We start from the raw sequence: 230,686 nt of genomic DNA on the forward strand, positions 1-230,686 counted from the left end.
ACGCCGCCGACTACATGGCGCCGCAGATGCGGGAACTGATCGAGCGGTACGACCCGGACATCCTGTGGTGCGACGGCCAGTGGGAGAAGCCTGCCTCGTACTGGAGGACGGCCCCCGTCCTCGCCGACTACTACAACAGGGCCAAGAACCGGCCGAAGCCGAAGGAGGTCGCGGTCGCCAACCGCTGCAAGATCGAGACCGGTGCCCTGGACTCGACCGAACTCGACTTCCAGACGCCCGAGTACACGGTCAAGGCGGACATCGACCCGAACAAGTGGGAGGCGAGCCGCGGCATCGCCCACTCGTACGGCTACAACCAGAACGAGCCGGAGGAGGACCATCTGACGTCCGACCAGCTCGTCGACTCGCTCGTGGACATCGTCAGCAAGAACGGCAATCTGCTGCTCGACGTCGGCCCGCGCGGCGACGGCACGATCCCGGAGATCCAGCGGCAGCGGCTGCTCGACATGGGAGCGTGGCTGGGGACGAACGGCGAGGCGATCTACGGGACGACGTACTGGCACCACGCCGAGGAGCCGTACGGCGACGACGACGTCCGCTACACGGTGAAGGACGGCGCGCTCTACGCGACCGCGCTGACGTGGCCGGGGGCCGAACTGACCCTGGGCTCCGACACCCCGGTCACGGCGGGCTCCCGGATCACCCTGCTCGGCTCGAAGGCCGGGCAGCTGGCCTGGCACCGGGACGCACAGGGCCGCGTCGTGGTGAGGACCCCGGCTCAGGCGGGCAAGCACGCGTACGTCTTCAAGGTCACCACTCCGGGGGTGCACAGCCTGGTGCGGACACGCACCGAGCTGCCGCGGGAGCTGAACCCGGGGCGTACGGCGGACGGCGGACTCACCGTCACCAACACCTCCCGCCGCCCGGCGCCTTCGACGGACCTGCGGCTGTCGGCCCCCGACGGCTGGACGGTCACCCCGTCCACGGCCCGGCTGAAGCCGCTCGGCCCCGGCGCGGACGCGAAGGTCCCGTTCACGCTCACCCCGCCCGCGTCGGCGGCGTCCGGCACGTACACGCTGGACATCACCCTGCGGCACGGCCGGCTGACGACGACCACGGAGGTGAAGGTGACCGTCGCCCGGGAGAACCTGGCGAAGGGCCGCCCGGCCACGCAGTCGTCGACCGCCTGGGACGCCCCGGCCTCACGCGCGGTGGACGGCGACACGGACGGCGCGTTCTCCGGCGGATCGGTGACGCACACGGCCGAGCCGTCGCACCAGGCGTGGTGGCAGGTCGATCTCGGCGCGAGCGCACGGCTGGAGGAGGCGCAGATCTGGAACCGTACGGACTGCTGTGCCGACCGGCTCACGGACTTCTGGCTGCTGGCCTCGGACGACCCGATCACGGCCGACGGTCTCGAGGAGGCCAAGGCGACCCCGGGCGTCACGGCGATCCACGTCCCGGCCCGGGCGGGCCGCCCGACCACGGTCCCGCTGCCGCCGGGCACGACGGCCCGGCACGTCCGCATCCAGCTGTCGTCCCCGACGAACCCGCTCTCGCTCGCGGAGGTCCAGCTCAGAGGCAGCCGGTCGTAGTTCCTCTCCTAAGCACAGCGTCGTCCCGCCGGACGGCGCCGGCTGCTCAGCCCATCGCCGCGACGCGGTCCCGGTACGTACGTACCGCGGCCGCGTCGCGGTACGGCTCGAGCCGCCGCTCGAAGTCCCGTACGTACTCGATCGCACGGGCGGACCGCATCTCCGAGGCCTGCTGCGCCGCCTCCGCACCCAGGGCGCACGCCTGGTCCAGCTCCCCCAGCCCCAGCCGGGCCGTCGCCAGGACGATTCGGCAGAAGAGCCGGCTGCGCGCGTACCCGGGGGCGCGCAGGTGCAGCGAGCGCTCCGCGTGCTGCACGGCCGCCCGGAACTGCTGCAGATCGCGGTGGCAGTGCCCGAACTCGTCCGCGAGCTGCGCCTCGTCGAAGAAGCGTGCCCAGTGCGGCGCGTCGTCCCCGGGACGCGCCGTGTCCAGCGCGCGCTCGGCCCGTACGAGCGAGGCCGTGGCGGCGCGTACCTCACCGAGCACCGCGTGGCCGCGGGCCTCGACGGCGTGGAGCAGTGCCTGGACGACGGGCGGTACGGCGGAACCGACGCCCTGCTGGGCGACCCGGGTCAGCTGGACGGCCTCCCGCCCGTGCCCCAGGTAGACCGCCTGCCGGGCCATGGTGACCAGCACGTACGACCCGTAGGCCCGGTCACCGGCCGCCTGGGCCAGCCGCAGGGCCTGGACGAAGTACCGCTGCGCGAGACCGTGCGCGGCGATGTCGTACGACGTCCAGCCGGCCAGCCGGGTCAGATCCGCGGCGGCCGCGAACAGCCGGCGCCCGGTGTTCTCACCGTACGTGCCGCGCAGCATCGGCTCGGCCTCGTGCTCCAGGTAGCGGACGAGTGCCTGGCGGGCGTGTCCGCCGCCGTAGGCGTGGTCGAGGGTGCGGAAGAGCTCGCCGACCGACCGCAGGGCCGCGATGTCGCCGGGGGTGACGCGCTGGCCCGGCCCGCGGTCGGTGCCGCGCTGCCGCGGCACGGTGGAGCGGCCCTGGGAGGGCACGCGCACCGGCCCGCCGTTCTGCGCGGGATCGCCGCGGCTCACCTGTTCGTCCGCGCGCCCGATCAGCCAGTCCCGGCTCGGGACGACGAGCCCCGCCGGGGTGAACGCGATCTTCCGCAGCTCGGCATGGCTGCCGGAGTCCTTGCGCCACAGCCCGCTGACGATGTCCACGGCCTCCTCGGGCGTGGCCGCGAACTCCAGACCCGCGTAGACCGGCGCGCACGCGTCGAGCCCCAGGTCCTGCGCCGACAGCCGACGCCCGAGCCGCCGGGTGAAGACCTCGGCGATGAGCGCGGGCGTCGTGCCGCGCGGCTGCTGTCCGCGCAGCCAGCGGGTCACCGACGTCTTGTCGTACCGCAGGTCGAGGCCGTGCTCCAGGCCCAGCTGATCCACCCGGCGGGCGAGCCCCGCGTTGGAGAATCCGGCTTCCGCGATGAGCGCGGCGAGCTGGCGGTTGGGGGTGCGCTGCGGGGGTCGGTCCGTCATCAGCTGTGCGGTCTCCTGCCTTCCGGGCCCGGGTGCGGCCCTCGCAGCCTGGGGGTGCCTCCTGGGGGTTCCCCCCCAGGCGCGGCTCTGGGGGAGAAGCTCCGGGGGAGGAACGGCGCGAATTTAGCGGCCCATACCGACCCAACCGCCACGTTCGTCCGGCATTCATCCGATCGTGTGAGGATTGAGGGCGGCGCTGACGGGTGCGACACGAGTCGTACAGTGGCCGGGGGCGCGATGAGTGCACCGTGAAAGCTTTAGGGAGGCACAACGGTGAGCGAGCTGCGATTTGTCCATCTGGGCTTCGGCGACGACGCCGTCGAGTACCAGGCGGCCTGGGACGAGCAGCGCCGTGTGCACACGGCCCGGTTCGGCGGCGAGATCCCCGACACCTGCCTGCTGCTGGAGCACCCGCCCGTCTACACGGCCGGGCGGCGTACGGAGGACAGCGAGCGCCCGCTGGACGGCACGCCGGTCATCGACGTCGACCGCGGCGGGAAGATCACCTGGCACGGGCCCGGCCAGCTGGTCGGCTACCCGATCATGCAGCTGCCCCGCCCGGTGGACGTGGTGGCCCACGTCCGGCGGCTGGAGGAGGCGCTGATCCGTACGTGCGCGGAGTTCGGCGTGGAGACCACCCGGGTCGAGGGCCGCAGCGGTGTGTGGGTGCTCGGCGACCCGGTCGAGCAGCGCCCGGCGTTCGGCGGCCTCTCGCTCGACTTCGACCCGCGCCTGCACGACGACGAGTTCGACCCGCGGCTGAGCGGACCGGAGTACGCCCCGTCCAACGCCGGCCAGCGGCGTGAGGACCGCAAGCTCGCGGCCATCGGCATCCGGGTCGCCAAGGGCGTCACGATGCACGGCTTCGCCCTGAACGTGAACCCGGACAACACCTGGTTCGACCGGATCGTGCCGTGCGGCATCCGGGACGCGGGGGTGGCCTCGCTGGCGAACGAACTGGGCCGGGACGTGAGCATCGCGGAGGTGCTCCCGGTCGTCGAGAGGCATCTGCGCGAGGTCCTGGAGAACGCGGATCTGCGGCCGCGGGAGGTCGAGGGGGAAACCGGCCTGGACGCCGGGCGTGGGACGGGGCGCGAGCCCGAGCCGGCCCCGGCGCCGACAGCCTGAGGAATGCCCGCCTCTGGCCAGAGGTTGGCCACCGGTGAGGGCATCACAATCATCGGGCGTACCCTGGTGTGCGCCGAGGAATCGAAGTGTAGGGAGCCGGTCGTGTCCGCTGTCGCACCCGACGGACGCAAGATGCTGCGTCTGGAGGTCCGGAACAGCCAGACCCCCATCGAGCGCAAGCCCGAGTGGATCAAGACCCGGGCGAAAATGGGCCCCGAGTACAACCAGCTGCAGAAGCTCGTGAAGAGCGAGGGTCTGCACACGGTGTGCCAGGAGGCCGGCTGTCCGAACATCTTCGAATGCTGGGAGGACCGCGAGGCCACCTTCCTCATCGGCGGCGACCAGTGCACCCGGCGCTGCGACTTCTGCCAGATCGACACGGGCAAGCCGCAGGCCCTCGACCGTGACGAGCCCCGCCGCGTCGGCGAGTCGGTCGTCACGATGGACCTGAACTACGCCACGATCACCGGCGTCGCCCGCGACGACCTGGAGGACGGCGGCGCCTGGCTGTACGCGGAGACCGTGCGCCAGATCCACGCCCAGACCGCGGACCGCGAGGCCGGCCGGACCAAGGTCGAGCTGCTGATCCCCGACTTCAACGCGGAGCCGGACCAGCTGGCCGAGGTCTTCTCCTCCCGCCCCGAGGTCCTCGCGCACAACGTCGAGACCGTCCCCCGGATCTTCAAGCGCATCCGCCCCGGATTCCGCTACGAGCGCTCGCTGAAGGTGATCACCGAGGCCCGCGCGGCCGGCCTGGTCACCAAGTCGAACCTGATCCTCGGCATGGGCGAGACCCGTGAGGAGGTCAGCGAGGCGCTGCAGCACCTGCACGACGCGGGCTGCGAGCTGATCACCATCACCCAGTACCTCCGGCCCTCGGTCCGGCACCATCCCGTCGAGCGCTGGGTGAAGCCGCACGAGTTCGTGGAGCTGAAGGAGGAGGCCGAGGAGATCGGCTTCTCCGGAGTGATGTCGGGTCCGCTGGTGCGATCCTCGTACCGCGCGGGCCGCCTCTTCCAGCAGGCCATCGAGAAGCGTGGGGAGATCGCCGTTACGCAGGCGGTGTGAACTCCCGCACAGGAAACTACCGGCCGGTAACGGCCAATTGGGCGCGGCCCGTACGCTCCCCGCAGGTCGCGGGCGCGTACGGGCCGCGTCAGGATTCCGGGGTAGCGAGTAAAGGTTTCATCGGTGTTTGACCGGTCGGTCACGCCCTGGTAACACCAATCAGTGACTCTGGCTTTACGCACCGCACGCACACTCCCACCGCTCATCACCCCGCCCCCGAGGGAGATCTCCACCATGCAGGCCGCGACTTCCGTACGCGCCAACGCCTTCCCGACCTTCACCCAGGCTCTCCTCGCCGTCGAGTCCGTACTCCTGAGCGGCGGCCAGCGCACCGCCCGCCGCAACGCCTGGACCGCGGTCCTCGAGGACCGCCGTCGCGCCAAGGACCGGGTCGAGGCGCAGCACGTGCTGGAGGCCGTGGCGACTCGCTCTTCCTGAGGCACGTAAACTTCAGGCATGGCGAGGAAGGAACAGGCAGAGAACTCTGCGAACCCCGGGCGACTCAAGCAGATCGCCCTTACCTACAAGATGACCAGGCGGGCCGACTCGAAGATCGGTCTTGTCCTCGCGGGTGTGGGAATCGTCACCTTCGGTGTCTTCCTCGCGATCGGTTTTCTGATCGACCACCCGATCTATCTGGGCGTCCTGGGCTTCCTGCTGGCCTTCCTCGCGATGGCGATCGTCTTCGGACGCCGCGCCGAGCGCGCCGCCTTCGGGCAGATGGAAGGACAGCCGGGTGCGGCGGCCGCGGTGCTCCAGAACGTGGGCAGAGGCTGGACCACGACCCCCGCGGTCGCGATGAACCGCAGCCAGGACGTCGTCCACCGGGCCGTCGGCAAGGCCGGCATCGTGCTGGTGGCCGAGGGCAACCCGAACCGGCTGAAGACCCTGCTGGCGGCCGAGAAGAAGCGGATGGCCCGGGTCGCCGTGGACGCCCCGGTCCACGACATCGTCGTCGGCAACGACGAGGGCCAGGTGCCGCTGAAGAAGCTCCGCACCACGATGATGAAGCTGCCGCGCGTGCTCACCGGCCCGCAGGTGACGCAGACGAACGACCGTCTGCGCGCGATGGGCGACCTGATGAGCAACATGCCGCTGCCGAAGGGCCCGATGCCGAAGGGCATGCGGATGCCGCGCGGCGGAAAGATGCGCTGACGTACTCGCGGCTACGACGTGAGGAGGGGCGCCCCGGATCTCCCGGGGCGCCCCTCTTCATGTCTCGGTTCTTCACGTCTCGCGCCATGGAGCCGGCCCACTGTCCGGAGCCGGCCCTGCTGAGTCAGATCCGCACCTGGACGGAGCGGGAGAGCCGGTCATGGAGGCCGCGTCCGTCGCGGTCCCACACCAGCGCCGGAATGGCCAGGCAGAGCAGCACGCTCCTGACGAGGACCTTGCCGATGCCGAGCCGTCCGCCGTCCTCGGCGACGACGCGCAGACCGAGGATCCGCTTACCGGGAGTGCTGCCGAGGGTGCCCACGGTCAGCACGCTCAGGACGAGGAAGATCCCCAGCGCCCAGTTCCCCGCGGCCTGCTGGTCACCGTCCGCGAAGAGCCCGTATGCGATCAGCATGCACAGGGCCCAGTCGATGAAGAGCGCACCGAAGCGCCGTCCGAGCGGGGCGACGGAGCCGGGGCCCTGCTCCGGCAGCCCGAGCCGCTCGCCCCGGTATCCGAATTCGGCGCCCATGTCCTCGGCCGCCGCGCGGGGCCCGGACAGCCACGATCCGATTGCTTGCCTGTTGTCCACCCGTCAACGGTACTGTGCACGCTTTTGATCACCGCCGCCCGGGTCACACCTCGGGCCCACTCCGGTCACCCGTACCCACGGTCTTCACACGGCTCACCACCGGCTCGGTTAACTTCCGCGAAACAAATGAGTCATGCTGGAGAAATCCCGTCTGCCTAGGGTCGTGTGCAGCGTGTGCCACCGCACTGGCCGCACGACCCGAGTCACAACCCCGCCCATCCCCGGGTCGGGAGTAGGAGGAGTTGGATGTTCCAGAACGCCGACGACGCCAAGAAGTACATCGCGGACAACGACGTGAAGATGATCGACGTCCGGTTCTGCGACCTTCCCGGCGTGATGCAGCACTTCACGATTCCGGCCACGGCGTTCGACCCGTCCGAGGAGCTCGCCTTCGACGGCTCGTCGATCCGCGGTTTCCAGGCGATCCACGAGTCCGACATGGCGCTGCGCGCGGACCTGTCCACCGCGCGTCTGGACCCGTTCCGCCGCGACAAGACCCTCAACATCAACTTCTTCATCCACGACCCGATCACCGGCGAGCAGTACAGCCGTGACCCGCGGAACATCGCCAAGAAGGCCGAGGCCTACCTCGCCTCCACCGGCATCGCGGACACCGCGTACTTCGGTCCCGAGGCCGAGTTCTACGTCTTCGACAGCGTGCGCTTCCAGACCAGCGCCAACGAGGGCTTCTACCACATCGACTCCGAGGCCGGTGCCTGGAACACGGGCGCGATCGAGGACAACCGCGGCTACAAGGTCCGCTACAAGGGCGGCTACTTCCCGGCCCCGCCGGTCGACCACTTCGCCGACCTGCGCGCCGAGATCTCCCTGGAGCTGGAGAACGTCGGCCTCCAGGTCGAGCGCCAGCACCACGAGGTCGGCACCGCCGGCCAGGCCGAGATCAACTACAAGTTCAACACGCTGCTCGCCGCGGCCGACGACCTGATGCTCTTCAAGTACATCGTGAAGAACGTCGCCTGGCGCAACGGCAAGACCGCGACCTTCATGCCCAAGCCGATCTTCGGCGACAACGGCTCCGGCATGCACGTCCACCAGTCCCTGTGGCAGGGCGGCTCGCCGCTCTTCTACGACGAGCAGGGCTACGCGGGCCTCTCGGACACCGCCCGCTACTACATCGGCGGCATCCTGAAGCACGCCCCGTCGCTGCTGGCCTTCACCAACCCGACGGTGAACTCGTACCACCGCCTGGTCCCGGGCTTCGAGGCGCCGGTCAACCTGGTGTACTCGCAGCGCAACCGCTCGGCCGCGATGCGTATCCCGATCACTGGTTCCAACCCGAAGGCCAAGCGCGTCGAGTTCCGCGCCCCGGACCCGTCCTCGAACCCGTACCTGGCCTTCTCCGCCCTGATGCTGGCGGGTCTGGACGGCATCAAGAACAAGATCGAGCCGGCCGAGCCGATCGACAAGGACCTCTACGAGCTGGCCCCGGAGGAGCACGCGGGCGTCCCGCAGGTCCCGACCTCCCTCCCGGCGGTCCTCGAGGCCCTGGAGGCGGACAACGAGTACCTGCAGGCGGGCGGCGTCTTCACGTCCGACCTGATCGAGACCTGGATCGACTACAAGCGCACGAACGAGATCGCGCCGATCCAGCTCCGTCCGCACCCGCACGAGTTCGAGCTGTACTTCGACATCTAGGAACGCCCCGGGTCGGAGCGGGTATCCGCTCGCCTGGGCCGTCCGTGGGCCGTCGGCCGTGCTCTTCCCTCAACGGAAGGCACGGCCGACGGCCTTTTCTGCGGGAGCCGTTCGGTCTCAGCCGTTCGGTCTCAGCCGTTCGGTCTCAGCTCCCGGCCCGCCCGGATTCCATCAGTTCCCGCAGCTCCGCCACCGCCTCCCTCAGCCGGTCCGCGAAGGTGCGCATCTGGTCGGCGACCGGTTCGGGGGTGCTCAGGTAGAGGTTGAAGCGGTCCGGCAGGAGGACGTAGGCGACGCCGATGCAGCGGCTGCTGGTGGAGCCGAAGCCGAAGTACTGGATGTTGTGGGACGGCGCGGAGCTGGTGCTGAGGTAGTCGTCGCGCAGGGTGAGCCAGCCCGGGGTGCGGTAGAGGGCCGGCTGCTCGTCGACGCCCAGGGCGGGGCCGCGGCGGCGCTGGATGAGTTCGAGTTCCCAGAGGTGCTGTTCGGGGACCTGGCCCGCCTGGGAGGCCTTCGCGCGGGCCACATGGGCCTGGGCGGCGGTGCGGAAGGCCGCACGGCGGGCGGCCGGAGAGGCCGAGGGGTCCTCCATCGCGGCGACGAAGGCCACCATCTCGGGGGTGACGACGCGCATCGCCTCGGTGCGGCCGTTGCGGTACTGGCGGGTGGCGATCGACTCGTACGTGGCGCCGAGGAGGCCCTTGGCGCGCTGGTGGGCCAGCTGGTAGGCGCACTGGACGAAGGCGTCCGGCGAGACGCCGAGGGCCTTGGCCGTGGTGCTGCCGAAGTCGGGGAAGGACACGGTGGTGGTCGCGGCGGCCCGGCCGTACGCGGCGAAAGCGTCGGCGGCGGCGCGCACCTGGTCCCGTAGCGCGGCGTCGAGTCCGAAGACGACCTGTTCCATGGCCGGCAGGCCCTGGGAGCGGGCTCCGGAGTTCCGGGAGTGCTCCTCCGCCGGGTTGCTGAGGAGGAAGTCGGTGAAGCTGAGGATGGTGGTGCCGTCGAGTTCGCAGTGTTCGACGTTGATGCCCGCGCGGCCGTCCGCGAAGACGATCAGGGAGAGGGCCTTGTCGAACCAGCGGTTGCCGCGGTCGCCGTAGAGCAGTTCGTCGCAGGCCTCCTGGGTGTCCGCCGGGGCGAAGTCCTCCAGGCAGACGCAGAACAGCGCGGTCTCGACGACGTCGAGGGCGTCCGCGTTGCGGGGGTCGTGGTCGAGCAGGGACGCACGGGCGGCCGCCCACTCCGCCCGCGCCATGGTGGTGAGATGGCCCACCGAGGTGTCCGCGGCGGCCGGCTCGTCGCCGGCCTTCATGACGGCGCGCAGCCCGGCCGCCAGGTCGTCCAGCCCGTACGGGACGCCGTCCGCGCCGAGCACCTCCAGGCGGAACATGCCGCCGCGGAAGAAGACCACGATGTGCCGGGCGTCGGACGGACCCGGCCAGGCGTCGCTGTAGGGGGCGCGGACGGTGTCCTGCTGGGCGCCCGGGATACGGGTGGCGGAGAAGAGGAACCTGTTCTGCACCATCGACTGGGGCACGCCGCGCTGCACCACGGGCGGAAGGAGTTCGCGGTCGAGCTGCCGCTTGTAGTTCAGGGCGCCCGCGATGAGCCCGGCCGCGCGCTCGGTCTGGGCCAGGCCGGAGTCCTGGAACAGGAAGAAGAAGTTGGCGTTGAGCGCGATCCGGTCCCGGCGGCCCAGGTAGCGGTACGGCCAGAAGGTGTCGAGCCAGCTGTGCACGCCGTCCGTGGCGTCGTACTCCTCCAGGGCCGCGTGCAGCGCCCGGCCGGGCCCGTCGGGCCGGAGGAAGGCGGCGACCTCCGCCTCGGTCGCCGCCAGTTCGTCGGGGCCGAGCAGCGGTGCGCACCAGGCGAGGAACCTCTCGCAGCTCGCCTCCAGCGTGGGCAGCGGTACGCGCGGCAGGCTTTCCTCGTTGGCGAAGGTCGTCGCGCCGTGGCTCGCCGTGCCGCCGGCAGCCGTGCCGCCGCTCGTCGTGCCGCCGGCCGCCGTGCCGCCTGCTACGCCCTGACTGATGTTCACTTCTGCTCTCGATTCGGATCGTTGTGACCTGAGGTGCCGTTCGGACGGGACAGATAGAGCTGTGCGTAGAGCCAGCCTTCCGCTTCCAGGCCCTGCGTATCCACTCCGGCGGCCGACATGCCGTCGAGTACGAGCGCCTGTTCTTCCGGGGAGGCGAACCGGCGCTGCTTGAAGACCTCGTCGACGCGGACGGTCCGGTATCCCAGTTCGGCCAGTGCGCCTTCGACGCGGTCGAAGGGGAACATCCGCAGGACGAAGTGCGCCATCCAGGGCAGGCGGCCGCCCTGGGCCCGTACGACATGGGTGAGCGTCCGCTCGGTGACATAGCCGAGGCAGCCCGTCGAGATCACCAGGTCGGTGCCGGAGAGCTGGTCGCGCTGCCGGGGGGTGGGCTCGTCGTTCTCCAGGTCGGCGTGGACCGCGTCGTCGAGGAAGCCGGCCTCGAGCGCGTAGGACAGCGCGCTGCCTGCGGCGTCCAGGCCGACGAAGCGGATGGGCTGGGCGGGCCGGCGGGACCGGGACAGCTCCCGGTCGCGGGCCAGCAGGGCCTCGCGGCCGCCGTCCTCGCCGGCGTCCTCGCCGTCGTCCTCGTAGCGCTCGTACAACTCGTCCATCGTCGCGTCGTACTTCACGAGGGCGGCGTTGATCCCGTACGAGCACCCGATGTCCAGCACCTGGGGCGCCGCGACCTGCTCGGACTCCCGGTACTCCTTGATGAGTTTGGCGAAGTAGGGCTTGGCCTGTTGCGGAACGCGGTAGCCGAGGGGACGCAGCACGCTGAAGTAGGTGCGGGGATCGGGCTGGGTGTAGATGTGGTCGAGGGTGACTTTTCCGGTCTCGTCGAATCGCACGGGGCTTGGCCCTCCGTGGGTCACTGAGTCTCTGGATTGCTCGGTCGCTGGGCAGCGCGGTCCAGCGCGGTCCTGGACGGACGCCGGGGGTCAGTCCAGCAGCTGGTCGCTCCGGACCGCGCGGCCCTCGGCGGCCAGGTGCTCGGGCAGCACCCGGCCGAAGAGCTGCCGGGTCCGTGCCACGCTCCCGATGACTCCCGGGCGCTCGCTGTACGCGAAGATCGCCGAGTGGCGCGCCGTCGCGCCCCGCACGGGGCTCACCCGGTGCAGGGAGTAGCGGCCCTTGAACAGCTGCAGGTCACCGGGGTGCAGAGGGAGACGCCGGAGCAGTCGCTCGCCGCGGCCGTCCAGGACGTCCCGGACGTCGGCGAAGTTCTCGTCGTGCGCCGACCTGATGTTCGGGCAGTACTCGAAGACGCCGCCGTCCTCCGCTTCCTGCGTGAGCATGCTGACGGTGAACTCGTTCGTGTCGAAGTGCCAGGGGTGCTCCATCCCCGGCTGAACGACGTTGAGGACGAGTCCGGAGAGCGGATCGGCCAGTTCGTGCAGCCGGGGCAGTCCGAAGCACTCGGCGACGAACCGCCGGAACGCCTCGTTCGAGTAGAGCCGGCTGATCAGGGAGCTCTCGGGGACACGGTCCCGCGCCACGAACGCGTTGCCCCGCTGGAAGGTCCTGCGGCCGGGGTGGTCCCGCGGCAGTGCCGCGTCGACCGCGATGTTGTAGACGTTCACCGTCTCGAGGTCGAAGTGCGCCCGTGGGGCGATGGCCGAGCACTCCTCGCGCAGGACGTCACGGAGCACCGGACGGATGAAGTCCGGCAGCACGGTGCAGCCGAGCGCCGACAGTTCGCGCCGGGCCCGGGACACCACGGCCTGCCCCTCGGCGCTCCCGAGTTCCGACAGGGGATATCGGGCCGTGTCGACCACCTGGTCAAGCGTCATTGCTTCCAGAGTGCTCATTCGATCCTCTCGGTGTGTGGGCAGGGCAAGACAAGACCATCCCCAACTGAACTGAGAAGTAACACAGTTGAAGTTCCCACAGCCTCCGCCGGGTTGTCTGTGACACGTCACACGGCCGTGGCGTGCGGAGGGCACGAGCGGTGCGGGCGGTGCGGCACGGCGCCGCAGCAATACGGGGCGGGCGGCCCGACGGGATCTAGACTCCGCATGCTGATCAATCGTCCATAAGTTCACTATTACGGGGCAAACACCCTGGTCCGGAGGGGCTGCTCGATGGCCGATGCGACGGTGACGGAAGCACTCGCCGCCGAGGCGTACGTGTACGGGTATCCGCTGGTGTACGAGCTGACGATGGCCGGGGCGCTCGTCCGCAAGGGCATCGGGCGGCTGCCACCGACGCCGTTCAACGCGTTCGCGCACGCCCGCAAGCTCGCCGATCACCACGACACGTTCGCCTCGGTCAGCAACGACACGGTTCCTTCGGTCGCGCAGCTGGATCTGTCCGGCGGCCCGCTGGTGCTGCATGTACCGGGCAGCGAGGGCAGCGCGTACCACGTGGTGCAGTTCGTGGACGCGTGGAGCAACCCCTTCGCGTACGTCGGCTCCCGCGCGACCGGCACCGAGGGCGGCCGCTGGCTCATCGCGCCACCCGGGTGGGCCGGCCGGGAGCCCGACGGCGTGCGCGGGGTCATCGACGCGCCGACCGCCGTGGTGACGGCCGTCGGGCGCTGGTCGTGCGACGGTCCGGACGACCTGCCGAGAGTCGCCGCGCTGCAGGACACGCTGGCGGTCGAGGCGCTCGACGGACGGGAGCACCGGGCGGGGCTGCCGACGCCGGAGCCGGGGGTACGTGAGGCGCTCGGGTTCTTCGAGAAGCTGCGGGTGTGGATGGCCGACTTCCCTCCGTCGGCCGAGGATGCCGCGTACCAGCAGAAGTTCCAGCCCCTCGGACTGCTGGAGGAGGGCCCGTCGCCGTACGTCTCCCCCGCCGCCGGCCTGGCGATGGCGCTGAAGGACGGCTTCGTCCAGGGCCGGTCCCGGATCGAGGAGGCACTGCGGAGCCGGGCCGGCGACGGCGCAGGGTCCGGGGAGTGGGCGCTGGACCCGCACGCCCACGACTACAACCTGGACCACTTCGGCGTCGGCACGCACGACTCACCCCGGTGGAAGATCGCGGACCGCGAGGAGTCGTACCTCGTACGGGCCGTCGCGGCGCGCAGCGCGCTGTGGGGGAACCACGGCTACGAGTCCGTGCAGGCCGAGGTCTTCACGGACGCCGACGGCGAGGGGCTCACCGGCTCCCGGGCGTACACGCTGCGCTTCGAACAGCCGCCGCCCGTCGAGTCGTTCTGGACGGTGACGATGTACGACACCCCGGACCACTATCTGGTCGCCAATCCGATCGGGCGGTACTCGATCGGCGACCGCACCCCCGGACTCGTCCACGCCGACGACGGCTCCCTGACCGTCCACATCCAGCAGGAGAGCCCGGCCGATCCGGCCGAGGCCGCGAACTGGCTGCCCGCCCCGCCCGGGGACTTCCGGCCCGTGGTGCGTCTGTACGCGCCCAAGGAGGACGTGCTGGACAGGAGTTACCGGCTGCCGAGGATCGAGAGACGTCGGTAGGACTCGCCCGCCGCGGGTGCGCCTGAGCGCCCCGCGGGCCGGCCGACGGACCGGACCGCGGGGCGCGCCCACGCACATCTTGGCTCCGGACTCCCAGGTCCGGACTCCTGGCTCCGGACTCCTGGCTCCGGACTCCTGGCTCCGGACTCGTGGATCCCGACTCGTGGATCCCGGCTGTCAGTCGGCGTAGTGGATCAGTGAGCGCACCATGTGGCACGTCGTCTCGGACGGCGGGTGGATGCCGATGCGCTCGGCCGTGGTGCGTATCCGGCGGTTGCTGGCGTTGGCCGGGTGGTAGACGCCCGTGTCGAGCAGGGCGATGGCGATGCGCATGGCCTTGAGCCGGCGGTTGTGGGATTCGTACCACTCGCGCGGGAGGCCCGCGGGCAGTGGCCGCTTCGTCGGTTCGGGCAGCGCCCCCGTCGTCGTCCCCGTCCCCCTCTTCGTCCTCGTCCCCGGCTTCGTCGTGATCGTGGCTACGGCCATCGGCGACCTCCTGGCGCGGTGGTTGGACCCTCACGAACTAGTTCGATTTTACTGCCCGGCACTGACAATCGCCCCTGGCCAAAGGGTGTTCAGGGTGTTCGAGAGACGCATGGGGAGTACGGTGTCGGGATGGAGATCTGGATCAATCCCGCGTGCTCGAAATGCCGCAGTGCGCTGCATCTGCTCGACGAGGAAGGCGCGTCGTACACGGTGCGGCGCTACCTGGAGGACGTGCCGTCGCCGGACGAGATCCGCGAGGTGCTCGGGCGGCTCGGTCTTGAGCCGTGGGACATCACCCGCACACAGGAGGCGGCCGCCAAGGAACTCGGCGTGAAGGACTGGCCGCGCGACGCCGCCTCGCGGGACCGGTGGATCGAGGCGCTCGCGGAGCACCCGAAGCTGATCCAGCGTCCGATCATCACGGCGGACGACGGTACGGCGGTCGTGGCGCGCACGGACGAGGCGGTACGGGACGCACTGCAACGCTGAACGCGCCGCCGCCCTGAGCGCGCCGCCGCACCGAGCGCCCTGGGCGCTCTCGACCGCTGAACGCGCTCGCCGGTCGGACCGCGAAACCGCAGCTCCTCGCCCACCTGCGAAAACTTAAGCCTCAGTTAAGGAAGTCACGCCTGTGGCGGTTGAGCAGAGCCCTCGGCCTACTCGTACGTAACGGCACACGGAACCCATCCGGCCGCCGTTCACGGCCGGGGACAGGAGCCTTACGTGTCGCGCAAGAAGACCCTCAGCGGCAAGAAGAAGATCGCCCTCATGATCGGCGCCGCGGCGCTGGTCGGCGGTACTGCGGTTGTCATGACTGGGACAAGCCAGGCCTCGGTGGCCTGCGACGGACTCGCGCAGGCGATTCGCAACAACGAGAACTTCATCGCCGGTCAACGGGCCAATCCCGATGCCCAGTCGGCGGCCCGGATCGCCAACCGCGAAGCCGTGATCGCACAGATCAACGTTCAGCAGGAGGCGTCGGGTTGTGAAGTCGGCGAGGGCGCCGGGGAGGGCGGCGGCGGTCAGGCCGCGCCGCCCGCGCAGCCGCCGGCCGAGGAAGCACCCCCGGGCATGGAGGAGCCGCCCGCCGAGGAGCAGCCGCCCGCGGACGACGGCGGTGCCGGTGCCGGTGCCGGTGAGGAAGGCGGCGCCGAGGACGGCGGGAACGGCGGCGGGGCCGCCGGTGAGGTCGTCTGCGCCGGTTCGACCGTGACCCTGTCCGGTGAGGGCGGCGCCCCGGCCGCCTCCAGCAGCCAGTTCCCGGCCGGTACGAAGCTGAAGGTGACCAACCTCGACAACGACAAGTCCACGACCGTCGAGGTCACCTCGGTGTCCGGTAGCTGCGCGCTGCTGAACAACGCCGCGTTCGAGCAGGTCCGCGAGCCCGGCAAGTTCCTCATCCGCAACGCGCGCATCGAGCGCGTCGGCTGACGGCGGTCGCCACGGGCAGGCGGAGGGGCGGCTATCGAAGCCGTTCCTCCGCCTCCGCCAGGATCTCCGTGATGCGCAGCCCGAGCCGTACGTCGCAGGCGTGCGCGTCCCCCGTACGCGCCGACTCCAGGAGCGCGTCCACCGCCGACCGGAACGAGCCGATCGCATCGCCCCACGCGGGCATCGGCACCCGCCCCCGCTCGCCGTAGAGTTCGACGGCGGCGCCGGCGGCTTCCGCCGGCGCGCTCAGGCCGAGGGTGGCCGTGCTCGACGCCCCGGACTCGTGCCGCAGGGCGAGATGCACCGTGTCGGCCGGTCCGCGCAGCGCCGTCAGGTCGCTCACGTCGCCGAGTACGGGCAGCAGCACGGACAGCACATGAGGGCCGACGTCCCACAGCCCGCCCTTCTCCCGGCGCCAGGGCGAGGCCGCGTACGGGCTGTCCGAGCCGGTCGCGAACAGCGAGCCCAGCCAGTGCGCCCTCGCGGTGAACCAGCCGCCCGCGGCGGCCTGTTCCGCGATCCACGGCGCGGTGTCCGCGGCGAACCGCAGCGTGCAGAAGACGATCGACGCGACGCCCGTGCCCTCCACGGCGGTCACGACCTCGCGGGCTCCCGTCACCGTCGTCGCCACCGGCTTGTCCAGCAGCAGATGCCGCCCGGCGGCGGCCGCACGCGCCGCCAGCGGCGCCTGGACGTCGGGCGGCAGGGCGATCGCGACGGCGTCGCTCGCCTCGATGAGGGCGTCCACGTCGTCGTACGCCTTGACCCCGTGGGCCGTGGCGATCGCGGCGGCGGCCTCCGGGCGCCGCCCCCACACTCCGCTGAAGACGGCCTCCGGGTGCGCGGCGAGAGCAGGGGCCTGGGTGCGCTCCGCCCAGGGGCCCGTTCCGATCAGTCCGATCCTCAGCTTCGTCATGGGGCCAGTCTGCACCGAGGCGGAGACACGGTGACAGCGATGCTCCCGGCGCGGACGTAGGGTGACGCGTTGTGAAGAGACACATACCCTTCGAGCGGCTCCACAACTTCCGCGACCTGGGCGGCTATCAGGCCGAGAACGGCAGCACGGTGCGGTGGGGACTTCTGTACCGCTCCGACTCGCTGGGCAAGCTCACGGGCGGGGACTGGGACCGGTTCCTCGGCCTGGGTGTCCGTAGCGTCATCGATCTGCGCTACCCCTGGGAGATCGAGGCCAAGGGCCGGATCCCCGAGCACGAGTCGCTGACCTACCACAACCTCAGCATCGAGCACCGCCCGTACGACCAGGCGGCCCTGGGCCCCGGGGTCGAGACCGGCCCGTTCCTCGCCGAGAAGTACATGGAGGTCGCCCACGACGGCGTCAAGGAACTGCGCAGGGCACTTGAGGTGATCGCCACGGCGGGCAACGGGCCCGTGGTGTTCCACTGCGCGTCCGGCAAGGACCGCACCGGACTGGTCGCCGCGCTCGTACTGACCCTTCTGGGCGTGCCCGAGCAGCGCGTCATCGACGACTTCGCCCTCACCGAACTGGCCACCGAGCGGCTCCTCCACGACTGGCGTGCCGACCACCCCGGCCAGGAACCCGCCTGGCCCGGCTACGGCCGCGCCCCCGCCGACGTCATGCGCCTCTTCCTCACCGCCCTGACGCGGCAGCACGGCTCCGTACGCGACTACACCCGCAACCTGCTGGGCATCAACGACGCCTGGGAGACCGCTCTGCGCCGGAACCTCCTCGAACCGGCGCCGGCACCGGGGCCGGCACCGGCCTCCCGGCACACGGATCGCGACTGAGGACGTGCTGTTCTTCGTCAACGCCGCCGCGGTCACGGCGACCGGACAGCGTGAGGGTGCGTCTCAACCCCGTATACGACGCGGACGGCTTCGGCTCGTCCGGCGAATCCGGAATGCCGGATTCGAGGCGTCGCCCAACGCCCGTGCGGTCGCGGAGAGGTCGCGGGAAACGAAGGATTCCTGAGTAACACGGGGTTCACAATCGAGCAATGGACGGGAAATCCGGTGTTGCGAAGCTGCGCCTCATACCCGCTGCACCCGTAAAGGATGAGGCCCCCGTGACCTTCAAGGCTGAGTACATCTGGATCGACGGTACCGAGCCGACCGCGAAGCTTCGCTCGAAGACGAAGATTCTGACGGGCTCCGCCACGACCGTCGCCGAGTTTCCCATCTGGGGCTTCGACGGATCCAGCACCAACCAGGCCGAGGGTCACGCCTCCGACTGCGTGCTGAAGCCGGTCTACTCCTGTCCCGACCCGATCCGCGGCGGCGACGACATCCTGGTGCTGTGCGAGGTCCTCAACACGGACATGACGCCGCACCCGTCCAACACGCGTGCGCAGCTGGTCGAGGTCGCGGAGAAGTTCGCCGCGCAGGAGCCCGTCTTCGGCATCGAGCAGGAGTACACGTTCTTCGACGGCGACCGTCCGCTCGGCTTCCCGGTCGGCGGCTTCCCGGCCCCGCAGGGCGGCTACTACTGCGGTGTCGGCGCCGACGAGATCCACGGCCGCGACGTCGTGGAGGCGCACCTGGAGAACTGCCTCGAGGCGGGTCTGGGCATCTCCGGCATCAACGCCGAGGTCATGCCGGGCCAGTGGGAGTTCCAGGTCGGCCCGCTGGCGCCGCTGGTGGTCGCGGACCAGCTGTGGATCGCCCGCTGGCTGCTGTACCGCACCGCCGAGGACTTCAAGGTCTCCGCGACGCTCGACCCCAAGCCGGTGAAGGGCGACTGGAACGGCGCGGGCGCGCACACCAACTTCTCGACCAGGGCGATGCGCGAGGGGTACGACGCGATCATCACCGCGTGCGAGTCGCTGGGCGAGGGCTCCAAGCCGCTCGACCACGTCAAGAACTACGGCGCCGGCATCGACGACCGGCTGACCGGTCTGCACGAGACCGCCCCGTGGAACGAGTACAGCTACGGCGTCTCCAACCGCGGCGCCTCGGTCCGTATCCCGTGGCAGGTCGAGAAGGACGGCAAGGGCTACATCGAGGACCGCCGTCCGAACGCGAACGTCGACCCGTACGTGGTGACGCGACTGCTCGTGGACACCTGCTGCTCCGCACTGGAGAAGGCCGGCCAGGTCTGATCCGCTCACGACCGCTCGCGAAGGGGCGCCCACCGCTTTCGGTGGGCGCCCTTTCGTCGTCGCCACAGCCCTCGTCGCACTCGCCGCCCTCCTCACCCTCGTCGCCCCCCATCGCCCTGGCCGCCCCCGTCGCCCCCTTTGTCAGTGGGGCCTGCCATGGTGGTGCGCATGCTGGCGATCACAGTGATGACGGAGAACGGGCAGCGGCACGTCCGGGCGACCGCGGAGCGGCTCGGTGAGCTGGTGCACCGGATCGGCGGCCCGCAGGACAAGTTCCTCGTGGTGCAGCGGATACCGGACCTGCCCGACGTCTTCGTCCAGGTGTGGCACGAGACGGGTGGTGACTACACGCTGGAGCATCGCGCCGGGGCGCCCGACCGGCACTTCCAGGTCCGGGTCGACGCCCCGGAAGCCGTGGTGGCGGCGATGCTGGGCTGGGCGCGGCACGAGGACGACTGGGACGCGGGGCTCGGCTGGGAGCCACTGGACCTGGGGCCCGCCCCGGCGGCCGCTCCCGAGCTGGACCCCGACGATCGCAAGCAGGCCGAGGAGCTGGTCCAGGGGCTGCTGGTCGGCGGCTACGTCACCCGGGCCGGGCTGGCCGAGGCGGCCGAGGACTATCTCGTCTCCGGCGACGATCGCCCGGTGTCGCCCGAGCAGGCACGACAGTTGGTGGACCGGATGTGGCTGGAGCGGGTGGCCGAGCAGGCCGGCTGGGAGGGCGAGACGGACCCCGAGCGGCTCACGCGCGCCTTCGAGGCCCTGGAGACGGCCGGCATCACCGCCCGGGAGAACTTCGCCTGCTGCCGCAACTGCGGCCAGTCCGAGATAGGCGACGCCGGGTCGCCCGGCGCGCGCGGCTTCGTCTACTTCCACACGCAGTGCACGGACTCGGTGGCCGCGGGATACGGACTGATGCTGCTGTACGGCGGGTTCGACGGTTCCCCGGAGACGACGGCCGCGGTCGGGCGCGAGGTGGTGGCGGCGCTCGCCGGGGTGGGGCTCGCCACCGACTGGGACGGCGATCCCGGCCGGGCGATCACGGTCACCCCGCTGGACTGGCGCAAGCGTCTCGTGGGCTGAGGACCGCGCGGGGGGCGGACGGTGGTGTCCGTCTCGTGAGAGGGGTCTGCTGTCCTGCCGCTTCATCTGCTTGAATAGGCGTATGGCCAGACTTCGGGACAACGTGACAGGTCGCAGCGACCTGGAGCCGTTCTGGCCTTCCCGTCAGCACCACGACTTCGACCGTGTGTGTTGCCGCGCGAGGAACGCGTCGGCCCTCTAAAGCCTTCCCCAGGACCCCTCAGCGGGGCCTGCCGAGGCCTTCGGCCGACGCGCACGACGTACGCACGTCCGTCCGTTATGTCGATCCGACTCCGCCGACCCGGCGGCTCGACGACTCTCCGCGCGAAAGAGCTGACCTCTCATGGCGAACTCCCGTTCCTTCTCCACCGCGACCGCGACCGTCGCCGGCTCCGGCACCGCAGCCACCGTCCAGAACCGGCACCGGCTGCGAGCCGTCGACCCGGACGAGGTGGTGCACGTCGGGGACTTCCTCCCGCCGGGCGCCACCTGGCTCCCGGCACCGCAGCACACCCTGCCCGTGCTCCCGGGCCGGCCTCCGATGGTCGGCTACCTCGTTCTCGTACCGGCCGACCAGCAGCCTCCGCTCCTCGCGGCCACCGCGCAGGCGCCGGTCGCGGTCACCGAGCAGGGCCCGGGCCAGGACGCGGGCCGGAGCCCGGGCCCCGGTCCGGTCGCGGACGGCGGCGAGGCCGGTCCCGTGCGCATCGACACCGCCCGGCGCACCGCGGCCGTGGCCGGGCAGGTGCTCGACCTCACGTATCTGGAGTTCGAGCTGCTGGCGCATCTCGTGGCGCATCCGCACCGGGTCCACACCCGCGACCAGCTGGTGACGACCGTGTGGGGCTACGGTCATGTGGGCGACGGCAGGACCGTCGACGTCCATGTGGCGCGGCTGCGCCGCAAGCTGGGCGCCGAGCACCGCGACACGATCCGGACCGTGCGGCGGGTCGGCTACAAGTACACGCCCTGACACCGCCCTTGGGCCCGGTCCCGCGGCAGCCTCACGGCGTCCGCGGGACCGGGCCCTTCGGCCACGACCTACGCGGCGGGGGCCCCGGCCCTCGCCCGTGCGACCAGGCCCAGGGTGATGTCGACGGCGAGGAACACCAGCAGGCTGACGCCGAGCATCGGGACGAACCAGCCCACCAGCGCGGTCACGGCGGCCAGCGGCAGCAGCGCCGTCACCGGTACCTTGCGCCAGGCGCCCCGCGGTATCGGCCGTCCGAAGCCCAGTCCGCGGTCCTTCGTCGGACGGCGCAGCCACCACATGCGGTAGCCCCATACCGTGAGCATGATCAGCCCGATCATGAGCGCTGCGAGTGCGAGCTGGTTGGGCAGTCCGAAGAGGACGCCCATGTGGGCGTCGATGCCGAACCGGGTGAGCTGGGCGAGCAGCGGGTAGTCGGCGAACCGGAGTTCGTCCATGACGCGCGCGTCGGCCGGGTCGATCGCGACCGAGTCGAGGTTGACCGGGAAGAGGGTGTCGGTCTCCTTGACGACGTAGCCGCTGCCGTCGGCCGGGAGGATGACGGAGATCCGGCCGTCCACGCCCTCGCCCGCGGCCGCCGCGACGGCGTTGTCGATGCCGATGTCGGCGCCCTGGTGGGCGTCCCCGTGCCCGTCGGCGCCGTGGCCCTCGTGCTCGTCGCCGCCCGCGGCCGCGCCCTCGAGGGTCGCGGCGACGACCGGGGTGGCGCCGCCGAGCTGGTCCTGGACCGCGCCGATGTTCTCGCCCGCGTACCTCGACCAGGTCAGCCCGGTGGCGGAGAGCAGCACCAGACCGGTGACCGCCCACAGGCCGACGGAACCGTGCCAGGACAGGGTGCGGCGGCGGCCCTTCGCGCCGCGCTCGGGGACGAACAGGGCGCGCTTGGCGGAGCGTTTGCGGCCGATCCACAGCAGCAGCCCGCCGAGGGCGACCACCCAGAGCCAGCTGGCGGCCAGCTCGCTGTAGTTGCGGCCGAGATCGCCGAGGTGCAGATCGCGGTGGAGCTCGTCGAGCCAGGTGCGCAGCGGGAGCGCGCCGGAGCTGCCGTAGCTGGGAAGGTCACCGCGCACCTGGGCGGTGTACGGGTCGACGAAGACGGCGAGTGACTTGCCCTCCTCGACCTCGTCGCTGCTCATGAGGACCCGGGTGGTCGCCCCGTCCTCGGCGGAGGGCCACACGGCGGTCACCGTGCCCTCGGGGTGCGCCTTGCGGGCGGCGGCGACCTGGGTGTCGAGCGGGACCTTGCGTTCGCCGACGTCGGTCGTCAGCTCGTGGCTGTAGAGGACCTTCTCGGCCTGGAAGGAGAGGGCGTAGAGGAGTCCGCTGGTGGCGGCGACGAGCAGCAGCGGGGCGATGAGGACGCCCGCGTAGAAGTGGATGCGCAGGACGAGCGGGCGGAGCGCACTCCAGGTCGAGCGGGTCTCCGCCGCGGCCTGTGCCTCGGGGGCATCAGGGGTGTCGGTGTTGCCCCGTACGGGGTCGTCAATGGCCATGAGTGTCCTAGGAGTCGGCGTTGACATGGGGGATGCGGCCCCCGGTGTCAGACGAGTGCTCCAGGGACCGTGGCGCGGGTGTACGGGCGGCCGGGCGGGCCCCGCCGGGAGACGCTGTGCGCGAGGACGACTCCGTGAAGGCGCCGGGTGCGGGGGCGCGGGCGTACGGAGTACGGGAGTTCCGGCACGCGCACGACGGCGAGGACCAGCCGCAGCGGCGCGAACAGCGAGGTGCGGACGGTCCCGGCGGTGCGGGCCAGCCGGAAGAGGGCGGCCTCGCCGTGTGCGAGCCACAGCGCGCAGACCGCGGCGGCGAGGACGTGCGCGGCGAGCATGCCGCCGGGGCCGGTGGCGAGTTGCGTCAGGTGCGCGGTGGCCTCGGCCACGAGGGTGTCGGCAGCGGCCGTGCCGGCCGTCGGCGCCATGTCGAGCGTGGTGGCGCCGTTCGACGTGGCGTCCGCGCCCGTCGCCGCCGTGTGGTGGTGGCCCCTGCCGCCGGAGTCATGCGGTTCGGAGCCCGCGAAGATCAGGTGGAGGACGCCCTGGACCGTGAGCAGGCCCGAGCCGATGGTGAGCGCGCCACGGCGTCGGGTGCCCGCGAGCCACCCCGCACCGGCGGTGAGCACGAACGCGAACAGCACCGCGGTGACCGGAAGATCATGGCCGGACATGGACGAATGCCCCACCGCCGCCAAAGAGATGCACACCGCCGCGAAAAGTGCGGCTCGCAGGGCGCGCATCGGCGACCGGGCATCTGTCATGGCTCGCACATGGTGCCATCCCCTGGCCTGATTCCGTCAGACGGCCTGCATCACGACCTGCATCACGACCTGCGTCACGACCTGCGTCACGCCCCACCACGGCCTGCATCAACGAATTCTCCCGGCAGCGGAATCGCGCACGTCACGCCGTTCGGGAGGGCAGGGTCGGCAGCATGAGACTTCTGATTCTGGGCGGTACGGAGTTCGTGGGGCGGGCGGTCGCGGAGGCGGCGCTCCGGCGCGACTGGGAGGTGACGGTGTTCCACCGGGGGCGGCACGAGGCCCCGGCCGGTGTGCGGGTGCTGCACGGTGACCGGGTCGCGCCGGGTGGGCTGAAGGCGCTCGCGGAGGGTGAATGGGACATCGTGGTCGACACCTGGTCGGCCGCCCCGTCCGCCGTGCAGGAGACGGCACGGCTGCTCGCGGACCGTGTGGGCCGGTATGCGTATGTGTCCAGCCGCTCGGTCTACGCCTGGCCGCCGGCCGCGGGACTCGACGAGAACGGTCCCCTGGTGGCGGGCGCGGCGGCCGGCGCCGAGGCCACGGACTACGCCCGGGACAAGCGGGGCGGTGAACTGGCCGTGACGGAGGCCTTCGGCCCGGAGCGGTCGCTGCTGGTACGCGCGGGGCTGATCATCGGCCCGTGGGAGAACGTGGGCCGGCTGCCCTGGTGGCTGAACCGCGTGGCGCGCGGCGGCCCGGTGCCCGCGCCCGGACCGCGGGACCTGCCGGTGCAGTACGTCGACGTACGCGATCTCGCGCAGTGGACCCTCGACGCGTCGGAGCAGGGCCTCGCCGGCCCGTACAACCTGGTGTCCCCGCCCGGGCACACCACCATGGGGGAGCTGCTGGAGAGCTGCGTGCGGGTGACCGGCTCCGACGCGGAGCTGCGCTGGCTGGACGCGGAGACCATCGCGGCGGCCGGGGTCGAGCCCTGGACCGATCTGCCGGTCTGGATCCCGCGCGGCGAGCTGTACGACGCGATCCACGACGCCGACGTGTCGAAGGCCCTGGCTGCCGGACTGCGCTGCCGGCCGGTCCAGGAGACGGTCGCCGACACATGGGCCTGGCTGAGCGGTCTCGGCGGCAGCGCACCGCAGCGCACGGACCGCAGTCCGGTGGGCCTGTCCCCCGACCAGGAGTCCGCGCTGCTCGCCCGCTCCTGAGCGGCGGCCGGTGCGACCGCACCGGCCCATCTCGGCCACTGACGTCACCGGGCTCACCGAGGTCACTGCCGTCACTGACGTCCGGTCACGTCCGGTTTGCGAATGGAGACTTCTACGAATTCCGGCTCCGGCTGAACGAGCCGTCGTCGCCGTCCGTATGGAACGACGCGCTGCTCCCCTCCCGGGATTGGAGTTCCATGGCACGCACAACACGCAAACGCTCAACGCTGGCAAACCGGGCGATAGCCGCCTCGGCTGCCCTCATTCTGGGCGGGGGTGGGCTGATCGCGGTCAATGTCTACGCATCCGCGGGTGAGGGCTGGACCGGTCAGAGCCCCGACCAGACCCAGGCCGCCGGACAGTCGGTGTCGACCATCGACTGTCCGGACGTCGGAAACGAACTGCCCGAAGTACCGCAGCAGGAACGCGGTTCCGTGGATCGTGAACTCGCCACGCTGGACACCCAGATCACCACGGCGTATCAGCGATTCGCCGAGAACAAGGAGCGGGTCGAGAGCGACCCCTCCTACGGACAGCAGCAGATTCTCGATCCGCTGAGAAACGAGCGGCTGGTCATCATCCAGCGGATCGTCTCCCTCATCGAGCGCGGCGCACCCAAACCGCAAGGCCTGGAGAACATGGCGCCGTGCACCCTGCGCGCCGACGACGCCGACGACGGCGGCGGGGACCAGGGCCAGGACCAAGGTCAGGACCAAGGTCAGGACCAGGGCCAGGACGGCGGTCAGGATCAAGGTCAGGACGGCGGCCAGGACCAGGGTCAGGACCAGGGCCAGGGTCAGGACGGCGGCCAGGACGGCGGCGACCAGGGCGGCAATGACAACGGCGGTCAGGCCGGCAACGGTCCCGAGCAGAACGACTTCGTCGACATCCAGTCCGTGCAGCCGAACGTCAACGGCCCCCGGAACCGCCGAGGCGCCTCCAAGGGCACCTTCAGCACCGACTGCGGCAAGAACGAGAACGGCAAGTTCAACCCGGACAATGTCATCGTCGCGCCCGGTGTGAGCAATGGCGCGCACCATATGCACGACTACGTCGGCAACCAGGCCAACGACGCTTTCGCCAGCGACGACGACCTTGCCAACGGTGACACCACCTGCCGCAACCAGGGCGACAAGTCGACTTACTACTGGCCGGTGCTGCGAGTGCAGAACGGGCAGGACGAGAACGACGCCCAGGCCGACGGCGGCGGCAAGGACCAGAATGTCGGTGAGATCCAGACCCCGGCCCAGGTCACGCTGAATTTCGTGGGAAGTCCGGTCTCCAAGGTCACCGCGATGCCGCGATTCCTGCGGATCATCACCGGTGACGCCAAGGCCTTTGTCAACGGTGATGCCAATGCCAATGCGTCGTGGAGCTGCACCGGATTCGAGGACCGTCAGCTGAAGGACAAGTACCCGATCTGCCCGGAGGGCAGTCAGGTGGTACGGACATTCAAATTCCAGAGCTGCTGGGACGGTCAGAACACCGACAGTGCCAATCACCGCACCCATGTCGCCTTCGCGGATGAGAACGGCAGCTGCCAGAACGGCTTCAGGGCCATTCCGCAGCTGGTGCAGCGCATCGTCTACGACGTTCCGCCGCCCGTCTTCGACGGGGAGAACCCGAGCGTCTTCGCGGTCGACTCCTTCCCGGAGCAGCTGCACAAGCCCATCACCGACCACGGCGACTTCATCAACGTCTTCGACGAGAACCTGATGAACAAGGTGGTGAACTGCATCAACGGCGGCCGGCGGTGCCGATGACCACCGAATCGGCCAGGTCCGCCGAGTGAGCCGGCGCCGAGCCCCGGGGCTCCCGGGTTGAGCCCCTGGGGTTCGGCGCCGGCTCCGCTCTCTCCCCTCCCCCGACCGCCCCCGTCCCCCCTGACCCCCCACCCAACTGCGCGGCCTGCTCAGTGATGGCCGGAGTGCTCCTGCTCGTGTCCCCCACCGCCGTCGGCACTGCTCCCCGAGTGTCCGCCGTGCGACGAGCCGGTCTCCACGGTCCCGCCGAGCCGGCCGCGCAGTGCTGTGACCACCTTCTCCTCGCCGACCACGACCCACTTCCTGCCGACGAGGTACGAGCCGCCGTAGTCGTTGGCCTCGTTGATCCACTCGCGCTGTCCGCGGTCGGTGGTGAACGTGGCCAGGACGTACTTGCCGTCCTTCGTCGCGCAGTTCGCCTGCCGCAGTTCCTTGGCGTCCGTCTGGATGTTCGGGTCGCACTCGGCCTGCTCGGCCAGCTGTTCCAGGGTCCCCGTCGCCGTCTTCGGCGCGTCGGGGGCCTTTTCGTCGTCCGCGCCGCAGGCGGTCAGGGCCGTGACGGCGGTCAGGGCCAGGGCGGCCAGGGCTATCGGGGTGGTGCTTCGAGCTCGTTCCGTACGCATCCGGCCATCGTGCCCGCTCGGCACCCTCGTGCGCCGGCGAACGCCGGGTAACGTGCCGCGCGACGCACACGCACCTGTTGTCTCACCAGCAACACGGAGGAGCGCGATGAGCCGGCTTTCGAGACGTTCACTGCTGAGCACCGCGGGAGCGATCGGGGTGAGTACGGCTTTCGCCGCCCCCGCCTCCGGCGCCTCCACCGACAACAGTGACACCGGCAGCGGCAGCACCCGCGGCAGTGGCGCCGGCAGGGGCAGGGGCGACGGACACACCGCTACGGGCCCCGCCCGCGCCGCGCTGCGCCGCCTGCTGCTCCCCCACCACGCCGCACAGTTCCGGCTCTCGCACCTGCCCGAGGACGGCGGCGGGGAACGCTTCCGGGTCTTGGGCACCACGGGACGCATCGAGGTCGCCGGCACCGGCCCCGTGGCCCTGCTCACCGGCGTCCACTGGTACCTCAAGTACGGGTGCGGAGCCCATGTCTCCTGGGCCGGCACCCAGCTGGACCTCCCCCTCCTGCTCCCCGCACCCCGGCGCCCGATCGAACGGGCGGCCACCGTCCCGCACCGGTTCGCGTTCAACGACACCCATGACGGCTACACGGCCCCGTACGCGGACTGGCCGCGCTGGGAGCGGCTGATCGACGTCCTCGCCCTGCACGGCTGCAACGAGGTCCTGGTCACCCCCGGCCAGGAAGCCGTCTACCACCGGCTGCTCCAGGACTTCGGCTACTCCGACGCCGAGGCGCGCGGCTGGCTCCCCGCCCCGTCCCATCAGCCGTGGTGGCTCCTGCAGAACATGAGCGCGTACGGCGGCCCGATGAGCCCCGAGCTGGTCGCACGGCGCGCCGAGCTGGGCCGGCGGATCGCCGGCCGGCTGCGCGAGCTGGGCATGTCCCCCGTCATGCCCGGCTACTTCGGCACCGTCCCCGACGGTTTCACCGACCGCAACCCCGGCGCCCGGACGGTTCCGCAGGGCACCTGGTCCGGTCTGAAGCGGCCCGACTGGCTCGATCCGCGCACGGAGGCCTTCGAGCGGGTCGCGGCCGCGTTCTACCGCCACCAGCACGATCTGTTCGGCGAGATCGGGCACTTCAAGATGGACCTGCTGCACGAGGGCGGCTCCGCCGGGGACGTGCCCGTGCCGGACGCCGCCCGTGCCGTGGAGCGGGCCCTGCGGACCGCCCGCCCCGGTGCGCTGTGGCTGATCCTGGGCTGGCAGGCCAATCCCCGCCGCGATCTGCTCGACGCCCTCGACAAGAGGCATCTGCTCGTCGTCGACGGACTGTCCGATCTCGACACCGTCGTGGACCGTGAGAAGGACTGGGGAGGTGCGCCGTACGCGTTCGGCACCATCCCGAACTTCGGCGGGCGGACGACGCTCGGCGCCAAGACGCACATCTGGACCGAGCGGTTCACGCGGTGGCGGGACAAGCCGGGCTCCGCGCTGGCCGGGACCGCCTACATGCCCGAGGCCGCCGAGCGCGATCCGGCGGCGCTGGAGCTGTTCTCCGAACTGGCGTGGCACGAGGAGCCGATCGACCGCGAGGAGTGGTTCGCCGGGTACGCCGATCTGCGCTACGGCGGCCTGGACGAGGCGGCCCGGGCAGCGTTCGCCGCGCTGCGGGACTCCGTCTACCGGATCAGCAGCCGGGACGGCCGCCCGCACGACTCCATCTTCGCCGCCCGGCCGTCGCTGACGGCCGCGTCCGGTACGTACTACGCCACCCACACGCCCGCCTACCACCCCGGCGTCCTCGACCAGGCCTTCGCGGCGCTGCTGGACGTACGGGAGGAGCTGCGGGGATCCGACGCGTACCGCTACGACCTCACCGATCTGGGCCGGCAGGCGCTCGCCAACCGCTCCTGGCAGCTGCTGCCGCACCTGGAGGCCGCCCACGGGCGCGGCGACCAGGTGGCCTTCCGGACCCTGTCGCGGCTGTGGCTGAAGGTGATGCGGCTGAGCGAGGAGATGACCGGCTCGCATCGTGCGTTCCTGCTCGGGCCGTGGCTGGAGGACGCGAAGCGCATGGCCTCGTCGGAGGCCGAGCGGGTGCAGTTGGAGCGCACCGCCCGGGTTCTCCTCACCACGTGGGCGGACCGGGTCACGGCGGACGCCGGCCGGCTCGCGAACTATGCCAACCGGGACTGGCAGGGCCTGATCGGTGACGTCCATCTGCCGCAGTGGCAGGCGTTCCTGGACGAGCTGGAGGACGCGCTCGCGCAGGGCAGGCCGCCGAAGGCGTTCGACTGGTACGCGACCGAGGAGCCATGGACCCGGGAGCGGACCGCGTATCCGCTGCGGCCGGTACGCGATCCGTACCGTACGGCGCGCCGGGTGCACGAGGTGCTGTCCCGGGCTCCGTACCAGGGCAGCGTCACCGTCACGGCGACGCCCCCGGTGCTGGGGCCGGGCGGCACCGCCGGGGTCACGGCCGCCTTCCGCAACGTGAACGGGCTGCGGGGCACGGGGCCGGTGGACTTCGCGGTCACCGGGCTCGGCGAGCAGCCGCCGCGCTCCCTGCCGCCCGTGCCGGCGGCCGGTTCGGGGACGGTGGGCTGGACGGTGCAGGCCCCGCCGGGCCCGCTCACCTCCCCGCTCGAACCGATGCCGTACGAACTGCGCATCACCTACGGCCCGCAGGGCGAGACGCCCGTCACCGCGGTGCACCGGGGCAGCCTGTACGTGGCCGGTCCGCTCCCTGCCGGATGGCGGACGCATTCGAGCAACTCGGCCGTGTCCGGGCACCTGGACGGCCGCTTCGCGATCAACGGCAGCGGCGGTGACCTGTGGCGGACGACCGAGCAGTTCGGTGCGGTCCACCGGCAGGGCGTGCTGCGGGACGGCGTGCGCCTGACGCTGCGGGTGGACTCCCAGCCGGCGACGGGCGCCTGGGCGCGGGCGGGCATCGTCGTGCGCAACAGCCTGACGACGGCCGGCTCCCCGGGATTCCTCAATCTCGCGGTCACCCCGGCGAACGGGGTCGTGTTCTCGTACGACAGTGACGGCGACGGCACGGTGGACGCGTACCGGCGGGTGACGGGGGTGACGGCGCCGGTGCTGCTGCGGCTGGGCCGCGTGGACGGCCGGTTCACCGGCGAGTGCTCCACGGACGACGGCGCGACGTGGCGTCCCGTCGCGACGCTGACGGTGCCGGGCGCGGCGGCGGTGCAGGACGCGGGCCTGTTCATGACGGCGGCGCACAACGGGACCGGGGCCAGGGGCACGGTCGCCTTCAGCGGGTTGTCGGGCTGGCCGTCGGACTGACCGCGTCCGCTCACCGGTTCCGGTCAGGGCGGTTCCGGTCCTGCGGTACCGGTCAGGGCGGTACCGGTCCGGGCGGACCGTGGCGACCGGCACCGTGCCGGGTTCGCGCTGACGGTCGCCGGTGTGACGCCCGGGCACCCGGCGGCCGCGTTCGAGCAGCTGACGAGCAGCCGACGAGGCTCCACGGCTCGATGGAACGCTGTGTACGGGAGGGTCTCGGCGTGCCGGACGAAGCGGTGGAACGGATGCGTGAACGCCTCACCGCGGCACGGTGGTACGGCTTTCCCCGGCCTGGTGACTATCGCAGTATTCGCTCGTTCTGCTGAACGTGAGCACCCAGGATCTCGTACGCCCCGCCGTCGGTGTCGAGCAGGCCGAGGCCGCGCTCGTCGAGCACTATCCGCGTCTGGTGCGGATGGCGTATCTCGTCCTGCCGCCGTCGCTCGGCCGCAACCGGCGGGTGCTGACCGCCCACTCCGTCGTGCAGCGTTCGCTGCCGCGCGGACGGGCCGGCCGCGGCTCCGAGGGCTCGGCGGGGGTGCCCGTGCCGCGCGGGACGGCCGCTCCCGGATACGCGTACATCCGCGGCCGGGTGCTGCGGCAGGCGCTGGAGGCGGGGCTTCCGCTCAGGCGGTGGGCCTGGCCGAAGCGCGGCCAGTTCCCGCCGCTGCTGCCCCAGGTGTGGGGCCTGCGGGTGTTCCCCCGCTCCGGCGGCGCCGATGAACTCGCCCTGGACCAGCGGCTGTCCGCGCTGTCCGGTCCGGCACGCGCCGCGTACGTGCTGCGCGGTCTCGAACGGCTGCCGGACGCGGAGGTGCGGCACGTCCTGAGCGACGCCGGGGTCGGGGACCCGCACGCGCCGCTCGCCGAGGCCGACGGCGTCCGGACGCCGGGCGGCAGGAGCGCCGCCGCGCTGCTGGCCTCCCCCGAGTTCGACCCCTGCTCGCTCCAGGCCCGCCCCACCGATCTGATGCGCCGCCGCCAGCACGCGAAGGCGGCGCTCGCGGCGGTGGCGGCCGTGCTGGTCTGCGGCCTGCTGCTGGGACTGCCCGGCGAGGGCTGGGGGCGCGACGGCGCCGCGGCCCCGCTGTACGCGCGCAACCCGGCGGCCGAGGCGGCCCTGGACCCTGGCCAGTTGCGCCGCGTCGGCCCCCTGGCCTGGCAGAGCGCCACGCGCACCGACTTCTCCGTCTGGCCGGCCCGCGGACGGCTGACGGGCGACCGCGCGCTGCTGGGCCGGGCGCTCGCCGTATGGGCGCGGCCGGGCGTCCGGGTGCAGGTGTCGGCGACGCCCGGCACCCCGCCCGGGCCGCCGATGGGCGCACCGCAGCTGCTGTTCGCCGGCGAGGTGGACCGCGCCCGGGTGGTGCTGTTCCACGACGGGTTGCGGATCGTGCGGTACGCCGAGCCGACCGACGACACGACCGGCGGCCCGGCCCTCGACCTCGCCCGTGCCGACGCCGCGGACGCGGCCTCCTCCGGGGCCCTGCTCATCGGCCGTGGCCACGGCAACGTCCGCTATCTGACGGCTCCCTGGGTACGCGGGTCCGCCGTGCGTGATCTGCTCGACCCGTCGGGGGAGCCACGTCCGCTGCGGCGCGACGCGCACGGAGTGACCGGGCCGCTGGCGAGCGCGGTCCAGGCCAGGGACTGCCGGACCTGGGCCGCGCTGGAGCTGACGGACGACGGCGCACAGCGGCTGGTGACCGATCTGGGTGAGCTGACCCCGGCCCGGCTGACCTGGGGTCCGCCCTCGGCCAACGCCGATGTGCCGGGTGAGGGGCGGTCGGCCCGTCGGTCGTGGGCGCGTACGGCCTGCCTGCTCCGCGCGATGCGTTCGCACGGGGTGCGGGAGGTCAACACCTGGGAGTACGCCCGGCAGACCCTGCCGGAGGGGGACGGCACCGCGGCCTGGCTGTGCACGCGGGCCGAGACCTGGCGGGGCACGGGCAGCCGTGTGCTCGCCCAGATCCAGACGCCGTCGCCCCGCCCGCCCGTCGAAGCGCCGGGCACGGTCGTGGCCCGCTCCGAGGCCTCGCCCGCCTGCGGACCACGTGATCCACGCGTGCTGACGGGTGTGCTGTGGCAGTCCCGGGCGCGGCAGTGGTACGTGCTGGCCGCGGGCAGCGAGGAGTTCGCCTCGCTGACCGCCAGCGGCGGGGTCACGGGCAGCACCCGGGGCAACCTCCTCTCCGTACCGGCGCGTAAGGGCGCACGGGCGGAGCTGAACGGACGTCTCGCGGACGGTACGCGGCTCGACTCGCTGCGCTGAACCGGGATCGGCCCGTCCCGATCCCCTGCCGCACGGGCCCTGTTCCCACGGCGTACCACTCAGTACATTGACGCCATGTCTAATACGCGGCCGGTCAAGGTGGCGTCGGAACACACGGCGCTCACAGCCCGAAAGGTCTCCTTCGCCTGGGAGGAGACCCCGCTCCACTGGGTCCCCGGCGATCCGTTCGCCACCCACACGATCAATGTGCTGCATCTGCTCCTCCCGGCCGGCGAACGCTGGTTCGTCCACGTCTACAAGCAGGTCCTGCCGCACATCCACGACGACCGGCTGCGCGAGGACGTCATCGGCTTCATCGGCCAGGAGGCGGTCCACTCGCAGGCCCATGACGACGTACTGCCGCACCTCAGGGAACTGGGCCTCGACCCCACCCCCTACACCGCGCAGGTCGACTGGTTCTTCGAGAAGCTGCTCGGCGACCGGACCCTGCCGCCCGGAAAGCCGCGCGCATGGTGGCTGAAGGAACGGGTCGCGCTGATCGCCGCGATCGAGCACTACACGGCCTTCCTCGGCGACTGGGTGCTCAACGCCGGTGAACTGGACCGGCGCGGCGCCGACCCGATGATGCTGGATCTGCTGCGCTGGCACGGCGCGGAGGAGGTCGAGCACCGCTCGGTCGCCTTCGACCTGTTCATGCACGTCGACGGCAGCTACCGGCGCCGGGTGAGGACCTGGGCGGCGGCCTTCTCCGCGCTCGTCTTCCTCTGGCAGCGCGGCGCCCGCTTCTTCATGGAGAACGACCCCACGCTGCCCGACGGCAGGGCGAGCTTCCGGGACTTCTACCGCGCGGGAACCCGCGGCGTCCTCCCGTCCACACCGGACCTGCTGCGCTCCATCCCGCGCTATCTCAGCCGTGCCTACCACCCCAGCCAGGAGGGCAGCACCGCCCAGGCCGTCGCCTATCTGGCCTCGTCACCCGGCGCCAACGGCCTGCACGACAAGGCCATGAAGGACAAGGGCCTGGACGACAAGGGCCTGGACGACAAGCGCATGGACGACAAGCGCATGGACGACAAGCGCATGGACGGCAAGGGCGTGGACGACAACGGCCCGGACGGCCCGTGCCCGAAGGGAGGCCGCTGACATGCCCCGACTGCGTACCGTCGCCCTCGTCGCCGGAACCGCGCTGCTCGCCAGGCGTGCCCTGCGCCGGCGTATCGCGGCGTCCCCGCTGTGGCCGATGCCCGCGCTGGAGGAACCGGTCTCGGGCCGGGGCGGTCGCCGCGCCTCCTCCCACCGCGTGCTGGTCACCGAGCGCACCACGCCCGCCGAAGGCGTCGTCCAGCTCCGGCTGGAGGGTGCCCACCTGCCGCGCTGGGAGCCGGGCGCGCACATCGACCTCGTCCTGCCCTCCGGCCGCGTACGCCAGTACTCGCTCTGCGGCGACCCGGAGGACTCCGGTACGTACACGATCGCGACCCGACTGGTCGAGGACGGCCACGGCGGTTCGCGCGAGGTGCACGAGCACCTGCACGACGGCACGGAGGTGGAGATCCGCGGTCCGCGCAACCGGTTCCCGCTGGCCGGGTCGGCCTCGTACCTCTTCCTCGCGGGCGGCATCGGCATCACCCCCGTCCTGCCCATGGTGCGGGCGCTGCACGCGGCGGGCGCCACGAACTGGCGGCTGCTGTACTGCGGGCGCGACCGGGCCACGATGCCGTACGTCGACGAGGCCGAGGAGCTGGGCGCAACGACCGTGTCCGGCCGGCCGGACCTGGGGTTCCTGGCCGGCCTTCCCGCGGAGACGGTGGTCTACTGCTGCGGCCCGCAAGGGCTGATGGACGCGGTCGCCGCCGCCCTGCCCGAGGGCCGGGAGCTTCGACTGGAGCGGTTCACGGCCGCGGCGGCAGCCCCCGGCGGTGCGTTCGAGCTCGAACTGCGCCGCTCCGGGCGGACGCTCACGGTCCCCGCCGGCCGCTCGGTGCTCGACGCCGTGCGCGACGAGCTGCCGGACGTCTCCTACTCCTGCCGGCAGGGCTTCTGCGGCACCTGCCAACAGCGGGTGCTGGAGGGCGGGATCGACCACCGGGACGAGCTGCTCACGGACGCGGAACGGTCCGACTCGATGCTGATCTGCGTCTCACGGTGCACGAGCGGGCGCCTCGTCCTGGACCTGTGACCCCGGCCCGTGCGGCTCAAGAGGTCCGCGCGGCTCAGGGGTCCGCCGGGCCAAGGGGCCCTGCGGCTCAAGAGGTCCGCCCGGCTCAGGGCAGCAGCACCCAGTCCGCCGCCAGCGCAGCCACCAGGCCCGCGCCCAGCAGATACGTACCCAGCCGGGTGCGTCCGTGGCGGCTCAGCTCGATGACGACTCCGCACAGGATCATGGCCAGTCCGTACACCCCGACCACGAGGACGGACGTCCGACTGGCCAGCCGCACCACCAGGACGACCGCGAGAGCCACGAGCAGTACGGACGCTGCCGTGATCCGCAGGAGCCGCGCCTGGCGCGGGGTCATGCCCTGTGGCACAGGGGCGGTGGTGTCCTGGTCAGAAGCGGTCATATCCCGGGAGCGTACCCGGCACGAGGCGGACGCTGTTCGACGACCGGCCGTTACGCTGTTCGCATGACGACCGGGGTTCGCCGCAGGATGGGCGTCGAAGAGCGCAGACAGCAGCTGATCGGAGTGGCGCTGGAGCTGTTCGGCCACCGCTCCCCCGACGAGGTGTCGATCGACGAGATCGCCGCCGCCGCGGGCATCTCGCGCCCGCTGGTGTACCACTACTTCCCGGGCAAGCAGAGCCTGTACGAGGCGGCGCTGCGGCGCGCGGCCGACGAACTCGCCGCCCGGTTCGAGGAGAAGCAGGAGGGGCCGCTCGGGGCCCGGCTGCTGCGGGTCATGGGACGGTTCTTCGACTTCGTGGACGAGCACGGTCCCGGGTTCTCCGCGCTGATGCGCGGCGGCCCGGCCGTCACCGCGGGCGGGTCGTACCCGGCAGGCGCGGCCACGACCACCAACGCCATGATCGACGAGGTCAGGCACGCCGCGTACGAGCAGATCATGGCCCACCTCGACGTCGGCGATCCGTCGCCGCGGCTGCGGCTCGTCGTCCGTTCCTGGGTGTCGCTCGCCGAGACGACGGCGCTGCTGTGGCTGGACGGGCGGGAGATTCCGCGCGCCGAGCTGGAGGTGCAGCTGGTGCACGACTTCGTGGCGCTGGTGGCGGTGCCTGCGGCGTACGACGACTCCATGGCCACGGTGCTGATGCGCATCCTCGCGGACGAGCCGGCCGACGGTCCCTTCGCTGAACTCGTCGGCCGGCTCATGGCGCCGGCGCCTCAGGCGGTACGCGTGCCGGAGCAGCGCGACGCCTGACCCACGGCGGTCAGCCGCGGGTGAAGACGGCCACCGTCCGGCCGGGCACGGTGAAGGTCCCCGATCCCGCCTCGTACGAGGCCGACTTCACCACGGCGTCGGCCCCCGCCGCCTGCACCGGGTGCAGACCGTAGGACGTGCCCGCGAGCGCGCCGATCCGCTGCGACGTGCGCTCCGGCGTGGCGTTGAACACCACGACCAGCTCGCCCAGACGCATGGTGATCACACCGGGCGTCTCGTCCTTCCCCGACAGCGGGAAGGACAGCGCCGACTGCACCTGGTCCGCCGTGCCGAGCCCGAACGCCCGCTCCGTCGTACGGATCTTCAGCAGATCGCGGTACGCGGCCGAGGCGCCGGTGATCTCGGGGCAGCCCGGCGTCAGCGTGGGCGCGGTCAGCAGCGGCGCGGCGTACGGCCACTTGGGCTTGTTGTCGGCGGCGGGCGGCAGGCCGCGGCCGAAGCCGTTGCCGTCGCGGCAGTCCCAGTGGATGGTGTTGAACCAGTCGCCGCTGTCGTAGGAGTTGCGGTCGAGCGACTTCGACCGGAGGAGGTCGGAGCCTGCCTGCGACAGCGCCGGTCCCTGTGACAGCGCGGCCGTCGCCATCGCCAGCACCTGCATCCGCGAGCGGTCGGCGGCGGATACGCTCGCCGGCAGCTTGAACGCCAGCGCGTCGTAGAGCGTCTCGTTGTCGTGGGCGTCCGCGTAGGCGAGGGCGTCTCCGGGCGCGGCGGCGTAGCCGGCCGGTGAGCCGTTGTAGTCGACCTCGGAGCCCTTGACCTCGGTTCCGCGGGTGTCGGTGAAGGTGTACGACGCGAGGTTCCCGGAGAGCCCGACCTTGATCAGGTCCTGGTAGTGGAGCAGCCTGGCCCGCTGCTCGGCCGGGGTGCCGTTGGCCTTCGAGGAGTTGGGCTCGGTGAACAGGCCGGAGGCGAAGCCCTGGACGCCCGGGTCCTCGTCGAAGGGCCCGCCGCCGCGGACGGCGTCCCGCGCCCGGTCGGAGAAGGTCGCGATCCCGGTCCCGGCCATGTTCTTCTGGGTGGCCTGGACGAAGCGGGCGTCGTCGGCGATCTCGCCGAAGTTCCAGCCCTCCCCGTACAGGATGATCTTCTTTCCGTCGACGCCGTCCTTCTCGACGGTCAGCGCGTCGAGGGCCTTGCGGACGGCGAGGATGTTCGCCTTCGGGTGGTGGCCCATGAGGTCGAAGCGGAAGCCGTCGACCTTGTACTCCCTGGCCCAGGTGACGACCGAGTCGACGACGAGCTTGCCCATCATCGCGTTCTCGGGCGCGGTGTTGGCGCAGCAGGTGGAGGTGGCCACGGTGCCGTCGTCGAGGAGCCGCTGGTAGTAGCCGGGCACGATGCGGTCCAGGACGGACTTGCCGTCCTGACCGCTCGCGACGGTGTGGTTGTAGACGACGTCCATGACCGTGCGCAGCCCGGCGTCGCCGAGGCCCTGCACCATCCGCCGGAACTCGACCGTGCGGCGGGTGCCCTCGGGGTCGGAGGCGTAGGAGCCCTCGGGGACGCTGTAGTGCAGCGGGTCGTAGCCCCAGTTGTAGGCGTCCTTCGCGGCGGCCTTGGTGACACACGCCTGCTGCTCGTCGGAGTCGGGCGCGTACGCCGTCAGGTCGCAGCCGGGCACGGCCTGGTCCGACGTCTTCTCCGGGATGGTGCCGATGTCGAAGGCGGGCAGCAGATGGACGTACGAGGTGCCGCTCTTCGCGAGCGACGTCAGATGCTTCATGCCGGCCGAGTCGCGGTCGGTGAAGCCCAGATAGCCGCGGCTGGAGAAGTCCCGGATGTGCAGCTCCTGGATCTGGGCGTCCTTGAGCGGCACGGCGGCGGGCTTCCTCAGCGTCGACCAGCCCTTGGGGGCGAGCTTCGGGTCGGTGAGGTCGACGACGAGGCTGCGGGCCGAGTCGGTGGTGAGCGCGGTGGAGTACGGGTCGGTGACCTTGTTGGTGACCAGCTGCCGGACGCTCGGCGCCCAGACGGTCACGGCGTACCGGTACGGCTTTGCGCGCCAGCTCGCCGGGCCGGTGACCGACCAGACGCCGGAGGCGTCGTCGCGGCGCATCGGCACGGTCTTCCCGTCGAGTTCGAGGGCGACCTTCCGCGCGGTGGGCGCCCATACGGACAGCGTCGGGCGGCCCTTGCGGAACACCGGTCCGAGCGCGGCTCCCTGGGCCTTCCCGGCGTACAGGTCGTCGAGCACGCCCGGGATCTGCACACCGGTGGCGGCGAGCAGGGCGCCCGCTGCGTTGCGCTGGGTGGCGATGAGCTGGCCGCGCAGGGCCTCCTGGACCCGGTCGCGGTCGCGCGGGTCGACGGTGAAGGCGGGGAAGTCCTTCAGGTGCGGGAACCTCGCCTTCTGGGCGTCGGTCAGCGCGGACGGGCCGAGCCGCAGCCACCGGCCCTCGTCGCTGAGCGCGCCGTCGACGACCTCGATCCCGCCGCCGGGCGCGTACACGAGCTGCTGGCTGGTGGCGTCGGTCGCCTTCACCTTCCACACGACCGTGTTCCGGTCGATGAACTGCGCCTCGGACGTGGCGAGGTCCAGGGACGGTGCGCCGCCGGTCATCGGCAGCAGGTACTTCGGCTGCCCCGCGAGCATCCACACCTCGCGGCCGTGGCTGCCGAACGACAGCGACTGGTCGGTCGGCAGGTCCTTCTCGTCGCCCTTGTGGACGATGTAGCTGAGCGAGGTGGCGCCTTCGGCGAGCGGGACCTCGAAGACCGCGCCGTACGCGTCCTTGCGGACCGGCATCAGCGGCTTCGACCAGTCGGTGGGCTCGGCAGCGCCGGTCCAGGTGTGCAGGCCCCAGCCGTCGTAGTCCCCGTCGGCCCGCTGGTAGTGCAGCACCGCCTTCCCGGTGTCCTGCGGCGGGTTGGCTCCGTCGGGCGCGGTGTCCGACTGGCCGTCCTGGCCCTGCGTGATCCAGACCTCGCCGGTGCGGGCGAGGGTGATGCTTCGCTGCGGACCGTCGGCGGCGCCGTCCTTCTCCACGGTGTACGCGACCGTCGAGGCGCCCTCGGGGATCTTGACCCAGGCGAAGGCGCCGAAAGCGTCCCGCCCGGTGAAGCCGGCCGTCAGGTCACCGGACTTCAGCTGCCAGCCGTCGTAGTCACCGTCGGGGCGCTTGTAGTGGACGACCGCGTACGTGCGCTCGACGGCCGTCGGCTTCTCGGGCGGCGGGACCTGACCGGCCGTGGTGGCGGCGAGGGCGCTCGCGGTGCGGCCGAGGCTGTCCACGACGACCGCCTTGTAGCGCAGGGGCGTTCCGGCGGGGGCGGTGATGTGCTGGGTGACCTTGTACGGGGCGTGGTCGGCGGTGCCGAGGGTGCGCCAGGCGCCGTTGCCGACCTGGGCGGCGAAGACGACCCGGTTGAGCTGTCCGCCGTCGGTTCCGGCGGAGATCTCCACCGTGCCGGTGGCTCCGGCGGCCGGGGCCTTCAGGGTGAGGGACGGCTTCGCGGCGGGCGCGGGCAGCGGCCGGCCGGCCTCGAGCACCAGCGACGACAGCGCGGGCACGGTGACGGTGATCTCCCCGCCGGTGGCGCGGACGGCGCCGGAGCCTCCGTACAGGACGCGGAAGTCCGTGGCGTCCACGGGCAGGGTGACGGTCTTCGCGGCCGTGGCGTTGTTGACGGCGACGACGTACTCGGTGCGCTTCTTCGCGTCCGTGCGGGAGAAGGCGTAGACGGAGTCCTTGGCGTACCGCTCCTGCTGGACGCCGTCACGCAGCGCCGGGTGCTCGCGGGTCAGCTTCGACAGCGCGGCGATCGAGCGGTAGACGGGGTGCGTGGGGTCGTAGGCGTCGTCGGCGTGGGTGCGGTCCGTGCCGAGCTGGTCGTCGTCCAGATAGTCGGCGGTCTTCGAGGCGAAGAGGGTCTGGCGGGCGTCCTTGTCGCCGCCGGCGCCGGTGAAGCCCTGCTCGTCGCCGTAGTAGACCACCGGGTTGCCGCGGCTGAGGAACATCAGCTCGTTGGCGAGCCGGGCCCGCTTCAGCAGTTCGGCGTCGTCCGCGCCGGGGTTGTCCTGCTTGAGGAAGGTGCCGATGCGGCCCATGTCGTGGTTGCCGAGGAAGGTCACCTGCTCGTAGGCGTTGGCCTTGTCGGTGGTGTACCGGTGGTCGTCGCCGAAGACCTTCGCGAGCCGGCCGGCGTCGGCGCCCTGAGAGGCGTAGGCGCGGGCCGCGTCCTGGAACGGGAAGTCGAGGGTCGAGTCCAGCCGTCCCCGCGTGACGTACGGCGAGGTGACGGCGGTGTCGGCGGAGAAGACCTCACCGAACATGAAGAAGTCGTCGCGGCCGTGCTTCGCGGCGTACGCGTCCAGCGCGGTGGCCCACCGGGTCCAGAAGTCGAGGTCGACGTGCTTGACGGTGTCGATGCGGAAGCCGTCGATGTCGAAGTCGCGGACCCACTTCTCGTAGATCTTCCGCATGCCGTCGACGACCTCGGGGCGCTCGGTCCACAGGTCGTCCAGGCCGACGAAGTCGCCGTACTCAGCGCTCTCGCCGGCCCAGGTGGAGTCGCCGCGGTTGTGGTACATCGTCGGGTCGTTGAGCCACGCCGGGACCTTGGTCACGTCGCCCGCGCCCTTGACCGGGGTGTACGGGAAGGAGTCGGCGTCCACCGTGCCGACCGCGGTCCGGTCGTCGAAGGGACGGCCGGTCCTGTCGAGGTAGGGGTAGGCGCCCTTGGGGCGGTAGCCGTAGGCCTTCTCGGCGTAGTCGACGGTGTCCGCGGTGTGGTTGGTGATGACGTCGAAGAAGACCTTCATGCCTTTGGCATGGGCCTTGTCGATCAGGGTCTCCAGGTCGTCGTTGGTCCCGAAGTGGGGGTCGACCTGGGTGAAGTCGGTGATCCAGTAGCCGTGGTAGCCGGCGGAGGCATCTTTGCCCGACCCCTGCACGGGCCGGTTCTTGAAGATCGGCGCGAGCCAGATGGCGGTCGTGCCGAGGCCCTTGATGTAGTCGAGGCGCCGGGTGAGGCCCTTGAGGTCGCCGCCCTGGTAGAAGCCCTTGTCGGTGGGGTCGTAGCCGGTCTGGAGGCGTGAACCGGTCAGGCCGCCGCGGTCGTTGGCACTGTCGCCGTTCGCGAACCGGTCCGGGAGCACGAAGTAGAACTGCTCCCGGGTCAGATCGTGCCGTGCGGGCTCGGCGGCGAGCTTCGCGTCCGCGGGTGGGGCGGGCGGCTTCGCCGCCGCGGCCGGTACGGCGGGCGCGAGCGCCGCGCAGAGGGCGGCGGCGAGCGTGGCCGCCACCGTTCTGCGCCGGCCGCGCGGGGGGCGTATCACAGAGGTCTCCCTTTCGTGTACGGAAGGCCGGTCGGGCCGTGCGGGTGCGAGGGCACCCGCACCCGCACGGCCCGGCCGGCGCAGGGGGTCAGGCTGTGCAGTTCCTCGCACCGGCGTGCAGGGCGACCGCGGTGTTGGGGCCCAGGGTCCGGGTGAACTGGCCGGAGCTGTTGACCGCTACGCCGGTGCCGGTCTGGACGTCGCAGTAGGACCCGGCCGGGAGCGAGGTCTGGAACGTGCGGGTCAGCGAGGACGACTCGTGGTTGATGGCGACGTACGCCTTGTCGCCGCGCCCGAAGGCGATCGCGTCGGCGCCGTTGTCCCACCAGTTGGTGACGGCCTGGCCCCGGGCGGTGTTCCGGAACGCGACCATCGAGGAGATCTCGCGCCAGGCGTGCTGGCACTTCCAGCCGTCGCTGTAACAGGCGTTGACCGTGCCGCCGTTCGGCGGGCCCGCGTCCTTGTCGGACCACTCGTACCCGGAGTGGACGTCCGGGGCCCCGTACGGCCAGGCCAGCATGAAGACGTTCGCCAGCGTGTAGTCGGCGCCGTCCTTGTAGTTGAGCGTGTCACCGCCGCGCTCGGTGTCGTGGTTGTCGACGAAGACGGCGGACCGGCCGCTCTCCATGTAGCCCCAGCCCTCGCCGTAGTTCTTCAGATAGGCGAGGTTCTCGTTGTTGAAGACCCGCTTGAGGTCACGGGCGTAACGGAACTCCTGCACATCGCCGTTGCCCAGGTACTCCGTCGGCTGGACGGCCTCACCGGCGCCGTGGATGGCCTCCTGCTTCCAGTAGACGCCCGGATTGGCGAGCTTGCCCTTGATCGCGGCGAGGTCGGCGGCCGGTATGTGCTTCGCGGCGTCGATCCGGAAGCCGTCGACGCCGAGCGACAGCAGGTCGTTCATATAGCCCGCGATCTTCGTGCGGACGTACTCCTCACCGGTGTCGAGATCGGCGAGCCCGACGAGTTCGCAGTACTGGACGTTGACGCGGTCCTGGTAGTTGGTGATCTGCGCCGTGCAGTCGTCCATGTCCCACGACGAGTACAGGCCGGGGTAGCCGTACTTCGTGTACGACGAGCCGCCCGTGCCCGTCCCGCTCCCGGCGGCCATGTGGTTGATGACGGTGTCGACGACGACCTTGACGCCCGCCGCGTGGCAGGCGTTGACCATGTTCGCGAACGCGGCGCGGTCGCCCAGCCGCCCCGCGATCCGGTAACTGACGGGCTGGTACGAGGTCCACCACTGCCCGCCCTGTATGTGCTCCTGGGGCGGCGAGACCTGGACGTACCCGTACCCGGCGGGACCCAGGGTGCTGCTGCACGCCTGCGCGACCGAGTCGAAGCGCCACTCGAACAGGACGGCGGTGACGTCCTTGCTACCGGGCGGGGCCGCCTGCGCGGCTCCTGTCGGCGCGATCACCGCAGCCGCTGCGCCCGCCACGAGGGCGAGTGCGGCGGCCAGAGATCTGCTGGCCATGTGGTTCCTCCTGCGGCTCAGGAAGGGTGTGGGGGTCGAGCCGAGGGCCCTGCGTGGGGATTGAATGTTCTTGCTGCAAAGCTGAAAGGCCCTCTGCGCAGGTGACCGTAGGGCCAGACGGTCCATCGGTCAACGGTTGAGACATGTGCGCGACACATGGACGTGATGATTCCGCAAGAACTTGCAGGCTTTCGTGCCGGCCGCAGTGCCGTGTTGTTAAGCCGCGACGGGACTGACCAGCGGCGGGCGGAACGCGTCGGGGCCAGTAGATGCCTGGCGCCAGTCGACCCGCTGCTACGGTCGCCGGTATGACGCTTTCGGCATCGTCGACTCGATCCGTCGACTTGCGCGTTGAACCCGTGGATGAGGTTCTCGCCCATGTGGAGCGGTCGCTCCAGACCTGCCTCGTCGGGAGCACCGTAGTACGAAAGCGCCGCTCGGTCGGGGCTCGTACGGGCCGCGACACGTGGGTACGTATCGAAAGACGAGGGCTCGAAAGGATCGGCGTCCAAGGCTGGAACGGCACGGAATGCGCCGCCCGTCTGGACGGCATCGCCCAACCCGCGTGGCACGGGTGTGTGGTCTGGCGGGACGCTCGCGAGCCGGTGATGTGGCGGGCCGACGAGACCGAACTCCTGCCTGGAGCGCCCATCGGCACTGCCGTGCTGAGCAATGCTCCTGAGCTGCCGGATGAGTGGTGGCAAGCGTTCAACGCGTCGATGGACGCGCTCGCGGATCAGCACACAAAGCGCATTGCCACTCCGGACACCGTCACCATCACGCAGGCTCTCGTCACCGAGTCCATCCGCAACGCATTCCGGGCCGAGTTCGACACGACTGTCGAGCAGTGGGTGCCGGCACACGCGGATCTGAACTGGGCCAACATGACCTCGCCGATGTTCTGCCTCTTCGACTGGGAGGACTGGGGAGATGCCCCGCGAGGGCTGGACTCCGCATCGCTGTGGGGAAGCTCCCTTGCCGTCCCGGCTCTGGCCGATCGCGTGTTGCGAGAGCGGCGCTCCGACTTCGAGAGCCGGGACGGCAAGCTCATGACGCTGTTCGTGTGCTCGAAGATCCTCGGGCCGGAGGCACATCCGGAGGACCCTCGCCTGGAGCCCGCCCGCCGCATGGCGGAGCACCTCATCGCGAGGCTTCAGGCGGGCTGACGCGGCAAGCGGCACTCGCGGATTGCGTGCTCGTCGACGTCAATCGCCAGAGCGCCGATCAGTTGGCCGAGACGAACGGGCACCTCCGTGCCCGCAGTAAGGGTGCCGACCACGTCCGCCGAACTGTTCATTATCGGACGCCGCGAACAATAAGGGTTCCGATGTGACCTGGCTCGGGAGCATCAAGAACGGCGGCATCAGCGGTCGCGAATCCTGACGCAAGGAGAAGATCCCGCCACATCGCGGGTGTATAGCTGTAGCGGTAGGTGTACATGGCTGGCCCCGCGAATCCACCCTTGTACATGCCCTGGGGCCCGTATGCACCGGGAATGGCCGGTGCGTGAGAGAAGAGGTAGACCCCACCAGGATTCAGCGCACGGACCACCTGAGGCAACAGCCGTTCGGGATCGGTGAACCACGCCGCCCCGAAGACGGAGTACACCGCGTCGTAGGTCTCGACGCTGGCCGCGAGATGTTCGAGGGCTTCGGCACAGACGAACTGCACCCCGAGCGGCCCCCAGCGCTCTGACGCCTTCCTCACCGCCACAGGCGACATGTCGACACCTGTGACCTTGATGTTCCGCTGCGCGAGATATGCGAGGTGCCGTCCGGTCCCGCATCCGATCTCCAGCACCGTATCCGGTGTACCGAGGAGCTCAGGGCCGGGTCCGTGGCCCGTGTACTGGGTCCAGCAAAAAGCAGGCTCGAGTTCGCATGGGGCCTTCCACGCACTCTCCGCGAAGGTGTCCCACAGGACGCGCTCATGGTCATGGTTGTGCGGAACAGTCAACGCACTTCCTTCGCTCACCACTTCGCTGTCCGGTGCCCTGCCGGTACCAGCCGACAGGGCACCAGAGTAGGCGGATCGATCAGTGACTGTCGGGCACCTTGTCGTCGCACGGTGAGCACTCGGCGCCATCGACGGACCACAGTTCCTCGTCTGCCGCGAACCCGTTTGCCCGGATGACGTCGGCGGTCCGCAGACACAGGCCGTCGTTGCGCCGCTGGATCAGCGGCGCATGGTGCTTGTAGCGGCCGCTGTTGTAGAGGTGGCAGAAGGCGAAGTAGACAGGTGTGTCGAGGATGATCTGGTGGACGCCGATGTCCACGATCCTGCCGACGCCGAGATGGAGGTCCGGGCGCTCCATGGCCGTGATCAGGTAGGCGACGGCATTGTCCAGGATGCGCTCCGCCATGTTCTGGACCGTGACGTTGTCCCTCATGATGAGCCTGATCTCGCGCCCGTAAAGGTCGGCGCCATCCGAACCGGGGCTCTCGAAGACGTTGTACGTACAGTCCCTGACATGCGGACGCACCGCGTTGAAGAGGGAGCGAGGATCACGAGTCATCGTGGTCGATGGCCTCTCGAACGTGACCGTCATCGAGTGGTCTCCTATCAATCGGGTGGGGCGAGCTGATTCGGTGGTGGGCGGACGGCAGCTCTCGCGGGGTGCCAGACTGCTCGGCCTGATCGTTGATCTCGTCCTCGTCGTCCTGGACCTCCCCAGGCAGGCGTGCGCCCCGGGACTCCGCCACGCGCACTACGTCGCGGAGCGACTCGCCCAGCCGACAGGCCAGGAAGTGAAGTTGAGCAGCCGTTGCCCGGCGGTCGGTCAGCAGATCGGCGGCATGGCCCAGCAGTTCATCCGCCATGCGGAGTTGCACGGCCTCAACATCGTCGGCGAGCCGGGACAAATAGCCTGATCCGTCGCCCGCCAGATAGGAGGGCTTCCCCTCAGGCCCCGTCCACGGGAGCAGACGCAGCCCCTTTGGGGCCGCCATCAGGGAAACTCCACAGCGTGGGCGGCATACGTGCCGGATACCACTCCCCCGCGGATATGGCGCTCGGCCGAGTGGGGTGGCTGCGCTGCGAGCAGTGCTGCCATCCGTTCCAGGGCACGACAGATACGCTCTTGCATGTCGACGCTCCTTGTCAGTGTTGACCACGGCCCCCGGGCGGTCGCCTCCGCCGCGGGGGTTTCATCAAGTGAACCGCCCATTACGCAGAGTGGGTACGGTGGTGCCGAGACCAAGCGGTATACGCGGTTTACGACTCCAGGACGGAGCAGCGTGGCGGCGTCGAACGAGCCCAAACTCCCGCCTGCGTGACATCGTTCACGCGGCGGGGTGCACGTACGAGGCGCTGGCGAAGGACGTACGGCGCATCGCCGCAGAGAACGGTGAACTTCTCCAGACCAATAAGTCCGCCCTCTCTCACTGGGTGAACGGCACCAGAAGCCCGTCCGGCCAGTCCGGCCAGTATCTTGCCGAAGCGCTCTCGCGCCGTCTCGGCCGTGTCGTCACCCAAACGGAGATCGGTCTCCAATCACGGGACACGGAAACCGGAACCAGCAGCGACCCTGTGGCCACCGCCACGGATCTCGGACGTGCCGATGTCGAGCGCCGTCACTTCCTCGCCGTCGCCGCATTCACGACAGCCGGCGTCGCCATGCCACTGCTGCACGATCACGAGGCAACGTCCCGAATGCTGCGGGCCCGCACCGGCCTATGCCTTGTGGGCATTGAGGACGTCGATGTCGTGCGGCAGATCACGGCAGCCTTCAGCTCGGCCGACGAACGTCTCGGCGGCGGCCACGGGCTGACAACCGTCACTGCCTATCTGGCCGACACCGCAGCCCCGATGCTCCGCGGACGTTTCTCTTCCGAAGCCTTACGCGAGGTTGCCTTCGGGGCTGTCGCCGAACTCGCTTACCTCGCCGGGTGGAAGCACCACGACCTCGGACACGAAGGCGCAGCACAGCGGTACTACCAGGTCGGATATCAGCTCGCCTGCGAAGCCGACCCTCACGGCCACGCCGCCTGGATGATGCGAGCCCTGGCCCATCAGGCACTCAGCCTGAAGCAGCCCCACCACTGCGTCGACCTCGTCGAAGGTGCCCTACACCGCGGCCTCGGCCACGTCGACGGTCGGACCGAAGCCCTCCTGCACATCACGCACGCACGCGCCTACGCGGCCGTCGGTCAGAGCTCGTCGGCTGCCCGGGCCCTACTGGCCTCGGAAGACGCCCTCATGCGGGACAACGGCCCCCAACCCAGCTACTCCCGCGTCAGCGGCCCCGCCGCCGGCACGGTGGCCAGCCATACCGCTCGCACGCTGACGGACCTTGCCGACCACATCGGTACCGAACAGCAGCACCGCAATGCCCTCACTCGCTGGGACCCGGAAAGGTACAAACGCGTCCACGCCCTCACGCACGCCGACCTCGGCGACAGCCTCGCCGCTCAGGCCCGCGCCGACGAGGCGATCGCCGCCTGGACCCAGGCTCTGGTTCTCATGGAGGGCATGACGTCCGACCGCACTCGCAAGGCGATCGCGTCGATCCGCTCCCCACTGGCCATGTACCAGCGCCGCCGCGTCCCCGGCGCCGCGGAGTTGGCCCGTCGTGCCCGGGAAGCCCTCGCCTAGCATGCCCAGACCCCACCCGCCGAAGGGAAACCCGTGACCCGGCAGACCGACGAGAGTCCCGTAGCCCTCGAGCCGTCGCTCGAATCCATGACCCTGCTGGTGGCGGCCGTCATCGTCCACGACAGGGCGAACCATCGTGTCGTCCTGCTCCAGCGCAGTGAGAACGCCAAGTTCGCGCAGGGCCTGTGGGACCTCCCGGTAGGAAAGAGCGAGTCCGGTGAGCCCATCACCGGGACCGCGGTCCGTGAGCTCTACGAGGAGACCGGTCTCACGGTAGAGCCGCAGTGCCTCAGAGTTGCCCACATCATCCACGGCGCCTGGGGCGTCGAAGCACCCAACGGCTTCCTCACCGTCGTCTTCGCCACCCACGAGTGGCGTGGCGAACCGGAGAATCGCGAGCCCCGCAAGCACTCCCAGGTCCGCTGGGTCGACGCCGACGCCATTCCCGAAGCATTCGTCGACACCACGTCGAGCGCCCTGCACCACTACCTCAAGAACGACGGCGCCCAGGTGTCCCTGAACGGCTGGCCCACGGCCTGACCGTCCTGGCGGCAGCCCTCAGCTCCGCGCCCGCGCCGTCGAGCCCCGGACCACCAGTTCCGGCTGGAAGACGTACTCCGTGCTCGGCACGGGATTGCCGCGGATCTCCTCCAGCAGGGCGCCGACCGCCGCCGACGCCATGGCCTGGACGGGCTGGCGGACGGTGGTCAGGGGCGGGTCGGTGAAGGGGATCAGGGCGGAGTCGTCGTAGCCGACGACCGAGACGTCGCCCGGTACGTCCAGGCCGCGTTCGCGGACGGCCCTGATGACGCCGAGGGCCATCAGGTCGCTGCCGCAGACGATGCCGGTGCAGCCCGCGTCGAGGAGGTCCGCGGCCGCGGCGTGGCCGCCCTCCAGGCTGAAGAGGGTGTGCCGGACGTAGCGGTCGGCACCCGGGCCCGCGGCTTCCAGGAAGCCCTGGGTCTTGCGGCGCGAGGGGACGTAGCGGAGCGGGCCGACGGCGAGGCCGATCCGTTCGTGGCCCAGTTCGGCGAGATGGCGTACGGCCATGCCGGCCGCCATGTGGTCGTCGGGCGAGACGAACGGCGCGGAGACCTGTTCGTTGTAGCCGTTGACGAGGACGAACGGGACCCGGCGGGCGGCCAGTTCGGCGTAGCGGGTCTGGTCAGCCGCGGTGTCGGCGTGCAGACCGGAGAGGAAGACGATGCCGTCGACGCCGCTCTCCTCCAGCTGCTCGACGAGTTCGTCCTCGGTCGCTCCCCCGGGCTGCTGGCAGCACAGCACCGGGGTGTAGCCGTGTCCGGCCAGGACCTGTTCGATGACCTGGGCGAAGGCGGGGAAGATCGGGTTGGTGAGTTCGGGTACGACCAGCCCGATCAGCCCGGCGCTGCGCCGCCGCAGCCGTACGGGACGCTCGTAGCCGAGGATGTCGAGCGCGGCGAGCACCCGTGTCCGGGTCGCCGCCGAGACCCCCGGCTTGCCGTTGAGGACGCGGCTGACCGTCGCCTCGCTGACGTCGGCCTGCGCGGCGATGTCCGTGAGCCGAGGGGCGCCCGCCCCCGCGGTGCCCCTCGGCCGGGGGATCGTCACACCGTCCACCACGCCGTCGCATCGGCCGGCAGGACGGCGGAGCCGTCGCTCACCGCCACCGGTGTGCTGGCCAGCAGGAGCGTGCCGGGCGCGGGGAGGCGTACCGGCGCGCCCGTGGTGTTGGTGGTGCAGACGAACCCGTCGCGGGACAGGGCGAGGACGCCGTCGGGGGCGTCCAGCCAGGTCACCGCTTCACCCGCGCCGAGGCCCGGGTGCTCGCGGCGGGTGGCGAGGGCTGCGCGGTACAGCTCCAGGGTGGAGCCGGCGATTCCGGTCTGGGCCTCCACGCTCAGCTCGGCCCAGTCCGCCGGCTGCGGAAGCCAGCTGCCGCCGCTGCCGAAGCCGTACGAGGTACCCGACCGCGTCCACGGGATCGGCACCCGGCAGCCGTCCCGGAACCCGTCCTGGCCCTCCGCACGGAAGAACGACGGATCCTGACGCACCTCGTCGGGGAGGTCCGTCACATCCGGCAGACCCAGCTCCTCGCCCTGATACACGTACACCGACCCCGGCAGCGCCAGCATCAGCAGTGTCGCCGCACGCGCCCGGCGGAGCCCCAGCTCACGGTCGCCCTGCTCGCGCAGCTGCGTGCCGAGGCCGGGCGGGTTGCCGAAGCGGGTGGCGTGGCGGGTCACGTCGTGGTTGGACAGCACCCATGTGGTGGGGGCTCCGACGGGCCGCATCGCGGCGAGCGAGCCGTCGATGACCTGCCGCAGCTCCTTCGCGTCCCAGTTGGTGGTGAGGTACTGGAAGTTGAAGGCCTGGTGCATCTCGTCGGGGCGCACGTACATCGCGGTGCGCTCGACCGTCGGCGTCCAGGCCTCGGCGACGAGGATGCGCTCGCCCTCGTACTCGTCGAGGATCCGCCGCCAGGAGCGGTAGATCTCGTGGACGCCGTCCTGGTCGAAGAACGGCATGACATCGTTTCCGAGCAGCTTGAGCTGGTCGCCGGAGCCGATGTCGGGCAGGCCGGGGGCCTTGACCAGGCCGTGGGCGACGTCGACGCGGAAGCCGTCGGCACCCAGGTCCAGCCAGAACCGCAGGATCGAGCGGAACTCGTCCTGGACGGCCGGGTGCTCCCAGTTGAAGTCGGGCTGCTCGGGCGCGAAGAGATGCAGGTACCACTCGCCGGCGCCGCCGTCCGGGTTCGTGGTCCGCGTCCAGGCCGGGCCGCCGAAGATCGACTCCCAGTCGTTGGGCGGCAGTTCGCCGTGCTCGCCCTTGCCGGGCCGGAAGTGGAACCGCTCGCGCAGCCGGGAGCCGGGGCCCTCGCGCAGCGCCTGGCGGAACCAGTCGTGCTGGTCGGAGCAGTGGTTGGGCACGAGGTCGACGATGATGCGCAGGTCCAGGGCGTGGGCACTGCGGATGAGCGCGTCGGCGTCGTGGAGGGTGCCGAACATCGGGTCGATGGCCCGGTAGTCGGCGACGTCGTATCCCGCGTCGGCCTGTGGGGAGGCGTAGAACGGGCTGAGCCAGACCGCGTCGACGCCGAGCTCCTTGAGGTACGGGAGCCGGCTGCGTATCCCGGCGAGATCGCCCATGCCGTCGCCGTTGCCGTCGGCGAAGCTGCGCGGATAGACCTGGTAGATCACCGCGTCCCGCCACCATGGCGCTGGCTCGGCGTGGGTGCCGGTCGTCGTCGTGGTGGCGGGGGCAGCGAGATGCTGGGTCATTTCATCCCTGGGATGGTGGTGGTTGGGGGGAACGTACGGAACGTGGGGATCCGCGACGGACCGGCGCTGTACCGATCGGCCCTTGTCGGATCGGCCTTTGCCGGATCCGCCTTGGTCGGATCGGCCCTTGACGGATCAGCCCTTGACGGCGCCTGCCGACACGCCCGTGACCAGATGGCGCTGGGCGAAGAGGAAGACGACCGCGGCGGGGATGGCGATGAGCACCGAGGCCGCGGTCATCGGCCCCCACTGGGCGCCGTACTGGTTGACGAACTTCTGCAGGCCCCCGGCGAGGGTGAGGTTCTCGTCGCCGACCATGAAGGCGGAGGCGTACGCGACCTCGCCCCAGGCGGTGATGAAGGAGTAGAACGCCGTCACCGCGATGCCGGGCTTGGCGAGCGGCAGGATCAGCCGCCAGAAGGTGCCGAACGGGGTGAGGCCGTCGACCTGGCCCGACTCGTCGATCTCGCGCGGGATGGTGTCGAAGAAGCCCTTCATCATCCAGGCGCAGAACGGCACCGCGATGGTGAGGTACGTGATGACGAGGCCGGCGGGCTCGTTGAGCAGACCGAGGCCCGCCATGATGTTGTAGATCGGCACGATGAGGACCGCGACCGGGAACATCTGGGTGATGAGCAGGGTCCACATCAGGCCGCGCTTGCCGGGGAAGCGGAAGCGGCTGACGGCGTAGCCGGTGGTGGCGGCCACGAAGACGCCGAGGACCGTGGTGAGGCCGGCGACGAGCAGCGAGTTGCCGAACCAGGTGAGGAACTCGGTGTCGTCGAGCAGCTTGGTGTAGTTCTCGAACGTCGTCTCTTTGACGAAGTCGGTGGTGATCGCGTACTCCGCCGGCTTCAGCGAGGTGAGCAGCACCCACAGCACCGGGAAGACGGCGATCACGGACGCGACGAAGAGCGTCAGGTGCAGCAGGGCCGAGGCGAGCGGCGAGCGGCGGCCGCGCACGGGAGCGTTGGCCGGGACATGGGTCGAGGTCACCAGGTTTCTCCCTGCTTGCGGAGGACGCGCTGGTAGACAGCGGCGAAGACCATCAGGAGGACGAGGATCAGCACGCCCCAGGTGGAGGACTGGGCGAAGTCGCGCGGACTGATCTCGAACGAGAACTTGTACGCCTGGGTGACCAGGATCTGGGTGGCCTCACCCGGACCGCCCCGGGTGAGCAGGAAGATCACCGGGAACATGTTGAAGGTCCAGATGGTGCTCAGCAGGACGACGGTGGTGGACACCGACCTGAGGCCCGGCATGGTGATGTGGCGGAACCGCTGCCAGGCGTTGGCGCCGTCCATCTCCGCGGCCTCGTACAGCTCGCCGGGTATGGACTGCAGACCGCCGAGCAGGGCGACCATCATGAACGGGACGCCGAGCCAGACGTTGACGGCGATCACCGAGAACTTGGCCCAGGTGGGGTCGTTCAGCCACGGCACCGCGTCGAGGCCGCCACCCGCGAGGATCTTGTTGAGCAGGCCGTTGTCCTCGTTGTAGAGGAAGCGCCAGGCGAAGACGGAGACGAATCCGGGCACGGCCCAGGGCAGGATCAGCATCATCCGGTAGAACGACCGGCCGGCGATCCTACGGTTGAGGATGTTGGCGAGGGCGAGGCCCAGGCCGAAGGTGACGGCCACGCAGGAGACCGTCCACACCAGCGTCCACCCGAGGGTGTCGAGGAACTGGCTGCCGGTGAGTGCGTCGGCGTAGTTGTCGAGCCCGACGAATTCGTAGGTCGCGGGGAGGTGGTTGACCCCGATCGACCGCTCGACGTTCCGCTCGTTGGCGTTGGTCAGCGACAGATAGACGCCGCGGACGAGCGGGTAGCCGATGATCACCCCGATCACGATCACCACAGGGGTGACCATGGCCCAGGCGTACCAGTGGGTGGAGAGGGCGCGGCGGAGCTTGCCGGGCGCGCCTGCGGTGTCGCGGCGACGGCCGCGGGCCCTGTTGGGCTCCGCGGCCTTCGCCACCGACTGGCCGCTGGTGTGGACAGCCATCAGTCGGTCTCTTCCTTACTTCCAGTCCTTGAGGAGCTTCCGGTAGGCGTCGCCCGCCGTCTTGGCTCCCTTCTCCGGGGTGGTCTGGCCGGTGAGGACCTTGGTGTACTCGGTCACCAGCGGGGCGAAGAGGCTGCCGCCCTCCGGGATCCAGGGGCGCTCGACGGCCTTGTCGACGACCGGCTTGAAGAAGGCGACCATCTCGTTGCCGGAGACGGTCGGCTTGTTGTAGACGGAGGTGCGGGTCGGGAGCAGGCTGAGCTCCTTGGCGACCGTGGTCTGCGAGTCGACGGAGCTCATGTACTCGACGAAGGCGTAGGAGGCCTCGAGGTTCTTGGAGCCGGCGTAGACGGCGAGGTTGTGGCCGCCCTGCGGGGCACCCTGGCCGGCGGAGCCCGCCGGCACCGGGGTGATGCCGAGGTTCGTCTTGTCCTTGAACTCCTTGCCGGCGTAGGTGTCGGTGACCGCCCACGGGCCGTTGATCATCATGGCGACCTTGCCTTCCTTGAAGGCGGTCTGCATGTTGTTCCAGCCGTCGGTGGCGTCGGTCTTGGCCGCACCGGTGTCGACGAGGTCCTTGACGACCTTCATGGCCTTGACGCCGGCCGGGTTGTCGACCGTGATCTGCTTCTTCTCGGCGTCGACCAGGTTGCCGCCCTCGCCGTAGAGGAAGGACAGGAACCAGTACGCGTCGTCGCCGCGCAGGTACAGGCCCGTCTTGCCGGTCTTCTCCTTGATGGTCTTGGAGACCGTCTTCAGATCGGCGATCGAGGCGGGCGGCGTGACGCCGGCCTGCTCGAAGATCTTCTTGTTGTAGAAGATGCCCATGGAGTCGATGACCTGCGGGACCGCGTAGGTCTTGTCGTTGTACTTCGTGGAGGCGGCGGCCTGCGGCAGGAAGTCCTTCTCGTCCTTGAGGGCCGAGGTGCCGTCCAGCGGGGCGAGGTAGCCGAGGTCGGCGAACTCGGGGGTCCAGGCGACCTCGGAGCGGATCACGTCGGGGGCGCCGGAGCCGGACTGGGCGGCGTTCTTGAACTTGTTCTGCGCCTCGCCGAAGGGCACGTTCACATAGTTGATCTTGACGTCGGGGTGGAGCTTGGTGAAGCCCTCGGCGAGCTTCTTGAAGACCTTGTCCTCGCTGCCGACGGTCGACGTGTCCCACCAGGTGACCGTGCCGGACAGCTTGCCCGAGCTGCTCTTGCCGCCCTCGGTGTCGTCCCCGCCGCACGCCGTCGCCGTGAGCGCCAGGCTCGCGACCAGGGCGGTGGCCGCTATGCCACGTCGCATGTGAACTCCTTCGACCTGGGCCGCTCCATCACGGCGCCGATTCGTCGAGGAACGTAACAAGGTTGAAAGAAGACCGAAAGACCTTGCGAGAGATTTCCGCAAGCAGCCGCGATCGTTACATCCGCGTGTCCTCACGGTAGCCGTTGCGCGCCTTGCCAACGGGGGCTTCGTCCGTTCCACCGCTCCGTAAGGCCTGCGCAACTGCTTCCGCAAGAGATTGCAGCGCTGTTACCTTCGGCATAGGTCGGCGTTGAACCGGAAGATCCGGAACATCCCGAAACAGGCATCCGAAGGAGCGCCCATGACGCAGGAGCTCAGCACGACCGCCACGCCGCAGACCGGTACGACCTCCACGCCGCAGACCGGTACGGCCTCCCTGACGCAGTCAGGTACGGCCACCGTGCCGCAGGCCGCCACGGTCGCTCCGCCGCGCCGCCCCGGGCAGCCGCGGGACTGGTGGCGGGACGCCGTGATCTACCAGGTGTACGTCCGCTCCTTCGCCGACAGCGACGGCGACGGCATCGGCGATCTGCGCGGCATCCGCGACCGGCTCCCCCATCTCGCGGGCCTCGGCGTGGACGCGGTCTGGCTGACCCCCTTCTACGCCTCCCCGCAGGCCGACGGCGGCTACGACGTCTCCGACTACCGGGCCGTGGATCCGCTCTTCGGCGCCCTCGACGACGCCGACGACCTCGTACGCGAGGCGCACCGCCTGGGCCTGCGGGTGATCGTCGACATCGTCCCGAACCACACCTCCGACCAGCACGCCTGGTTCCGTTCCGCGCTCGCCGGCGGTCCCGAGCGGGCGTACTACCACTTCCGGCCGGGCAAGGGCGCGGACGGGGAACTGCCGCCGAACGACTGGGAGTCGGTCTTCGGCGGCCCGGCGTGGACCCGGACCACGAATCCGGACGGCGGCGACGGGGACTGGTACCTGCACCTCTTCGCCCCCGAGCAGCCCGATCTCGACTGGGAGCACCCCGCCGTGCGCGAGGAGTTCGACGCGGTCCTGCGCTTCTGGCTGGACCTGGGCGTCGACGGCTTCCGGATCGACGTCGCCCACGGCATGGTCAAGGCCCCCGGCCTGCCCGACATCGGGGCCCGTGAGCAGGCGAAGATGATCGGCGCGCAGGTGCTGCCGTTCTTCGACCAGGACGGTGTCCATGTGATCCACCGCTCCTGGCGCCGGCTCCTGGACACGTACGACGGCGAGCGCATCGGCGTCGCCGAGGCCTGGGCCCCCAGCCCTGAGCGGCTCGCGCTGTACGTACGGCCCGACGAGCTGCACCAGGCGTTCAACTTCCAGTTCCTGCGTTGCCCCTGGGATCCGGACCGGATGCGGGAGGTCGTCGACGCCTCGCTGGCGGCGACGGCGTCCGTGGGCGCGCCCACCACGTGGGTGCTGTCGAACCACGACGTCACCCGGCACACCACGCGCTACGGCGGAGGGGAGCAGGGGCTCCGCCGGGCCCGGGCCGCGGCGCTGCTGATGCTGGCGCTGCCCGGGTCGGTGTACGTGTATCAGGGCGAGGAACTCGGCCTCCCCGAAGTGACGGACCTCCCCGACGAGGTGCGTCAGGATCCGTCGTTCTTCCGTGCGGAGGGCCAGGACGGGTTCCGGGACGGCTGCCGGGTGCCGATCCCGTGGACGCGGTCGGGTACCTCGTACGGCTTCGGCAGCGGCGGCAGCTGGCTTCCGCAGCCGGCGGACTGGGCCGAGCTGAGCGTGGAGGCCCAGACCGGGATCGCCGGCTCCACCCTGGAGCTGTACCGCGCAGCCCTCGCCACCCGCCGCGAGCACCCGGGCCTCGGTGCCGGCTCCGGTGTGACCTGGCTGGACGCCCCCGACGGCGTCCTCGCCTTCGCCCGCGACGGGTTCGTCTGCACGATGAACACCCGCGGCACGGACGTGGAGCTTCCCGCGCCGGGGAGCGTCCTGCTGGCCTCGGCGACCCCCGAATTCGACGGCGGGAGGGTCCGCCTGCCCGCCGACTCGACCGTCTGGTGGGCAATCTGACATGCGACCGGTACAGTCCAATCCCATGACCGCACGGCTTGCCGACATCGCAGCCCAGGCGGGGGTCAGCGAGGCGACGGTCAGCCGGGTGCTCAACGGCAAGCCAGGCGTTGCCTCGACCACCCGCGAATCGGTGCTCGCCGCACTCGACGTCCTCGGTTACGAGCGTCCCGTGAAGCTGCGGCGCCGCAGCGCCGGGCTCGTCGGGCTCATCACGCCCGAGCTGGAGAACCCCATATTCCCGGCCCTGGCCCAGGTCATCGGACAGGCGCTGACCCGCCAGGGCTACACCCCCGTGCTGGCCACCCAGACTCCCGGGGGCTCCACCGAGGACGAGCTCACCGAAATGCTGGTGGACCGGGGCGTTTCAGGCATCATCTTCGTCTCCGGGCTGCACGCCGACACGACGGCCGACATGCAGCGCTACGAGAAGCTGCGCGCCCAGGGCGTGCCCTTCGTCCTCGTCGACGGATTCTCCCCGCAGGTGCAGGCACCGTTCATCTCGCCCGACGACCGGGCGGCCATGCAGCTGGCGGTGACCCATCTCGTCTCCCTCGGCCACACCCGTATCGGACTGGCTCTCGGGCCCCGGCGCTTCGTCCCGGTCCTGCGGAAGATAGAGGGCTTCATCAAGGCCGTCCACGACCAGCTCGGCCTGAGCGAGCCGGAGATCGAGTCCCTGCTCATCCAGCACTCCCTCTACACCCTGGAGGGCGGCCAGGCCGCGGCGTCCGCGCTGATGGACCGGGGCTGCACGGCCGTGGTGTGCGCGAGCGACATGATGGCGCTCGGCGCGATCCGGGCGGCGCGGCAGCGCGGACTGGAAGTCCCCGACGACATCTCGGTCGTGGGCTTCGACGACTCCCCGCTCATCGCCTTCACCGACCCGCCGCTGACGACCGTGCGCAAGCCGGTCCCGGCGATGGGCCAGGCGGCGGTACGCACCCTGCTGGAGGAGATCGGCGGGACGCCCGCTCCCCACAGCGAGTTCGTCTTCATGCCGGAGCTGGTCGTCCGCGGCTCGACCGCGGCGGGCCCCGTGCACGCCGCCTCCTGATCCGCCCCCTCCGCCCCCGGCCGTCCTGATCCGGCGGACCGAGGCATTCCGCGGAACACCCGGGAAATGCGGGGGATCGCCCTAGTACTCAGGACGTACCGCGGGTGCCGCGAACCCGACCGAGGGATGATCGGACCGGAGGCACCTATCTGGCAGACTCTGCACCTATGGGTGAAGCGACCGTAAAGACTTTGGAAGGCCTGACCGCGTCCCCGTCACCCATGGTGACCGAGGACGGCCAGGCCCCGGAGCGGAGCAGACTGCAGCGGATGCGGTCGGTTCGACGGCCGCGCATCTGGTTCGAGATCCTGCTCATCGCGGTCAGCTACTGGACATACTCCCTCATTCGTAACGCGGTTCCCGAGCAGAAGGCGCAGGCCCTGCGGAACGCCAACTGGATCTGGGACGCCGAGCACGCCCTCGGCATCGCCGTCGAGCAGACGGTCAACCACGCCGTCAACTCGGTGACATGGCTGATCGTGACGATGAACTACTACTACGCCACGCTGCACTTCATCGTGACCATCGGCGTCCTGGTGTGGCTCTACCGGCGTCACCCGGGCCGCTACGCACCCACCCGGCTCGTCCTCTTCGCGACCACCGGCGTCGCGCTCGTCGGCTATTACCTGTACCCGCTGGCCCCGCCGCGCCTGATGACCGGCCAGAACTTCATCGACACGGTGCTGGTGCACCACACCTGGGGCTCGATGGCCTCGGGCAACCTGAAGAACATGTCCAACCAGTACGCGGCCATGCCCTCGATGCACATCGGCTGGTCGCTGTGGTGCGGGGTGACCATCTTCGCCCTGACGACCGCGCCGTGGGCGAAGATCCTCGGCCTGCTGTACCCGACGCTGACCCTCATAGTGATCGTGGCCACGGCCAACCACTTCTGGCTGGACGCGGTGGGCGGCCTGCTCTGCCTCGCCTTCGGGTACGGGCTGTCGTACGTCTGGTACGGGTCGCTGCCGCACCGGCTGCCGCGGCACGTGACGACGACGGCGACGGCGACGGCGAGCGACGGGATCTGGTCGTCGGCGAAGCTGAACACCGCCCGTCGCTGAGCCGACGCACGAGCGGCGCCGAAACGTCTCCGCTCACGGTGCGTAGCGCACACCCCGGCCGCCGGATCGCTCGCGCCCGGTCCACACCTCGGCCGGCGTGGTGCGTCGCATACCCACCCATCACGGTCGGCCCCAGCAGGTCCGCGGGTCGCTTCCGCGTGTCGCCGACGAGGACATGGACGAGGACATGAAGGACTCTCCCGGCACCCGGGTGTGACGCGTTGCACAAAGCCTCGCGATCATCGATCGTAGGCATCGACGCGGCGCGGGCCTTTGCCTCCAAGTCACCGATTCGGACGACGAATTGGGGACGGGCGGGGCGTTCAACGACGTGACAGGAACACGACATTGCCATGACTGGGACATGGCCGTGCCTGATCGCCGCGGACGAGGGCATCCGTAGGGAAAGGAAGGGAAACACCCTCATGAGTTCTGGCAAAGCTGTGCCTTGGTGGGCGAAGGCAGCCGGAGGTGCAGCTCTGGTGGTCGTGTTGCTGGTGGCGGGAATGCGCCTCAGCCTGCTGCCGTCGTTCGGCGACGTCTTCGGCGAGGAGACCCGTGACCGCTCGGGCCCGGCGCTGCTCGAGTCCATCCAGGACATCAGCCGCTACGAGGCGGCCACGGGCAACTTCCAGGTCGTCGTGGACCTGGAGAAGGACGCCAAGTACCTCCCGGACGCGCTGCGGGGCACGAGGACGCTGTACGTCGGCGCCGGCACCGTCGACGCGTACGTCGACATGGAAGGTCTCGCCGAGGACGACATCACGGTCAACGAGGCCCGCACCGCCGCCACCATCAGACTCCCGCACGCGGCCCTGGGCAAGCCGGCCCTCGACCCGGACCGGTCCTACGCCGTCTCGAAGCAGCGCGGCCTGCTCGACCGGCTCGGCGACTTCTTCTCCGACAACCCCAACACCGAACAGGCGGTCCAGCAACTGGCGACCAAGCACATCGCGGCAGCGGCGAAGGACAGCAGGCTGACGGCACAGGCCGAGCAGAACACCACGAGGATGCTGCAGGGCCTCCTGCGCTCCCTCGGATTCACGGACGTCCGGATCACGTACGGCGCCTGAGGGGCCCGCGGCCCGGGTCGGCAGCGGAGCCTGTCGGTCCGGGCCGCCGCTCTCCGCGGCGGTGCCGCCGCGCCCTCGCCGCCGGAGGCCCGCCCCCGGGCCGCGTGACCAACGCTCCAGGTCACTGGACCTAGGCCCCGTAGAACAGTTCCTCCACCACCGCGCGCGCCCGTCGCGTCGCACGCCGGTACTCGTCGACCATCTCCCCCACGTGCCCGGAGCCGTACCCCAGGTACCGCCCCACCGCGCCGAGTTCACGACCGTCCGAGGGGAAGGTGTCGCCCGCGCGGCCGCGGACCAGCATGACGCCGTTGCGCACGCGGGTCGCGAGCACCCAGGCGTCGTCGAGGATCTGGGCGTCCTCCGTGGAGATGAGTTCCGCGGCGTGCGCGGCGGCCAGGGCCTCGCGGGTGCGGGTGGTGCGCAGTCCCGGTTCCGACCAGCCGTGGCGCATCTGGAGGAGCTGGACCGTCCATTCGACGTCGCTGAGGCCGCCACGCCCCAGCTTGGTGTGCAGCGTCGGATCGGCACCGCGCGGCAGACGTTCGGTCTCCATACGGGCCTTGAGGCGGCGGATCTCCCGTACCGCGTCCTCGCCGAGGCCCTCGGCCGGGTAGCGGAGCGGGTCGATCAGCTCGATGAAGCGCGCGCCCAGGTCCGCGTCGCCCGCCATGGGCTCGGCGCGCAGCAGCGCCTGGCTCTCCCAGACCAGCGACCAGCGGCGGTAGTACGCGGCATACGAGGCGAGCGTGCGCACCAGGGGACCGGTCTTGCCCTCGGGGCGCAGGTCGGCGTCGATGAGGAGCGGCGGGTCGGCGGTGGGGAGCTGGAGCAGCCGTCGCATCTCCGCCACGACGGTGTTCGCGGCCTGGGCGGCCTCGTGGTCGTCGACTCCTTCGCGGGGCTCGTGGACGAACAGGACGTCGGCGTCGGAGCCGTACGAAAGCTCGTGGCCGCCGAAGCGGCCCATGCCGATGACGGCGAAGCGGGTGGGGAGTTCGTCCCCCCACTTCTCGCGGACGACGGCCCGCAGCGCGCCGGCGATCGTCGCCGCGTTGAGGTCGGTGACGGCGTTGCCGACACGGTCGACGAGCGCTCCCGGGTCGTGCTCGGCAGGGCGCTCCTCGGTGCCGTACGAGCTGATCAGATCCGCCGCTGCGGTACGGAACAGCTCACGCCGCCGCACCCCGCGGGCCGCCGCGACCGCCGCCTCCGCGCCGTCCGCGCGGCCGACCGCCGCCAGCACCTCCTGCTCCAGATGCTCCCGGCCGCGCGGCTTCAGTCCCTCGGGGTCGCCGAGCAGCGCCACCGCCTCCGGGGCGCGCAGCAGCAGATCGGGGGCGAGCCGGCCCGCGGACAGGACGCGGGCGAGGTTCTCCGCGGCCGCGCCCTCGTCGCGCAGCAGCCGCAGGTACCAGGGTGTCTTGCCGAGCGCGTCCGAGACCTGGCGGAAGCCGAGCAGGCCCGCGTCGGGGTCGGCGGAGTCCGCGAACCAGCCCAGCAGCACCGGCAGCAGCGTCCGCTGGATCGCCGCCTTGCGCGTGACACCGGACGACAGGGCCTCAAGATGGCGCAGCGCGGCGGCCGGATCGGCGTAGCCGAGGGCTTCCAGGCGCTGCCCGGCGGCCTTCGCGCTCAGCCGGGTCTCGCCGGGCGTGAGCTGCGCGACGGCGTCCAGCAGGGGCCGGTAGAACAGCTTCTCGTGCAGCCGCCGTACGACCGAGCCGTGCCGCCGCCACTCCTTGTCGAGCTCGGCGACCGGGTCGGTGCGCAGCCCGAGCGAACGTCCGAGGCGCCGCAGGTCCTCCTCGCTCTCGGGGACGAGATGCGTGCGGCGCAGGCGGTACAGCTGGATGCGGTGCTCCATGCTGCGCAGGAAGCGGTAGGCCTCGTCGAGTTGTGCCGCGTCCGTCCGGCCGACGTACCCGCCGGCGGCAAGCGCCTTCAGCGCGTCGAGGGTGGTGCCGCTGCGCAGTGTGGTGTCGCTGCGGCCGTGCACCAACTGCAGGAGCTGGACGGCGAATTCGACGTCCCGCAGTCCGCCGGGCCCGAGCTTCAGCTCGCGGTCGATGTGCGCGGCGGGAATGTTGTCGACGACCCGGCGGCGCATCTTCTGCACGTCGGTGACGAAGTTCTCGCGCTCCGCGGCCTGCCAGACGAGCGGGGAGAGCGCCTCGATGTAGTCGGCGCCCAGCTCGAGGTCCCCGGCCACGGGCCGGGCCTTCAGCAGCGCCTGGAACTCCCAGGTCTTCGCCCAGCGCTGGTAGTACGCGAGATGGCTGGACAGGGTGCGGACGAGCGGGCCGTTGCGGCCCTCCGGGCGCAGATTGGCGTCGACGGGCCAGATCGCGCCCTCGACGGTGGTCTCCGAGCAGATCCGCATGAGGTGCGAGGCGAGCCGGGTCGCGGCCTTGAGCGCCGTGGACTCGTCGGTCCCGTCGGACGCCGGCTCACCGACGAAGATCACGTCGACGTCGGAGACGTAGTTGAGCTCATGGCCGCCGCACTTGCCCATGGCGATCACGGCGAGCCGGCAGGCGGCGGCGTCCTCGGGCGCCGCGCCACGGGCGATGGCGAGGGCCGCCCGCAGCGTCGCCGTCGCCAGGTCGGCGAGCTCGGCGGCGTTCTGGGTCATGTCGGTCGTGCCGCACACGTCACGGGCCGCGATAGACAGCAGGCAGCGGCGGTAGGCGACGCGCAGCGACACCGGATCGGCCGCCTCGGCCAGTCCACGCTCGAACTCCGCGACGCCGGGGTGCAGATCGGCCGCCTCGTACATCACCAGCGCCTGCCAGTCGTGCGGATGGCGCGCCAGGTGGTCGCCGAGCGCCTCGGACGTGCCGAGCACCCCGAGCAGCCGGTCCCGCAGCGGCTTCGCGGCGATCAGGGTGTCGAGGAGGCCCTGCCGCTCCTCCGGCTGCTGTGCTTCCACGAGGCGTACGAGTCCACGCAGCGCGAGGTCGGGGTCGGCGGTGGCGCCGAGCGCGTCGAGGAGCACGGAGTCGGTGCGCACGGGCGCCATCTCGGGCAGGTCGAGGAGCCGCTCGGCGACGGCGGGGTGGGTGAAGCCGTGCCGCAGCAGACGGGTGAACGTACTGCTTCTGCGCCCCGGCACCGATGTCATCCCGCCGCCTCCGATCAAGGTCCGGATCCGGGACCGAGCCTAGCCGCAGGGGCGCGGAAGGTGCCCGCGCGGGACGCGGAGTCCGGGTGAGCGCGCGAGCGGCTTCACCCCTACCGTGATATTTGCCATGTTTTTCGTGGTTCGGGCGGATCAACCCTTATTCCTGGACTTTCCGTCTTCTGTGCCGTCCGGATGTCAGATGCCCGGACGGCATCGTCACGCCCGCACGAAAGCACTGTCCGCCATGCCCATCCGGCCCCGCCGCGCTCTGCGTCCAGCGCCTCGTCGCGCTCTTCGTCAGGCGCCCCGCCGCGCTCTTCGTCAGGCGCCTCGTCGCGTTCTCGCCGCCGGATTCGTCGTCGCCACGCTGCTGGGGCTGGTCTGCGCGCTGATCGCCGTCCCCGGCAGCGCCTCCGCGGACCGGCCGGGTACGGGCACGGCGGGACCGGCCGAGGCGCCGGCGGTGCCGCCGGTGCGTACGACCGTGGGCGAGAGGGTGATGCAGATCGTCGCGCACCCCGACGACGACCTGTTCTTCATGAACCCGGACACCGGCCAGTCCGTCGCCACCGGCCGTAGCCTGACCTCGGTGTATCTGACGGCGGGCGAGTCCGACGGGGTCAACGCCCGCCGTGACGACCCGCGTCCGCCCGCCGCCGACAAGGCCGCCTACGCCGAGGCACGCCAGAACGGCATACGCGCGGCCTACGCCGAGATGGCCACCGGCGACCGGACCAGCGCGTGGTCGCGTACGGCCGTACCGACTGCGGGCGGCGGCACGGCCGAGCTGGACGTCCTGCGGGCCGAGCCGCAGATAAGCCTGGTCTGGGTGCAGCTCCGCGAGGCCGGCAGCATCAACGGCGACCGGCCGCGCAGCCTGCACGGCCTGTGGGACGGCCGGGTGGACGCGCTGTCGTCGCAGCTCGCCTCGGGCGCGCCCGTACGGGAGGACTTCGCGTACACGAAACGGCAGGTCGTCGACACCATCGCGGGACTGCTGGAGCGGTTCCGGCCGACCTTCGTGCGGATGCAGGACCCGACGCCCGGCCGTACGGCGAAGGGCACGTACGCGGACCACCAGGACCATCTGTACGGGGCGCGGTTCGCGCAGGCGGCGCTCGCCCGCTACGCGCAGGTGCCCGGGCACCCGCGCTTCGGCGTCCAGACCTACCTCGGCTACTTCACCGGCGGGCTGCCGCGCACCCTGGACCCGGCAGGCGCCGAGGCCAAGCTGCGCACCCTGAAGACGTACGCATGGATGGACGGCGCCGACCACTGCGGCGACCCGGCGGGCTGCGGAGACCGCAAGGTGGCGGCGCGGCCTGCCGGCCACGGCTGGGCGCAGACGGTCCGCTACACGCGCGGCGACTCGACCTCCTGGGTGCAGCCCGGCGCGGACGGGGCGGCGTGGGCGTTCTCCGTGCTCGACCGGCGGCTCGCGGTCTGGCACCGTGCGGCGGCCGACGCGGCATGGACCGGGCCCCGGCTGCTCTCCGGCGGCGGCATCGACAGCGGGGTGACGTCCGTACGCCTGCCCGACGGACGGATCGCCGTCCTCGGGACGCGTACGACACTCGGCGCGCGCGCCGCCGACTACCGCCGGGACGTCGTCCTCACCGTGCAGCGCACGCCGGGCGGCGACTTCGGGCCGTGGGTCCCGCTCGGTACACCCGAGCGGGACGACGCGAGCGGCACGTCCGACATCAGTGCCCCGGCCGCGGCCGTGGACACCGCCGGCCGGCTCACCGTCTACCTCCGCGACGGCGGCCACCGGCTGAGCGGCCGGGCCGAGCTCCCCGGCGGCGGCTGGGGTGCGTGGACGCCGCTGGGCGGGTCGGATCTGCACGGCGATCCGGTCGTCGCCGCCGACGCGGCGGGCCGGCACACGGTCTTCGTCTCCACGCCGAGGTCGGTGGTGGCCTGGACACGGGCCGCGCCGGACGCGTTCCCGTCGGGTCCGCGACCGACGGGGCTGCCGCCGACGACGCTGGCGCTGAGCGCGACGGCCGACCCGGGCGGTGACGGCGTACGGCTCTGGTACCGGGCACCGGTGACGGGCGAGGTGCGCAGCGTCCACTTCGGCGACCCGGTCCTACGCGGCTCCGGCCCTCGCGGCCTGGGCTTTCGCGGCACGGCGGGAACGGCCGCGCCGGTGACCTCGGCCGTGCCCTCCGCCGGAGTGGCGGGCTTCGGTCCGGTCAGCGCCGCCGGCGATCTGCTCGCCGTACGGTCCCGCACGGGCACCCTCGCGACGACACCGTCCGTGTCCGAGGCGGCGTCCACGCCCACGGTGCCCGGGACCCGCGGGCCCGCCTGGACCGAGTCCGGCTTCCTCTTCGCGGGCGCGCCCGCGGGGCTGACCGGTGGAGTCACGGGTGGGGTGGCCGGTGGGGTGGCCGCGATCGGTCTGGACGGAACCCTCCGCTGGACGCCGTCGGCCCGGTGAGCATCCGCGTCGGCCGATGAGTCCGGCCGACGGGCGGGGTCAGTACATCGAAGGGACGATGTTCATGACCGGACCCCGGAGGGACGCCGCGATGGCGACACAGGAACCGCAGACCGACCTGGATCCCCGGTACAGCTCCGCCGACGCCACGGCGACACCCTGGCCGGAGGCGGTCACCCAGCTGGACGAATCGGGGATCTTCTGGCTGTCGACCGTACGTCCCGAGGGCCGCCCGCACGTCACCCCGCTGCTGGCGGTCTGGCTGGAGGGCGCGCTGCACTTCACCACCGGCGAGGAGGAGCGCAAGGCCCGCAATCTCGCCGCCAACCCGCAGGTCGTCCTCACCACGGGCACCAGCCGCGACAAGGAGGGCCGGGACCTGGTCGTCGAGGGTGAGGCGGTCGTGGTGTCCGACGAGGCCCGGCTCGCGCGGCTGGCCGAGGCCTGGGAGGCGAAGTACGGCCCGGAATGGCGCTTCGAAGTTCGGAACAAGGCGTTCTGGCACGAAGGCGGAGGCCGCGCCCTCGTCTTCGGGGTGGCGCCGCGGACCGCCTTCGGCTTCGGCAGGGGCGGCGGGACCTACAGCCAGACACGCTGGCGCTTCACCGGCTGAGACGAGGAGAGTACCCAGCCATGGAATGGACCCTCGAAGTGGTCTCCATCCCGGTCACCGATGTCGACCGGGCCAAGAACTTCTACGTGAACCAATGCGGTTTCCGGGCCGACCTCGACACGTCACCGTTCGTAGGCGCCCGGCTCGTCCAGATCACCCCGCCCGGCTCACGCTGCTCCATCGTCCTCGAGTCCGGTCTGCCCGACTCGCCGGGCCGGCCACGGATGACCCCGGGCTCCCTGCAGGGCCTGCAGGTGTGCGTCACCGACATCGAGGCGGCCCGCAAGGAGCTGGTGGACCGCGGTGTGGTGGTCGGGCCGGTGCAGCACGTCGGACCGAGCGGCTGGGAGGACGGCAAGGGGGACGACGCCTGGAACTCGTTCGTGTTCTTCCAGGACCCCGACGGCAACGGCTGGGTGGTCCAGGAGGCCCCGAAACCCCTGACGGACCGCTGACCGCACGGCCCACTCCCCTGGCGGCGCCATGGAATGGACCCTCGAAGTGATCGTCATCCCGGTCTCCGACGTGGACCGGGCCAGGACCTTCTACGCCGACCAGTGCGGTTTCGCGGTCGACCACGACACCCGCATCGCCAAGGGCGTCCGCATCCTCCAGCTGACGCCGCCCGGCTCCACCTGCTCGATCGTCATCGGCGAGGGCATGCCGCCGGCACCGGGCCAGACGACGATGACCCCCGGCGCGATCCAGGGCCTCCAGCTCTGTGTACCGGACATCGAAGCGGCCCACGACGAGCTCCTCGGCCGCGGTGTCGCCGTCAGCGCGGTCCAGCACGTCGCCCCCTCCGGCTGGGCCCCGGGCAAGGGCGAAGCCTGGAATTCCTTCGTCTTCTTCACCGACCCCGACGGCAACGGCTGGGTCATCCAGGAGTCCCCGCTACCCCTCTCGGACAGGCGCCAGGTCTGACGGACGGGCGTTCGAGTCTGTCCGGCCGGTGTTCCAGACCGCATACTGGGCTGTAATGACTAAGAGACCAGCGCCCAGGCGCCACCTGCCCACGAGCCCCTTCAAGGCGCCGGCCGACCCGGTGCTGAAGCACTTCACCCTCGGAGACCGCGTCTCACACGACCAGCACGGCCTTGGCAAGGTCATCGCCGTGGAAGCTTCGGGCGAAGCGATGCTCGTCGACTTCGGTTCGCAACAGACCCGGATCGTCAGCCCCTACTACGGCATGCACAAGCTCTGACGCACACGAGAACGCCCCCGGGCCGACGGTCACCGACCGCCGGCCCGGAGCGCTGTCCAGCCGGCACCTGATGTCCGGGGCCGGCTGGCCCGGACACGGCGGCATTCGACGACCTCGTCGTACGAGGCCGGGTACGGGGCCGGCCGGGGTCTCCAGCCGCTCCGCGGTCCGGAGATCCTTCACACCGCTCTCCACCGCCCCGCCCACCGCGAAGGCGCGCCCCGCACCCTCCGCGGCCCCCCGCACCCGGCGGCACACACGCCGCTTCCTCTCATCGCCATGCCCCGGCAGAGATGACCGCTGCGCGATGCCGGGACGGGTTCCGGGGCAGTAAAACGCCTCCGGGCCGCCGGTCGGTGACCGTCGGCCCGGAGTGCCGGATCGAGTCGCTTCGCCTGGGGCGGCAGGTCGCACCGAGATCTGCAATCCGCCTGCGGTGGGACGACCAGGGTTGATCGACTACCAGTACGATCCCTTGTCCATCCGGCCTGGGGAGGACGTATGACCGCCGACGTATCCGTTCAGTTCACATACACGGTGACACTGCGGGAGATATCCGACGGGTTGAAGCTTCAGATGCGGCACAGTCCGGTCGGCCGGTGGTGCTATCGCGTCCTGTGGGCCGTGGCCGGCTTCCTCGGCCTGGTGATCGCGATCAACCTTGCGGCCAAGGGCTTCGACTCCCCCGCCCTGGGGGTGTTGCGGTTCACCGCGACTGTCGTCGTCATCATGATCGCGTGCCGCTGGCTGATGGCTCTGGCCCTGCTCGGATACGCGAGGCACCTGGGCGAACATCGCGTCACGGTCGACCGGTCAGGGATCGGCACTGTGTCCGAGCGCCATACGAACCACACCGGTTGGGAGTTCTACGGACGATGTGTCGAGAGTCGCCGGGTCTTCGTGCTCCTCACCCCAGATGTCTGGGGTGCCGGAGTGCTGATACTGCCCAAACGCGGCTTGAACGCGCCACAGGACACGGAACGCATGCGGGAATTGCTCGCCACCGCACTGATCGACCAGCGCTCAGTACGGGCCGCCCGGAGGACGGGCTCCGACCAGCCGAAGGACCGCACCGAGGGGGCAGACCGGACGGCCATGGAGAGTGGTCCAGGGCCGGTGACAGGTCCGTGAGACGCCTCCGGGCCGGCGGTCGGTGACCGTCGGCCCGGAGTGCCGCACCGTGCGAATGCGGACGCGAACCGCGCCTACAGCACCGGCAGGTTCTTGCGCAGCTCGAAGGCCGTGACCTCGGAGCGGTACTCCTCCCACTCCTGCTTCTTGTTGCGCAGGAAGAAGTCGAAGACATGCTCCCCGAGCGTCTCCGCGACCAGTTCGCTGCGTTCCATCAGCGTGATCGCCTCGCCCAGGTTCTGCGGCAGCGGCTCGATGCCCATCGCGCGGCGTTCGGCGTCGGAGAGGGCCCAGACGTCGTCGTCGGCGCCGGCGGGGAGTTCGTAGCCCTCCTCGATGCCCTTGAGGCCCGCGGCGAGCAGTACCGCGTAGGTCAGGTACGGGTTGGCGCCGGAGTCGATGGAGCGGACCTCGACCCGTGCGGAGCCCGTCTTGCCCGGCTTGTACATGGGCACGCGGATCAGGGCCGAGCGGTTGTTGTGGCCCCAGCAGATGTACGAGGGGGCCTCGCCGCCCGAGCCGGCCGTGCGGGCCGAGCCGCCCCAGATGCGCTTGTAGGAGTTGACCCACTGGTTGGTGACGGCCGAGATCTCGGCGGCGTGCTTGAGCAGGCCGGCGATGAAGGACCGTCCCACCTTGGAGAGCTGGTACTCGGCGCCGGACTCGTAGAACGCGTTGCGGTCGCCCTCGAAGAGGGACAGATGCGTGTGCATCCCGGATCCCGGGTGCTCGGAGAACGGCTTGGGCATGAAGGTCGCCTGGACCCCCTGCTCCAGCGCGACCTGCTTCATGACGAGACGGAACGTCATGACGTTGTCGGCGGTCGACAGCGCGTCCGCGTACCGCAGGTCGATCTCCTGCTGCCCCGGCGCGCCCTCGTGGTGGCTGAACTCCACCGAGATGCCCATGGATTCGAGCATCGTGATGGCCTGGCGGCGAAAGTCCATCCCGACGTTCTGCGGGGTGTGGTCGAAGTAGCCGGAGTTGTCCGCGGGCGTGGGGCGGGACCCGTCCAGCGGCCGGTTCTTCAGCAGGAAGAACTCGATCTCGGGGTGGGTGTAGAACGTGAAGCCGAGGTCCGAGGTCTTGGCCAGGATGCGCTTGAGCACGAAGCGCGGGTCCGCGAAGGACGGGGAGCCGTCGGGCATGAGGATGTCGCAGAACATCCGGGCCGTGCCGGGGGCCTCCGCGCGCCACGGCAGGATCTGGAAGGTGCCCGGATCGGGCTTGGCGATCATGTCGGACTCATAGACCCGCGCGAAGCCCTCGATCGCGGACCCGTCGAAGCCGATGCCCTCGTCGAATGCCTGCTCGAGCTCGGCGGGTGCCACCGCGACCGACTTCAGGAAGCCGAGCACATCGGTGAACCAGAGGCGTACGAACCGGATGTCGCGCTCCTCGAGCGTACGGAGCACGAATTCCTGCTGCTTGTCCATAAGCCACATCCTTGCAGTTCAGACGGCCTGTGCACCACCGCCAGGGCGTAGCGGAGAACTTCAGTATCACGACCCGGGGTTTCGCCCAGATTACGCACCCCGTATGACATGGGGCACGCACCCGCCGTTACCATCTGCGCCCATGGGGGGCCTGCGGCACACCCGCACCGCGCACACCGCGCGTCCCATGGCACTGGGGAGTGCCGTGGCGACGCTCCTCGCCGCGCTCTTCCTCTGTCTGGGCCAGGCCGAAACCGCGGCGGGAACGGCGCGCCCGCACGACGCCCACCAGGGGTTCGAGGGGCTCACGGCCGCGCCCGGCACCCCGGACCCGGCCGCGTACAGCTGTCCGTACGACCGGGGCGACTGCGACCTCTTCCCGCACCTGGGCCCCGCCGTGCTCACCGCTCCGCCCCTGGACTCCCCCCTCGCCGTCTCCGGGCTCCCGACCGACCCCGCGACGTCGGCCCTCGGGGGCCGGCCGCCGCGCTCCGGGGCGCTCCCCCGTGCCCCGGATCTCCACGTCCTTCAGGTGCTGCGGACCTGAGCGGACCGCGCCCTCCCGCACACCCCCGACATCCCTCAGACGCAGAAGACGAAGGACGAAGCAGAGTGTCGAAGAAGACGAACGACCGACGCGCCCGGATAGAGCAGATGCGCCGCGCCGAGCAGGCCCGCGAGCGCCGCAACCGCATCATCACGATCTCGGTCAGCGCCGTCGTGGTGGCGGGCCTCATCGGTTTCGGTGCGTTCATGCTGAACAAGGAGTCCGAGAAGAAGGAGCAGGCGGAGGCCGCCGCCAAGGCTCCGATCAAGGACGAGAAGTCCTGGGACGCGAAGAAGCTCGGCCGCAACCACGTCACCAAGGCGGTGACGTACCCGATGAAGCCGCCGGTCGGCGGTGACCACCACCAGGCGTGGATGAACTGCGACCGCAACGTCTACGACAAGCCGATACCGGAGGTGAACGCCGTGCACTCGCTGGAGCACGGCGCGGTGTGGGTGACCTACAGCGACAAGGCTCCGGCCGCCGAGGTGCAGAAGCTGAAGGACAAGGTCGGCAAGACCTCGTACTCGATGATCAGCCCGGTGAAGGACCAGGCCGGGGCGATCATGCTCAGCGCCTGGGGCAAGCAGGTGACGGTGGACGCCGCGGACGACCCGCGCGTGGACCAGTTCTTCACCCGGTACGTGCAGGGTCCGCAGACGCCCGAGCCGGGTGCCGCGTGCACGGGCGGACTGAGCGGGTGATGCCGAAGCCGACCCGGACGCACTGGGCCGCGATCACCGCGGTGGTGCTGGCGCTGCTGTTCGCGGGCGCGGCCACGGTCGCGTCCGCGGGCGGCGACGCCGGGCACGAGGGCGGCCACGGCGGCGGTACGGCGGCGGCCCCCGCGTCGGGCTCCGCCGACGCGGGCTTCGCCCGTGACATGGCCGTCCATCACCAGCAGGCGGTGGAGATGTCCTTCATCGTCCGGGACCGTACGCAGGACGAAGAGGTGCGCCGGCTCGCGTACGACATCGCCAACACACAGGCCAACCAGCGCGGCATGCTGCTGGGCTGGCTGGATCTGTGGGGGCTGCCGAAGGTCGAGTCCGGGTCCGAGCCGATGGGCTGGATGACCTCGGCGAAGGGCCACGGCGGGCACGGCGGCGAGCACGAGGACGGGCCGGGCGCACACGCCGGGCACGAAGCCGGCGGCGCCTCGCTGATGCCCGGCATGGCCACCGCGGCCGAGCTGGAACAGCTCGCGAAGGCGAGCGGCAAGCAGGCCGAAGTCCTCTACCTGCAGCTGATGACCGACCACCACAAGGGCGGCGTCACGATGGCCCAGGGCTGCGCGGACCTGTGCACCGTGGGGACGGAGAAGTCCCTCGCCCAGGGCATGGTCGACGCCCAGCAGTCCGAGCTGGCGCTGATGGCCGACCTGCTGAAGAAGCGGGGTGCGGCGCCCCGCGGCTGACCCGGTCCGCAGCCGGTTCGCACCCGGTCCGCAGGTGGTCCGCCCCGGGACCGGCCTGCCCATCGGCCGACGAGCCCCGCGGCCGGTCCGTCTCGCGGCGGACCGGCCACGCGGCCGGCCTGCCCCGCGGCCGGCTCGCGCCCGGCTCGCGCCCGACCCGGCCTCAGCCTCCGCCCGCCCCGGCCCGCCACTGCACCCGGGGCGGGCGGACGACCGCGCACAGCGGCAGGCCGTGGTCGTCGGTCAGTCCGATCGTCGCCTCGGCCGCGCCCGCCGCCACCAGGTCCGCGGGGATGTCCGCGAGGAAGAGCTTCGCGCGCCGGAACATCGCGAAGGTGCCGCCGGTCGGCAGTTCTCCCCAGGTGAGACAGACGAACCGCTCGCCGCGCCGCCCCTGCACGTAGGGGCCGCGGAAGTCGGTCGTCCCGTCGGGCGCCTCGACGACGTCGGCGGTAAGGTCGAAAACGGCCTCCCCGGCGTCCGCCGGGACCAGCTGGTCGGGTTCCCTGCCCCGCTGTGTGCCCACGTGCACGTCGGAGAAGTCCCCGCAGTGACGGCCGGGAAGATCCCGGCCCGTGATGCGCAACGTCAGCCGGGCCATCGGAAGGCTCCTCTCCGCCCCTGGGTCCTCCAGCGGGGGTCCGGGCGTGACATCGGGTGACAACGGTCGCGTGGGCCGCACTCAGGAGGTACGAACCCCATGACCACCGCCAAGGACATCATGCATCCCGGGGCCCAGTGGATCCCGGCACACGAAACGCTCGACCGTGCCGCGCAGTTGATGCGCGAACTGAACGTGGGCGCCCTGCCCATAGCCGACTCCGAGGAACGCCTCTGCGGCATTCTGACCGACCGTGACATCGTCGTCGGCTGTGTGGCCATGGGCCATGACCCGTCGAAGATCACGGCAGGCGACATGGCCAAGGGCACCCCGCGCTGGGTCGAAGCCGGTGCGGACGTGAACGAGGTACTGCACGAGATGCAGGACCACCAGATCCGCCGGCTGCCCGTCATCGAGAACAAGCGCCTCGTCGGAATGATCAGCGAGGCCGATCTGGCCCAGCATCTGCCGGAGGACCAGATCGCGTCGTGGGTCGAGCAGGTGTACGCGCGGGGCTGACCCGCTCCGCTCCTTCTCCCGCCCCCTCCTCCGGCGTCAGGACCGCCCGGGCCACCGCGTCCGGGCGGTCCAGCATCATCAGATGGCCCGAGCCGCCGACGGCCTCGAATCGGGCGTCGCCGAGCAGCCGGGCCAGCGCGCGCTGCCGCTCCAGCCAGCGCCGGGTGAACCGGCCGCCCAGGCCGCCCCGGCCGGCGTCCGCGGCCAGTACGGTCACCGGGACCCCGTCCGGAAGCGGGAACCGCCCGCGCAGCGCGAGCAGTTCGGCGGCGACCGCGCGGTAGTGGGTGTTCTCCAGCAGGGCGCCCTGGAGCACGCGCGCGGTGCCGTAGCAGCGGCGTACGAGCGGGGCGGGGGCCGGGTCGCCGCCGCCCGTGCGGGAGAGCCGGACGACGGCGCGGCGGGTGAGCGGGCCGAGCGCGGCGGGCGCTCCCACGGCGCTCAGCGCGGTGCCGACGCCGTGCGCCACGGCCGTACGCACCGCGGGGGCGACGGGCGCACGCGCGTCCTCCTCGACGCTGGAGTCCACGAGGACGATGCCGGACGTACGGGCGGGGTGGAGGCGGGCGAAGGCCTCGGCGTGGAATCCGGCGATGGAGTGGCCGACGACGGTGGCGGGCCCGGCGAGCCCCAGCGCGTCGAGGAGGGCGGCGATGCGATGGGCCTCGCCCGTCGCCGACGGGGGGACCGCCGCCGGTCCGCTCAGGCCGTGTCCCGGACGGTCGAAGCGGACGACGGTGCGGTACGGCGCGAGCAGCGGTACGACGGGGTCCCAGTCGAACCAGCTCATGGCGAGGCCCGCGCTGAGGACACAGACCGGTCCGCTGCCCTCGACGACCATGTGATGGGGCACTCCGCCGACCCGTACGAACGTCACGCTCTGCCCCTCGTCCCCTGTGTGCCCGGCATCCCGGGTGTCCCCCGCCTGCCGTCCCGCGCCACGGACAGCGCGAGTACCGCCAGCCAGCCTGCCACGAGCAGCACCTGGAGGCGTTGTCCGGCGCCGAGGGCCCAGATGCCGCGGCCCGCCCGGAAGGCGGCGACGGCGGTCAGCGTCCAGACGGTGGCGGCGAGTTCGAGGGCGATGAGGACCGGTCCCGTCCGGGCCAGCGGGGGCCACCATCCGTAGCGGCGCGCGGCGACGGTCAGCGCGACGAGGCCGACGAGCGCGCCGGCCGTGGCGAGGGTGGAGGTGATGGCGTGCGCGGCGTGCGTGGCGGGGACGAGGCCCGCGGTCTCCCGGGCCGCGCACTGCGGGTCCGCGCTGGGTGCGCAGCTGAGCGGCAGCCGGGAGTCGGCCGCGGTGCCCGCGCCGAACAGCGCGAGGGCCGCCCAGCCGAGCACGGACCAGGGGCGCCGCGGCAGCCATCGCAGTGCCCCGGCGGCTCCGGTGAGGACGAACAGCCCGGCGGCCAGATCGGTGGCGCGGAACAGTCCGCCGAAGGGCTGGTCGGCGGCGGCGAGTTCGCTCACGTACGCCCTGACCGGGTCGATGCCGGTGCTGAGGATCAGTTCGAGCACCCAGGCGGTGTAGGCGAGGGAACCGAGCGCGATCAGCAGCGCGACAGTTCTGGATGTAACGGATGTACCGAATGTTTCGGGCATTGTGCCCCATGCTAGGTCGTGCCGCGTCCGGCCCCACCGGGGCCTGTCCCCCGGTGGGGTGGGGGCGCGCAGGTTCGACCGACCGGAGGGCCATGTACAGGCAGGAGCACACCCGTCAGACCTCTCACACCCGTCGCGCGGTACTCGGCGCCGGGATCGCCGCCGCGGGATCCGGACTGCTCGCCGCCTGCTCGGGCGACGGTCCGGACCGCGGCGGCCAGGAGGGGGCCCCGGGGTCCAGGCCCCAGGCTTCTGCCCCGGCGCCGGACGGCAAGCAGGTCGGCCCCACCTGGACTCCGAGCCCCGAGCGCCTGGAGCGGGGGCTCACCTTCACCGCCACCCCCGGCACGGTCGAGCTGGGCGGCGGACGCACCGTCAGGACCTGGACGTACAACAACGAGATGCCGGGGAAGGAGGTGCGGATCACCGCCGGCGACACACTGAAGATGACGCTGAACAACCATCTGCCGGAGCCGACCACGGTCCACTGGCACGGCATCGCCCTGACCAACGACATGGACGGCGTGCCCGATGTGACGCAGCCGCCGATCAAGCCCGGCAAGTCGTTCACGTACCGCTTCTTCGTGCCGCACCCCGGCACCTACTGGTTCCACCCGCACATGGGCCTGCAGCTCGACCGCGGGATGGCCGCGCCGCTGATCGTGGACGACCCGAACGAGCCGCTCTCCTACGACCGGGAGTGGATCATCATCCTGGACGACTGGATCGACGGGGTGAACGGCTCCACGCCGGAGGACGTGTTCGCACAGCTCCGCAAGGGCAAGCCCGCCATGGGGCACGGCTCCGGGCACGGCGGTGAGCGCGGCGAGGACCACGAGGACGAGGACGACGACGAGCACGGCGCCCGGCCCTCCCGGCCCGCCGGAGGAGTGGACGCCGGGTACGGGCCGGGCTGGGCCCAGGCCCCGGCGGCGCGGAGCGGCCCCTCGCCGTCACCGCACGGCGGCAAGGGCCCGTACCGGCTGATGAAGGGCGCCAAGAGCGAGCTGCTCGGCGGCCACGCGGGCGATGTCGCCTACCCGCACTACCTGATCAACGGGCGCACGCCGGACGACCCGACGCAGTTCCAGGCCAAGCCCGGCGAGCGCATCCGGCTGCGCATCATCAACGCGGGCGGAGAGTCGCCGTTCCGGGTGGCGCTCGGCGGACACCAGATGACGATCACCCACAGCGACGGCTTCCCCGTGCACCACGAGAAGGTCGACTCGCTGCTGGTGGGCATGGCCGAGCGCTACGACGTGCTGATCACCGCGAAGAGCGGGGTCTTCCCGTTCACCGCGCTCGCCGAGGGCAAGAACGGCTCGGCCATGGCCGTCCTGCGCACCGGCGGCGGGGCGGCGCCGAAGCCGTCCACGCGTCCGGCGGAGCTGTACCGGAACGTGCTCCAGTCGGCCCGGCGGCTGCGGCCGCACGAGTCCGTGGCCATGGACCGGCGCCGGCCGGACCGCCTGCTCAAGCTCACGCTGACCGGCGGCATGGAGGAGTACGACTGGGGCATCGACCACCGGCCCTACTCACCGGACCGGATCCACAAGATCGAGCACGGTGAGCGGGTGCGTCTGGTGGTCGTCAACGCCACGGACATGTGGCACCCCGTCCATCTGCACGGCCACACCTACTCGCTGGCCGGCATCGACTCCCACGGCGCCCGCAAGGACACGTCCGTGGTCCTGCCGCACAACAAGCTGGTCCTCGACTTCGACGCGGACAACCCGGGTCTGTGGATGCTGCACTGCCACAACATCTACCACTCGGAGTCCGGGATGATGACGACGCTGGCGTACCGCCGCTGACCGAGCGGGGAGGGGCCCGCCCCTCCTCTCGCCCTGGCCCTCGCCCTCCCTCTCGCCCGGGCGGAGCAGGCGCCTCCGGGGTGGCGCGGGACACACCGCGGGACATCGCGTCAGAGAGACGATTACACTGGGCCGCGTGCCCCAACTTCGTCTCGCTCTGAATCAGATCGACTCGACCGTCGGCGATCTCGCCGGCAACACCGAGTCGATCGTGCACTGGACCCGGCACGCCGCCGAGCAGGGTGCGCATCTCGTCGCGTTCCCCGAGATGGTGCTGACCGGTTACCCCGTCGAGGACCTGGCCCTGCGGTCGTCCTTCGTCGAGGCCTCGCGGACCGCGCTGCGCGCGCTCGCCGGGCGGCTCGCCGACGAGGGGTACGGGGAGATCCCGGTGATCGTCGGCTATCTCGACCGTTCCGAGAAGGCACAGCCGCGGTACGGCCAGCCCGCCGGCGCCCCGCAGAACGCCGCCGCGGTGCTGCACCGCGGCCGGGTGGTGCTGACGTTCGCCAAGCACCACCTCCCCAACTACGGCGTCTTCGACGAGTTCCGGTACTTCGTGCCGGGCGACACGATGCCGGTGGTCCGCGTGCACGGCGTCGACGTCGCGCTCGCCATCTGCGAGGACCTCTGGCAGGACGGCGGCCGCGTCCCCGCCGCCCGCTCCGCCGGGGCCGGGCTGCTCGTCTCGATCAACGCCTCGCCGTACGAGCAGAACAAGGACGACACCCGTCTGGAACTGGTGCGCAAGCGGGCCCAGGAGGCCGGCTGCACCACCGCGTACCTCGCGATGATCGGCGGCCAGGACGAGCTCGTCTTCGACGGCGACTCGATCGTCGTCGACAGGAACGGCGAGGTCGTCGCGCGCGCCCCGCAGTTCGCCGAGGGCAGCGTCATCCTGGACCTCGACCTCCCGGCCGCGTCCGCCGAGCCCGGCACGCCCGGCGGCGGAGCCGCCCATGGGCAGCGGGTGGACGACGCTCTCGCCGTCGACCGGGTCGTCCTCTCCGAGGAGCCGCTCCCCGCGTACGAGCGGGAGCTGACGGGCGGCTACGCCCCGCGCCTCGACGACGACGAGGAGGTGTACTCCGCGCTGGTCGTCGGCCTGCGCGCGTACGCCGCCAAGAACGGCTTCCGGTCCGTCCTGATCGGCCTGTCCGGAGGTATCGATTCGGCACTCGTCGCCGCGATCGCCTGTGACGCGCTCGGCGCGGAGAACGTGTACGGCATCTCCATGCCGTCCAAGTACTCCTCCGACCACTCCAAGGGCGACGCGGCCGAGCTGGCCCGTCGCACCGGGTTGAACTTCCGCACCGTGTCGATCGAGCCGATGTTCGACGCCTACATGGGCTCGCTCGGGCTGACCGGTCTCGCGGAGGAGAACCTCCAGTCGCGGCTGCGCGGGACGATGCTGATGGCGGTCTCCAACCAGGAGGGCCACATCGTCCTCGCCCCGGGCAACAAGTCCGAGCTGGCGGTGGGCTATTCGACGCTGTACGGCGACTCGGTCGGCGCGTACGGCCCGATCAAGGACGTCTACAAGACCTCGGTCTTCCGGCTGGCGAAGTGGCGCAACCGGGCGGCCGAGGAGCGCGGCCAGACCCCGCCGATCCCGGAGAGCTCGATCGTCAAGCCGCCGAGCGCCGAACTGCGCCCGGGGCAGGTCGACACGGACTCGCTACCGGACTACGACGTCCTGGACCGGATCCTGGAGCTGTACGTCGACCGCGATCAGGGCAAGGACGCGATCGTGGCCGCCGGTTACGACGAGGAGCTGGTCACGAGGACCCTGCGCCTCGTCGACACGGCCGAGTACAAGCGGCGCCAGTACCCGCCAGGCACCAAGATCTCGGCGAAGGGCTTCGGCAAGGACCGGCGCCTGCCGATCACGAACCGCTGGCGCGAGACGACGCACTGACCTGCTGGTCGGCCGCCGCTGCGAGGGGGCTTCCCGCGACGACGCGGGAAGCCCCCTTCGTCGTACGGTCCAGCAGTCCCGCCGCGGCCGCGATCGCCAGGCCCGCGACGGCGAGGACCGAGCCGACGAGCGCCGGCGAGATCCAGCCCCAGCCCGCGGCGATCGCCGCCCCGCCGAGCCATGCGCCGCCGGCGTTGGCGAGGTTGAAGGCGGAGTGGTTGGAGGCGGAGGCGAGGGTCGGGGCGTCCTGGGCCTTGTTCATCACCAGCATCTGGAGCGGGGTCGTGGTCATGAAGCCGACCGCGCCGAGGACGACCACGGTGACGAGCGCGGCCCACGGGATGTGCGCGGTGAAGCGGAAGGCGACGAGGACCAGCGCGAGTGCGGCGAGCGAGCCGTACAGGGTGGGGCGCAGGGCCCGGTCGGTGAGCGGGCCGGCCGCCAGCGCTCCGAGCGTCATGCCGATGCCGAACAGGGCGAGGACGAGCGTCACGGAGGACTCGCCGAGGCCCATCACCTCGGTCGTGATGGACGCGAGGTAGGAGTACACGGCGAAGACGCCCGCGAAGCCGAACACGGCGGTGAGCAGTCCCAGCAGCACCTGCCGGTTGCCGAGGGCGCGCAGCTCACGGCCGAGGCCCTGATGGGCGTCGACGGGTACGTCCGGAACGAGCCGGGCGAGCGCGGCCATCGCGACCAGCCCGATCACGGTGACGACGAGGAAGGTGGCGCGCCAGCCGAGGTGCTGGCCCAGGAGCGTCGCGGCGGGTACGCCGACGATGTTGGCCACGGTCAGTCCGAGGAACATCGTGGCCACGGCCCGCGCCTGCCGCCCCTCGGCGACGAGCCGCGCGGCGACGACCGCGCCGACCCCGAAGAACGCCCCGTGCGGCAGCCCCGCGAGGACGCGCCCGGCGAGGAGCGTGCCGAAGCCGGGCGCGAGTGCGGAGGCGAGGTTGCCGACGACGAACAGCGCCATGAGCAGCAGGAGCATCCGCTTGCGCGGGACGCGGGAGCCGAGCGCGGTGAGCAGCGGGGCACCGATGACGACGCCGATCGCGTACGCCGAGACGAGGTACCCGGCGGTGGGGACGGAGGTGCCGAGATCGCCCGCGACATTGGGCAGCAGGCCCATCATCACGAACTCGGTGGTGCCGATGCCGAAGGCGGACACGGCGAGCGCGAGCAGCGCCAGGGGCATGGGAAGAGCCTTTCCGGTTTAGTTCTCAAACGGAACAAAGGCTCTCATGCGGATTGTTCCCGCGGGTGAACGCCTGATTGCGGCGGCTTTACCCCGGGTCAGAGTTTCACACGTGCCGCGATGGGGAGATGGTCGCTCGCGGTGCGCGGCAGGGTCCATGAGGAGACCGGTTCGACACCCTTCACCAGGATCTGGTCGATCCTGGCCATCGGGAACGACGCCGGCCAGCTGAAGCCGAAGCCGTCGCCCGCCGCGCCCTGGGTGGAGCGCATCTGGGAGCTGACCGCGTTCAGGGAGCGGTCGTTCATCGTGCCGTTGAGGTCGCCGAGCAGGACCGTCCTGCCGACCCGGTCCCGGGCGATCGCCTCGCCCAGCGCGTCCGCGCTGGTGTCCCGCTGGCTGGCGGTGAAGCCCGCGTTCATCTTGACCCGTACCGACGGCAGATGTGCCACGAAGACCGCGACGTCGCCGGCCGGCGTCGCCACCGTGGACCGCATGGCACGGACCCAGCCCAGCTGGATGTCGACGGGCCGGGTGTCGCTCATCGGGTACTTGCTCCACAGCCCGACCGTGCCCTGCACCGAGTGGTGGGGGTACTGCGTGGCCAGCGCCTTCTCGTACGCCGGGACCGCGTCCGCCGTCAGTTCCTCCAGCGCGACGACGTCCGCGCCCGAGGCCGCGACCTGGCGGGCGGTGCCCTCCGGGTCCGTGTTCTCGGCGTTCACGTTGTGCGTGGCGACGGTGAGGCTTCCGCCGTCGCCCGACTTGTCGGTGACGAGCCCGCCGAAGAGGTTCAGCCAGACGATCGCCGGCACCAGCAGGGCGATCAGCGCGGTCGCGGAGCGCCGTACGAGCGCGAGGACCAGCAGCACCGGGACGAACAGGCCGAGCCACGGCAGGAACGTCTCCGTGAGGCTGCCCAGGTTCCCGATCTTGTTGGGGATCTGGGCGTGCAGGATCATCAGGAGGCCGAGGAGCACCGCGAGACCGGCGAGCACGATGCCGCGCCGCCAGATCCCCGGATCGTCCCGCCAGCGGTCACGCAGGGCCCGGAACCGGGAACCGGAGCGGGGGTCCTCCGCGCTGCCGTTCTCCGTCTCCGCCATGTATGCCTGCTGCCGCATGTGTGTCGTCCTCACTGCCTTGCCGTGCACATCGTGCCCGTCCCATGACCCTAGGCGATGCCCGATGCGTTACTGCCGTACGGGTTCGAGGACGGCAGGGCGCGGCGACGGGTTCCGATCAAGCTCGGTGAAGGGGCGGCTGTGACAGAACGCGCATATTGCTCGGGCGCGGTCAGACGGCCCGCGGGCGCAGTCCTTCCAGCACCGCGGTGACGATGCGTTCCGCGAGATCGCCGGGCAGCGGGGCGTCGGGCCGCATCACGGCCCGTACGAGCATGGGACCCACGATGAGGTCGTTGACCAGGTCGATGTCGAGATCGGCACGGATCTCTCCCTCGGCGACGGCCCGGCGCAGGATCTCCAGGACGGTCACGCGCCGCGGGTCGATCACGGTCGCGACGTACGCGTCCCACAGCTTGGGGTGGCTCTTCATCTGCGCGCGGACGTTGTGCAGGAGCGCGGAGGAGCGCTGGGCGAGGCCACCCAGGCGGACGGACTCCAGCATGACGACGAGGTCGTCCCGGGCGGAGGTACCGGGCAGGTCGGGGTCCGGCGGCTCGATGTCCCGGAGCACGTCGACGAACAGTTCCTCCTTGTCGGACCAGCGACGGTAGATGGTGGCCTTGCCCACCCCCGCGGTGCGGGCGATGCGCTCGATGGAGATGTCGCCGAGCGGTACGCCCTCCTCCAGCAGGGACACCACCGCGTCCCGGATGGACCGCTCGGCCGCCTCGCTCCGGGGGCGGCCGCGCCGCGGGGCCGTTCCACCGCCCTCGGCCTCCCGCTTCGCCCCCGTCCGGCCCGGCACCACCGCCTCCACCGCCGCCTCCACCGTCGCCTCCGTCTCGCCGCCTCGCATCCGCCGATCCTCCCGGACGCCGGTCACCCCTGGGCCACGCCCGCCGTCGGCCGCTCCCCGGGCACGGGCGGCCCGTCCTCGCCGGGCACGCGGCGGCCCGGGAGGTAGGTCGCGACGACCACGGCTCCCACGAGTGTCACGGTCGCCGCGCAGAGCGCCGCGAGGTGCATGGCGACGAGGAAGGCCTCGTACGCCGGTGCGATCAGGACCTGCCCGGGCGGTCCGAGCTTCTCCGCGACGGCCAGGGTCGCCTCCAGCGACTCACCCGCCGCGTGCCTGGCGCTGTCCGGTACGCCCGGCGCCCGCTCCAGGGTGCTCTCGATCCCGCCCCGGTACGCCGCGGACAGCAGCGAGCCGAGCACCGCCACGCCCAGGGCGCCGCCGATCTGCCGGAAGGTGTTGTTGATGGCGGAGGCGACCCCCGCCTTCTCGCGCGGCAGCGCCTGCATCACCGTGACCGTGACCGGTGACATGACGTGCCCCATTCCGGCGCCCTGGATGAAGAAGGCGATCTCCAGCGCCCACAACGGTGTCGAGGCGTCGAAGAAGGCGAAGGACGCGAGGCCCGTCGCGATCATCACCATGCCCGCCGTGCAGGTCGCCCTGGCACCGAACCGGGCGACGATCAGCCGGGCACGGGGGGCGAACAGCGACTGGGCCACCGCGAGCGGCAGGACGAGCAGTCCGGCCTCCAGCGGGCTGTGGCCGAGCACGCTCTGCAGATAGAAGACGGAGAAGAAGGCCACGCCCATCATCGAGAGGAAGGCGAGCGCGGTCGCGGTGATCGCGGCGGAGAACGCGGGGTTCCTGAAGTGCGAGAAGTCGAGCGCCGGATGGTCGATGCGCATCTCGTACACCACGAACGCCGCCAGCACCGCCAGGCCGCCGAGCAGGGGGAACAGCACGGTCCGGTCGGTGAGGGAGGCCAGCTCGCCGCCGTGGATGATCCCGTACACCAGCAGGACGAGTCCCACGATGGACAGCAGCACGCCGACCGGGTCGATCCGGCCGGGGTCGGGGTCGCGGGAGTCGGGGATCAGCAGCGCCATCGCGACGAAGCCGACGATCACCACGGGGACGTTGACCAGGAAGATCGAACCCCACCAGAAGTGTTCGAGCAGCAGACCGCCGGTGAGCGGCCCGAGGGCGATGGCGATGCCCACGCCTCCCGCCCAGATGCCGATGGCCTTGGCCTGTTCGTCCCGTTCGAAGACGTTCATCAGGACGGCGAGGGTGGCCGGCATCACGAACGCCGCGCCGAAGCCCATCACCGCGCGGTACGCGATGAGTTCCGTGGACGACCCGGAGAACGCGGCGAGCAGCGAGCCGGCGCCGAACACGGCCATGCCGAAGAGCAGCACCCGCTTGCGGCCCAGCCGGTCACCGACCAGCCCCGCCGAGAAGAGCAGCGCGGCGAAGACCAGGGTGTAGGAGTTGATGGCCCATTCGAGCTCCCCCTGGCTGGCGCCGATGCCTACGGGCGCGGGGCTCGCGATGGTCTTGACCGCGACGTTCAGGACCGAGTGGTCCAGCACCATGATGAGTACGGTGAACATCAGGACGCCGAGGATGGCCCAGCGGCGTCGGTGCACGATGTCCGGGATACGGGGCGGGGCGGGGGGAGCCCCCGGAGATATGGACATGGTCCCAGTACTTCCCGGAATTTCGATACGAGACCGTTTCGTATAGAAAATTGACCGGGATGGCCCAAACACCGCGGAACATTGCAGCGGTGTGAACGGCCCCACTTCACGCGACGGGCGCCGGGATGCCACCATGGATGCGGTCCGGGGACGCCGTAAGGGCGCCTCGAGATGACGAAGGAGCCGTTCACCATGACGCTTCAGGCTGCCCAGACGCAGCCCGCCGACAGCAGCAAGGCGCTGTACGGCGGCAAGGGCACTCGCCGCATCACCGTCCAGGACATCGCCGCCGCCAAGGCGCGCGGTGAGAAGTGGCCCATGCTGACCGCCTACGACGCCATGACGGCGTCGGTCTTCGACGAGGCCGGGATCCCGGTCATGCTCGTCGGCGACTCGATGGGCAACTGCCATCTCGGTTACGACACCACCGTCCCCGTCACGATGGACGAGATGACCCTGCTGTCCGCAGCCGTCGTACGGGGCACGAAGCGCGCCCTGATCGTCGGCGACCTCCCCTTCGGCTCGTACCAGGAGGGCCCGGTGCAGGCGCTGCGCTCGGCGACCCGGCTGGTCAAGGACGCCGGGGTCGGCGCCGTCAAGCTGGAGGGCGGGGAGCGCTCGCTGCCGCAGACCGAGCTGCTGGTCCAGGCAGGCATCCCGGTCATGTCCCATCTGGGCCTGACCCCGCAGTCCGTCAACACGATGGGCTACCGCGTCCAGGGCCGCAGCGACGAGGCCGCGCACCGGCTGCTGCGCGACGCCAAGGCCGCACAGGACGCGGGCGCGTTCGCCGTCGTCCTCGAACTCGTGCCCGCCGAGCTGGCCGCCGAGGTCACCCGCTCGCTGCACATCCCGACGATCGGCATCGGCGCGGGACCCGACACGGACGCGCAGGTCCTCGTCTGGACGGACATGGCCGGCCTGACCGGCGGCAAGGTGCCGCGCTTCACCAAGCAGTACGCGAACCTGCGGCAGACCCTCGGCGACGCGGCGAGGGCCTTCGCGGACGACGTCGTCGGCGGGGCGTTCCCGGCCGAGGAGCACACCTTCCACTGACGGCCGACGGCCTGGCCGGCCCGCCGTGCGGGCCACCGGGGCCGCCACCGCACACCTCAGACCACTGCGGCACCAACGACAGCCCGCCGATCTTCCCCCGTCGGCGGGCTGTCGCCGTCCGCCGGCCGGCGCCGTCCGCAGTCGGAGTCGCAGTCGCGGTCTCGGTCGCAGCCGTGGATTTCCACAGCCGTCGGGGCCCTGTCGGCGGCTTGTCGGCGGATTGTCGGTGGCGCCTGAGACGGTTACGCCATGACGCGAATCGACAGGAACGCCGTCGAGGTACGAGGCCTCGTGAAGCACTACGGCGAGACGAAGGCGCTGGACGGGGTGGACATCAATGTCCGCGAGGGCACGGTCCTCGGTGTCCTCGGGCCCAACGGCGCCGGCAAGACCACGCTGGTCCGCTGCCTCTCCACTCTGATCACCCCGGACGCCGGACGCGCCACCGTCGCCGGATACGACGTGCTGCGCCAGCCCCGCCAGCTGCGCCGCGTCATCGGTCTCACCGGCCAGTACGCCTCGGTGGACGAGAAGCTGTCCGGCTGGGAGAACCTGTACATGATCGGGCGGCTGCTCGATCTCTCCCGCAAGGACGCCCGGCGCAGGGCCGACGAGATGCTGGAGCGGTTCTCGCTCACGGAGGCGGGGAAGCGCCCGGCCGCCACCTACTCGGGCGGTATGCGGCGCCGGCTGGACCTGGCCGCCTCGATGATCGGGCAGCCGGCCGTGCTGTATCTGGACGAGCCGACGACGGGCCTCGACCCGCGGACCCGTAACGAGGTGTGGGACGAGGTCCAGCGGATGGTCGCCGAGGGCGTCACCGTGCTCCTCACCACCCAGTACATGGAAGAGGCCGAGCAGCTGGCGAACGAGCTGACGGTCATCGACCGCGGCCGCGTCATCGCCGAGGGCCGCGTCGACGAGCTGAAGGCCAGGGTCGGCGGCCGGACCCTGCGCATCCGGCCCGCGGACCCGGCGCAGCTGTCCGCCATGGCCGCGGCCGTCCGCGAGGCGGGCCTGGACGGCGTCTCGGGCACCCAGGTCGTCCCGGACGAGGGCGTGCTGTACGTCCCGATCCTCAGCGACGAGCAGCTGACCGCCGTGGTCGGCCTGCTGGGCGCCCGTGGCTTCGCCATCGCCGACATCGGCACCGATCTGCCCAGCCTGGACGAGGTGTTCCTCGCCATCACCGGCGAGAAGACGCCGCTGTCCGTCACCGACTCGATTCCCCAGGAGGTCGCGGTATGAGCGCCGCCACTGCCACCGCATCCGCCGCGTCCCTCGTCCCGGACGAGGAGGGCCGGATCGGCCTGCGCGGCAACATGCGGCACATCGGCGCGCTCGTCCGCCGCAATCTGCTGTGGATCCGGCAGGACCCGGAGTCGATGTTCGACGCCGTGCTGATGCCGATCGTGTTCACGCTGCTGTTCGTGTTCGTCTTCGGCGGCGCGATCGCCGGCAAGGGCAACCAGCAGGAGTACGTCAACTACGTGGTGCCGGGCCTGATGGCGATGCAGGGCATGAACATCGCGATGGGTGTCGGCACCGGCTTCAACCAGGACTTCCAGACCGGTGTCATGGACCGCTTCCGGTCCCTGCCGATCGCCAGGTCCTCGGTGCTGATCGCCAAGATCGTCGTGGAGATCGGCCGGATGATGGTCGCCACGGCGATCCTGCTGACGGTCGGCTTCCTGCTCGGGCTGTCCGTCTCGGACGTCCCCGGGCTGTTCATGGCCATCGGGCTGTCGCTGGTCTTCGGTGCCTCGATCATGTGGATCTTCCTCACCATGGGCGTGACCATGAAGAACGCTCAGGCGATTCAGGGAATGGGGTTCCTCGTGCTGATGCCCCTGCAGTTCGGTTCCTCGATCTTCGCGCCGACGAGCTCCATGCCCGGCTGGCTGCAGGCGTTCACGGACTACAACCCGCTGTCCTCGCTCGCCGACGCGGCCCGCGGGCTGATGAACGGCGGCCCGGTCGCCCACGACGTGTGGGTGACGCTGATCTGGTCGGCCGTGATCACCGCGGCGATGGCCCCGGTGGCGATCCGCAAGTTCCGGACGAAGTCCTGACCCCACGAAGTCCCGGCACTACGCGGCCCTGAGCCTCCGGTTCCGGTCGTGTACGAGGGCGGCGGCCTCCTCCAGCGTGAGGCCGCCGCCCTCGGCGTACCGGGCCTCGAAGTCCGCGTCGCCGAGCGCGGCGCGGACGCTCCGTTCCGCGCGGGCGCGGTTGTCCCGCTCCAGGGAGGCGGCCACGACATGCCCGGCCGGCAGCACATGCTCGTACGCGCCGAGGAGCCGTGCGGCATCGGCGGCCGGTTCCGGGCCGAGCCCGGCGAGGGCCTCGGCCGCGCTCACCAGATGGGTCGCGGGCATATGCGGAGCGACCATGGCCGACAACGGGGTGAGCGCGCGCTCGAGCGCCTGGTGTGCGTGGTCCAGGGCGTCCTCGTACCGGCCCTCCAGGCAGTCCAGCCAGGCGACGCAGCCCAGCCGGAAACCCTCGAAGATCGCGAGGGTGGAGGAGCGGAACTCCTCGGCGAGCAGGTCCAGTTGCTCGCGCGCCTGCGCCGTACGGCCGGTGCGGCCCAGTTGCAGGGCCAGGAAGAGCCGGGCGGCGGGCAGGGCCTCGTAGGCGGCGCCGCCCTCGCCGGCCTCGGCGAGCACGTCCCGGAGGATGGCCTCGGCCTCCTCGCCGCGGTCCAGTTCGACGAGGACGCCGGCCAGCCGGGACCGCAGCAGCGGCACCTGGCTCTGGGCGCCGAGCCGCTCGGCGCGGTCGACGGCCGCCGCGAAGTCCTCGGCGGCGAGCCGGAACTCACCGCGCCGCTCCCGCGCCTCGCCCCGTGCCGACAGCGCCTCGGCCGCGCCCCACAGATCACCGAGCCGCTCGAAGATCTCCAGGCTGCGGTCGGCGTCGGCGCTCGCGTCGCCGGCCCATTCGCTGCGATTGGCCAGGATGTTGGCACGCATCTGGAGGGCCGCACCGAGCGACCACTCGTCGCCGGACTCCTCACAGCCGTGCACGGTCGCGTCCAGCACATGGCGGAGCCGCTCGGCGTCTCCGGTGATGACGAGCGCGAAGAACCAGAGATTCCCGGGGAAACGGCAGGTCTGCGGCAGCCCGGGGCGATAGACCTCGGTGACCCGATGGAGCCACGCCGTCCGCTCCGGGGTCAGCCAGTCGTCCAGCCCGTGCTCCAGGCTGACCATCCCGATCAGCCGCACTCCGCGCCGCGCCTCCAGCAACTGTTCGGGCGCCATCGGCGGAGGTGTGTCGGTCACGGCCGTGTGCAGTGGCGCGGCGGGAGTGAGGGGCGGTTCGAACGGGTCGGGACCGAGGTCGGCGACGGCCTGTGCCCAGTGCCTGGCGTCGGCACGCAGATTCCGCATCTGCCAGTACCAGGCCAGCGCGAGGACCAGGCACAGCCCCTCCTCCTCGTCGCTCGCGGCGGTCGCCCGGCGCAGCGCGGTGCGCAGGTTCTCGTACTCCAGCTCCAGCCGGGCGACGGCGGCGTTCTGCCCGGGCCCGCGCAGCAACGGGTCGGTACGGCGCGCCAGTTCCCGGTAGTACGTGAGATGGGCCCGCTCGGCGTCCGTCCGGTCACCCGCCGCGTCGAGCCGCTCGGCGGCGTACTCGCTCACCGTCTCCAGCAGCCGGTAGCGCATGTGGCCGTCGGCCGACACCTCGGCGACCACCAGCGATTTGTCGACAAGTGCGCCGAGTACGGACACGACGTCACGGGCGTCGATGGCGGCGGCCCCCGCGGTGGCCGGGGGTCTCGTGGCGCAGACGTGTTCCGCTGCCGGGAGGTCGCAGCCACGGGCGAACACGGAGAGGCGGCGAAGGACGGTGCGTTCGGCGTCGTCGAGGAGGTCCCAGGACCAGTCGACGACCGCGCGCAGCGTCTGCTGGCGTGGCAGGACGGTGCGGCTGCCGCTGGTCAGGAGCTGGAAGCGGTCGTCGAGGCGGTCGGCGATCTGGCGCGGGGTCAGCATCCGCAGCCGCGCCGCGGCGAGTTCGATGGCGAGGGGCAGTCCGTCGAGCCGGCGGCAGATCTCCGCGGCCGCCTCGGCGTCCGTACCGGCACCCGTGCCCGTGTCGGTACCGGCACCGGCACCGGCACCGGCGTCGATCCGGAACAGCGGATTCGCGGACGCGCCACGGTCGGCGAACAGCCGCAGCGCCATCGGCCCCGGCAGCGGGCCGACCGGACGCACCGCCTCCCCGGGCACGCCCAGAGGTTCACGGCTGGTGGCGAGGACCGTGAGCCCGGGGCAGCCCTCCAGCAACTGCTCGCACAACTGTGCCGCCGCGGCCACGACATGCTCGCAGTTGTCGAGGACGATCAGCATGCGCCGGCGTGCGCAGTGCTCGACGAGCCGCACGAGCGGGTCGTCGCCGTGCCGGTCGGACGCGTTGCGCAGTTCCTCCGCCTTGGCCCCGCGCAGCACGGTCTCACGCGCCCCGAGCGCGGTGAGCACGGCCTCGGGAACGTTCTCGGGGTCGCCGACGGGCGCGAGTTCCACCAGCCAGACCCCGTCCGGATACGCCCCCACGGCCCGTTCGGCGCTCTCCAGCGAGAGCCGGGTCTTGCCCGCACCGCCGGGGCCGAGCAGCGTGACGAGGCGTGCCCGGGTGAGGTCCTCGCGGATGGCGTCGATGTCCGCCTCGCGCCCGACGAAGCTGGTGAGCCGGGCGCGCAGGTTGCCGGCGCGCCCGTCGGGCGCGGCGGGCCGCACCGCCGGTTCCGGTCGCAGCAGTTCCGCGTGCAGCGCGCGCAGCTCCGGACCCGGGTCCGTGCCCAGCCGGGCGGACAGCTCGCGCCGGACGGACTCGTACGCCGCGAGGGCCTGCGCCGTACGCCCGGCGGCGCGCAGGGCGCGGATGCGCAGCGCGTGCAGGTCCTCGTCGAGGGGATGGTCGTCGCAGAGCCCGGTGAGCTCCGTCAGCGTCTCCTCCGCCCGGCCCAGCGCGAGCGCCGCCGACAGCCGGGTGCGGCGGGCGGCCAGCCGTCGCGCCTCCCAGCGGGCCACCTCGGGCGCACGGTCCGGCAGATCGGCCAGGACGGGGCCCCGCCACAGTCCGAGCGCTTCGTCGAGGAGATCCACGGCCTTGCCCGGATCGCCCTCCGCGAGGGCGCGTGCCCCCTCCCCCGCGAGCCGCTCGAAGCGGTGCAGGTCGATGTCGTCGGGCTCGGCGCTCAGCCGGTATCCGCCGTCCACCGAGACCACGGCGCCGTGCCCGAGGGCCCGCCGTGCCCGGCCCACGAGGGCCTGTACCGCCCCGACCGCGTCGGCGGGGGCGTCGCCGTCCCACACCTCGTCGACGAGCACACCGACCGGGACGGTGCGTCCGCCGCGCAGGGCCAGCACGGCCACCAGCGTCCGCAGCCGCGCTCCGCCGAGCGCGGCGGGGCTGCCGTCGTCGTGAAGGGCCTGGGTGGTGCCGAGTACGGAGTAGCGCACCTGCCCATTCTCCGTGACGCGCGGAACTCTCCTCGGCACCCGGAACGTTTCCGCCGTACCGCCTGTACGGTCTGTACGGTCGGCATGCCCTGCCGGCCATCCACCCCGGGAGCCTCGTCCATGACCTCGGCCACCACCCGCAGCAGCGAGCGGCGGATCTCACCCGTCTTCCTCGGCATCGGCGCGATCATGGCGGTCACCGGCTGGGCGGTCTGGGCGGACTCCTCGCCCAGCCTCGGTTTCGCGGTGTTCCTGTTCGTCACGGCCGCCTGGATCGTCTCGCTCTGTCTGCACGAGTACGCGCACGCCCGCACCGCGCTGCACAGCGGTGACCTCACCGTGGCCGCGAAGGGCTATCTGACGCTCAACCCGCTCAAGTACACCCACGCCGTGCTGAGCATCGTGCTGCCCGTCCTCTTCGTGATCATGGGCGGAATCGGTCTGCCCGGCGGTGCGGTCTTCATCGAGCGGCACCGCATCCGGGGCCGCTGGAAGCACAGCCTGATCTCCGCCGCGGGCCCGCTGACGAACGTGCTGTTCGCGGTCGTGTGCACGGCCCCGTTCTGGCTGGGCGCGCTCGACGGCGTTCCGCTCGCGTTCCGCTTCGCCCTGGCGTTCCTGGCACTGCTGCAGGTGACGGCCGCGATCCTGAACTTCCTGCCGGTTCCGGGCCTGGACGGGTACGGGGTGATCGAGCCCTGGCTGTCGCCCGGCTTCCGCCGGCAGGTGGAGCCGTATGCGCCGTTCGGCCTGCTGGCCGTCTTCGGCATCCTCTTCATCCCCGAGGTCAACCACGCGTTCTTCGACGCGATCTTCGCCCTCATGGACGGCCTCGGGGTCTCCCGGGCGGAGGTCGCCTGCGGCCAGGACCTGTACCGCTTCTGGACCGAGCAGTACCCGGTCTGTACGGAGGCGGTCAGCCGCTGACGGAAGCGGTCAGCCGGTGGTCGTCGTGCGCGTCGCCCTGCCACGGCGGATGTAGTAGATCGCCATGTTCGACGACACACCGGCGAGCAGCACCCACACGATCCCCAGCCAGCTGCCCTCGACGAACGAGACGACCGCCGCGGCGACGGCGAGGACACAGATGACGAGGGCGTAGAGGGCGAGGCGGGGCATGGGGGTCGGCTCCTGTCCGGTCACGGGTGTTTCCGGACCAGTGTCCCCCATGCCGGGGCGCCGGTCAGACGTCGGTCACGCGCAGGCCCGCGTGTGCCTTGTAGCGGCGGTTCACCGAGATCAGATTGGCGACCAGCGACTCCACCTGGTGCGCGCCGCGCAGCCGGCCCGCGAAGACGCCGCGCATACCGGGGACCCGGCCCGCGAGCGCCTGCACGATGTCCGTGTCGGCGCGCGTCTCGCCCAGCACCAGCACATCGGTATCGATCTCCTCGATCGACTCGTCCTGCAGCAGCACCGCGGAGAGATGGTGGAACGCGGCGGTCACCCGGGACTCCGGCAGCAGGGCCGCGGCCTGCTCGGCGGCGCTGCCCTCCTCGGGCTTGAGCGCGTAGGCGCCCTTCTTGTCGAAGCCGATCGGGTTCACGCAGTCGACGACGAGCTTTCCGGCGAGTTCGGAGCGCAGCGCCTCCAGGGTCTTGCCGTGTCCGTCCCACGGCACGGCCACGATCACCACGTCGCTGCGCCGGGCGCACTCGGCGTTCTCGGCGCCCTCGATGCCGAGGCCCAGCTCGGCCGCGGCGGTCGCGGCACGCTCGGCGGCCCGGGAACCGATGATCACCTTCTGTCCGGCGCGGGCGAGCCGGTAGGCGAGACCACGGCCCTGGTCACCGGTGCCGCCGAGAACGCCGACGACGAGACCGGACACGTCGGGGAGGTCCCAGGGGTCCTTGGCTGCGGGCTTCGGGGCGCTGGCGTTGTCTTCGGAAGTCATGATCCGACCTTACTCGCAGGTAGTGGCCGGGCGCCGTCGTCCCGTACGGGTGGAGTACGGCCGACCGGGCCCCGCGATCCGTGCCCGTACGGCAGGATGCCGGGCCATGGATGCCGTACGCGTCGCGCTGTTGCGAGAGGTCCTCGCCGGGACCGAGTGGCCCGCGGCGGCCCGCCGGTTCGCGGGTGCGCTGCGCTCCTCCGTCGTCCCGCAGGGCGGTGGGCTGCTGCTGGTGGGGACCGCGGAGTACGAGCCGTGGCACCTGGCCGCGCACCTCGTGGACGAGGCCGCCTGGTCGGGGCAGCCCGAGCTGGCGCCCACGCTCGTACGGCACCGGGTGCGGGCCGGGGACCCGGCGCACCTGGCCGTCGGGCTGGGCCGGGTCGCGGCGGCCGGGCGCGGCGAGACGCTGCTGGTGGTGGCGCCGCAGCAGCCGGACGCCGGGCTGCTGGAACGGGTCCACGACGCCCGGCGCTCCGGGGCGACGGTGCTGTCGCTGGACGCGGGTGACCCCGAGGTGCTGGGGCTCGCGCACGAGGCGCTCACCGTGAGCGGGTCGGCGGAGGTGGACCTCGACACGGTGCAGCATCTGGTCAGCGCGGCGACGGGGGAGAACGTCCTCCAGTCCGTGCGACGCGGCCGGCGCCGTCTGCGCGACCGGCTTTCGCGCCTCGCGGACCAGCTGACCGCTCCGCCGCCACCGCGCTGGTAGCGGGCGTCGCGGGCAGGACTCCGTCCCGGGGGAAACCCGGTTGCCAGGGGCCGTGGCACGCACGGAGGATCAGGGGTCGTGGCATCACGACGCAACGGGCGCACGCTCCTCCCCGATCTGTCGCCCTGGCGGTCCTCGCGGGACTTCCGGCTCCTGTGGGTGCAGGGCCTCGTCACCTTCTTCAGCAGCTTCATGGCGATGATCGCGCTGCCGCTGCAGATCAAGGAGCTGACCGGCTCGCCGCTCGCGGTCGGTGCCATGGGGGCCGTCGAGCTCGTGCCGCTGGTCGTGTTCGGGCTGTACGGCGGGGCGCTCGCCGATGCCGTCGACCGGCGCAGGGTCCTCCTGCTCACCGAGGCCGGCATGGCCGTGATGGCGGTGATCCTGCTGGTGAACGCGCTGCTGCCGGAGCCCGTGCTGTGGCCGCTGTACGTCGTGGCGGCCGGGGTCTCCGCACTGGCCGGGCTCCAGCGGCCGGCGCTGGACTCGCTGATGGCCCGGATCGTGCCGCACGACCAGCAGACCGCCGCCGCCGCGCTGAACGCCCTGCGCTGGCAGCTCGGCGCGATCGCCGGGCCTGCGCTGGCCGGTCTCGTCGTGGCGTACGCGGGCCATGCCACGGCGTACGCCACGACCGCCGCCGGCTTCGTCGTCTCCGTGGTGATGTGCTCACGGCTGTCCCCCGCGCCGCCCGCCCACGACGCGGACAAGCCGTCGCTCCGGGGCATCGCGGAGGGGGCGCGGTACGCGTGGAGCCGGCCGGTGCTGCTCGGTACGTACGCGGTCGACCTGGTCGCGATGTTCTTCGCGTTCCCCAACACGATCTTCCCGTTCCTCGCCGACGAACTGGACGCGGAGTGGTCGCTGGGGCTGGGGGCACCTCCCGCGCCGTAGGCTGCGGGGGAGTACGCGGCGGGGTCGGTGGGTTCGATCGTGCTGAGCCTGACCAGCGGCTGGACCTCCCGGGTGCGCAGGCACGGGCTGTTCGTGGTGTTCGGCGCCGCCGGCTGGGGGCTCGCGATCGCCGCGGCCGGCTGGTTCACGAACATCTGGCTGGTGCTGCTGTGCCTCGCGTTCGCGGGAGCGGGCGACATGCTCAGCGGTCTCGGCAGGTCCACGATCTGGAACCAGACGATCCCCGAGTCCCTGCGCGGCCGGCTCGCGGGCATCGAGGTGCTGTCCTACAGCGTGGGTCCGCAGCTGGGCCAGGTCCGCGCGGGTGCGGCGGCCGGCTGGACCGGCACCCGTGCGGCGTTCTGGAGCGGCGGGGTGCTCTGCGTGGCCTCGGTCGGTCTGCTGACGGCGCTGCTGCCGAAGCTCGTCACCTACGACGCGGCGACGGACGAGGACGCACTGCGCCGCCGCGCTCAGAAGGAGGAGACGGCGGCGGAGGCTGCGATCTGACCGGTGGCCGGATCGCCGTCAGTCGGACGCGTCGTCGGGCGCCGTCGCGTCCCGGCCGCGCGCCGCGTCGTGCCACCGCGGGTCGTTCTCCCACTCCAGGTTCCGCTCGCGCGCGGTCTCCATGGCGTGCTCGGCCTCCTCACGGGTGGCGTACGGACCGAAGCGGTCCTTGGCCGGGCACTCCGGTCCCTCCTCCACCTTCTTGTGCTCCAGGCAGTAGTACCACTCACCCGGCTTGCCCACCGTGCGCTTCTTGAACAGGGCCATCGTCGGCTCCTTCCTCTGACGCCATGCTGCCCCACCGCCTTCCCCTGCGCCCCTGGACGCGGGGAACCCCCGGTTAGACTCGCTGGCATGTCTGGCCAGTCGCTGCTCGTACCAGGGAAGCTCTCTCCCACCCGTTCCGTACCCGGAAACATCCGGCGCCCCGAGTACGTCGGGAAGCCCGCGCCGACGCCGTACTCCGGGCCGGAGATCCAGAACGCCGAGACGATCGAGAGCATGCGGCTCGCGGGCCGTATCGCCGCGCAGGCGATGGCGGAGGCCGCGAAGCTCATCGCTCCCGGGGTGACCACGGACGAACTGGACCGTGTCGCGCACGAGTTCATGTGCGACCACGGGGCCTACCCGTCGACGCTCGGCTACCGCGGTTTCCCCAAGTCGCTGTGCTCCTCGCTCAACGAGGTGATCTGCCACGGCATCCCCGACTCCACGGTGCTGCGCGACGGCGACATCGTGAACCTGGACGTCACCGCGTACATCAACGGTGTCCACGGCGACAACAACGCCACCTATCTGTGCGGCGACGTGGACGAGGAGTCCCGGCTCCTGGTCGAGCGGACGCAGGAGGCGCTGGCCAGGGCCATCAAGGCGGTCAGGCCGGGCCGCCAGATCAACATCATCGGGCGGGTCATCGAGTCGTACGCGAAGCGGTTCGGCTACGGGGTCGTGCGCGACTTCACCGGACACGGCATCAATTCCTCGTTCCACTCCGGACTGATCATTCCCCACTACGACAGCCCGCACGCGACCACGCTCATCCAGCCCGGCATGACCTTCACCATCGAGCCGATGCTGACGCTCGGCACGCATGAGTACGACATGTGGGACGACGGCTGGACCGTGGTCACGAAGGACCGCAGGCGCACCGCCCAGTTCGAGCACACGCTGGTGGTGACGGACAGCGGGGCGGAGATCCTGACGCTGCCCTGAGACGGACGCCGCCCCTGGACGGGCGTCGCCGAAAGACAGACGTTGCCGTGAGGCGGATCGCGGGTAGCGTTTTTACCGACAGGTCGTCGGGAACCAGTTGACTTAGGTAAGCCTAAGTAGCAGGATCCTACTGGTTCCCGTCCCCATCGGTCCCCGGAGGCCCGCCTTGGACACGCTGGACACGCCCTTCTCGACCCTGATCCGCGTCGCGTCGCACGAGCAGCACACCGAGGCGGAGACGTCGACCTTCATGAGCGACCTGCTGGGCGGCCGGCTCGCGGTGGACGCGTTCACGCGCTACACGGAGCAGCTGTGGTTCGTGTACCGGGCGCTGGAGGACGCCGCCGGGACGCTCCGGGAGGACCCCGTCGCCGGCCCCTTCATCCAGCCGGAGCTGTTCCGTACGGCCGAGCTGGAGCGCGATCTGCGGCATCTGCGGGGCGCGGACTGGCGCGACGGTGTCCAGGCGCTGCCCGCGACGGCGGCGTACGCGGCGCGGGTCGAGGAGTGCGCCCGCACCTGGCCCGCGGGCTATGTGGCCCACCACTACACCCGCTATCTCGGGGACCTCTCCGGCGGCCAGATCATCCGCGACAAGGCGGAGCGGACCTGGGGCTTCGAGCGCAAGGGCGACGGCGTGCGCTTCTACGTCTTCGAGCAGATCGCCAACCCGGCCGCGTTCAAGCGGGGTTACCGGGAACTGCTCGACCAGGTGAACGCGAACGACCTGGAGAAGCAGCGGATCATCGACGAGTGCAAGCGCGCCTTCGACTTCAACGGCGCGGTGTTCCGCGAGCTGGGCCAGGCCTACGCCCCGGACAGCAGGGGCCCGCTCATCGCCTAGGTCGGGTGACGGCCCAGGGCATGTCCGGTCGGTCACCGGCCGGCCGGATCAGCGGGCGGCGAGGCGTACGCGGCCGCCCAGTTCGATCGTGCCGTCGGGGCCGGGTGCCGTGAGGATCTGCGAGCCCCGGCCCTGCGTGATGTTCAGCGCCCTGCCCAGTTGTGCGGTGAGCAGCAGCGCCGCGGCGCCGGTCGCCTCGTCCTCGTCGATACCGTCGCCCCTCCCGGGAAACGCCCGGGCGCGGACCCGGCCGGCGGCTTCGTCCTCCCACGCCCAGGCGTAGATCCACTCGCCGGGCGGCGGCACCTCCAGTGCGTCGACCTCGGCGGCCGACCCGTACCGGCGCAGGCTGCGCGGCGGCGCCCACTCGGCACGCGCGGTGATCCAGGTGAACTCGCCGTCGGAGCGGGCCCATACCTCGCCCGCGGGCGGGTTCACCCACTCCAGGTCCAGCAACCAGGCCACTCCGACGAGCGGATGCCCGGCGAACGGCAGCCGCAGCGTGGGGGTGTAGATGTCGACGGTTCCGCGCTCGGGGTCGTCGACGAACACCGTCTCGCTGAAGCCCAGTTCGGCGGCCAGCTCCTGCCGGGACTTCTCGTCGGGGTACGGGCGCCCGTCGCGTACGACGCCGAGGGCGTTGCCGTGGCGGCCGTCGCCTGCGCAGAAGACATGGAGGACGTCGAGGCCGCGGGGTCGTTCGTGGGTCACTCCGGCATTCAAGCATCCCGGTCGGGGCGTGCACGGCAGGGCCGCATCCGTCCGGGCGACGGATGCGGCCCTGCCACGGGAGGGGTGGGACTCAGACCTGGGCGGCCCGGCGGCGGACGACGAGGACGAAGCCCGCTCCGGTGGCGGCGATCGCGCCCGACGCGGCGAGGAGGGCGCCCGCGGGGACCTCGGAGCCGGTGCTGGCGAGGGCGCCGGATCCGCCCACGGAGCCACCGCCCACGGAACCTCCGGCCGTGCCGCCGCCGGCCGCACCGCCGGTGGCCGAGCCGCCCGTGCTGCCGCCGCTCGACGAGCCACCGGACGTGGTGGGCAGTTCGGCGTCCTCGTCGAGGGTGAGCGCCACCGTCACCGGGTCGATGACGGTGCCGGGCGGGTAGAACTCCTCGCCGTTCGGGCCGGCGAACTGCGCGGCGCCGTCCTTGGTGAGCTTGGCCGGGACGTTCTTGAGCGTGACGACACCGTCCATGGCGTTGTAGTCGGCCCCGGAGAGGTCGAGGTCGGCGAACGTCACGTCGTTCTTGGTGCCCTTGAGGGTGGTGACGTCCACGACGAGCCTTCCGGACGTGCCGGTCGCCTTCACCCTGACGTCGCTGACGGTCCAGTTGATGCCGTGCGCGGCGCACTCGAACAGGACGCTGCCGACGAAGCCCGCGTCGGCGGTGCGGGCCGCCTGGTCGAGCTCGGCCCTGCCGAACCCGAAGTCGTAGACCTGGCCGTTCCTGGTGGCACCGCCGGCCGGCGTGATGTCTCCGCCGCAGGTGTTGTCCACGTAGGTGCGCCACGACTCCTTGACGCCCCACGTCAGCCTGCCGTTGAGGACCTTGCCGGGCGCCTGGGTGGTGGAGGGGGTGGTGGTCGGCTTCGTGGTCGCGCTCGGGGTCGGGGACGGCGTGGTGGCGGTCGGCGTGGGAGTCGGGTCCGGGCTGGGGGGCGGGGTGACGGCCTTGACGGTGAGCGTGGCCGGGTCGAGCGCGTCGCCCTCCTTGTAGAAGCCGGCGAAGGCGTCGGCACCGGCCTTCGTCAGTTTCGCCGGGATGTCCTTGAAGACCATGGCGCCGCCGGTGCCCTGGCCCGGTCGTACGCCGGTCATGTCGAGCGCGGCGATGGCGATGTCGTTCTTCGAATCGACGGTGCCGTCCATCTTCTTCGCCACGACGTCCGCGGTGATCTCGCCGGTGGGGGCGGCGGAGCCCTTGGTGGCGAGCTTCACGTCGGACATCGTGATGTCGAGGGCGCCGTCGTGCCCGGTGAAGTGCACGCTGCCCTTGAACGCGTTGGCGGTGGCGTGCGTCCCGGTGTCGTAGGTGCCGGTGCCGTCCACGAAGGTGAACACGCCGTTGTCCGGGGCCTGCTTGGCGCCGTCCGCCACGGTGATCCTGCCGTGCGCGACGGGCGACAGGAGGTACTTGCGGAACGACTCCTTGAAGCCCCAGTCCAGCGTGCCGTCCTTCAGCTCCAGCGTGGGCGCGGGCGCCGCTGCCGCGGGGGCTTTCTCCGCCGCGAGGGCGGGCAGGGCGAGAGCGGCGGCGCCGAGGGCGGCGGCCGTGGCCACGGCGGAGGCGAGTGCTATGGGGCGGGCATTGGCTGGCATGGTCGGGATCTCCTCGAAGGCATGGTGGGCCGGGGTCGGTCGGTGCGGGAAACCGCTGGATCCGGGGGGGATCCGTCTATGCGGTGGGATCGGTGGTCGTGGTGGCGCCGGTGTCCGCCGGGGCGGAGGCAGCGGACGCGGTACGGCGGCGGCGGACGGCGTACACGGCGATCGCGGCGACGACGAGCGCACCCGCTCCGGCCGGCGCCGCCGGCCTGCCGGTGGTGACGCGTGCGCACGACGTCTCGGCGGAGAGCGTGCTGTCGCTGAAGCCGACGGTCGTCCTCGCCGACACCTCCACCGGACCGGCGGAGGCCGTCGCACAGATACGGGACGCCGGGATCCCGCTGGTCGTGGTGGAGCCCGCCAAGAGCCTCGCGGACGTCGGGTCGCGGATCGGCACGGTCGCGGCGGCGCTCGGTGTGACCCCGGCCGGCGATGCCCTGAAGGCCCGTACGCAGCAGCGGATCGACGCCGTGCGGATGGAGATCCCGGCGCCGGCGAAGGACGGCGGGAAGCCGCGGGTGGCGTTCCTCTACGTGCGCGGCTCGGCGGCCGTCTATCTCCTGGGCGGGGCGGAGTCCGGGGCGAGTTCGCTGCTGGAGGCGGCCGGGGCGGTCGACGCGGGCAAGGAGTCCGGGCTGACGAAGGACTTCACCCCGATCACCAGCGAGGCGCTCGCGAAGGCCGCGCCGGACGCGATCCTCGTCATGAGCAAGGGCCTCGACTCCGTGGGCGGGGTCGACGGCCTGGTGAAGATCCCCGGAGTCGCCGAGACACCGGCCGGAATGGACCGCAGGGTGGTCTCGATCGAGGACGGGGTGCTGCTGAACTACGGGCCGCGCACCGACCAGGTGCTGAGTTCGCTGGTGGGGCAGTTGTACGGGAACGTGAAGTGACGGCCTCGACGGCTCCGGTGCCGTCCACCGGCACGACACCCCTGGAGCCGCCCGACTCACCCCCGCACCCGTCCCCGCACAGGGGTGCCCGGCGCGGCGCCGCGTACGTCCTCACCATCGGCCTCGCCGGTGCGCTGCTCCTGCTGTGTCTGCTGTCCGCCGGGCTCGGGGCCTACGACCTCCCCCTCGGGGACGTTCTCGCCTCCGTCCAGCACCGGATCGGTCTCGGCGGACATCCGCTGGACCGGGCCGCGGAGAGCGTCCTGTGGAACATCCGGCTGCCGCGGGTCGTCCTCGCGCTCCTCGTCGGGGCGTCGCTGGGATGCGCGGGCGCGCTCATGCAGGGCGTGTTCGGCAATCCGCTGGCCGAGCCGGGGGTCATCGGGATCTCGTCGGGCGCGGCGGTGGAGGCGGTCGGGGCGATCGCGCTGGGACTGAGCTTCTTCGGCGGCTGGACGGTGACGGTCTGCGCGTTCGTGTCCGGGCTCGGCACGGTGCTGCTGGTGTACGCGGTGTCGCGTTCCGGCGGCCGTACGGAGGTCGTGACGCTGATCCTCACCGGGATCGCGGTGAACGCGTTCGCCGGGGCGACGATCGGGCTCTTCGTGTTCTTCGCGGACAACGCGCAGATCACCCAGATCACCTTCTGGCAGCTCGGCTCGCTGGCGCAGGCGACGTGGCCGAAGGTGCTCGCGGTGCTGCCGTTCGCGGTGGCCGGCCTGATCGTCGCGCCGCTGTACGCCCGCAGGCTCGACCTCCTCTCGCTCGGTGAACGCCCGGCCAGGCACCTGGGGGTGGAGGTGGAGCGGCTGCGCGTGGTGCTGATCCTGGTGGTGGCGCTGCTCACGGCGGCGGCGGTCGCGGTGTCGGGCATCATCACCTTCGTCGGACTGCTCGTCCCCCACCTCCTGCGCATGGCGAACGGTCCCGGGCACCGTTTCCTGGTCCCGGGCAGCGCGCTCGGCGGCGCGGTGGTCCTGGTCGCGGGCGACCTCGCCGCCCGCACGGTCGCGGCCCCCGCGGAACTCCCGCTCGGGGTCCTGACGGCGCTGTTCGGCAGCCCCTTCTTCTTCTGGCTCCTGCGCAGGACGCGCCGTACCCAGGGCGGCTGGGCGTGACCCTTCCCACCGGCCCACCCCTCCCCCGCACACAAGGCGGTTCCGCGTGATCAACGTGCTTCTTCCACGGCGGGGTCGGGATCTGCCGCCCCGCCCCTCTCCCGGAGACCTGCTCGCGGAGGCCCGTGGGCTACGGGTCAGGCTCGGGCAGCGGGAGGTGGTGGCCGGCGTCGGTCTCAGGGTGTGCGCGGGGGAGGTCGTCGCGCTGGTCGGCCCCAACGGGGCCGGGAAGTCGACGCTGCTGAGTGCGCTCGGCGGGGATGTCGCGCCGGCCGCGGGTGAGGTGCGCGTCGGCGGACGGCCCGCGCCGGACTGGTCCGCGCCGGAGCTCGCGCTGCGTCGCGCCGTCCTGCCGCAGGCCGCCACGCTGTCGTTCCCGTTCCCCGTCGAGGACGTCGTGCGGATGGGCCGCGCGCCCTGGGCGGGTACCGCCCGCGAGGACGAGGACGACGCGGCGGTCGGGGCCGCGATGGCGGCGACCGAGACCGCCGAGTTCGCCGCCCGGCCGTTCTCCGCGCTGTCCGGCGGTGAGCGCGCCCGTGTCGCGCTGGCCCGCGTACTCGCCCAGCGGGCACCGCTGTTGCTGCTGGACGAGCCGACCGCCGCGCTCGATCTGCGCCACCAGGAACTGGTCCTGCGCATCTGCCACGAACGGGCCGCCGCGGGCGACGCGGTCGTCGTCGTCCTGCACGACCTCGGCCTCGCCGCGGCGTACGCCGACCGCGTCGCCGTGCTCCGCGGCGGGCATCTCGCCGCGGAGGGCCGGCCCGCCGAGGTGCTCCGGGACGAACTGCTCAGCGACGTCTACCGGCAGCCGGTCGAGGTCCTGCCGCATCCCCGCACAGGGACGCCGCTCGTCCTGCCGAAACGTGACGCTTGACCAGCACTTGACCCGCCCGAGGGGGGCTCATGGCCGAGCCGTTACTGCCTCGTTTCCTCCACCGGAAGGTGAGAGCTGAATCACTGGACGAGCAGGTACCGATCAGGTAAGGCTCGGTTAAGTTAGGCCCGCCTCACCAGCCACCACCCCACACGTTCCCGTCCTTCCGTGGAGCCCGTTATGCGACCCGCCCGCCTCTCCGTCGTCACCGCCGTCGCCGCCGTGACCGCTCTCACCGCCGTCACGGGCTGCGCAGAGAAGAGCGACGCCAAGGGCGGCGGCCACGACGCCATCGCCGTCACCGCGAAGGACGACTCCTGCGAGGTGTCCAAGAAGGAGTTCCCGGCCGGGCACGTCCAGTTGGACATCGAGAACAAGGGCTCCAAGGTCACCGAGGTCTACATCCTCTTCCCCGACGACCGCATCGTCACCGAGCGCGAGAACATCGGCCCGGGCACCAAGGCGAGCCTCACGGCCGAGGTGAAGGCCGGTGACTACGAGATCGCCTGCAAGCCCGGCATGAAGGGCGACGGCATCCGCCAACAGGTCAAGGCGACGGGCGGCAACGCCGCCAAGCGCTCCCCGGAGATGGACGAGGCGGTCGCCCGGTACCGCACGTACGTGCAGCAGCAGGCCGACGAGACGCTGCCGAAGGTGAAGGTGTTCACCGACGCCGTCCGCGCCGGCGACATCGAGGCGGCGAAGAAGGCGTACGCGGACTCCCGGATCGGCTGGGAGCGCACCGAGCCGGTCGCCGAGTCGTTCGGCGACATCGACCCGAAGGTCGACCTCCGCGAGGACGGCGTGGCGGATCTGAAGCCGGGCGAGAAGTGGACCGGCTGGCACCGCCTGGAGAAGGCCCTGTGGCAGGACAAGAAGCTCGGCGCCGAGGAGAAGACGTTCGCCGACACGCTCGACAAGGACCTCGCGGACTGGGTGAAGCGCGTCGGCACCGCCGAGATCACGCCCACATCGATGGCGAACGGCGCCAAGGAACTCCTCGACGAGGTCGCCACCGGCAAGGTCACGGGTGAGGAGGAGCGTTACTCCCACACCGACCTGGTCGACTTCAAGGCGAACGTCGAGGGCGCGCAGAAGTCGTACGAGCTGCTGAAGCCGGTCGCGTCGAAGAACGACCCGCAGCTGGTCGCCGAGCTCGACAAGCAGTTCGCCGCGCTGAACGGGCTGCTCGACAAGTACCGCACGGACAAGGCCTCGTACGTCTTCACCTCGTACGACAAGGTCGACGGGGCGCAGCGCAAGGAGCTGTCCGACGGTGTGAACGCCCTGGCCGAGCCGCTCTCCAAGCTCGCCGCGGCCGTGGTCAAGTAAGGGGAGGGGACACGATGGCCGAGGACACGATGGCCGAGGACACCACGGACCGGACCGGGCCGGCACAAGCCGCCGCGACCCCGGCCGCACCCTCGCGGCGCGCCCTGCTCGGCTGGGGCGGTGCCGGGCTCGCGTTCGGTGCCGCCGCGGCCGGCGGCACGGTCGCGGCCGTGACGGGCGGCGGTGAGGACCGGACCGTACCCGCCGCCATGAGCGGTGCGGCGGTGCCGTTCCACGGGACGCACCAGGCCGGCATCGCCACCGCCGTGCAGGACCGGCTGCACTTCGCGTCCTTCGACGTGAAGACCGAGGACCGCGCGGAGCTGGTCCGGCTGCTGAAGGACTGGACACGGGCCGCCGAGCGGATGACGGCCGGGCAGGCCGTCGGCGACGGCGCCTACGGCGGTCTCGCCGAGGCGCCGCCGGACGACACCGGTGAGGCGCTGGGCCTGAAGCCCTCCCGGCTCACGCTCACCATCGGCTTCGGCCCCGCCCTCTTCGACGGCCGCTTCGGGCTGAAGGAGCACAGGCCGGCGGCCCTCGTCGAGCTGCCCAGGTTCAAGGGCGACAACCTCGATCCGGCGCGCAGCGGCGGCGATCTGTGCGTCCAGGCGTGCGCGGACGATCCGCAGGTCGCGGTGCACGCGATCCGCAATCTCGCCCGGATCGGCTTCGGCAAGGTCGCGGTCCGCTGGTCGCAACTGGGCTTCGGCAAGACGTCGTCGACGACGCCCGAGGAGCAGACGCCGCGCAACATGATGGGCTTCAAGGACGGCACCCGGAACATCTCGGGCACGGACTCCGCGGCCCTGGACCGGCATGTGTGGGTGTCGCGGAAGGACGGCCCGGCCTGGATGGCGGACGGTTCGTACCTCGTGGCCCGCCGGATCCGGATGAACATCGAGACCTGGGACCGTACGTCGCTGCAGGAGCAGGAGGACATCTTCGGCCGCGACAAGGGCGAGGGCGCCCCGGTCGGCAGGGCCAAGGAGCGCGACGAGCCGTTCCTGCCCGCCATGCTGCCGACGGCGCACGTGCGCCTCGCGCATCCCGACACCAACGGCGGGGCGAGGCTGCTGCGCCGTGGCTACTCCTTCACGGACGGCACGGACGGTCTCGGCCGGCTCGACGCGGGCCTGTTCTTCCTCGCCTACCAGCGGGACGTCGAGGCGGGCTTCGTGCCGGTGCAGCGGAGTCTCGCCGCGAGCGACGACCTCAACGAGTACATCCAGCACGTGGGTTCGGCGCTGTTCGCGATCCCGCCGGGCGTCCGGGACGAGGACGACTGGTGGGGCCGGGCGCTGTTCTCCTGAGCGGAAGGAACCCTCTGTGTTCGGCAACTATCTGATCGGCCTGCGCGAGGGGCTGGAGGCCGGTCTGGTCGTCTGCATCCTCGTCGCGTATCTCGTGAAGACGGACCGCCGGGACGCCCTGAAACCGATCTGGATCGGTGTCGGGGTGGCCTGCGCCGTGTCGCTCGCGTTCGGCGCCGCCCTCGAATTCGGCTCGCAGGAGCTGACGTTCGAGGCGCAGGAGCTGCTCGGCGGCTCCCTGTCGATCGTCGCGGTCGGCCTGGTCACCTGGATGGTCTTCTGGATGCGGCGCACCGCGCGGCATCTGAAGGCCGAGCTCCACGGCAGACTGGACACCGCGCTGCAGATGGGCACGGGTGCGCTGGTCGTCACGGCGTTCCTGGCGGTGGGCCGGGAGGGTCTGGAGACGGCGCTGTTCGTCTGGGCGTCGGTGCGCGCGGCCACGGACGCGAGCGGCTCGTCGGGCCCGCTGACCGGGGTGCTGCTCGGGATCGCGTCCGCGGTGCTGCTGAGCTGGCTGTTCTACCGGGGCGCGCTGCGGATCAATCTGTCGAGGTTCTTCACCTGGACGGGCGGGATGCTGGTCGTCGTTGCCGCCGGTGTGTTCGCGTACGGCGTGCACGACCTGCAGGAGGCCCGGTTCCTGGGCGGTCTCGCGGACAAGGCGTTCGACATCAGCGCCACGATTCCGCCGGACAGCTGGTACGGCACCCTGCTGAAGGGTGTGTTCAACTTCCAGCCGGACCCGACGGTCCTCCAGGTCACGGTGTGGGCGCTGTATCTGATCCCGACGCTCGCACTGTTCCTGGCCCCGGTAGGGTTCGGACGGTCAGTGCGGGGCGAGGAGCAGAAGGCAACCGATGAGCAGGCTGGGTCGGGCGGCGACGGGGCTCGCGGCAGTGACGGTGCTGTCGCTGGCGGCGAGCGGGTGCGTGACGGTTCACGGCGAGCTGGAGGTCGTACCGTCCGCGACGAAGGCTGAGGCCGCGCAGGCGCTGAAGGACTTCACCGCCGCGTACAACAGGGCGGACAAGGCCTACGATCCCGCGCTCAACGCGGGCCGGGTCACGGGTGCGCTCGGAGCGATCAACCAGGCGGGGCTGAAGGCGCGCAGCATCACGACGCCGGGCGGCAATCCGCAGCACCGTCCGCTGGAGCTGACGGACGCGACGTTCCACGTCCCGAAGAAGGCGGGCTGGCCGCGCTGGTTCCTGGCGGACGTCGACAGCAACCGCGACACCGACTCCGGCGATCAGGACACCCGCTGGCTGATGGTGTTCGTCAAGAACGGCAAGAACCAGCTGTGGGAGGCCGCGTATCTGGCGATCGTGTCGCCGGGTTCGGTGCCGAAGTTCCTCACCGACAAGGACGGTTGGGTGGAGCCGGTGGCCGCGGACTCCGCGCGGACGGCGGTCGCGCCGCGGGACCTGAGCGAGGAGTACGCCTCGTACCTGCAGACCGGCAAGCCGGAGCACTTCGCCCAAGGCACGCACACGACCGGGTGGCGGCAGGCGCGCGAGCAGAACGAGCGGCGTCCGGGGCTGCAGACGCAGTACGTCGACCAGGCGCTGGACACCGGGGACTTCGCGCCGCTGGGGCTGGCCACGGAGGACGGCGGGGCGCTGGTGTTCTTCGCGCTGCGCTACTTCGACCAGCAGACGGCGGCGAAGGGCTATCGGCCCAAGGTCGGCCCGGATGTGCGGGCGCTGCTGTCCGGGCAGGTGAACCGCACGCTCACGAAGGAGTGGGTGTCCAGCCAGGCGGTCATGCTGGCGCCGAGCGGTGGGACCGGTCCGTCGGTGCGGATCGTGAGCAGGCTGCAGGGTGTGACGTCGGCGAAGGGGTCCTGAGCCCCCCCCCGGCCGGTGCCCGGGCTCCTGGGACCCCGGCCCGTGCCCGTGCCCGGGCTTCCAGGCCCCCGGCCGGTGCCCGGCCGACGGCGCCCGCAGGCCAGGGGGACGTCCTCAGCGGCTCAGCGGCCACGCCACCGAGTGGTGGTCCAGGCCCTGCGAGTCCGCCTCCTGCGCGTACTTCGTGCAGGCGTCGGCGAGCGCCTCCAGCAGCGTCAGCGGGTCCGGCAGCGGATGCTCCGGGCCGCGCGCCCAGCTGATGACGACGTCGTCGGCAAGTCGCGCGGGCGGTACGAGGACATAGCTGCCGCGGCTGTGCCAGCGAAGGCCGGGATGCTCGTCCATCGTCTCGGGATGGCAGTCCAGTTCACAGGGCCACCACTCGTCCTCGACCTCGGGAGTGCCGCGGGTGGCGGTGAAGAACAGCATCCGCCCGTCACCCGACTCGGCGACCGGTCCGACGTCGATGCCCTCCGCGAGCAGCCGCTCCAGGGCGGCACGGCCGGCTTCCAGCGGTACGTCGAGGACGTCGTGGACCATGCCGGTCGCGGTGATGAAGTTGGCCTCGGGCTGGTCGTCCGCCCAGCGCTCGATCGTGTCGCGGTCGGTCGTGGACTGGGTCTGCCACGCGAACGAGACGGGATGCCGGGCCGGAGTGGGACAGCCGATGCGCTCACAGGAACAGCTGTAGCCCGCGGGGTACGCGGCGGGCGCGAGCGGCAGTCCGGCGGCGGCGGTGGCGAGGAGCAGGTCCAGACGGGCCGATTCGCCCTCGGCGGCGTCCTCCCGGGGGCGTCTGCGCAGCCACTGCGGCAGCCGGTTCTCCCAGGACAGCCTGCTCTCCGTGCCGCGGTAGCGGCCGATACCGTCGCCCATCTATCCCCTCACACCTCAATGCTCGCCCCGGTCCGCGCGGTGGAACCGCGCATCGACGCTGGTGCCATCGTCCCACCATCGGGCGCGCCCGGCCGCCGCACCCCCCGATCGAGTGGCCGCTTCCTGGTCAGGGCCGGGGCGCGAGGCCGTACAGCGCGTACTCGACGACCTCGTCCGCGTACGCGTGGGTGAGCGGGAGGGTCCGCAGCAGCCAGCGGTGCGCGAGGGGTCCGACGAGGAGTTCCAGGGCGATACGGGGGTCGACGCCGGCGCGTACGTGGCCGGCGTCCTGGGCGCTGCGCAGTCGGTGCACGTACAGCTGGAGCTGCGGTTCGAGGAGTCTGCCGACGAACTCGGCGGCGAGCCCGGGATCGACGACGCTCTCCGCCGCGAGGGCGCGGGCGGGGGCGTCGTAGGGCGGGGAGTTGAGCTCGTCGACGGTGGCGCGCATCACGAGCTTGAGGTCCGCCTCCAGGTCACCGGTGTCGGGGATCAGGGGCTCGCCCTGCGCGGCCTGCTCGGCGACGTCGAGGAAGGCTTCGAGCAGGACCGCGGCCTTGGAGGGCCACCAGCGGTAGATGGTCTGCTTGCCGACCCCGGCGCGGGCGGCGATACCCTCGATCGTCGTCCTGGCGTATCCGGTCTCGCCGACGAGGGCGAGGGCGGCCTCGTAGATGGCGCGACGGGAGCGCTCGCTGCGGCGGGAGGAGTCGGGCTTCTTGCTCTCGGCCATGGACTCAATCTAGCAACAAACGCGACGATACGTATCGTCTTGGTCGACCCGCGCACCGCCTGGATCCGGCCGGATTCCCGCCGGTTCCCGCCCCGTTCCCGACCGGTTCCCGCAGCGCCCCTGCTCGGGCCGGGGTGACGACCGGGTGACCACTGGCGTACGTCTGATGAACCACCCGTTCGGATCACAGCGCGACGGCCGCGGACGACGCACCATGGCTCCAGCACAACTGTGCGCCCAGACGCTCGTGAGGAGCCCGCATTGCCTCGTGACGCCAGATCCCGCCGCTACCTGATGTGCCCACCCACGCACTTCGAGGTGACGTACTCCATCAACCCCTGGATGGACCCCGGGAAGCCCGTCGACCTGTCACTGGCGCTGGCCCAGTGGGAGGACCTGCACGACCGCTACCGCGCGCTCGGCCACACCGTGGAACTGCTGGAGCCCCGCGAGGACCTGCCCGACATGGTCTTCGCCGCGAACGGCGCGACCGTCGTCGACGGACGGGTGCTCGGCGCGCGCTTCGCGTACCGGGAACGGACCGCGGAGGCCGAGGAGCACCTGGAGTGGTTCCGCGCCCACGGCTTCACCGAGATCCACGAGCCCTCGCACGTCAACGAGGGCGAGGGCGACTTCGCGGTGACCTCGGCGTATCTGCTGGCGGGGCGGGGCTTCCGGTCCAGCTCGCTCGCCCACGACGAGGCGCAGGAGTTCTTCGGGCGACCGGTGATCGGGCTGGACCTGGTGGACCCGCGCTACTACCACCTGGACACCGCGCTGTCCGTCCTCGACGACGAGACGAACGAGATCATGTACTACCCCGGCGCGTTCTCCCCCGGCAGCCGCGCCGTCCTCGCCCGCCTCTTCCCCGACGCCCTCATCGCCCGCGAGGCGGACGCGGCGGCCTTCGGACTCAACGCGGTGAGCGACGGCCGCCACGTCCTGCTCCCCCAGGCGGCCCTGGGCCTCTTCGAGCCCCTGCGGGCCCGTGGCTTCGAGCCGATCGGGCTGGACACGGGCGAGCTGCTGAAGGGCGGCGGCAGCGTCAAGTGCTGTACGCAGGAGCTGCGCCCCTGACCCGCCCGCGGGGAGGGTACGGAGTCACCCCGTGCCCCCCGCACCGTGCCACCGGTCAGTCCGCCGGAGGCGGGGGCCAGGCGTCGCCCCAGGAGGCGTCGCGGGCCGCGCGGTACAGCGCGCCGTGGCGTTTGGAGATCGTCTCGCGGTGGAGGGTTTCGTCGGAGGCGCAGAGCTCCAGCAGGACCTGGCCCTTGCGGATCTGCGGCCTGCGGGTCACCCGGGCCGGCGCCGGAGCCACCGGGAACCGTGTCGCGGCGACGTAGCTGAACTTCTCGTCCTCGTACGGCAGCGACCCGCCCTTCACCCGGCGGTGCAGCGACGACCTGCTCACCCGCGCGGCGAAGTGGCACCAGTCGGTGCCCGGCACGATCGGGCAGCGCTCGCTGTGCGGGCACGGCGCCGCCACCCGCAGCCCGGCCCCGATCAGCTGGTCGCGTGCCGCGATGATCCGCTCGTAGCCGTCCGGTGTGCCCGGCTCGACGATCAGGACCGCCTGCCCCGCCGCCGCGGCCTGGCCGACGACCGCCGTCCGGTCCGCCTCGTCGAGTTCCTTCAGCACGTACGAGACCGTGATCAGGTCCGCCGGCTCCAGCCGCATCGCGTCACCGATCCGCGCCCGCTGCCACCGCGCGCCCCGCAGCGCCGCGGAGTCCGCGCCCGCCGCCAGTTCGCGCCCGAGCGCCAGCGCTGGCTCGGCCCAGTCGAGCACGGTGGTGCGGTGCCCGCCCTCGGGCCAGGCGTCGGCGACGGCCCAGCTCGCCGCGCCCGTACCGCCGCCGATGTCGGTGTGCGTCGCGGGCACCCACGAGGGCGCCGCCGCCCGGAGCGCCGCGAGCGCGGACCGTACCGCCTCGAACGTCGCCGGCATCCGGTACGCGGCGTACGCGGCGACGTCCGCGCGGTCGCGCAGCACCGGCGCGTCGGTCGGTGTGTCCCCCCGGTAGCTGGCGATCAGCCGCTCCACGGCCTGGGCGGCACGCCCCTGCGGCAGACCGTCGAGAAGGTCGGCGAGGGCATCGGGGAGGGTGGTGTTCACCGGCAAATTCTAGGCATGGATCGGCTCACCCGCCCGTGCCGAACCGAGAAGGAACGACGACAGGGCCGAACTCCTCGGCGCACCCCGCCAGTTGCTAACCTGACGGCCGTTGTCCGACGGCCGTCGCGCGGCGGCAGTGCTCATCGGGGGGACCATGGGACAGAGGGTCGTACGCATGGCCCTGGTGGCCGGTATCGCCGTACTCGCGCTGATCCTGCTGCTCGCCACCTGCGGCGGCGAAGGCGGCAAGGACGGCGGGGACGACGAACCCGGCGGGAAACCGAAGAAGCCGGTGAAGCGGAGCACCGGCCCGGCCACGCAGCTCACCGTCCCCGGCGCGTACGACACCGCCAGGGGCTGGGAGATCTCCGACGCCTCCCCGGACCACGCCCTCGCCCGTGAGACCGGGCTGATCGCCTACCTCGAACGGGTGAAGGACGACCGTTTCCGGCTGCGCACGCTGAGCGCCCGCAGCGGCCGGCCCGACTGGTCGGGCGAGCCGTTCTTCCCGCTGGCCGGCCCGGAGAACTTCCCGCAGCTGCTGTCCGTCACGAAGGACAGCCGGCAGTTCTTCGTCGTGTGGTCCTACGGGAAGACCGGGCGCGACTCCCCCACCCCCACCGGCACCTTCGTCTCCGTCGACATCTACGACGCCGCGGACGGCTCCCGGCAGCGCGTCGAGGTGCCCTGGACCGGTGCGCCGACGGTCTCCGGCGCCGGGCCGGGCGTCCTCATCGGCGACGGGGGCGCCCGCAGCGCGGTCGTCGACCCGGACAGCGGCGAGGTGTCCCTGGTCGCGCCGAAGGACCTGCGCCCTCCGAAGGGCTGCGTCACCTGCCGGCAGCTGACGGAGGTCCACGGGCTCACCGCGAAGGGGCTACTGGTGGGCGGTGCCCGGGAGTTCTGGGTGCGCGACGGGTGGTTCAGCCGGAACGTCGCGCCGCCCGGCGCGGACCGCGCGTACGGCGTGCCGGTGTCCCTGGCCTCCGACCGGCTGCTGGTGCGCTGGCACAAGGCGAAGGGCGGCAAGCGTGCCGCCACCCATGACATCTGGGCGGTGCACGACGCCGCCTCCGGAAAGCCCCTGGCGACGACCGAATGCCGCAAACCGGTCATCGCGCCGGGTGAGTATCCGCAGGCCGTGCTCTCCCCCGCGCAGCGCTATCTGATCGCCGGGAACCTCGCCTTCGATCTGGAGGAGCGGACCGGCCGGTGCTTCGAGGAGGCCGACGGCACACGACCGCTGACCCTGACGACGGTGACCGACGAGGGCCTCGCGTACGGGGCGATGAACTCGCGCGGCCCGGCGGACGCACTGGCCGGCGGCGGGGTGCCGCACGAGGTGGATCTCGCGACGGGCGTGCCGGAGCCCCTCTCCCTCAACACCCGGCTGCCGGGCGCGGAGGCCTCGGGAGTGGGTGTCTTCCGCTGGACGGACACGCGGGACCGGCTGCATCTGATCGGTTACGTACGCAGGAGCTAGCTCCGGCGGACGGTCACGTACGCCGGAGCCGGTTTCTATGAGCTCTGCGTGCTCTGCGCGATCTTTGTGATCTGTGCGCTCGGTGCGCGCCACGGCCGGCACAGGCCGAGGAAGCAGGCCACCGCGCCCAGCGCGCACACCAGCTGGACCACGGCCATCGGTACGGCCGTGGCCTCGCCCGCGATCCCGACGAGCGGCGAGGCGATCGCGCCGACGAGGAACGAGGACGTGCCGAGCAGGGCGGACGCCGAACCCGCGGCGTGCGGGGCGCGCATCAGGGCCTGGGCGTTCGTGTTCGGCATCGCGAGACCCATCGCGGACATCAGCACGAACAGGCCCGCCGCCACGGGAGCGAGTCCGACCTCGCCGAAGACGCCCGTCGTCATCAGCAGCAGGGCGAGCGCCGCGAGCGCGATCGTGACGAGCCCGAAGCCGAGGGCCTTGTCGAGGCTCACCCGGCCCACCAGCAGCTTGCCGTTGATCTGGCCGACCGCGACCAGGCCGATCGAGTTGAGCCCGAAGAGCAGGCTGAAGGTCTGCGGCGAGGCGCCGTAGATCTCCTGGACGACGAACGGCGAGGCCGAGATGTAGGCGAAGAGCGCGGCGAAGGCGAGACCGCCCGCCAGTACGTAGCCGGTGAAGACCCGGTCGGTGAGCAGCCCGCGCATGGTGTGCAGAGCCTCGACGACGCCGCCGCTGTGCCGCCGTTCGCGCGGCAGTGTCTCGTGCAGCCACTTCGCGACGACGAGGGTGAGCAGTACGCCGATGACGGTGAGGACGTGGAAGACGCCGCGCCAGTCCGTGACGCGGAGGATCTGGGCACCGAGGAGCGGCCCGACGATCGGGGCCACCCCGGAGATCAGCATCAGGGTGGAGAAGAAGCGCGCCATCTCGATGCCGTCGTAGAGGTCACGGACGACGGCGCGGGCGATGACGATCCCGGCGGCTCCGGCCAGGCCCTGGAGCAGCCGGAACGCGATGAGCATCTCGGCGCCCGTCGCGAGGGCGCAGGCCGCGGTGGCCACGACGTACACGACCATGCCGACGAGCAGCGGCCGGCGGCGGCCCCATTTGTCGCTCATGGGGCCGACGACGAGCTGCCCGAAAGCCATGCCGGCGAGGCAGGCGGTGAGGGTGAGCTGGATCGTCGCGGCGGGCGCGTGGAGTGCTCCGGTGACCTCCGGCAGGGCCGGGAGGTACATGTCCATGGACAGCGGCGGCAGGGCGGTGAGCCCGCCGAGCACGAGGGTGACGAGGAGGCCGGCGCGGCGCGCGGCGACGCCGGATGCCAGAGCCGGGGCCGGGGTCTGCACCGGGTCCACGGTCGGGGTCTGCATCGGGTCCGGGGCCTGCATGGGGTCCGGGGCCGCGGTCTGCATCGGGGCCGGGGTCGGGGCCGCGTCGACGGTCGGTATGTGTCCTTGCGTACGGGTCGGGCCGCTCTCCGGCATCAACTGCTCCTGTTCTGGACGTCGCCGCCCCCTATGCTCTCAGCTCGTCCGGAGTGGTCGAGACCTTTTCGAGGTGGGACATGGCTGACACGGTGCGGTGGGGTGTGCTGGCGACCGGAGGGATCGCGGCCTCGTTCACGGCGGCCCTGAAGACGATGCCGGACGCGGAGGTCGTCGCGGTGGCGTCCCGTACGGAGGCGTCGGCGCGGGCCTTCGCCGAGCGGTTCGGCATACCGAAGGCGTACGGCGACTGGGACATGCTCGCCGCCGACGAGGACGTGGACGTCGTGTACGTCGCGACGCCGCACTCGGCGCACCGCGCGGCCGCCGGGCTGTGCCTGGAGGCGGGAAAGGCGGTGCTGTGCGAGAAGGCGTTCACGCTGAACACCGCCGAGGCGGCGGAGCTGGTGGCGCTCGCCCGCTCGCGTGGCCTGTTCCTGATGGAGGCCATGTGGATGTACTGCAATCCGGTGGTCAGGCGGCTGGCGGAGCTGGTGCGCGACGGTGCGATCGGCGAGGTCCGCACGGTGCAGGCGGACTTCGGGCTCGCCGGTCCGTTCACTGCGGACCACCGGCTGCGGGACCCGGAGCTCGGCGGCGGGGCGCTGCTCGATCTCGGGGTGTACCCGGTGTCGTTCGCGCAGCTGCTGCTGGGTGAGCCCGATCACGTACAGGCGCATGCGCTGCTCTCCGACGAGGGTGTCGACCTGAACACGGGGATGCTGCTGGGCTGGTCGGACCCGGGGGCGTCGGCGCTGCTGTCCTGCTCGGTCGTCGCGGACACTCCGATGACGGCTGCGGTGACGGGGTCGGCGGGCCGGATCGAGCTGCCGCGCGGCTTCTTCTTCCCGGAGCGGTTCGTGCTGCACCGGGACGGCCGCGACCCGGAGGAGTACGCGCCCGGCAACGACCGGCAGTCGCTGCGGTACGAGGCGGCGGAGGTGATGCGGTGCCTGCGGGCGGGCGAGACCGAGTCGCCGCTGGTGCCGCTGGACGGTTCGCTGGCGGTGATGCGGACGCTCGACGCGGTACGGGACCGCATCGGCGTCCGCTATCCACAGGAACTGGCGCGGGCCGCCGCTACGCCGGCGTGAGGCCCGGGTTGCCGGCCTCCGTCACGAAGGACGCGGCCGTGGTGACGGGCGCGCCCGGCGTCGTCACCGCGGCGACCGTCCGGAAGTCGGCGCGGGCCTGCCCGGTGGTGAGCGTGACCGTCACATAGCCGCGGCGGCCGTTGTAGAACTTCATGTGCGGGTTGGCCTGGGTGAGGTTGTCCCAGTTGGCGGGCTTGTCGGCGCCGTCCTTGCCGCTGCTGATCGAGGTGGCGACGAATTCGGTGCCGACGGTCCGGGACGCCGGGTCGTCGAAGTCCTTCTTCAGGTCGAAGGCGTAGCCGACGTGGACGTCGCCGGTGAGGACGACGAGGTTGTCGACGCCCGCGGCCTCGGCTCCGTCGAGGATCCGTTCGCGGGAGGCGGGGTAGCCGTCCCAGGCGTCCATGGAGAGCTTGTAGGCGGCGCTCGGGACGTCGCGCCGCTGGGCGAAGGTGACCTGCTGGGGAACGACGTTCCACAGGGCGTTCGACGCCTGCCAGCCGTCGAGCAGCCACCGCTCCTGCGTCGCGCCGGTGATGGTGCGGGCCGGGTCCTCGGACTCGGGGCCGGGGACCTGCCAGCCGTCGCCGTACGCCTGGTTCGAGCGGTACTGGCGGGTGTCGAGTACGTCGAACTGGGCGAGCCGCCCGAACGTCAGCCGGCGGTAGAGCCGCATGTCCGGCCCTTCGGGCTGCTGGGGCCTGCGCAGCGGCTGGTTCTCCCAGTAGGCCCGGTAGGCGGCGGCGCGGCGCAGCAGGAACTCCTCCGGCGGGACGTCGTTCTCGGGCGTCTCGTCGGCGTAGTTGTTCTCGGTCTCGTGGTCGTCCCAGGTGACGACGAAGGGGTGCGCGGCGTGCGCGGCCCGCAGGTCCTCGTCGCTGCGGTAGAGGCCGTAGCGCAGCCGGTAGTCCTCGAGGGTGATGGTCTCGCGGTTGAAGTGGGCGGGCAGCCGGCGGTCGGTGTGGTTGCGGGCGCCGCCGACGGCGTTGACGGCGTACTCGTAGAGGTAGTCGCCGAGGTGGAAAACGATGTCGAGGTCCTCGTCGGCGAGGTGCTTGTACGCGGTGAAGTACCCGTCGTGGTACGCCTGGCAGGAGACGGCGGCGAGCTTCAGCTCGGAGATCCGGGCGCCCGCCCTGGGAGCGGTGCGGGTGCGGCCGGTGGGGCTGGTCCAGGTGCCGGCGCGGAAGCGGTAGTAGTAGACGCGGTCGGCGTCGAGTCCGGCGACCTCGACGTGCACGCTGTGGTCGAACTCGGGGTGGGCGGTGGCCCGTCCGCGTCTGGCGATGCGGGTGAAGCGGTCGTCGTGGGCGAGTTCCCACGCGACCTGGACGCGCGCCCTGGGCAGGCCGCTGCCGGGCTCGTACGGACGGGTCGCCAGGCGGGTCCAGAGCAGTACGGAGCCGGGCAGCGGGTCGCCGGACGCGACGCCGAGGGTGAACGGGTCCTCGGTGATCTTCCTGGCGTCGAGTTCGGCGGCGGCCGCGGTACCGGCGGCCGGCAGGTTCACGGCGAACGCGAGCGCGGCGGCGGCACCGGTGACGGTGAGGAACCGGCGGCGGCCCAGATGCCGGGCGGCGGCGCGGAACTCGTCGGGGTGCCGGTGGGCGGGTGCCGGTGCCGAAACCTGTGGCGAAACCTGTGCGGACGCCTGTGCGGATACCTGTGCGGGTGTCATGTGCCCCTCCCCTGACAGCTGTTGTCAGTTCGCATTGGAGTGGGAGGCGACGTCGTCTGGTTGTCGGGTACACAACATCCGCGTGTCGGACGGATGAGAACCGGGTACGGGGCTCTGCCGTACGCTGCGGCGCCATGGACGCAGAACGCAGAAGTGCGGTGGTGACGGGCGCGGGTTCGGGGATCGGCCGGAGCGTCGCGCTGGCGCTCGCGGACGCCGGCTGGTCGGTGGCGCTGGCCGGCCGGCGGGCCGAGGCGCTCCAGGCGACGGCGTCGCTCGCGGGCGGCACGGCGGACATGCTGCCCGTCCCCACCGACGTCACGTCCCCGGACGAGGTCACGGCCCTCTTCTCGGCGGTGCGCGAGCGCTACGGGCGCGTGGACCTGCTCTTCAACAACGCGGGCACGTTCGGGCCGGGCGGGGTGGCGCTGGAGGACCTCAGCCCCGAGGCGTGGCGCCACGTCGTGGACGTCAACCTGACGGGGTCGTTCCTGTGTGCCCAGGCGGCGTTCCGGCTGATGAAGGCCCAGTCCCCGCAGGGCGGGCGCATCATCAACAACGGCTCCGTCTCCGCGCACGCACCGCGCCCCGACTCCGTGGCCTACACGGCGACGAAGCACGCCATGACCGGCCTGACCAAGTCCCTCTCCCTGGACGGCCGCCCGTACCGCATCGCGTGCGGCCAGATCGACATCGGCAACGCGGCCACCGAGATGACGGCCCGTATGCAGACGGGCGTCCTCCAGGCCGACGGCCGGCTCGCGGCCGAGCCGTTGATGGACGCGGCGGACGTGGCCCGGGTCGTGGTCCAGATGGCGGACCTGCCACTGGAGGCGAACGTCCAGTTCGCGACGGTGATGGCCACGACGATGCCGTTCATCGGCCGCGGCTGACGCGCCTCCGGGAAGCGACCGAGCGATCCGGGCGACCGGGTGGCGGGGGTGGCCCGGGTGGCCTGGGTGGCCTGGGTGGCCTGGGAACACGTCGCGACGGTGGGGCGTTGGGGCGGGCATGACGAATGACGCGCCACGGGTCGACGTACTGCGATACACCGCGTTCTCCACGGATCCCTCGGGCGGCAACCCCGCCGGCGTCGTTCTCGACGCCTCCGCCCTGGACGACGCCGGCATGCTGGCCATCGCCGCCGAGCTGGGGTACTCGGAATCCGCGTTCCTGACCGCGGAGAACGAGCGGACCTACCGCATCCGCTACTTCAGCCCGAGGGCCGAGGTGCCGTTCTGCGGGCACGCCACCGTCGCCAGTGCCGTCGCGCTCGCGGAGCGGACCGGGCCCGGGAGGCTGGAGTTCATGACGCGCGCCGGCCGGGTGCCGGTGGAGGTGGCCGAGGAGGCCGGCACGTACCGGGCCACGCTCTCGAGTGTCGAACCGCGGGTCGAGGACATCGGCGCCGACGATCTCGCCGAGGCGCTCGCCGCGCTCGACTGGGCGAGCCCGGGGGATCTGGACCCGGCGTTCCCGCCCCGGGTCGCCTTCGCCGGCGCCCGTCACCTCGTGCTCGCCGCGGCGACCCGCGCACGCCTCGCGGACCTCTCGTACGACTTCGCCCGCCTCGAAGCGCTGATGCACCGGCTGGACCTCACCACCGTGCAACTGGTGTGGCGGGAGTCGCCCACGGTCTTCCACGTCCGCGACCCGTTCCCCGTCGGCGGGGTCGTGGAGGACCCGGCGACCGGCGCCGCGGCCGCCGCGTTCGGGGCGTACCTGCGCGAGCTGGGCCTCGCCCCCGAGGACGCCGTCGTCACCCTCCACCAGGGGGAGGACCTCGGCCGTCCCGGCGAGCTCACGGTGACGCTGTACGCGGGCGACCCCCGGGTCCACGTGAGCGGGGCCGGTACGCGCATCGGCTGATCCCGCAGTGGCCGGAGGTCTTGCCGGCACTGCCCGTGACGGCGACGACGCGGGCGGCGGAACGCCCGCGTGCATCACGCTACCGACGACAGCTCAGGCATACCGCAATCAGCCAACCACACTTCGATACAGGCGAGTTGAGATGCCGAACGGCGCCGGCACCCGGTTCCCCCAAGGCGACGGGTCACGCCTGGCCGGTGTCGAAGCGCGCGATCTTCTCGCCCTGGACGGTGAACTTCCACTTCGTCCGCATCTCGCCCCACGTCTCGTTGCGGTAGCGGGCCACGAGGTCGCGCCCGTCGGCCGACTGCGACTCGACCTCCATGTGACCGCGCGAGGAGAAGATCTCCTTGTCGGTCCAGGCGACGAGATCCCGGTCCGAGCCGTCGTCGGACATGGTCGCGTCCGGTGTGAGGACCGCCAGGAAGGCGTCACGGTCACCGGAGTTGAGGGCCTTGACGAAGGCGCGCACGGCGGGGTCGTTGAGCTGGTCGGGGCGGATGGTCATGAGGGCCTCCGGGTACGGGGTGTGCCGCACGCGACACTCGACTGCGTACCTCACCCGTACACCAACGCGCTGTCCGTCCCGCGGACTTTGGCCCACCCGCGGCGCGTCACCCGGCGCCACCCACCGCCCGTACCTGGCGGCCGGAAGTGACCGTTACATGCCAACAATCACGGCACACGGCCTTGCTTTCTCGGGGACCCCCTGCCCCAATGACAACCGTCACCCGGCTGCCCCACCAGTCTTCGGTGGCCGCAGCCCGGCGACGCCATCCCGTGCACCCCCACACACGAAGGCGGCACCCCCATGAAGCACCGCACACTCGGCATCGGCACGGCCCTCTTGGCCGCGACGGCCGCCGGCACGCTCGCCATGGCCCCCGCGGCCCACGCGGTCGACCCGACGACGGCGACCCTGTCGTTCGACTGCGGCTCCTTCGGCTCCGGCGAAGCCACGCTCACGGCCACCCAGGACGGCACGGCCGCGACGATCAGCCTCTCCACCTCCGCCATCACGTCGCCGTTCACCATCTCGGCGAACTCGGTGAAGTCGACCCTCACGCTGACCAAGAACGGCTCCGGCACGACGACGTTCACCGGCAACGCCAACCCGGAGATCCCGGCCGGCGGCGCCGTCTCCACCGGGCCGCTGAACGGCACCGTCGCCACGGGCGACAGCCTGGAGGCGACGTCCCTCACGGTCGTGGTCTTCGGCATCACGGCGACCTGCAACGCGACCTCGCCGCAGAACCCCGGCCCGTTCGTCTTCTGACGGCTGGGGCACTCCACCGCCCGCCCGGTCCCGCCGGGGCCTGGCCGGGCCCGTCCCCGCCGGGGCCCGTCACCACTCCCGCGATGTCACCGCTCACACACGGGCGGTGACATCGCCCGGGATGCCCTGGAGCCGGACCGGGCCCGGGATGCCCAGGAGCCTGACCGGGCCCGGGATGCCCAGGAGCCTGACCGACTTAGTATGAATTGCGGGGGCAGGGAGCGACTGCCGGTGGGTGGAGAGAGGACCGACCGTGACTGCCACAGAGGCTGTGACCGCCGAGGACGACACCGCGACCCATGAGGACCCCCGTGCGGCGCGCGGCCCCGCGGGCACCGGCACCCCCCGCTATCTGCCGATCTCCGAGCACGGGCTGATCGGCGATCTGCGCAGCGCCGCCCTGGTCGGGACGAACGGCACGATCGACTGGTACTGCTGCCCCCGCTTCGACGCACCCAGCGTCTTCGCCTCGATCCTCGACGCCGAGAAGGGTGGCTCCTTCGAGCTGGCCCCGGACATGCCGACGCGGACGAAGCAGTTCTACTTCCCCGACACCAACGTGCTCATCACCCGGTTCTTCGCGGACGACGGGGTCGGCGAGATCCAGGACTTCATGCCGATCACCGACGACTCGCGCGAGGCCGACCGGCACCGGCTGATCCGCCGGGTGGTCTGCGTCCGCGGATCCCTGCCGTTCCACGCGCGTATCGCGCCACGCTTCGACTACGGGTCCCAGCCCCACACCGTGCGCACCGAGAACGGCTACACGGTCTTCGACTCGTCCCCGCTCACCCTCTCGCTGACCTCCAGCGTGCCGGTCGAGAGCGACGGCCGGGACGTGTGGTCGCTGTTCAAGCTGCACGAGGGGGAGACCGCGGTCTTCGCGCTCGACCGGGTCGGCGGCGAACTGCTGCCGCAGGCCTGCCCCCTCGCCATGGCGGAGGACCTGTTCGAGGCCACGGTCCGCTACTGGCGGCGCTGGCTGTCCAAGTCGCGCTACCGCGGACGCTGGCGCGAGATGGTGCACCGCTCCGCGCTGACGCTCAAGCTGCTCACGTACGTACCTACCGGCGCCATCGTGGCGGCGCCGACGACGAGCCTGCCCGAGCAGATCGGCGGCGAGCGCAACTGGGACTACCGCTACGTCTGGATCCGCGACGCGGCCTTCTGCGTCTACGCCCTGCTCCGGCTCGGCTTCACCGACGAGGCCAAGGCCTTCATGCAGTTCCTCACCGAGCACGTCTGCATCTCGTGCGACGGCGCCGAACCGCTGCAGATCATGTACGGCATCGACGGCCGCCGTGAGCTCCCGGAACGCGAACTGCACGAGATGGAGGGCTATCTGGGCTCCGCGCCCGTACGCGTCGGCAACAACGCCGTCGGCCAGCTCCAGTTGGACATCTACGGCGCGCTCATCGACTCGATCTACCTCTACGACAAGTGGGGGGAGCCGATCTCCAGCGAACAGTGGGACAACGTCTGCGGCCTCGTCGAGTGGGTGTGCGGGAACTGGGACCAGCCCGACGAGGGCATCTGGGAGACGCGCGGGGGACGCAAGAACTTCCTCTACTCGCGGCTGATGTGCTGGGTCGCGATCGAGCGCGCCATGCGGATCGCCCGGCGCCGGGGGCTGCCCGCCGACATGGTCCGCTGGGGCGCCGTACGGGACGCGATCTACCGGCAGATCATGCAGCGCGGCTGGTCGCCCGAGCGCATGGCCTTCGTCCAGCACCAGGACGACAGCGTCCTCGACGCCGCCGTCCTGATGATGCCGCTGGCCAAGTTCATCTCGCCGACCGACCCCAAGTGGCTCTCCACGCTCGACGCGCTGGGCGACGAGCTGGTCTCGGACTCCCTGGTGTACCGCTACGACCCCCAGGCCAGCCCGGACGGGCTGCGGGGCGAGGAGGGCACGTTCTCCATCTGCTCCTTCTGGTACGTCGAGGCCCTCGCCCGCGCCGGCCGGCCGGACGAGGCCCGGCTGGCCTTCGAGAAGATGCTCACCTACGCCAACCACCTGGGCCTGTACGCCGAGGAGATCGGCCACACCGGCGAACAGAACGGCAACTTCCCCCAGGCCTTCACCCATCTGTCGCTGATCAGCGCGGCGTTCAACCTGGACAAGACACTGGGCTGACCTGCCGCGAGCCCCTCGTTTCCGATTCGTCGGCCGAGTTCGTCCGCCTGCTGTGGCGCCAACGGCCGCGCTGCTGCCGTCGCGCACGGTGACGGCACTCGGACGCGGGACTTCATGTACGTGGGCACCGTGTGCCGTTTCCTCACCGACGCATTGCTGCGCCGCCGTCGGGTCGTTGAATCCCGCCCCGTGAACCTGGTCTTCGGGACACGTCTCCCTGAAAGACCAGGAAGGGCCTCCGCTGAAAGTCGGAGGCCCTTCCAAGGCAAAGCCGCAAGTGGCGGCAGACGAGTCGGGCTGTACGCCGGGTTCTGTCGCCCGGTGACCTCGCGGTCGCCGGGGAGACGGCCATCCATCTAGGGCCGGTGTTGCCACCGGCCTCGTGCGGTCTACCCGCGGACTCGGGCGGGCAGCCCTCGATCGTCCGCGCAGGAGCGTCCGAGGACGCTCCCTCTTGACCTTGCTCCGGGTGGGGTTTACCGAGCCGCCTGAGTCACCTCAGGCGCTGGTGGTCTCTTACACCACCGTTTCACCCTTACCGGGGACCGAGGTCCCCGGCGGTCTGCTTTCTGTGGCACTGTCCCGCGGGTCACCCCGGGTGGGCGTTACCCACCACCCTGCCCTGTGGAGCCCGGACGTTCCTCGGGAGGCACCCCGAAGGGACCTCACGCGGCCGTCCGCCCGGCTCGTCTGCCGTGGTCACATGCTACCCGGAGCGGGCGAGCGGCCGACGCCCCTCACTCGAAGGCCGCGGTGTCCAGCTCGAAGGCGAACGGCTCGGGCAACGGAAGGACCTTGCCGAAGTGGATCGTCCGCCGCTGCAGGTAGTCGCTGCCCTCTGCCTCACTGAAGAGGGTGAGCGCCGACGCGCCCCGGTCGATGAGCAGGTAGAGAGGGATTCCTCCGCGCGCATAGGAGCAGCGCTTGGACTCGCGGTCGACCTGCGCCCGAGTCGAGGTCACCTCCACGACCATGGCCACTCCGTCACAGGGCATCCACGAGTCGGCTCCACGGAACAAGGACAGATCCGCCGGCGCGAAGGTGATGTCGGGGATCACGTGATTCCGCGAGGAGCCGGGCGAGCCGACGAGCTTCAAGCCTTTGTTTCCGGAGAAGTCCATCTCGGTACGCGATTGCCTGATCACCTGCTTCACGATCCGGCTGATGTAGTCCTCGTGGTCCCCGTCCGGCGGCGGCGTCACAACGATCTCCCCCTCGATCAACTCCGCGCGGAAGCCCTCTGGCGTGCCCAGCGCCAGGAAGCCCTCCAGCAGGACGTCCGCCTGCGTGAGCGGCTCGTGCGGCATGGCGCTCATGTCGCGCTCCTTCCTCGGTCGCTCGCCAGACTCGGACATCACTGCACCGGCCGTCCTTGGGGTCGGGGAACCTTCCCTCGATCGTGGCACACGATCATGAAAGCGAGGGCGCTTCCCCTCACCGTGTGGCATGGCATATGCCGCGGCGCATCAGCCCGCGCTTGACCTTGCCGCAGCGTCAGGGTTTCTACTGAGGCCATGCGGATCGGAGAGATCGCCGCTCTCGTCGGGGTCACCCCGCGGGCCGTGCGGCACTACCACCATCAGGGCCTGCTGCCCGAGCCCACCCGGCGGGCCAACGGCTACCGGGACTACTCGGTGCGGGACGCCGTGCTGCTCGCGCGGATCCGGCGGCTCACGGAGCTGGGGCTCGGACTCGACGAGGTCCGGGACGTGCTCGCGGACGACGCCGGAAGGGAGCTCGCCGAGGTTTTGGAGGAGCTGGACGAGGATCTGGGCCGGCAGCAGGAGCAGATCGCCGAGCGGCGCCGGCGGCTCGGGGCACTGCTGGAACAGGCGCGGGCCGGGCGGCTGACGGCCGAGGGGCCCGTGTCGCCGGAGCTGGCGGCGCTGTTCGGGAACCTGGCCGAGGCGCCCGCCGGGCGTCCCGAGTCCGCCATGGCCGCGAAGGACCGGGAACTGCTCGCCCTGCTGGACACGGTCGCGCCCGACGCCGAGCGCGACCGGCTGCTCGAAGCGATGCGGCGGATGACCGAGGCGCCGGGCGCCGCGGAACGCGCCTACGAGGTGTACGAGCTGCTCGACGCCCTCGCGGACGAGGACACCGGCACGGACGACCCGAGGGTCGAGGAGGCGGCGCGGGCACTGGCCGACTCCGTTCCCGACGCGGTCGCCGAGGGACTCGGCGCCGACGGGACGCTGCCCGAAGGCCCCTTCCAGGACGCCTTCTTCGCCGACTTCTCCCCCGCCCAGGCCGCCGCCGTTCGCCGCGCGCTGCGCATCGTCGCCGAGCGTGCCCGGTGAAGCGGCTGATCAAGGCCCTCAGAGGCGTCGCCTACACCGTGATACCGGCCGAACTGGCGCTGGTGGTCTGTCTGCTGGCGGGCGTACGGCCGCCCGCTGCCGCCGTCACCGCCACCGAGGCGGCCATGCTGCTCCTGGTCCTCGCCGAGGCCGCCGTGTTCGTACGGCTGCGTCGGCAGGGCCACAGCAACCGGTCGGCCGTGCGCGAGCTGGTGCCCGAGTCGGTGCTGCGGCTCATCGGCCACGAGCTGAAGCTGATGTGGAGCGTCGTCCTGTGGGTGGCGCGGCGCCGTCACGGTGTCGGCGACGGCGACCAGGCGTTCGGGCACGCCCGCGACCAGGCCGCGATGATCTTCGGCTTCGCCTTCGTGTGCGTCGTGGAGACGATCGGCATGTCCTACCTGCTGAGCGACTGGCCGGTCGTGCACGCGGTCGTCCTCGTCCTCGACGTGTACACCGTCGTCTTCATCATCGGGCTGCACGCGGCCTCGGTCACCCGCCCGCACGTCCTGTCCGCGGACGTTCTGCGGCTGCGCCAGGCCGGGCACGTCGACGTCCGCATCCCGCTGGAGCGGATCGACTCCGCCTCGTACGAGCTGCTGTTCACGCACGACAAGAAGGAGGACGACGTCCTGAACGTGCCCGTCGGCGCGCAGACGTCGCTCACCCTGCGGCTGTCGGAGCCCGTCACGGCGGTGGGGCTGCTGGGCAAGCGGCGCGAGGTGAGCACCGTGCGCCTCCACGCCGACGACTCCCGCGCCCTGCTGAAGTCGCTCACGCAGGCGCGAAGCGCACTTTCGCCGCCGCCGGGTCGGCCTGTGTGAGCCGCACCAGCAGCTCCTCCCCGAGCGGGAGCTCCGCACCGCCGCCGTCGACGGGCGCGACGACCGCCGGGTCCTGCAACTGCACGGTGCCGACGTCCGGTTCGTGGTCCTTCACATCGACCACGAACCCGTCGAACGTGTCGCCGATCCGCCCCGCGAGCAGGGCCGCCTCGACGGTGTTGACGCACTCGCGCTCCACGGTGTTCGCGCGGCGCGAACCGTCGGCCATCTCCTTCGGCAGCGTGTCCATGGCCTCCCGTACCCACTCGGGCGGCTCCTGTCCGGCGACCGCCGCCACGCACAGCTCACCCGTGTACCGGTCGACGAGCCGCCGCAGCGGGGCGGTGCAGTGCGTGTACGTGTCGGCGACGGCCGCGTGGACCGCCGGGTCGGGGAGCCGGCCGCCGCTGAACGCGCTGTAGCCGGCGCCGCGCAGCAGCGTCGTACACTCCTGCAAGAAGGCGGCGTGGCGGTGGTTCGTGGGGTCGAGCGAGCGGACGACCTCCGCGTACGAGACATGGTGCGGCCAGTCGATGTGCAGCGCCTTCGCGGTACGGCGCAGCCGGGCGACGGCGCCGCCCGGCGCGGTCGGCAGGGTCCGCAGGATGCCGGTGCCGGACGCGGTCATCAGATCGGCCGCGGCCATGCCCGTCAGGAGCGAGATCTGGGCGTTCCAGGCGTCCACCGGATGCGGTGCGCGGAACTCGAGCGTGTACCCGTGGTCCTCCTGGAGGATCTCCTGCTCGGGAACGTTCAGGGAGATCCCGCCGCGCTCGATCTCCAGCCGCTCGCGCAGCAGTCCGATGTCCTTCAGCAGGGCCATCGGCTCCTCCGCGGTGCCGGAGTCGATGGCCGCCTGCACACCGGCGTAGTCCAGCTTGGCCCGGCTGCGCACCAGGGCCCGCCGTACGTCGGTGGTGACGGCCCGGCCGTCGGCGTCGAGGTCGACGGTCCACAGCAGCGCGGGGCGCGGCTGGTCGGGCAGCAGACTGGCCGCGTCCTCGGACAGCAGCGGCGGGTGCAACGGGACCTTCTCGTCCGGGAAGTACAGCGTCAGCGCCCGGCGATGCGCCTCGGCGTCGAGCGCGCCGCCCGGTGTCACGAACGCGGCGACGTCGGCGATCGCGTAGTGCACCCGGAATCCGCCGCCCGCACGCCGCTCCAGATGCATCGCCTGGTCCAGGTCGGTGGACATCGGCGGATCGATCGTGAAGAACGGGATGTCGGTGGCGTCCCGCTCCGGAAGCCGCGGCTCCCGCGCCGCACGGTCCGCCTCCGCGAGCACCGCGGCCGGAAAGTCCTCCGGTACGCCGAGGGTCGTACGCAGCGCACGCAGCGCGGCGAGCAGAGGAGCCTCGGCGGCGCAGGTCACATGGAGATGACGGCGGGGCATGTGCCGAGCGTAGGTCGGCCGCGACGGGGCGGCGACCGGGCGGAGCCCTCGCGCGGGCGGCGGCCGACTACCCTGGCGCGGGGGCCGCACCCCCTTTCCGTACGTACGCAGAGGAGAACCGCCGTGCTCGTGCTGTTGCCGCCGTCGGAGGGCAAGGCCGCTTCCGGACGCGGGGCACCGCTCAAGCCGGAATCCCTGTCGCTGCCCGGTCTGGCCGGGGCGCGCGCCGAGGTGCTCGACGGGCTCGTCGAGGTGTGCCTGGGGGACGAGGAGAAGGCCCGTGAGGTGCTCGGGCTGAGCGAGGGGTTGCGCGACGAGATCGCGAAGAACTCGACGTTGCGGACCGCCGGGGCACGTCCGGCGGGTGAGATCTACACGGGCGTGCTGTACGACGCCCTCGGTCTCGCCACGCTCGACGCGGCCGCGCGCAGACGTGCCCGGAAGTCGCTGCTGGTGTTCTCCGGGCTGTGGGGGGCGGTGGGTCTCGACGACCGGATTCCCTCGTACCGCTGCTCGATGGGGGTCAAGCTGCCGGGACTCGGGGCGCTGGGCGCGTTCTGGCGGGCGCCGATGGCGTCCGTGCTGCCCGAGGCGGCCGGGGACGGGCTCGTCCTGGACCTGCGGTCCTCCGCGTACGCGGCGGCGTGGCGGCCGAAGGGCGAGGTCGCGGACCGTACGGCGAGCGTGCGCGTGCTGCACGCGCCGACCCGGAAGGTCGTCAGCCACTTCAACAAGGCGACGAAGGGGCGGATCGTGCGCAGCCTGCTGGAGGCGGGGGCGGCGCCGCGGACTCCGGCGGAGCTGGTGGAGGCGCTGCGGGACCTCGGGTACGTGGTGGAGGCGGAGGCCCCGGGCAGGGCGGGGAAGGCGTGGTCGATCGATGTGCTGGTGAACGAGATCCACTGACGGCCATGGCGTCCGGCGCGCCGCCCGGCCGTGCACGCGGTCGGGGCCGGCCGCCGTCGGGCCGGGCACGCGGTCGGGCCGGGCTCCGCATCGGGCGCCGGCCGGCCGTGAGCCGGGCCAAGTCCCGCCCGGCCCACGGCGGGCACCACTGCGGGGACGGGCGAGCTTCCCCGGCCCGGACGTCCGACGTCCGGCCGTGCACGCCGTCGGGCCGGGCTCCGCACCCCGGCACCTGCGGGAACCAGCGAGCTTCCCGCCCGGACGTCCGACGCCCGCCTGACCAGCCGTTGCGCCCTGCGCAACGCTCATTGCACAGGACGGTTCGCTTGGGCAGGATGGCGGGCATGACCTCCGTCCTCGACCTCGCCCCCGTGGTGCCCGTCGTCGTCCTCGACGACGCCGCCGACGCCGTACCGCTCGCCCGCGCCCTCGTCGCGGGCGGGCTGCCCGCGATCGAGGTGACCCTGCGCACGCCGGCCGCGCTCGACGCGATCCGCGCGATCGCGGACGAGGTTCCGGACGCGGTGGTCGGCGCGGGCACGGTCATCTCACCGCGGAGCGTGGCCGACGCGACCGCGGCGGGCGCGGGGTTCCTGGTCAGCCCGGGCTGGACCGATGCGCTGCTGGACGCGATGGCGATGTCCGGGGTGCCGTTCCTGCCGGGCGTCTCGACGGCGTCGGAGGTGGTGGCGCTGCTGGAACGCGGCGTGACCGAGATGAAGTTCTTCCCCGCGGAGGCCTCCGGCGGCACCCCGTACCTCACCTCCCTCGCGGGCCCGCTGCCGCAGGCCCGCTTCTGCCCGACGGGCGGCATCTCGCTCGCGTCGGCGCCTTCGTATCTCGCGCTGCGGAACGTGGGGTGCGTGGGCGGTACGTGGATGCTCCCGCCCGACGCGCTGGCCGCACGGGACTGGGACCGCGTGGAGTCCCTGGCCCGCGAGGCGTCGGGGCTCCGCGCGTAACCGGGCGCCCCGCGAAACCGGCCCCGGTGCGGGACGGTGGGCGGATCGCCCGCCGTCCCCTCCCCGCCGCAGCACGGTGCGGCGGGGCACAGGACGGACACCACCCCCGTCCACCCCGCAGGAAACGCAGGAGACGCGGGAGACGCGGGCTCAGCGCAGGTGGGACGTGTCGTTCAGGAGACGCAGCGAGGCGTTGCCGTCCGCGTAGTACGCCACCGCCGACAGCGAAGCCGCCGAGAGTTCCATACGGAACAGTGCCTCCGGGGGCGCGCCGAGGGCGAGGCGGACCAGGGTCTTGATCGGGGTGACGTGCGTGACCAGGAGGACCGTGCGGCCCCGGTAGTCCTCCGCGAGGCGGTCCCGCGTCGCCGCGACCCTCCGCGCCACCGTCGCGAAGCTCTCGCCGCCGCCCGTGGGCGCCGCCTTCGGGGAGGCGAGCCAGGCGTCCAGATCGTCCCCGTACCGCTCGCGGACCTCGCCGAACGTCAGGCCCTCCCAGGCGCCGAAGTGGGTCTCGCGCAGACCCTCGTCGATGTGTACGTCGAGCCCGAGGCGCGCCGCCACCGCCGCCGCGGTCTGCCGGCAGCGCTTCAGCGGTGAGGAGACGACCGCCTGGATCGTCCCGCGTGCGGCCAGCACCGCCGCCACGGCCTCCGCCTGCCGCTCACCGACCTCCGACAGCTCCGGGTCGGTGCCGCCGCTGCCGGAGAAGCGCTTCTGCGGGGTCAGTGCCGTCTCGCCGTGCCGCAGCAGGACGAACGTCGCGGGCGGCCCGAGGTCCGGCCCCCAGCCGGCTCCCGGCACCTCCGTGCTCATGGCGAGCGGCGCCCGCGCCGTCGGGACCGCCTGTGCGCCCGGGGCCACGGCCCCGGCCAGCGCGGCTCGCGCCTTGGCCGCGCCCGCCGCCGCGTCGCCGACGACCCGGGCCGCCCGTGCGTCCTCCGCGGACGGCACGAGCGCAGCGGAGGACGCGGAGGGCTCCCACTGCTTGCCGCGCTTGCCCGCGTCCATCGCCTCGTTGGCCAGCCGGTCCGCGTGCTTGTTCTTCTCTCGCGGGATCCACTCGTACGTCACCTGCGCGGCCGGGAAGACCCGGCCGGCCTCCGCCGCGAGCGGCTTCATGTCCGGGTGCTTGATCTTCCAGCGGCCCGACATCTGCTCGACGACGAGCTTGGAGTCCATACGGACACGGACCCTGGCGTCCGGTGCCAGCTCCTTCGCCGCCTTCAGGCCCGCGATGAGCCCCCGGTACTCGGCGACGTTGTTCGTCGCGACGCCGATGTACTCCGCCCGCTCCGCGAGCGTCTCCCCCGTCGACGGGTCGAGGACGGCCGCGCCGTACCCCGCCGGCCCCGGGTTGCCCCGGGAGCCCCCGTCGGCCTCGACGAGCAACTCGCGCATCAGAGACCGGACTCCGACGTACGGACCAGGATGCGGCGGCAGTTCTCGCACCGGACGACCACGTCGGGCGCGGCCGCCCGCACCTCGTTCAGCTCGGTGATGTTCAGCTCGATGTGACAGCCCTCGCAGCGGCGCTGGAACAGCCGGGCCGCGCCCACTCCGCCCTGCTGCCCGCGGAGCTTCTCGTACAGCTTCATCAGGTCCGCGGGCACGGACCCGGCGACGACCTCGCGCTCCTTGCCGGTGGACGCGGCCTCGCCGTCCAGCTCCTCGTACGCCGCGTCCCGGCGGGCCGTGGCGTCGTCGGCCTTCGCCTGGACGGAGCCGACGCGTCCGGTCAGCTCGGTGACGCGCTCCTGCGCGGACTCGCGGCGCTCCATGACCTCCAGGACGACGTCCTCCAGGTCACCCTGCCGCTTGGCGAGGGAGACGATCTCCCGCTGGAGGTTCTCCAGGTCCTTCGGGGAGGTGACGGCGCCGGAGTCGAGACGCTGCTGGTCCCGCGCCGAGCGCTGACGGACCTGGTCGACGTCCTGCTCGGCCTTGGTCTGCTCGCGGGCGCAGTCGCTCTCCTCCGTCTGCGCGGCGACGAGCAGATCGCGCAGCTGCGTGAGGTCCTTGTTCAGCGACTCGATCTCGGCGTGCTCGGGCAGCGACTTGCGCTTGTGCGTGATCTGCGACAGGCGGACGTCGAGGGCCTGGACGTCGAGGAGTCGGATCTGGTCGGCGGGCGCGGCGTTCAGTTGGGGGCTCCAGAGGTGTGGTGGGAGGACCAGGGGTCGGTGACCGTCTTCGAGACGTGGACCCTCAGGCCCCAGCCGTGGCGGTCGGAAATCTCGTCGAGCTGGGATGCCGCCTGCTCGCACCACGGCCATTCCGTGGCCCAGTGGGCGGCGTCGACCAGACCGAGCGGTGAGTGCTGGGTGGCCTCGGACACGGGATGGTGCCGCAGGTCCGAGGTGAGGAACGCGTCCACGCCCGCGGCCCGTACGGCGTCGAAGAGGCTGTCGCCGGAGCCGCCGCTGACGGCGACCCTGCGGACGGTGGCGTCGAGGTCGCCGGCGACCCGGACGCCCTGCGCGGTGGCGGGCAGCCGCTTCGCGGCGCGGGCCGCGAACTCGCGCAGCGTCTCGGGGTGGTCCAGCTCGCAGATCCGGCCCAGACCGGTCTCCGGCACGAGGGGGCCGAGGACACGCAGGTCGAGGGCGCCGGCGAGGGCGTCGGACACTCCGGGATCGGCCGTGTCGGCGTTGGTGTGCGCGACGTGCAGCGCGATGTCGTGCTTGATGAGGGAGTGCACGACCCGGCCCTTGAAATGGGAGGCGGCGACCGTCGTCGTACCGCGCAGATAGAGCGGATGGTGGGTGACGATCAGGTCCGCGCCGAGCGCGACGGCCTCGTCGGCGATCTCCTGGACGGGGTCGACGGCGAAGAGGACGCGGGTGATGTCCGCGTCGGGCTCGCCGCAGACCGTGCCGACGGCGTCCCACCCCTCGGCCCGCTCGGGGGGCCAGAGGGCGTCGAGCGCGGCGGTGACTTCAGACAGACGGGGCACGGAGCAAAGGCTACCTGGCCCCCTTGTGCGGCTGAACCGGCGCCGCTCTCGCGGAGCGGGCCGGTCGCCGAGGCCGGTCGCCGAGGCGATCACCGTGGCGATCACCGGGCCGGTCGCCGTGGCGGTCGCCGTGGCGGTCGCTCGACCGACGGTTGCGGTGATCCCTCTGCCGTGATCCCCGTCCCGGGGCGACCGAGTCCCGGAGCCGTTCCGCCCCGGGACCGGTCGCCGCGTTCGCCGCGTTCGCCGCCTACTTGACGAGGTGGCCGCGAAGGTCGTCGAGGACCTTGTCGGCCGCGGTGACACCGAGGCCGAGGTACCAGGTCTCGTCGGGCACGTCCTTGGCCCGGCCCGCCTTGACCGCCGTCAGGTTCTTCCACAGCGGGTTGGCACGGGCGGTGTCCCGCTTGGTCTTCGACGGGTCGCCGTAGACGCCGGTGAAGATCCAGTCGGCGTCGGCCTCGTCGATCCTCTCCGGGCTGACCTCCGTGGCGAGGTCGTTGACCTGCTGGTTCTTGGGCCGCGGCAGTCCGGCGTCGTCGAGGATGGTGCCGATGAAGGAGGCCTTGGCGTACAGACGGGTCCGGTCGGGCATGTAGCGCACCATCGAGACGGTCGGCTTGTCCGCGCCGATGTCCGTGCCGAGCTGCTCCGCCTTCTTCTCGTACGCGTCGAGCTTCGCCTTCGCCTCCGCCGTCCTGTCCAGCGCGGCGGCGTTCAGGAGGTAGTTCTCCTTCCAGGTGAAGCCGGGGCGGATGGAGAAGACGGTCGGTGCTATCTGCGTGAGCTCCTTGTACTTGTCGGCGGCCCTGAGCTGGCTGCCGAGGATCAGGTCGGGCTTGAGCTGCGCGATCGCCTCGAGGTTGAGGTTGTTGATGGTGCCGACGCTCTTGGGGCTGCCGGCGGCCTTCTTCAGGTACGACGGAATGCCGCCGTCGCCCTCGGCGGGGGCGTAGCCGACGGGCTGCAGGCCCAGCGAAACAACGTTGTCGAGCTCGCCGACGTCGAGGACGACGACGCGCTTGGGGGCGGACTTCAGTTCGGTGGTGCCCATGGCGTGGGTGAGAGTGCGCGGGAAGTGACCGGGGGCCGCGTCCGTGCCCATCGCCGCGGTCTTCTTCGCGGCGTCGCCGAAGTCCTTGCCGCCCTGGGCGACGGACTTCTTGCCGCTGCTGTCGGCCTTGGTCCCGTCGGCGCCTTCGCCCCCGCTGTTTCCGCAGGCCGCGAGGGTGAGGGCGGCGGCGAGGGCGAGTGCGGCTGCGGTTCCGCGGCGTGGCGACATGGCGGGGGCTCCTGCGGGGCGAGGTGCGTACGACGGGGTGCGTACGAGTACGTACGAGTGGACACAAGCGGACCGCGAGGATCCGCCTTAGGCGTGCCTTACCTTAACCGGCGCCCTTCTCAGCACAACCGCCCCCTCACCCTCAGGCGAATCGCGACTTGGCCACCCTTATGTGTGAAGTGAGAGGGCCCTCGCCGTTCGGCTGGACGTACGAAAACTAGCTTCGATGGCCGGAGGTGACCATCCGATGACAGCGTGTGCCATCGAGGAGGCCGCGGAGCCCGGGATCGCACGGTCCGCTCCGCGCGCGGCGCTCACGGTCGGCGCGGACGGCTGCTACGCGGCCCGTCTCGCGGGTGAGGGAGACGCCCGGTTCGCGGAGCGCTGGACGCTCGACGGTCCGGAGCCGTATGCGGTGCCGCTGCCGCTCGGCCAGCCGGAGGAGTCCGACACGGAGGTGGCGCCGCTCGCCGACGGGCGGGTGCTCGTCCACCGGCGGGTGGCGGAGCGGCGGGCGTTCTCCCTGCTGTATCCGACGGGGCCGGGCACGGGCGAACTGCTCCTGGGCGCGGTCGAGTCCGAGAGGTTGCGGCTGCTGCCGCCGTCGCCGGACGGCACCTGCGCGTACGCGCTGGCGCCCGGCGAGCACTCCACGACGGTGTGGCTGGTGGCCGGCGGGGCGTTCGGACCCGAGCGGGTCGCGGAGGTGCCCGGCCGCTGCTCCGGCGGAGCGTGGCTGGACCGTACGGGCCGGATGCTCGCCCTGGACCGGGAGCGGGACGGGATCACCAAGGCGGTGGTGGTCGACCTGGAGCGCGGTGGGGAGGTGACACCGCTGCTGCAGATCACGGAGGACAGCAACGACCGGCTGCTGCTCGCCGACGCCGAGAGCGGGCTGCTGCTGATCCGCTCGGACGCGGCAGGACACGACCGGCTGGGGTGGGGGGTGCTCGGGAGTCTGCGGCCGGTGCGCTTCCCCGAGTGCCTGCGCCTGGCCGACGCGGCGGTGACACCGTTCGCGATCCAGCCGGGGCAGGTGCTGATACCGGAGACGTGCGCGGTGGCGCTGCGGATCGACGCGGCGGCGGGAAGCTGGGTGGGGGTGTGGCGGCCCGCGGGGCGCCGGATGGATCAACTGGCCGCACCGGAGGGCTGGTTGGCGGGCTCGGGGCTGTGGACGCGGGACGGGGTGCTGCAACTGCCGTACGCGACCGGGGAGGTGCCGTGCGGGGTGGCCCGGGTGGAGCCCCCCGAGGCCCTTGTCCCACCCGTCCCGCACGAGCCGGTCACAGCACCGCCACAATCGGAATGCGCAGGTGGGGAACCGTACGAGGGTGCCGGGAGTCCTGCTGTGTGCAGACCTGTGCCGTTGCAGCAGGCGCCACTCACGGCGCGTGGAGCACGTGGTTAGACTCTGCGGCCGGGGGCTACGCAGCCGCACCGTCCGGATGCCGACGGTGACGGGTTCCGGCGAAATTCCGCGAACGCGAATCCGCGAATTCCGACGGATTCCCCCGGTGACAGAAATCAGCGATGAACAACGGGGTGAACTTCCCACATGTCTGAAGCCCGAACCGACACGACCCAGGCGCGTCCGCAGGGAGCGGCCGCGAACCGGGCCGAGCCCGTCGGCGCCGCCGGAAAGCACCGGGGCGGTGCGGCGGCATCGGAGGACACACAGTCCCCGGCCCACGGCCGCCACCGCCGCCCGACGGGTGGCGGGCACTAGGTTCCGGACCGCCTGACGGGCTCCGTCGGAGCCCGTCAGGCGATCGAGTACACGGGGAGTCAGGCCCGCTTCAGGCCCAGGACGTCCGTGGCCGCGAAGGTCTCGTCGGGCGCACGGTCCGCGTAGTACGCGCCCAGGACCCCGTCGAGTTCCTCGTAAGAGAACGTCTCCTTCGCCGAGTCGAACTGGGCCGCGACCTTTGGCCGTTCGACCACCGCGACCATGCCGCCGTGGACGACCAGGAGTTGACCGTTGACGCGGGACGCCGCCGGGGAGGCGAGGTAGCCGACGAGCGGTGCGACGTGCTCCGGGGCGAGCGGGTCGAGTCCGCCGTCGGCCGGTACGGCGAGGCCCGCGAAGACGTCCTCGGTCATGCGCGTACGGGCCCGTGGGCAGATCGCGTTGGCCGTGACGCCGTACTTCCGCAGCGCCTGCGCGGTCGACGTCGTCAGGCCGACGATGCCGCCCTTGGCCGCCGCGTAGTTGGGCTGGCCCGCCGAGCCCGCCAGGAACGCCTCCGACGAGGTGTTGACGATCCGGCCGTACACCGGGGCGCCCGCCGCCTTGGAGCGCTCGCGCCAGTGCACCGACGCGAAGTGGGTCGTGTTGAAGTGGCCCTTGAGATGGACCCGGATCACCGAGTCCCATTCGTCCTCGCTCATCGAGAAGACCATCCGGTCCCGCAGGATGCCCGCGTTGTTGACCAGGATGTCGAGCTTGCCGTACGTGCCGGTCGCCAGGTCGACCAGGGCGCGGGCGGCGTCGAAGTCCGCGACGTCGCCGACGTGCGCCACCGCCTGCCCGCCCGCCGCGCGGATCTCCGCCGCGACCTGCTCCGCGGGCGCGGCGGACGCCTCGCCCGAGCCGTCCCGGCCGGGCTGCCCGTAGTCGTTGACGACGACGGCCGCCCCGAGCCGGGCCAGCTCCAGCGCCTCCGCCCGGCCCAGCCCGCGGCCCGCGCCCGTGACGACCGCGGACAGGCCCTGCAGGGGAAGTGACTGTGGAAGTGACATACGAGCGGGTCCCCCTCAGATCTCGATGCAGGTACGCAGCGCCTCACCGGTACGCATCTGGTGCAGCGCCTCGTTGATCTCCGCGAGCTGCACCCGGTGCGTGATCAGCGACTCCAGGTCGATCCGGCCGGCCCGCCACAGCGTGATGGCCCGTTCGTACGAGCGGAGCACGTCGCCGCCGCCGTACATCGACGGCAGGATCCGCTTCTCGTCGAAGAACAGCTCGAACATGTTGAGCTGCAGGAAGTCGTCCATCGCGCCCGCGCCGACGATGCACAGCGTCCCGCCGCGCCGGGTCGTCTCGTACGCCGTCCTGGCCGTCGCCGACTTGCCGACGACCTCGAAGACGTAGTCGAAGCCCTCGCCGCCGGTGATCCGCTGCCTGGCGTCGGCGAGTTCGTCGGGCGAGACCGCCTCGGTCGCGCCGAAGGACAGTGCCGCCTCGCGCCGTGACGCCACCGGGTCGACGGCGACGATCTGCGCGGCGCCCTGTACCCGCGCGCCCTGGATCGTGGAGATGCCGACGCCGCCGCAGCCGATGACGGCGACGGACGAACCGGCCTCCACCTTGGCGGTGTTGATGGCCGCGCCGAGACCCGTGGTCACTCCGCAGCCGATGAGCGCGGCGATCTCGAACGGGACGTCCTGCGGTATCGGCACCGCGCAGCCCGCGTCGACGACGACCTCCTCCACGAAGGTGCCGGTCCCGGCGAAGCCGAAGACATCGCCGCCGGGGCGCTTGAAGTTGGGTGTGCCGGCGTTCATGAACCCGGCCAGACAGAGCTGGGTCTGGCCCCGCTTGCAGGCCGGACAGGCCCGGCAGGACGGCAGCCAGCACATCAGCACCCGGTCGCCCTGCTGGACGCCCGTCACTCCATCGCCGACGTCGAGGATCTCCCCGGCGCCCTCGTGGCCGGGGATGAACGGCGCGGGCTGCGGCAGCACACCGCTCATCGCGGAGACGTCCGAGTGGCACAGCCCGGTCGCCCTGAGGCGGACCCTCACCTTGCCGGGGCCGAAGCCCACCGCTTCGACGTCGTCGAGGACGTCGAGTTTGTCCTGGCCGATCTCGTGCAATACGGCTGCGCGCATGGTGCGGCTCCCTTCGGGAGGTCAGGAGAATTCGACGATGGTGTCGGCGAGCACCGGTGCGTCGTCCCGGTCCACGGCCGTCACCGACACCTGGACGCGGTCCGCTCCGGCCCACATCCGGATACGCAGGGTCTCCCCCGGGAACACCACCCCGGCGAAGCGCGTGCTGTACGAGCGGACGCGCGTGACGTCCCCGTCGAGGAGCGTGTCGACGACGGCCTTGAGCGTGATGCCGTACGTGCACAGGCCGTGCAGGATCGGCCGGTCGAAGCCGGCGAGCTTGGCGAACTCCGGGTCGGCGTGCAGCGGGTTCCAATCGCCGGAGAGCCGGTAGAGCAGCGCCTGGTCCTCGCGTACCGCCCGTTCGACGACCTTGTCGGGCTCGCGGTCCGGCTGCTCGGCGCGTGTGGAGGGGCCGCGTTCGCCACCGAAGCCGCCCTCGCCCCGTACGAAGATCTGCGCGTCGCTCGTCCACAGCGGGCCGTCCTCGTCGGCCGCCTCGGAACGGAGCACGAGGATCGCGGCCTTGCCCTTGTCGTAGACGGCGGCGACGCGCGAGGTGCTGGTGGCCCGTCCCCTGACGGGGATCGGGCGGTGGAGCGTGATCGTCTGGCCACCGTGCAGCACGGCGGCGAGGTCGACGTCGATGCCGGGGGCGGAGAGCCCGCCGACGACGCCCATGCCCGCGCCCGCGACGGTGGCGAAGCTGGGCAGGACGTGCAGCCGGGACTCCAGGGTGTAGCGCAGTTCGTCGGGGTCGGTGGCCGGACTGCCCTGGCCCTGGAACGAACCGGCGCCGAGGCCGAGGTGGTAGAGCTGGATGTCCTTGTGGTCCCAGGTGATCTCGGCGCTGCGCGGCTCCGCGGCGACCGCCCTGGCGGCATCGATGGGCATGGACACTGCTCCTTGGTTCCTGGTTCCTTGGTTCCTTGGCTCCGGGAGGAGTGGAAGACCTCGGTGCGGCCGTCCGCACCGTCGGTCGCACCGAGGCCGTACGGGGGCCGGCCGCTCCACGCGCCCGTTCTAGAACGCGTTCTAGTCTTCTGAGTCGGGAATTCTGTTCAGATATGAGGCAAGGCGTTCGAGGATCTCGTCGGCTGTCTTGGTCCAGACGTAGGGCTTCGGGTCGGTGTTCCAGGCTGCGATCCAGTTGCGGATGTCCTTCTCCAGGGCTTGGACGGATCTGTGGACGCCTCGCCGTATCTGCTTGTTGGTGAGTTCGGCGAACCATCGCTCGACGAGGTTGAGCCAGGATGAGCCCGTCGGTGTGAAGTGCAGGTGGAACCGGGGATGGGCCAGCAGCCACTTCTTGATGGCGGGTGTCTTGTGGGTGGCGTAGTTGTCGCAGATCAGGTGGACATCCAGGCCGGCGGGCACTTCCTTGTCGAGCTTGACCAGGAACTTCTTGAACTCCTCGGCGCGGTGTCGGCGGTGCAGCGAGCCGATGACTTTGCCGGTGGCGACCTCCAGGGCCGCGAACAGTGTGGTGGTCCCGGAGCGGACGTAGTCGTGGGTCGCCCGCTCGGGAACCCCGGGCATCATCGGCAGCACGGGCTGGGACCTGTCCAGGGCCTGGATCTGCGATTTCTCATCCACGCAGAACACCAACGCCCGCTCGGGCGGGTCCAGGTAAAGCCCCACGACGTCGTGGACCTTGTCGACGAAGTACGGATCGGTTGACAGTTTGAAGGTCTCCGACCGATGCGGCTGCAGTCCGAACGCCCGCCAGATCCGTGACACCGACGACTGCGACAGGCCCACCTCCTTCGCCATCGACCGAGTCGACCAGTGTGTTGCGTTCTTCGGCGTGGACTCCAGTGTTTTCGTGACCACCGCGGCGACCTGCTCGTCCGTCACCGTCCTGGGTCCGCCCGGACGCGGCATGTCACCCAGGCCGGCGATCCGGTACTGCACAAAGCGGGACCGCCAACGGCCCACCGCATGAGGCGTGGAACCCAGCCGGGCCGCCACATCCTTGTTCGAGGCACCCTCGGCACACGCCAGGATGATCCGACACCGCAAGGCCCACGCCTGCGGCGTGGAACGACGCCGCACCCACCCCTCGAGTGCAGCCCGCTCCTCATCCGACAGTCTCAACTCGGCCTTCGGCCGCCCCGTCCGCGCCATGAGGCAAGCCTACATATCTGAACAGAACTCCTGACTCAGCAGACTAGGGCCGGTCGGACCCTATGTATAACGCACCCCCCAGGACTTGTGAAGGCTCCTGACGCAACGTCAGATCGGTCGTGTCGGCCCGCCGGTACCGGCTCACCCAGGACATTTGCCATCGCCGGATCGGGACAGTCGCATCTGCCGCGCACCCGCGCCCGCGCCATGGCGTCGTGGCATGACGCGGACAGCAGCGGCCCACCCGGCAGCGGCCTCAAGGGCCTGGCCGAACGACTTGCGACGGCCGGCGGCCCCTGGTGGCGGGCGCGGCGCCGAGAGGCGGATTCCGGGTGACGGCGGAACTCCCTGCCGAGCTCCCGGCGGAAGCCCCCGAGGCCCGCGGCGGAGGTCGTCGCGGCGGAAGTCTCCCACCCCCCGGCCGAAGTTCCCGAGGCCCCGGCGAGGGACGGTTCGCCGGACAATTCCGGCCATACCCTTGGCCTGTGAACGAGATGCCCCGGGAGCACCGGCCCGCCAGGTCCGTCCGTGTCCTTCTCGCCGAGGACCAGGGCATGATGCGGGGCGCGCTCGCGCTGCTGCTCGGGATGGAGGAGGACATCGAGGTCGTCGCGCAGGTGGCCGCGGGCGACGAGATCGTCCGGTCGGCGCTCGTGGCACGGCCCGATGTGGCTCTGCTGGACATCGAACTGCCCGGCCTCAGCGGGCTGGACGCCGCCGCGGCGCTCCGTGAGGAGGTGCCCGACTGCCGGGTGCTGATCCTGACGACGTTCGCCAGGCCCGGGTATCTGCGGCGTGCGATGGAGGCCGGGGCCGCGGGATTCCTCGTCAAGGACGGGCCGGTGGAGGAGCTGGCGGAGGCGATCCGGGCCGTTCTCCGCGGGGAGACCGTCGTCGATCCGGTACTCGCGGCCGCGGCCCTGAGCGCGGGGCCGAGCCCGCTGACGCCGCGGGAGCGGGACGTGCTGAACGCGGCGGTGGACGGGGCGACGGTGGCGGACATCGCGGCGAAGGTGCACCTGTCGGAGTCGACGGTACGGAACTACCTCTCCGCGGCGATCGGCAAGACCGGCACCCGCAACCGCATGGAGGCGGTACGCGCGGCCCGCCGCCAGGGCTGGCTCTGAGGAGTCACTTCCGTACCCGGTCCCTCGGCAGCCACAGGACCATCAGCAGCGCCGCGGAGACCAGGATCCCCGTGCCCGTTCCGAACGCCAGCGCGTACCCGGCCGTCACCGCCTCCGGAGTCGTCGCACCGGCGGTGCGGGCCGCCGCGATCGTCGACAGGGCGGCGAGGCCGAGTGCGCCGCCCATCACGCGGGAGGTGTTGATCAGCCCGGACACGAGACCCGCGTCGCCCGGCGCGGCGCCGGAGGTGGCGAGGGCCGCGAGCGGCGTCCCCGCGAAACCGGCGCCCGCCATCATCACGATGCCGGGCAGCATGATCGCGGTCAGGTACGGGCCGTGCGCGTCCATCGTGGACTGCCAGCCGAAGCCGGCCGCGGACACCAGCACACCGAGCACGGCGACGTTGCGCGCGCCGATGACGGGCATCAGCCGTGGCGCGAGCTTGGAGCCGAGGATGACGGCGAGCGAGCTGGGCATCAGCGCGAGCCCGGCAGCGAGCGGGCTGTAGTCGAGGACGTTCTGGGCGTACAGCGTCATGAAGTACCACATGCAGAACATCGCGGCGCCGCAGCAGAACATCGCCGCGTTCGCCGCCGACACCGACCGCGTCCGGAACAGTTTCAGCGGCATCAGCGGTGTCCTCGCCCGTGCCTCGACCGCGACGAACACGCCGAGGAGCGCGAGCCCGGCGCCCAGGGGCACCAGGGTCGCGGGAGCGGTCCAGCCCTCCTGCTCGGTCTGCACGATCCCGTACGCGAGGGTCGCGAGGCCCGCCGTGACGAGCACCGCGCCCGGCAGGTCCAGCCGGCGCCGCTCCCCCGCGCGGCTCTCCGTGAGCCACCACACCCCCAGGGCGAGGACGAGCGCGCCGACCGGCACGTTGATCAGCAGTGTCCAGCGCCAGGAGAGGGCGTCGGTCAGCACGCCGCCGACGAGTCCGCCCGCCGCGCCGCCGCCCGCGCCGACCGCGGTCCAGGTGGCGATGGCCCGTGCCCGGGCCGGGCCTTCGGGCACGGCCGAGGTGAGGAGCGTCAGCGTCGACGGGGCGAGGACCGCGGCACCCAGGCCCTGCCCGGCGCGTGCGGCGAGCAGTTGCCAGCCCTCCTGGGCGAGCCCGCCCGCGAGCGACGCGGCGGTGAACAGCCCGAGCCCCACGAGGAACATCCGCTTGCGTCCGTACAGGTCCCCGGCCCGTCCGCCGAGCAGCATGAAGCCGGCGAAGGCGATCGAGTACGCGTTGACCACCCACTGCAGTCCCACCGCGCTCAGCCCCAGGTCGGCCCGCATCGACGGCAGCGCCGTGTTGACGACGGAGACGTCGAGGACGACGAGGAACTGCCCGGCGCAGGCGGCCAGGACGACGGCCCACATACGCGTGGGACGGCGGCCCGGCGCGGATATCCGGGGGTCTGCTGTGGGTGACGGGGCTTGGACCATGACCGTCATGGTCCCAGGCGCCCGACGGCCCGTACATCAGGATTTCGGCGTACGGATGCCGGGACCCCGGGTCCTAGGACTTCCGCACCACGGTCACTTCCCCACCACGGTCACGTCCGCAGCACGGTCACTTCCGCAGCACGGTCACCACCGCCGCCCCGCCCAGCCCGATGTTGTGCGCGAGGGCCGTCCGGGCGCCGGGCACCTGCCGGTCCCCCGCCTCGGCCCGGAGCTGCCAGGTCAGCTCGGCCGCCTGGGCCAGGCCGGTCGCGCCGAGCGGATGCCCCTTGGAGATCAGCCCGCCGGACGGATTGACCACCCACCGCCCGCCGTGCGTCGTCGCCCCGGACTCCACGAGCTCGCCGGACCCGCCGTCCCGGCACATGCCGAGCGCCTCGTACGTCAGCAGCTCGTTGACGGAGAAGCAGTCGTGCAGCTCGATGACGTCGATGTCCTCGATGCCGAGGCCGGACGCCTCGTACGCGTCCCTGGCCGCGGCCCGGGACATGGGCCGGCCGACGACGTCGATGCAGGAGCCGGAGGTGAAGGAGTCGGCGGTGTCGGTGGCCATGGCCTGTCCGGCGATCTCGACGGCCTTGTGGTGCAGGCCGTGTTCGACGGCGAACCGTTCGGAGACGACGAGCACCGCGGCGGCCCCGTCGGAGGTCGGTGAGCACTGGAGCCTGGTGAGCGGTTCGTGGATGGGCTTCGCGGCGAGGATCTCGTCCACCTCGTAGACGTCCTGGAACTGGGCGTTGGGGTTGCCCGCCGAGTGCCGGTGGTTCTTGGCGGCGACGGCGGCGAGCTGCCGGGCGGTGGTGCCGTGGCGTTCCATGTGCTCGCGGGCGGCGTTGCCGAAGATCTGGGCGGTGGGCGGGGTCATCTCGAAGCCGTGCCGGGCCGCCATGATCCCGTAGTGCCGCGCCACGGGTGACGTGCTGAAGTCTCCCCCGTCCGCTCCGCCGCCCAGCGCGCCCTTCTTCATCTTCTCGAAGCCGAGCGCCAGCACGCAGTCGCTGAGACCGCCCGCCACGAACTGCCGCGCCATCATCAGCGCCGTCGAGCCGGTCGCGCAGTTGTTGTTGACGTTGTAGACGGGGACTCCGGTGAGGCCGAGTTCGTACGCGGCGCGCTGGCCGGCCGTGGAGGCCTGGAAGCAGTGGCCGACGGCGACCTGCTGGACGCGCTCGTACGGGATGCCCGCGTCGGCGAGCGCCGCCGATCCCGCCTCCTTGGCCATGTCCCAGTACTGCCAGTCCCTCGACTCGGGCTTCTCGAACTTCGTCATCCCGACGCCGGCGATGTAGCTCTTCATGGTCTCGTGGCTCCTTCAGTCTCGCGGCAGGCCGAGGATGCGCTCGGCGACGACATTGAGCTGCACCTGTGTGGTGCCGCCGGCGATGGTCAGACAGCGCGACATCAGCAATCCGTGGACGGCCCGCTCGCCCGGCCCCTCCCGTACCGCGCCCGCCGGGCCGAGCAGTTCGAGCGTGAGCTCGGCGACCTTCTGCTGGTGCGGGGTCTGGACGAGTTTGCGTACGGACGCGCCCGCGCCCGGCTCGATGCCGTCGACCTGCATGAGGGTCGTCCGCAGCCCGATGCAGGCGAGGGCGTGCGCCTCGGCGGCGAGCGCGCCGATCCGGGCCCGGTAGCTGTCGTCGAGTTCGTCCGCCCGCCCGATCAGCTCCTCCAGACCGGTGTCGAAGCTCAACTGGTCGGCCATGTGGACGCGTTCGTTGCCGAGCGTGTTCCGTGCGACCCGCCAGCCGTCGTTCACCTCGCCGACGATCGCGTCCGCGGGCAGCAGTGCCCCGTCGAAGTACACCTCGTTGAACATCGACTCACCGGTGATCTCCTTCAGCGGCCGGACGTCGATGCCTTCGGTGGCCCTCATGTCGACGAGGAAGTAGCTCAGACCCTTGTGCTTGGGGGCCTCGGGGTCGGTTCTGGCGAGGAGGATGCCGTGGTCGGCACGGTGCGCCGCGCTCGTCCACACCTTCTGCCCGGTGATCCGCCAGCGGCCGTCCGCCGTGCGCTCGGCGCGGGTACGCAGGTTCGCGAGGTCGGAGCCTGCGCCGGGCTCGCTGAAGAGCTGGCACCAGAGGAGTTCGCCGCGCAGCGTCGGCAGCAGGAAGCGGTCCTGCTGCTCCCTCGTCCCGTACGCGAGGAGGGAGGGCACCACCCAGGTGGCGATGCCGAGTTCGCTCATCCCGACCCCGGCGGCGCGCAGTTCGTGCTGGACGGCGAGCTGCTGGAGCGGGCCCGCGCCGAGGCCGTACGGCGGCGGCAGGTGCGGGGCGGCGTGGCCGGTGGGGGCGAGGACGCGGCGCGCGGCGGCCGGGTCCAGGCCCCGGGCGGGGGCGATGGCTTCGCGGGCCTGCGCACGGTAGGGCCCGGCCTCCGGCGGGAGTTCCAGGCGGAGTTCGCGGCGCGCGCCCGCAGCCGCGAGCCCGACCGCGCGGAGCCGGTGGGCGTCGCCGGGGCCGAGGAGCTGCCGGGCGACGACCGCCCTGCGCAGATGGAGGTGGGCGTCGTGCTCCCAGGTGAAGCCGATGCCGCCGAGTATCTGGATGCAGTCCTTGGCGCAGCCGTACGCGGCGTCGAGCGCGGTCGCGGCCGCGAGGGCGGCGACCAGCGACGCGGCATCGGTATCGCTGTCGGCGTCCGTGTCGCTGTCGACGGCCCGGGCCGCGTCCCAGGTCAGAGCGCGGGCCTGTTCGAGCCGTACGAGCATGTCCGCGCACAGGTGCTTGATCGCCTGGAACCGCCCGATGGGCCGCCCGAACTGTTCCCGCACCTTGGCGTACGCGGTGGCGGTGCCCAGCGCCCAGCCGGCCGTGCCGCATGCCTCGGCCGCGAACAGCACGGCCGCGAGGTCCCGTACGAGCGCCGCAGGGGCGTCGAGGACCCGGTCCGCGGGGACGCCGACGGCCTGCGCGGTGACCTCGGCCGTGGGACGGGTCGGGTCGGCGCTCTCGTGCGTACGGATCGACAGCCCGGAGGCGTCCACGGCGAGCAAGGCCCGGCCCGCGCCGAGGACGAGCAGGTCCGCGTGCCCGGCGCCGAGGACGGGCGGCGCGGTCCCGTCGAGCCGGTGGCCGTCCGGCACGGGGGCGGCGGTGAGGCTGCCGGGCCCCAGCGCCACGGCCCCGATGCGCCGTCCGTCGGCGAGCCCGGCGGCCAGATCGCCTCGCCCGGCGCGCACCAGTACGGCGGAGGCGAGCACGGTGGGCAGATACGGACCCGGCAGCGCGGCCCGCCCGGTCTCCTCCAGGACGACGGCGAGGTCGAGAAGCGTCCCGCCCCCGCCGCCGTGCTCCTCGGGCAGGTGCACCCCGAGCAGCCCCTGCTCCACGGCGCCGTCCCAGTACCCGGGCCGTCCCCCGCTGCCGCACTCCGGCGCGTCGAGCAGCTTGCGCACGGTCTCCGGCGGGGCCGCTCGCGCGAGCCAGCCGCGTACGGAGTCCGCCAGAGCGCGCTGCTCCTGTGTGATGGCGATGCCGCCGCTGTCCGTACCGGTGCTTGCACTGCCCATGAACCGGCAGACTAGAACACGTTCCAATCTGACGGAAGGTCAGAAACCCGGTGGACCGGAAAGCCGGCGGCTCGGCGGACCGCTGTCTTGTCTCACTGAACCCTGCGAAGTCCGGGCATACATTGCGAGGGCTCTAGCGAAGTCCCGCGTGACCTTGCGAGCAGACCTGGCGTTAGGCCACCCGTGGAAGCTGGGCTACGTGTGCTGGCCGGTGGCGTACAGGGGCCGCCTTCTGGCGGATTCGAGGTCGGGTACGTCGAGCCGGACGGGTCGGAGTTCCGGCGGCCACTGGCCGATGTTTGGTCAGTGCGGTTCGAGGGCGTCGCGCCGGTACGCACGTTCAAGTCGTACAAAGGGCAGCGGCACCTGCCAGGGCTGTGGTGGTCGTCGACGGCGGGGGGCCACATCGGTTACGAGTCCTGGCTGGAACGCGATCACGTGATGCTGATGGACTTCGACCCGTCGGTGGTGGGGGTGTCGTCACAGCCGTTCTGGCTGTTCTGGACGTCAGGGAACGGCAAGGTCATCTCGCACGCGCCGGACTACTTCGCACGGCGGGATGACGGTTCCGCAGTGTTGCTCGACTGCCGCCCGGCGGAACGGCGCCGGCCCCGGGACTGGGAGAAGTTCGAGGCGACGAGGACCGCCTGCGATCAGGTGGGGTGGGAGTTCCGCCTGGTGGGGGCGCCGGACGAGATCCTGGTGAGGAATGTGAAGTGGCTGTCGGGCTACCGGCATCCGCGCCACCTGGTGGAGCCAATCGCATCTGGGTTGCGGGAGGTGTTCGCCGCACCACACCCGTTGATGGCTGGCGCCACGATGGCGGGGGATCCCATCGCCGTGCTGCCGGTGCTTTTCCACTTGTTGTGGCTCCACGAGCTGTTGGTGGATGTGCGGGTTCCGCTGCACGCCGCAGCGATGGTGTCATCGGGGCCGATGCAGTGATGGCGGGCGGGAGTGCTTCGGTGCTGCGCCCCGGCGACTGGGTCACCTACGCGGACGGCGACCACCAGGTAGTGGCCCTGGCTGGAACTTCGGTACGGCTGCGCTCTCAGGACGGGGCGGAGTCGGTGGTTCTGGCTTCGTATCTGATGGCCTCTCCCGGCTTCGCGGTCGCCGGAACAGAACCCCCGGCAGCTGTCGAGCCGTTCGGTCTGTTGGAGAGCCTTCCGAAGTCGGTGCTGGCGGCCGCGCGAGAGTGGGAACGTCACGTCGTCGAGGTCGAGACCGGGCTGCCGCCGACGACTGATCCAGGGTCGGGGCCACGGCAGGAGTATGACCCGGCACGGCGGACTCTGGCCGAGCGTGATGCGGCAAAGGCACACGAGCTGGGGGTCAGCGCCCGCACTGTCCAAAGCAGGCGGGCCCGCTATGCGCGTCAAGGACTGTGGGGGCTGGTCGATCAGCGCACGATCCGAGAGTGGGAGACCACGGGGCGAGCGGATGCACGACTGATCGATGCGATCTGCCAGGTGATGGACAGCGAAACAACTACCTCGACCGGAACCCGCTCGCGGCTGATCCGCCGAGTGATCAAAATGGTGGAGGATGCGCACGGACCGGGGACGGTCCCGCTGCCCAGCAGGAGCACGTTCTATCGGCTTGTCGACGCGCTTTCCACCGGTCGACACACCTTCGGCTCTGCCGTCACCCGCCGCCAGATGGCCAACCGGCCTGAAGGCCCGTTCACGCCGACGTTCGCGGACCGGCCCGGGGAACAGGTGCAGATCGACTCCACCCCGCTGGACGTGATGGTGGTGCTCGATTCCGGGTTGACTGCCCGCGCCGATCTGACGATTGCTGTCGATGTTGCAACCCGCACGATCTGCGCGGCCGTGCTGCGGCCGATGGGGACGAAGGCGGTGGACGCCTCGCTGCTGTTGGCCCGGATGCTGGTGCCGGAACCGATGCGCCCGGGCTGGTCGACGTCGCTTCGGATGACGGCTTCTCGGATACCGCACCTGCGCTTGCTGGATGTGGACGCGCGGATGGAACAGGCCGCCGCGAAACCGGTGATCGTGCCGGACACTGTCGTCATCGACGGCGGGAAGGTGTTCATCTCGGAGACCTTCATCCGGGCCTGCAATCGACTCGGAGTCTCAGTCCAAAGGGCACGTCCGCGCACCCCTACGGACAAGGCCATCGTGGAGGCGACTTTCTCCGCGATCAACACCTTGTTCTGCCAGCATGTCGCCGCCTACACCGGCCCCAACGTCTCCCGCCGTGGCGAGCGGGTGGAAGCACACGCGGCCTGGACGATTCCCGAACTCCAGGACTTGCTGGACGAGTGGCTTCTCGTCGGATGGCAGATGCGGCCGCATGACAGCCTCCGCGATCCCTACCGGCCCAAAATGGCGATGTCGCCGAACGACAAATACACGTCGCTGGTGGCCGCCAGCGGCTACCTGCCGCTGGTCTTGCGTGGTGAGGACTACCTCGAACTGTTGCCGGTGGCCTGGCGAGCGGTCAACGACTACGGAGTCCGGATCAACCACCGCACCTACGACTGTGCGGACCTGGGGCCGTGGCGGCGCCAGCAGTCCGGAATTGCTGCCAAGCGTGGTCTCTGGGAGGTGTACTACGACCCCTACGACCTGTCCCGAGTGTTCGTACGCACCCAGCACGGCTGGATCACCGTGCCCTGGATCCAGCTACCGCTGATCAACGCTCCGTTCGCGGACTTCACCTGGCAGCACGCACGCCGTCTGGCCGCCGAAGCCGGATTGGACGACACCAACGAAGACGCGGTCGCCCGCGTGCTGGACAAGCTGCTGAGCCGGGCCGAGCACGGCCCCGACAAACGCACGGTCCGCGTGCTCGACCGAACCCGAGCGGCAGTCGCCATCCCTGCACCTGCCGCCGAACCTGAATCCGACACGCCCTCACCAATCCAGCTGCCCGCCCCGGTGGCGCCCTTCGGTGTCTTCGACGCCCACGCTGAAGCCGAAAGGTGGCTCTGATACATGCCTTCCCCGCCCACGACTCCGGTCAAGGAAGAGACACAGCAGGGGCCGCCGCCGGACAGCCCACTGACCACCAAGGAGGGCTGGCGACGGTTCGTCGAACACGAACCGATCCCTCCCGTTCTCCTGTCGGCCGACGAGCGGGCAGCTCTGCCCGAGCGGCAACGGATGCGCGCGGACGACTCGCGGCGCGGCTATCACGCCGACCTCCCACTCGTGAACACCCCGACCATCCGCAAGGTCGTCGCTACCTCCCGCCTGTTGGTCCAGCTCAACCGCCAGCAGATCTCCGCCCGCCGCGGCGTCATCCTCAGCGGCGCTTCGGGCACCGGAAAGACCACCGCGCTGTCCCAGTTGGGGCGTGCCCATGAACTCGCCGTCCGCAAGCGTCATCCTCGCGACCGCAACCGGCTACCCGTCCTCTACGCAACGGTCCCGCCGGCTGCCACCCCGCGAATGCTCGCGGTGGAGTTCGCCCGGTTCTTCGGCCTGTCCTTCCCGGCACGGTCCAACATCACCGACGTCGTCGACGCGGTCTGCGCGACCGCTGCCCACGTCCACGTCGACCTGGTGCTGATCGACGAACTCCACAACCTCAACCTGGCCAGTCGGACCGGTGCCGAAGCTTCCGATCAACTCAAGTACTTCGCTGAGCGGCTGCCCGCCACGTTCATCTACGCAGGCATCGATGTCGAGGCCCAGGGACTGTTCGCGGGCACCCGCGGACGGCAGATCGCTGGCCGCTTCACCGTGATTCCAGCCTCCCCGTTCTCCTACGCCACCAATGAGGACCGGGACACCTGGACGGCGTTGGTCCAGACCCTGGAATCGATGCTCAGGCTGCATCACCATCGGCCTGGATCCCTCCCCAGCCTGAGCGGGTACCTCTTCCACCGCACCGGCGGAATGATCGGCAGCCTCTCCCAGCTCATCCGCGGCGCCGCCGTGCTGGCCATCGAGGACGGCAGCGAACGCATCACCGAAGACCTCCTGGACAGCGTTCCGATCGACTACGCCGCCGAACAGTCCGAAAAGCTCACAGCACCGACCAAGCGCACAGGTCGGCGAAGGCGCGCGGCCTGATGGCCGTCCGCCGCCTGCCTGACCCGATCCCGCCCGTCCGCCACGAGATCACAGGCTCCTACGTCGCCCGGCTTGCGCGGATCCACGGCATGGATTTCCCCACGCTCTGGGAGCAGATTTCGCAACCGATCAAGCCCCGAAGCAGCGTCCGCCGACTCGTCCCAGACCAGCTCGCGATGCTCACGGGACGATCCGTCCATCAGCTCGCCGGAGCCCTTCCCGAGCTTCGGACACCGGCACCCGACTGGCACACCTTCCGGCATGAACCACAACCCGCCTGCCACATCTGCACAGCACCCCACCCCGGCGGCCCTGTCCTTCAGCTGCTGCCACATCACCGCTACGTCTGCGTCCGTCACCAAATCTGGATCGGACCACCAGACGTCGACCACCTCACCACACCACTCACCGATCTACCCGAAGTCATCCATGCCCAACGACGTCACTTGCTCCTGTTCCAGCGGGCTGGCTGGGCCAACACCTACGACGCCGTCCTCACCGCGATCCTCATCTGCGCACAACTCTGGTCCAGCCCCTCTGAAGACCCCTCCGGCGCCTGGCATGAGTGGGTACGGCGCGCCAACATCCTCATTCCGCCAGGAACATCAGAGTCATCCTTTTCCACGGCCAGACTCTGTGCTGCCGTCTATCCCGAGGCCATCTCCCTCGCAGCATGTCTCGCCTCCCCGCACTGGCGCCTACAAGCCCGGGGATCTTTGGACGACCGCGCCCGTTTCGACACGGAAATCGCTCGGCTCCTGGCCCACCCTGCTTACCACCGGGACCGTCAGGACGACCCAATCAGCTACTGGGCCGACGTCAGTTCCCGCCGCCCGCCAGTTGCTCCCATCCGTCTCTTCACCGACAGGAAACCGACCCGCACCCCGCACCTCCACCGGCCGTCCCTGCACGCCGCCACACGCCGCACTCAGCAACGCCATGCCCGCGAGTTCGACTCCACCAACCGAGCTGGCGAGGCACTCGTCATGCACCGCCATGTCGCATCTGTTTACCGGCGCGCTTGGAATCCCATCCGGACTTGCTCCATCACCAACCAGCCCCACCCTCATTACAGCCGCTATCTCAACCGGTTCGAATGAACGCAGGCCACGGCTTCCCGCTCTCCGCGCGCCCCCGATGTCAGTCCCTTCTGGGGTTCAGCCGAGATACGCGTCAAGGGGGCAATGAGTAGATCTTGATGCGGCTTTACGCGTGGTCAGCACAGTGACGCCGCAGTAAATGCGTACATCTCGCCCTGGAAGCCGGAACGGTCCGCCGCAGGTCGCGACGATCACGGCCAGGGCTCCGTCGCAGTAAATCCAGTATTTACTGCGGCAGTTGTGATTACGTCTCCGCGATCGCACAACTGCCCGAATGTGGTTCTGCTGTGAGGGCTTGAGGGGAGGAGACTGTCAGTGCGCGACGCTGACCAGTCCTGGCGCCAGCATGTTTGCCTGGGTCATGCCCCCAGGTCCTCCGTCACGGGCAGGCACTCGGCGAGCAGGTCGACGACGTCGCGCCAGGCTCGCTGCGCGTGCTGTGGGTGGTAGCCGACACCGGGGACCACGGGGTGGTCGACCGGCGGGTGGTGGAAGGCGTGCAAGGCGCCGCCATAGACCGCGAGGCGCCAGTCGACGCCCGCGGCCTGCATCTCAGCGGTGAACGCGTTTCGTTGCGCGGGCGGCATGATCGGGTCTTCCGATCCGACCCCGGCCCACACCGGGCAGCGGATGCGCGCTGCCTCGCCCGGTCGGCCCGTGGTAGTTGCGTTGACTGTCCCGATCGCGCGCAAGTTGACGCCGCCTCGCCCGAGTTCCAGCGCGATGGCGCCCCCGGTGCCGTAGCCGATGGCGGCGATCCGGTCGGGGTCGGTCCGGGGCTCGGTGCGCAACTCGTCGAGTGCCGCGTGGCCGATGCGCCGCATCCGGTCGGGATCAGCGAGCAGTGGCATGCAACGGGCCAGCATCTCCTCGGGGTCACCCAAATAGCGCCCGCCGTGAAGGTCGAAGGCCAGCGCTACATATCCCAGCTCGGCGAGAGCATCGGCCCGGCGGCGCTCGACGTCGCTGAGCCCCATGCCCTCTGGTCCGAGCAGCACTGCGGGCCGGCGGTCGACACCGGCCGGGAGCGCGAGGTGCCCGATCATCGTCAAACCGTCGGCCGGGTACTCGACCGTACGCGTCGTAATCGTCATCATGAGACTGGACTGTAGTGATCGTCGAGCCCGGTCCGGCCGGTGTTCTGCCGCTGGCAGAACAGCGTAGGTGTCCCTCTGAAATACGGGACGGGCCCGGCGCTCAGGGCTTCAAGATCATCCCGTTGCCCCTTTGGCGCGTATCTCGGTACCGACGCCAATTGCATCGGATGCGAATAGGCGACACCCGCCCCGGATGCTGGCCGGACACGGCACAGATGCGGTCCGAGCAGGGCCGTTGGCCTCGGAGCCACGGTAGCGGTCTTGTCGGCGGACATCTGCGCGTCTCACTCCATCGAGCGATTGAACTGCGAAGACGCCCCCGAGTCGCATCTGATGCGAAATTCTCGCGTCAGATGCGATAGACGGAGAGTGATGGCGGATGGGTGGGGACGGTCTCGTTCCAGGGTCTGCTCGGCTGCACCTGATCGACGGTCTGCCGTTGCTGCGGCCGGACGAGCAGGTCTTCGAGGCGATGATCAAAGGCTGGCGCAACCAGCAGCTCGCCCGGAACCTCTCGCTGGGATACGTCGATGACCAGGAACGTACGGTCCGGGCCTTCGTCCGGCATGCCGACGCTATGCCGTGGCAGTGGACGCCGCAGCACGTCGATGAGTGGTCGGCCGATCTGCGGGCTGTGCACGGCTGTGTCCGCTCCACCCTGCGCAACTACCAGGGCTCAGTAAGGCAGTTCTGCGACTTCCTGACCAACCCGGCCTACGGCTGGAGCGACGAGCGTCTGCGGCACTTCGGTACCCACCCGGTCCAGGTGGTCTACGACTGGAACGCCGCAACGCACGCCGACGAAGCCGAGGGCGAGCCGGAACGACGGGCCTTTACCCGGCCCGAGCTGGAAGCATTCTTCGACCACGCCGACGAGGAAGTGCTGCGTGTTCGCGACAAGGGCCGCAAGGGCTGGCTGCCGGCCTTCCGGGACGCCGCCTTGTTCAAGGTCGCGTACGCCTACGGCCTGCGACGCAATGAGACCCGGATGCTCGACCTCACCGACTTCGGCCGCAACCCAGAAGGCCGGGAGTTCGGTGAGTACGGCACCCTGCTGGTCCGCTACGGCAAGGCCAAGAAGGGGTCGCCACCGAAGCGCCGCAGCGTGCTGACCGTCTGGCACTGGACGCCCGGCACGATCGAGGAATGGATCAGCGAGGTGCGGCCCGGGATGCGGCATGCGCCAAGCCGGGCCCTCTGGCCGTCCGAGCGAGGCCCGCGAATCGGGGTCCAGCGTCTGGACTCGCGCTTCGCCGCCTACCGGGACGCCGTCGGCCTGGACCCCGCGCTGGAGTTCCACTCGCTACGCAGGTCCTACATCACCCATCTGATCGAGGACGGCCACGACCCGTTGTTCGTCCAACAGCAGGTCGGCCACGACCACGCCTCCACCACCGCGATCTACACCTGCGTCTCCTCCGATTTCCGCACTCGCTCCCTGCGACGCGTCCTGGACGCCACCATCGAGGCCGCTCTGCGGACGGGAAGGACCTCCTGATGTCACGCCAGATCAGCTACCGGTGGCGCCTGCGTGAGCTGATGGCCGCCCGCGGCATGTTCACCGTCGCCGAGCTCATGCCGCACCTGGCCGAACGCGGCATCACACTGTCCTCCTCCCAGGTCCACCGTTTGGTCTCCGGAACCCCGGAACGGCTGTCCCTGCCCGTGCTGGCCACTCTCTGCGACATCCTCGACTGCACGCCCACCGACCTGATCGCCACCTCGGCCCAGAACCTCCCGACCCGCCGCGCCGCCGGCGAAGAAGCTCCGATCAACCTGGCCGCCCGCCGACCCACACGGGTCCGGCTGACGCCCGAGGGGTGAGCGGTGACGCCGGAGGAGTACGAGCGGTGGATGATCCGCGACTGCGCACGCTGCGGCCGTCGGGCTTCCAAGTCCGCCGAGTGGTCGGACGGCCCGATCTGCCGAACCTGCTACGAACGTGCGATGCGCGTCCGCGGCCGCTGCCCCTGTTGCGAGACTGACCGGCTGCTGCCCGGACGGGACACCGATGGCACACCGATCTGCCGCGACTGCGCGGGCATCGTCCGCGACTTCTTCTGTGATCGCTGCGGCTTCGAGGGGCTCCTACTCGGTGGGCGTCTCTGCGAACACTGCACCCTCGCTGACACGCTCGCCCACCACCTCGACGACGGCACCGGCCGTGTCGCCCCGGAGTTCCTGCCGCTGGTCGAGATCCTTCTGGAGATGGACCGGCCAAAGAGCCGCCTGATCTGGCTCCGCAACCCCAATGTCGTCCGTCTCCTGCGGGGCCTGGCCACCGGCAGCATTCCGCTCACCCACGACGGGCTGCACCAAGAAACCCCCTGGCGAACCGTTACCCACCTGCGTGACCTGCTGATGGACAGCGGCGTCCTCCCGCGAGTCGACCGGCAGCTCCTGCTCTACCAACGCTGGCTGACGGAACGGCTCGCCACCATTGGGGAACCCGAACACCACCAGCTTCTCCGGCACTTCGCCATCTGGCACCAGATGCGGCGCCTGCGGGCAAAGGCCGAGAAGGCACCGCTGGGACGCTCCCAGACCAACCACACCAAGCAGGAAGTCACCCAAGCCGGCGCCTTCCTCGCATGGCTCGCCGACCGAGGGCGCACAATCGGGCAGTGCCAGCAGGCCGACATCGACGCCTGGCACACCGAGAGCCTGGCCACCCGCCGTCCGTCCCAGTCATTCCTGCGGTGGTGCATGACGACCGGCCGGATGCCCCGCCTCACACTGCCGCCCGCGGTCATCACCCAGGACCCGGAACCGCTGCACCAGCACTGCCGGCTCGCGATCCTCCGCCGGGTCCTCAATGACGACTCCTTGCCCCTGCGGGCCCGGGTCGCCGCCGCACTCGTTCTCCTCTATGCGCAACCCGTCAGCCGCATCGTCCGCCTCGCCATCGATGACATCACCGACGACGGGACCACCGTCACCGTCCGACTGGGAGAGCCGCCGTCCCCGCTGCCGGAGCCCGTCGCCGACCTGATGCGGGCCTACATCCGGTCCCGACAGCACATGCCCTACGCCAGTAGCAGAAGCTCACAGTGGCTTTTCCCCGGCCGCCAGCCCGGACAGCCCATGAACCCGGTCAGCCTCCAAGTCCACCTCCGAAAGATCGGCGTCCCGCCGCAACGAGGCAGGACCTCCGCGATCCGCCAGCTCGTCCTCCAAGCCCCGGCACCCGTCATCGCGAAGGCGCTGGGCTACCACGACAAGACCGCCACCCGCCTGGTCACCGAAGCCGGAGGAACCTGGAGCCGATATGCACCCGGCGACCACACACGCTGACAGGAGCGACGTGGCTGCTCTGATGGGCCAAGCTCCCGCGAGCGGCCCGATGTCAGTACCAGGTGGCAGGCTCTGCCTCCATGAACAAGCAGCAGTTCTGGCAGCTCATTGAGGCAGCCCGCAATCAAGCGTCCAACCCGAACGACGGCGAAGCGGTCGCTCGCGAGGCGACCTCGCTGCTGGCCTCCCGGCCGGTCGAGGAGATCCTCGCAGCTGAACAGGTGCTGTGGGACCTGATGGTCGACTCCTACACCAATCCTCTGTGGGCCGCTGCTTACATCGCCAACGGTGGCTGCTCTGACGACGGCTTCGACTACTTCCGCGGCTGGCTGATCGCTCAGGGCCGTGAAGTCTTCGAACATGTAGTCGCTGACCCCGATGCCCTGGCAGAACTGCCCATCGTTCAAGCCTCCGCAGCCGACGGCGTCGACCTGGAGGGTGAGGACATGCTGGGCATCGCCTGGAACGCACACATCTCAGCGACCGGTGATCAGCTCCCCGCGAGCCCACCCACCATCCGCTACCGGGAGCTGGACCCCACCTGGAACTTCGATTTCGATGACCACGACGAAATGACTCGCCGACTGCCCCGCTTGGCAGCTCTCTATCTGGAATAGGCAGAAGCTCGCAGTCACAAGACGGGGTCAACAGCGGAGAGCGAGACTCCCGAGCATCACTGTCCGTCACTCCATCAGGCCATGAACACGTCTCGGCTGACGAATACGCGATACCTCAACATGCGGGCCTACCAGTCTCACACCCCCTTCTGGCACGATGCCCGGGCATCCACACGATCAGGAGAGACATGGGCACCTGGGACGTCGGCCCCTTCGACAACGACACCGCGGCGGACTTCTCCTACACCCTCGACGAAGCAGCCGAGGGCGAGCGGGAAAGCATCATCCGCGCGGCGCTGGTCCGCACGGTCGACACCCACGGCTGCCTCAACCACGACGTCTCGGTCGAGGCAATCGCCGCGGCGGCCCTGGTGGCCGCACAGTGCCCCGGAGGCGAGCCCATCACGACCGCCTACGGGCCGGACCTGCCCATCCCCGAGCTGCCTGCCGATCTACGCGAGCTCGCCATCCACGCCCTCGACCGAGTCGTCACCGAGCCGTCCGAGCTCATGGAACTCTGGGGTGAAAGCGACAAGGGTGGCCCTTGGCGAGCGACCATCTCTCAACTGCTAAACGCTCTTCTGCCACCGGCTCTGAGAGAACAGCTCAGCCTGATCTGACAACCCCCGTCCGAGAGTCAATTCACATCGCCTCGGCGCCCAACAGACCGCCGATTACGCAACCTATGGTGAGACGATCCGGCCCTCACCTGCCCAAGCGAAGGTTGCGAATCGCAGATCACCAGGAGCAGGGCTCGCAACGTTCAGTCGGACGGGACAACCGCCGCTCAGCCGGGGAACGCGAGCGTGACGCCGCCGCCCTCCTTCACCGCCTCCACGGCCGCCTGGTGCACGGCCCTGCCGGTGTCCTCGTCGACGGCCGGTACGGGACTGCCCTCCACCGCGTACCACTCGGTCGCGCCGGTGTGCTGCACGGTCACCTGGGCCAGGCCGTCGATCCACGTGGTGTGCACGGTCAGGTCTCCCGTGATCGGACCTCCCTCCGTGGTCATCACCCCGCCCGTGCCGGCGACGATTCCCTGAGTGGTCCAGGTCGCCCAGGTGTCCATGGCACGCCTCCGCAGCAGTCCTGTGCACGTACGTATGTCCATCCTCTCCGCATTCCCGCCGACGCGCCCGGCTCACGCGCCGGGGGCGCCTCCCATGGACCGGAGCATCCCCACACCGCCGGTGCGCACGAAGCGCACCACGAACGCCGCCGCGAGCAGCAGGAAGACGATGTTGAGCCAGGTCGTGTAGTCCCAGGAGACCCCCTCGTCGGGGACCTTCGCGCCCGACCGGTCCGGGATGATCCCGAGCGCCCCGAAGACGAACTCGACGACGTACGCGGCGACGACGACGGAGGCGTAGAACGTCCCGAGGAGGAACGCGGCCATCCGCACCCCGTAGTACTTCCGGTAGATGTTCAGGATCGGCACGATCAGCAGGTCGGCGAAGATGAAGGCGATCACCCCGCCGAAGCTGATCCCGCCCTGCCAGAGCACCACGGCGAGCGGCACGTTGCCGACCGAGCAGACGAACGAGGCGATGGCGACGAGCGGCCCGACCAGCGGGCCCCACAGCTTCGCGAGCAGCGGGTGCCCCTCGAAGAAGAACGCGCTCCAGAACGCGTCCGGCACCCAGGCGGCCACGGCCCCGGCGATGAGCAGGCCCAGCACCAGATCGCGCAGGATCGCCGCCCACTCCATCACGAAGACGTGCGCCGTGGCGGTGAAGCCCGCCGCGGACAGCAGCCGGCGCCGGAAGGAGCCCTCGCCCCCGACGGACATGTCCATGGCCGCGTGGCCCTCCATCGAGCCGGCCAGCCCGCGCCCGGCCTGCGCCCGTGCCTCACTGAGCAGCCGCTCACGCAGGAACAGCCGGAAGAGCACGGCGAGCGCCACGATCATGACCGGCCCGCCCGCGAACTCGGCCGCGGTGAACTGCCATCCCATCAGCAGCGCCAGGATGACTCCCAGCTCGACGACGAGATTGGTCGAGGCGATCTCGAAGGCCATCGCCGCGGTGAAGTTCGCCCCCTTGCGGAACAGCGAGCGCGCGAGCGCCACGGCCGCGTACGAACACGACGACGACGCCACGCCGAGGCCGGCCGCGGCGACCAGGCTCCGCGGGCTGTCGTCGCCGAGGAGCGAGACGACGGTGGACTTGCGGACCACGGCCTGCACGACCGCGGACAGCGCGAAGCCCAGGATCAGGGCCCAGGTGATCTCCCACGCCATCGAACCGCTGAGGGACAGGGCGTGCAGTACGGCATCGAGCGCTGCGTCCATGCGCCTCACCCTCACGGTCCGCCCCGCGCCGCAGCCCCGCCGACACGGCCGCCGCGACCGTGTCCACCCGGTCGGGCCGGGCGGGGTGGGCCCCGGGGGGACCGGGACGCCGTCCGCCTACGATGTGACCGCCGAGTAGCGCTGCCCGCCGGAGGAACCCATGGCCGTCGCCCCCGCCGCCCCCAGGCCGGAGACCCTCGCGGCCTTCGAGGCCGCCAAGGGCTTCATGCCCGTACGCGAAGGGCTGGCACTCCACGCGGCCGCTGTCGAGGCCGGGGCGCTCGGGCTGCCGCTGCTGGAGGTCGGGACGTACTGCGGACGGTCCACGATCCTGCTCGCCGACGCCGCCCGCGAGGCCGGCACCGTCGCGGTCACCGTCGACCACCACCGCGGCAGCGAGGAGCAGCAGCCGGGCTGGGACTACCACGACCCGTCGGTGGTGGACCCCGAGGTGGGCCTGATGGACACCCTGCCCGCCTTCCGCCGCACCCTGTACCGGGCGGGCCTGGAGGACCACGTGATCGCGGTCGTCGGGCGGTCTCCGCAGGTGGCGAAGGTGTGGGGCCGGGAGGTCGGACTGGTCTTCATCGACGGCGGGCACACCGACGAGCACGCCGTGAACGACTACGAGGGCTGGGCCCCGCACATCGCCGCGGGCGGCCTCCTCGTCATCCACGACGTCTTCCCTGACCCGGTCGACGAATGGACCGGCCAGGCCCCGTACCGGATCTGGCTGAGGGCCCTGGCCTCCGGCGCCTTCACCGAGGTGTCGGCGACCGACTCGCTGCGGGTGCTGCGGCGCACGGGAACCGGGATCTGAGGGACGGCGCCGGACATCCCCTAGCATCACGACGTGCCGTACGACGTGAACCAGCCCCCCGTCCGGTCCCGCCGCCCGGTCCGCGGCGGAGCCCTGCTCGCGGTCGCCGCGCTGGCGGTGGCCTGCCTGTCCGGATGCGGCGGGCCGAGCGGTCCGCCCGAGGCCGCGGCCGGCGCCTCGCCGTCCGCCACGGCGACGGACACCCCGACACCGCGCCCCGCCGGGACGCCGCCCTCCGGGGACGCCAAGCCCGCGGACCCCGGCGCGGAGCCGGGCGCCGGGACCGGCCCGCTCGCCGGAAAGGTCGTCGTGATCGACCCGGGCCACAACCCCGGCAACTTCCGGCACACCCGTGAGATCAACGCGCTCGTGGACATCGGCACACACCGCAAGGAATGCGACACCACGGGCACGTCCACCAACGATGGTCACACCGAGGCGGAATTCACCCTCGATGTTTCACACCGCCTTCGCACCCTGCTGGAAAAGCAGGGCGCAAGGGTGCAATTCACTCAGGACAACGACCGGCCTTTCGGTCCCTGCGTGGATGAACGCGCACGTATCGGGAACAAGGCCTCCGCCGATGCCGTGGTCTCCGTCCACGCGGACGGCTCGGGGGTCGGGAACCGCGGCTTCCATGTGATCCTTCCCGCACTGGTGAAGGACGGCTCCGCCGACACCACGAAGATCGTCGGACCCTCCCGCGAACTCGGCGAGCGCATCGCCGGGACGTTCGTACGCGCCACGGGCAGCAAGCCCTCCAACTACGTGGGCGGCGGTACCGGGTTGGACGTCCGCGGGGACCTCGGTGGACTGAATCTGTCGACCGTTCCCAAGGTGTTCATCGAATGCGGCAACATGCGTGACGCGAAGGACGCCGCCCTGCTGACAAGTTCACAGTGGCGGCAGAAGGCGGCACAGGGAATCGCGGACGGCATCAGCACCTACCTGCTGGGGTAGACCCGACAGGCGATAGATTCATTTCCCGCCGGGTCGGGGGCCGCATGCCGGGACAGCCCGGCACCCGTACGATGGGGCCACCCCCGAGTTCTGCGCCGTGCACCGCCGACCGGCGGCACCGACGACCGCCCCGATGAGACGCAACCGACTAAGGACCTACACGTGAACATCCGCTCCCTCACTCGAGGCGATGGCGTGGTGATCGGAGCAGCGGTGGTGCTGTTCATCGCCTCGTTCCTCGGCTTCATCAGCGTCGACTGCCCGAGCGGCATCGACTGCTCCCGCGCGGACCTGCCGAACGCCTGGGACTCGCTGGGCACCGTGATGTCCATCTACATCGCCGGGATCATCGGTGCGGCGCTCATCGTCGTCGCCCGCGCGCTGCCGGGGCGCAAGGTCCTGGGCCTCGACATCGGCCAGTTCGGCGTCGCCCTGAGCATCTTCGCCCTGTGGACGATGTTCTGGACGATCATCGACATGAACGCCGACGCCGGAGCCGGCGCGATCCTCGGCCTGCTCGGCACCCTGCTGCTGGCCGGCGCCGCGATCGCCACCCCGCTCGTGCCCGCCCTCAAGGTCGCCCTGGTCGGCCCGCCCAAGCCGCAGGCCCCGCAGCCGTACGGCGCGCAGCCGCAGGGCGGTTACGGCTACCCCGGCGCCCAGCAGCCGCCGTACGGCGCGCAGCCGGGTCAGCCGCAGCCGTACGGTGGCCAGCCCCAGCCCGGCCCGGCCGGTCCGGCGCAGGGCCAGCCGCAGGGCGGCCCGGCCCCGCAGGCCTCGGACTTCGCCCCGTTCTGGTTCGCGGTGCCGGTGGCCCGCCCGCTGTTCGCGGAGGACGGCTCGCAGACGCCGATCGCCGAACTGGCACCCGGCACCTGGTATCTCGCGGTGGAGCAGCGCGGTCCCGGCCTGGTGGCCCAGACGCAGGACGGCCGCCGTGGCGTCCTGCAGGACACGAGCGGCATCCAGCGCGGCTGATCGGCATCCGCACAGCGCCTCGCGGCCCCTCGCCCTTCCGGGCGGGGGGCCGTTGCCGTACAGTCGCCCCCGGACAGCGAACTGACGGTTCGTCAGACATCTCGGACGTGACGGATGGGGGCTGGGCGTCATGCGGCTCGGACTCGCACTGGGGTACTGGGGCCGCGGTCCGAACCCCGACCATGTCGACCTCGCCGTCGAGGCCGAGCGGCTCGGCTACGACTCGGTGTGGACCGCCGAGGCCTGGGGTTCCGACGCGTTCACCCCGCTGACCTGGATCGCCGCCCGTACCTCACGGATCCGGCTGGGCACGGCGGTGGCGCAGATGGCGGCCCGTACCCCCACCGCCACGGCGATGCACGCGCTCACGCTCGACCATCTCTCCGGCGGCCGGATGATGCTCGGTCTCGGGCTGTCGGGGCCGCAGGTCGTCGAGGGCTGGTACGGACGGCCGTTCCCGAAGAGCCCGCTGACCGCGACCCGCGAGTACGTCGACGTCATCCGCCAGGTCCTGCGGCGCGAGGGCCCCGTGGAGCTCGCCGGCCGCTTCCACACCCACCCGTACGCGGGCGAGGACGGCACCGGCCTCGGCAAGCCGCTCAAGCCGATCACCCACCCCCTGCGGGCCGGACTCCCGGTCCTGCTCGGTGCCGAGGGGCCGAAGAACATCGCCCAGACGACCCGGATCGCCGACGGCTGGCTGCCGCTGTACTGGTCCCCGCTGCGGACGGACGTCTACGAGGCGTCGCTCACCGAACTGCCCGAGAACTTCGTCATCGCGCCGATGGCCCGTGCCCAGGTCTGCGACGACGTCGCGGAAGGGCTGCTGCCGGTCAAGGCGATGCTCGGCTTCTACATCGGCGGCATGGGCCATTCCGCCCGTAACTTCCACGCCGATCTGATGGCGCGCATGGGGTACGAGGACGCGGCCCGGCACATCCAGCGGCTGTTCGCCGAGGGCCGGCGTCAGGAGGCGGTGCTCGCCGTCCCGGACGCCTTCGCCGACGAGATCTCGCTCATCGGGCCGCGGCAACGGATCGCCGAGCGCCTGGAGTTGTGGCGCAAGGGCCCGGTCACCGATCTGCTGGTGACGGCACCGGACCCCGGCACCCTGCGGGTGCTGGCCGAGCTGAACGCCTCGTAACCGGACGCCTCGTACAGCGGAACGCCTCGCCACAGGACGGCTCGCCACCGGAGGCCTCGCCACCCGGACGGCTACGCGGGCTTCCCGGGCAGCGCCGCCACGAACTCGTCGACCGTGACGATCGCGTGCGCGTACGTGGGCGCGTTCACCTCGAAGGTGGCCTCCAGCTCCTCGGGCCCGAACCCTCCGATGGCGCCCTTGACCAGCGTCACGTGGTAACCAAGTTCCTGGCCGAAGCGGGCCGTGGTGTCGATGCAGGTGTTCACGCGCATGCCGATGAGCACGATCCGCGAGATGCCGTACTGCTTCAGCAGCAGATCGAGGTCGGTGTTGGCGAATCCGCTCGCCGACCAGTGCTCGTGCACGACGGTCTCGCCCTCGACGGGCCGGAAGTCCGGATGGAACTCACCGCCCCAGGAGCCCACCGCGAAGAGCTGCGCCCGCGCGGTCGCCTGCTGCGAGGACGACAGGTGCCGCCAGTCCGCGTAGTCGCCGGGCGCGGTCCTGCGGTGCGGTACGAACAGGGTCCGGATGCCGCAGGCCCGTGTCGCCGCCAGCACCTCGCGCATATGGCCGAGCAGACCCACCTGCTCGGCCACGGGCGCGGTGCGCGGCCACAGCTTGCCGCCCTCGGACAGGAAGTCGTTGTACGGGTCGACCAGCAGAAGGCCGGTGTTCGCGGCGCTGTAACCGGCGCCGTCCGTCTCGTCGTTCATCGTCGTCCCGACCGGCCGCCGCCCGGCTACCCGCCGCTGAGCTGGGTCGCCGACGGCACCTTGTCCTTCACCTCGGCGCCGGCGCTCTTGCCGGCGTTCTTGATGTTGGTGATGACGTCCTCGAAGGCGCCCACGTCGGACTCGTTCGCCTGGCCCTTGCGGAGCTTGGTGCCGAGCCCCTTCAGCGACTCGATGCCGGCGGTGATCGGCGCGACCGCCTTCGACAGCAGCGGGTCGCCCTTGGCGTTGTTCGACGCCGCCTTGAGCCGGTTGTACGCGAACGCGCCCGCGAGGCCCGCCTTCACCAGGGCCACCTTCTGGCCGTCCGCGCCCTTCTTGAACTTGCCCTCCCGGTAGGGCTTGACGATCCACTGGTACGTCGCGCCCGCGGCGAGGCCGGCGTTGGCCACGAAGCGGGTCTTGGCGAACTTCTGCTTCTCCGCCGAACTCGTCGGCGACGCTCCGCCGCCCGCCTCGTCGTCGCCTCCGCAGGCGCCGGTGCCGAGGACGAGTGCGCAGCAGAGCAGCAGCGCGAGGGCCGCGCGGCGTATCGGAGTGGGCATGGCAGTCCTCCCTGACCTCCCCGAGACCTCTGCGCAAGCGTCACCCGCGAGCGTGCCTTCCGCCACTCGGGCGAACCCCGACAGGTTTCGTTGAAGCCAGAACGGCAAAGCGGAGCCCATGTCCCCACGTCAACGCAGTGGAAGTCACCAGGCGGCGACGATCATCACCGTCATCGCCGACGTCATGGCCGTCATCCTCGGCCTGTGGATCCTGATGTACCTACTGGAAGCGAACCGGGCCAACAGCCTGGTGGGCTTCATCCAGGACGTGGCCCGCTGGCTCGCCGGCTGGTCGTACGACCTGTTCACCTTCGACGACGCCTGGGCACGGGTGGTGGCGGGCTACGGCCTCGCCGCCGTCGTGTACCTCGTCGTCGGGCACGCCGTGGCCGGCCGCCTGCGCCGCCAGGCCTGATGTTCCCGTCCGCGGGCGGGAGAGCCCCGGTGGCCCTCCCGCCCGCGGGCGGTCACTGACAGCACTGGGGTTCGAGCCCGCGCGGCAGCCGTTCCCCGCCGAAGACCGCGGTGGTCGCCTCGTCTCCCCCCAGGGCGGCGACCGCCAGCAGCAGGGAGCCCGCCGTCCACGTCGTCAGCTCCTCCGGCCAGAGGGCGCGGTTGCCTTCGAAGACGTAACCCGTCCAGTAGAGGCCGTCGTCGGCGCGCAGGTGCTGGATGGACTGGAGGATCTCCAGCGCACGGTCCGACTCTCCCATCGCCCAGAGCGCGAGGGCCAGTTCGCAGCTCTCGCCGCCGGTCACCCAGGGGTTGGGCAGCACACAGCGCACCCCCAGCCCGGGCACCACGAACGCGTCCCAGTACTCCTCGATGCGGGCCTTCGCCTCGGCGCCGGTGAGGGCGCCGCCGAGGATCGGGTAGTACCAGTCCATCGAGTAGCGCGACTTGTCGAGGAAGCGCTCCGGGTGGCTGCGTACGGCATGGCCGAGCGCGCCGGTCGCCAACTCCCAGTCGGGCTGCGGCTCCTCGCGCTCCTCGGCGATCGCGAGGGCGCAGCGCAGGGCGTGGTAGACGGACGAACTACCGGTCAGCAGCGCGTCGTCGACGATCGCGCCGCCGTCCTCGGGGGCTTCGCGCTTCCAGCCGATCTGACCGCCCGGCTGCTGCAGCCGCAGGACGAACTCGATCGCCGCGTAGACGGACGGCCACATCCGGTCGAGGAAGACGTCGTCGCCGGTGGCGAGGTAGTGGTGCCAGACGCCGACGGCCACGTAGGCGCAGAAGTTGGTCTCACGGCCGCGGTCGGTGGGCTGGTCGGCGTCGCCGTCGTGGTACGCGGCGTACCAGGAGCCGTCCTCGTTCTGGTGCCGTGCCAGCCACTCGTAGGCGCGCGCGGCCGCGTCGTGTTCGCCCGCCGCGTCCAGCGCCATGGCCGCCTCGGTGTGGTCCCACGGGTCCAGGTGGTGCCCGCGGAACCAGGGGATGGCGCCTTCCTCGCGCTGGACGGCGAGGATGCCGGCGACGGTCTGAGCGGCCTGGTCGGCGGTGAGGACACCGGGCAGGACGAGATGGTCGGTGCGGCCGGGACCGCGCCAGGGCACGGTCACTCGCCCACCTTCGGTGTGTGCGGCTTCGTCGCGTAGGCCACGAAGCTCTTGCCGACGACGGGGTTGAGCAGCTGCTCCGCGAACCGGGTCGCGAAGGGCTTCTTCATGATGTCCCAGACGAGCAGCTTGTGGTATGCGCGGACGGGCAGCGCCTTGTCGTTGTCGACGCCGAAGGCGCACTTGAGCCACCAGTACGGCGAGTGCAGCGCGTGCGCGTGGTGGGTGCCGTAGGGCTTGAGGCCGGCCTCGCGCATCCTGGCGAGGAGTTCGTCGGCCTTGTAGATGCGGATGTGCCCGCCCTCGACCTCGTGGTACGCGTCCGAGAGCGCCCAGCAGATCTTCTCGGGGCCGTAGCGGGGCACGGTGACGGCGATCCGGCCGCCGGGCTTGAGCACCCGGACCATCTCGGCGAGGACACCCTTGTCGTCGGGGATGTGCTCCATCACCTCGGAGATGATCACGACGTCGAACGACTCGTCGGGAAAGGGCAGGTTGAGCGCGTCGCCCTCCATGGCGGTGGCGCTCGCGCCCTCCGGTGCCTCCCCGGCCTCCTTCATCGCCGCGAACCACTTGGCGACCTCGCGGATCTCCTCGCCGTTCTGGTCGAGGGCCACGACCTGGGCCCCGCGCCGGTAGCACTCGAACGCGTGGCGCCCGGCACCGCACCCGAGGTCGAGCACGCGGTCGCCCGGGGCGAGCGGAAAGCGGGAGAAGTCGACGGTCAGCACGAGGTCTGCCCTTCCGGATGGGTCACGGCGCCCGCGTACGGGGCGCGCTTTGCAGAGTCTGCGGGCCACCGGCCCGCACGCGCGGTGCGGCCCCGGGCCCACGGCGCGGTGCGCCGGGAGGTCATCGGGCACCGGCCGGGGCCGTGCGTGCCTCGATCGCCTCGCGGTAGAGGTCCGCCGTGCCCTGGGCCGCCCGGGTCCAGGTGAAGCGGGACAGGACGCGGGCGCGGCCCGACGTCCCGATGCGCCGGCGCAAGGAAACGTCGCCCAGGAGTCTGCCGAGCGCGTCGGCGAGGGCGGCCGCGTCACCGGGCGGGACCGCGAGACAGGTCTCGCCGTCGGGGCCCGCCACCTCCGGGATGGCCCCACCGGTCGTGGCGACGAGCGGGGTGCCGGTCGCCATGGCCTCGGCCGCGGGCAACGAGAACCCCTCGTACAGCGACGGCACGCACGCCACCTGCGCGCTCCGCACGAGGTCCACGAGCTCCGCGTCGGAGATGCCCTTCACGAACTCGACGGCACCTTCGAGCCCGTACCGCTCGATCATCCGCGCCACCGGCCCGTCCTCGGCGCGCTTGCCGACGACGACGAGGTGGGCGTCGGGGCGCTCGGTGCGGAGCTTGGCGAGCGCCTCCACGAGGAACACGAGGCCCTTGAGGGGGACGTCCGCGCTGGAGGTCGTGACGATCCTGCCGGGCACCTCGGCGACCGAGGGGTCCGGCGAGAACAGGTCGGTGTCCGCGCCGATGTGCACGACCCGCACCAGTTCGGGCCGTACGCCGAGATGGTCGGTGATCTCCTGCTGCGAGGAGCCGGAGACGGTCAGCACGGACGGCAGCCGGCGCGCGACCCGCTTCTGCATGCGCGTGAAGCCGTACCAGCGCCGCACCGAGGCGCGCCGCCGCCAGTCCGGTGCGGCGTCGAGCTCCAGCTGCCGGTCGACGGTGATGGGGTGGTGGATGGTGGTGACGAGGGGCGCGCCGAGGTCGCCGAGCAGGCCGTAGCCGAGCGTCTGGTTGTCGTGGACGACGTCGAACTCGCCGCGGCGGGCCAGCAGGTGACGCCGGGCCCGCAGGGAGAAGGTCAGCGGTTCCGGGAAGCCGCCGGTCCACATGGCGGCGACCTCGAGCCGGTCGATCCAGTCGCGGTACTCGCCCCGCTTCGGCGTGCGGAAGGGGTCGGGCTGCCGGTAGAGATCGAGGCTGGGCAGCTCGGTGAGCGGCACGCCCTCGTCGAGTACGGGATAGGGCTGCGCGCCGATCACCTCGACGCTGTGTCCGAGGCGGGAGAGCTCGCGCGACAGATGCCGTACGTAGACGCCCTGGCCCCCGCAGAACGGGTTGCCCTTGTAGGTGAGGAGAGCGATGCGCAGTGGTCGGTCACCGACACCGGCCGCACCCGCACGGGGCCCGGTCGCTATGGCCTCAGCGGTCACTCACGGCCCCCTTCTCACTCCACTTTTCGCCGGAGCGTAACCGCTCGCGCTAATCTAGAACAAGTTTCACACTTGATCGTTCTTGATCGCTCAAGGAGCATCGAATCTACCGGCAGGTAGCGCTGCTGTAAGGCCCGGATCAGGTGATTCGCGCCACGGCGCGGAGCCCTGCCATGCTGTGCCCTCCGAAGCTCCGGGGGACGCGAACGGAGACGGGCGTCACCGGGAACGGAGACAGCGCGTTACCGGAATCGGGGACGGGGGCAGGAGACATGACCGCGGAAGCCAGGACAGCGGCTCCGTCAGTGACGGCGGTTCCGGCGACCCCTCCTCTGACGGAGCGCCAGGAGGCCAGGCGCCGGCGCATTCTGCACGCCAGCGCGCAGCTGGCCAGCCGGGGCGGCTTCGACGCGGTACAGATGCGTGAGGTCGCCGAGGCCGCCGGGGTCGCGCTGGGCACCCTGTACCGCTACTTCCCCTCCAAGGTGCATCTGCTCGTCGCCACCATGCAGGACCAGCTCCAGCATCTGCACACGACCCTGCGCAAGCGCCCGCCGGCCGCGGAGAGCTCGGCGCAGCGGGTCGCGGAGACGCTGATGCGGGCGTTCCGCGCGCTCCAGCGCGAGCCGCACCTGGCGGACGCGATGGTGCGGGCGCTCACCTTCGCCGACCGCAGCGTGAGCCCCGAGGTGGACACGGTCTCGCGCCAGACGACGGCGATCATCCTGGACGCGATGGGCCTGGAGAACCCGACGCCCGAGCAGCTCTCCGCCGTCCGGGTCATCGAGCACACCTGGCACTCCGCCCTGATCACCTGGCTGTCCGGACGCGCCTCGATCGCCCAGGTGAAGATCGACATCGAGACGGTCTGCCGCCTGATCGACCTGACGGACCCGGAACGGGACCCGCGCCAGGAGCGGGGCCCGGCCCCGGGGCGGGGCCGGGCGGGGCGCCGGCCCACCGGCTGAGCCCGGAGCCGGCACCGCGACTGTCTGCGGCACCGGCTTCGGGCTCCGGCTCCGGCTCGGGCTCGGGCTCCGGGGTTCGGCTCCGGCTCGGGCTCGGGCTCCGGTCGAGGAGGGCCGGAGCTACTCCTCGGGCGGGAACACCGCCTCGCCGGTGTCCGGCAAGGTGATCAGGATCGCCTCGACCGGACAGCCCTCCGCCGCCGCGAGGATCTGCTCGTTGGCGTCGGTGTCCGGCTCGGTGGGGTGGGACTGACGGGCGGAGTCCAGTGTGAACCCGTCCGGTGCGTTGCTCACGCACATGCCCGAGCCGATGCACACGCCCCGGTCGATCTCGATGTGCCAGCGGTCGCCCATCAGCCTTCGCTCCCGTATCCCGACGGCAAATGCACCATTTTGTGCTCAAAGTACTCGCCGAAGCCCTCGGGACCGAACTCCCGCCCCAGACCGGAGTTCTTGTATCCGCCGAACGGGCCAAGCATGTCGAGGCTGAACGTGTTGACGTTGTACGTACCGGTCCTCACCCGGCGGGCGAAGTCGATGCCGTGCTCGACGTCGGCGGTCCACACGCTGCCGCTGAGCCCGTAGTCGGAGTCGTTGGCGACCGCGGCGGCCTCGGGCTCGTCGCCGTACGGCAGCAGACAGATCACCGGCCCGAAGATCTCCTCGCGCGCGATGCGCATCGAGTTGTCGACACCGCCGAAGAGCGTCGGCTCGACGTACCAGCCGCGGTCGAGTCCGGCCGGGCGGCCGCCGCCGGTGAGGATCTTGGCGCCTTCCTCCTGGCCGATCCTGATGTAGTCGAGGGAGCGCTGCCGCTGACGGTCCGCCACCAGCGGGCCGACCTGGGTCGCCGGGTCCAGCGGGTCGCCGGTGACCAGCGCGCCGGCCGCGGCGGCGAAGGCGTCGGCGAACTCGTCGTAGCGGGCGCGGGGCACCAGGATGCGGGTCTGGGCGACACAGGCCTGTCCGTTGTTCATCCAGGCCGCCGGGACGATGCCCTGGACGGTCGCGTCCAGGTCCGCGTCGGGCAGGATCACGGCGGCGGACTTCCCGCCCAGCTCCAGGGTGACGCGCGTGAGATTGCGGGCGGCGACCTCCATCACGCGCCTGCCCGCGGCGACCGAGCCGGTGAAGGAGACCCGGTCGATTCCGGGGTGTCCGACGAGGTACTCACTGACCTCGCGGTCGGCGGGCAGGATCGACAGCACACCCTCCGGCAGCCCGGCCTCGCGGGCGATGTCGGCCAGGATGTACGCGTCGAGAGGGGACTCCGGTGAGGGCTTCAGCACGACCGTGCAGCCGGCGAGCAGCGCGGGCGCGAGCTTCGCCGCGGCGACGAACTGCGGAACGTTCCACGGGACGACCGCCGCGACCACACCGACCGGCTCCCGCCGCACCAGCAGCGGCCCGAGCACACCGGTGCGCCGCTCCTCGTACGTGAAGTCCCGGGCGACGGTGATGGCCGCGTCCCAGACCATCATCGCGCCGAGCGCCTGCGCCAGGACGCTCCAGGAGTACGGGGACCCGTTCTGCGAGCTGATCGAGCGGGCGATCTCCTCGTGCCGTACGGCGATCGCGTCCTTGATCCGCCCCACGATCTCGACGCGCTCCTCCAGCGACGTCCGCGGCCAGGGCCCCTGGTCGAACGCGGCACGCGCGGCCGCGACCGCCCGGTCCACATCGGCCCGCGAGGCGTGCGGGACGCGTCCGATGACCTGCTCGGTGTGCGGCGAGATCACCTCGATGGTGTCCGCGCCGAGGGGATCGACCAACTCCCCGCCGATGAACAGCTTTCCGTGCTCGATCAGTTCGGTCATGGCGACTGCCTCCCGCGCACCGGGGTTCCACCGGGGGATCTTCTGACACTGTTTCAGAACTGATACCAGTTCTAGTTGAACTAAGCCAGACGCGGGACCGAATAGGCCCCGACCAGCGGCTTTGTCGCTGGTGCGGGCCGCTCTCATGCGGCCGCCCCGTCCGATGTGCGCTAGGTCTCATCCGCGGGTTGTTACACCGGATCGGCGGCCGGTGTCTCCATGCCGAGTCCACAACGCGAAGGAGACACGATGAACGGGAACGGGAACAGGGACGTCGAGGTGGTCGTGGTCGGCGGCGGGTACGGGGGTGTGACGGCGGCCAACCGCCTGGCCCGGCGCGACGGCGTGTCGGTGACCCTGGTCAATCCGCGTCCCGACTTCGTCGAGCGGATCCGCCTGCACCAGCTCGTGACCGGTTCCGATGACGCGGTCGTGGGCTTCGACGAGGTTCTGGGCGGGAACGTCCGGCTGGTGGTCGACACCGCGACCCGGATCGACGCCGCCGAGCGCCGGGTGTCGCTGGCGGGCGGTGGCACTCTCCCCTACGACTACCTCGTCTACGCGGTGGGCAGCGGCGCCTCCGGTCCCGGCGTGCCCGGAGCCGCGGAGTTCACCCATGCGGTGTCGGACCTCGAGGGAGCGCAGCGACTGCGGTCGGTGCTGGCCGCGACGCCCGCGTCCGATCCGGTGACCGTGGTCGGCTCCGGGCCGACCGGTCTGGAAACCGCCGCCGAGCTGGCAGAACTGGGCCGCAAGGTCACCCTGGTCTGCGGCGACGTGCTCGGCCCCTCCCTGCATGCCCGAGTCCGCCGCCCGGTCGCCCGCCGGCTCGCCGAGCTGGGTGTGACCGTCCTCGAAGGTCCCCGTGCGCGGGTGACGGAAGTGACGCGCGACGGCGTGCGGCTCGACGACGGCCGCGAGCTGCCCAGCACGGTGACGATCTGGACCGCTGGATTCCGTGTCCCGGACCTGGCCGCCCGCAGCGGGCTGCGCACCGACGCCGAAGGCCGTCTGGTCACCGACGCGACGCTGACCAGCGTGGACGACGTGCGCATCGTCGCCGCCGGGGACGCGGCGGTGATGACGGACACGCCGTTCCGGATGAGCTGCCAGGCCGCCGTGCAGCTGGGCCCGGCGGCCGCCGACACGATCCTGCGCAGGATCGCGGGGAAGAAAGCCGCTGCCGTCCGGATGTTCTTCGCCGGGCAGTGCCTCAGCCTCGGCCGGGACGAGGGCGTCACCCAGTTCTCCTACCCGAACGACAAGGTGAACGCGCTCAGCATCAGCGGGCGGCCCGGTGCCGGCGTCAAGGAGATCGCCTGCCGGTTCACCCTCGACAAGTTGGTGTCCGGGGCACGCAAGGCCGGTTCCCGCGCGTCCCGCGCATCCCGCGGCCGAGGAGGACCGAGCCGCAGTGCCCCTGATCAGTGGGCAGGCCGCCGGTGACGGCCCCGTCGTCAAACTGGGTACATGCCCCACGGCCTGCTCGCGGCATGGGGGGCCGACCACGAGAGAGTGAAGCGCACGCCATGAACGACCACGTCACCGACCCCGCGACGGAGGCCTTCGTCGCCCACCGAGACCTGCTGTTCACCGTCGCCTACGAGATGCTCGGATCGGCGGCGGACGCCGAGGACGTCCTCCAGGAGGCCTGGCTGCGGTGGGTCAAGGTCGACCTGGCTCAGGTGCGGGACCAGCGCGCCTACCTCGTACGGATCACGACCCGGCAAGCACTCAACCGGCTGCGCACCCTCAAACGGCGCAAGGAGGCCTACGTCGGCCCCTGGCTGCCCGAGCCCCTGCTCACCGCCCCGGACGTGGCCGAGGACGTCGAACTGTCCGAGAACCTGTCGCTGGCACTCATGTTCGTCCTCGAAACCCTCTCACCGACCGAACGCGCCGTCTTCGTGCTGCGCGAGGTCTTCGACATCGGCTACGACGACATCGCGGCCGCGATCGACAAGAGCCCCGCCGCCGCACGCCAGATCGCCCACCGCGCCCGCCGGCACGTCGACGCCCGCCGGCCGCGCACAGCGGTTTCCCCGGAAGAAGCCCGGGCAGCGTTGCGTTCGTTCCAGCGCGCGCTCGTGACCGGGGACCTCCAGGGGCTGCTCGACGTACTCGCCCCGGACGTGGTCTTCGTCAGCGACGGCGGCGGCCTCAAGCTGGCGGCCCTGCGGCCGGTCGTCGGCGCCGACAAGGTGCTCCGCTACATGGCCGGCAGTGTCGCCAAGGCCGGCGGCGCCTTCACCAGTGAGTCCACCACGGTCAACGGCAACCCCGGACTCGTCCTGCGCCTGGACGGCGTGATCGACGGCGTGCTGGCCTTCCGCGTGGAGAACGCCCGCGTCACCGGCCTCTACTACGTCCGCAATCCCGAGAAGCTCACCCGCGTCGAGTCCGAAACCCCCCTCACGTCCCGATGACCGTCCCTCACGTCCCACTGACCGTCCCCCGCGACACGGTCGACCGAGGCGTCCTGCCGGAGGGAAACCGAATGCAGACCGGATGGAGAACCGCTTCTTCGGAGCCGCGCGGATGGGAAGGTGTGAGGGCTCGTGTCCACGTGATGGAGGAGAACCTTCGGCATGGCCGTCATCCACCGCACTTCCCTCAAGCCGACCAAGCTGGAACTGCTCACTTCCTGGCTCCCGTCCCGCCCGTGGTACCGCGGCGGGGCGGGCGAACCGGAGTTGGCCAAGGCCGGCGGCTTCCGGCTGGATGACCCGCACGGCGAGGTCGGGATCGAGTTCATGGTGGTCACCGATGCCTCGACTCCCCACCCGACCGCCTACCTGGTCCCGCTCACCTATCGCGGTGCCCCGCTCGCCGGCGCGGAGCACGCTCTCATCGGCACCATGGAACACGGGGTGCTGGGACGGCGCTGGGCCTACGACGGCTGCCACGACCCGGTGCTGGTCGCCCAGTTGACGGGCGTGATCGAAGGCCGGGTCCAGGCCCAGGACCAGAACACCAGTGACCTCCCGGACCGGGAGGTCACCCGCTCCTACACCGGTGGAGGCTCCCTCTCCACGGACGTCGTCGGCACGGCCACCGACGACCGGGAGAGCACCGAGATGCCCGCACCGCAGGGCACGACCCTCCGCCTGCACCGCGTCCTGCGACCTGCCCCGGACGACCGGACCCTCCCTCCGCACGGGGCCACCGGCCACCTCGCGGGCACCTGGCACCTGCCGGACGGCACCCGCGAAACGGGGCTCTTCGCCGTCCTGCACACCGGCCGCCGGGCCCAGGCGCACTGACCCGCGGGCCCAGGCCGGCGCCGGGCCCGCGGTACGGAGTGCTCAGACACGCATGAGTACCTGCGCGCTGGCCGGTCGTCGCGCGAGCCGGGACGCTCGGCCCATGCGACAGCAACCACTCAAGCCCGCTCCCCAGTTGTCGGGAGCACTCGTGTCGGCCCTGGTCACGATGGCGGCATGGGCCGCCTGGCTGGGCTGGGACCAGCACCGCGACGTGCAACCCGATGGCACGACGACCGGCCCGTACGAGGCGTGGCAGGTCATCGGGCTCGTACTGACCCTGTTGGCCCCGGTCTACTGGGGGGCGTCCCGGCACAGCAGCGCGGTCGCGGTGTTCGGCACCACGGCGGGTCTCACCCTTGCCGCCTTCTACGACTGGTCGGACGACTCCAGCGGGCTGTTCGTCGTCGGCGTGGGAACGGTCACGGTGGGGAGCCTCCTCCTGACCGCCGTCGCCGCCGCCCTGATCACCGCTGTGGGACGCGACGAACGAGAGGGACTTCGAGAAGGCGGCGGCCCGAGCGGCGGCCCGAGGTGACCGTCGACGACCGGCAGGGCTTGCGGGGCGTGGGGCGGCCGGGGATTCCGGCGAACGACTCCCACCCGTTCTGACGGAGCATCAGTTCTCGTTATAGTGGGCAACGGCCGTGCCGCACAGGGGAGACGAGGTCGTATGCCACAGGTGACGGAGCACGGCGGAGGCGTATGGTCCCTTCAGGTCCCCATCCCGGACAACCCGCTCGGCCACACCCTGGTCCATGTCCTCGACACCGACCGCGGCCCGGTCCTCGTCGACACCGGCTGGGACGATCCGGCGTCCTGGACCGCGCTCGCGGAGGGTCTCGGCGCGCTGGGGATCGCGATGGCCGACGTCCACGGTGTGGTCGTCACCCACCACCACCCCGATCACCACGGGCTGTCCGGCCAGGTGCGCGAGGCGTCCGGTGCCTGGATCGCGATGCACGCGGCCGACATCGACGTCGTACGCCGCACCCGGGACGCACGGCCCGGGGCCTGGCTCGACTACCTGGCCGGGAAGCTCGCCGCCGTCGGGGCGCCCGAGGAGCACCTCGCCCCGCTGCGCGCCGCCCGCGACGAAGGGCGGATGCGGACCCTGCCCGGGCTGCGGGCGGCGCTGCCCGACCGGGAGATCGTTCCCGGTGAGCTGCTGGACCTCGCCGGGCGGCGGCTGCGCGCGATATGGACGCCCGGTCACACTCCCGGGCATGTGTGTCTGCACCTGGAGGAGGACCACCCGGCGAACCTCCCGGGTCACGGCCGGCTCTTCTCCGGCGACCATCTGCTGCCCGGCATCAGTCCGCACATCGGCCTCTACGAGGACCCCGACGACTCCACGGTCACCGACCCCCTCGGCGACTACCTCGACTCCCTGGAACGCGTCGGGCGCCTGGGCGTCGCCGAGGTGCTCCCCGCCCATCAGCACGCCTTCACCGACGCCCCCGGCCGGGTCCGGGAGCTGCTCGCCCACCACGAGGAGCGGCTCACCGGACTGCTGTCGCTCCTCGCCACCCCCCTCACCCCGTGGCAGCTGGCCGTGCGCATGGAGTGGAACCGCCCCTGGGACCGGATCCCGTACGGCTCACGCAACATCGCGGTCTCGGAGGCGGAGGCCCATCTGCGCCGGCTGGTGAAACTGGGGCGGGCGGAGGCGGTGGCGGGCAGCGAGCCGGTGACGTACGTCGCGACCGCGACCGCGACCGGCTGACCCTGCGCACTCCCCCCGGCCCAGAGACCCCGCGCACTCCCCCCGGCCCAGGGGCAGCCCCGGGGGTCCCGTATACGCACCGGTAGAGTGTGCGAGTCGTCATCACACCCGTACGAGGGAAAGCCGGTGCAAATCCGGCACTGACCCGCAACCGTGAGCCGCCCTCGCAGGCGGCGAGTCGGAACGCCTCGTACCGGCCGTGACCGGCTCGTGTCATCGGGACCGGCCCGTTGGCAGGCACCGTCGAGGAATACGGGGCCGGAGCCTGGTACCTATGCGTGCCTGTGCCCGGCTCCCCGCAGGAGAGGCCCAGCCCCCTATGTCCGTTCGCCGCAGCGCAGCAGCGCTCGCCGCCGCCTCCGCCGTGCTCTGCGTGGCCGGTGCCCCGGCCGCGACGGCCGCCCCCACTCCGTCCCCCTCCCCCTCGGCCGCGCTCCCCACCGGGCTGTACGGCACGCAGGACCCGACGTACGACGGTGTGTGGCGGCAGTCGCTGGCGCTGCTCGCGCAGGACGTCGTCAAGACCGTGCCCGCCGACCAGGCCGTCGACTGGCTGACCGGGCAGCAGTGCGCCAACGGCGGCTTCGCCTCGTACCGCGCCGACGTCACCAAGCCGTGCGACGCCAAGACGATGCTGGACACCAACGCCACCGCGGTCGCGGTGCAGGCCCTGCGCGCCCTCGGCGGACACCAGGACGCCGTGAACAAGGGCATCGGCTGGCTGAAGTCCGTCCAGAACGAGGACGGCGGCTGGAGCTACAACCCGGGCATGCCCTCCGACGCCAACTCCACGTCGATCGTGATCAGCGCCTTCGCCGCGGCGAAGGCGAGGCCGGGTGAGCTGACGTCGAAGAGCGGGAAGACGCCGTACGACGCGCTGGTCTCGTTCGCCATCCCGTGCACGGACACGGCGGGCGGCGGGGCGTTCGCCTACCAGCCGGACAAGGCGGGCAAGCTCCTCGCGAACGGCGACGCCACCGCGGCGGGCGTCCTGGCCGGGCTGGGCCGGGGCATGATCCTGGCCGGACCGAAGCCGGACGGCGAGCCCCGGTGCGCCACGCCCGCCAAGGCGACCCCCGAGCAGTCGGCGCGCAACGGCGCCGCGTACCTCGCGAAGGCGCTGGCGAAGACCGGTCACCTGGACTCGCCTCCGCTGCCCGGCGCCACCGACCCGGCCCCGAAGCCGGACTTCGGCAACACGGCGGACGCGGTGCTCGCGCTGTCGGCCGCCGGGCACTCCGACAAGGCGGCCGACGCCATACGGTGGCTGGAGCAGAACTCCGCCGCCTGGGCGAAGGAGGCCGGCCCGGCCGCGTACGCGCAGCTGATCCTCGCCGCGCACGCCTTCGGCGCAGACCCGCGTGCCTTCGGCGGCGCCGACCTGGTCCAGCAGCTGAACGCGACCGGCCCCGCGCCGGTCTCCACCACCGCGCCGGCCGCTCCGCAGGCGCAGGCCGACGACACCGCCGCGGAGTCGGGCACGGGCGGCGACAGCGCCGGGATCTGGTGGTTCATCGGCGCCGGTGTCGCGGCGGGCGCCGGGATCGGCATCCTGATCAGCGGCCGCCGCAAGAGCAAGCAGCAGTGATGCGCGGGCGACCTGCCGCGCTCGTCCTCGCGCTCTGCGCCGCACTCGCCGCCGTCGTCACGGTGCTGGGTGCGGCGGGGGCGGCGCAGGCGGCGGGCTACCGGTACTGGTCGTTCTGGCAGTCCGACGGCGGGTCCTGGGCGTACGCCACCCAGGGCCCGGCGACGGCCAGGCCGGCCGACGGCACGGTGGACGGTTTCCGCTTCTCCGTCAGCGCGGACTCGCAGGACTCGGCGAAGCCCCGCACCGCCCCGGGCTTCGCCGCGCTGTGCGCGGACACGCCCGCGAAGCCCGGCACCAAGCGGGTCGGCGTCGTCATCGACTTCGGCAGCGCCACGGACGCGCCGTCCGGCGAGACCCCGCCCGTCTCGCCGCGCGCCGGCTGCGCGCAGGTGCGTACGGACGCGAGCAGCGCCGAGGCGCTCGCCGCGGTGGCCAAGCCCCTGCGCTACAACGCGGACGCGCTGCTGTGCGCGATCGCCGGATACCCGGGGACGGGCTGCGGCGAACAGGTCTCGGCCGGGGCGCCCGCGTCGCCGGAGTCCACGTCGGCGCCTTCGGAGTCCGCATCCTCGTCCTCGTCCTCGTCTGCCGAGGAGAGCGACGGTGGCCCGTCGCTGAGCGTCCTCGCGGGCGTCGCCGCGGTCCTCGCGCTGGGCGCGGCGGCGTTCTGGCAGTCCCGCCGCCGAGGATGACTCCGCCCCAGCAGGCCCGTCCCCCGCTCGGGGACGGGGACCCGCCACCCCACCCGGCCCGTCCGGCGTCCGGGGACGGACGTCCCCGCCGTCCGTATGACGCCCGTCCGGCGTCCGAGGACGCAGTCGTCGGCCGTCCCGGCGGGACCGGCCGTCACACGGGCCGTACCGGGCCCGAGGACGGACGTCCCCGCCGTCCCGGCCAGGACGGTGACGCCGCGCGTCACGGCGGCCCTCGGGGGCGGACGCCCCACCGCGGAGCGCTGCGTGCGCCCGTGGCGGGCCGGAGCAACGCGCTGCATGCCGGGGCGTGGTGGGTGTGGGCGCTCGGTCTCGCCGTCGCCGCGTCGCGGACGACGAACCCGCTCCTCCTCGGGCTGCTCGTCGGCGTCGCCGGATACGTCGTCGCCGCACGCCGCACCGACGCGCCCTGGGCCCGTTCCTACGGCGCCTTCGTGAAGCTGGGCCTCGCCGTGATCGCCATCCGGCTGGTGTTCTCCGTCGTCCTCGGCTCACCGATCCCCGGGACGCACATCCTCCTCACCCTGCCCGAAGTCCCGCTGCCCGACTGGGCCCAGGGCATCAGGATCGGCGGCCGGGTGTCCGCCGAGCAGCTGGTGTTCGCGCTGTACGACGGGGTGAGGCTGGCGACCCTGCTGATCTGTCTCGGCGCGGCGAACGCGCTCGCCAATCCCGCCCGCCTCCTGAAGTCACTGCCGGGCGCGCTCTACGAGGCCGGAGTCGCCGTCGTCGTCGCGATGACGTTCGCGCCGAACATGGTCGCGGACGTGGTGCGGCTGCGGACCGCCCGCCGGCTGCGCGGCCGTCCCACCGGCGGCGTGAAGGCGGTCCTGCAGATCGGGCTGCCGGTGCTGGAGGGCGCGCTGGAACGGTCGGTCGCGGTGGCGGCGTCGATGGACGCGCGCGGGTACGGACGTACGGCACAGGTTCCGCCCGCGGTGCGGCACACCACCACCGCCCTCACCCTCGGCGGTCTGCTCGGGGTGTGCGCCGGCTCGTACGGACTGCTCGCCGCGAAGGGCGCGGGATACGGACTGCCGGTGCTGCTGGGCGGGTTCGCCGCGGCGGCCGGCGGGCTGTGGCTCGGTGGGCGGCGCCAGGTGCGTACCCGCTACCGCCCCGACCGCTGGGGTGCGCGGGCCTGGCTGGTGGCGGGATCGGGCGTCGCCGTCGCGGTGCTGATGATCCGCGCGGGTTCGTACGCTCCCGACGCCCTGCACCCCGGCGTCGTACCGCTGACCACGCCCGTCCTGCCGCTGTGGCCCGCCGTGGGCGTGCTGGTGGGCCTGCTGCCCGCGTTCGTCGCCCCCGTACCGCCGGCGAAGGAGTCGTCGCTGAAGGAGTCGTCGTCATGATCCGCTTCGAGAACGTCTCGGTGACCTACGGCGACCCCGCCGCGCCGCCCACGATCGCCGGGGTGGACCTGACGGTTCCGGAGGGAGAGCTGGTCCTGCTCGTCGGCCCCTCGGGAGTCGGCAAGTCGACACTCCTGGGAGCGGTCTCCGGGCTGGTGCCGCACTTCACCGGCGGCACGCTGCGGGGGCGGGTCACGGTGGACGGCCGGGACACCCGCACGCACAAGCCGCGTGAACTCGCCGACCTCGTCGGCACGGTGGGCCAGGACCCGCTCGCGCACTTCGTCACCGACACGGTCGAGGACGAGCTCGCGTACGGGATGGAGTCGCTGGGCCTGGCCCCGGACGTGATGCGCAGGCGGGTCGAGGAGACGCTCGATCTGCTGGGGCTCGCGGAGTTGCGCGACCGGCCGATCGCGACGCTTTCCGGCGGCCAGCAACAGCGGGTCGCGATCGGTTCCGTGCTGACCCCGCACCCGAAGGTGCTCGTCCTGGACGAGCCGACGTCGGCGCTCGACCCGGCCGCGGCGGAGGACGTCCTGGCGGTGCTCCAGCGCCTGGTCCACGACCTGGGCACGACGGTCCTCATGGCGGAACACCGCCTCGAACGGGTCGTCCAGTACGCCGACCAGGTCATCCTGCTCCCTGCTCCCGGCGAACCCCCGGTGATGGGCGCTCCCGCCGAGGTGATGGCGGTCTCCCCTGTCCATCCCCCGGTGGTGGCGCTGGGCCGCCTCGCGGGCTGGGACCCGCTGCCCCTGTCGGTGCGCGACGCCCGCCGCCGCGCGTCCGACGTACGGGCCCGCCTGTCGGGCCGGACGCCGCCGTCGCTGTCCGGGCCGGCCGAGCCGTCCCCTTCCCCTTCCCCTTCCCTCGTCCTGTCCCCTCCCGGCGGCGTCGACTCGCGGCCGCGCCCCGTGGAGGGCGAGCGCCCGGCGGGAGCGGACGAGCCCGCCCGCACGAGCCTGCTCGGCAGGCTGCTGCGGCGGAGCCGGCCCACCACCGCCGCCGACGGGGCACCCGCGCAGCCGGTGCGTTCGCCCGCGGCCACCGACGACGCCGACGCACCCGGGGCCGTCACCGCCGCCGACGCACCCGCGGCCGTCGTCCGGGCGCTCGGCGTCCGGCGAGGACGCGTCGAGGCGCTCCGGCGCGTGGACCTCACCGTCGCGCCCGGCGAGACCGTCGCGCTCATGGGGCGCAACGGCGCCGGGAAGTCGACGCTGCTCAGCAGCCTCGTCGGGCTGGTCGGGCCGACGTCCGGGTCGGTGCGGGTCGGGGGCCGCGATCCGCGGCGTACGGCGCCGCGCGAGCTGATCCGCCAGGTCGCGCTCGTACCGCAGGAGCCGCGGGACCTGCTGTACGCGGACACGGTCGGCGCCGAGTGCGCCGCCGCGGACGCGGACGCGGGAGCCGCGCCGGGCACCTGCCGGGACCTCGTCACCGCGCTGCTGCCGGGCGTTCCGGACGCGACCCACCCGCGGGATCTGTCCGAGGGCCAGCGCCTCGCGCTCGCCCTCGCGCTCGTGCTGACCGCCCGCCCCCCGCTGCTGCTCCTCGACGAGCCGACCCGCGGCCTGGACTACGCGGCGAAGGCCCGTCTGGTCGCCGTCCTGCGGGGCCTCGCGGCCGAGGGGCACGCCATCGTCCTGGCCACCCATGACGTGGAGCTCGCCGCCGAGCTGGCGCACCGGGTGGTGATCCTCGCGGACGGCGAGGTCGTCGCGGACGGCCCGACGGCCGCCGTCGTCACGTCGTCCCCCGCCTTCGCCCCGCAGGTCGCGAAGATCCTCGCCCCCCAGCCGTGGCTCACGGTCGCCCAGGTGGAGGCGGCCCTGTGACCTCCGTGCCCCCCGTGTCCCCCGGCCGAGGCCCACGCCGGGCCCCTCGCCCAAGCCTTCGCCGCGACCCGCTCCCCGGCCCCGTCCAGGCCCCCGGCATCCGCCCCGCCCGTTCCGTTCGCCTCGGCCCCCGCGCCGTCGCCGCGCTCGTCCTCATCAGTGCGATCGGCGTCGCCGCCTTCGGCTGGCCGCTGCTCGCCGACGCGGACTCCGCCATCACGGACCACGCCCAGGACGCTCCCTGGCTCTTCGCCGCGCTCCTTCCCCTCCTCGTCGGCGTCGTCGTCGCGACCATCGCCGACGGAGGCATGGACGCGAAGGCGGTCGCGATGCTCGGCGTCCTCGCCGCGGTCGGCGCGGCGCTGCGTCCGCTCGGCGCCGGCACGGCGGGCCTGGAGCCCATGTTCTTCCTGATGGTGCTGAGCGGCCGGGTCCTCGGCCCGGGCTTCGGCTTCGTCCTCGGCTCGGTGACGATGTTCGCGTCCGCGCTGCTCACGGGCGGTGTCGGGCCGTGGATGCCGTTCCAGATGCTCGCGATGGGCTGGTTCACGATGGGCGCGGGCCTGCTGCCGGGCCCGGACCGGCTGAGGGGCCGTGCCGAGCTGCTGATGCTCGCGGGATACGGTTTCGCCGCGTCGTTCGCGTACGGCACGGTCATGAATCTGCAGGGCTGGACGATCGTGCCGGGCACGGCTTCGGGGATCTCCTTCCACGCGGGCGACCCGATCGGCGAGAACCTCGTCCGCTTCGTCGCGTACGTGCTCGCCACCTCGCTGGGCTGGGACCTGGGCCGCGCCGCCCTCACCGTCGTGCTGACGCTCACCGTCGGCCCGACGCTGCTGAAGGCGCTGCGCAGGGCGACGAGGAGGGCGGCCTTCGAGGCCCAGGTCACATTCGAGCCCGCCAAAACCTCCCCGGAGCCGTGAGGCGGCCCACAGGACTTTGGTCCCAAAACTATCGGCCTTCGTAGCCGCCGTACGAGGACGTGAGTCCTCGGGGCACCGTCCCTGACCTGCATATAAACCCCATATGTCCAGTTTGGGACTTTAGGCCCTCCCTGCCCTGTCTACGTCGTATCTACGGGGTGAGCCCGGTCACGGCGCGGGGGCCCGGGGGCTGGTTACAACTGTTCCCGTCGCAAGGAGTCGCAGGGCCTGGAAGCCCAGCACACGAGCCCGGCTCGGCCCGCCCCTCGCGACCGCCCAGTCCCCGAACGTTAGGCACTCCCTTGACCCGCTCGCTGATCAACCGATTCTCTGCCCGCAACAAGTCCGTCGTTGCCGGTACCGCCGTGCTTCTGGGTGCGGTCGGTGCGGTCATGGGGACGGGATCCGCGGCGTCGGCCTCGACCGCCACGCCGCAGGAGATCGCGAAGCAGATGATGCCCGCCGCCCAGTTCCAGTGCTTCGACAAGATCGTGACGCACGAGTCCAACTGGAACCCGTCCGCCACCAACGCCTCCTCCGGCGCCTACGGCCTGGTCCAGGCCCTGCCCGGCGGCAAGATGGCTTCCGCCGGCGCCGACTGGAAGACCAACCCCAAGACCCAGATCAAGTGGGGTCTGGACTACATGAACGAGCGCTACGGCAGCCCGTGCGGCGCCTGGAACTTCTGGCAGGCCAACCACTGGTACTAAGCCGACGCACCGGCCATGAGCCGACGCACCGGCACCACCGGGCCGCCACGGCGGCACCCAGAATCACAAGGCTCCGAAGCGGTGACCCCGCTTCGGAGCCTTGCTCCATTTCAGGCCCCTGCCCGAAACCGCCGCGTCGGCCACGACCGCCCCGGCCTCGGCGAGCGTATTGACCGGAACCGATCAATACGACTGCGGCGTACAGTGACGCAACCCGACTCGCCCAGGGGGAGCCCATGCGACTGCACGTCGACCAGCGCCATGAGCGGGTGCTCGCGCTCGTACGGGAGCGCGGCAGCCTCCGGGTGGCACAGCTCGCGGCCGAACTCGGCGTCTCCGCCGTGACCCTGCGCCGGGACGTGGAGACGCTCGCCGCCCAGGGCAAGGTGCGGCGCATGCACGGCGCGGTGCTGCCGCCGGACGGGACGCCGGCGGAGAACCGCGCGTCCGCGCCGGGCTCCGGCGGCGCGGTGATCGGCATGTTCTCCACCGCGTCGAGGACGATCTGTCGGCCGGGGTCGGTGACGGCCCAGCCGGAGCCGGCGAGCAGGCTGAAGAGCGCGCCGAGGCCGCCCAGCATCACCGCGCCGTACGAGCCCGTGTACGAGATGGTGCCGTGCTGGACGAACGAGCCGTCGGCGTAGAGGCCGTCGCCGGAGGTGACGTACGGGAAGACGGGCGAGAGCGCGTCCCTGCCCAGCGCGATCTTGGCCGCACTGCCGCCGACGATGCCCCGCAGGATCAGGACCCGGCACAGGTCGACGCGGTTGGCACCGGTGCTGGTACCGGTGTAGGCGGCGACGGCCGAGTCCGGCACGAAGTGGTCGACGGCACGGCAGTGGTTGGCGATCTGCGTGGCGGACAGCTGGTCGTACATCAGTACACACACGTCGAGGAGCGCCTGCGGGCCGCCGATCTGCCAGCTCCACCAGTTGCCGTAGCGGGCCTGGTTCTCGTGGTAGACCCGGGCGTGGATGTGGTCGAGGCCGGTGACGACCGCGTCCCTCAGGGCGGCGTTCCCGGTCAGCCCGGTGCCCTGCTGGCAGTAGGCCTGGGCCATGGTGCTCAGCCGGTTGAGACTGTCGACCAGCCGGGCCGAGTAGCCGAACGACTCCTGGTCCGTGTCGGGTTCCGGGTCGGCCCACACCAGGTCGGGCCAGAGCGATCCGGTGGCGGGTGCCATCGCCGACCGGTGCTCGCCCGCGCGGGCGCCGAGTGCGGCCAGCTTCGTCCTGAACGGCTCGGCGGTCGGGCTGAAGCCCTCCCCGAGTATCAGCGTGCGCCACTTGGCGCGCAGGGCACTGAAGTCGGCCGCGGACGCGGACGCGGACGCGGACGCGGCGACGGCCTGATCGGCCGGCAGCGGACCGGCGGTCAGGCCGAGGGCGAGTGCCGTACCGCCGGTGGTGCGCAGGAAGGTGCGACGGGACCAGGAACGCGTCATGGCGGTCTCCTGTACGGGGGGAGGGCTGGTCACGGAGGGGGAAGCAGGCGATTACCGCTGGCGGTTTCTAGCACGCATACGCTCAATCGCTCCATAGAACAGACGGAGTTGAGCGTTTCGATCGTTTCCGCGACGAACCCCGAGTGACGTCCCCACATGGCCGAGGCTCCGAAGCGGTCATCGCTTCGGAGCCTCGACCGTGCTCGTCGTGCCCGCCGGGCACGCGAGGGAAGGGGGACCTACAGCCGCTGGAGGATCGTCCCGGTCGCCAGCGCCCCGCCCGCACACATCGTCACCAGCGCGAACTCCTTGTCCGTACGCTCCAGTTCATGCAGCGCCGTGGTGATCAGCCGCGCTCCCGTCGCCCCGACCGGGTGCCCCAGCGCGATGCCCCCGCCGTTGACGTTGACCTTCTCCAGATCCTGCTCGAAGACCTGCGCCCAGCTCAGGACGACCGAGGCGAAGGCCTCGTTGACCTCGATGAGGTCGATGTCCTTGAGCGACATCCCCGCCTTCCCCAGCACCGCCCGGGTCGCGTCGATCGGCCCGTCCAGGTGGTAGTGCGGATCGGAACCGACGAGCGCCTGCGCGACGATCCGGGCGCGTGGCTTCAGCTTCAGCGCCCGCGCCATGCGCTTGGACGCCCACATGATCGCCGCGGCGCCGTCGGAGATCTGCGAGGAGTTCCCGGCCGTGTGGACGGCGGTCGGCATGACCGGTTTCAGCCCGGCCAGGCCCTCCATGGAGGTGTCCCGCAGCCCTTCGTCGCGGTCGACGAGCCGCCACATGCCCTGCCCCGCGGCCTGCTCCTCCTCGGTCGTGGGCACCTGGACGGCGAACGTCTCACGCTTGAAGCGCTCCTCGGACCAGGCGACGGCCGCCCGCTCCTGCGATATGAGCCCGAGCGAGTCGACGTTCTCCCGGGTGAGCCCGCGGTGGCGTGCGATGCGTTCCGCCGCCTCGAACTGGTTGGGCAGGTCGACGTTCCACTCGTCCGGCCAGGGTTTGCCCGGCCCGTGCTTGGATCCGCTGCCCAGCGGTACGCGCGACATGGCCTCGACGCCGCAGCTGATGCCGATGTCGATGACACCTGCCGCGATCATGTTGGCGGTCATGTGCGAGGCCTGCTGCGAGGAGCCGCACTGACAGTCCACGGTCGTCGCTGCGGTCTCGTACGGAAGGCCCATGGTGAGCCAGGCGTTGCGCGCCGGGTTCATGGACTGTTCGCCGGCGTGGGTGACGGTGCCGCCGACGATCTGCTCGACGCAGTCGGCGTGGATGCCGGTGCGGCCGAGCAGTTCCCGGTAGGTCTCGCCCAGTAGATAGGCGGGGTGCAGATTGGCGAGCGCGCCACCGCGCTTGCCGATCGGTGTGCGTACGGCTTCGACGATGACGGGTTCCGCGGCCATGAGCTCGTCCTCTCCTCAGCACGGCGGCGGGGTGTCCCGGCACCCCGCACGCAAGAACCGCAAGAAGAACTAGTACGCGTTCTAGTTCTTCCTGCAGTCTTATGAGGGTTACCCCAGGTACGCAAGGCTCCTGCACGCAACAGTTCCCGCCGTGACCCTTGCCAGTTGTAGAACCCGTTACTACCTTGCGGACACTTCTGATGGGCCGTCAGAACTTTTCAGCCAGCGCCCAGCCGTCAGACCTGGAGTTGCCGATGCCCTGCCCCCATCTCCCCGAAGGGTTCGACGCCACCGACCCCGATCTGCTGCAGAGCCGTATACCCCTCCCCGAGTTCGCCCAACTGCGGCAGACCGCACCGGTCTGGTGGTGCCCGCAGCCGCGCGGCATCACCGGCTTCGACGACGAGGGGTACTGGGTCGTCACTCGGCACGCGGACGTCAAGCACGTCTCCACCCACCCGGAGTTGTTCTCCTCGAACGAGAACACGGCGGTCATCCGCTTCAACGAGCACATCAGCCGTGACCAGATCGAGGTCCAGCGCCTGATCATGCTCAACATGGACCCGCCCGAGCACACCCGGGTCCGCCAGATCGTCCAGCGCGGCTTCACCCCGCGCGCGATACGCAGCCTGGAGTCGGCACTTCGCGACCGCGCCCGGAAGATCGTCGAGACGGCGCGGAGCGGAGCGGCCGCCGACGGCAGCTTCGACTTCGTCACCAGCGTCGCCGTCGAGCTGCCGCTCCAGGCGATCGCCGAACTCATCGGCATCCCCCAGGACGACCGGGCCCGGATCTTCGACTGGTCGAACAAGATGGTCGCGTACGACGATCCCGAGTACGCCATCACCGAGGAGATCGGCGCCGAGGCGGCCATGGAACTCATCGGCTACTCGATGAACCTCGCCGCCGACCGCAAGCAGTGCCCGGCGAAGGACATCGTCACCCAGCTCGTCGCCGCGGAGGGCGAGGGCAACCTCAGCTCCGACGAGTTCGGCTTCTTCGTGCTGCTGCTCGCCGTCGCCGGCAACGAGACGACGCGCAACGCCATCAGCCACGGCATGCACGCCTTCCTCACCCACCCCGAGCAGTGGGAGCTGTACAAGCGGGACCGCCCGGCGACCGCGGCCGAGGAGATCGTCCGCTGGGCGACGCCCGTCGTCTCCTTCCAGCGGACCGCCACCCAGGACACCGAACTCGGCGGCCAGAAGATCAAGAAGGGCGACCGGGTGGGGCTGTTCTACTCCTCCGCCAACAACGACCCCGAGGTCTTCGACAACCCCGAGGCCTTCGACATCACCCGCGACCCGAACCCCCACCTCGGCTTCGGCGGCGGAGGCCCGCACTTCTGCCTCGGCAAGTCCCTGGCCATCCAGGAGATCGAACTCATCTTCACCGCCATCGCCGACACCCTGCCGGACCTCCGCCTGGTCGGCGACCCGCGCCGGCTGCGCGCGGCCTGGCTGAACGGCATCAAGGAGCTCCAGGTCAGCGTGGGTGGTTGAGCCGCCGACGCCGTACCCGGACATGGGAGGCGGGGGCGATCCCCCCTACGCCCCGCCCCCGTCTCCCGCCGGCCCCTCCCACCCGGGTCGCCTGCCCGGGTCGCCCAGGTCGCTCGCCAGTTTGATCGACCCCTGCACCAGGGCGAGAAGATCGTGTTCCGTCTCGATGACGCCTCGCCGGCGTCCTTCCGGTCGCTGTTCGGGGGCATCTCGTCCGCGCTCCGCCCGGTGAACGACGAGACGCTCCCCGACCTCGCGAAGCTCATGGAGGGGGGACGGCCCTCCTTCGCACCGGTGCCGCCCGGCTCGACGCCCGAAACCGCCCTGCGCCGCCTGGCAGCCCCCGCCCCCGGCCAGGGCCCGGACTCCGCGGCATTCGCCCGCGTCCGTGCGGCGGCGGACTCGATCCGGGCGGCGCTCCGCCCCGCCGAGCCCGTCCGGCCCGACCACACCCATACTTTCGCCCTCCACAACTGCCGAGTCGTCGTCACGTCAGGAGCATCGGTGTCGGAGGACTTCTCCTTCCAGGGCACGAACACCACGTTCGTCAACCGCCCCAAGGACACCGTCGTACGGGACTTCCAGCACACGTACGCCTCAGGGCTCGGCGGCGACGAGCTGACCCGCCTGCTCGAACTCGTCCTGTCCAGCCGCGACCTCTCGGACGCCGACCGGGAGGAGGCGGCGGGAGCGGTCCATGATCTGGCCCGCATCACCACCGCCCCGGAACCGGACGCGCCTCAGGTACGGACCCGCCTCGAACGCCTCCGCGAACTCCTCACCGGCGGCGCGGACATCGCCCAGCCGGCCCTCGCGATCGTGGCCTCGGTGGCGACGCTCTTCGCCGGATAGGCAGAGCTCTCCCGGTAGCGACAAAGAGGAGCCCCCGAAGACCGGTTCCGGGTCTTCGGGGGCTCCTTCGTGCCGACTACTCGGTGGATACGGCTACTTCGCCACGTAGCCGAAGCGCCCGCCGGCCGGCGGGAGGCCGCCCGCGCCGGGCTGGTGCGTGGTCACGGGCGCCTTCGTGCCGCCGCTCACGTTCAGCCAGGGCAGCACGTGGACGGCGCCGAGGGCCGGGCCGTACGGCATGCCGACGTACAGGTTCGTGCCGGTGAAGGTGATGCTCCTGCCGACGTGCTGGTTGGCACCGGGGGTGCCGGGCAGGCCCGAGGGGTTGCCCGCCTCGATCCAGACGTCGGAGTCGCCCGCCGTACCGAGGAGCGGGAACGTCTGGACCGCGCCCGCGCCCGCCGCCGTGCCGACGGCCTCGCCGGGGATGCCGACCGCGACCCGCAGCGTCGAGACGGTGCTCGTCGCGCGCGGTGCGGTGTTGACGGCCGTGACCTTCTCGCCGAAGCGGTCGCCGGCCTCGGCCGTGCCGGACACGGTGTCGTCAGCGGTGCCCTGCCAGAGGGCGTCGACCTCGTTGAAGGCACCGGCGGCGGTGACGCGGAAGGTGACGACGCGGCCCGCATCGGCCTTGTCGGCGTCGTTCACGGCCAGGGCCTCACCGGGCGAGCCGACCACGAGGAACGATTCCGTGGCCGTCGCGGCACCCGAGGGGCGGTACGTGACCAGGGACAGGGAGGCACCGAACTCGTCGCCCGCCTCTGCGGCGCCCGAGACGGTGTCGAGGTCCTGGTCGAGCCCGATCTGCGGGGTGGGGACCCCGTCCGCGCCGCCGTGGCCGAAGACCGCCACGCCGCCGGAGTTCGCCAGGGTGCCGATGGCCTCGTTGGGGTTGCCGATGGCGATGTGGTGGGCGTCGCCCGCGACGCTGGTGCCGAAGCGGTCGTTGGCCTCCGCGTTGCCCGGGACGTCCGGCTTGTCCTGGTGGACGGCGACGTTGGTGGCGCCGCGCAGGTAGAACGCGCTGCCCGCCTTGGCGACGGACCCGAGGGCCTCGCCGGGCACGCCGATCACCAGGTACGGCTCGCCCGCGGCGGTCCGCCCGGCGGCGACGGCGTGACCCATGCGGTCGCCGTTCTCGGCCGCCGAGGCCGCGATGGCGCCCGTGCCGGCGCCCTGCTCGAAGTGGACGCCCTTCGTGGCACCCGTGCCGATGCCGCCGGCGGCGCCGTAGAAGACGTCGACCATGCCCGCGTCGGGCGCCGTGCCGAGGTCCTCGGACGGAGTGCCGACCACCAGGTCGGTGTAGCCGTCCTCGTTGTGGTCGACGGTGGCGAGCGCTTCACCGAACCAGTCCCCCGCCTCGGCGCCGCCCGGCACCCAGTCGAGGTCCTGGTTGATCTCGGCGGTGCCCTTGCCGCCGCCGTACACGATCCGGACCACACCGGCCCCGTCGTCGCCGCCGACGACGGCCTTGGGGTCGGAGATCGCGATGTCCTCGACGCCGTCACCGTTGAAGTCCGTGATGCGCGTGGCACCGGCCTTGGAGTTCACCCAGGAGGCCAGGTCGTCGACACGGGCGGCGATGCCGCCGGTGCGGGTCTCGGTGGCGTCGACGCCGAAGCAACCGCCCTGCCAGGACTGGCTGGTGAGGGCGGCGAGGGTGGCCGTGCCGCCCGTCATGCGGACCACGGGGCCACCGGAGTCGCCCATGCACGCGGCCGCGCCGCTCTTGCCGGTGACGCCGGCCGTCGTGGCGGCTGCCGAGTCCACCGTGTACGTGCCGGTGTGCAGCTTGAGGGGCGCCCACTCGTCCTTGGTGCGGCCGTAGCCCGCGAACGTCAGCTCCTCGCCCGCGGAAGGGGCGGTGGTGGCCAGGGAGATGGGGGTGACGTTGGTGACCGGGCGGTTCAGGCGGGCCAGGACCACATCACGGTCGGTGCGCGGGACCAGCTCCACGACGCGACGCTCGGCGCCCTGGGTGCCGGTCAGGTCGGTGCGGCCGATGACGGCGGTGGTCTTCTGCTTCGGGGCACCGGCGGACACGGCGAGGCCCGCGACCGGGTCGTCGGCGAAGCAACTGGCCGCGGTCAGCAGCCACTCTGCGTCGACCAGCACGGCGGAACACCCGCGGGTGGTGTCACCGATGTCCAGGCGCGCGGTGTAGGCGAAGGCGCTGCCGGTGGGAACGGTGCCGCCGGTGACGGCGGAGGCGGGTGCGGCGCTGAGCGCGAGCGGGACCGCTGTCAGGGCGGTGGCCAGCGTGGCGAAGCGCACGGGTCTTGTGTAGCTCATGTGTGGTGTCCTGAGTTCGGGGTGTGCCGCCCAATGGTGGCCGGACGGCGGTTGGTTCCGGGTGATGTCGGGGAGGCCGGCACGGCCGGTGAAGGACCGGCCGACGGGGGTGGGCCTCACATGTACTGGAAGTAGCGGTCGAACCAGACCGGGGGCAGGTCCTCCTCGTCCTCGTCCTCGTCGTCGTCCCAGCCTTGCTCGGCCGCCAGGGCCGCCAGGAGCGGCTCGGCGTACATCTGCTCGAGGACGGACCTGCCGTCGTACGGCTCCAGGAGGAGCTCCACGGGGACGAAGACGCAGCCCAGGTCGGTGCAGACGCCGTCGAGCCAGGTCAGGAACTCCTCGGTGAGGCCCTGCTCGGAACCGGGCATGCCTTCGCCGCCCGTCCCGGCCGTGACGAAGCCGCCGAAGTTGCTCAGCAGTACCCACAACGGCCGCTCGAGGCCCGTCACTTCCGTGGGGACCGTGATGCCGCCGTAGTGACTGGTGTCCTGGGTGAGGCCGCTCGTGCAGGCCGGCCCGAAGCGCCCCTCAAGGGCGCGTACGAGCCCTGCGAAGCGGTTCCCCTCGACGACCAGGTCGAAGTGCGGCGGGCGTTCCAGGTGGTCCGGATCGTCGTGCTCCCTCAGGAGCGCCCGGATCTCGTCGGTCGGGAGCATGGTCGGGTCCTTCGTGTTGTGCAGGCGTGTGGTGGACACCGGTGGGCCCGGCCGGATGCCGGGCCCACCGCGCTCCATGAGGTCAGGACGGGGGTGTCGGCCCCGCCGCGTCCTCAGAACCTGGGGCAGTCGCGCGAGGAGGACGGGTAGGCGGTGATCACCCTGTCCTTCTTCTTGACGACCCTGGTGACGACGCAGAGGAACTTCTCGCCCCCTTCACCGATCGCTTCGTCGTAGTCGATGCGGGTGACCTTGTTCTTGTTGTTGGTCGGGACGACCTCGCCGCCCTTCTTCCAGGCGTCGTCGATCATCTTCAGGAGCTCGTCCTGGTTCTTCACCTTGAACACGCCGTGCAGGGGCTTGCCGTCGACGGCCTTCGTGTGGTCCATGATGTGGTCGATGCGGTGCTTTGCGGCGCTTTCGCGCATGTAGACCAGGCCTGCGGGCGACACGAAGATGTCGTTGCCCATGTTCGCGAAGCCCACGGGGCAGGAGATCCCCTGCGTCATGGACCTGGCCATGGACCTGGTCAGGGACCTGGCGAGCGACCTGGCGCACGAGGGGAACTGCGCGTTCTTGCCGAAGAGCTTCTTGAAGAAGCCGTCCGCCTTGGTGCCCCACTTGCCGAACTTGACGCCCGCGGCGCCCCATCCGGCGAACGGGACCATGCCGGCGCAGGACAGGCCCGCGTCGATCTTCTTGTCCTCGCCGAAGTACCAGGCGCAGTTGGCGCCGTCCGCGATCTCGCCGAAGCCCGGGATCAGGCCGAGCGCGTCGAGGGTGAAGTGGCCGCCCTCGGAGAAGACCTTCCCCCAGTCGATCTCGTCGAGCTTGCGCAGGTACTCCTCGAACTCCTCGTCCTCCGCCTTGAGGGAGCGCTCCTCCATCTCGGCGACCAGGTTCGCGAAGTGCGCCCTGATCTCCTCCTGCAGCTTCCGGAAGGCGATGTCCCCGGCCTCGTCGGCCGCCTTGCTGGCGGCGGTGGCGTCCTTGCCGGCGGCGACGGACGAGGCGTAGGCGGCGTCGGCCGCCGCCCAGGCCTCACTCGCGGAGTGCTGCGCCGAGACGGCGGAGGCCTCCGCACGGGACGCCGACAGGTCGGCGCGCAGCACGGCGTCCTTCGCGCTGGCCTCGGCGGCGCGTGCCGTCCGGGCCGAGGCCGCCGCCTCGGCGGCGGACTTCTCGGCGGCATCGGCATGGGCGTCGGCCTGCTTGGCGTATTCGCCCGCCTGCCTCGCGGACTCCTCGGCATCCCGGGCGTACCTGGCCGCGTCCTCCGCCGCCTTACGGGCCTCTGCCGCCACCTTGGCGGCCAGCGCGGCGTCCTTCTGTGCCGTCGCGGCAACGCGGGCCGCCCCGGCGATCAGCCGCTGGACCCGGGAGACATGGCTGGCGGTGAGCTGGTCCTTGCGCTTGGCGCGGAACTGCTCGACCTCGATGAACCGGTGCAGCACCTGGGGCGGTCCGGCGAGCGCGACATCGGCGGCGGCCTTCAGTTCGGGGCCGCCGGTGCTCCTCAACTGGACGGCGCGGACGCGCTCATCGGTCGTACGGGCCGTGTAGTAGCCGGTGTGGATGAACTCCCGCAGCTTGTCCGTCGAGCCGGAGTTGAGCGCGTCCTGCCCGGCCTTCTTCACCCCCGATCCGGCGCCGTCGATCAGCTGGGTCGTCCTGATCCGGTAGTCGTTCTTGGCCGCCTCGTGCTGTCCGGTCGCGATGAAGGCGCCGATCTGCGCCGTGTCGCCCTTGAGCGCGGTCTTCGCGGCCGTGCGGACGGGTTCGTACTCGGAGTCCAGGGCCAGGTTGACGGTGCGGGCGTACTCGTCCCGTTCGCCTGCTTCCTTCCAGCCGGCCCGGATGTACTCGACGACCAGTGCGTCGGAGCCCGCGAGGGCGGCCTCGGCCGTGGTGACGCTCCAAGGGCCCCGGGTCTTCGCGACGTGCAGCGCGACCTTGCGCGACTTCGTGGCCGTTTCCCCCAGGTCGTTGCCCGGGTTGGTCACCTCGGCCGCGAGACGGAGCGCCTCCTCGTCGGCCGCCCTGGCCTCTGCGGCGGCCTTCTGCTCCTCCGCCTTGCGCTCGTCGTCGGCGACCTTGAGGGCCTTGGCCTCCTCGACCTCGCTGTACCTGCGGTCGGCCAGCTCCTCCGCCTCGACCTCACGGGCCAGGTCGTAGGTGGTCCTCGCTTTGGCGACCGCGGCTGTCGCCGCGTCGGCCGCCTTCTTGGCCTCCGCGGCGTGCTTGGTCGACTCGGCCGCGGCCACGGCGGCGTCACCGGCGTGCTCGGCGGCCGCGTCCGCGGCGGCAGCGGCGTTCCTGGCGTGCGCGGCGGCCGACTTGGCGGCGTCGCGGGCTTCGCGCGCCGCCTTGGCGGACTTGCCGGCCAGTTCCACGGCTTTGTTCGCGGCCCGGGTGGCCTCGGCCGCGTGGCGGCGAGCCGCCGCGGCCGCGTCCCTTGCCCGCTGGGCCTGGGCGCTGGAGACGCCTGCGTGACCGCTCGCCTGCTGTGCCGCGGCCGCGGCGAGGTCGGCGTTGCTGCCCGCGCCGGCGGCGGCCAGGGCCGCCTTGCCGGCCTCGTCGGCCGCGTCGCCGGCGAATTCGGCGGCCACGGCCGCCTTCTCGGCTCCCTTGGCGGCGGTACGGGCACCCTCGGCCGCCTGGCGCGCTTCCTTGGCCTTGGTCGCGTCGGTCGCGGCGGCCGCGGCCGCGTTACGGGCGCGGGAAGCGGCCTGGGCGGCTGCCGCGGCGGCGGACGCCGCCTGGGCCGCGGCGTTCGCGGCGACCCGGGCCGAGGTGTTGGCGGCACGGGATGCGGTGATCGCCTGCTGCGCGGCCTTGGCCGCACCCTCGGCGGCGTCGGCCGCGCGGCCGGCGGCGTTGGACGCCTTGGTCGCGTCGTCCTTGGCGGCCGCGGTCTCGGCGGCCGCCTTCTGCGCGGCCTCCTTGGCCAGCTTCGTCGCGGCGACCGCGCGGGCCGACGCCTCCTTCGCGGCCTCGGTCTCCACCCGGGCCTGACGGCCGGCCTCTTCGACGAGGGCGACGAGGTCCTCGATGGTGGCCTGTTCCTGGTCGCGGGCGCGCGCGACGTGCTGGCCCACCTCCAGGAACTCCGTCACGTCCTCGTGCGCGCCGTCGAGTGCGGCCTGCGCGGCTTCCCTGGTCGCGGGACCACCCGTGCTCAGGATCTGCACGACCTGGACGCGCTCGTCGTTCTGCCGGGCCGCGTACTGGCTCTCGGCGATGAAGTTCTGGACGTCGTCGGCGGTGCCGTTGAGCGCCGCCTGGCCGACCTCCTTCACCTCGGGGCCGCCGGCGCTGATGATCTGGGTGGCACGGACTCGCTGGTCCTGCTCGAACGGCGCCTGCCAGCCGGTCTTGAGGAAGGTGTCCAGCTGTGCGGGCGTACCGGCCAGGGCCCGCTCCGCCGCTTCCCGCACGCCACGACCGCCGGCCGAGAAGATCTGCACGGTGGCCACCCGGTCATCGCTGAGCTCGGCCACCGCCTTCTCGCCGTCGAGGAAGGTGCGTACGTCCGAGTCCGACCCCAACAAGGCGACTTCCGCAGCCGCCTTGACCGCGGGGCCACCGGCCTTCCACGCCTCCAGGACCTTGCCACGGTCGGTGGCCGGAATGTGATCGCTGCTCAGATCCTCGCCCTGGGCGGGGTCTTCGAGGGCCTGGGCCGGAACGGCCCCGACGAGTCCGGCCATGAGCGAGATCAAGAGGGTCAGGCACAGTGCCCGCATGGCCCGTATCGATCGCTTCACTCTGGTTGTAAGCCCTTTTCCGCCGGCCAGTCCGGCGCGGGCTCCGAGTCGTTGTCTCAAAGTATCAAGCAGCCATTTCCCTATCTGGCGCCAACTGTCCCACCAGTTACCGAATTTCGGCTCGCCGAGTATACGCAGGTGTCGTACACCCACTGGATGCACATGGTTGAGATGCTTGCTATCGTGTGTTCACCGCCGGGGGGCGGACGGGGTGGCGTACGGCGCGAGTTGAGCGTCTGGATGCAGTGGGGGACGAGGCCCAAGGGGGATGGGCCCAAGCGCGCAACGAGCGCACCGACAAACTCACCCTCAACGCCTGCGCGCGAAAGAACGCCTTTACGGCTTTCCGGGCTGCTTTCCCTGTGCGCAAATTTCGACAACGCGTCAAACCTCGGTCAGCCTGCGCCTGTCGAGTCTGCTGAGACTGCCTTTGCGGATTCGTTTTTCCGCATGCCTTCCGGAAGGAACACTCTGGTGATATCCCACGCCCGTAAGCTGCTGTTTTCCGCCTTCACCGCCGCCGTGATCATCGGTGCCTCCACCCTCGCCGCGACCCACACCGACGCCAACGCCGAGGCCGCGGCCGCCGACGTCCCCCCGTTCGCCGTCGAGGACTTCAACTACCCCGGAGCCGACAAGATCCTCGCCGAGCAGGGCATCGCCCTCAAGCGTGGCGATGGTCACATCACCCTTGCCACGTGCAGCGACGCCGCCGACCAGCTCAAGGTCCTCACGCGCGTCGGCGCAGGCGAGTTCTGCTTCAAGGTCACCTCCGCCACCGGCCACCTCACTCTCGAACTGGCCGATGTCTTCGCGATCCAGACCGAGTCCCACCCGGTCCGTGCCGAACTCACCGCCGAGGGCAAGAGCCAGACCGTCGACGTGCCCAAGAACAACCTGAAGGGCGTCGGCGAGGGCGTCGGCGACGCCCCCACGGTTCTCCTCGAACTCCGCGTCACCGGCTGACCGGCCCCGGACGGACGACCTCGCGTGCCCGCTCCGTGACGTCGCCGGCCGAACGCGTCAGCCACGTAGAGTAGATCCGAAGGAACTGAGCAACCCACGTGTCCAGAAATCGCCGACGCATGGCCCTGACGAGCACACTGCTCGCGGCCACCGTCGTCACCGGTGTCCTCACCTCGCCCGCCCACGCCGCCGCCGGCACCCCTGTCGCGGACAACGCCTACGCGTTCACCGCCAAACTGATGATCGGTGAGGGCGACACCGCCCGCGCCTGCTCCGGTGTGCTGGTGGACCCCCGCTGGGTCGTCACCGCCGCCTCCTGCTTCACCGGCGGCCTCACCCAACTCGCCCCCGGCAAGCCCGCAGAGAAGACCGTCGCCACCATCGGCCGCACCGACCTGACCCAGACCACGGTCGGGGCCACCCGGAACGCGGTCGAACTCGTCCCGCACCCCGACCGGGACCTGGTCATGGTGAAGCTGGCCACCGGTGTCGCCGGCGTGAAGCCGGTCGCCCTGGCCGCCACACCGGTGACGGCCGACGAAAGCGTCCAAGCGGCCGGGTTCGGTCGTACGAAGACGACCTGGGTCCCCGACAAGCTGCACACCGCGCCGTTCACCGCGGTCGGCGACAGCTCGGCGAACGTCGCCCTGACCGCCACGGGCGACTCGGTCATCTGCCATGGAGACGGCGGCGGCCCCGTCCTGCGACAAGCGGGTGGCACCCAGGAACTGGTCGCCGTCACCAGCACGTCGTGGCAGGGCGGCTGCCTCGGTACGCCGTCGACGGAAACCCGCACGGGAGCCGTCGCCACCCGTGTCGACGACGTGCGCACGTGGATCACGAGCACGGCGTTCGCCGCTCCGGGCGACATGACCGGCGACAACAAGCCCGACCTCGTCGCCGTCGACGACCTCGGCAAGCTGCGCCTCTACCCCGGTACGGGCACCGGCGCCCTCGGCTCGCCCACCTACATCGGGTCCGGTGGATGGTCGGGTGCCTCTGTGACGCACCGCGGTGACTGGACCGGGGACGCCATGGAGGACATCGTCGCCATCGTCGGCGGCGAACTGCGCGTCTACCCCAACCGCGGCGACGGCTCGCTCGCCGCTCCGATCAAGATCGGCAGCGGTCTGCCCACCACCTCCAAGCTCGTCGGCGTCGGCGACGTCACCCGCGACGGCCGGCCCGACCTCGTCATCTCGTACAACGACAAGCTGTACCGGTACGACGGCGTCAGCGGCCCGGCCCCGTCCGTCGCCGCACCTGTCCTCATCGGCACCAGCGGCTGGAACGTCATGTCCCTGACCGCACCCGGTGACGCCGACAAGGACGGCCGGGTCGATCTGCTCGCCCGGGACACCCGTGACGGAATCCTGTACCACTACCTCGGACAGGCCAACGGAACGTTCGGCGACCGGACCGAGTACGGGCGCGCGTACACCGTCACCAACCGGCCCCTGATCGCCGGCGCCTCCGACGCCAACCTCGACGGCGTCGCCGACATGTGGACCACCGCGGGTGACGGCACCCTGTGGTTCTACAAGGGTGGGACATCGATCCACGGCCCGATCGACGGCCCGAGCACCAAGGTCGGCACCGGCGCCTGGGACACCATCCGCTCCATCAGCTGACCCGCAACCCACGAGAAGCGGCCGACTGAGCCGAGGGACCCCGGTGGCGCCCAGCCGCCGGGGTCCCCGTCGTTTCAGGCGGAGCCGAGCCCGTCGCGAGCGGCCGCCTCGACGAAGGCCGTGAAGGCGGCCGGGGTGAGGGTGAGATGGGGGCCGTCGGGGACCTTGGAGTCGCGGACGGCGACGAGGTGCGGGGCTTCGGCGATCTCGACGCAGTCGCCGCCCGTGTCACCGCTGTAGCTGGACTTACGCCAGGCGGCGGCGCCGAGGGGGGCACACTCGACGCAGGATCCGCCCTGGTCGCTGCTGTAGCTGGACTTACGCCAACGAGCGCCCGTCAGACGAGAGTTGCGACTCTCCATAGTGCTCCTCCATCGTGCGCCGGATCAGCGCGGCCGAGTCCTTGATGGACAGGGCGGCGGCTTGGAGGTGATCGTAACGGAGTGAGCAGTTCTTGACCGTGTCCGGGTTAGCGGTCGGATGCCCTGCCCCATAGCCCTCCGTGTAGACGATGGTCGGGTCGTCCGTGAAGCGGAAGAGGTCGAACGGGCCAGTCAGTCCAGCATGGGCTCCGGCATTGAACGGCAGCACCTGGATGTTCACCCTCGGATCGATCTCGTACGACATCAGGCGTGACAGTTGCTCCCGCATGACATCCGGCCCGCCGATCTCCTGGCGCATCGCCGCCTCGCCGACGATCGCCCAGAACACCGGCGGCTGCTCCTTCTTCAGGATGCGCTGTCTCGCGAGCCGGACCGTCGTACGGTCATCGAGTTTGCTGCGATCCATCGCCCCGAGCACGGCGCTCGCGTACGCCTGAGTCTGCAAGAGGCCATGCACCAGATGCGTGTGGAAGGTGTAGACCTCGGTCGCGCGCGCTTCCAACTCGGCCACCTGTTGGAACCATGCGGGCAGTTGGCTCCGCAGCACCAGCCCCAGCAGCCGCGTCAGTAACCCACCCGTCCCCAGCGCCGCGTCCACGCGCTCGCTGAACGGCTCCGTCGGCAGCTTCCGTGCCGTCTCGATCTGGCCGACCAGCGAGCCCGTGTAGTTGATGACGTCGCCCAGTTGCCGCTGTGTGAGTCCGGCCGCTTCGCGGTGGCGGCGCAACTCGTAGCCGTAGTAGTCGAGCGGTGAGGCGCTCGGGTCGAGGATGTTGATGTGGGCCACGCCGGTCCCCCTCGTACGCAAGCAACCCCGCCCACTTCAGGACGGGTTGTATTCGGTCGGTAGCCGAGCGTAGCCGTCGACCTCCACGCTCGTAGCGTGAACGAATACATCGCCCCCACCTTCACCCCCGCTGCTGCCTCCCAGTACGGCATGCGGTTCACCGTCGGAGCGCACTCCGCCCGCCATGTGCGCCGTATCCTGCGCAGCTACCTCGCCCTGTGGGACATGCCGGGCCTCGCCGACGACGCCGCTCTCGCTCTGACCGAGTTGCTCGCCAACGTCGTACGCCATGTCCCCGACCGGCGCTGCGCGTTGCTCATCGAGCGCGGCCCGGAGGGCGTACGCGTGGAGGTGCGCGACGAGTCTCCCGTACTCCCCCGGCTGCTGAGCGCATCACCGGAGGACGAGTCGGGGCGCGGGCTCGCGCTGCTTGACGCGGTGGTGCACAAGTGGGGGGTCTCGCAGACGGGTGCGCCGGGGAAGACGGTCTGGTTCGAGTGCCGTCACGTGCCCCGACCGGACGACAACAGCCTCAGAAGGTGACGGGGGCGTGAGGGCTGGGCGGCCATGGACACCGAGGCCGTCAGCCGAAGTCCGAACCCGTCGGCATCACCACGATGTCGCGGACGCAGATGCGCTGCGGCTGCTTCCAGCAGAACAGGATGATCTCGGCGAGTTCCTCGGCGCCGATGAAGTCGGGATGGCCCAGACGCTCGTTGTACTCCTCGAAGCTGATGCCCATCTCCGCGTGGATGTTGGTCCTGACGAAGCCCGGCGCGACGTTGATGACGCGGATGCCGCTCTTCGCCTCGCCCTTCTGCAGGGAGCCCGCCAGCGAGCGCAGCGCGGCCTTGCAGGCGTGGTAGACCTCGCCGTCGGGGCCCGGCACGCGGTCGCCGACGGAGCTGATGTTGATGATCGTGCCGCTGTTGCGCCTCTTCATGTCGCCCAGCACCGCGTGGATGCCGTTGAGCACGCCCTTGAGCAGCACGTCGACCTCGTACGACATGTCCGCCGGATCCCGGGTCTCCAGAGCGCCCATCCGGAGGAACCCCGCGCAGTTGACGAGGCATTCGGTCGGTCCGTGCAGGGCCTCCGCCGCACGGATCGCGGTTTCGAGGGCCTCGTGGTCGCAGACGTCGACCGCGGCCGTGGCGATCTGCTCGGAGGGCAGCCCTTCGAGCGGCGTGGGATGCCGCGCCACCAGGAGCAGAGGGTGCCCCTGCGCGGCGAAGGCCGCGGCCACCGCCCTGCCGATGCCATGGCTCGCTCCCGTGACCACGACCAGGGGTGCTGCAGCCATGAGGCCCTCCGAGCGGACAGGGGGTGGAACGGGACGAGGTGGGAGTGGCACGGCGTAGTGTCACACCCCGCTTCGACGCCGGCGGGCGCACACGCCGAGCGTGTCGGATCGGCGGAGCAGCGATGAGTCCGGGCCGCGGCTGTAGTCCTACCTTCGAACGCACACTGCGGAAGGGGACCGATGGGCAGCCTGCGCGAGACCCTCATGAGACATGTCGGCGACGGATCGGTGCCCGGCGCCGTGGGTCTGGTCGTGCACGGTGACCGGGTGGAGGTGGCGGCCGTCGGGTCCGTCGACGTCGGCGGCAGCGCCCCGATGTCCAGGGATTCGATCTTCCGGATCGCCTCGATCACCAAGCCCGTCGTCGCCGCGGCGGTCATGGTCCTGGTCGACGAGGGCCGGCTCGCGCTGGACGACGCGGTCGCGCCGTGGCTGCCGGAGCTGGCGGCCCCCGTGGTCGTCCGTACGCCGTCGAGTCCCGTCGACGACGTCGTCCCGGCGGTCAGGCCCATCACCGTGTTCGACCTGCTCAGCTCCTGCGCCGGATACGGGTTCGCGTCCGACTTCTCGCTGCCGGCGCTCGCCCCGCTGTTCGGCGAGCTGAAGCAGGGGCCGCCGCAGCCGCAGAGCGTTCCGGCGCCGGACGCCTGGATGGCGGCGCTGGCCCGGATCCCGCTGCTGCACCAGCCCGGCGAGGCATGGCTGTACAACACGTGCTCCGACATCCAGGGCGTACTCGTCTCGCGGGTCACGGGCCGCCCGCTGCCCGAGTTCCTCGCCGAGCGGCTGTTCGAGCCGCTGGGGATGACCGACACCGGATTCGCCGTACCGAAGAGCAAGCTGGACCGGTTCACCAGCCAGTACCGGCCCGATGAGCCCTGCGGACTCGAACTCGTCGACGCACCCGACGAGCAGGGGCAGTGGAGCAGCGTGCCCGCGTTCCCGTCCGGCGCCGGCGGCCTGGTCTCGACGGTCGACGACTGGTGCGCCTTCGGCCGGATGCTGCTCGCCGAAGGGACCTTCGGGGACCACCGGATCCTGTCGCCCGAGTCGGTCCGGCGGATGACCCACGACCAGCTGACCAGGTCCCAGCGCGAGGCCACTGATCTGTTCCTGGAGGGCCAGAGCTGGGGCTTCGGCGGGGCGGTCGACGTCGAGGCCACCCACCCCTGGAACGTGCCAGGCCGCTACGGCTGGGTCGGCGGCACGGGCACCACGGCGCATGTCGTCCCGTCCACCGGGACCGTCAGCGTCATGTGCAGCCAGGTCTCGATGAGCGGGCCGACGCCGCCCGCGCTGATGAGGGACTTCTGGCGGTACGTGGCCGGGGGCTGACCAGGCCAGGCCCCGGGAGCTGGTCGAATGGCGCGACGGAGCCCGCGGAGGGATGCTGGCTGGACGCGACGATCCACCCGGGGAGGCGCCCCCGGGCGTCTCCCCGGGCACGTCCGGCCATGTCTACCCGATGCGGCTGTCACGGCTCGCACGGGAACCCCAGTCGCTGGGCCTGTACGTGGTCGCACCGCACCGGATGGAGCCGCGCGGCCGGATCGGCGGGAATGCGCCGGAGGTGACGTACGCGGGGAGGATCGCGCCGTCCGAAGGCGCGGTCGGACGGCTGACCGGAGGCGCTCCCGCCTTCCTCACCTCCTTCGAGCAGCGCTTTCCGGAGCCGTCGCGGATCGACGGGGACCACGAACTGCGGGCGGCGGACGCCGACACCCCGTACCGACGGGTGGCGTACGAGAACGAGCTGCTGACCGTCGCGGGGGTGCCGGTGTGGCTGCCTGCGGTGGGCACCGTGCTCGCCGCGGCGCTGACGGCGGTGCTGCTGCTGCTGTTGCGGGTACGGTCGCGCCGGCTCCGGGGCCGGTCGGCGTCGCAGGCACCGCAGGCATCGCTACCGCTGTCCTGAGTCGGCGTCGATCGCGCCGGGATCCGCCGGAATCGGGCCTGGTTCCACCGGGATCGGCCGGGAACGCGCCCGGATCAGGGGAATCCGGCCGGGATCGGGGGAATCCGGCCGGGATCGGCCAGGAACGGGCCGGGATCGGACCCGTCCGGGACTTCGGACTTGGGATACGTTTCCCGTATGTCTGAACAGCAATGGAACGCCGTGGACGCCTACTTCACCGATCTGCTGGTCCCCGAGGACGACGCACTGACGGAAGCTGTGACCGCGAGCGACGCGGCCGGACTGCCGCCGATCGCCGTGGCACCCAACCAGGGAAAACTGCTCCATCTGCTGGCCCTCACCCAGGGCGCGCGGAGGATCCTCGAGATCGGCACGCTCGGGGGCTACAGCACCATCTGGCTCGGCCGGGCACTGCCCGCCGACGGACAGCTCGTCTCGCTGGAGTACAACCCGGCGCACGCGGACGTCGCACGCGCCAACCTTGCCCGCGCCGGCCTCGACAAGACCGTCGAGGTACGCGTCGGCGCGGCACTCGACAGCCTCGCCCAGCTGGAGTCGGAGGGCGCGGAACCCTTCGACCTCTTCTTCATCGACGCGGACAAGGCCAACAACCCCCACTACGTGGAGTGGGCGGTGAAGCTGTCCCGTCCGGGCAGCCTCATCATCGTCGACAACGTCGTCCGCGGCGGCACGGTGGCCGACGCGACGAGCGACGACCCGGCGGTCGTCGGCACCCGCCGGATGTTCGAGGTCGTCTCGGAGAACCCGCGGCTCACGGCGACCGCCGTCCAGACGGTGGGCGCCCGCGGCTACGACGGCCTCCTGCTGGCCCGCGTCACCGGCTGAGCCACCCGAAGCCCGCTGCAAGCGTCCTGGCCGGCGATGACCGGCCAGGACGCGGCGCCGATCGTGCGGGTGACGCGGGCGCGGCGGCGAGCGCACGCCGCCGTCAGCCGTCAGCCGAGCGCGTCGAGCAACTCGCGCTCGCGCTCGGCGCTGAGGCCGGCACGTCGTACGCGGACCAGTCCCTGCTCGCGTTCCCAGAGCAGTGTGTCGGCCAGCAGCTCGGCCCGTGGCCGATGCCGGAGTCCCGCGGCGCGCGCCGCGGCCCCGGTCCGGGCCGACCAGCCTTCCCACCCCGGCTCGACCAGCCACATCGGCAGCGACTCGGGCCCCATGTACTCGGCCACGCCGTTCGCGAGGAGCCAGGCCGAGTCGGCGGTGACCACCGGACCGTCGTGCCCGCCGATCGCGCGGGACAGCTCGATCCACTCACTGAACGGTACGACCGGACCCACCGCGTCGTACGTGCCGGTGGTCCCCGCCTCCGCGGCGTCGAGCAGCCAGCCGGCGAGGTCCCGTACGTCAACGGCCTGTGTGGGCATGGCCGGTACGTCGGGAACCAGCATCGGGCCTTGCGGATCGCGGGCGGCGCGGGCCACCCAGTAGCCGGAGCGTCCGCTGTGGTCCCCCGGACCCCCGATGAGACCGGCGCGGGCGATGAGGAGGCGGTCGCCCACGGCCGCCGTCGACGCCTGCTCGCAGGCGACCTTCGCCTCGCCGTACAGCTCGCGGTCGACCTCGCTCCGGCCGGTCGGGGGGAGAAGGTCGGCGGACTCGTCCGTGGCGGACGCGGCATGGGAGGCGTAGGCGCTGACGGAGGACACATAGGTCCAGTGCCCGGCCCTGCCGGCCAGCGCGTCGAGGGCGCCACGGACGAAGCCCGGCTGCCATGACACCTCGACGACCGCGTCCCATTCGCGGTCGAGCAGTGGCTCGTACGCGGAAGGATCACGCCGGTCCGCGGACACCAGCGTGGCTCCGTCCGCGACTTCGCCGCTTTCACCGCGCGCGAGGCACGTCACCCGATGACCGCGCTCGACGGCCTGCCGTGACAGCTCTCGGCCCACCCACGCCGTACCACCCAGAACCAGGATCTCCATCCCGCCACTCAAGCACCGCGAATGCCGACCGCCCAGATGGGTTCGCTGTCGGCGGACCGATGGCATCGGCCACGCGCCGCTCGCCACTCGCCCCTCGCCCCTCGCCCCTCGCCCCTCGCGTGAACCATGCTCCCGCCGGGGTATCGCTGTCGGCCGGGAGCCGGGCCACCGGCGCTGCGGCTGTCGGGCACGGGATCACGGCACGCACACTGTCCGTGTCAGGTCTCCAGCCGGGGGACCTCTTGAGTAAGTGGGGTCATGTGCCCAGCGTCGTGAAAATCAATGTGCTGACGGTTCCCGCCGAGCAGCGCGAGGCCTTGGAGAAGCGCTTCGCCGCGCGCGCGGGCGCGGTGGAGTCCTCGGACGGCTTCGAGTGGTTCGAACTACTGCGTCCGGTGGAAGGCACCGACACCTACCTCGTCTACACCCGCTGGCGGAGCGAGGAGGACTTCCAGAACTGGATGTCCGGGCCCATGCAGGCGGCCCACCGAGGCGAGGGCGGCGGCGAGGGCGAGCGCCCGAAGCCCGCCGCGACCGGGTCCACCCTGTGGTCCTTCGAGGTGGTCCAGCAGGCCGCTCCGAAGAAGGGCTGACACCGGCCGTCCCGGCCGCGGGCCCGCCCGGGCGGCCTCGCGGCCGGCCCGGCGCCGGCGGCGTTCGGTTCCGCCGGCCACATACACACATCCTCACTTCATGATCTTCAGGAGGCGCGACGAGTTGGCGATAGGTTCGCGATGCGACGATGCCGACTTCTCCGTCCTGTTCAGCTCTGAACGGACGTTCAAGGTCTGGCGTTACGGTGTCGGGCACTCGCAGCTGCTGCTCCGGGCGGCTCCGGAGCCCTCGCAGCCACAACGCCTGGATCTCCACTTCGAGGGCGTGGAGGCCATGCAGCTGATCACCCGCTACGAAGCGCTCGAACTTCACACGTTCGACGAAGCGGAGAGCGAGCGCATCTTCGAGGCGTCCGGCGTCCCGTCCCGATGGAGGCCGCACCGGCTCGTTCTCGGCCTCCGTTCCAGGAGCGGTGCGGGCTATGTGCAGTGCGCGAAGGTGAGCGCTCTGCGCGGTGGAGCGGATGTCATCGGGCCTGACGATCCGTCCGAGTCCGTCGACGTCGTGTGGAGCCTGCGCGGCTGACACCGCGTGAGCGCAGACTGAGGGGAGCCCCGCCGGAACGTCGTTCCGGCGGGGCTCCGCGCTGTTCGGCGGGGGTGGCGCGTCAGGACCCCGCGCCCGGGACCACCGGCCGGAACGACGGCGGGAGCGGCGGCGGGGGCGGGAACGTGCCGAGGTGGTCCGACTCGGGCATCGGGTCGCCCGCCGGGACGCTCGACTGCCAGGCGGCGAAGAGGGGGAGCTCCCCGGAGGCGTCGAGCACGACGACGCCGAACGGGCGGTCGTAGGCCAGCCGGACGGTCCGCCGGGGGCGGAACGCGCCGCCCGGGCGGGCCAGGACCGCCGTGACGGCCGCCGCTTCCACGCCGAGTTCGGCGATCTTGAGGACGGCCTCCTGGACGACCAGCGAGATCTCCAGCGGCTCCGGTGACAGTCCGGAGAAGTCGGCGAGCGGGCTCGTCGCCCGCAGCACTCCCAGCGCGGGGAGTCGAGGCGTGACGTCCGTCGTCGTCCGCAGGGCGAGGCGCGGCAAGGCGATACCCACGGCCTCCGCGTCGAGGGGTGTGCGTGTGTCACGTGGTGCCCACGCGGCGGGCAGCACCTCCGCGGGGCCGGCCCCGGGTGGGCCGAGGACGAGGCGTACCCTCGCCCCGGCCTCGCCGTCGCAGCGCAGCTCGGCGACCTGGGCCGTGCCCGCGTTCCACGCCTCGCCGGGTGCCAGCTGCCGGTGCATCGTCGGCACCTGGTGCACCGTCCCCATGGCGTCGGTGAAGGGCGCGGGCCTCGTCAGGTGCCCCTGGAAGGGAGTCTCCCAACACGCCTTCAGGACGAGGGCGTTGACCAGCGCGAGAAGCGTCTCCGGCAGGATCCGGATCGGCAGCTTGTCCAACTGCCCGTCCGTCGCCTCCCTCACCCAGGCGTCGATCTCGTCCTGGTCGAGGCCGAGCGGGCCGAATCCGATATCGGGCAGCGCCTCGCGGTAGGCCCGGTACACCGGGATCCTGCTCCACACCCGGGTGGCGACGGCCAGCGCGTCCGTCCCGGCGAGCACCCGCGCCGTGGACGTGACGGCCTCGGCCGCGTCGTCCCCGGCGACTCCCAGCAGGGCTCGCAGTTCTTCCGCGGTCCCGCCGCGCGCGCCCGCCGCCACGGCACCGAGCGCCAGCCACAGTCCGGCGGGCGAGCAGACGAAGTCGCCTTCCTCGCCGAACTCCCTCAGCCACCGCTCCCCCATGGCCTGGACCGCCCGCTCGGGAGCGCCGGGAACGCTGGGAGCGCCGGGCAGGGCGACCCGGCCCGGCTCCGTGGGTATCGCTCCCGTGTGTTCCGTCCCCGCCGCGTCGTCCACCACGACCGCCCCCGTTTCCCGCCCACACCGCACCGTCCCGCTTCCGGGTGCAGTGTGCCAGGGACAGGGGGCGGACATGGCGTCAGCGGCACCCCGGACAGCGGCGCAGAGGTACAGGGGTCAGATGAGCCCCTGGGCAAGCATCGCGTCCGCGACCCTTTCGAAGCCGGCGATGTTCGCTCCCGCCGCGTAGTCCCCTGGCCTGTCGTAGCGTTCGGCCGTCTCGTACACCGTGTCGTGGATACGGCCCATCACCTGGGCGAGTTCCTCCTCGACCCGGGCGAAGGGCCAGCTGTCCCGGCCCGCGTTCTGCCGCATCTCGAGGGCGCTGGTGGCCACCCCGCCCGCGTTCGCGGCCTTCGCGGGGCCGAAGGCGACGCCCGCGTCCCGCAGGATCCGTACCGCGTCCGGGGTGGTGGGCATGTTCGCCCCCTCCGAGACGGCCTTGACCCCGTTGCGTACGAGGGTGGCCGCGTCCTGCGCGGTCAGCTCGTTCTGGGTCGCGGACGGCAGGGCCACATCGGTGGGCACCTCCCAGACGCTGCCGCCCAGGATGTAGCGCGCGGAGCTGCCCCGGCGGGCCGCGTAGTCGCTCACCCGGCCGCGCTCGACCTCCTTGATCTGCTTGAGCAGCGGCAGGTCGATGCCCTTGTCGTCGACGACGTAACCGGCCGAGTCGGAGACGGTACGCACGTGGGCGCCGAGTTCCTGCGCCTTCTCGACGGTGTAGATGGCGACGTTGCCCGAGCCCGAGACCGTGACCTGCTGGCCGGCGAGGTGCTCACCGCGCATCTTCAGCATCTCGGCGGTGAAGAGCACGGTGCCGTACCCGGTGGCCTCGGTGCGTACGTGCGAGCCGCCCCAGGCGGTGCCCTTGCCGGTCAGCACGCCGGCCTCCCAGCGGTTGGTCATGCGCCGGTACTGGCCGAAGAGGTAGCCGATCTCCCGGGCGCCGACGCCGATGTCGCCCGCCGGGGCGTCGGTGTGCTCGCCGAGATGGCGGTGCAGTTCGGTCATGAACGACTGGCAGAAGCGCATCACTTCGGCGTCGGAGCGGCCACGGGGGTCGAAGTCGCTGCCGCCCTTGCCGCCGCCGATGCCGAGTCCGGTCAGCGCGTTCTTGAAGATCTGCTCGAACGCGAGGAACTTCACGATCCCCAGGTTCACGGAGGGGTGGAAGCGCAGCCCGCCCTTGTACGGGCCGAGGGCGCTGTTGAACTCCACCCGGAAGCCGCGGTTGACGTGGATCTCACCGCGGTCGTCCTGCCAGGGCACCCGGAAGATGATCTGCCGCTCCGGCTCGACCATGCGCTCGACCAGTTTCGCCTCGCGGAGTTCGGGACGGAGGCTGATCACCGGTGCGAGCGTCTCCAGCACCTCGTGGACGGCCTGGTGGAACTCGGGCTCACCGGGGTTGCGCTGCTGGACGGCCTGCTCCAGGGCTTCGATCCAGGTGGCGACACTGGCGAGGCTGGAGGCGGTGGATGGCATCAGATGCGTTCCTTTTCCTTCGGCGGTACGTCGCGGTACTTCGGCGGTACGTCGGCCGGCACTCGGCGGGTGCCGCCGAGTGCCGGTGCGGCTCGGGCTGTGAACGGCGCCGACCAGCGCGAAGACACGACGCGAGGGCCTTCGTCGGCTCCGTCCACGTACCTATACGTAGATCCGGCCGTCGATCGTCGATCATGCGACGCCTGCCCAGGGAGGGCAGTTGCCAGACACGGAGCGGGTACCGCGAACCGGACGCCTGACGTTCCGGCGAGGGAGCCGGCGCTCAGTCCAGGGGCTCCGTCATACCGTCCGGGTGGATGAGGATGCGGATCGAGCCGCCGTAGCGGTCGTCCGTGATCACGGCCTCGGTCGGCGCTCCGAGCTGCTGGGCACGCTGCTGGAGGATTCCGATGACCACCTCCTGGATGTCCCCGTAGGGAGGAGCTGTCACGGGAACCCCGTCGATCAGGCCCGCGTTGAGGGAGAAGACGCGTACGTCGGCGGCCGGATAGGTCGGTTGCATGGTCGCGAGTGCCCTTCAGGAGTGCGAGGAGGCGGTGCTGGAGGACGGGGAGACCGCCGTGTACGTACCGCGGTGCAGGCGCCGCAGCCGGCCCGACTTGACCATCGCGGACAGGGCGTTGCTCACAGACTTCCCCGCGTCGCGGTACGCGCCGGGAGGCAGCGCCAGCAGGACGTCCCTGCCGGTGAAGGGACCGGGGAACGAGGCCACCGCCTGCTCCACCGCCTTGCGCAGGCTCGGTACGGCGCGCGGGGCGGACGGGGTCGCGGTGTCGGCAGGGGCACCGAAGGAGACGGGCCGCAGATGCGGGTGGTGGGCGACGTTCTGCGGGACACCGAGCGCACGGGCGGGATCCGGGGCCTCGGCCTCGCGGTGCGGTGAGGTGACCTGGTACTGCTCCAGGTGGAAGTCGAGTTCGCGCAGTGCGGCGCGGACGGCCGCCAGTTCCGTGGCGTGGGGGACGCCATCCGTGGTGTCGCCCGGGGCGGCGACCAGGATCGAGGTGAGGTCCTCGATGTGCCGGAGCGACTCGGCGAGACGACGCAGCAGCGGCTCGAAGATGTCCTGCCGCAGGGCGACAAGAGGATTGCTGGCCGCCAGTTCCAGGCTGACGGACGCGGTGAGCCCGCCGTCCGCCGGGAAGTACGGGGTCTCGTCCCCGGTCGCGGTACGCCATGCCGCGAGACGCAGACGTGCGCTCCGCAAGGCGTCGAGCATCCGGGGCGTCGGTCCGGCCGAGGGAGTGTGCACCAGGATCCCGGCGAGCTTCTCGGTGACTTCGAGCGTGGCGAGGGCGGAGCACACCAGTGGGGCGAGGACGGCGTCCTGTATGGCGCGGGCCGGATCGCTGAGTGAGAACGTGATCCGTTCGCCAGCCGGGGCCGTCATCGCTACCTCGTTCGTGTGTCCGTGCTGCTGGCCTTGTGCCGTGGCGCGCGCCGCCGTGCCCCGGCCCGCCGACCGGCGTTCCTGGAGGGCGTCGAACGCGTCGAGCACGGCATCGTGATCCGCGCTGTGGGGGCCTGCACTCGTGTCGGGCAAGTCCCCCTGGTCATCACCGATGTCGAGCCGCCGGCGGATCCAGCGACGGTCCTCCAGGGTGGTGGCGGCGATGTAGCCGCCCGGTTCGGACTGGGTGACCGCACCCCGCAGGCACTCCGCCCAGAGAGGACAGGAGGCGCAGAGCTGTCGTGCGGCATGCGTGAGAGCCCGGATCCTTCGCGTTTGCATCGAGGAACCCGCGGCGGCGGTGCCGGTGTTCTCCAGCAGCGGATGGCGGAATACGTCCGGGCGCCGCAAGCACGGCATAGGTGTGGACAGAGCGGCCTGTTGAACGGTTTTGGGCAGCACTCTGCGAGCCGTCGCGACCATAAGTGGAATCCCCCGAGTTGATCTGTGGCCCAGGGGACTCTAGATCAACTGTCTTGGCGAAAGCCAACGATTCCGGCGCGTGTCTCACCCTGTGTACATGACAACTCATTCGAGCCATCCTCGGCTCACTGTCCGTCCGTGGGGCGGGCTGCCGCCAACCGCCGCCCGACCAGGGCTTTCGCCCGCCGTACACCGCGTCGGACGGCAGCGGCGCCACCGCCTCTGACCGCGAGCACGGCGACCACTCCGGTGAACCCAAGAGGTACGGAAAGGGACGGAACGATCGTCCCCGCAGCGGCTGTCATGACCATTATCACGTCGGCGATCACGACCGTGACGCCCCGCCGACCCGGATGACTCCTGACCATCCAGGCCCCGAGCAGGGCCATTCCGGACAGGGCCCAGTAGCCGAACACCGCCTGACCGCTGAGGAGTCCGCTCGCCGCACCCCGGGCGATGTCACCCACGGCGGCCAGATATCCGGTGATCGCGACGGTCACGACCGTCGATGCCAGCGCCAGCAGCAACTGGCCTCGGCTACGTAGCAACCACAGGGCCGCGACGAGGAGGAGCACGGCACACACCGCGATGAACGAGGACATGCCGGCCGACGCGAGAACGAAGAGCGTGTACGCCGCGGCCAGCCCGAAGACGGCCCGGGGCAGCAGCCGGACGGCCCACGTGTCGTCGCCGTCCTGCCGCAGGACGCGTCGCAGCGCGACGAGGGCCGCGGACGCGGATCGAGCCGTCATGCCGGGCCGTCCATTCCGTTCCCGGCGGCGCGGGAAGCGAGCTCGGCGCCGACGGTGGGACCTTCGGGGTTGACCGCCGACGGCCCGGAGGAACCGTGGGCGGCACGGCTGGGCTTCGGGTTGAAGCCGGCCTGCCACAGGGGCGGCGGGGGCGTGTTGGCCTCGAGGGGCGCGGCGGCGGGGACCTCTGGCTCCAGAGTCTCCGCCTCGGCAACGGGCCCCTCGGCCGCGGGGACTTCCGCTGCGGGTCCTTCTGGGGCGGGGACCTCTGCGGCGGGGACCTCTGCGGCAGGCACGCTGACCTCGGGGGTCTCGGTGGCGGGGACTTCCGCTACCGGGGCTTCCGTGGCGGGTGCCTCAACCTCCGCTTGCGCCTCCGTCTCGGCGATGGACCCCTCGGCCGCGGGGACTTCTTGCGCCGCAGCCTCCCGCTGAGGCGTCGCGCGCTCCATCACCTTGGCGAGCGCGGCCTCGCGAACCTCAGGTGCGAGGGTCGCGTATGTCTCGGGATCGATGTACCCATCACGGGTCGGGTTGTCGAACTGGGCGACGGCACGAACCGCGTTCGTGCCGAGTTCGCGTCGCGCCGTCTCGCGCCAGGACTGCGGAGCCTCGAAGGCGAAGTGGATGTTGCCCAGACCGACATCGGAGTTGGCTTGGAGGGTGGGGCTCTCCTGGTTGTACAGGATGGAGAGGGTGTGGCCGGTTTCGGCGAACACGACTACGGGGCCCTTGGCCGCGTTGGCGTAGGTCTCGGAGAGGTCAGCCCAACACTTCTTTGTGAATTCCCAGTCGATTCTGCCATCCCTGGACGCGAGCTCCTTGAGAACCTTTCGCTCCCAAAGATGCATTGCGTTCAATTGGCGGCCGGCATCGGTGGTTTCCAGCGTCTGAGCCGAGCCGGGACGCTCCTCATTCCGTAGCTGCGCCCACGCCTCAGCTATGAAACGGTTTTCGAGGACATGCTTCCCTTGGAAGACCTTCGGCGCTTCGGGGTGTTCCGTATGAAATGACCAGAACGCACTAACTGGCGCAGCCCCGTCCGGAGGCGTGACACCCTTGCTGTCCTTGACGAATTCCTCAAGGTACTCGCTGATGGTCCTGTCCCCTGCAGCCGCCTCCAACTGGTCTGCGATGGAGACGGGATCGGCCGCCGCCGTGGCCTCAGCTTCGCGGCGGGCGAGCTCAAGCGCCAGCGCCTCGACCTCCACGGGAATCGGCGATGCGCTCACGGCTGTCCGCTCTCGATCGGCCTCGGGTGGAATTCCAGATTCAGCAGTGCACCACGCGGCTTCACGGTCTCCGTCGCTCCGGCCCCAAGGGTGAGTTCCAGAACGGACAACGGCTTCCCGGGTGAAGCGGGCATCCAGTAGGCAAGCCGATACGGGGACTTGCGCACGATGCGCTTCTCGCGGTCCGGAATCGTGTAGCTACCGAGCCCTTCGGGAAAGTCCTTGCTCTCCCACGACCCTTCCCAGGCTGGTTCGCCCAGGACAGAACACGCAGCCGTCAGGTACTGCGGCCAGACAACGGCCGCTCGCTCCAGAACGAGCGGGTTGTCGGCTCCGGTGTCCGCCCACGCGCCCCACTGCTCCTGCACCACCGCATGGACCGGGGCCCAGTTTCCTGAAGAGGGGAACCACAGCTCACCCTCGGAGTCCGTCCGAACACTCAGGACCCGCTCGAAACTCGTCGGCACCCAGTTGAACTGCGCGCACCACATGTCCAGCCCCTGCCCCGGGTACGGCGGGCCGTTCCAGACCGTCGCCCAGTCCACGTCGGCCAGACCCCGCAGCTCCTCGATCAGCTGCTGAGGCGTGCGGCTCACTCGTTCCAGCTTCAGGCCCATGCTCGTTCTCGTCTCTTCCGTCATCTCGTACGTCACAGTCGCCAGCCCGGCCCCTGAGGCGTCCCAGGGTCGGCCTGGCCGCGGCAGGTCAAAGAGATCGTCGCACTCCCCGGTCCCCACCCCTCGGCCATGCCGGGCGCCAGGTGCAGGCCGAGCTCGAAGTCGGGGGCCTCAGGAGTACGGAACGTCCACCGCGCGAGCCTGTGCGGCGCCTTGCCCGTTTCCTGGTCCCCCGGCGGATCGGGCGGGCCGAGGATCTCGCGCAGGGCGGCCAGACATGCCGCGTGGTGCTCCTCGGCGGCCGTGGTGATCGAGGCGTTCTCGGCCGCCACGTCCGCGCGGACCTGCCAGGCCGTGTACGAGACCCCGGTCACCGGACGTCCGGGACGGACCGAGGCCAGATGGAGACGGGCGCCCGTGCGCGTACGGACCCACAGGCCCGACTGGAACCACAGCGGCTGCCAGCCGAACCCCTCGCACCAGTAGCCGCGCTTGGTCTCGTCGGCCGGGATGCCGGCCCAGACGGTGGGCCAGTCCAGGTCGAGGAGCCCGTTCAGCTCCGCGGCGAGGCCCCGCGGCCCGTGGTCGGTGATGACGCTTGCCATGATCCTCGCCTCCTATCGGGGCATGCGGTGGTCGTCACGGGGCGGCTGGTACGGCTGCTGCGCCGGGATCTGGGCGGGCGGCTGCGGTGAACGCGGATCCGCGCTCGCCGGTGCCACCGGCCGGGGCTGAGGCTGCACTTGCGGCTGCGACTGCGGCGGCTGAGCCGTGGGGGCGGGAGCCTGCGCGGAGGCGCTGACGCGCCCGCTCCGCCGGGGCGTCGGCTGCGGCTCGGGCTCGGGAGCGGGCGGCTGCTGCCCTGCCTTTGTGCCCTGCTGGCTCTCGTACGCCCTCTGCTGCATCTCCTTGGCCCGGTGCGCGCTCTTGCGCTGCTGCCGCTTGGAGTTGTTGGCGGGCAGCCATCCGCCCTTCTGCAGCCGGCCCCCGAGCACCGCGCCGTCCACACCCCGGCCGACGCGCGCGGCGGCGTTCCCGGCCACACGCCCTGTTGCGCGGGCGGTGCCCGGCGCCTTGTCGGCGACCTTGCCGCTGACCGTGTTGGCCATGTCCCGCACGCCCAGCGCGTCCTGCGCGCCCGCGATCTGCGGACTGAAGTTCCCGGCGAGCAGCTTCTTCAGCATCATCACGACAGCGACGGTGACCAGCACGAGCAGCAGCAGCTGCATACCCAGCGCGATCTTCGCGGGCAGGATCATCTGGTACAGCACGAGCAGCACGGTGAGGATGACGCCAAAGCCCGCCCGCAGCACGAAGCTGTGGATGAACGTCTCCAGCCAGCCCTTGAGCAGCTTCTGCTGGGAGGGGTGGATGCCGAGAGTGGCGACGAGCGGCAGCAGGATGATCAGGATCAGTGTCACGGCGTGCCACAGCAGGGTGAGCGCGCTGAGGACGATGACCATCAGGCCGACGATGAGCGCGGCGACGAGGGAGTAGAAGGCGAGACCGACGCGGTTCCCGGCGTTCTTACCGGCCCAGTCGTCGTACGCGACGTCGTAGACGTTCCTGTCGGGAAGGTCTTCCCCATCCTCCTCCACGCCGCCGGTCAAGTCGATCCGGATGTCCACCCAGTCGTCGTCGTACTTGTTGAACTCCTTGTTCTCTTCCTTCTCGGCCTGGATGTCCTTATTGGTCATGGACTGGGCCACCACCTGGCGGGCCCGCAGGTCCTCGCAACGGGCTCCCTTGCCCCAGTCGCACTTGGTGCCGGCGCTCTTGGGCAGGCAGGCGCCGTCCTCCACCCTGCCGCCGTCGTCCTTCCTGAAGATGCAGTTCGTGCCACCCTCGCCGAACTGACCGAGCGCCCACGGCCGGAACGCCAGCGTGTCGTACATGGCACAACTGGATATGCGCAGACCCCGGTTGTCCGCCTCCTTCGGCAGGTCGCAAGGAGACTGCATCTCCCCCGAGGCGCCGCTGAGGACCGCCTCGGTCAGGAAGGAGTTGGCCTGGGCGATGCCGGAGTCCGCCTGGTCGATGACCTTGTCGTAGTTTCCGCCCGTCAGGAGGGCCACGACGGCGATGGTCGTCAGACAGGCCCAGCCGACGCCGGACCAGACCTCACGCATCTCGCCCTTGCGCCACTTGGTGAAGACCCAGAGGCCGGTGAGCGCGATCATGACGGGCACGGCCGGAATGAAGACGTGCCGCTTCAGCGTCTTCACCACGTTGTCGCGACCTTCGTACAGCCCGCTGAGCGGGCTCGGGTTGGAGGCGGACTCCTTGATGGAGATGGCCGTACGGGTCAGGATCTTGGTGCCGTTGAAGACCATGTCGGCGACGCCGTTGTTGACGTAGTCCATGATCTCGCAGTCGTCGGCGCCGCTGCCGGTCTCACCGTTCCGCTCGGAGCCGTCGTCCTTGTCCTTGAAGGTCATGGACCAGTTCATGCCGCGCATGCCGTTGAGCTCGTACAACGTGTACTGATCGGCGCTCTTCGGCATCCTGACCGCACCGGTGACCATGCCCGTGGTGTCGTTCAGGTTCTTGGCACGGTCCGCCTTGTCCTCCCACTGATTCGTCGCGGGCATGAGGGACTCGCCGTTGGTACCCGGCGTGTCCATCTGGTAGCTGTCGTCGCCGGTGAAGTCGCAGGCGAAGTCCGCGTGCGCCGTGCCGGGGACGGCCAGTGTCAGCGCGAGCAGCGCCAGGATCAGGAACACTCCGGTCCTGGCGACCCGGCCGGCCCTCTTGGCCCGGTCGAGCAAGGACGGGGCTTCAGCGAGGGCTCCGCATGACTTGGCGCTACGGCGCACGAACATCGGCTTCTTTCTCGCGGTCGAGGGGCGGGAGCGGGGGCGGAAACGGGGCTCAGGAAGGGATGAAGTCGGTCGCGAAGCAGCCCTCGACCGGCCCCTCGTGGACCGTGTAGCCACTGGGGATCTCCGCCTTGTACTTCTCCTTGCAGGCCATGAGGAGCAATCCGCCCTGCATGAGGTCACGGACGGTGTCGTCATCCTCGGGGTAGACGGCGAAGTTCTCGCCGACCAGGGCGGAATCGCCGCCGCCGGAGCCGTTCTCGCGTTCCTGACGGAGGGATTCCTTCTTGAGCGAGGCCTGGAACTTCTCCATGTCGGTGACGGTCATCAGGGCCATCTCCTCACCGCCCTCGTCGTGGCAGTACCACTTCTCCCCCACACCCCAGGCCTCGTCCGCCGGGTCGACGACGTCGCCGCTCTCGAGCTTCCCCTTCGGCTCGAGTTCCTGGCAGGACGACACACTGTTCACGAAGCGCTCCACTCCGGCGATGTCGTCCGCCGCCGGCAGCCCGAGGTCCTCCATCGGGTCGCTGCTGCAGCCGCTGAGCGCGGCGAGCGCGACAAGGGTGGCGACGCCGGCTGTGAGGGTCCGGGACAGGCGCATGAGGGTTCCTTCGGTACGAGAGAGGTGGTGAGACCGGACAGCCGTGGGAGATCAGCCCGGGATGTAGTTCGTCAGGGCGCAGCCGTCCACCAGGGCGTCCTGCTTGCGGTAGCCGCTGGCCACCTTCAGACCGGGGTCACAGTTCAAGATCAGCAGACCGGTCTCGAGGAGGCCGCTGTCCCGGAGGCTGGAGGTCGGATCGACCACGAAGTCCGCGCCGAAGAGGTAGCGGCCGGTGCGCAGGCTGCCGTAGCTGCCGTCGCTCTCCTTCGCGGTCTCCAGGGCGGCGTCCCGGTACTTCCGCTGGAACGTCTCCATGTCCTCGGGCAGGTAGATGACCCAGCTGCTGCCGTGGTGTTCGCCGCAGACCCCCGCCTCCTTGATCCTCCAGGACGCGGCCTTGCGCTTCTCCTCGTCGGTGGCAGTGGCAGACGTGGTGCCGAGGAACCCCTGGGCGGGGGCTCCCTTGGCGTTCCGATCCGTGCTGACGCTGGTGCAGGGCAGACCCGCGCCCAGAAGGAACTCCTGCGCACCGCGCATCGTCCCGGCGCCGGGAAGGCCGCCGCCGGCCTGATCCTTCTCGTCGGCCTGACCGGCCGAGCCGGACGAGCCGGCCACGTCTCCCGCCGCCTTCGCGGAGTCGGAATCCGATCCGCAACCAGTGACCGTCGCGAGCGCGACAAAGACGGTGCCGATCGCGAGAGTGCTGGGCAGGCGTCGCATGGGTGGGCTCCTCGGTGTGCCTTGGTACGGGTGGGCGTCGGTACTCAGGTGGTGTGTCTCGGTACCTCGGGTGTGCGTCGTGGCGGGTCAGACCGCGGCCGTCGGCTCCGCTTCCGGTCGCGGCGCCGGATCCGACTCGCCCGCCTCCTGCAGGAAGGTCCAGTCCCACACGCTCAGCGGCGGGTCGATCCCCTGCCGGGACGGCCGGGTCGTGCCGTTGGTGTCCGTGGCCGCGAGGATCTCCTTGAAGACCAGGTCCACCGCCACCGTGCCCACCCGCTTGTCGGCGTCGCGCTGCAGGCACACGCCCGTGCGCAGTTCCTGCAGGGCCGAGATGACCTTGGGGTCGTTCTCGGGGCGGCCCAGCAACGGTGCCACCAGGGACGCTTCCTGGGCGGACTTCTGCTTGAAGGCGAAGACCGTGTGGATCTGGTTGGCGCCACCGCTGCGGGCCTCGGAGTCCTCGATCTGGACGAGGTCGATGGCCTGCTGGGTGATCAGGACGGTGACGGCCAGATACGAGCGGCCCTGCTTGAGCGCGCGCCGCATCAGGTCGCGGCCGCTCTCGGTCGCGGTGACGACGTACGCCTCGTCGACGAAGAGGGCCTTGGGCCGCAGCCCGACCTCGCCCGTCACCGGGTTCTTCTCGTAACCGACGTCCAGCATCTGGCTGCCCAGCTCCACGACGGCCATCAGCGCGGTGGCGGCGAGGCGCTCGGCCGGGTTCCAGCTGCGGGGGTCGGATGCGGCAGGGGACTGGAAGCCGCGCAGGGTGATGACCGTACGGCGCTTGCGCATCGCGGACAGCGGCTGCGGACGCTCGGCGAACGCCAGTCGCGCGTACGGCAGTGTCCGCAGCTCGGTGAGGAGCATCTGGGCGAGCTTGAGATCCTTCGCGGACTCACGGTCGCCGGTGGACACCGCGTGGTCGTAGGCGCGTACGACCTCGTCGACGACCTGCCACAGCGTGGGCCTGGGGACGCGCTGTTCGGCGTCGCGTGCGCCCAGTCCCTGCTCGGTGGCCTGCCGGATCGCGGAGTTGTACCAGCCGACGACGGTGGCCATCGCCTCGATGACGGGAAGGCGCACCCGCTGGTAGTCCTCGTCGCCGAGGAAGCCGCGCAGCATCGTTTCGGCGAGCAGCCGGCCCGAGGGCACGTCGCGGGCGATCACCCAGGGATCGAGCACACCGGCCTGGCCCTTGAGGAGGTCGACGACCTCGGTCTCGGCCCAGAACTCCGGGTTGACCGGCCGGAACCGGCTGGCCTCGGTGCCGAGCAGGCCCGTCTCCGCGTCGTGCGCGAAGTCCGGGTCGTTCACCTGCGATCCGAAGCCCAGGTAGTAGCAGAGCTGGGCGAAGTCGGTCTTGGGGTCGATGACCAGGCAGCGCACGCCCGCCTCCGACTCCTCGTAGAACTTCTGCAGGGCGAGCGAGGACTTGCCTCCGCCAGACGCGCCGACGATGGCGAGACCGCCGCCGTCGTTGCGGGCGGGGCCGACGTGCAGGGAGTAGTGGACGGGCATCTTGCCCGCCCAGCCGACCAGGTTCCCCACCCAGCCGAGCCGCTTCCCGGAGCGCTGCTCGGGGTTGTCCCCCAGCTCGGTGCCCGCGGTGGGCAGACCGGCGCCGAGCTGCTCGACCTCCTGCAGCCGCAGATAGGGCGCGATGGGCAGCTTGGGCGCGTCGCCGGGCAGCTGGGACTGCAGCAGACGCCACTGCTGGCGCGTGGGGCGCAGCAGGGTGACCTTCAGGTCCTGCTTGAACTGCATCTCCAGGACCCGGCGGCGACGTTCCAGCTCCGCGACGTCGGGGGCCGAGATGGTGAAGCGGATCTGCGCCTCCATGCCCGGCATCTTGTGCTCCTCGACATCGTCGACGAGGTGCTGTGCGCGGGTGACCTGGCTGGCGAGCTTCGTGTCGGGTGAACGGCCGGAGGTGGCCATGTCGTTCATCTCGTCGATGAGGTTGCCGTTGATCTTCCCGGCACGGTCCTTGAACCTGAGGTACGGGATCAGGGTGAACCGCATGTCGATCTCGACCGGGAACTCGACGTTCTGCGCGGCGTAGCGCGCCCATGCCGTGGACTGGCGGAAGCGGGTCTCGGCGGGCCAGCCGGCGGCGACCAGGGTGGTCGTGTAGCTGGTGTGCCGTTCACCGGTGACCTCGTCGTACTGGTGCAGCACGATGTGCGTCTTGCGGTTCTCGCCGGAGAAGTCGACGACCAGGTCGAACTGGTCGGGGCCCCAGGAGCGGGAGCCGAGCACCGGCTCGGGCGGCACGGGCAGTTCGCCGTGGAGCGGCTTGCGGATCAGCCAGACCAGCTCCTCGCGGGTCAACGGCGCGCCGCCGAGGCCTTCGAGGCTCTCGTGCACCTCGCGGGCGACCTGGGTCCACTGGGCCAGGACGACCGGTGACAGATACTCGTCGTGGACTCCGGTGGCGCTCGCGGCCGCGCGGTCCGTCGCACCGCGCAGGGCACGGGTCAGCCCCGGGTCCTCGACCGGGTCGTCGCCGCCGGGCAGCACCCCGCCGTCGCCGTTCGAGCCGCGCTTCAGGGAACCGAGTTTGACGAGGAGGATGTTGCGCTCGCGCATCGCGCCGATGCGCTCCTGGTACTCGGCCTTGCGCAGGTTGTACGCCTTGTAGTTCTCGGTCGGGTCCCAGGCGACGGCGTTGAGCTGCTCGGCCCAGTCGACGGCCGTGATCGGCCGGTACACCTTGCGGTAGTGGCACTCGACGTTCCGGTCGCCACGGGCGAGGTTGAGCAGGCCGCGGGCCGGGCCCTCGGCCATCGCCCGCAGTTCCGACTCGTTGAGGTACTCGTCGATGGCGGTGGGCAGGACGAGCCCGGTCCACACCGAGTCGCCGTGCACGAAGAGCATGTCGTCGGCGAAGCGGTACGGGAGCCGCATGTCCTCGCGGCGGGCGGCCCGGTCCTGTGTCCGGGCCGAGGAGCCTCCTGAACCGCGCCCGCCTGCGGAGCCGCGGTTCTTCCCCTTGGAGGCCGGGGAACCGGCGGCCAGGATCATGGCGATCACGAAGAAGGCGACCGCCCCGCCCAGAAGGATCATCATGAACATGGAGGAGTCATCCTGCGGTCTCGGAGTGTCCGGCGGCCGAGAGCCCGGCGCCGGGGTGTGTTGTGCCACGCGGTGCGGCGGCGGAGTGTGCCGCGTTCCGGGACGTGGCGGTGGAACCGGCCGTGCCCTGGGGTGCGGCGGAGGCGCGGGCCGTGACGCCCTGTGCGGCGGCGTACGAGGAGCCGCTGCGGGCCGCTTCCTCCGACGCGCTGTCGTACTGCCGCTGCCAGCGCGATGAGCCCGGCTGCCAGAGGATGACCTGCCAGTGCAGTTCCTCGGGTTCGCGGTCGGCCGCCAGGCCCTGGAGATGCTTCGGCTGGAACCAGAAGTCGGCCCACACGACCAGCTGCTGACTCAGGGTCAGGGCAGACGGCAGGGGCCGGCCCCAGACGAAGTACACGGCGACGGGCGGGCCGAGGTACAGGACCGACGTCACCATCGACAGGCTCAGGAACGGCAGGAACGCGGAGAGCGAGAGCATCGTGACCAGCCACACGACCCCGAATCCGAAGGCGGCGCCCAGGGCGGGGAGCAGGAGGCCGGGGAGCGGGATGTTGCCCCAGTTCCAAATGCGTTTCGGCCGGTTGAGCAGATCCGTGTGGTCGTATGCGATCAGCGGGTCGATCGCGTCCGGCGCTTCCTGTGCCATCCGTCGCTCCTCCTCTCAGACGTGGTGTGCGGATCGAGGTCCAAGGGCCGCGGGCGGCCGTGCCGCCCGCGGCTCAGCTCTCGCCGCCCTCGCCACCGCCGCCGATCTGGCCGCCGAGGTCGATGAGCAGACCGGCCAGACCGGTCGCGCCACCGATGATCAGTGCGGCGAGCGCGATCATGCCGAAGCCCTGGAAGGCCTCACGCATTCCGTCGCCGCGCTTCATCGACAGCAGCATCCGGATGCCGAGGATGAGCAGGGCGATGACGGCGACCATGGTGCCGACGTTGCGGAGGATGTCCTGGATCTCACCGAACATTCCCTCGAGGGAGGTTGCTGCCAAGTACATGGCGTGTCCTTTCGCTGTACTGCTGCTGTGTGCGGATTCCGTACGTGGATCGATACGCCGTGTGCCGTGGACGCCCCTGGTCAGGGACGCTTCGCACCGGCCGGCTTCCCGCCGTCGGCGGGCTTTGCGCCCCCGGGCGGCGGGGCGTTGTCGGCGGGCTTTCCGGTCCCGGACGGCTCAGCGTCGTCGGCGGGCGGGACGCCCTCGGTGCCGGGGGTGACGGGATCGCCTTCGTCGGCACGCCCGCCCGTCGGGTCGAGCACCCCGCCCCGGATGTCCTTGATGAACCAGCCCTGCGCGGTGTTCACCACCGTCACCCGGTACGAACGCCGGACCACCGGGCCCGGCTCGCGGCCGGCCGTCTCGTCGGCCGAAGTGCCGCCGCCCCATTCGACGGTCACACGGGCCCACACCGACTCGCCCTCGTCGTACGCGACCGAGTCGCCGTCGTCCGTGCCCGCCGGCGCCAGGGCGGCCACCTCGTGGATCTTCGGCGCTGACAGTGCGCCGGCCAGCCCCGAAGTGGCCGCGAGGGTCGCGTCGGGAGTGGTGAAGCGGGTCATCGCCGTCGCGTCGGACTCCGCCCATGCCTCGAAGTAGCCGGGCAGCACCTTGGTCCGGAGCTGATCGGAGAGGTCCTGGTCGACGACCTCGTCGTCCTTGTCCACCTCGGGCGCGGTACCGCGCACCGGCAGCGGCATCTCGCCCACGTCGCCGACGATCCGCAGGCCCGAGGCCCCGGCCAGGTCCTTCACGTACACCGGCACGGAGAGGGTCGTCGTGCGGCCTGTCGACAGCCTGACCTGAACTCCCAGGTACCGGCCGTTCTTTCCGTACTCGGGAATCTCCTCGGCGGTCCCGTCCCAGGTGGCGAGCGTGACGCTCTGCTTGCCGCTGCCGTCCCACCCGCAGTCGGCGTCGACGCCGGCCGAGGCGTAGCGGGTCAGGGCCTTGCGGCGCTGGTCGGCGGTCGGCGGCGAGTACGTGAGACACAGCGCCGCGTACTCCTCGGCGAAGGTCGCCGCGGTCCGCGTCGGGAACTCGGTGAGCCGGAAGCGCTGCACGTCCTTGGTGTCCAGGGCGGCGCTCCGCACGTCGGACGACTTGCCGACGACCAGGCCCATGACACCGCACGAGCCGAGCGCGAAGGCGCAGGTGGTGATCAAGAGGGTGGCGCGCAGGGCGACATGGGTACGCCGGCCCTGGGCGGGCAGCCGCCCGCCGGGCCGCGGCACGTCGAACCCCGCACGGGCGGGCGCGGCGGACGCGACCTGCTGCGGCGCCGTGGAGGCGGCGACGGTGTGCGGACCCGCGGATGCGGTGCGCTGCCCGCCCGTCGGCGCAGGGGCGGATCGGCCGCGCTCCCCTCGCTCTGCCTTCCTGCGCTCGTACGCGGCCTTGCGCTCGGCCTTCGCCCGCTCCCGCTTGTCCTTCTTCGACTCGGCGGGGGGCTGGTCCGCACGCGGCGGCAGGGTCGGTACGGCCGCCTGGCTCGGCGGCACGGCGGCCTGCGGTGCACGGCGCACCCAGGCGGCGGCGACCTGGGCGCGCGCGGCGTCGGTCGGCTGCTGGGGCTGAGGCTGAGGGGACGGGGCGGCGGCGGCCGGACAGCCGTAAGGGCTGCGCGTCTGCTGCGGGTGCTGTGCCTGCGCCGCCTGACCATGCTGCTGTGCCTGCTGACCATGCTGCTGCGGGTGCTGACCGTGTTGCTGTGCCTGCGCCTGCTGCCAGGCCGCCTGCTCCACAGGGCCGAACTGCGCGGGCTGCTCCGAAGGCCGGCCGTGGCCGACCCCGCCGGCAGAACTGCTGTGGTCCGTCATCGAGTTCGGTCCCCTCCCAGGCGTGTGGTCCCCAGTCCGCCGGTTCGGGTCGGGCGTGCGGCGGGCCCTGGCTCGGCCAGGTGCGGACGCAGTGTGGCAAACGGAGGGCGCGGCGGCTCCCGCGTTTCCCCGCCGGGGAAACGCGAGGAAAACGCGAGGAAGGACGGAGGAATCCTCCTGGGAATCGCGGGGAATCCTCGGCGCGGCGGCACATCCTGCCCTCCGTCACAATGCGAGGTCGTGCCCGGAAGGCGGGTGCCAAGCCGTCGTCGACCGTGCGAAGGACGAGAGTTGAGCGACCAGTACGCCCACCCGCAGCAGGCCGCACCGCCCGCATCCGTCCCTGGCCCCGCCGCCACGCCTGTCGTCGACGCCCAGTCGGCCTGGATCGACGGCTACGAGCCCGGCAACCCCTGGCAGTCGAGGCTCTGCCTGCAGACCCCGTACGGAACCGTCGCCTATCCCCTCACTCCGCACACCATGCCCGAGCTCTTGGAAGGGCTCGTCATGGTCGCGCAGGAGCAGCAGGGCATGACCGGGACGCCGGAGACGGACCTGCCGACGGCCGACGGCCGGGACGACGACGACCCGTCCGCCCCTGCCAACAGCCCCGGCATCCACGACGGGAGGGCCGCCCGTCTGACGGGCTGGGCCGTCGTCCATGACCTGTGGGAACGGGAGGACCCGAAAGCCCGCTTCATCATGGGCGCGGTGGTCGTCGGCCTGCTGGTGCTGGGGATCTTCCTCACCTGACCGGGCGCGGTATGCCGCGACCGGAGCCCTCATGGCCCCCGCGGCCCCACCGCCCGCCAGTCACCATCCACCACCAACCCCAACCCGCGTACGGAAGAGCCGACATGAGCACCGGTCCCGAGGAGCAGCAGTCGTCCGGCGACGACGTGGAGTTCTACTTCGCGGACGTCTATCTCTTCGTCTCCGACTACCTCGCGCAGATGGTCCGGCGCCGTATCAACGGCTCCTCCGCCACTTGGTGTCCGCGCTGGTGGGAGCACCCCGAGGCGGGCGCCCGGCTGTCCGCGCTGTGGCTGGCCTGGGAGCATCTGCGGCACGACTCGGCGCTCGGGATGTCCACCTGGTGGCTTCACCACGCCGACCCGCATCTGCGGGTGCTGATGGACGCGGATCTCGGTCCGTTCGCGGCCTGTTCACCCAAGGGCGGGCACACGTCGCACCCCTTCGAGCCGCTCCCCGTCGAGCCCCACGCACCGGATCCACGCACCGTTTGAGGGGAGCCGGTGTGGATGCCCCCGCAGCTCTCCATCATTTCCACGCACCGGCTTTCCTCACTCGGCACACTCCTTCCTGCCCCCGTCCCACCTCCCGTTTTCCTCGGCTTTCCCCATGAGGAATTCGCGCGTTCCCCTGGCTTTCCCAGGCCCTACCGTGACCCGGCGACCTGACTGAGGGAGGCCGGGGACGGTGGATTCACCTGCCGAGAACAAGCGAACTGCGGTACTTGCCCTGGTGGTCATGGGCGTTCTGCTCGTCGGCGCACTCGTGGTGTTCACCGTCTTCAACGGGGAGGACGACTCCGAGGCCCCGACCGGCACCGCCCCCACCGCGAGCGCGGCGAACGACGGCAAGGCGCAGAACGGCGAGGACGGTGCCCGGCCGGCCGCCGGCACGCCCCGGCCCATCGTGCCGCCGGCCGAAGTGGCCGAGGCCCATCGGGTGATGGCCGACTACATGGCCGGCCTGAGCACGTACGAGCACACCGACAAGGACGCCTCCTGGGCGCCGCCGCTGCTCGCGCTCACCACACGTGACGAGGCACTGAAGCAGGAGACGGCCCTGCCCTCCGGCAAGGAGTGGGGCGCGTGTCTGGCCGCCCGATGCTCCTCCGAGGGGAGGGCGACGGTGGTCCGTGACGCGATGATCGCCGACGATCTCACGCGCGGCAGCGGCCAGATGATCTCCAGCGTCGTGAACGTGACCGCGACCCGCTCCGAGGGCGGCGAGGAGACCGGTACCGAGTCCAACTCCTGGCTGGTGACAGCCCAGAAGCGGGGATCCGGGTGGCAGGTCTCCGGGTTCGACCTGTTCGGCCTGGGCAACGTGGGCGCGTCCGACGAGACGGAGGGCTGAGACACCGATGGTGGCTCCAGCCGTACTGGCGGCCGCGGCCAAGGTGGCGAAGTCGGCCAAGAACGCGACCCAGTCGGCCGGGGGCCAGGGTGGTCCGGACGGCGATGGCGGCGGCAAGAAGAAGGGCAGCGGCAAGTGGCTGCTGATCATCGGGGGCGGCGGGATGCTGCCGGTCGCCGGTGTCGGCTTCGTCGCCATCGTCCTGATCGGCGGCCTGGTCGGCGGTCTGGGCGGCGGTTCGGCCCAGGCCGCCTGCGGGGACTACGGGGACAACGCCCAGGCCGGCAACACCGGTGACCAGGCCGCCACCAGTCCGATCATGCCGGCGGGCAAGATGTACATGCCGAGCGAGACGGCCCGTCACGAGATACCCCCGAAGATGATCCTGGCCTCGATGCGCGCCGCGGCCCGCTACGACGGGCTGGACTGGACGCTCATCGCCGGGCAGATGTACCAGGAGACCAAGTTCGGCCAGGACAAGTCGGCCGCACCCGGCGGCAAGAACAGCGCCGGCTACATGGGGCTGCTGCAGTTCGGCGACGACGCCTGGACGGACTACGGCGCCGACGGCAACGACGACGGCACGAAGGACAAGTACAACATCGACGACGCGGCCTTCGCCGCCGCCAACTTCCTGCACGCCCAGAAGGCCGAGACACAGGCGTGGGAGGCGCTCCGGGTCTACTCGGGCTCCCGGGCGAGCAACACCATCTACATGCGGGTGGTCCTCACCCAGGCCGCCCGCTACCGCGGCACCCTCACCGGCGACAAGGGCCTGATCAAGGACTGGTACGCGCACCTGAAGAAGACCGTGGACAAGAACCCGGGCTTCCCCACGCTCGGCAAGCAGTCGGACATCCCCGAGCCCGTCGGCAACGACGCCGACCCGAAGAAGGCGCTGAGCATCCCCGCCGAGTCGGCACGTTCCTGGTCGACCCCGCCCCTCGACGGCGGCGGAGGCGACGGCGGCACGAGCGACGACGGCACGACGACCGCGATGGCACCGATCGCGTACTCCCGTCCGCTGGCCGCCCCGGCCGACGAACCGCGACCGGCCACCGGCAAGGACTGGCAGTGGCCGCTGAAGAAAGGCTCCTACCAGGTCGGCACCGAGTACCGTAAGAGCGGGAGCAGTTGGAGCCTCGGATATCACACCGGACTCGACCTGGTCGCCCCCGTCGGCACGCCGATCTACGCCCCGTCCGACGGCAAGGTGGTGAAGAGCTCCAGTGGCGGGTCGTACGGCAACGAGACCCACATCGAGCACGCGAACGGCGTGATCACGCTGTACGCCCACCAGAGCACCGTCTCGGTCTCCGTGGGGAGCACCGTCAAGCGCGGTGACCAGATCGGCAAGGTCGGCGTCACCGGCAACACCACCGGTCCCCACCTCCACTGGGAGGTCCGAGTCCCTGGTGTCGACAACCCCTTCGTCGGGGGCCAGGACAAGGGTCCCGGCATGGTCGACCCGGAGGCGTGGCTGGAGGGCAAGGTGTCCGCCAAGCCCGACTACGGCACCGTTCCCGGCGGGGACGGCGGCAAGGACGCCGACTACGTGGACTGCGCGAAGGAGGGCAGCGGCACCCCGGTCGCCCCCGACGGCGCGGGTGTGACCGGCGTACTGCCCGACTCCGACGACCCGGTGGTACGGGCGGCACTCGGCTGGGCGCAGCGCGGCATCGGCGTGCCGTACGTGCTCGGCGCACCGCGCCTGCAGGGCGTCAGCCCGACGACCTTCGACTGCTCCAGCTACACGCAGTGGGCCTACTACCAGGCGAGCGGCGGCAAGATCGACATCGGTGCGACGACCTTCGTACAGGAGGACAAGCTCCGTCGCTACAAGGTCTCGCTGAGCGAGGCCCAGCCCGGTGACCTGATCTTCTTCCGGCCCAGCTCACGCGGCTCGGAGCACGTCGGCATCGTGTGGGACCCGGCCGGCAAGAAGATCGTCCACGCTCCGCGCCCCGGCAAGAACGTCGAGTTCAGCACGTGGGACGTACAGGACAAGATCACCGCCGTGTACCGGGTGCCGATCCCCCAGGGCACGAATCCGTCGGAGGCCGACGGCAAGGGCGACACGGAACATGCCTAAGCGAAAGGACAGTTGATGAGCACGCGCAGGAGCAGGAGCATCCCGCTCGGGACCGGGACCGGCATCGTGCTGGTGCCCGGGACCGCGCTGGTGTCCGGATTCACGACGGGCCGTGCGTCATGACTGTCGAACGGCAGAAGAAGCCCCGCTCCGAGGACGACTGGACGATCGAGATCGTCCTTCTCGTCGTGGCCGTACTGCTCCTGCTCACCGGCGCGTGGTTCGCCGCCCGGACCGGCGCACCGTACGACGGCCGTCCCGCCCCGCCCGACGACCCGTTCTCCTTCGCCATCGCCCTGGTCAAGGGCGACTACGACTGGCCCGGCAGCGCGTCGAGCGCCGTCGCGGCCGGCGAGGCGCTGCTGCTCGGGTGCGCCGGCCTCGCCGGCTACCGGGTGCGCCAGCGTGTCCGCAACAAGCCCGACGTCGACGACGCGGCCCGCCATCTCGCCCAGGGCGAGGAACTCGGCAAGCTCACCATGAAGGGCGCGGCGGCGACCGCCCACCGTCTCGGTGTGCAGGGCAATGTGCCGGGCGTCTTCATCGGCCGTTCCTTGCGGGGCCGCCAGCCGCTGTACGGCTCGTTCGAGGACATGCACATCGACATCTGGGGTCCGCGTACCGGCAAGACGACCCGGCGCGCCATTCCCGCGATCCTCGACGCTCCCGGAGCCGTACTCGTCACCTCCAACAAGCGGGACGTCGTCGACGCCACCCGTGGCCCGCGCGCGTCACGCGGGCCGGTCTGGGTGTTCGACCCGCAGCAGGTCGCGCAGGAGCCGCCCACCTGGTGGTGGAATCCCCTGTCGTACGTGACCGATGTGGCCAAGGCCCGTAAGCTGGCGGACCACTTCGCGTCGGGCTCGCGCGACGCGGACGCCTCCACCGACGCGTACTTCGACCCGGCGGGACAGGACCTGCTGGCCAATCTGCTGCTCGCGGCGGCCGTCGCGAACGCCCCGATCACCCAGATCTACACCTGGCTGGCCACCCCGAAGGACGACACCCCCGAACGCGTCCTGCGCGGCGCGGGGCATCTCATGCCGGCCGACGCGCTGGCCGGTGTGATCACCGCCCCGGACAAGCAGCGCAGCGGTATCTACGGTGTCGCCCAGCAGATGGCGTCCTGTCTGATCAACCCCGAGGTCAACAAATGGGTGACCCCGGGCGACGGAGCCCCGCGAGCGCAGTTCGACCCGCACACGTTCGTCCGCGAGGCCTCAACGCTGTACTCCCTCTCCCGCGAGGGCAGCGACTCCGCGGGCCCGCTCGTGACCGCACTGACCGTGGCCGTCGTCGAGGCCGCCGAGGAGTACGCCACCACGCAGCGCGGCGGACGGCTGCCGCTGCCGCTGGTCGGCGTCCTGGACGAGGCGGCGAACGTCTGCCGCTGGCGTGCGCTGCCGGACCTGTACTCGCACTACGGCTCCCGGGGCATCATCCTCATGACGATCCTCCAGTCCTGGGCGCAGGGCATCGAGGTGTGGGGGGAGCGCGGCATGGAGAAGCTCTGGTCCGCCGCCAACGTGCGTGTCTACGGCGGCGGTGTGTCCGACACCCGCTTCCTCGGCGATCTGTCCGAGCTGGCGGGCGAGTACGACCTGCGCGAGTTCTCCACCACCCGTGAGTCGGAGTTCGGCGGCTGGTCCGGCAACCGCACCGTGAACGAGTCCGTACGGCGCGAACGCGTCCTGCAGGTCTCCGACCTGGGTTCGATGCCGCCCGGCCGCGCCCTTGTACTCGCCTCCGGCACCAGGCCGGTCCTGGTGGAGACGATCCCCTGGTGGGAGGGCCCCTACGCCCGCTCGGTCAAGGCCTCGCTGGTGCAGTACGACCCGGGTAAGCGCCCCTGAAGACCTCGGTGATCCGGCCCCGCCCCCAACGACCGGCGACCGGCGACCGAGGCCGCGCTCTCCGCACCGGAGCGCACAAATGCGTTCGCCGGGCGGCGGCCGGATCAGGTAGAGAGACCGGCATGACGATCTGGTCCGTACTCCCCGAGCGCTTCGACGCCCCCGACGCCACAGCCTTGCGGCGCGACTACTACGCGGATGTCGCGGGGAGTTACTGGCGGCGGCCGGTCACCGAGGCCGAGATCGACGAAGGGCTCAGGGACGACGAGGTGGAACGGCTCGCCGTGCCGGGCGGGGGGTTCGTCGTCGGGCGGTACGGCGGGGCCGCCGCCGCGTGCGGCGGGGTGTTGCTGCTGGACGCGGAAAGGGCCGAGCTGACCCGGGTGTTCGTACGTCCTGCCTTCCGTGGCACGGGAGGCGGCGGAGCGCTGCTGGCCGCGCTGGAGGAGGAGGCGAGGCGTCTCGGGGCGCGGCGCATGGTCCTCAACACCCGCCTGGACCTCGTCGAGGCACGCGGGCTGTACACGCGGTACGGCTACCGGGAGATCCCGGCGTACTGCGAGGGGCCGTACATGGACATCTGGTACGGCAAGGAGCTGTGACGGCAGGGAACTGTGACGGCCGCGCTTCCGTCGGCCGAGCCCAGAGCCGTTGCCGTTGCCGTTGCCGTTGCCCGCGCCCTCGCCCTCGCCCTCGCCCTCGCCCTGCTCAGTGCGGCGAGGGATGGTGCCAGGCCTGGTGATCGCGGTGCGGGACGCCGACGTCGGGGCGCTCGCCGTCCGAACCGCACAGTTCGGAGGTGAGTTCCTTCACCAGCTGGATCAGGTCGGTGGGCCGGTCCGGACCCCACCAGTCGCCGAGCAGTTCCGCCAGCGACTCCTCCCTCGCCGCCGACAGCTTCGCCACGGCGTCGGCGCCCTTGTCGGTGAGGATCAGCGACAGTCCCTCCCGCCGGGCCAGCCCTCGCTCCTCCACCTGCCGGGACGCCTCGGTGATCGCCTTGATCGGAACGGGAGTGGTGTCGGCGAGCCGGGACGGTTCGACCATTCCGTGCCGCTTGATACGCAGCAGCAGCCAGCTCGCCGCCGGGCTCACATCGAGCCCCGACCTGTCGGTGATCTTGACGTAGATCGCCTTGCGGCCCTCACGCGAGCCGAGCACGGACAGCGCGCGGGCGCATTCCTCGTACGAGGAGCGATGCACGGGGTTGGAGGCGAGCGTCTCGCTGACCTCGGGCGCGGTGACCGAGCCGCGCAGCTTGTCCTCCCTCAGGAACCAGGCGATGACGAAGGCCACGAGGACGATCGGCGCGGCGTAGACGAAGACGTCGGTGATGGAGGTCGAGTACGCCTGCAGGACCGGCGGCCGCAGCCCCGGTGGAAGCTCCAGGATGGTGCGCGAGTCGGAGGCCAGCTGGTCGGGGCCGATTCCGGGCGGCAGCTGCTGCCCGGCGAGCACTTCGGGAAGCAGTTCCCGCAGTCGGCCGGTGAAGAGCGAGCCGAAGGTGGCGACGCCGAACGAGGCGCCGATGGAGCGGAAGAAGGTCGCGCCGGAGGTGGCGACGCCGAGGTCCTCGTAACGGACGGCGTTCTGCACGGCCAGCACCAGTACCTGGATCACCATACCGAGACCGGATCCGAACACGAACAGGTAGACGCTCGTCTCCCAGACCGAGGTGGCCGGCTCCAGCTGGTGCAGCAGGAGCAGTCCCAGGGCCGTCACGGCGGTACCGGCGATCGGGAAGACCTTCCACCGTCCCGTGCGGCTGACGATCTGGCCGGACAGGGTCGAGGTGATCAGCAGGCCCAGCACCATCGGCAGCATGTGCACACCGGACGCGGTGGGTGTCACGCCCTGGACGATCTGCAGGAACGACGGCAGGTAGATCAGCGCGCCGAACATCGCGAAGCCGACGATGAAGCTGATGACGGAGACCAGCGTGAACGTATGGTTCCGGAACAGCTTCAGCGGCAGTACGGGCTCCGCGGCACGCTTCTCGGCGTACACGAACGCGACGAGGAGAACGATCCCGAGGGCGGCGAGGACGATGATCTGCGCCGAGTCCCACGGCCACGTGGTGCCGCCGAGTGAGGCCACGAGGACCAGGCAGGTCGCCACGGAGGCGATCAGGAACGTCCCCAGGTAGTCGATGGTGTGATGGGTCCTGCGGGCCGGAATGCGCAGCACGGCGGCGGTCACGAAGAGCGCGACGATGCCGATGGGCAGGTTGATGTAGAACACCCACCGCCAGCTGAGGTGCTGGGTGAAGAGCCCGCCGAGCAGCGGCCCGAGAACACTGCTCGCGCCGAAGACGCCGCCGAACAGGCCCTGGTACCTGCCGCGTTCGCGCGGGGCGACGATGTCTCCGACGATCGCCATGGACAGCACGATGAGGCCGCCACCGCCGAGCCCCTGGAGCGCGCGGAAGGCGATGAGCTGCGGCATGTTCTGGGCGATGCCGCACAGCGCGGAGCCGATGAGGAAGATGACGATCGCGGCCTGGAACAGTTTCTTGCGGCCGTACTGGTCACCGAGCTTGCCCCAGAGCGGTGTGGCGGCGGTGGAGGCGAGTATGTACGCGGTCACGATCCAGGACAGGTGCTCCAGGCCGCCGAGTTCGCTGGCGATGGTCGGCAGCGCGGTGGAGACGATGGTCTGGTCGAGCGCGGCGAGCAGCAGGCCGAGCAGCAGCGCACTGATCGCGACGAGCACACTGCGGCGGTTCCCGCCTTCGCCCGGCCGGGGTACGGGGCCGGGACTCACGGCCGAGCTGCTCAGTTCCTGCGCCATGGAGTACGTACCTCCGGTCCGCAGCACGCTCGTCTGCTTCTCCCATCCTGGGTGTTCCACCCTGTTATGGCCTGCCGAAGGGGGACGCGGCGACCGGGCGCTGGACAGGGGCTGCATAATCGCTGGCAGCTCAAGGGGAGGGAACCCACGATGACGGGACGCGCTTGTCCTGAATGCGGCAGACAGGGTGACGGGGAGGACAGATCCGGCCAGGGAGGCCCGGACGGTCCGGGAGTACCGGGAGCACCAGAAGCACCGCGAGGACAGGGTGGTGCCGGCCAGGGCGGCCCGGGCTGCGCCTGCGCGGAGACCGCGGCGGCGGGTTTCGATCCGCTGCGCGTCCGGCCGTACGTGCCCCATGTCGGGCCCCCTGCCCCGTCGGGCGCGGGTCCCGCCGCCGGACCGCCGCCCGAGCTCACGGAGGTGGCCGCGGCGCAGGGCGCCCAGGGCGGCGCGAAGGATGACACACAGGAGATCCCGCGCCAGTACGCCTACGCATACGAGTCCGGGCACGACGTGCCGCAGCGGGACACGGGCTCCGGCCCCGCGGCGCAGGAGCCCGCGCGTCGGCGCGGGCGCCGGGTGTTCCTCGCCGCCGCGGCCGTCGTCGCCGTCCTCGGGACCGCGGCCTATGCGAGCGGGCTGCTCGCGGGCGACGGTGACGGGCAGGACCGGGCGCTGCCCGACAGCGAGACGATGGCCCCCTTCCTGACCGCCGCGCCCGACGCACCCCAGGCGTCGCCGTCGGCCGTCTCGCCCGAAGCCTCGGCCTCGGCGTCGCGCGGGGCGTCACCTTCCGCGTCCCCTTCGGCCTCGGCGTCGTCCGAAGCCGGCCCGTCGGCCCCGACGAAGGTCGCCGACGCTCCCGCCTCTCCGTCCACGATCGGCGAGGTGCCCCCGGACCCGTCCGCTCCGTCCGCGCCCGGGACCCTGCGACCCGGCGACAGCGGTGACGAGGTCGTCGAGCTCCAGGAGCGCCTCGAACAGGTCTGGCTGTACAACGGCCCGTCCCACGGTCACTACGACGGCCGCGTCGAGGATGCGGTGGCGACGTACCAGGCCTACCGGGGCATCGACGGCGACCCCGAGGGCGTCTACGGCCCGGAGACCCGCCGCGCCCTGGAGGCCGAGACGCGGTACCCGTCCCACGGGGGCGGCTGGGACGACGACGGGGACGGCGACGACCGCGGCAACGGCGGCGGGCGGGGCTAGAGCCGCTGGAGGCCGAAGCGCGCCCGGCGCGGCCGGGCGCGCGCGCCGCACGCCCACAGAGCTTGCGTAAGCCGCGCCGTGCCCCAGGTCAGTGCGGCCGCCGTGAGCCGGCCGTGCCCGGCGTTCAGGCAGAAGCGGTCAGCCGGTCACGCAGAGGCGTTCAGGCAGAGGCGGTCAGCCGGAGGCGTTCACGCAGAAGCGAAGACGGCGGTGCCGGTCGCGTCCGCCGTGACGCGGAGACGGGTGAGGTCCTGGACGTGCGCGTCCGGGGCGAACGCGGCCGCGCGCGGGCCGACGCCGACGACGCGCATACCGGCCGCGCGAGCGGCCGTGATGCCCGCCTCGGAGTCCTCGAAGACGACGCAGTCGGCCGGGTCGAAGCCCAGCTCCGCCGCGCCCTTGAGGAAGCCCTCCGGGTCCGGCTTGCTGGCGCCGACGCTTTCGGCGGTGACCCGGACCTCCGGGATGCGCAGCCCGGCGGCGTTCATACGGGCGCGGGCGAGGCCCTCGTCCGCGGAGGTGACGAGGGCGTGCGGCAGGTCCGCGATGGCGTCCATGAACGCGGGCGCGCCCGGGATCGGCACGACGCCGTCCAGGTCTGCGGTCTCCTGCGCGAGCAGCAGCCGGTTCTCGGCGTGGTTCTGCGCCATCGGCCGGTCCGGCAGCAGGACGGCCATCGTGGCGTAGCCCTGGCGCCCGTGCACGACCTTGAGCGTCGCGTCCGGGTCGAGCCCGTGGTCGACGGCCCAGCCGCGCCAGACGCGCTCCACGACGGCGTCGGAGTTGACGAGCGTGCCGTCCATGTCGAGGAGCAGCGCCTTGAAGGAGCCGATGGTCTCTGCGGTCGCCGCGCGGGGCGTCTCTGAGCTGGACAACATCGCCGTCCTGGAAGTAGGGAGCGGCCTCCGCCCACCGGTCAGGGAGTGCGGACGGAGACCACTTTGTTCACCAACGATACAAAGCCGAGGGCTTCTCATCAAGTCCGGCCGGCGAGGCCCACCTCCGGGCCTGCCTCCGAACCCACCTCCGGACCTGCCTCCGGGCCCGGGTACGGGCTCAGGACTCAGGGGTCAGGGGTCACGGGTCAGAGGTCAGGACTCAGAGCTCAGGGCCCCAGGGTTCAGGGCCCAGGTCACCCCGCGATCGCCTCGTACAGGCTCAGTCCCGCCAGTACCAGCATCAGCCCGGCCGCCACCTTCGTGATCAACCGCAGCGGGACGTACTTCAGCAGTGTCCTGCCGCCCACGATCCCGAGCCCCGCCACGGCCCACAGCGCCAGCACCGCGCCCAGGCCCACCGACAGGGGGTTGTCGTAACGGGCGGCCAGGTTCGCGGTCATGATCTGGGTCAGATCACCGAACTCCGCGACGAGAATCAGCATGAAGCCCGCGCCGGAGACCTTCCAGAAGGACTGGTCGGCCGGCGCCTTGATGCCGTCGTCGTCCTCGTCCTGCTTCTTCAGGAGCAGCATCGCCGCGCCCGCGAGGAACAGCACGCCCACCACCGCCTGCACCAGCCGCTGCGGCAGCAGCGTCAGCACACTGCCCGCGGCGATCGCGAGCGCGACATGCACGGCGAAGGCCGCGGCGACGCCCGCGAAGACGTACGAGGCGCGGTAGCGGGTGCCGAGCATCAGCCCGGCGAGGGCCGTCTTGTCGGGGAGTTCGGCCAGGAAGACGACGCCGAAGGTGATCGCCATGATCGTGAGACTGAGCACGGGACGGGGTTCCTCAATCGGTCGGGCCCTGCCGCACCGAGAGACCTGCTGACCAGCGTTTCAGGGGTCGCTTCGGCACGGCAGCGGCCATGAATGGTCATGGTCACTGCTTGCCGAAGGTCTCGCTGGCGGGCCGCACTGCGGCCGCCTCCGGGCGCCGGCCGGGGCGAGCCCGGCAGTATGTCGACGTTCCGGCGAAGAGCTACTCCCCTTCTGCTCCGTACAGAGTACGCGACGCCCGCCCGCCGCCGTCAGGGACCTTGGTCCCGTTCCGGCCGGCCACCGGCAGGCCCCTCACCGCCGGCCTCGCCCCCCGCATGCCCCTCACCGCCGGCCTCGCCACCCTCCGCCCCGCCACTGGACGGCCTGTCACCCATCTCCCGTGCCTCCTCGCGCGCCACCTCCCCCGGCTCCTTCCGCGCCACCTCCCGGTGCAGCCGCCCCCGCGCCACCAGCTCCAGCACCAGCGCGACCGCGACCGCCTGCACCGCCATCAGCCCCACCAGGACGAACAGCTGCACCGCCCCCGCCTGGAGCGGTGACGCCCCGCCCAGCAGCATCCCGACGAACGCGCCGGGGAGGGTGACCAGGCCCACCGTCCTGGTCTGGTCGAGCCCCGGCAGCAGCGCGTCGGACGCCGCGTCGCGCGCCACCTCCATCCGGGCCTCGCGGTCGGGCAGCCCGAGCGCCATCCCGGCCTCCACCTCCCCGTGCCGGGTCGCGAGTTCGTCGAGGGCGCGCCGCCCGCCGAGGACCGTCGCGGTCAGTGCGCCGCCGATGAGGATGCCGGTCACGGGGATGAGCGCGATGCCCTTGACCGGGACGAGCCCGGTGAGCAGCAGCGCGGCGACGACGGGTACGACGCCCGCGCCGATCGGCAGGGCGGTCAGCCACCAGGTGCCGTTCGGGGTGACGCGGCGGCCCGCGGTGCGTACGGCGACGGCGTACATCACGAGCAGGAAGGCCAGGAGCAGCGGCAGCGAGTGGATCGCCCACCCGATGACGAGCGACACCGCGGCGAGCTGGACGGCGGCCCGCACACCCGCGACGACGATCTCGCGGGCGCGGCGTGGCCCGAGACGGCCGAGGGCCGCGACGGTGGCCGCGGCCGCCAGCAGTACGGCGAGGACGACCCCGAGCATCACATTGACCGGCAGCAGCACGCACCAACCCTAGGGATCCCCACGAGGCCTTGGGGAAACCCGAGGCCCGACGCCGCTCTTGATGTCGCGTCAGGGAGTCCTGAGATCGGGCCAGGACTCGCTTGAACCTGCCCGAACCCGTCCGAACACGTCCGAACTCGTCTGAACTCGCACCGCAACAGCACCGGAACGGCACCGGAACCGCACACCGAAGCCTTGATGTGACGTGTTCATGTCGCCACTCTG

199 protein-coding genes, 1 other RNA gene and 6 pseudogenes (1 of these 206 cut by a window edge) are annotated in these 230,686 nt (G+C 71.3%); 113 read left to right on the plus strand and 93 right to left on the minus strand.

What is annotated here, in order from left to right; genetic code table 11:
- A protein-coding gene (locus tag OG766_RS09505) for an alpha-L-fucosidase (protein WP_328725028.1) crosses the window boundary here: on the plus strand, positions 1-1,556 show its 3' portion. The gene continues 682 nt to the left of window position 1, outside the view; 1,556 of the gene's 2,238 nt are visible here — the last part of the coding sequence; its start codon lies off the left edge, out of view; its stop codon occupies positions 1,554-1,556.
- Positions 1,557-1,602: 46 nt separating this feature from the next.
- Here OG766_RS09505 and OG766_RS09510 read toward each other — a convergent pair whose 3' ends face one another.
- A complete protein-coding gene (locus OG766_RS09510) occupies positions 1,603-3,051 on the minus strand; it encodes a regulator (protein WP_266374700.1) in 1,449 nt (482 codons plus the stop codon).
- Between the two features lie 273 nt (positions 3,052-3,324).
- Here OG766_RS09510 and lipB point away from each other — a divergent pair, with 273 nt between their 5' ends.
- The 4 genes from lipB to OG766_RS09530 all read left to right on the plus strand — a co-directional run bounded on the left by lipB (position 3,325) and on the right by OG766_RS09530 (position 6,402).
- Positions 3,325-4,179, plus strand: coding sequence for a lipoyl(octanoyl) transferase LipB (gene lipB / locus OG766_RS09515; RefSeq protein ID WP_266374698.1), 855 nt, complete (start codon positions 3,325-3,327; stop codon positions 4,177-4,179).
- Between the two features lie 102 nt (positions 4,180-4,281).
- Positions 4,282-5,247, plus strand: coding sequence for a lipoyl synthase (lipA, locus tag OG766_RS09520; RefSeq protein ID WP_266374696.1), 966 nt, complete (start codon positions 4,282-4,284; stop codon positions 5,245-5,247).
- Positions 5,248-5,481: 234 nt separating this feature from the next.
- On the plus strand, positions 5,482-5,685 hold the full coding sequence (locus OG766_RS09525; RefSeq protein ID WP_266374694.1) for an SCO2195 family GlnR-regulated protein: 204 nt from the start codon (positions 5,482-5,484) through the stop codon (positions 5,683-5,685).
- An 18-nt stretch (positions 5,686-5,703) separates the two neighbouring features.
- Positions 5,704-6,402, plus strand: a complete 699-nt coding sequence (locus tag OG766_RS09530) for a DUF4191 domain-containing protein (RefSeq protein ID WP_266374692.1) — start codon at positions 5,704-5,706, stop codon at positions 6,400-6,402.
- Between the two features lie 124 nt (positions 6,403-6,526).
- On the opposite strand, the gene OG766_RS09535 is transcribed toward OG766_RS09530, so the two are convergent.
- Positions 6,527-6,994 carry an RDD family protein gene (locus OG766_RS09535; RefSeq protein ID WP_266374690.1) on the minus strand — a complete coding sequence of 156 codons (468 nt, stop codon included), beginning with the start codon at positions 6,992-6,994 and terminating at the stop codon, positions 6,527-6,529.
- Between the two features lie 246 nt (positions 6,995-7,240).
- Here OG766_RS09535 and glnA point away from each other — a divergent pair, with 246 nt between their 5' ends.
- Positions 7,241-8,650, plus strand: a complete 1,410-nt coding sequence (glnA, locus tag OG766_RS09540) for a type I glutamate--ammonia ligase (RefSeq protein WP_266374689.1) — start codon at positions 7,241-7,243, stop codon at positions 8,648-8,650.
- A 145-nt stretch (positions 8,651-8,795) separates the two neighbouring features.
- Here the strand turns inward: glnA and OG766_RS09545 are convergent, their stop codons facing one another.
- From OG766_RS09545 to OG766_RS09555, 3 genes are all read right to left on the minus strand, one after another.
- Positions 8,796-10,571, minus strand: a complete 1,776-nt coding sequence (locus tag OG766_RS09545) for a choline/carnitine O-acyltransferase (protein ID WP_266378085.1) — start codon at positions 10,569-10,571, stop codon at positions 8,796-8,798.
- A gap of 113 nt (positions 10,572-10,684) precedes the next feature.
- The gene (locus tag OG766_RS09550; RefSeq protein WP_266374688.1) at positions 10,685-11,539 is read right to left on the minus strand and encodes a class I SAM-dependent methyltransferase; all 855 of its coding nucleotides are present in this window, start codon (positions 11,537-11,539) and stop codon (positions 10,685-10,687) included.
- A gap of 90 nt (positions 11,540-11,629) precedes the next feature.
- Positions 11,630-12,499 carry a HalD/BesD family halogenase gene (locus tag OG766_RS09555; RefSeq protein WP_323137241.1) on the minus strand — a complete coding sequence of 290 codons (870 nt, stop codon included), beginning with the start codon at positions 12,497-12,499 and terminating at the stop codon, positions 11,630-11,632.
- Positions 12,500-12,772: 273 nt separating this feature from the next.
- Here OG766_RS09555 and OG766_RS09560 point away from each other — a divergent pair, with 273 nt between their 5' ends.
- The gene (locus OG766_RS09560; protein ID WP_266374684.1) at positions 12,773-14,125 is read left to right on the plus strand and encodes a DUF1254 domain-containing protein; all 1,353 of its coding nucleotides are present in this window, start codon (positions 12,773-12,775) and stop codon (positions 14,123-14,125) included.
- A 177-nt stretch (positions 14,126-14,302) separates the two neighbouring features.
- Here the strand turns inward: OG766_RS09560 and OG766_RS09565 are convergent, their stop codons facing one another.
- The gene (locus OG766_RS09565; protein ID WP_266374682.1) at positions 14,303-14,611 is read right to left on the minus strand and encodes a hypothetical protein; all 309 of its coding nucleotides are present in this window, start codon (positions 14,609-14,611) and stop codon (positions 14,303-14,305) included.
- Between the two features lie 129 nt (positions 14,612-14,740).
- Between OG766_RS09565 and OG766_RS09570 the strand changes: the two genes are divergently transcribed.
- Together OG766_RS09570 and OG766_RS09575 are read left to right on the plus strand one after the other, a co-directional pair.
- Entirely contained in the window at positions 14,741-15,100 is a 360-nt protein-coding gene (locus tag OG766_RS09570) for an arsenate reductase family protein (protein WP_266374680.1), read from the plus strand.
- 234 nt (positions 15,101-15,334) lie between these two features.
- Positions 15,335-16,042, plus strand: coding sequence for a hypothetical protein (locus OG766_RS09575; protein WP_266374678.1), 708 nt, complete (start codon positions 15,335-15,337; stop codon positions 16,040-16,042).
- Positions 16,043-16,073: 31 nt separating this feature from the next.
- On the opposite strand, the gene OG766_RS09580 is transcribed toward OG766_RS09575, so the two are convergent.
- Positions 16,074-16,958 carry a Gfo/Idh/MocA family protein gene (locus tag OG766_RS09580; protein WP_266374676.1) on the minus strand — a complete coding sequence of 295 codons (885 nt, stop codon included), beginning with the start codon at positions 16,956-16,958 and terminating at the stop codon, positions 16,074-16,076.
- Between the two features lie 71 nt (positions 16,959-17,029).
- On the opposite strand from OG766_RS09580, the gene OG766_RS09585 reads away from it, so the two are divergent.
- The 4 genes from OG766_RS09585 (at position 17,030) to OG766_RS09600 (ending at position 21,175) form a co-directional block, all read left to right on the plus strand.
- Entirely contained in the window at positions 17,030-17,809 is a 780-nt protein-coding gene (locus tag OG766_RS09585) for a tyrosine-protein phosphatase (RefSeq protein WP_266374674.1), read from the plus strand.
- Between the two features lie 278 nt (positions 17,810-18,087).
- A complete protein-coding gene (gene glnII / locus OG766_RS09590) occupies positions 18,088-19,119 on the plus strand; it encodes a glutamine synthetase (RefSeq protein ID WP_328725031.1) in 1,032 nt (343 codons plus the stop codon).
- 168 nt (positions 19,120-19,287) lie between these two features.
- On the plus strand, positions 19,288-20,202 hold the full coding sequence (locus OG766_RS09595; protein WP_266374672.1) for a DUF6891 domain-containing protein: 915 nt from the start codon (positions 19,288-19,290) through the stop codon (positions 20,200-20,202).
- Positions 20,203-20,545: 343 nt separating this feature from the next.
- Positions 20,546-21,175 carry a winged helix-turn-helix domain-containing protein gene (locus OG766_RS09600; RefSeq protein WP_266374670.1) on the plus strand — a complete coding sequence of 210 codons (630 nt, stop codon included), beginning with the start codon at positions 20,546-20,548 and terminating at the stop codon, positions 21,173-21,175.
- 68 nt (positions 21,176-21,243) lie between these two features.
- On the opposite strand, the gene OG766_RS09605 is transcribed toward OG766_RS09600, so the two are convergent.
- Positions 21,244-22,686 (minus strand): PepSY-associated TM helix domain-containing protein, encoded by a 1,443-nt coding sequence (locus OG766_RS09605; protein ID WP_266374668.1) that lies wholly within the window; start codon positions 22,684-22,686, stop codon positions 21,244-21,246.
- A gap of 47 nt (positions 22,687-22,733) precedes the next feature.
- Positions 22,734-23,447: a hypothetical protein gene (locus OG766_RS09610; RefSeq protein WP_328725032.1), complete on the minus strand. Its 714-nt coding sequence runs from the start codon at positions 23,445-23,447 to the stop codon at positions 22,734-22,736.
- Positions 23,448-23,620: 173 nt separating this feature from the next.
- Between OG766_RS09610 and OG766_RS09615 the strand changes: the two genes are divergently transcribed.
- Both OG766_RS09615 and OG766_RS09620 read left to right on the plus strand, forming a co-directional pair.
- A complete protein-coding gene (locus OG766_RS09615; protein ID WP_266374665.1) occupies positions 23,621-24,613 on the plus strand; it encodes an NAD-dependent epimerase/dehydratase family protein in 993 nt (330 codons plus the stop codon).
- A 197-nt stretch (positions 24,614-24,810) separates the two neighbouring features.
- Positions 24,811-26,376, plus strand: coding sequence for a DUF1996 domain-containing protein (locus OG766_RS09620; RefSeq protein ID WP_266374664.1), 1,566 nt, complete (start codon positions 24,811-24,813; stop codon positions 26,374-26,376).
- Between the two features lie 149 nt (positions 26,377-26,525).
- On the opposite strand, the gene OG766_RS09625 is transcribed toward OG766_RS09620, so the two are convergent.
- Positions 26,526-26,999 carry a hypothetical protein gene (locus OG766_RS09625; protein WP_266374662.1) on the minus strand — a complete coding sequence of 158 codons (474 nt, stop codon included), beginning with the start codon at positions 26,997-26,999 and terminating at the stop codon, positions 26,526-26,528.
- 106 nt (positions 27,000-27,105) lie between these two features.
- On the opposite strand from OG766_RS09625, the gene OG766_RS09630 reads away from it, so the two are divergent.
- The 4 genes from OG766_RS09630 (at position 27,106) to OG766_RS09645 (ending at position 34,676) form a co-directional block, all read left to right on the plus strand.
- Positions 27,106-30,264, plus strand: coding sequence for an alpha-N-acetylglucosaminidase (locus tag OG766_RS09630; protein WP_328725033.1), 3,159 nt, complete (start codon positions 27,106-27,108; stop codon positions 30,262-30,264).
- 415 nt (positions 30,265-30,679) lie between these two features.
- A complete protein-coding gene (locus tag OG766_RS09635) occupies positions 30,680-32,536 on the plus strand; it encodes a hypothetical protein (RefSeq protein ID WP_266378083.1) in 1,857 nt (618 codons plus the stop codon).
- Positions 32,537-32,611: 75 nt separating this feature from the next.
- Complete coding sequence (locus tag OG766_RS09640) at positions 32,612-33,640, plus strand: metal-dependent hydrolase (protein WP_266374658.1); 1,029 nt, start codon at positions 32,612-32,614, stop codon at positions 33,638-33,640.
- Position 33,641: 1 nt separating this feature from the next.
- Entirely contained in the window at positions 33,642-34,676 is a 1,035-nt protein-coding gene (locus OG766_RS09645; RefSeq protein WP_266374657.1) for a PDR/VanB family oxidoreductase, read from the plus strand.
- Positions 34,677-34,761: 85 nt separating this feature from the next.
- Here the strand turns inward: OG766_RS09645 and OG766_RS09650 are convergent, their stop codons facing one another.
- Positions 34,762-35,058, minus strand: a complete 297-nt coding sequence (locus OG766_RS09650) for a hypothetical protein (protein ID WP_266374655.1) — start codon at positions 35,056-35,058, stop codon at positions 34,762-34,764.
- Positions 35,059-35,121: 63 nt separating this feature from the next.
- On the opposite strand from OG766_RS09650, the gene OG766_RS09655 reads away from it, so the two are divergent.
- A complete protein-coding gene (locus tag OG766_RS09655) occupies positions 35,122-35,871 on the plus strand; it encodes a TetR/AcrR family transcriptional regulator (RefSeq protein WP_266374653.1) in 750 nt (249 codons plus the stop codon).
- Positions 35,872-35,881: 10 nt separating this feature from the next.
- On the opposite strand, the gene pulA is transcribed toward OG766_RS09655, so the two are convergent.
- Together pulA and OG766_RS09665 are read right to left on the minus strand one after the other, a co-directional pair.
- Positions 35,882-41,170, minus strand: a complete 5,289-nt coding sequence (pulA, locus tag OG766_RS09660; RefSeq protein WP_328725034.1) for a pullulanase-type alpha-1,6-glucosidase — start codon at positions 41,168-41,170, stop codon at positions 35,882-35,884.
- A gap of 97 nt (positions 41,171-41,267) precedes the next feature.
- Positions 41,268-42,647 (minus strand): annotated as a pseudogene (locus OG766_RS09665) (alpha-amylase); the annotation flags it as partial.
- A gap of 308 nt (positions 42,648-42,955) precedes the next feature.
- Here OG766_RS09665 and OG766_RS09670 point away from each other — a divergent pair.
- Positions 42,956-43,813, plus strand: coding sequence for a hypothetical protein (locus OG766_RS09670; protein ID WP_328725035.1), 858 nt, complete (start codon positions 42,956-42,958; stop codon positions 43,811-43,813).
- A 130-nt stretch (positions 43,814-43,943) separates the two neighbouring features.
- On the opposite strand, the gene OG766_RS09675 is transcribed toward OG766_RS09670, so the two are convergent.
- Together OG766_RS09675 and OG766_RS09680 are read right to left on the minus strand one after the other, a co-directional pair.
- Positions 43,944-44,603 (minus strand): class I SAM-dependent methyltransferase, encoded by a 660-nt coding sequence (locus OG766_RS09675; protein ID WP_266374648.1) that lies wholly within the window; start codon positions 44,601-44,603, stop codon positions 43,944-43,946.
- 79 nt (positions 44,604-44,682) lie between these two features.
- Positions 44,683-45,195, minus strand: coding sequence for a hypothetical protein (locus tag OG766_RS09680; protein WP_328725036.1), 513 nt, complete (start codon positions 45,193-45,195; stop codon positions 44,683-44,685).
- On the opposite strand from OG766_RS09680, the gene OG766_RS36735 reads away from it, so the two are divergent.
- From OG766_RS36735 to OG766_RS09695, 3 genes are all read left to right on the plus strand, one after another.
- Positions 45,164-45,517, plus strand: a complete 354-nt coding sequence (locus tag OG766_RS36735; protein WP_443045635.1) for a hypothetical protein — start codon at positions 45,164-45,166, stop codon at positions 45,515-45,517. The genes OG766_RS09680 and OG766_RS36735 overlap by 32 nt on opposite strands.
- Positions 45,518-45,851: 334 nt before the next feature.
- On the plus strand, positions 45,852-47,240 hold the full coding sequence (locus tag OG766_RS09690) for a tetratricopeptide repeat protein (RefSeq protein ID WP_328727453.1): 1,389 nt from the start codon (positions 45,852-45,854) through the stop codon (positions 47,238-47,240).
- A gap of 33 nt (positions 47,241-47,273) precedes the next feature.
- Positions 47,274-47,780 carry an NUDIX domain-containing protein gene (locus OG766_RS09695; RefSeq protein ID WP_328725037.1) on the plus strand — a complete coding sequence of 169 codons (507 nt, stop codon included), beginning with the start codon at positions 47,274-47,276 and terminating at the stop codon, positions 47,778-47,780.
- 18 nt (positions 47,781-47,798) lie between these two features.
- Here OG766_RS09695 and OG766_RS09700 read toward each other — a convergent pair whose 3' ends face one another.
- The 5 genes from OG766_RS09700 to OG766_RS09720 form a co-directional block, all read right to left on the minus strand.
- The gene (locus OG766_RS09700; protein ID WP_328725038.1) at positions 47,799-48,842 is read right to left on the minus strand and encodes a LacI family DNA-binding transcriptional regulator; all 1,044 of its coding nucleotides are present in this window, start codon (positions 48,840-48,842) and stop codon (positions 47,799-47,801) included.
- Positions 48,827-50,503, minus strand: coding sequence for a glycoside hydrolase family 13 protein (locus OG766_RS09705; RefSeq protein ID WP_328725039.1), 1,677 nt, complete (start codon positions 50,501-50,503; stop codon positions 48,827-48,829). The genes OG766_RS09700 and OG766_RS09705 overlap by 16 nt, the downstream gene beginning before the upstream one ends.
- Before the next feature lie 135 nt (positions 50,504-50,638).
- Complete coding sequence (locus tag OG766_RS09710; RefSeq protein ID WP_385475513.1) at positions 50,639-51,502, minus strand: sugar ABC transporter permease; 864 nt, start codon at positions 51,500-51,502, stop codon at positions 50,639-50,641.
- A complete protein-coding gene (locus OG766_RS09715) occupies positions 51,496-52,509 on the minus strand; it encodes a carbohydrate ABC transporter permease (protein WP_266374635.1) in 1,014 nt (337 codons plus the stop codon). Before OG766_RS09715 ends, OG766_RS09710 begins: the two co-directional genes overlap by 7 nt.
- A gap of 15 nt (positions 52,510-52,524) precedes the next feature.
- Complete coding sequence (locus tag OG766_RS09720) at positions 52,525-53,796, minus strand: extracellular solute-binding protein (RefSeq protein WP_266374633.1); 1,272 nt, start codon at positions 53,794-53,796, stop codon at positions 52,525-52,527.
- A gap of 301 nt (positions 53,797-54,097) precedes the next feature.
- Here OG766_RS09720 and OG766_RS09725 point away from each other — a divergent pair, with 301 nt between their 5' ends.
- The 4 genes from OG766_RS09725 to OG766_RS09740 all read left to right on the plus strand — a co-directional run bounded on the left by OG766_RS09725 (position 54,098) and on the right by OG766_RS09740 (position 59,007).
- The gene (locus tag OG766_RS09725; protein ID WP_328725041.1) at positions 54,098-55,813 is read left to right on the plus strand and encodes a glycoside hydrolase family 13 protein; all 1,716 of its coding nucleotides are present in this window, start codon (positions 54,098-54,100) and stop codon (positions 55,811-55,813) included.
- A 25-nt stretch (positions 55,814-55,838) separates the two neighbouring features.
- Positions 55,839-56,870: a LacI family DNA-binding transcriptional regulator gene (locus OG766_RS09730; protein WP_266374630.1), complete on the plus strand. Its 1,032-nt coding sequence runs from the start codon at positions 55,839-55,841 to the stop codon at positions 56,868-56,870.
- A 167-nt stretch (positions 56,871-57,037) separates the two neighbouring features.
- Positions 57,038-57,934 carry a phosphatase PAP2 family protein gene (locus OG766_RS09735; RefSeq protein ID WP_328725042.1) on the plus strand — a complete coding sequence of 299 codons (897 nt, stop codon included), beginning with the start codon at positions 57,038-57,040 and terminating at the stop codon, positions 57,932-57,934.
- Between the two features lie 425 nt (positions 57,935-58,359).
- Positions 58,360-59,007 (plus strand): DUF4230 domain-containing protein, encoded by a 648-nt coding sequence (locus tag OG766_RS09740; RefSeq protein WP_266374627.1) that lies wholly within the window; start codon positions 58,360-58,362, stop codon positions 59,005-59,007.
- A 130-nt stretch (positions 59,008-59,137) separates the two neighbouring features.
- Here OG766_RS09740 and OG766_RS09745 read toward each other — a convergent pair whose 3' ends face one another.
- A complete protein-coding gene (locus OG766_RS09745) occupies positions 59,138-62,131 on the minus strand; it encodes a bifunctional [glutamine synthetase] adenylyltransferase/[glutamine synthetase]-adenylyl-L-tyrosine phosphorylase (RefSeq protein ID WP_266374626.1) in 2,994 nt (997 codons plus the stop codon).
- 244 nt (positions 62,132-62,375) lie between these two features.
- Here OG766_RS09745 and OG766_RS09750 point away from each other — a divergent pair, with 244 nt between their 5' ends.
- The 6 genes from OG766_RS09750 (at position 62,376) to OG766_RS09775 (ending at position 67,525) form a co-directional block, all read left to right on the plus strand.
- Positions 62,376-64,577 carry a PIG-L family deacetylase gene (locus tag OG766_RS09750; protein WP_328725044.1) on the plus strand — a complete coding sequence of 734 codons (2,202 nt, stop codon included), beginning with the start codon at positions 62,376-62,378 and terminating at the stop codon, positions 64,575-64,577.
- A 64-nt stretch (positions 64,578-64,641) separates the two neighbouring features.
- The gene (locus OG766_RS09755) at positions 64,642-65,190 is read left to right on the plus strand and encodes a pyridoxamine 5'-phosphate oxidase family protein (protein WP_328725046.1); all 549 of its coding nucleotides are present in this window, start codon (positions 64,642-64,644) and stop codon (positions 65,188-65,190) included.
- A gap of 20 nt (positions 65,191-65,210) precedes the next feature.
- Entirely contained in the window at positions 65,211-65,645 is a 435-nt protein-coding gene (locus tag OG766_RS09760) for a VOC family protein (RefSeq protein WP_328725047.1), read from the plus strand.
- Positions 65,646-65,673: 28 nt separating this feature from the next.
- Positions 65,674-66,114: a VOC family protein gene (locus OG766_RS09765; RefSeq protein ID WP_328725049.1), complete on the plus strand. Its 441-nt coding sequence runs from the start codon at positions 65,674-65,676 to the stop codon at positions 66,112-66,114.
- A 55-nt stretch (positions 66,115-66,169) separates the two neighbouring features.
- Positions 66,170-66,394, plus strand: coding sequence for a hypothetical protein (locus tag OG766_RS09770; RefSeq protein WP_266374621.1), 225 nt, complete (start codon positions 66,170-66,172; stop codon positions 66,392-66,394).
- 501 nt (positions 66,395-66,895) lie between these two features.
- On the plus strand, positions 66,896-67,525 hold the full coding sequence (locus OG766_RS09775) for a YcxB family protein (protein ID WP_266374619.1): 630 nt from the start codon (positions 66,896-66,898) through the stop codon (positions 67,523-67,525).
- A gap of 74 nt (positions 67,526-67,599) precedes the next feature.
- On the opposite strand, the gene OG766_RS09780 is transcribed toward OG766_RS09775, so the two are convergent.
- A complete protein-coding gene (locus OG766_RS09780) occupies positions 67,600-68,961 on the minus strand; it encodes a glutamine synthetase family protein (protein ID WP_266374618.1) in 1,362 nt (453 codons plus the stop codon).
- Between the two features lie 142 nt (positions 68,962-69,103).
- On the opposite strand from OG766_RS09780, the gene OG766_RS09785 reads away from it, so the two are divergent.
- The 3 genes from OG766_RS09785 to OG766_RS09795 all read left to right on the plus strand — a co-directional run bounded on the left by OG766_RS09785 (position 69,104) and on the right by OG766_RS09795 (position 70,925).
- The gene (locus tag OG766_RS09785; RefSeq protein WP_266374616.1) at positions 69,104-69,508 is read left to right on the plus strand and encodes a hypothetical protein; all 405 of its coding nucleotides are present in this window, start codon (positions 69,104-69,106) and stop codon (positions 69,506-69,508) included.
- A 107-nt stretch (positions 69,509-69,615) separates the two neighbouring features.
- On the plus strand, positions 69,616-70,212 hold the full coding sequence (locus tag OG766_RS09790; protein WP_266378076.1) for a DUF3105 domain-containing protein: 597 nt from the start codon (positions 69,616-69,618) through the stop codon (positions 70,210-70,212).
- Complete coding sequence (locus tag OG766_RS09795) at positions 70,212-70,925, plus strand: DUF305 domain-containing protein (RefSeq protein ID WP_266374615.1); 714 nt, start codon at positions 70,212-70,214, stop codon at positions 70,923-70,925. The genes OG766_RS09790 and OG766_RS09795 overlap by 1 nt, the downstream gene beginning before the upstream one ends.
- 163 nt (positions 70,926-71,088) lie before the next feature.
- Here OG766_RS09795 and OG766_RS09800 read toward each other — a convergent pair whose 3' ends face one another.
- Positions 71,089-71,526, minus strand: a complete 438-nt coding sequence (locus tag OG766_RS09800; protein WP_328725051.1) for a DUF5990 family protein — start codon at positions 71,524-71,526, stop codon at positions 71,089-71,091.
- Positions 71,527-71,625: 99 nt separating this feature from the next.
- Here OG766_RS09800 and OG766_RS09805 point away from each other — a divergent pair, with 99 nt between their 5' ends.
- Positions 71,626-72,045, plus strand: a complete 420-nt coding sequence (locus OG766_RS09805) for a CBS domain-containing protein (protein WP_266374613.1) — start codon at positions 71,626-71,628, stop codon at positions 72,043-72,045.
- On the opposite strand, the gene OG766_RS09810 is transcribed toward OG766_RS09805, so the two are convergent.
- Together OG766_RS09810 and OG766_RS09815 are read right to left on the minus strand one after the other, a co-directional pair.
- Positions 71,966-72,922, minus strand: a complete 957-nt coding sequence (locus OG766_RS09810) for an alpha/beta fold hydrolase (protein ID WP_328725052.1) — start codon at positions 72,920-72,922, stop codon at positions 71,966-71,968. The genes OG766_RS09805 and OG766_RS09810 overlap by 80 nt on opposite strands.
- Entirely contained in the window at positions 72,919-73,650 is a 732-nt protein-coding gene (locus OG766_RS09815) for a DUF998 domain-containing protein (protein WP_266374611.1), read from the minus strand. The genes OG766_RS09810 and OG766_RS09815 overlap by 4 nt, the downstream gene beginning before the upstream one ends.
- 92 nt (positions 73,651-73,742) lie before the next feature.
- Between OG766_RS09815 and OG766_RS09820 the strand changes: the two genes are divergently transcribed.
- The gene (locus tag OG766_RS09820) at positions 73,743-75,464 is read left to right on the plus strand and encodes a multicopper oxidase family protein (protein ID WP_266374610.1); all 1,722 of its coding nucleotides are present in this window, start codon (positions 73,743-73,745) and stop codon (positions 75,462-75,464) included.
- A 136-nt stretch (positions 75,465-75,600) separates the two neighbouring features.
- Positions 75,601-77,382, plus strand: a complete 1,782-nt coding sequence (locus OG766_RS09825) for an NAD+ synthase (protein ID WP_266374609.1) — start codon at positions 75,601-75,603, stop codon at positions 77,380-77,382.
- Here the strand turns inward: OG766_RS09825 and OG766_RS09830 are convergent.
- From OG766_RS09830 to OG766_RS09845, 4 genes are all read right to left on the minus strand, one after another.
- The gene (locus OG766_RS09830) at positions 77,351-78,583 is read right to left on the minus strand and encodes an MFS transporter (RefSeq protein ID WP_266374608.1); all 1,233 of its coding nucleotides are present in this window, start codon (positions 78,581-78,583) and stop codon (positions 77,351-77,353) included. The genes OG766_RS09825 and OG766_RS09830 overlap by 32 nt on opposite strands.
- Positions 78,584-78,681: 98 nt before the next feature.
- Positions 78,682-79,707, minus strand: a complete 1,026-nt coding sequence (locus OG766_RS09835) for an endonuclease/exonuclease/phosphatase family protein (RefSeq protein ID WP_266374607.1) — start codon at positions 79,705-79,707, stop codon at positions 78,682-78,684.
- 172 nt (positions 79,708-79,879) lie between these two features.
- Positions 79,880-80,566 carry a TetR/AcrR family transcriptional regulator gene (locus OG766_RS09840; protein ID WP_266374605.1) on the minus strand — a complete coding sequence of 229 codons (687 nt, stop codon included), beginning with the start codon at positions 80,564-80,566 and terminating at the stop codon, positions 79,880-79,882.
- Positions 80,567-80,589: 23 nt separating this feature from the next.
- On the minus strand, positions 80,590-82,209 hold the full coding sequence (locus OG766_RS09845; protein WP_266374604.1) for an MFS transporter: 1,620 nt from the start codon (positions 82,207-82,209) through the stop codon (positions 80,590-80,592).
- A 192-nt stretch (positions 82,210-82,401) separates the two neighbouring features.
- On the opposite strand from OG766_RS09845, the gene panB reads away from it, so the two are divergent.
- The 3 genes from panB to OG766_RS09860 all read left to right on the plus strand — a co-directional run bounded on the left by panB (position 82,402) and on the right by OG766_RS09860 (position 85,337).
- A complete protein-coding gene (gene panB / locus OG766_RS09850) occupies positions 82,402-83,265 on the plus strand; it encodes a 3-methyl-2-oxobutanoate hydroxymethyltransferase (protein ID WP_266374603.1) in 864 nt (287 codons plus the stop codon).
- Positions 83,266-83,514: 249 nt separating this feature from the next.
- A complete protein-coding gene (locus OG766_RS09855; RefSeq protein WP_328725054.1) occupies positions 83,515-84,513 on the plus strand; it encodes an ATP-binding cassette domain-containing protein in 999 nt (332 codons plus the stop codon).
- The gene (locus OG766_RS09860) at positions 84,510-85,337 is read left to right on the plus strand and encodes an ABC transporter permease (RefSeq protein WP_266374601.1); all 828 of its coding nucleotides are present in this window, start codon (positions 84,510-84,512) and stop codon (positions 85,335-85,337) included. The genes OG766_RS09855 and OG766_RS09860 overlap by 4 nt, the downstream gene beginning before the upstream one ends.
- 18 nt (positions 85,338-85,355) lie before the next feature.
- Here the strand turns inward: OG766_RS09860 and OG766_RS09865 are convergent, their stop codons facing one another.
- Positions 85,356-88,736, minus strand: coding sequence for an ATP-binding protein (locus tag OG766_RS09865; RefSeq protein WP_328725055.1), 3,381 nt, complete (start codon positions 88,734-88,736; stop codon positions 85,356-85,358).
- Between the two features lie 120 nt (positions 88,737-88,856).
- Here OG766_RS09865 and OG766_RS09870 point away from each other — a divergent pair, with 120 nt between their 5' ends.
- Positions 88,857-89,663 (plus strand): site-2 protease family protein, encoded by an 807-nt coding sequence (locus OG766_RS09870; protein ID WP_266374599.1) that lies wholly within the window; start codon positions 88,857-88,859, stop codon positions 89,661-89,663.
- Positions 89,664-89,672: 9 nt separating this feature from the next.
- Here OG766_RS09870 and OG766_RS09875 read toward each other — a convergent pair whose 3' ends face one another.
- A complete protein-coding gene (locus OG766_RS09875) occupies positions 89,673-89,906 on the minus strand; it encodes a hypothetical protein (protein ID WP_328725056.1) in 234 nt (77 codons plus the stop codon).
- 13 nt (positions 89,907-89,919) lie between these two features.
- Positions 89,920-90,630: an NADPH-dependent F420 reductase gene (npdG, locus tag OG766_RS09880; RefSeq protein WP_266374597.1), complete on the minus strand. Its 711-nt coding sequence runs from the start codon at positions 90,628-90,630 to the stop codon at positions 89,920-89,922.
- Positions 90,631-90,736: 106 nt separating this feature from the next.
- On the opposite strand from npdG, the gene OG766_RS09885 reads away from it, so the two are divergent.
- A complete protein-coding gene (locus tag OG766_RS09885) occupies positions 90,737-91,342 on the plus strand; it encodes a hypothetical protein (protein ID WP_328725057.1) in 606 nt (201 codons plus the stop codon).
- Positions 91,343-91,420: 78 nt separating this feature from the next.
- Positions 91,421-92,746, plus strand: a pseudogene (locus OG766_RS09890) (MFS transporter).
- Positions 92,747-92,764: 18 nt separating this feature from the next.
- On the opposite strand, the gene OG766_RS09895 reads toward OG766_RS09890, so the two are convergent.
- Positions 92,765-93,013 carry a hypothetical protein gene (locus OG766_RS09895; RefSeq protein ID WP_266374594.1) on the minus strand — a complete coding sequence of 83 codons (249 nt, stop codon included), beginning with the start codon at positions 93,011-93,013 and terminating at the stop codon, positions 92,765-92,767.
- An 87-nt stretch (positions 93,014-93,100) separates the two neighbouring features.
- Between OG766_RS09895 and map the strand changes: the two genes are divergently transcribed.
- Positions 93,101-93,958 carry a type I methionyl aminopeptidase gene (gene map, locus OG766_RS09900; RefSeq protein WP_266374593.1) on the plus strand — a complete coding sequence of 286 codons (858 nt, stop codon included), beginning with the start codon at positions 93,101-93,103 and terminating at the stop codon, positions 93,956-93,958.
- A 175-nt stretch (positions 93,959-94,133) separates the two neighbouring features.
- Entirely contained in the window at positions 94,134-94,802 is a 669-nt protein-coding gene (locus OG766_RS09905; RefSeq protein WP_266378073.1) for a biliverdin-producing heme oxygenase, read from the plus strand.
- A 48-nt stretch (positions 94,803-94,850) separates the two neighbouring features.
- Here the strand turns inward: OG766_RS09905 and OG766_RS09910 are convergent, their stop codons facing one another.
- A complete protein-coding gene (locus tag OG766_RS09910) occupies positions 94,851-95,513 on the minus strand; it encodes a PhzF family phenazine biosynthesis protein (protein ID WP_266374592.1) in 663 nt (220 codons plus the stop codon).
- Between the two features lie 91 nt (positions 95,514-95,604).
- Entirely contained in the window at positions 95,605-97,125 is a 1,521-nt protein-coding gene (locus OG766_RS09915; RefSeq protein ID WP_328725059.1) for an HtaA domain-containing protein, read from the minus strand.
- A 206-nt stretch (positions 97,126-97,331) separates the two neighbouring features.
- Here OG766_RS09915 and OG766_RS09920 point away from each other — a divergent pair.
- The 7 genes and pseudogenes from OG766_RS09920 to OG766_RS09950 all read left to right on the plus strand — a co-directional run.
- Positions 97,332-98,024: pseudogene (locus OG766_RS09920) on the plus strand (heme/hemin ABC transporter substrate-binding protein); the annotation flags it as partial.
- Positions 98,025-98,065: 41 nt separating this feature from the next.
- Positions 98,066-99,142, plus strand: a complete 1,077-nt coding sequence (locus OG766_RS09925) for a FecCD family ABC transporter permease (protein ID WP_328727454.1) — start codon at positions 98,066-98,068, stop codon at positions 99,140-99,142.
- A 46-nt stretch (positions 99,143-99,188) separates the two neighbouring features.
- On the plus strand, positions 99,189-100,022 hold the full coding sequence (locus OG766_RS09930) for a heme ABC transporter ATP-binding protein (RefSeq protein ID WP_328725060.1): 834 nt from the start codon (positions 99,189-99,191) through the stop codon (positions 100,020-100,022).
- Positions 100,023-100,202: 180 nt separating this feature from the next.
- Positions 100,203-101,354, plus strand: coding sequence for an iron uptake system protein EfeO (gene efeO, locus OG766_RS09935; protein WP_328725061.1), 1,152 nt, complete (start codon positions 100,203-100,205; stop codon positions 101,352-101,354).
- Between the two features lie 29 nt (positions 101,355-101,383).
- Positions 101,384-102,667, plus strand: coding sequence for an iron uptake transporter deferrochelatase/peroxidase subunit (efeB, locus tag OG766_RS09940; RefSeq protein WP_328727455.1), 1,284 nt, complete (start codon positions 101,384-101,386; stop codon positions 102,665-102,667).
- Positions 102,668-102,683: 16 nt separating this feature from the next.
- Positions 102,684-103,649, plus strand: a complete 966-nt coding sequence (gene efeU / locus OG766_RS09945; protein WP_328725062.1) for an iron uptake transporter permease EfeU — start codon at positions 102,684-102,686, stop codon at positions 103,647-103,649.
- Complete coding sequence (locus OG766_RS09950; RefSeq protein ID WP_328727456.1) at positions 103,537-104,517, plus strand: hypothetical protein; 981 nt, start codon at positions 103,537-103,539, stop codon at positions 104,515-104,517. The genes efeU and OG766_RS09950 overlap by 113 nt, the downstream gene beginning before the upstream one ends.
- Before the next feature lie 114 nt (positions 104,518-104,631).
- Here OG766_RS09950 and OG766_RS09955 read toward each other — a convergent pair whose 3' ends face one another.
- On the minus strand, positions 104,632-105,393 hold the full coding sequence (locus OG766_RS09955) for a bifunctional DNA primase/polymerase (protein WP_266374586.1): 762 nt from the start codon (positions 105,391-105,393) through the stop codon (positions 104,632-104,634).
- 127 nt (positions 105,394-105,520) lie between these two features.
- Positions 105,521-106,126, minus strand: a complete 606-nt coding sequence (locus OG766_RS09960; protein ID WP_266374585.1) for a TetR/AcrR family transcriptional regulator — start codon at positions 106,124-106,126, stop codon at positions 105,521-105,523.
- Between the two features lie 231 nt (positions 106,127-106,357).
- On the opposite strand from OG766_RS09960, the gene ddaH reads away from it, so the two are divergent.
- Positions 106,358-107,203 (plus strand): dimethylargininase, encoded by an 846-nt coding sequence (gene ddaH, locus OG766_RS09965; protein ID WP_340369268.1) that lies wholly within the window; start codon positions 106,358-106,360, stop codon positions 107,201-107,203.
- 55 nt (positions 107,204-107,258) lie between these two features.
- Here ddaH and OG766_RS09970 read toward each other — a convergent pair whose 3' ends face one another.
- The gene (locus OG766_RS09970) at positions 107,259-108,242 is read right to left on the minus strand and encodes a small ribosomal subunit Rsm22 family protein (protein ID WP_266374584.1); all 984 of its coding nucleotides are present in this window, start codon (positions 108,240-108,242) and stop codon (positions 107,259-107,261) included.
- A 154-nt stretch (positions 108,243-108,396) separates the two neighbouring features.
- Between OG766_RS09970 and OG766_RS09975 the strand changes: the two genes are divergently transcribed.
- A complete protein-coding gene (locus tag OG766_RS09975; RefSeq protein WP_328725063.1) occupies positions 108,397-109,725 on the plus strand; it encodes a hypothetical protein in 1,329 nt (442 codons plus the stop codon).
- Positions 109,726-109,760: 35 nt separating this feature from the next.
- Here OG766_RS09975 and OG766_RS09980 read toward each other — a convergent pair whose 3' ends face one another.
- On the minus strand, positions 109,761-111,062 hold the full coding sequence (locus OG766_RS09980; protein WP_423247171.1) for a multidrug effflux MFS transporter: 1,302 nt from the start codon (positions 111,060-111,062) through the stop codon (positions 109,761-109,763).
- Positions 111,063-111,256: 194 nt separating this feature from the next.
- On the opposite strand from OG766_RS09980, the gene OG766_RS09985 reads away from it, so the two are divergent.
- Positions 111,257-112,270: a Gfo/Idh/MocA family protein gene (locus OG766_RS09985; RefSeq protein WP_328725065.1), complete on the plus strand. Its 1,014-nt coding sequence runs from the start codon at positions 111,257-111,259 to the stop codon at positions 112,268-112,270.
- Here OG766_RS09985 and OG766_RS09990 read toward each other — a convergent pair.
- The gene (locus tag OG766_RS09990) at positions 112,257-113,948 is read right to left on the minus strand and encodes an alkaline phosphatase D family protein (RefSeq protein ID WP_328725066.1); all 1,692 of its coding nucleotides are present in this window, start codon (positions 113,946-113,948) and stop codon (positions 112,257-112,259) included. The two genes, OG766_RS09985 and OG766_RS09990, sit on opposite strands and share 14 nt — an antisense overlap.
- A 134-nt stretch (positions 113,949-114,082) precedes the next feature.
- On the opposite strand from OG766_RS09990, the gene OG766_RS09995 reads away from it, so the two are divergent.
- Positions 114,083-114,841 carry an SDR family oxidoreductase gene (locus tag OG766_RS09995; RefSeq protein ID WP_328725067.1) on the plus strand — a complete coding sequence of 253 codons (759 nt, stop codon included), beginning with the start codon at positions 114,083-114,085 and terminating at the stop codon, positions 114,839-114,841.
- Positions 114,842-114,959: 118 nt separating this feature from the next.
- Entirely contained in the window at positions 114,960-115,817 is an 858-nt protein-coding gene (locus OG766_RS10000; RefSeq protein ID WP_328725069.1) for a PhzF family phenazine biosynthesis isomerase, read from the plus strand.
- A 184-nt stretch (positions 115,818-116,001) separates the two neighbouring features.
- Here OG766_RS10000 and OG766_RS10005 read toward each other — a convergent pair whose 3' ends face one another.
- Positions 116,002-116,325 carry a nuclear transport factor 2 family protein gene (locus OG766_RS10005; protein ID WP_266374576.1) on the minus strand — a complete coding sequence of 108 codons (324 nt, stop codon included), beginning with the start codon at positions 116,323-116,325 and terminating at the stop codon, positions 116,002-116,004.
- A gap of 303 nt (positions 116,326-116,628) precedes the next feature.
- Here OG766_RS10005 and OG766_RS10010 point away from each other — a divergent pair, with 303 nt between their 5' ends.
- Both OG766_RS10010 and OG766_RS10015 read left to right on the plus strand, forming a co-directional pair.
- Complete coding sequence (locus OG766_RS10010) at positions 116,629-117,093, plus strand: hypothetical protein (protein WP_266374575.1); 465 nt, start codon at positions 116,629-116,631, stop codon at positions 117,091-117,093.
- Positions 117,094-117,445: 352 nt separating this feature from the next.
- Positions 117,446-119,230, plus strand: coding sequence for a glycoside hydrolase family 15 protein (locus OG766_RS10015; RefSeq protein ID WP_266378059.1), 1,785 nt, complete (start codon positions 117,446-117,448; stop codon positions 119,228-119,230).
- A gap of 284 nt (positions 119,231-119,514) precedes the next feature.
- Here the strand turns inward: OG766_RS10015 and rnpB are convergent.
- Both rnpB and OG766_RS10025 read right to left on the minus strand, forming a co-directional pair.
- An RNA gene (rnpB, locus tag OG766_RS10020) (RNase P RNA component class A) lies at positions 119,515-119,919 on the minus strand.
- A 48-nt stretch (positions 119,920-119,967) separates the two neighbouring features.
- Entirely contained in the window at positions 119,968-120,546 is a 579-nt protein-coding gene (locus OG766_RS10025) for a Uma2 family endonuclease (protein ID WP_328725071.1), read from the minus strand.
- Between the two features lie 198 nt (positions 120,547-120,744).
- On the opposite strand from OG766_RS10025, the gene OG766_RS10030 reads away from it, so the two are divergent.
- Together OG766_RS10030 and OG766_RS10035 are read left to right on the plus strand one after the other, a co-directional pair.
- Entirely contained in the window at positions 120,745-121,530 is a 786-nt protein-coding gene (locus OG766_RS10030) for a MerR family transcriptional regulator (protein WP_328725073.1), read from the plus strand.
- On the plus strand, positions 121,527-122,354 hold the full coding sequence (locus OG766_RS10035) for a hypothetical protein (RefSeq protein WP_328725074.1): 828 nt from the start codon (positions 121,527-121,529) through the stop codon (positions 122,352-122,354). Before OG766_RS10030 ends, OG766_RS10035 begins: the two co-directional genes overlap by 4 nt.
- On the opposite strand, the gene OG766_RS10040 is transcribed toward OG766_RS10035, so the two are convergent.
- The gene (locus tag OG766_RS10040) at positions 122,305-123,747 is read right to left on the minus strand and encodes an RNB domain-containing ribonuclease (protein WP_328725075.1); all 1,443 of its coding nucleotides are present in this window, start codon (positions 123,745-123,747) and stop codon (positions 122,305-122,307) included. The genes OG766_RS10035 and OG766_RS10040 overlap by 50 nt on opposite strands.
- Positions 123,748-123,870: 123 nt before the next feature.
- On the opposite strand from OG766_RS10040, the gene yaaA reads away from it, so the two are divergent.
- Positions 123,871-124,653, plus strand: coding sequence for a peroxide stress protein YaaA (gene yaaA, locus OG766_RS10045; RefSeq protein ID WP_328725076.1), 783 nt, complete (start codon positions 123,871-123,873; stop codon positions 124,651-124,653).
- A 344-nt stretch (positions 124,654-124,997) separates the two neighbouring features.
- Positions 124,998-125,615: a bifunctional 4-hydroxy-2-oxoglutarate aldolase/2-dehydro-3-deoxy-phosphogluconate aldolase gene (eda, locus tag OG766_RS10050; RefSeq protein ID WP_328725078.1), complete on the plus strand. Its 618-nt coding sequence runs from the start codon at positions 124,998-125,000 to the stop codon at positions 125,613-125,615.
- A 150-nt stretch (positions 125,616-125,765) separates the two neighbouring features.
- On the opposite strand, the gene OG766_RS10055 is transcribed toward eda, so the two are convergent.
- From OG766_RS10055 to OG766_RS10070, 4 genes are all read right to left on the minus strand, one after another.
- Entirely contained in the window at positions 125,766-127,016 is a 1,251-nt protein-coding gene (locus tag OG766_RS10055) for a bifunctional RNase H/acid phosphatase (RefSeq protein ID WP_328725080.1), read from the minus strand.
- Positions 127,016-127,759 (minus strand): zinc ribbon domain-containing protein, encoded by a 744-nt coding sequence (locus tag OG766_RS10060; RefSeq protein ID WP_328727458.1) that lies wholly within the window; start codon positions 127,757-127,759, stop codon positions 127,016-127,018. The genes OG766_RS10055 and OG766_RS10060 overlap by 1 nt, the downstream gene beginning before the upstream one ends.
- On the minus strand, positions 127,756-128,571 hold the full coding sequence (locus OG766_RS10065; protein WP_266374562.1) for a Nif3-like dinuclear metal center hexameric protein: 816 nt from the start codon (positions 128,569-128,571) through the stop codon (positions 127,756-127,758). Before OG766_RS10065 ends, OG766_RS10060 begins: the two co-directional genes overlap by 4 nt.
- A 250-nt stretch (positions 128,572-128,821) precedes the next feature.
- On the minus strand, positions 128,822-129,853 hold the full coding sequence (locus tag OG766_RS10070) for an ABC transporter substrate-binding protein (protein ID WP_328725082.1): 1,032 nt from the start codon (positions 129,851-129,853) through the stop codon (positions 128,822-128,824).
- 247 nt (positions 129,854-130,100) lie between these two features.
- Between OG766_RS10070 and OG766_RS10075 the strand changes: the two genes are divergently transcribed.
- Complete coding sequence (locus OG766_RS10075) at positions 130,101-131,264, plus strand: hypothetical protein (protein WP_328725083.1); 1,164 nt, start codon at positions 130,101-130,103, stop codon at positions 131,262-131,264.
- Between the two features lie 147 nt (positions 131,265-131,411).
- Complete coding sequence (locus OG766_RS10080) at positions 131,412-131,582, plus strand: hypothetical protein (RefSeq protein ID WP_266374559.1); 171 nt, start codon at positions 131,412-131,414, stop codon at positions 131,580-131,582.
- Between the two features lie 59 nt (positions 131,583-131,641).
- Here OG766_RS10080 and OG766_RS10085 read toward each other — a convergent pair whose 3' ends face one another.
- The 4 genes from OG766_RS10085 to OG766_RS10100 form a co-directional block, all read right to left on the minus strand.
- A complete protein-coding gene (locus OG766_RS10085; RefSeq protein ID WP_266374558.1) occupies positions 131,642-132,595 on the minus strand; it encodes a 3-oxoacyl-ACP reductase in 954 nt (317 codons plus the stop codon).
- A 15-nt stretch (positions 132,596-132,610) separates the two neighbouring features.
- Positions 132,611-133,687 carry a Zn-dependent alcohol dehydrogenase gene (locus OG766_RS10090; protein ID WP_266374556.1) on the minus strand — a complete coding sequence of 359 codons (1,077 nt, stop codon included), beginning with the start codon at positions 133,685-133,687 and terminating at the stop codon, positions 132,611-132,613.
- 21 nt (positions 133,688-133,708) lie between these two features.
- Complete coding sequence (locus tag OG766_RS10095; RefSeq protein WP_266374554.1) at positions 133,709-134,581, minus strand: MaoC/PaaZ C-terminal domain-containing protein; 873 nt, start codon at positions 134,579-134,581, stop codon at positions 133,709-133,711.
- A gap of 141 nt (positions 134,582-134,722) precedes the next feature.
- Positions 134,723-135,814, minus strand: coding sequence for an IS630 family transposase (locus tag OG766_RS10100; protein WP_328725084.1), 1,092 nt, complete (start codon positions 135,812-135,814; stop codon positions 134,723-134,725).
- Between the two features lie 494 nt (positions 135,815-136,308).
- Here OG766_RS10100 and OG766_RS10105 point away from each other — a divergent pair, with 494 nt between their 5' ends.
- On the plus strand, positions 136,309-136,941 hold the full coding sequence (locus OG766_RS10105; RefSeq protein WP_266378053.1) for a response regulator transcription factor: 633 nt from the start codon (positions 136,309-136,311) through the stop codon (positions 136,939-136,941).
- A gap of 4 nt (positions 136,942-136,945) precedes the next feature.
- Here OG766_RS10105 and OG766_RS10110 read toward each other — a convergent pair whose 3' ends face one another.
- The 3 genes from OG766_RS10110 to OG766_RS10120 form a co-directional block, all read right to left on the minus strand.
- Positions 136,946-138,388 carry an MFS transporter gene (locus OG766_RS10110; RefSeq protein ID WP_266374553.1) on the minus strand — a complete coding sequence of 481 codons (1,443 nt, stop codon included), beginning with the start codon at positions 138,386-138,388 and terminating at the stop codon, positions 136,946-136,948.
- 118 nt (positions 138,389-138,506) lie between these two features.
- The gene (locus OG766_RS10115) at positions 138,507-139,694 is read right to left on the minus strand and encodes a lipid-transfer protein (protein WP_266374552.1); all 1,188 of its coding nucleotides are present in this window, start codon (positions 139,692-139,694) and stop codon (positions 138,507-138,509) included.
- Positions 139,695-139,709: 15 nt separating this feature from the next.
- On the minus strand, positions 139,710-141,914 hold the full coding sequence (locus tag OG766_RS10120; RefSeq protein ID WP_328725085.1) for an acyl-CoA dehydrogenase: 2,205 nt from the start codon (positions 141,912-141,914) through the stop codon (positions 139,710-139,712).
- Positions 141,915-142,115: 201 nt separating this feature from the next.
- Here OG766_RS10120 and OG766_RS10125 point away from each other — a divergent pair, with 201 nt between their 5' ends.
- From OG766_RS10125 to OG766_RS10140, 4 genes are read left to right on the plus strand one after another with little or no spacing between them, the layout of a single operon-like run.
- The gene (locus OG766_RS10125) at positions 142,116-142,859 is read left to right on the plus strand and encodes a TnsA-like heteromeric transposase endonuclease subunit (RefSeq protein WP_328725086.1); all 744 of its coding nucleotides are present in this window, start codon (positions 142,116-142,118) and stop codon (positions 142,857-142,859) included.
- Entirely contained in the window at positions 142,859-144,874 is a 2,016-nt protein-coding gene (locus OG766_RS10130) for a Mu transposase C-terminal domain-containing protein (RefSeq protein ID WP_328725087.1), read from the plus strand. Before OG766_RS10125 ends, OG766_RS10130 begins: the two co-directional genes overlap by 1 nt.
- Positions 144,875-144,877: 3 nt before the next feature.
- Positions 144,878-145,960, plus strand: a complete 1,083-nt coding sequence (locus OG766_RS10135; RefSeq protein WP_328725089.1) for a TniB family NTP-binding protein — start codon at positions 144,878-144,880, stop codon at positions 145,958-145,960.
- A complete protein-coding gene (locus OG766_RS10140) occupies positions 145,960-147,060 on the plus strand; it encodes a TniQ family protein (RefSeq protein ID WP_328725090.1) in 1,101 nt (366 codons plus the stop codon). The genes OG766_RS10135 and OG766_RS10140 overlap by 1 nt, the downstream gene beginning before the upstream one ends.
- 359 nt (positions 147,061-147,419) lie before the next feature.
- Here OG766_RS10140 and OG766_RS10145 read toward each other — a convergent pair whose 3' ends face one another.
- Positions 147,420-148,157: a dienelactone hydrolase family protein gene (locus tag OG766_RS10145; RefSeq protein ID WP_328725091.1), complete on the minus strand. Its 738-nt coding sequence runs from the start codon at positions 148,155-148,157 to the stop codon at positions 147,420-147,422.
- A 379-nt stretch (positions 148,158-148,536) separates the two neighbouring features.
- On the opposite strand from OG766_RS10145, the gene OG766_RS10150 reads away from it, so the two are divergent.
- From OG766_RS10150 to OG766_RS10170, 5 genes are all read left to right on the plus strand, one after another.
- Entirely contained in the window at positions 148,537-149,655 is a 1,119-nt protein-coding gene (locus tag OG766_RS10150) for a tyrosine-type recombinase/integrase (protein ID WP_328725092.1), read from the plus strand.
- The gene (locus OG766_RS10155) at positions 149,655-149,981 is read left to right on the plus strand and encodes a helix-turn-helix domain-containing protein (RefSeq protein ID WP_328725094.1); all 327 of its coding nucleotides are present in this window, start codon (positions 149,655-149,657) and stop codon (positions 149,979-149,981) included. Before OG766_RS10150 ends, OG766_RS10155 begins: the two co-directional genes overlap by 1 nt.
- A 3-nt stretch (positions 149,982-149,984) precedes the next feature.
- Complete coding sequence (locus OG766_RS10160) at positions 149,985-151,451, plus strand: hypothetical protein (protein ID WP_328725096.1); 1,467 nt, start codon at positions 149,985-149,987, stop codon at positions 151,449-151,451.
- An 80-nt stretch (positions 151,452-151,531) separates the two neighbouring features.
- A complete protein-coding gene (locus OG766_RS10165; protein ID WP_328725098.1) occupies positions 151,532-152,068 on the plus strand; it encodes a DUF4240 domain-containing protein in 537 nt (178 codons plus the stop codon).
- A gap of 188 nt (positions 152,069-152,256) precedes the next feature.
- On the plus strand, positions 152,257-152,688 hold the full coding sequence (locus OG766_RS10170) for a DUF4259 domain-containing protein (protein ID WP_328725100.1): 432 nt from the start codon (positions 152,257-152,259) through the stop codon (positions 152,686-152,688).
- A gap of 167 nt (positions 152,689-152,855) precedes the next feature.
- On the opposite strand, the gene OG766_RS10175 is transcribed toward OG766_RS10170, so the two are convergent.
- Together OG766_RS10175 and OG766_RS10180 are read right to left on the minus strand one after the other, a co-directional pair.
- On the minus strand, positions 152,856-153,137 hold the full coding sequence (locus tag OG766_RS10175; RefSeq protein ID WP_266374550.1) for a hypothetical protein: 282 nt from the start codon (positions 153,135-153,137) through the stop codon (positions 152,856-152,858).
- A 72-nt stretch (positions 153,138-153,209) separates the two neighbouring features.
- The gene (locus OG766_RS10180; RefSeq protein WP_328725101.1) at positions 153,210-154,358 is read right to left on the minus strand and encodes a permease; all 1,149 of its coding nucleotides are present in this window, start codon (positions 154,356-154,358) and stop codon (positions 153,210-153,212) included.
- Between the two features lie 160 nt (positions 154,359-154,518).
- Here OG766_RS10180 and OG766_RS10185 point away from each other — a divergent pair, with 160 nt between their 5' ends.
- The 4 genes from OG766_RS10185 to OG766_RS10200 all read left to right on the plus strand — a co-directional run bounded on the left by OG766_RS10185 (position 154,519) and on the right by OG766_RS10200 (position 158,260).
- Entirely contained in the window at positions 154,519-155,178 is a 660-nt protein-coding gene (locus OG766_RS10185) for a class I SAM-dependent methyltransferase (protein WP_266374547.1), read from the plus strand.
- A 33-nt stretch (positions 155,179-155,211) separates the two neighbouring features.
- Positions 155,212-156,138 (plus strand): N-acetylmuramoyl-L-alanine amidase, encoded by a 927-nt coding sequence (locus OG766_RS10190; protein ID WP_266374545.1) that lies wholly within the window; start codon positions 155,212-155,214, stop codon positions 156,136-156,138.
- A 162-nt stretch (positions 156,139-156,300) separates the two neighbouring features.
- A complete protein-coding gene (locus tag OG766_RS10195; RefSeq protein ID WP_266374543.1) occupies positions 156,301-157,116 on the plus strand; it encodes a DUF5336 domain-containing protein in 816 nt (271 codons plus the stop codon).
- Positions 157,117-157,246: 130 nt separating this feature from the next.
- Entirely contained in the window at positions 157,247-158,260 is a 1,014-nt protein-coding gene (locus OG766_RS10200; RefSeq protein ID WP_266374542.1) for an LLM class F420-dependent oxidoreductase, read from the plus strand.
- 71 nt (positions 158,261-158,331) lie between these two features.
- On the opposite strand, the gene OG766_RS10205 is transcribed toward OG766_RS10200, so the two are convergent.
- A complete protein-coding gene (locus OG766_RS10205; RefSeq protein WP_266374540.1) occupies positions 158,332-158,976 on the minus strand; it encodes a cysteine hydrolase family protein in 645 nt (214 codons plus the stop codon).
- 26 nt (positions 158,977-159,002) lie between these two features.
- Complete coding sequence (locus OG766_RS10210; RefSeq protein WP_266374538.1) at positions 159,003-159,539, minus strand: hypothetical protein; 537 nt, start codon at positions 159,537-159,539, stop codon at positions 159,003-159,005.
- Between the two features lie 118 nt (positions 159,540-159,657).
- Here OG766_RS10210 and OG766_RS10215 point away from each other — a divergent pair, with 118 nt between their 5' ends.
- Positions 159,658-159,954: a hypothetical protein gene (locus OG766_RS10215; protein ID WP_266374536.1), complete on the plus strand. Its 297-nt coding sequence runs from the start codon at positions 159,658-159,660 to the stop codon at positions 159,952-159,954.
- A gap of 52 nt (positions 159,955-160,006) precedes the next feature.
- Here the strand turns inward: OG766_RS10215 and OG766_RS10220 are convergent, their stop codons facing one another.
- The 3 genes from OG766_RS10220 to OG766_RS10230 all read right to left on the minus strand — a co-directional run bounded on the left by OG766_RS10220 (position 160,007) and on the right by OG766_RS10230 (position 163,264).
- Positions 160,007-161,101 (minus strand): prenyltransferase, encoded by a 1,095-nt coding sequence (locus OG766_RS10220; protein WP_266374534.1) that lies wholly within the window; start codon positions 161,099-161,101, stop codon positions 160,007-160,009.
- Positions 161,098-161,829, minus strand: a complete 732-nt coding sequence (locus OG766_RS10225; protein WP_266374532.1) for a class I SAM-dependent methyltransferase — start codon at positions 161,827-161,829, stop codon at positions 161,098-161,100. Before OG766_RS10225 ends, OG766_RS10220 begins: the two co-directional genes overlap by 4 nt.
- Positions 161,830-161,950: 121 nt before the next feature.
- Positions 161,951-163,264 carry a glycosyltransferase family 4 protein gene (locus OG766_RS10230; RefSeq protein ID WP_266374530.1) on the minus strand — a complete coding sequence of 438 codons (1,314 nt, stop codon included), beginning with the start codon at positions 163,262-163,264 and terminating at the stop codon, positions 161,951-161,953.
- 272 nt (positions 163,265-163,536) lie between these two features.
- Here OG766_RS10230 and OG766_RS10235 point away from each other — a divergent pair, with 272 nt between their 5' ends.
- Positions 163,537-164,232 (plus strand): TetR family transcriptional regulator, encoded by a 696-nt coding sequence (locus OG766_RS10235; protein ID WP_266374529.1) that lies wholly within the window; start codon positions 163,537-163,539, stop codon positions 164,230-164,232.
- Positions 164,233-164,352: 120 nt separating this feature from the next.
- On the opposite strand, the gene OG766_RS10240 is transcribed toward OG766_RS10235, so the two are convergent.
- Both OG766_RS10240 and OG766_RS10245 read right to left on the minus strand, forming a co-directional pair.
- Positions 164,353-164,586, minus strand: a complete 234-nt coding sequence (locus tag OG766_RS10240; protein ID WP_266374528.1) for a ferredoxin — start codon at positions 164,584-164,586, stop codon at positions 164,353-164,355.
- Positions 164,586-166,049: an aldehyde dehydrogenase gene (locus tag OG766_RS10245; protein ID WP_266374527.1), complete on the minus strand. Its 1,464-nt coding sequence runs from the start codon at positions 166,047-166,049 to the stop codon at positions 164,586-164,588. Before OG766_RS10245 ends, OG766_RS10240 begins: the two co-directional genes overlap by 1 nt.
- A gap of 249 nt (positions 166,050-166,298) precedes the next feature.
- Here OG766_RS10245 and OG766_RS10250 point away from each other — a divergent pair, with 249 nt between their 5' ends.
- The 12 genes and pseudogenes from OG766_RS10250 to OG766_RS10305 all read left to right on the plus strand — a co-directional run.
- Entirely contained in the window at positions 166,299-167,495 is a 1,197-nt protein-coding gene (locus OG766_RS10250; RefSeq protein ID WP_328725104.1) for an NAD(P)/FAD-dependent oxidoreductase, read from the plus strand.
- An 83-nt stretch (positions 167,496-167,578) separates the two neighbouring features.
- Entirely contained in the window at positions 167,579-168,475 is an 897-nt protein-coding gene (locus tag OG766_RS10255; protein ID WP_328725105.1) for an RNA polymerase sigma-70 factor, read from the plus strand.
- A gap of 162 nt (positions 168,476-168,637) precedes the next feature.
- Positions 168,638-169,312 (plus strand): maltokinase N-terminal cap-like domain-containing protein, encoded by a 675-nt coding sequence (locus OG766_RS10260; RefSeq protein WP_328725106.1) that lies wholly within the window; start codon positions 168,638-168,640, stop codon positions 169,310-169,312.
- 103 nt (positions 169,313-169,415) lie between these two features.
- Entirely contained in the window at positions 169,416-169,850 is a 435-nt protein-coding gene (locus OG766_RS10265) for a hypothetical protein (protein ID WP_328725108.1), read from the plus strand.
- Positions 169,851-169,985: 135 nt separating this feature from the next.
- Positions 169,986-171,038: an MBL fold metallo-hydrolase gene (locus OG766_RS10270; protein ID WP_266374523.1), complete on the plus strand. Its 1,053-nt coding sequence runs from the start codon at positions 169,986-169,988 to the stop codon at positions 171,036-171,038.
- Positions 171,039-171,357: 319 nt separating this feature from the next.
- On the plus strand, positions 171,358-172,626 hold the full coding sequence (locus OG766_RS10275; RefSeq protein WP_266374522.1) for a prenyltransferase/squalene oxidase repeat-containing protein: 1,269 nt from the start codon (positions 171,358-171,360) through the stop codon (positions 172,624-172,626).
- Positions 172,626-173,321: an SCO2322 family protein gene (locus OG766_RS10280; RefSeq protein ID WP_266374521.1), complete on the plus strand. Its 696-nt coding sequence runs from the start codon at positions 172,626-172,628 to the stop codon at positions 173,319-173,321. Before OG766_RS10275 ends, OG766_RS10280 begins: the two co-directional genes overlap by 1 nt.
- Positions 173,318-174,697, plus strand: coding sequence for an energy-coupling factor transporter transmembrane component T (locus OG766_RS10285; RefSeq protein WP_443045468.1), 1,380 nt, complete (start codon positions 173,318-173,320; stop codon positions 174,695-174,697). The genes OG766_RS10280 and OG766_RS10285 overlap by 4 nt, the downstream gene beginning before the upstream one ends.
- Positions 174,694-176,538: an ABC transporter ATP-binding protein gene (locus OG766_RS10290; protein WP_328725109.1), complete on the plus strand. Its 1,845-nt coding sequence runs from the start codon at positions 174,694-174,696 to the stop codon at positions 176,536-176,538. The genes OG766_RS10285 and OG766_RS10290 overlap by 4 nt, the downstream gene beginning before the upstream one ends.
- Before the next feature lie 98 nt (positions 176,539-176,636).
- A complete protein-coding gene (locus OG766_RS10295; protein ID WP_266378044.1) occupies positions 176,637-177,464 on the plus strand; it encodes an ECF transporter S component in 828 nt (275 codons plus the stop codon).
- A 302-nt stretch (positions 177,465-177,766) separates the two neighbouring features.
- The gene (locus tag OG766_RS10300; RefSeq protein WP_266374519.1) at positions 177,767-178,174 is read left to right on the plus strand and encodes a transglycosylase SLT domain-containing protein; all 408 of its coding nucleotides are present in this window, start codon (positions 177,767-177,769) and stop codon (positions 178,172-178,174) included.
- A gap of 236 nt (positions 178,175-178,410) precedes the next feature.
- Positions 178,411-178,656 (plus strand): annotated as a pseudogene (locus OG766_RS10305) (DeoR family transcriptional regulator); the annotation flags it as partial.
- On the opposite strand, the pseudogene OG766_RS10310 reads toward OG766_RS10305, so the two are convergent.
- Positions 178,656-179,618: pseudogene (locus OG766_RS10310) on the minus strand (lyase); the annotation flags it as partial. The pseudogenes OG766_RS10305 and OG766_RS10310 sit on opposite strands and share 1 nt — an antisense overlap.
- Before the next feature lie 239 nt (positions 179,619-179,857).
- Positions 179,858-181,027, minus strand: coding sequence for a steroid 3-ketoacyl-CoA thiolase (locus tag OG766_RS10315; protein WP_266374518.1), 1,170 nt, complete (start codon positions 181,025-181,027; stop codon positions 179,858-179,860).
- A 254-nt stretch (positions 181,028-181,281) separates the two neighbouring features.
- Between OG766_RS10315 and OG766_RS10320 the strand changes: the two genes are divergently transcribed.
- Entirely contained in the window at positions 181,282-182,529 is a 1,248-nt protein-coding gene (locus OG766_RS10320; RefSeq protein WP_266374517.1) for a cytochrome P450, read from the plus strand.
- A 153-nt stretch (positions 182,530-182,682) separates the two neighbouring features.
- Entirely contained in the window at positions 182,683-183,381 is a 699-nt protein-coding gene (locus tag OG766_RS10325; RefSeq protein WP_328725110.1) for a hypothetical protein, read from the plus strand.
- Between the two features lie 93 nt (positions 183,382-183,474).
- On the opposite strand, the gene OG766_RS10330 is transcribed toward OG766_RS10325, so the two are convergent.
- From OG766_RS10330 to OG766_RS10340, 3 genes are all read right to left on the minus strand, one after another.
- A complete protein-coding gene (locus tag OG766_RS10330) occupies positions 183,475-185,676 on the minus strand; it encodes a trypsin-like serine protease (RefSeq protein ID WP_266374515.1) in 2,202 nt (733 codons plus the stop codon).
- A gap of 116 nt (positions 185,677-185,792) precedes the next feature.
- Positions 185,793-186,335 carry a hypothetical protein gene (locus OG766_RS10335; protein WP_328725112.1) on the minus strand — a complete coding sequence of 181 codons (543 nt, stop codon included), beginning with the start codon at positions 186,333-186,335 and terminating at the stop codon, positions 185,793-185,795.
- A gap of 113 nt (positions 186,336-186,448) precedes the next feature.
- Complete coding sequence (locus OG766_RS10340) at positions 186,449-190,045, minus strand: ALF repeat-containing protein (RefSeq protein ID WP_328725113.1); 3,597 nt, start codon at positions 190,043-190,045, stop codon at positions 186,449-186,451.
- A gap of 531 nt (positions 190,046-190,576) precedes the next feature.
- On the opposite strand from OG766_RS10340, the gene OG766_RS10345 reads away from it, so the two are divergent.
- Positions 190,577-191,068 (plus strand): hypothetical protein, encoded by a 492-nt coding sequence (locus OG766_RS10345; protein ID WP_266374511.1) that lies wholly within the window; start codon positions 190,577-190,579, stop codon positions 191,066-191,068.
- 119 nt (positions 191,069-191,187) lie between these two features.
- Entirely contained in the window at positions 191,188-192,699 is a 1,512-nt protein-coding gene (locus OG766_RS10350; RefSeq protein WP_328725114.1) for a trypsin-like serine protease, read from the plus strand.
- Positions 192,700-192,773: 74 nt separating this feature from the next.
- On the opposite strand, the gene OG766_RS10355 is transcribed toward OG766_RS10350, so the two are convergent.
- Together OG766_RS10355 and OG766_RS10360 are read right to left on the minus strand one after the other, a co-directional pair.
- Complete coding sequence (locus OG766_RS10355) at positions 192,774-193,061, minus strand: DUF397 domain-containing protein (protein ID WP_266374509.1); 288 nt, start codon at positions 193,059-193,061, stop codon at positions 192,774-192,776.
- Positions 193,018-193,869: a helix-turn-helix domain-containing protein gene (locus OG766_RS10360; protein ID WP_266374508.1), complete on the minus strand. Its 852-nt coding sequence runs from the start codon at positions 193,867-193,869 to the stop codon at positions 193,018-193,020. The genes OG766_RS10355 and OG766_RS10360 overlap by 44 nt, the downstream gene beginning before the upstream one ends.
- 96 nt (positions 193,870-193,965) lie before the next feature.
- On the opposite strand from OG766_RS10360, the gene OG766_RS10365 reads away from it, so the two are divergent.
- On the plus strand, positions 193,966-194,412 hold the full coding sequence (locus OG766_RS10365; RefSeq protein WP_443045469.1) for an ATP-binding protein: 447 nt from the start codon (positions 193,966-193,968) through the stop codon (positions 194,410-194,412).
- Between the two features lie 40 nt (positions 194,413-194,452).
- Here OG766_RS10365 and OG766_RS10370 read toward each other — a convergent pair whose 3' ends face one another.
- Positions 194,453-195,172, minus strand: coding sequence for an SDR family oxidoreductase (locus tag OG766_RS10370; protein WP_266374507.1), 720 nt, complete (start codon positions 195,170-195,172; stop codon positions 194,453-194,455).
- A gap of 180 nt (positions 195,173-195,352) precedes the next feature.
- Between OG766_RS10370 and OG766_RS10375 the strand changes: the two genes are divergently transcribed.
- From OG766_RS10375 to OG766_RS10385, 3 genes are all read left to right on the plus strand, one after another.
- On the plus strand, positions 195,353-196,507 hold the full coding sequence (locus tag OG766_RS10375) for a serine hydrolase domain-containing protein (protein WP_328725117.1): 1,155 nt from the start codon (positions 195,353-195,355) through the stop codon (positions 196,505-196,507).
- Positions 196,508-196,559: 52 nt separating this feature from the next.
- On the plus strand, positions 196,560-197,087 hold the full coding sequence (locus tag OG766_RS10380; RefSeq protein WP_328725118.1) for a DUF2330 domain-containing protein: 528 nt from the start codon (positions 196,560-196,562) through the stop codon (positions 197,085-197,087).
- A 177-nt stretch (positions 197,088-197,264) separates the two neighbouring features.
- Positions 197,265-197,933, plus strand: a complete 669-nt coding sequence (locus OG766_RS10385) for an O-methyltransferase (RefSeq protein ID WP_266374505.1) — start codon at positions 197,265-197,267, stop codon at positions 197,931-197,933.
- Between the two features lie 110 nt (positions 197,934-198,043).
- Here OG766_RS10385 and OG766_RS10390 read toward each other — a convergent pair whose 3' ends face one another.
- A complete protein-coding gene (locus OG766_RS10390) occupies positions 198,044-199,030 on the minus strand; it encodes an NAD-dependent epimerase/dehydratase family protein (RefSeq protein ID WP_266374503.1) in 987 nt (328 codons plus the stop codon).
- A 260-nt stretch (positions 199,031-199,290) separates the two neighbouring features.
- Here OG766_RS10390 and OG766_RS10395 point away from each other — a divergent pair, with 260 nt between their 5' ends.
- Both OG766_RS10395 and OG766_RS10400 read left to right on the plus strand, forming a co-directional pair.
- Positions 199,291-199,623, plus strand: coding sequence for an antibiotic biosynthesis monooxygenase family protein (locus OG766_RS10395; RefSeq protein ID WP_266374502.1), 333 nt, complete (start codon positions 199,291-199,293; stop codon positions 199,621-199,623).
- Positions 199,624-199,723: 100 nt separating this feature from the next.
- Positions 199,724-200,170, plus strand: a complete 447-nt coding sequence (locus tag OG766_RS10400; RefSeq protein WP_328725120.1) for a hypothetical protein — start codon at positions 199,724-199,726, stop codon at positions 200,168-200,170.
- Positions 200,171-200,252: 82 nt separating this feature from the next.
- On the opposite strand, the gene OG766_RS10405 is transcribed toward OG766_RS10400, so the two are convergent.
- The 15 genes from OG766_RS10405 to OG766_RS10475 all read right to left on the minus strand — a co-directional run bounded on the left by OG766_RS10405 (position 200,253) and on the right by OG766_RS10475 (position 217,528).
- The gene (locus tag OG766_RS10405; RefSeq protein ID WP_443045600.1) at positions 200,253-201,497 is read right to left on the minus strand and encodes a serpin family protein; all 1,245 of its coding nucleotides are present in this window, start codon (positions 201,495-201,497) and stop codon (positions 200,253-200,255) included.
- 120 nt (positions 201,498-201,617) lie between these two features.
- Positions 201,618-202,988, minus strand: coding sequence for an NADP-specific glutamate dehydrogenase (gene gdhA / locus OG766_RS10410; RefSeq protein ID WP_328725121.1), 1,371 nt, complete (start codon positions 202,986-202,988; stop codon positions 201,618-201,620).
- A 283-nt stretch (positions 202,989-203,271) separates the two neighbouring features.
- On the minus strand, positions 203,272-203,511 hold the full coding sequence (locus tag OG766_RS10415) for a hypothetical protein (RefSeq protein WP_266374499.1): 240 nt from the start codon (positions 203,509-203,511) through the stop codon (positions 203,272-203,274).
- 15 nt (positions 203,512-203,526) lie between these two features.
- Positions 203,527-204,741 carry a type IV toxin-antitoxin system AbiEi family antitoxin domain-containing protein gene (locus tag OG766_RS10420; RefSeq protein WP_328725122.1) on the minus strand — a complete coding sequence of 405 codons (1,215 nt, stop codon included), beginning with the start codon at positions 204,739-204,741 and terminating at the stop codon, positions 203,527-203,529.
- A gap of 266 nt (positions 204,742-205,007) precedes the next feature.
- On the minus strand, positions 205,008-205,634 hold the full coding sequence (locus OG766_RS10425) for a hypothetical protein (RefSeq protein ID WP_266374497.1): 627 nt from the start codon (positions 205,632-205,634) through the stop codon (positions 205,008-205,010).
- Positions 205,631-206,866: a hypothetical protein gene (locus OG766_RS10430; protein WP_328725123.1), complete on the minus strand. Its 1,236-nt coding sequence runs from the start codon at positions 206,864-206,866 to the stop codon at positions 205,631-205,633. Before OG766_RS10430 ends, OG766_RS10425 begins: the two co-directional genes overlap by 4 nt.
- Positions 206,863-207,462: a hypothetical protein gene (locus OG766_RS10435; protein WP_328725124.1), complete on the minus strand. Its 600-nt coding sequence runs from the start codon at positions 207,460-207,462 to the stop codon at positions 206,863-206,865. The genes OG766_RS10430 and OG766_RS10435 overlap by 4 nt, the downstream gene beginning before the upstream one ends.
- Positions 207,463-207,515: 53 nt before the next feature.
- Positions 207,516-208,088 (minus strand): hypothetical protein, encoded by a 573-nt coding sequence (locus tag OG766_RS10440; RefSeq protein ID WP_328725126.1) that lies wholly within the window; start codon positions 208,086-208,088, stop codon positions 207,516-207,518.
- A gap of 12 nt (positions 208,089-208,100) precedes the next feature.
- Entirely contained in the window at positions 208,101-210,305 is a 2,205-nt protein-coding gene (locus tag OG766_RS10445; RefSeq protein WP_328725127.1) for a hypothetical protein, read from the minus strand.
- 49 nt (positions 210,306-210,354) lie between these two features.
- Positions 210,355-210,906 carry a hypothetical protein gene (locus tag OG766_RS10450; RefSeq protein ID WP_328725128.1) on the minus strand — a complete coding sequence of 184 codons (552 nt, stop codon included), beginning with the start codon at positions 210,904-210,906 and terminating at the stop codon, positions 210,355-210,357.
- A 51-nt stretch (positions 210,907-210,957) separates the two neighbouring features.
- Positions 210,958-211,629 carry a hypothetical protein gene (locus OG766_RS10455; protein ID WP_328725129.1) on the minus strand — a complete coding sequence of 224 codons (672 nt, stop codon included), beginning with the start codon at positions 211,627-211,629 and terminating at the stop codon, positions 210,958-210,960.
- A gap of 87 nt (positions 211,630-211,716) precedes the next feature.
- Complete coding sequence (locus OG766_RS10460) at positions 211,717-214,710, minus strand: ATP-binding protein (protein ID WP_266374489.1); 2,994 nt, start codon at positions 214,708-214,710, stop codon at positions 211,717-211,719.
- Positions 214,711-214,717: 7 nt separating this feature from the next.
- Positions 214,718-215,359, minus strand: a complete 642-nt coding sequence (locus tag OG766_RS10465; protein WP_328725130.1) for a hypothetical protein — start codon at positions 215,357-215,359, stop codon at positions 214,718-214,720.
- Positions 215,360-215,432: 73 nt separating this feature from the next.
- Positions 215,433-215,708, minus strand: a complete 276-nt coding sequence (locus OG766_RS10470) for a TrbC/VirB2 family protein (protein WP_266374486.1) — start codon at positions 215,706-215,708, stop codon at positions 215,433-215,435.
- Positions 215,709-215,788: 80 nt separating this feature from the next.
- Positions 215,789-217,528: a conjugal transfer protein gene (locus tag OG766_RS10475; protein WP_328725131.1), complete on the minus strand. Its 1,740-nt coding sequence runs from the start codon at positions 217,526-217,528 to the stop codon at positions 215,789-215,791.
- Positions 217,529-217,819: 291 nt separating this feature from the next.
- On the opposite strand from OG766_RS10475, the gene OG766_RS10480 reads away from it, so the two are divergent.
- The 6 genes from OG766_RS10480 (at position 217,820) to OG766_RS10505 (ending at position 224,181) form a co-directional block, all read left to right on the plus strand.
- A complete protein-coding gene (locus OG766_RS10480) occupies positions 217,820-218,281 on the plus strand; it encodes a hypothetical protein (RefSeq protein WP_266374483.1) in 462 nt (153 codons plus the stop codon).
- Positions 218,282-218,385: 104 nt separating this feature from the next.
- Positions 218,386-218,775: a DUF4913 domain-containing protein gene (locus OG766_RS10485; protein ID WP_266374482.1), complete on the plus strand. Its 390-nt coding sequence runs from the start codon at positions 218,386-218,388 to the stop codon at positions 218,773-218,775.
- A 244-nt stretch (positions 218,776-219,019) separates the two neighbouring features.
- Entirely contained in the window at positions 219,020-219,634 is a 615-nt protein-coding gene (locus tag OG766_RS10490) for a hypothetical protein (protein ID WP_328725132.1), read from the plus strand.
- 7 nt (positions 219,635-219,641) lie between these two features.
- Positions 219,642-221,726 carry a peptidoglycan DD-metalloendopeptidase family protein gene (locus OG766_RS10495; RefSeq protein ID WP_328725133.1) on the plus strand — a complete coding sequence of 695 codons (2,085 nt, stop codon included), beginning with the start codon at positions 219,642-219,644 and terminating at the stop codon, positions 221,724-221,726.
- Positions 221,727-221,845: 119 nt separating this feature from the next.
- Positions 221,846-223,579: a type IV secretory system conjugative DNA transfer family protein gene (locus OG766_RS10500; protein WP_328725134.1), complete on the plus strand. Its 1,734-nt coding sequence runs from the start codon at positions 221,846-221,848 to the stop codon at positions 223,577-223,579.
- Positions 223,580-223,701: 122 nt separating this feature from the next.
- The gene (locus OG766_RS10505) at positions 223,702-224,181 is read left to right on the plus strand and encodes a GNAT family N-acetyltransferase (protein WP_266374475.1); all 480 of its coding nucleotides are present in this window, start codon (positions 223,702-223,704) and stop codon (positions 224,179-224,181) included.
- A 106-nt stretch (positions 224,182-224,287) separates the two neighbouring features.
- Here OG766_RS10505 and OG766_RS10510 read toward each other — a convergent pair whose 3' ends face one another.
- Complete coding sequence (locus OG766_RS10510; RefSeq protein ID WP_328727460.1) at positions 224,288-226,369, minus strand: MDR family MFS transporter; 2,082 nt, start codon at positions 226,367-226,369, stop codon at positions 224,288-224,290.
- A gap of 423 nt (positions 226,370-226,792) precedes the next feature.
- Between OG766_RS10510 and OG766_RS10515 the strand changes: the two genes are divergently transcribed.
- Positions 226,793-227,581, plus strand: a complete 789-nt coding sequence (locus OG766_RS10515; RefSeq protein WP_328725135.1) for a peptidoglycan-binding domain-containing protein — start codon at positions 226,793-226,795, stop codon at positions 227,579-227,581.
- A 188-nt stretch (positions 227,582-227,769) separates the two neighbouring features.
- Here the strand turns inward: OG766_RS10515 and OG766_RS10520 are convergent, their stop codons facing one another.
- From OG766_RS10520 to OG766_RS10530, 3 genes and pseudogenes are all read right to left on the minus strand, one after another.
- Positions 227,770-228,459 carry an HAD-IA family hydrolase gene (locus tag OG766_RS10520; RefSeq protein WP_266374472.1) on the minus strand — a complete coding sequence of 230 codons (690 nt, stop codon included), beginning with the start codon at positions 228,457-228,459 and terminating at the stop codon, positions 227,770-227,772.
- Between the two features lie 254 nt (positions 228,460-228,713).
- Positions 228,714-229,298 carry a TMEM165/GDT1 family protein gene (locus tag OG766_RS10525; RefSeq protein ID WP_266374471.1) on the minus strand — a complete coding sequence of 195 codons (585 nt, stop codon included), beginning with the start codon at positions 229,296-229,298 and terminating at the stop codon, positions 228,714-228,716.
- Between the two features lie 425 nt (positions 229,299-229,723).
- Positions 229,724-230,461: pseudogene (locus tag OG766_RS10530) on the minus strand (ABC transporter permease); the annotation flags it as partial.
- Between the last annotated feature and the right edge of the window lie 225 nt (positions 230,462-230,686).

Origin of the sequence: Streptomyces sp. NBC_00259, assembly GCF_036181745.1 — a bacterium.
In the GTDB taxonomy this organism is placed as follows: Bacteria; Actinomycetota; Actinomycetes; order Streptomycetales; family Streptomycetaceae; genus Streptomyces; species Streptomyces pratisoli.

Coding starts and splice junctions, on each gene's coding strand:
- OG766_RS09510 (WP_266374700.1), bottom strand. CDS start 3,051: ATGACGGACCGACCCCCGCAGCGCACCCCCAACCGCCAGCTCGCCGCG.
- OG766_RS09525 (WP_266374694.1), top strand. CDS start 5,482: ATGCAGGCCGCGACTTCCGTACGCGCCAACGCCTTCCCGACCTTCACC.
- OG766_RS09530 (WP_266374692.1), top strand. CDS start 5,704: ATGGCGAGGAAGGAACAGGCAGAGAACTCTGCGAACCCCGGGCGACTC.
- glnA (WP_266374689.1), top strand. CDS start 7,241: ATGTTCCAGAACGCCGACGACGCCAAGAAGTACATCGCGGACAACGAC.
- OG766_RS09555 (WP_323137241.1), bottom strand. CDS start 12,499: ATGAGCACTCTGGAAGCAATGACGCTTGACCAGGTGGTCGACACGGCC.
- OG766_RS09560 (WP_266374684.1), top strand. CDS start 12,773: ATGGCCGATGCGACGGTGACGGAAGCACTCGCCGCCGAGGCGTACGTG.
- OG766_RS09565 (WP_266374682.1), bottom strand. CDS start 14,611: ATGGCCGTAGCCACGATCACGACGAAGCCGGGGACGAGGACGAAGAGG.
- OG766_RS09570 (WP_266374680.1), top strand. CDS start 14,741: ATGGAGATCTGGATCAATCCCGCGTGCTCGAAATGCCGCAGTGCGCTG.
- OG766_RS09580 (WP_266374676.1), bottom strand. CDS start 16,958: ATGACGAAGCTGAGGATCGGACTGATCGGAACGGGCCCCTGGGCGGAG.
- OG766_RS09595 (WP_266374672.1), top strand. CDS start 19,288: ATGCTGGCGATCACAGTGATGACGGAGAACGGGCAGCGGCACGTCCGG.
- OG766_RS09600 (WP_266374670.1), top strand. CDS start 20,546: ATGGCGAACTCCCGTTCCTTCTCCACCGCGACCGCGACCGTCGCCGGC.
- OG766_RS09605 (WP_266374668.1), bottom strand. CDS start 22,686: ATGGCCATTGACGACCCCGTACGGGGCAACACCGACACCCCTGATGCC.
- OG766_RS09610 (WP_328725032.1), bottom strand. CDS start 23,447: ATGACAGATGCCCGGTCGCCGATGCGCGCCCTGCGAGCCGCACTTTTC.
- OG766_RS09615 (WP_266374665.1), top strand. CDS start 23,621: ATGAGACTTCTGATTCTGGGCGGTACGGAGTTCGTGGGGCGGGCGGTC.
- OG766_RS09620 (WP_266374664.1), top strand. CDS start 24,811: ATGGCACGCACAACACGCAAACGCTCAACGCTGGCAAACCGGGCGATA.
- OG766_RS09625 (WP_266374662.1), bottom strand. CDS start 26,999: ATGCGTACGGAACGAGCTCGAAGCACCACCCCGATAGCCCTGGCCGCC.
- OG766_RS09630 (WP_328725033.1), top strand. CDS start 27,106: ATGAGCCGGCTTTCGAGACGTTCACTGCTGAGCACCGCGGGAGCGATC.
- OG766_RS09635 (WP_266378083.1), top strand. CDS start 30,680: ATGGCGTATCTCGTCCTGCCGCCGTCGCTCGGCCGCAACCGGCGGGTG.
- OG766_RS09640 (WP_266374658.1), top strand. CDS start 32,612: ATGTCTAATACGCGGCCGGTCAAGGTGGCGTCGGAACACACGGCGCTC.
- OG766_RS09645 (WP_266374657.1), top strand. CDS start 33,642: ATGCCCCGACTGCGTACCGTCGCCCTCGTCGCCGGAACCGCGCTGCTC.
- OG766_RS09650 (WP_266374655.1), bottom strand. CDS start 35,058: ATGACCGCTTCTGACCAGGACACCACCGCCCCTGTGCCACAGGGCATG.
- OG766_RS09655 (WP_266374653.1), top strand. CDS start 35,122: ATGACGACCGGGGTTCGCCGCAGGATGGGCGTCGAAGAGCGCAGACAG.
- OG766_RS09670 (WP_328725035.1), top strand. CDS start 42,956: ATGACGCTTTCGGCATCGTCGACTCGATCCGTCGACTTGCGCGTTGAA.
- OG766_RS09680 (WP_328725036.1), bottom strand. CDS start 45,195: ATGACGGTCACGTTCGAGAGGCCATCGACCACGATGACTCGTGATCCT.
- OG766_RS09705 (WP_328725039.1), bottom strand. CDS start 50,503: ATGACCCAGCATCTCGCTGCCCCCGCCACCACGACGACGACCGGCACC.
- OG766_RS09715 (WP_266374635.1), bottom strand. CDS start 52,509: ATGGCTGTCCACACCAGCGGCCAGTCGGTGGCGAAGGCCGCGGAGCCC.
- OG766_RS09720 (WP_266374633.1), bottom strand. CDS start 53,796: ATGCGACGTGGCATAGCGGCCACCGCCCTGGTCGCGAGCCTGGCGCTC.
- OG766_RS09725 (WP_328725041.1), top strand. CDS start 54,098: ATGACGCAGGAGCTCAGCACGACCGCCACGCCGCAGACCGGTACGACC.
- OG766_RS09730 (WP_266374630.1), top strand. CDS start 55,839: ATGACCGCACGGCTTGCCGACATCGCAGCCCAGGCGGGGGTCAGCGAG.
- OG766_RS09735 (WP_328725042.1), top strand. CDS start 57,038: ATGGGTGAAGCGACCGTAAAGACTTTGGAAGGCCTGACCGCGTCCCCG.
- OG766_RS09740 (WP_266374627.1), top strand. CDS start 58,360: ATGAGTTCTGGCAAAGCTGTGCCTTGGTGGGCGAAGGCAGCCGGAGGT.
- OG766_RS09745 (WP_266374626.1), bottom strand. CDS start 62,131: ATGACATCGGTGCCGGGGCGCAGAAGCAGTACGTTCACCCGTCTGCTG.
- OG766_RS09750 (WP_328725044.1), top strand. CDS start 62,376: ATGCCCATCCGGCCCCGCCGCGCTCTGCGTCCAGCGCCTCGTCGCGCT.
- OG766_RS09755 (WP_328725046.1), top strand. CDS start 64,642: ATGACCGGACCCCGGAGGGACGCCGCGATGGCGACACAGGAACCGCAG.
- OG766_RS09760 (WP_328725047.1), top strand. CDS start 65,211: ATGGAATGGACCCTCGAAGTGGTCTCCATCCCGGTCACCGATGTCGAC.
- OG766_RS09765 (WP_328725049.1), top strand. CDS start 65,674: ATGGAATGGACCCTCGAAGTGATCGTCATCCCGGTCTCCGACGTGGAC.
- OG766_RS09770 (WP_266374621.1), top strand. CDS start 66,170: ATGACTAAGAGACCAGCGCCCAGGCGCCACCTGCCCACGAGCCCCTTC.
- OG766_RS09775 (WP_266374619.1), top strand. CDS start 66,896: ATGACCGCCGACGTATCCGTTCAGTTCACATACACGGTGACACTGCGG.
- OG766_RS09780 (WP_266374618.1), bottom strand. CDS start 68,961: ATGGACAAGCAGCAGGAATTCGTGCTCCGTACGCTCGAGGAGCGCGAC.
- OG766_RS09785 (WP_266374616.1), top strand. CDS start 69,104: ATGGGGGGCCTGCGGCACACCCGCACCGCGCACACCGCGCGTCCCATG.
- OG766_RS09790 (WP_266378076.1), top strand. CDS start 69,616: ATGCGCCGCGCCGAGCAGGCCCGCGAGCGCCGCAACCGCATCATCACG.
- OG766_RS09795 (WP_266374615.1), top strand. CDS start 70,212: ATGCCGAAGCCGACCCGGACGCACTGGGCCGCGATCACCGCGGTGGTG.
- OG766_RS09800 (WP_328725051.1), bottom strand. CDS start 71,526: ATGGCCCGGCTGACGTTGCGCATCACGGGCCGGGATCTTCCCGGCCGT.
- OG766_RS09805 (WP_266374613.1), top strand. CDS start 71,626: ATGACCACCGCCAAGGACATCATGCATCCCGGGGCCCAGTGGATCCCG.
- OG766_RS09815 (WP_266374611.1), bottom strand. CDS start 73,650: ATGCCCGAAACATTCGGTACATCCGTTACATCCAGAACTGTCGCGCTG.
- OG766_RS09820 (WP_266374610.1), top strand. CDS start 73,743: ATGTACAGGCAGGAGCACACCCGTCAGACCTCTCACACCCGTCGCGCG.
- OG766_RS09830 (WP_266374608.1), bottom strand. CDS start 78,583: ATGCCCCTGGCGCTGCTCGCGCTCGCCGTGTCCGCCTTCGGCATCGGC.
- OG766_RS09835 (WP_266374607.1), bottom strand. CDS start 79,707: ATGCGGCAGCAGGCATACATGGCGGAGACGGAGAACGGCAGCGCGGAG.
- OG766_RS09840 (WP_266374605.1), bottom strand. CDS start 80,566: ATGCGAGGCGGCGAGACGGAGGCGACGGTGGAGGCGGCGGTGGAGGCG.
- OG766_RS09845 (WP_266374604.1), bottom strand. CDS start 82,209: ATGTCCATATCTCCGGGGGCTCCCCCCGCCCCGCCCCGTATCCCGGAC.
- panB (WP_266374603.1), top strand. CDS start 82,402: ATGACGCTTCAGGCTGCCCAGACGCAGCCCGCCGACAGCAGCAAGGCG.
- OG766_RS09855 (WP_328725054.1), top strand. CDS start 83,515: ATGACGCGAATCGACAGGAACGCCGTCGAGGTACGAGGCCTCGTGAAG.
- OG766_RS09860 (WP_266374601.1), top strand. CDS start 84,510: ATGAGCGCCGCCACTGCCACCGCATCCGCCGCGTCCCTCGTCCCGGAC.
- OG766_RS09870 (WP_266374599.1), top strand. CDS start 88,857: ATGACCTCGGCCACCACCCGCAGCAGCGAGCGGCGGATCTCACCCGTC.
- OG766_RS09875 (WP_328725056.1), bottom strand. CDS start 89,906: ATGGGGGACACTGGTCCGGAAACACCCGTGACCGGACAGGAGCCGACC.
- npdG (WP_266374597.1), bottom strand. CDS start 90,630: ATGACTTCCGAAGACAACGCCAGCGCCCCGAAGCCCGCAGCCAAGGAC.
- OG766_RS09885 (WP_328725057.1), top strand. CDS start 90,737: ATGGATGCCGTACGCGTCGCGCTGTTGCGAGAGGTCCTCGCCGGGACC.
- OG766_RS09895 (WP_266374594.1), bottom strand. CDS start 93,013: ATGGCCCTGTTCAAGAAGCGCACGGTGGGCAAGCCGGGTGAGTGGTAC.
- map (WP_266374593.1), top strand. CDS start 93,101: ATGTCTGGCCAGTCGCTGCTCGTACCAGGGAAGCTCTCTCCCACCCGT.
- OG766_RS09915 (WP_328725059.1), bottom strand. CDS start 97,125: ATGCCAGCCAATGCCCGCCCCATAGCACTCGCCTCCGCCGTGGCCACG.
- efeO (WP_328725061.1), top strand. CDS start 100,203: ATGCGACCCGCCCGCCTCTCCGTCGTCACCGCCGTCGCCGCCGTGACC.
- efeB (WP_328727455.1), top strand. CDS start 101,384: ATGGCCGAGGACACCACGGACCGGACCGGGCCGGCACAAGCCGCCGCG.
- OG766_RS09955 (WP_266374586.1), bottom strand. CDS start 105,393: ATGGGCGACGGTATCGGCCGCTACCGCGGCACGGAGAGCAGGCTGTCC.
- OG766_RS09960 (WP_266374585.1), bottom strand. CDS start 106,126: ATGGCCGAGAGCAAGAAGCCCGACTCCTCCCGCCGCAGCGAGCGCTCC.
- OG766_RS09975 (WP_328725063.1), top strand. CDS start 108,397: ATGGGACAGAGGGTCGTACGCATGGCCCTGGTGGCCGGTATCGCCGTA.
- OG766_RS09980 (WP_423247171.1), bottom strand. CDS start 111,062: ATGCAGACCCCGACCGTGGACCCGGTGCAGACCCCGGCCCCGGCTCTG.
- OG766_RS09985 (WP_328725065.1), top strand. CDS start 111,257: ATGGCTGACACGGTGCGGTGGGGTGTGCTGGCGACCGGAGGGATCGCG.
- OG766_RS09990 (WP_328725066.1), bottom strand. CDS start 113,948: ATGACACCCGCACAGGTATCCGCACAGGCGTCCGCACAGGTTTCGCCA.
- OG766_RS09995 (WP_328725067.1), top strand. CDS start 114,083: ATGGACGCAGAACGCAGAAGTGCGGTGGTGACGGGCGCGGGTTCGGGG.
- OG766_RS10000 (WP_328725069.1), top strand. CDS start 114,960: ATGACGAATGACGCGCCACGGGTCGACGTACTGCGATACACCGCGTTC.
- OG766_RS10005 (WP_266374576.1), bottom strand. CDS start 116,325: ATGACCATCCGCCCCGACCAGCTCAACGACCCCGCCGTGCGCGCCTTC.
- OG766_RS10010 (WP_266374575.1), top strand. CDS start 116,629: ATGAAGCACCGCACACTCGGCATCGGCACGGCCCTCTTGGCCGCGACG.
- OG766_RS10025 (WP_328725071.1), bottom strand. CDS start 120,546: ATGAGCGCCATGCCGCACGAGCCGCTCACGCAGGCGGACGTCCTGCTG.
- OG766_RS10030 (WP_328725073.1), top strand. CDS start 120,745: ATGCGGATCGGAGAGATCGCCGCTCTCGTCGGGGTCACCCCGCGGGCC.
- OG766_RS10040 (WP_328725075.1), bottom strand. CDS start 123,747: ATGCCCCGCCGTCATCTCCATGTGACCTGCGCCGCCGAGGCTCCTCTG.
- eda (WP_328725078.1), top strand. CDS start 124,998: ATGACCTCCGTCCTCGACCTCGCCCCCGTGGTGCCCGTCGTCGTCCTC.
- OG766_RS10055 (WP_328725080.1), bottom strand. CDS start 127,016: ATGCGCGAGTTGCTCGTCGAGGCCGACGGGGGCTCCCGGGGCAACCCG.
- OG766_RS10070 (WP_328725082.1), bottom strand. CDS start 129,853: ATGTCGCCACGCCGCGGAACCGCAGCCGCACTCGCCCTCGCCGCCGCC.
- OG766_RS10075 (WP_328725083.1), top strand. CDS start 130,101: ATGACAGCGTGTGCCATCGAGGAGGCCGCGGAGCCCGGGATCGCACGG.
- OG766_RS10080 (WP_266374559.1), top strand. CDS start 131,412: ATGTCTGAAGCCCGAACCGACACGACCCAGGCGCGTCCGCAGGGAGCG.
- OG766_RS10085 (WP_266374558.1), bottom strand. CDS start 132,595: ATGTCACTTCCACAGTCACTTCCCCTGCAGGGCCTGTCCGCGGTCGTC.
- OG766_RS10090 (WP_266374556.1), bottom strand. CDS start 133,687: ATGCGCGCAGCCGTATTGCACGAGATCGGCCAGGACAAACTCGACGTC.
- OG766_RS10095 (WP_266374554.1), bottom strand. CDS start 134,581: ATGCCCATCGATGCCGCCAGGGCGGTCGCCGCGGAGCCGCGCAGCGCC.
- OG766_RS10100 (WP_328725084.1), bottom strand. CDS start 135,814: ATGGCGCGGACGGGGCGGCCGAAGGCCGAGTTGAGACTGTCGGATGAG.
- OG766_RS10105 (WP_266378053.1), top strand. CDS start 136,309: ATGCCCCGGGAGCACCGGCCCGCCAGGTCCGTCCGTGTCCTTCTCGCC.
- OG766_RS10110 (WP_266374553.1), bottom strand. CDS start 138,388: ATGACGGTCATGGTCCAAGCCCCGTCACCCACAGCAGACCCCCGGATA.
- OG766_RS10115 (WP_266374552.1), bottom strand. CDS start 139,694: ATGAAGAGCTACATCGCCGGCGTCGGGATGACGAAGTTCGAGAAGCCC.
- OG766_RS10120 (WP_328725085.1), bottom strand. CDS start 141,914: ATGGGCAGTGCAAGCACCGGTACGGACAGCGGCGGCATCGCCATCACA.
- OG766_RS10130 (WP_328725087.1), top strand. CDS start 142,859: ATGGCGGGCGGGAGTGCTTCGGTGCTGCGCCCCGGCGACTGGGTCACC.
- OG766_RS10135 (WP_328725089.1), top strand. CDS start 144,878: ATGCCTTCCCCGCCCACGACTCCGGTCAAGGAAGAGACACAGCAGGGG.
- OG766_RS10140 (WP_328725090.1), top strand. CDS start 145,960: ATGGCCGTCCGCCGCCTGCCTGACCCGATCCCGCCCGTCCGCCACGAG.
- OG766_RS10145 (WP_328725091.1), bottom strand. CDS start 148,157: ATGATGACGATTACGACGCGTACGGTCGAGTACCCGGCCGACGGTTTG.
- OG766_RS10150 (WP_328725092.1), top strand. CDS start 148,537: ATGGGTGGGGACGGTCTCGTTCCAGGGTCTGCTCGGCTGCACCTGATC.
- OG766_RS10155 (WP_328725094.1), top strand. CDS start 149,655: ATGTCACGCCAGATCAGCTACCGGTGGCGCCTGCGTGAGCTGATGGCC.
- OG766_RS10165 (WP_328725098.1), top strand. CDS start 151,532: ATGAACAAGCAGCAGTTCTGGCAGCTCATTGAGGCAGCCCGCAATCAA.
- OG766_RS10170 (WP_328725100.1), top strand. CDS start 152,257: ATGGGCACCTGGGACGTCGGCCCCTTCGACAACGACACCGCGGCGGAC.
- OG766_RS10175 (WP_266374550.1), bottom strand. CDS start 153,137: ATGGACACCTGGGCGACCTGGACCACTCAGGGAATCGTCGCCGGCACG.
- OG766_RS10180 (WP_328725101.1), bottom strand. CDS start 154,358: ATGGACGCAGCGCTCGATGCCGTACTGCACGCCCTGTCCCTCAGCGGT.
- OG766_RS10185 (WP_266374547.1), top strand. CDS start 154,519: ATGGCCGTCGCCCCCGCCGCCCCCAGGCCGGAGACCCTCGCGGCCTTC.
- OG766_RS10200 (WP_266374542.1), top strand. CDS start 157,247: ATGCGGCTCGGACTCGCACTGGGGTACTGGGGCCGCGGTCCGAACCCC.
- OG766_RS10205 (WP_266374540.1), bottom strand. CDS start 158,976: ATGAACGACGAGACGGACGGCGCCGGTTACAGCGCCGCGAACACCGGC.
- OG766_RS10210 (WP_266374538.1), bottom strand. CDS start 159,539: ATGCCCACTCCGATACGCCGCGCGGCCCTCGCGCTGCTGCTCTGCTGC.
- OG766_RS10215 (WP_266374536.1), top strand. CDS start 159,658: ATGTCCCCACGTCAACGCAGTGGAAGTCACCAGGCGGCGACGATCATC.
- OG766_RS10235 (WP_266374529.1), top strand. CDS start 163,537: ATGACCGCGGAAGCCAGGACAGCGGCTCCGTCAGTGACGGCGGTTCCG.
- OG766_RS10240 (WP_266374528.1), bottom strand. CDS start 164,586: ATGGGCGACCGCTGGCACATCGAGATCGACCGGGGCGTGTGCATCGGC.
- OG766_RS10245 (WP_266374527.1), bottom strand. CDS start 166,049: ATGACCGAACTGATCGAGCACGGAAAGCTGTTCATCGGCGGGGAGTTG.
- OG766_RS10250 (WP_328725104.1), top strand. CDS start 166,299: ATGAACGGGAACGGGAACAGGGACGTCGAGGTGGTCGTGGTCGGCGGC.
- OG766_RS10255 (WP_328725105.1), top strand. CDS start 167,579: ATGAACGACCACGTCACCGACCCCGCGACGGAGGCCTTCGTCGCCCAC.
- OG766_RS10260 (WP_328725106.1), top strand. CDS start 168,638: ATGGCCGTCATCCACCGCACTTCCCTCAAGCCGACCAAGCTGGAACTG.
- OG766_RS10265 (WP_328725108.1), top strand. CDS start 169,416: ATGCGACAGCAACCACTCAAGCCCGCTCCCCAGTTGTCGGGAGCACTC.
- OG766_RS10270 (WP_266374523.1), top strand. CDS start 169,986: ATGCCACAGGTGACGGAGCACGGCGGAGGCGTATGGTCCCTTCAGGTC.
- OG766_RS10275 (WP_266374522.1), top strand. CDS start 171,358: ATGTCCGTTCGCCGCAGCGCAGCAGCGCTCGCCGCCGCCTCCGCCGTG.
- OG766_RS10280 (WP_266374521.1), top strand. CDS start 172,626: ATGCGCGGGCGACCTGCCGCGCTCGTCCTCGCGCTCTGCGCCGCACTC.
- OG766_RS10285 (WP_443045468.1), top strand. CDS start 173,318: ATGACTCCGCCCCAGCAGGCCCGTCCCCCGCTCGGGGACGGGGACCCG.
- OG766_RS10290 (WP_328725109.1), top strand. CDS start 174,694: ATGATCCGCTTCGAGAACGTCTCGGTGACCTACGGCGACCCCGCCGCG.
- OG766_RS10315 (WP_266374518.1), bottom strand. CDS start 181,027: ATGGCCGCGGAACCCGTCATCGTCGAAGCCGTACGCACACCGATCGGC.
- OG766_RS10320 (WP_266374517.1), top strand. CDS start 181,282: ATGCCCTGCCCCCATCTCCCCGAAGGGTTCGACGCCACCGACCCCGAT.
- OG766_RS10330 (WP_266374515.1), bottom strand. CDS start 185,676: ATGAGCTACACAAGACCCGTGCGCTTCGCCACGCTGGCCACCGCCCTG.
- OG766_RS10335 (WP_328725112.1), bottom strand. CDS start 186,335: ATGCTCCCGACCGACGAGATCCGGGCGCTCCTGAGGGAGCACGACGAT.
- OG766_RS10340 (WP_328725113.1), bottom strand. CDS start 190,045: ATGGCCGGACTCGTCGGGGCCGTTCCGGCCCAGGCCCTCGAAGACCCC.
- OG766_RS10350 (WP_328725114.1), top strand. CDS start 191,188: ATGGCCCTGACGAGCACACTGCTCGCGGCCACCGTCGTCACCGGTGTC.
- OG766_RS10355 (WP_266374509.1), bottom strand. CDS start 193,061: ATGGAGAGTCGCAACTCTCGTCTGACGGGCGCTCGTTGGCGTAAGTCC.
- OG766_RS10370 (WP_266374507.1), bottom strand. CDS start 195,172: ATGGCTGCAGCACCCCTGGTCGTGGTCACGGGAGCGAGCCATGGCATC.
- OG766_RS10375 (WP_328725117.1), top strand. CDS start 195,353: ATGGGCAGCCTGCGCGAGACCCTCATGAGACATGTCGGCGACGGATCG.
- OG766_RS10380 (WP_328725118.1), top strand. CDS start 196,560: ATGCTGGCTGGACGCGACGATCCACCCGGGGAGGCGCCCCCGGGCGTC.
- OG766_RS10385 (WP_266374505.1), top strand. CDS start 197,265: ATGTCTGAACAGCAATGGAACGCCGTGGACGCCTACTTCACCGATCTG.
- OG766_RS10390 (WP_266374503.1), bottom strand. CDS start 199,030: ATGGAGATCCTGGTTCTGGGTGGTACGGCGTGGGTGGGCCGAGAGCTG.
- OG766_RS10400 (WP_328725120.1), top strand. CDS start 199,724: ATGATCTTCAGGAGGCGCGACGAGTTGGCGATAGGTTCGCGATGCGAC.
- gdhA (WP_328725121.1), bottom strand. CDS start 202,988: ATGCCATCCACCGCCTCCAGCCTCGCCAGTGTCGCCACCTGGATCGAA.
- OG766_RS10415 (WP_266374499.1), bottom strand. CDS start 203,511: ATGCAACCGACCTATCCGGCCGCCGACGTACGCGTCTTCTCCCTCAAC.
- OG766_RS10420 (WP_328725122.1), bottom strand. CDS start 204,741: ATGCAAACGCGAAGGATCCGGGCTCTCACGCATGCCGCACGACAGCTC.
- OG766_RS10425 (WP_266374497.1), bottom strand. CDS start 205,634: ATGACGGCTCGATCCGCGTCCGCGGCCCTCGTCGCGCTGCGACGCGTC.
- OG766_RS10440 (WP_328725126.1), bottom strand. CDS start 208,088: ATGGCAAGCGTCATCACCGACCACGGGCCGCGGGGCCTCGCCGCGGAG.
- OG766_RS10445 (WP_328725127.1), bottom strand. CDS start 210,305: ATGTTCGTGCGCCGTAGCGCCAAGTCATGCGGAGCCCTCGCTGAAGCC.
- OG766_RS10450 (WP_328725128.1), bottom strand. CDS start 210,906: ATGCGCCTGTCCCGGACCCTCACAGCCGGCGTCGCCACCCTTGTCGCG.
- OG766_RS10455 (WP_328725129.1), bottom strand. CDS start 211,629: ATGCGACGCCTGCCCAGCACTCTCGCGATCGGCACCGTCTTTGTCGCG.
- OG766_RS10460 (WP_266374489.1), bottom strand. CDS start 214,710: ATGTTCATGATGATCCTTCTGGGCGGGGCGGTCGCCTTCTTCGTGATC.
- OG766_RS10465 (WP_328725130.1), bottom strand. CDS start 215,359: ATGGCACAGGAAGCGCCGGACGCGATCGACCCGCTGATCGCATACGAC.
- OG766_RS10470 (WP_266374486.1), bottom strand. CDS start 215,708: ATGTACTTGGCAGCAACCTCCCTCGAGGGAATGTTCGGTGAGATCCAG.
- OG766_RS10475 (WP_328725131.1), bottom strand. CDS start 217,528: ATGACGGACCACAGCAGTTCTGCCGGCGGGGTCGGCCACGGCCGGCCT.
- OG766_RS10485 (WP_266374482.1), top strand. CDS start 218,386: ATGAGCACCGGTCCCGAGGAGCAGCAGTCGTCCGGCGACGACGTGGAG.
- OG766_RS10490 (WP_328725132.1), top strand. CDS start 219,020: ATGGGCGTTCTGCTCGTCGGCGCACTCGTGGTGTTCACCGTCTTCAAC.
- OG766_RS10495 (WP_328725133.1), top strand. CDS start 219,642: ATGGTGGCTCCAGCCGTACTGGCGGCCGCGGCCAAGGTGGCGAAGTCG.
- OG766_RS10500 (WP_328725134.1), top strand. CDS start 221,846: ATGACTGTCGAACGGCAGAAGAAGCCCCGCTCCGAGGACGACTGGACG.
- OG766_RS10505 (WP_266374475.1), top strand. CDS start 223,702: ATGACGATCTGGTCCGTACTCCCCGAGCGCTTCGACGCCCCCGACGCC.
- OG766_RS10510 (WP_328727460.1), bottom strand. CDS start 226,369: ATGGCGCAGGAACTGAGCAGCTCGGCCGTGAGTCCCGGCCCCGTACCC.
- OG766_RS10520 (WP_266374472.1), bottom strand. CDS start 228,459: ATGTTGTCCAGCTCAGAGACGCCCCGCGCGGCGACCGCAGAGACCATC.